This window comes from Halopseudomonas maritima, assembly GCF_021545785.1.
In the GTDB taxonomy this organism is placed as follows: Bacteria; Pseudomonadota; Gammaproteobacteria; order Pseudomonadales; family Pseudomonadaceae; genus Halopseudomonas; species Halopseudomonas maritima.
Genome location: NZ_CP079801.1, coordinates 2,712,134 through 2,937,444 on the forward strand (window position 1 = coordinate 2,712,134; position 225,311 = coordinate 2,937,444).

The following is a 225,311-nucleotide window of genomic DNA, read 5'->3' on the forward strand; positions in this document are numbered from 1 at the left end:
GGCATCCAGCCGCGCATCTATCCGCATGTCGAGGATCAGGACTTGCTGGTACTGGATGATCACAAGCGCTACGAGCAGGCGCTGCAGTGGGCTCAGGGGCAGGGCTTTGATTATCTGGTCAGCGGCAGTGTCGAAGAGTGGCAGTACAAGAATGGCCTGGACGGCGAGCCGGCCGTAGGCTTGAGCCTGCGGGTGCTGGATGCGCGCACCGGACAGGTGCTGTGGAGCAACAGTGGTGCCCGTGCCGGCTGGTCGCGCGAAAGCCTCGCCGGCTCGGCGCAGAAGGTGCTCAATACTCTGATCGGTGACCTGCGGATCGACTAATGTTCAAGAACTCGGTGCACAAGGATTATCGCCTGGCGCCCGGCAACAACCGTCGCTGGTCCTGGGTGGAAACGCCGCTGCTTACGGCTCTTGTGCTGGGCGTATGCTATTGGCTGCACCCGGCGGACCCGCTGTTTCTGCACGGTTTCCCGTGGCCGATTCTGGCGCCACTGCTGTTGGCGGTGCGTTACGGTTTTTTGCAGGGCGCGTGCAGTGCGGCGCTGCTGGTGCTGGTCGCCTATGTTTTGCACCGCCTCGGCTTGGCGGGTTATGTCGAACTGCCAGGCTCCTTTATCGTCGGCGTGCTGGTCTCCAGCATGGTGGTTGGCGAGTTTCGAGACCTCTGGGGCCGTCGCCTGGAGCGCCTGCAAACGGCCAACGAGTACCGCCAGTACCGGCTTGACGAGTTTACCCGCGCCTATCATGTGCTGCGCAGCTCCCATGAGCGGCTGGAGCAGCGTGTTGCTGGCAGCGATACCAGTCTGCGCAGCACCTTGTTGCTGCTTCGGCGTCAGCTGCAGGAGCAGCCGCAGGGTGACGCACTTGAGCAGATGGCACCCGCGTTGCTGGGGGTACTGGCGCAATATGGCTCTTTCAATGCCGCAGCCCTTTATGCCGTGCGCGAGGGTGAGTTGTTGTTGCAGCGGCCGCTGGCAGAGATTGGCGAAGCGGTCGAGCTGAGCGCGGATGATCTGCTGCTGACGCTGTGTCTGCAGCGTGGTGACGTCGTCAGCGTACGCGACAGCTTTCTGGAAACTGGCCGAGAGGAACAGGTATCAGCATTACAGGCTTGCATCCCCCTGCTGTCGGTTGAGGGCGAAGTGCTGGCCGTGGTCGCGGTGCATAGCATGCCCTTCTTCGCATTCAATGAACGCACCTTTACCTTGTTGGCGCTGTTGGGTGGGCACATGGCAGATCTGCTGGAAACGCCCCGCCAGCTGTTGCGTCCGGATGACGCGGAGGCGCGCCGCTTTTCTGTGCAACTGCGCCGCGCGTTGCGCGATGCAAACGAGCACGATCTGCCTAGCAGTCTGATGTTTCTGAAGTTGCCGGATGATAGCGTCGCCTTGCAAAAGCTGTTGATTGAAAGCCAGCGAGGTCTCGACCTGCAGTTGGTCTTGTCGAGCGCCAATGGGGGAGAGGGCGTGCTGGTGCTGATGCCTTTGACTGATCAGGACGGCAGCCTCGGATATAGCCAGCGCTTGAATCTTATGGTGCAAGAGCGCTTTGATAACGCATCCAGCCTCCAGGCGCTGGGGGTTGGCATTCACTATTACGAGATCCGCCAGAACCAACCGGACAGCGCCTTGGCCGAGTTTTTATATCAGGAGTGTGGGCTGAATGACCAGCAAGTGGCTATTTAGCGGCGCCCTGGCCTTTGAGCTGGGTAGCTGGGGTGGGCTGCTGAGCAACCCCTCAATTATCGAGGGGGTGTATCTGTATGTGGTTCCCCATGCCGTCGCCTCTGTGATGTTGACCGCGGCACTTTGGCTGGTGCTGCCCAAGCGCTATCGGTTTCCCTTGCCCTGGTCACCATTGCTGCTGTTCAGTCTGATTTTCTTTATCCCGGTGGCTGGTGCCGTTGGTGTCATGCTGGGGGTGTTCCCCGGGCTTTATCTGCCGCGACGCGAGGTTGAGCAGGGGTGGCAACTGACGCGCATGCCGAGCTTGCCCTATCGGGCCGTACACGAGTGGCACTCGCCGCTGTTTAACGATGGTGGCCTGCAGGACGTGCTGCAACTGGCTGGCGACTCTGAACGCCGGCTGTCTGCCTTGCTGGCGACCCGAGCGATGCCTGGCAACGACGCGGTTCCAGTACTCAAACTGGCGCTGCGTGATCCGGAAGACGATGTGCGCTTGCTTGCTTACTCGATGCTCGATCAGCGCGAAAACCACATTAATCAGCATATCGAACGCCTGCTTGAGCGGCAGGCTAACACCCCGTCAGCGGCTACGCGCGCGGCTCTGGCTGGTTGGTACTGGGAGCTGGCCTACCTTGGTCTGGCGCAGGGTGGCGTGCTGCAGCACGTGCTGCAGCAGGCGCTGGAACACGCGGATGCTGCGCTGCGCTCTGAGCCTTCCGGTGATCTGGCGGTGCTGGCAGGGCGTATTCAGATCGCACGTGGCCAGGCTGTCGAGGCCAGGCGCTTTCTGGAGCAGGCGGCCGATCTTGGGGTGGGCGCGAGCCGCCTGGCGCCCCTGCAGGCCGAGGTTGCATTTCTTGAGCATCGCTACAGTGAGGTCGTCAACCAGTTGCGACGTATCAGCCCGGCCAGGCGCGCCAAGCCACCGCTGGCAGCGACCGTAGGATATTGGCTATGAGTGCTCCACAGGCGGATATCTGTCTGCTGCTTGAAGGTACCTGGCCCTATGTACGGGGGGGCGTATCCAGCTGGGTGCACCAGATGTTGCTGGGGCTGCCGGATGTGCGCTTTAGCGTGGTGTTTATCGGTGGCGAACGCGATGGCTACCCACAGCGTCACTACCTGATACCTCCCAACGTGGTGCATCTGGAGGAGATTTTTGTGTCGGATGCCTGGCGCTATCCTGCTCGCCCAGACGACACGCCACCGACTGGAGATCGGGATGCTCTGGAAAGCCTGTATCGCTACTTCCAGCATCCGGACATGCCAACTCCGGAGCACGGCCAGGAGCTATTGCGGCAGTTGGTTGCCGGTCGTATCACCAGCGCCCAGTTGCTGCGCAGCGAGGCCAGTTGGCAAGTATTGAGTCAGGGCTATCTGGAGCATTGCAGCGATCCGTCGTTTATCGACTATTTCTGGACCCTGCGTACCATGCAGACGCCGCTGGTCATGCTGACCGAGTTGCTGGGCAGGCTGCCGCGCGCGCGCGCGGTGCACGCGGTGTCAACCGGGTACGCCGGTTTGCTCGGGGCGTTGTTGAAGGGCTACTGGCAATGTCCATTCATCCTTACCGAGCATGGCATCTATACCAAGGAGCGCAGGATCGATCTGGCTCAGGCTGCTTGGGTGTCGGGTAAAAGCGAGAATTCAGAGGTGAGTGGTCTGGCCGCTACCAGTGGTTATATCCGTACCTTGTGGATTCGCTACTTCGAGCGTGCGGGACTGTTGGCTTATCAGAATGCTGACCCGATCATTTCTTTGTACGAAGGCAATCGCGCGCGGCAGATTCGTGATGGTGCCCCCCCGGCGTTAACGCAGGTCATTCCCAACGGTATTGCCTTGAGTGAGTGGCAGCAGGTCCGCGCCCATCGACCGGAGGGCATCGCGCCGGTTGCTGGCTTGATCGGCCGTGTCGTGCCGATCAAGGATGTGAAAACCTTCCTGCGTGCAGTGCGCTCAGTGGTCAACGAGATACCTGACTTTGAGGCCTGGATTGTCGGCCCCGAAGATGAGGATCCCGCCTACGCGCACGAATGTCATAGCCTGGTCAGTAGCCTGGGCTTGTCTGCCCAGGTGCGCTTTTTGGGGTTCTGCAACATTCGCGAGATCATGCCGCAATTGGGTGTAGCGGTGTTGACCTCCATCAGTGAGGCTCAGCCGTTGGTCATCCTCGAGGCCTGGTGTGCCGGTACACCGGTAGTGAGCACCGATGTTGGCTCCTGTCGCGAATTGATCGAAGGGGTTGGTGACGAAGACCGGGCGTTGGGCGTAGCCGGTGAAGTCGTGCCGATTGCCGACCCGTTGGCCACGGCCAGAGCAATCCAGCGACTGCTGCAGAACCCCGACCGCTGGCATGCTGCGCAGCAGGCTGGCGAGCAACGGGTGCAGCGGCGCTACAGTGATGATTTGATGTTTGCGCGTTATTGGCGGCTGTACCGTGCCGCGATGGGAGAGGGTTAGAGCAGATGGCCGGTATCGGATTTGAACTGCGGCGCATTCTCGCCAAGGATAGCTACAGTGCCACGCTGCGAGCCTATCTGTATGCCGGGTTGATCAGCTCGGGCCCTTGGGTGTTGTCGATTATCAGCGTGATGCTGATCGGCGTCATGAGTATCGGGTTTGTGGTGCCAGATGTTCTGGTACGCCAGTTTCTGGTCAGTGTTACCTACCTGATGGCGACCTCGCTGATTGTGACCGGCGGTTTGCAACTGTTCTTTACGCGCTTTGTTTCCGACCGATTGTTCGAGCAGCGCATGGACGCCATTACGCCTAATCTGCTCGGTATCTTGCTGATGGTCACGCTGTTTTCCGGCTTGCTGGGGACCTTGGTGCTGGTTGTCCTGTTTGATCAACCCTTTGTCTACCGGGTGCTGATGCTGGCCAACTTTGTGACCTTGTGCAATCTCTGGCTGGTGATCGTGTTTCTGTCCGGCATGAAAGCCTACAACCGTATTCTGGTAGTGATGTTGCTGGGGTACGCCGGGATGATTTTGACTGCGTTCTTTCTGCGCAACGCGGGCATGGAGGGACTGCTGCTGGCGCTGTTGATCGGGCATGCACTGCTGTTGTTCATCTTCCTGTTTGATGTGTTGCGCCAGTATCCGTCTGAGCGTCTGGTCGCGTTTGAGTTCTTGCAGCGGCGCAAGGTGTTCATCAGCCTGTTGGTGACCGGCTTTTGCTACAACCTAGGCATCTGGATCGACAAATTCCTGTTCTGGAGCAACGAGGCGACGTCCGAGCAGGTGATTGGTCCGCTGCGTGCGTCGTTAATCTACGATTTGCCTATCTTCCTCGCCTATTTGTCGATCATTCCCGGTATGGCGGTGTTCCTGGTGCGTATCGAGACCGATTTTGCCGAATGGTATGAGCGCCTGTTCCGCGCAGTGCGCGAGGGTGAGACGCTGCAGCATATCCGTCAGCTGAAGAATGAAATGACGCTGTCGATTCGCCAGGGGCTGCAGGAAATCTGCAAGGTGCAGGGGCTGACCGTGCTATTGCTGTTTCTCGGCGCGCCCATGCTGCTGGAGCAGTTGGGGATATCACAGCACTACCTGCCGCTGTTCTATGTGGATCTGGTGGGGGTCAGCGTGCAGGTGGTGTTTATGGCGCTGCTCAACGTGTTCTTCTATCTCGACAAGCGCCGAGTAGCACTGGAGTTGTGTGTACTGTTTGTATTGCTCAATGCGCTGCTTACCTTGGCCACTCTGTACCTGGGCCCAACCTTCTTTGGCTACGGCTTCACCGTTTCGCTGATTATGTGTGTGCTGATGGGAGTGTTTCGCCTCAATCAGACATTGCAGAAGCTGGAGTACAGCACCTTTATGCTGGAGCACTGAGGCACTGCCTCAGTGCCGCTCTCAGCGCCGCTTGTTACGCAGCTGCTGTACCAGCCCCTTGGGCGGGTGGCGAATAACCAGCGCGTCTTCAGTCTCGTCGTATTCCACCCGCTCGCCAAGCAGGTGTGACTCAAAGCTGATGGACAGTCCGTCAGCCTTGCCGTAGTAGCGCATAAAATTGCTGATCGCGCGCTTGTCCGCCGGCATTTCCGGGTTAAGACCGTAATCCTTGTTGCGGATGTAGTCGTAGAAGGCGCGCGGATGCTCCTCGTCGATCACGCCAGACAGCTCCTCCAATGCAACCTGCTCGCCAGCCTTGCTCTGGCTGTTGACGTAGCTGCTCATGGCCTTGGCTTTGTCTTTCACCAGCTCTGGCTCAAGTGAGGCTTCACCGACATAGTCGCTGAAGGCCTGCAGCAGGGTGTTGGTTTCTTCCTCTGGATTGGCACCTTCCACACAGCCGATAAAGTCGCGGAAGTAGTCTGATACCCGCTTGCCGCTGCGCCCGCGGATAAAGGAGATGTAGTTCTTGGCGCTGGCGTTCTGTTTCCACTCAGTCAGATTGATGCGTGCGGCCATGTTCAGGCTGGACAGATCCAGATGACGAGCGGCCGCCACATCCAGTTCATCGGTCACGGTCACGCCTTCGGTGTGGTGCAGCAGCGCGATGACCAGAAACGCGGTCATGCCCTGGCGATAGCGGATGAACAGCACATGCCCGCCGAGTGCCAGGTTGGAGCCTTCCATCAGCGTTTTCAGGTGTTCAGTGGCCTGACTGGAGAAGTGGACGAAGTCCAGCTCCTGGTCTATCAGTTGTTGCAGCCAGCCGCTGAACGGATAGGCGCCGCTTTCGTTGTGGAAGTAGCCCCAGGCTTTGTTCGGCTTGCTGTTGTAGGCCTCAATCAGACCGGCCAGCAGTTGCTCCAGCGCGGCCGAGCTGGCCAGCTCGGCATCGCGCAGGGTCAGGCTGGCCGGCTGGCCATCGGGCTTCTTGTGAATCTGATGAACAATGCTGTTGTCGATGGGCATGACGGGCTCTCGGCAGACAGCGCCGCCGCAGGGCGGCGCTGACAGGGTTTAGAGACTGGCGATGTGGCTGCGTTGCTCGCTCAGCTGGGCCAGGGCTTTCTCGGCCTCGGCCAGTTTGGCGCGCTCCTTGTCGATGACGGCGGCGGGCGCCTTGTCGACAAAGCCCGGGTTGGACAGCTTGCCACCTACGCGTTTGACCTCGCCTTCCAGGCGGCCGATTTCCTTGTCCAGACGCGCCAGCTCGGCGGTCTTGTCGATCAGGCCGGCCATGGGTACCAGCACTTCCAGCTCACCGACCAGCGCGGTAGCAGCCAGGGGCGCTTCTTCGTCGTCGCCGAGGACGCGGATCGACTCCAGCTTGGCCAGTTTCTTCAGGAAGGTTTCGTTGTCGCCCAGACGACGCAGGTCTTCGGCGGTGGTCTTGCGCAGCAGTACGTCGAGTGCCTTGCCCGGTGCTACGTTCATTTCGCCGCGGATGTTACGCACGCCGAGAATCAGCGCCTTGAGCCACTCGATGTCGCCTTCGGCGGCGCTATCGATGCGGTCTTCGGCGGCCACGGGCCAGGGTTGCAGCATGATGGTGTCACCCTGCTTGCCGGCCATGGGCGCGATACGCTGCCAGATTTCTTCGGTGATGAAGGGCATGAACGGGTGTGCCAGACGCAGCGCGGTTTCCAGTACCCGCACCAGGGTGCGACGGGTGCCGCGCTGGCGCTCGGCCGGCGCGCTTTCGTCCCATAGCACCGGCTTGGATAGCTCCAGATACCAGTCGCAGTACTGGTTCCAGATGAACTCGTAGAGCGCGTTGGACGCCAGGTCGAAGCGGAACTGGTCGAGCTGACGGGTCACTTCGGCTTCGGTACGCTGCAGCTGGGAGATGATCCAGCGGTCAGCCAACGTCAGCTCTACGGCCTCACCGTTAACGCCGGTGTCCTTGTCTTCGCACTGCATCATCACGTAACGCGCGGCGTTCCAGATCTTGTTGCAGAAGTTGCGATAGCCTTCGACGCGGCCCATGTCGAACTTGATGTCGCGGCCGGTGGAGGCCAGCGAGCAGTTGGTGAAGCGCAGCGCGTCGGTACCGTAGGCGGCGATGCCATCGGGGAATTCGGCGCGGGTCTGCTTCTCGATCTTGGCGGCCAGCTTGGGCTGCATCATGCCGCTGGTGCGTTTGCTGACCAGCGATTCGAGGTCGATGCCGTCGATGATGTCCAGCGGGTCGAGCACGTTGCCCTTGGACTTGGACATCTTCTGACCCTGGCCATCGCGCACCAGACCGTGCACGTAGACGGTTTTGAACGGGATCTGCGCGCTGCCGTCGTCATGCTTCATCAGGTGCATGGTCAGCATGATCATGCGGGCCACCCAGAAGAAGATGATGTCGAAGCCGGTCACCAGTACGTCGGTCGGGTGGAAGGTCTTCAGCGCTTCGGTCTGTTCCGGCCAGCCGAGGGTGGAGAAGGTCCACAGGCCCGAGCTGAACCAGGTATCCAGTACGTCTTCATCTTGGCGCAGCACGCCCAGACCGCAGGCGATGGCAGCATTTTTGAGTTCGTCCAGGGTCGGCAGCTCTGCTTCCGCTTCACGGTCGTTGGCTTCCAGCGCCTTGCGATAGGCTTCCTCTTCATCGCGGCCAACGTAGACGTTGCCGGCTTCGTCGTACCAGGCCGGAATGCGGTGACCCCACCACAGCTGACGGGAAATACACCAATCCTGAATGTCGCGCATCCAGCTGAAGTACATATTCTCGTACTGCTTGGGTACGAACTGGATGCGACCGTCTTCGACCGCAGCAATGGCGGGCTCGGCCAGCGGCTTGGTGGAGACATACCACTGGTCGGTCAGCCAGGGCTCGATGACCACGCCGGAGCGGTCGCCCTTGGGCACCTTGAGGGCGTGCGGCTCAATCTTCTCAAGCAGGCCAAGGGCGTCGAAGTCTTCGACGATCTGCTTGCGCGCGTCGAAGCGGTCCATGCCGGCGTAGGCGCCCGGCAGAGCGGCGTCGATCTCGTTGTTGACGCTACCGTCGATATTGAACACCTGAGCGCGCGCCAGTACGGCGGCGTCCTTGTCCAGCACGTTGATCAGCGGCAGGCTGTGGCGCTTGCCGACTTCATAGTCGTTGAAGTCGTGGGCCGGGGTCATTTTCACGCAACCGGTACCGAACTCTGGATCGCAGTAGTCGTCAGCGATGATCGGGATGCGGCGGCCAACCAGCGGCAGCTCGACGAACTTGCCGATCAGCGCCTGATAACGCTCATCTTCCGGGTTCACGGCCACCGCGCTGTCGCCCAGCATGGTTTCCGGACGGGTGGTGGCAACGATCAGGTAGGTCTTGCCGTCGGCGGTGGTAGCACCGTCGGCCAGCGGGTAGCGCAGGTTCCACAGCGAGCCCTGCTCGTCGTGGTTTTCTACTTCCAGATCGGAGATGGCGGTGTGCAGCTTCGGATCCCAGTTGACCAGGCGCTTGCCGCGGTAGATCAGACCGTCTTCGTGCAGGCGCACGAAGGCCTCTTTTACCGCCTCGGACAGGCCGTCATCCATGGTGAAGCGCTCGCGGCTCCAGTCAACGGAGCTGCCCAGACGGCGAATCTGGCGGGTAATGTTGCCGCCGGACTCTTCCTTCCATTCCCAGACCTTCTCCAGAAACGCGTCGCGGCCCAGGTCGTGGCGGTTGATGCCCTGAGCAGCCAGCTGGCGCTCGACCACCATCTGCGTGGCGATACCGGCGTGGTCGGTACCCGGTTGCCACAGGGTGTTACGGCCCTGCATGCGGCGGAAGCGAATCAGCGCGTCCATGATGGCGTTGTTGAAGCCGTGGCCCATGTGCAGGCTGCCGGTGACGTTCGGCGGCGGCAGGGCAATGGTATAGGACTCGCCCGAGCCCTGGGGGGCAAAGTAGTTGTTCTGCTCCCAGGTTTGGTACCAGGAAGTTTCGATGGCGTGGGGCTGGTAGGTCTTGTCCATGGGTGTCTTGGCTATCCGGCTATTCAGGAATGGCAAGCGCTGGGGACGCGGCAGGCGTCGGGCGCGCAGGAAAAGCCGCCATTATAGCGGGGTCGGGCAAACAAGGCCCAGCCCGTCGGGCGTGCGAGGCGAGGAATAATTGCCGACGGCCGGCTGATCAGTGCCTCCTGCAGGCTATTTCAGCTGTTCGCGCACCAGTTGCTGCAACTTGCCCTGCATGCGCTTGCGCAGCTCGTCTTCGATGGTCGGCATCAGGTCGTCGATCACCTCTTGCAGCAGCAGCTGTGCTTCGGCCTGCAGGCGGGCTTCCAGGCGCGCTTCACGCGGCGAGCTGGGCACTGCGGTCAGCGGGCTCTGCTGCGCCATGATCTGGTCCAGCTGCATGCGCTCTTCGGCCAGCTTGGCCAGCGAGGCGTAGGGCAGAAAGGGGTTGGGTGACTTGCTCGCCATGCCACTGGTAAGCGGGGGGGCAGGGCGGTCGATAGCGCTCAGGGGCGGCTCGTCAGGGTTAAGAATGACGTCCTGCAGCAGGGGAATGTCGAGCTGGCCGTCGTCGCCAACCTCCGGCTCGGGGTGCTCATCAAGCAGGGTGCGGATGGACTCCAGGTCTTCCAGCAGTCGTGAGGGCTCCGAGGGGTCGCGCTGCTTCATGGGTCATCCCGCTGTCCGTATTTGATGGGAGTGTAGAGGATAGCCGCGCTCGCGGTAAAAACGGAAGCGCTCACGCGCCGGCAGACGCACGGTATCGTGCTCGACAACAATTTCGGCTAGCCGCTGAAAGCGGCTGAAGAAGCCTGGGGTCTGTTCAGACAGGTTGATCAGCAGGTCATCGTGACTGCCCGGCTGGTCTCCATTACCGCAACTCACCGCTTCCTCCGGCCCTTCGCCCAGAATGACGTGGGGCACAAAGGCGTCGCGGCGGAACGACCACAGGAGTGCGTCCAGCTCCTGGCACATTTGCTCGGAGGCACAATGCAGGTATACGCGGTGGCCCTTCTGCCAGGCCTTGTGCGCCAGCCGGCAGGCATACGCCAGCCGCGTCTGCGGTTGGTCGCTGGAGAGCAGGTAGAAATCGATGCGGGTCATAGGCGCTCGCTGTGCTCGCTGGGCTGAAAGCTTGAGGCTGGAAGCTGGAAGATTTCGACCTGTGCAGGTTGTTTAGAGCGACGCATTCCTGCGACTTCCAGCCTTCAGCTTCTAGCTTTAAGCCGCTTTCTCAGGCGCTAGCCTGAGAAAGCAGATATTGCATCAACAGCGGAACCGGGCGGCCGGTGGCGCCTTTGTCCTTGCCGCCGCTGACCCAGGCGGTGCCGGCGATGTCCAGGTGCGCCCAGGGGTAGGCCTTGGCGTAGCGCGACAGGAAGCAGCCAGCGGTGATGGTACCGGCCTTGGGGCCGCCGATGTTGGCCATGTCAGCGAAGGGGCTGTCGAGCTGCTCCTGATACTCCTCGAACAGCGGCAGTTGCCAGGCGCGATCGCCCGCCTGGGTGCTGGCGTCGAGCAGTTGGCCAATCAGCTCCTCGTTGTTGCCCATCAGGCCGGAGGCATTGCTGCCCAGGGCGACGATGCAGGCGCCGGTGAGGGTGGCGATGTCGACCACGCTGGCCGGTTTGAAGCGTTCGGCGTAGGTCAGCGCGTCGCACAATACCAGTCGGCCTTCGGCGTCGGTGTTGAGAATTTCGATGGTCTGTCCGGACATGCTGGTAACAATGTCGCCAGGGCGGGTCGCGGTGCCGCTGGGCATGTTCTCGGCCGAAGCAATCAGGCCCACCAGGTTGATCGGCAGCTGCAGGCTGACCGCCGCCTTGAGAACACCGAATACGGTGGCCGCGCCACACATGTCGTACTTCATTTCGTCCATGGTGGCCGCCGGCTTGATGCTGATGCCGCCGGTGTCAAAGGTGATGCCCTTGCCGACCAGGACGTGCGGCTTGTCTTTTGCCTTGCCGCCGTTGTAGCTGATGCGGATCAGCTTGGCCGGTTCGACACTGCCGGCGCTGACGGCCAGCAGGGCGCCCATGCCGAGTGCCTTCATGGCCTTTTCGTCGAGCACCTCGACGTCCAGCTCCTTGTGGGTCTTGGCCAGCGCCTTGGCCTGGTTGGCCAGGTAGGTGGGGGTGCAGACATTGCCCGGCAGGTTGCCCAGATCGCGGGTCAGGGCCATACCGTCGCTAATGGCATTGCCCTCGCTGATGGCGCGCTTGAGTGCAGCGGCATCGGCTTTGTCGGCGCTCCACAGGGCGATTTTTTTCAGTTTGGGCTTATCGGCCTTTTTGCTCTTGAACTGATCAAAGGTATAGAGCAGGTCACGGCAGGCCTCGACCAGCAAGCGTGTCTGGCTGGCAATATCTCGGTTCTTTACCGAGCCCGTCAGCGCAAATACGGCGTCGCCAGCCGGGCCGGCCTTGATCGCGCTCAGCGCCTGTTGCGCCAGTTTGCGCCAGGCGCGGTCGCTCAGGGGCTCGTCCTTGCCGCTGCCAAGCAGCAGAACACGCTGCGCGGCGATGCCGGGCAGGGCAAACAGAGTCAGGCTGCTACCGCTCTTGCCGCTGAGGTCGCCGTTCTTCAGTGCAGTGCTCAATTGGCCGCCGCAGGCCTTGTCCAGCTCGGCGGCCGGACCGTTCAGGGTCTTGCCTTCGCTGACGGTGACGACCAGCCAGCCGCATTTGATGGTTTCCAGTGCGCCGTGCTTAACGTTGAACTCCATGGTGCTCCCCAAGACAAATCGAGATGATTGACTGATAATACGGGCAAATTCCCGCGGGTGTCTGTCTGCCAGCATTCTGGCCTATTCGCGCCGGCCCTTAAAGACCCCGGAGCCAAGGACCTGATTCGTGATTGTTTTTCGTTATCTCAGCCGCGAAGTGTTGTGGACGCTGGCCGCCGTTAGTGGCGTGCTGCTGCTGATCATCATGAGTGGCCGCTTTATCAAGTATCTGGCGCAGGCCGCAGCCGGCCAGCTGGATGCCTCCGTGCTATTTATCATCATGGCCTACCGCCTGCCGGGTTTTATGGTGCTGATTCTGCCCTTGGGGCTGTTTCTCGGTATCTTGCTGGCTTACGGACGCCTGTATCTGGATAGTGAAATGACGGTGCTGTCGGCAACGGGCATGAGCGATCGCAGGTTGATTGCCTATACCCAGGGGCCGGCGCTGCTGATTGCCCTGCTGGTAGCGCTGTTGAGCTTCTGGGTAGCGCCCGGTGGCGTGTTGAAAACCCAGCTGCTGCTGAACCAGCAGGACGCCCTGACCGAGTTTGACACGCTGGCCGCCGGGCGCTTTCAGGCGTTGGGCAGTGGTCAGCGGGTAACCTACGCCGGTGGCCTATCGGAAGACCGCACCGAGTTGCAGGACGTGTTTATCACCGAGCGCCGTGGTGACGGTGAAGACGCTGTGCTGGGGGTGCTGGTGGCCGAATCAGGCACCCAGGAGATGAACCCGGACGGCAGCCGGTATCTGGTGCTGAACCAGGGGTTCCGTTATGAGGGGCAGCCTGGGTCGGCCGATTTTCGTACCATTTCTTATGACACCTACGGGGTGCTGCTGCCCAAACCTGAAGTGCAAACTGAAGTGAGCGACCGTGAGGCGATGCCGACCCGGCAGCTGCTGCGCGAGCAGGGGCTGGATGAGCGCGCCGAGCTGCAGTGGCGCATCGCGATTCCGCTGCTGGTGCCGATTGTCGCCTTCTTTGCCGTGCCCTTGGCGCGGGTCAATCCGCGGCAAGGACGTTTTCTCAAGTTGCTGCCGGCGATTCTGCTGTATATGTCCTATCTGGCGCTGCTGATCAGCGCGCGCGGCTGGATCGAGTCGGGCAAGCTGCCGCCAGCGCTGGGTCTGTGGTGGGTGCACGGGTTGTTTCTGCTGATCGGGGTTGTGCTTAACCGCGAGGCGCTGTTTGGTGCGCGCCAGGCGCAGGGAGGTCAGCATGCGGCGTCTTGATCGACATATCGGCAGTGCGGTGTTGCTGGGCATTCTCGCCGTTCTGGCGGTGATTCTCGGGTTGGACCTGCTGTTCTCCTATATCAACGAGCTGGATGATGTCGAGGGTGGCTACGGCCCTTTGCAGGCGCTGGTCTACACCTTGCTGTCGCTGCCTGGGCGGGTGCACGAGCTACTGCCACTGGCGGCACTGGTCGGCTGTTTGGTGGGGCTAGGCACGCTGGCCAGCAACTCCGAGCTGACCATCATGCGCGCCTCTGGCGTATCCATCACACGCATTACCCTGGCCGTCATGAAGCCATTGTTATTGCTGATGCTGTTGGGCGTTGGCATTGGCGAATACATTGCGCCCTACACCGCCAACCTGGCGGAAAGCCGCAAGGCGATTGCCGAGGGCAGTGATGAGGCGTTGAAGTCGAAGGGCTTGTGGCACCGTGAGGGTAATGACTTTCTGCATATCAACGCGGTGCAGCCCAACGGTGTGCTCTACGGTATTACCCGCTATCGCTTTGATGATCAGCGTCGCCTGCTGGAGGCCAGCTTTGCCAGCCGCGCTGCGGTGCAGCAAGACGACTGGCTGATGGAAGACGTGCGCTCGACCCACTTTGCCGATACCGGCGAAAGCTCGGTGACCGTCAATCTGCAGGAACGCTGGGATGTGCACCTGTCCCCCGAGCTGCTGCAGGTTGTGTTGCTGGAGGCCGACGCGTTGCCGTTGACCGGTATCTGGCGCTATCAAACATATCTGGCCGAGCAGGGCCTGAATAACCAGAGCTACTGGCTGGCTTTCTGGAAGAAGCTGTTCCAGCCGCTGGCGACGGCGGTGCTGGTGTTTGTGGCGGTGTCCTTTATCTTTGGCCCGCTGCGCTCGGTCACCATGGGCCAGCGACTGTTTACCGGGGTGCTGGTCGGCTTTGTGTTCCAGATTGTTCAGGATCTGCTGGGTCCGTCCAGCCTGGTATTCGGTTTTTCGCCGCTGATCGCGGTCTTGCTGCCTATCGTGCTATTGCTGGTGCTGGGGGCCTGGTTGATGCGGCGCGCTGGCTGATGCGGCTTTTTGCCAGCATTTTTCGGGTATAGGGGGTGACCCGCCGTTCCCGCTAGGGCATGCTTGCCGGGCTGACGTTCGACAGGAAAGCAGGATCGCTCCGTCCGATGCTCAAGGAAACCCCGCCGTTTAGCGTGCTCTCTGCCGGTCTGGCTATCGCGCTACTATTATTTTTTCTGGCACTGCATGTGGCTTCTGGCCAGCCGTGGCTGGGATTCACTGCTGTGCCCTCGTCAGAGGGTGTGCGCATTACCCGGGTCGACAGTGACGGGCCGGTTGCTGGTCAGCTGCAAGATGGTGAGGTGCTGCTGGCTCTGCGTAGCAGTGCCGGCACGCTGGCGCTGGAAAGCTGGGATGCGGTAGCTGAGCCCGACGACGCACGCGAATTCGCCGTTTATAACCGTTTCTTCGCGCGTCACGCCCAGCTATGGGAGATCCTGCATGGCCACGGAGTGCAGTTGCGGGTGCAGCCAATTGCTGTCGACAGCGGTCCGCCCGCTGCAGCCCGCTGGGTCAGCGTGCAGCCGGAGGCCGCGCGCGGACTGACCCAGCTGCCGATGCTGTTCTGGTATCAGGTGGTTTGTGGCCTGGCGATCCTGTTGATGGGCGTGGCTGCCTGGGCCTTTGTGCAGACCGAGCGCGGCCCGTTGCTCTACGCCCTGGCGGGGTTGGCCATTGCTGTGGCGATTATCGCCAGCGCGGTCTACACCACGCGCGAACTCACGTTGGCGCCGGAGTGGTTCCTGTTGCTCTCGCGGGCCAACCAGGCGGGGGCCATGCTGTTTGCCGGCACCGGCACCGCCCTGTTTTGGTATTACCCGCTGCGGCTGGGCCGCTTTCCCTTTGAACACTTCATGTTGCCGGTGGTGTTGGCCACGCTGGCTGCGAACTGGCTGCAGTGGTGGCCGAACCTGGATTTTGCCGCACGTTATCCGCTGCTGGCGTGGTTTGCCGTGGATATCCTGTTTGCCTGCATTCAATGGCGCTGTACGCGCTATGAGCCGGTAGCGCGGGCGCGCCTGAAATGGCTGTTGGCCGCCTGGTTTGCTGGCGCCTTCGGGTACTTGCTGCTGGTGATTTTTCCGCAGGTTGTGGGGCACGCCTCGGTCGCGCATCAGACCCATGCTTGGGCCTTTTTCGTTCTGACGTATCTAGGCATTGCCCTGGGCATCGTGCGTTATCGACTGTTTGATCTGGATCGCTGGATCCTGCTGGCCTGGTTCTGGTTTGCTTTTGGTGTGCTGTTTATCGTGCTGGACGCGTTTTTGATCCTGTTGCTGGATCTGGAAACCAGTATGGGGCTGCTGATTTCCCTGGCGGTGGTTGGCTGGGTGTACTTGCCGATTCGCCAGGCCTTTCTGCTCTGGCTTTCGCCTGACAACCCGCGGGGGGCGCTGCATCAGCGGCTGCCGCACATTCTGCAGCAGGCATTCGAGTACCAGCGGCCCATCGCGGCGCAGTGGCGTAATGCGCTACAGGAGATTTACGACCCGCTGCGGATCGAGGCGAGTGCTGAAACCGTCAGCCAGCCGCAGATTCGCGACAACGGCCTGCGTCTTGCCGTACCGGCTGTCGCCGATGGCGCGGCGCAGGTCCTCAGTTACGCCAACGGCGGACGTCGCCTGTTTGACCGCAAGGATCTGGTGTTCTGCCAGCAGGCGCTGACGTTGTTCAGCTATGCCCAGCAGTATCACCACTCCTACCAGACCGGGGTGATCAGTGAGCGACAGCGGGTAGCGCGCGATCTGCATGATGATGTCGGTGCGCGACTGCTGTCGGTGGTTTACCGCGCGCAGGGCAGCGACGAGCTGCAGCAGCTGGCACGTGACTGTCTGCGCGAGTTGCGGGAAGTCATTCAGGGGCTGCAAAAGGGGGGGGTGCAGCTGCAGCAAAGTTACGCGCGCTGGCAGGCAGAGGCCCGAGAGCGCTGCCGCCTGTTCGGGCTGGAGCTGGATATGCAGCTGGACCCGGATGCGCGTACCTGGCAGTTGAGCCCGCGCATCGAGCGCAATTTGTCACGCATCCTGCGTGAGGCGTTTTCCAATACGTTCAAACATGCGCAGGCGTCGGGCGTGCAGGTGCGGTTGACGTTGGCCGACGAGTGCGTGGTGCTTGAATACCAGGATGATGGAGAGGGGTTGTTGGCGGATCGGCTGGAGGGGGATGGTGCTGGCTTGAGCGGCATGCGACAACGCTGCGAGGAGTTGGGAGGGGAGATCGTCTGGTGGACCCCGCTGCAAGGTGGGTTGGCCATACGCTGTGAGATTCCGTTGGGAGGCGGACAGCAGACATGAAGCACATACTTATTCTGGAAGACCTGAAGGACGCCCAGCACTGGCTGGCGGCAGCTACGCAGCGTGCCTGGCCTGAGGCAGAGATTGTCTTCTGCGCCACCTTGAGAAGCGCGTGCAAGGCGCTGGACGAAGGTGCCCCGCAGCTGTGTCTTGTTGACCTGCAGTTGCCCGACGGCTCCGGTGTGGACTTTATTCGCCAATGTCGTCAGCAGCATCCCGATGCGCAACTGGTAGTGGCCACCATGTATGACGATGATCTGCACCTGTTTCCTGCCTTGCAGGCCGGTGCCAATGGCTATCTGCTGAAGGAGGACCCGCAGGAACAGATTGCCAGTGCGCTGTTGGGTATCGTCAAGGGGGTGCCGCCGCTGTCACCGCAGATTGCCCAGCGCATGCTGGGTTACTTTCAGCAGGTGCCTCTGGAAGTGGCTGAGGAGGCGCGTAAGCGCGACCTGCCGGAGGCCGACAGCGCAGGGCTGTTGAGCGCCCGTGAGCAGGAGTTTCTGCTGGTAATTGGAAATGGCTACAAGACCGCGGAAGCAGCAGAGATGCTGGGTGTCAGCTATCATACGGCGGCCAAACACATTAAGAATATCTATGCCAAGTTGGGTATCAGCAGCCGCGCGCAGGCGGTGCAGGAAGCGATTCGACTTGGCCTGATCAACTAGCCCAAAGCAGAACGCCCGGCAGGAGCCGGGCGTTCTGGGTCTTGCGGGGGGACGATTACTCGTCGCAGTTGGTGCACACCCCGATCATCATGCCGCTGAAATCGCCACCGTCGGAGTTCTCGCCGCTGGCGCTGAGCACGATCAGGCGCTCGCCTTCCTGGACGTAACCGTCGGCGGTGAACGTCAGTTGGCCACCATCGTTGTTGTCTTGCACCGCTTGCAGCTGCAGTGCGCCCTCGTCGAAGTCCGTATCGAACGCCAGGTTCAACTGCTCGTTGACGCTGGAGTCGGTAAAGCCGGACTCGGTCACCTGCTGCCAGTGCCAGGCGGCGCTCATTTCGGCGTTGCCCTCGGCATCAAAGCGCAGGCTGCCAGCGTTCAGGCGGGTTGGCTCGACCAGGCCTGTTTCGGCGTACATGCCGATCGCCATCAGGCGGTATTGGCGGTTCGCCAGGTTGTTGGTGCTGGCGGGTTTAACGGCCAGCAGCATTTGGCGGAAGTGCTGTTCGCCATCGTTTTCTTCGATCGCACCATCGAGCACCTCGGTGCCTTCAACGCTCAGCAGTAGCGTGCGGCCATCCGGTGAGGCATATCCTTCCAGCTCGCCATCGAGCACCAGCTTACCGTCGCTGGCCACGCTGAGCGGGAAGCTACCACTTTCGCCGACATTCGGGTCATCCCAGTCCCAGCCTTCATCGCCCTGGCAGGCCTGATAGGTGAAGCGATTGAACTGGTAGGTCACTGTGTGGGGATAAATCTCGAGGTTGCGGCGACCCTGCTCGCAGTAGCTGCCCTGTGCGCCATCGATATCGAGCAGGTTGTTGTACACGTAGATGTCCAGGTCGCTGGCACCGGCTTCAAACAGCAGCTCGATAACGCCGTACTTGCCGTCTACCGTGGGCATCTGGCTGGCGCGGCGCAGCATCACGTCGAGGCTTTGGTTGAGTACCTGCAGCTGCGGGGTGTTGGCGTCGTCGCGAACCTCACGGGTGTAAAACTGGGAGCCAACCATCACATCCAGAGGGGAGTTGGCCGGGCCAGCGGCGGTGAAGCGCATGGCGCTGCTGTACTCGCGGTCGGTACAGGCGGCGGTTTGTGTTTCGCAGTCGGTTACGTCACCGCTGTCTTTTTCGTAGTCTTCCAGCGCTTCGTCTTCGGCAAACAGGATGCCGCGAGCATCGGCGCTGAAGCTGCCGCTGTCGTCTTCATCGTCGATCCATGCCTGGGACGATGCGCTGCTGTAAGCACCCAAGCCCACCACGATTTCCATTTCCATGGCGCTGTCAGCGGGTACGTTGAATGTGCCTGCCTCGCCGGTGATATCCAGCTCGATCGCGCTGCTGCGGTTGCCGCCGAGATGGATGCCCGCGCCGCGGTCAGCGTAACCGCCAACCGCCATGCTTTCACTGTAGTAGCCGCCGGACGCCTGATCTGCGGCGCTGCTGTCGAGGGCAGGGGCGGCCTTGTCGTCCAGCTGCTGCTCGATAGTCGCCGACAGCTTGGCGCCGACCTGTTCGAGCAGTTGTTCGGTACTGGAGCTGCTGTTGATGGCTTGCTCCAGCTCTGCTTGCACCGCCGGGTCGTTGGCCATCTCCAGAACGGTTTCAATGATCTGGTCGACCTCTTCCAGCGTCAGCTCATCGAATTGTGCGGTGCGACTGGCGATCTGCTGAGTGACGAAGGTGGTCAACGGGTTGGCGAACAGGTCGTCGCGGGTAGTCGGCGTGGTGTAGCTGACGCCGCTGGGCAGGGGCACTTCGATATAGCTGTTGATACGCGAGCTGAAGGGGAGCTCAAGTATGTAGCCGTCACCTGCGCCATCGGCTTCGGCGGTGAACTCGTCGGCGCCGAGTTCGACCAGGCTACCGTCGGCCTCGATGGTGATGACACGGAAGGTGGAGGGGTCCAGGTCGTCAAAGGTGTCCGCGAGCGCCGGGGTGATGAGGAAATCGACAATCGCTTGGGCGATTCGCTCTTGGGCTGACAGGTTGATCGCCGTCACGGTGGTAGGCGTACCCACGGTAAGGGTGTAGCGCGTGGTTGTGGTGGTACCGCCACCGGTATTTCCGTCGCTACCGCCGCCTCCGCCGCCGCCGAGGCAGCCGGTTAGGGTCAAGGTCGAGGAGATGGCGAGGGCCAGTGGCCACTTTTTCAGGTTGTGCATGCAGAGAGTCCCTTAATGTACGTGATGGCACCGGCACTGTAGGGGGCTTTTGCTGCGTAGGTCGTACCTAAAATAAGGTATTTGCGGTGGGCGTACCCAGTTTTGGGTACGTGACCGGTTGTTGCCTTGTCAGTCTTTGAACGTGCCTTTGGGCAGGGTGATCAGCTGGGTGCCCGAGGCGATATCGTGCCAGCAGCGGGCTTGTCTGTCCCACAGCTGCCACAGGAAACCCAGGCCCAGACACAGCCAGGAGGCTTGTGCTACGGCCAGACGGATCAGTGCCTGACGCGAGGTAATGGAGCGGCCGTCGGGTTGTTGCAGGCGGATACGCCAGGCCTGCATGCCCAGGGTTTGGCCTTTCTTGGTCCAGAACCAGGTGTAGAAAGCCAGCGTGACCAGCAGCACGATCAGCGTCAGTACGGGGTCGCCGATATAGGCGCCTTGCTCTGCCTGCTGATGGGCCGCTGGCTCGCCGCTGATCAGGATGTGACTGCCCAGGTAGAGCAGGGTGGTCACCATCAGCGCTGCCAGCAGCAGAAACAGATCGTAGCCGGCCGAAAACAGGCGGCGGAAGATGCCGGTAGCCGGATAGTCACCGACCGGTTGCAGCTGCTTGACGGCCATCTGCTCAGCCCTGGCGGCGGGTAAGTGCGGTGCCCTGAAAGGATACCTCGCCGAGCCCCCCTGCCATCAGCGCGCGGATGTTGGCGTGGTCACTCCCCTGCGGGTTGTTCACTACGGCCTGGTAGTGTTCGGCAAAGCACTGCAGCGCCTGGGCGTCGCTCAGCCCCAGGTCCAGCGCCATTGCCAGTACCTTGCACGAGCCCTGGTTCTGCTCGGCGCTGTTGTGCACCGGGCCGTTATCAAAGGCCGTGGGCTGATGCTGGTAGTGGGCGTCAATAAACGCCAGGGTGTCGGCAAACAGATGCTGCGGGTTGCCCAGGCGGGCGATGAACTGCTCGGCGGTCATGCTTTGTCCTGTTTCTGCGCCTTGTCGAAGGCGGCTTGTTGTTCGGCTGTTGCCTCGGTCTGGTACTTCGCCTTCCACTCGGCGTAGGGCATGCCGTAGACCGCTTCGCGTGCCTCGTCCATGCTCAGTTCGATATCCATGTCATCGGCCGCTGCCTTGTACCATTTGGATAGGCAGTTCCGGCAGAAGCCGGCCAGGGTCATCAGCTCAATGTTCTGCACATCCTTGCGGTTGCGCAGGTGGCTGACCAGATTGCGGAAGGCGGCGGCTTCCAGTTCAAGACGCTCCTGCTTGGTCATGTATGGCTCCACGTTGGTCGGCTGGCTCAGGCGCGCGCGGGGCGCGCCCGTTCTGAGCGCAAGCATAAAACCCTGCCGGTCAATGTCAACGCCGGGCTAGTCGCGCTGGGCGCTAAGGGTAATAGAGACCGACTCGGCAAAGCGCAGGGCGTGTGGCTTGTCGACCTCCAGCTCGGCATAACGCACCTGATGGTGCTGCATGACGATGTCCAGCAGCTCCTGGGTCAAGCGCTCCAGCAGGGCAAAGCGGTTGCCTTCCACATGCGCAATCAGCGCCTTGGTGATGGTGCGGTAGTTGAGCGCCTGCTCAATCTGGTTGCCGCTTACTGCGTCGGCGGCGGGATAGAGGATAACAGCGTTGATCAGAATATCCTGCTGGTTGAGGATTTCCTCTTCCTTGATGCCGATATAGGTCCGCAGGCGCAGGTTTTTGATGCGGATGCGCGCCAAGCCAGGCGTCAGTTGCTGCATGTCACTTGCCTCGGCTGATTAGCTGGAGGAATTCCTGGCGGGTGTTGAACGATTCGCGGAAGTCTCCCAGCATGACTGAGCTCATCATTTCCGAGTTTTGCTTCTCCACGCCGCGCATCATCATGCACATGTGTTTGGCCTCGACCACCACCGCCACACCGCGGGCGTTGGTCACTTGCTGCACGGCTTCGGCAATTTGCCGCGTCAGGTTTTCCTGAATCTGCAGACGGCGGGCGAACATGTCGACAATACGCGCCACCTTTGACAGGCCGATCACCTTGCCAGTCGGAATATAGGCGACATGCGCCTTGCCGATGAACGGCAGCAGGTGGTGCTCGCACAGCGAGTAGAGCTCAATGTCGCGCACGATCACCATTTCGTCGTTGTCCGACTCAAACAGGGCGCCGTTGACGATCTCATCCAGCGACTGGGTGTAACCACGGCAGAGAAACTGCATGGCCTTGGCCGCGCGCTTGGGCGTGCCCTTGAGGCCCTCACGCTCGGGCTGCTCGCCCAGGTTGCTGAGGATGTCGTGATAGTTACTGGTCAGTTTTTCCAGGCTCATGGCATTGTCTCGTTGGCTTACTTGAGGTGCCGGCCGCCGTTCAATGGCAGGCAGCTTCCGGTGATATAGGGGTTGTCCATCAGGTAGCGAATGGACTGATAGACGACTTGCGGGCCGGGCTCCATGCCCAGCGCCGACTTGTCGAGTGCGCGAGCGCGGTAGGCGGCGTCGTCCTCGGGGTTGAACATGATCAGCGCCGGAGCGATGGCGTTGACCTTGATGTGTGGCGCCAGCTGCGCGGCAAAGGAACGTGACAGCGCCTCAAGGCCAGCCTTGCTGGCGCAGTAGCCAATGTGTTTGGCGCTGCCCTTGCGGGTGACATCGTCGCTCAGGTGGATGATGTCGGCTGGCTCACCCGCCGGAAACAGGTCGCTACACTGCTGGTTGATCAGGTAAGGCGCCTGCATATGCACCATAAACATCTGTTGCAATGCGTCGGCGCCGCCGCTGTCATCCAGCCAGAGCGAGGCATTGTGAATGATGGCGCGCAGCGCTGGCGCGCGGCTTTTCAGGTCGCGAATGAACTGCTCGATACCCTCGACGGTTGAAAAATCCGCCAGCATTGGTTCAATGCCAGGGGCGAGCGGCTGTTGTTGCCAGGCTTGGCGCACGTGTCGACAGGTAATCAGGACCTGGAAGCCATCGGCGGCCAGGCGCTCGGCACAGTACAAACCGACGCGCTGTGCACCCCCGGTGATGACGATGGTGCGCTCGCGCCGCTCGCTGTGCTCTGTGCCCTGCTTGACTGCCTGCATGCTGTGTTTCGTTGAAATGCCGTTGGCTGGAGTTGAAAAGGCGCAATGTTAGCACGCCGCACCTGAGTTGCTGTCGTCACTAATGTATAACATTGCTGTACACTGTACAGGTTTTTAGTTTTGGCTGCGGCCTGCTACGGATCCTGATCATGAACCTAACCCCTGAGGCGGCGCGTCAGACGCTGTACCCAATTCGCGAGGTGGCGCGCCTGACAGGCGTGAATCCCATAACCCTGCGCGCCTGGGAGCGTCGTTACGGCCTGCTGGTACCCCACCGCACGGATGGCGGACATCGGTTGTATTCGTTGCAGGATATTGAGCGTGTACGCAGCGTTACCCAGTGGATCGCGCGCGGGGTGCCGGTCAGCAAGGTCGCGGGCATCCTGGATCGCGGCGATGTCGACACGCCCGAGATGGTGCTTGATGACGAGGCTTTCTCGCGCTATGACTTCTGGCTGCAACGCCTGGATCAGGCTCTGCTGCAAGGTGATCCGCTACTGCTGGAGCGGCTGTACACCCAGCTGATGACGGAAGTGCCCCTGGTTACCGCACTGGTCTCGATTGTGCGCCCCTTGCAGCGGCGGCAGAGCGTCTCGTCTGCCTCGGCGGCGCTGCTTGACAGCTTTCTGCGCGCCCGCCTGGCTCAGCGAGCAGGACACCTGGAGCCCGGGCAGGACACCGTGCTGCTGATCAACTTGCAGGGGCGTGAGGCCGAGTTGGGTTTGCTGATGGTCGCCGTCTTGCTGCGCGAAGTCGGCGTTAATCTGCTGGTGCTTGGAGAGGCCCCTGATTTGGGCACGTTGCTGCCACTGGTTGAGAACAGCGCCGCGGCCGCGCTAGTGTTGTTCAGTGAGCAGTCGCTGGAGCGCCGGCTGTTGACCCAGTCGCTGCCGCGCTTGAATCAGGGCGTGGCCTGCCCGGTCGCCATGGCGGGCAGTTGCTGCGCACTGCAGGAAGGCGAGTTCGCCGAGCTGGGTGTATCTCGACTTGGCGAGGCCGGCCAGGCCCTGATGGACCGCGCCCGTCAGATGCTGACGGGTCGCTTCGACGCCTGAAGCCCTCTTTGACTACTCCGCTGGCCGGGCATTACGCAGGGCGGCCAATTCGTCTTCCAGAGCCAGCGCCCGCTGGCGCGCTTCGACCTCAGCGGTAACGTCTTTCTGAATGCCGATAAAATAAGTCAGCTGGTCTGCCTCGTTCAGGACCGGGGTGACCGATAGCTCGTTCCAGAACAGGCTGCCGTCCTTGCGGTAGTTGCGCAGGGTTACGCGGCAGGGCTGGCGCTGTTTGATGGCATCGCGCAGCTGCTGTACGGCGTCCTGATCGCGGTCGTCGGCCTGCAGAAAGCGGCAGTCCTGGTAGAGGATTTCCTCTGCCGTGTAGCCGGTCAGCGACTCGAACGCGGGGTTCACGTAAATCAGGATGTTGTCGTCGCCTTCCTGTTCGGCGACCACGATGCCATCGTTGGAGGCATTGACGACGAGTTGCAGTAGCTTGGCGTTGATCATTCGGCACCCGCGCAATGGATTTTGGCCACATTCTATAGTAGCGCCGCCCACTGTCCAGCAATCAGGCGGCCTTGTGCGCTGCATTGCGGCATAATGGCCGGCCAGTTCAATGACAGTTGGGGGGTAGCATGCATCTGGTAATCATCAGCGGGTCGGTATTTGGTACAGCGGACCTGGTTGCCGACGAGGCGCAAACGCTGTGTCAGGCGGCGGGGTTGCAGGTGTCGCGCTTGCGCCCGTTGGAACTCGACGGCCTCCTGGCGCTGGCGCCAGAGGCGTTGCTGGTGTGCTGCTCGACCACCGGTATGGGGGAGCTACCCGACGCTCTGGCGCCGCTGTTTCACAGCATGCGCGACCGTTTTCCACTGTTTACTGGCGTGCCTTTTGGGGTGATCGCGCTGGGAGATTCCGCATACGGCGATACCTTCTGCCAGGGCGGCGAGCAGATGCGTGAGTTGCTGCTGGAGCTGCAGGGGCGTGAGGCGCAGCCCATGCTGCGGCTCGATGCCAGCGAGACCGTGACGCCAGACACCGACGCCGAGCCCTGGCTGCAGGACTTTATTGCTGCCCTGCGCGGCTAATCGCGCGGCAGCGGGGCGCCGCTGGCCAGTTGGGTCAGGGCGTCCTCATCCAGCAGTAGAATCTGCCCGTACTGAATCTGCAGCCAGCCCAACGCTTCGAGCTGCTTGAGCAGCTTGTTGATACTCTGCCGGGAGCTGTTGAGCATTTGTCCGAGGGACTCCTGTGATAGTTGCACACAGGGCCGGCGGCCATCGTCGTCGGTTTGGCCATAGTTGTGCGCGTGCATCAGCAGGCGTTTGGCCAAACGCGAAGACAGGGGCAGCAGGGCGCTGTCTTCAAGCATGACAAAGGAGATGCGAATGCGCCGGCACAGCAGGCGCATGAACAGCGGGTATAACTCGGGGCGGCGCTCAAGCATTTGCTGAAAGCCGGTGCGCGGAATCATCAGCAGCTCGGTGGGCCCGCTGGCGACGGTGTCGTGGGAGCGCGGCAGCCCGTCAAACAGGGATATTTCGCCAAACCAGCTGCCGGGGCTGAGGATCGCCAGCACCGCTTCGCGTCCGTCCTGGCCGATGTTGCTGATACGTGCGCTGCCGCTGATGACGCCGTACAGGCCATCGGGCTGATCGTCCTTGGCGTAGACAAACTCACCATCATGTAAAGAGCGCACGCGCGCCAGGGCCAGCATCTCTTCGAGCACATCCTGTGGCAATTCGCCGAACCAGCGGTTCTTCTGCAGCAGTTTGGCCAGCATTGGGTTGTTGCCCATCTCGGACACTGTAATTTGTTTGACAGTCCGCTTTGCCGTCACGGTCTAGACTCCCCTTATACTGAACGCTCCACAGTATGACGCAGTGCAGTGGAGATGTCCTGTAGCGTCAGCGGCCCCAACGGGCCAATTACATTATTCCAACAATAGAGGGTTACCCCATGAACGCTGTACATTCTCTGCCTGAAGTTAGCCTGAAGAACAAGGTCAGCGCCGAAGAGTGGCAAGTGCGTGTCGAGCTGGCCGCAGCCTACCGCCTGATTGCCATGTACGGCTGGGACGATCTGGTCTTCACCCACATCTCCGCCAAGATTCCGGGTACCGAGCACTTCCTGATCAACCCTTACGGTTTGATGTTCGAAGAAGTGACCGCGTCCAGTCTGGTCAAGATCGACCTGCAGGGCAACAAGGTTGAAGAGTCCCCGTACAACGTCAACCCGGCCGGTTTCACCATCCACAGCGCGATCCATGAAGTACGCCACGATGCCAACTGCGTACTGCACACGCACACCGCTGCCGGTATCGCTGTCTCCATCCAGAAAGAAGGCATTCTGCCGATTTCCCAGCAGTCGATCTTCGTTCTGAGCAGCCTGGCCTATCACCACTACGAAGGTGTTGCGCTGAACGAGGAAGAGAAGCCGCGTCTGCAGGCTGATCTGGGTAGCGCCAACTATCTGATGCTGCATAACCACGGCCTGCTGACCTGCGGCAAATCGGTTGCTGATGCGTTCCTGAACATGTACATCATGCAGCGCTGCTGTGAAATCCAGGTACGCGCGCAGGCGCAGAACGCCGAGCTGATTCCGGTTGCCCAATCCGTTCTGGACGGTGCAGCAGCCAGCACCAAGAAAGCCACCAACGGCGCGGGTGCCAACATCGCCTGGCCGGCACTGCTGCGCAAGTTGGATCGCGTCAATCCGGGCTACGACGCCTGAGGCGTGGGCACATCCGGCATTCCCCTGGACGACTGGCTCGCCCAGGGGCGGGTGTTCAGCTATCGCGGGCACCAGATTCGCTGGTGGGAAGCAGGGGCGGGTGAGCCGCTTCTGCTGATCCACGGTTTTCCATCCGGCTCGTGGGATTGGCATTACCTCTGGGAGGCTCTGGCCGGGCGTTACCGCGTGATCGCGCTGGACATGATCGGTTTTGCCTTCTCCGACAAGCCCAGGCAATACCCCTATGACTTGCTGGATCAGGCTGATCTGCAGCAGGCGTTGATGACTCATTTGCAGGTGGCCGAGTATCACGTGCTGGCACACGACTATGGCGACAGCGTGGCGCAAGAGCTACTGGCCAGACACCAGCAGGGGAAGGCGTTTCTGCGCTCTATGTGCTTCCTGAATGGCGGCCTGTTTCCAGAAACCCATCACCCGGTGTTATTGCAGAAACTGCTGATGAGCCCGATCGGCTCGCTGATTGGCAGGCGCTACAGTCGTGAACGGATGGCGCGTACCTTCGGCAATATCTTCGGCCCGCAGACCCAGCCGGATGAGCGCGAGCTGGATGCCTTCTGGCGGATGATCGAGTTCAATCAGGGGCAACGGATCATGCATCTGCTGATTCGTTACATGGCTGACCGCCGGGTACACCGTGACCGCTGGGTTGCGGCCATGCAGCAAACACGCTTGCCCATGCGGGTGATTGATGGTGCGGTGGACCCGGTGTCCGGAGCCCATATGGTGGAGCGCTACCGTCAATTGATTCCCAACCCAGACACGGTGTTGCTGCCGCACATCGGGCACTACCCACAGGTAGAGGCGCCGGATCAGGTGTTGGAGCACTACCTGGCGTTCCGGCAGCGGTTGGTCGAGCAAGCGGCAGAAGCAGCCCCGGCGTAAGCCGGGGCGCTATTTCTGCTCCTCGCGCAGGAACACCAGCTGATTCTCGCTGCTGGTTGCTGCGTCAAAGCGGTAGCCGTCCAGGTTAAAGTCCTTGAGCCCCTCCGGATCCTGCAACTGCTCCTTGATCACATAGCGCGCCATCAGGCCCCGCGCCTTCTTGGCGTAGAAACTGATGATCTTGTACTGACCGTTTTTCTGATCCTTAAACACGGTATCAATCACACGGGCGTTTAGCGCCTTGGGTTTTACCGCGCCGAAATACTCCTGCGAGGCGAGGTTGAGCAGCACCTGGTCGCCCTGGGCTGCCAGGTCCTCATTCAGCCACTGACTGATGCGCTCGCCCCAGAAGGTGTACAGATCCTTGCCGCGAGGGTTGGCCAGCTTGGTGCCCATTTCCAGGCGGTAAGGCTGCATCAAATCCAGCGGGCGCAACAGCCCGTACAGGCCTGACAGCATGCGCAGGTGCTGCTGGGCAAAGGCAAAGTCATGGCTGCTGAAGTCTTCGGCATTGAGTCCGGTGTACACATCACCTTTAAATGCCAGCAGCGCCTGCTTGGCGTTTTGCGGTGTGCTCTCGCGCTCCCAGCTGCCGTAGCGCGCGACATTGAGGCTGGCCAGTTTGTCCGACAGCGACATCAGTTTGGCGATCTCCTGCGGCGACTTTTCACGCAGCACCTCGATCAGCTCGGCGCTGTGCTCGATAAAGCGCGGCTGGGTGCTTTTTTCAGTCACCGGCGGGGTGTCGTAATCAAGGGTCTTGGCGGGGGAAATCACCATCAGCATGGGCATACTCCTGTCGGCATCAAGCACGCATTATGACGGAAAGCGACGGCGGCAGGGGTAATGGGTTGGATAGAGAGCGGCTATTGGGCAAAGCTGGCGCTTTGGGCTGGAGGCTTGAAGCTGAAAGCTTGAAGCAGTCCGAGGTGTGTCAGGTATTGGGTGTTTGCTCATGCGCTGCAGATCCGGCTTGACGAAAATTCCGCAGGCCTCGATCTGATGACGCTTCCAGCTTCCAGCTTCCAGCTTCCAGCTTCCAGCTTCCAGCTTCCAGCTTCCAGCCCGCCCCGGCCGGTGGCCGGGGCGTTCCGGTTATAGGTGCGTTTCTGCGTATTCAGCCAGTGCCGAGCGGGGTACGCCCTGCAGGTGGATGTGTACGCCGTGGGGAAAGTCTTTGAAGCATTCGGTCAGATAGGTCAGGCCTGAGCTGGTGGCGTTGAGGTAAGGGGTGTCGATCTGCGCGAGGTTGCCCAGGCAGATCACCTTTGAGCCGTTGCCGGCGCGGGTGATGATGGTTTTGATCTGGTGCGGGGTCAGGTTCTGGCTTTCATCGATCAGGATGAAGCTTTGCTGGAAGCTGCGGCCGCGGATGTAGTTCAGGGATTTGAATTGCAGCGGTACGCGGTCGAGGATGTACTCCACGCTGCCGTGGGTACTCTCGTCATCCATGTGCAGGGCTTCAAGGTTGTCGGTGATCGCGCCGAGCCAGGGCTCCATCTTCTCCTTCTCGGTGCCGGGCAGAAAGCCGATGTCTTCGTCCAGCCCCTGGGTGCTGCGGGTGGCGATGATGCGGCGGTAGGTCTTGGTAACCATGGTCTGCTCGATGGCGGCGGCCAGCGCCAGAATGGTTTTGCCCGAGCCGGCGGCGCCGGTCAGGTTGACCAGGTGGATGTCCGGGTCCATCAGCGCGTACATGGCCAGGGCCTGGAAGATGTCGCGCGGGCGTAGCCCCCAACACTCCTGATGCAGCATGGGTTCCTGATGCAGGTCGCGGATGGTCAGCTTGCCGCCTTCGATACCCTTGACCCAGCCGATAAAGCCCTGGTCATCGATGATGAAGTCGTTGATGTGCAGGGCTGGCAGGTTGTCGATCAGCTGTACCTCGTGCACGGTCTGGCCGGTCAGCTGGCGGGTTTCGACCTTGGCTACACGCTCCCAGAACGAGCCTTCGATTTCATGGTAACCACGGGCCAGCAGGGAAATATCGTCCAGCAACTGGTCGGTGTGGTAGTCCTCGGCGTCGATGCCGCAGGCGCGCGCCTTCAGACGCATGTTGATGTCCTTGGACACCAGCACGATGCGGCCGTCGGGGTAGCGTGACTGCAGTTGGCAAAGCTGGTTGATGATCTTGTTGTCGTTGAGGTCGTTGGGTAGGCAGTGGGCGGGAATGGGAGCCTTGTCCATGAGGATGGCGAGGGTGCCGTTGGGGCCAAGCTTGCCACGCTCGATGGGGACGCCTTGTTCTACCTGGTCAGGTGGTGCGTCACCGAGGGTCTTGTCGATCAGCCGGATGGCCTGGCGACAGTCTGCTGCGGTGCTGGATTTGCCGGATTTGAGCTTGTCGAGTTCTTCCAGAACGGTCATCGGGATGATGACATGGTGCTCTTCGAAGTTGAGCAGGGCGTTGGGGTCGTGAATCAGGACGTTGGTATCAAGAACGTAGAAGGTGTGCTCGGTCGGTCCGCACGCTTCCATATGCTGTACCTCGCAGTGCCGGTGACGCGACTGTATCAGGCAGCATTGGCTGCGCCTGGCAGTCCACTTGACCGGCTCGCAGCACCGTCGGGTATCAAGGGATCACCCTGCAGTGTGGGCCGGTTGTTCGACGTATAACGTAAAGCGAATGACCTTCACAAGCGCGAAAAACGCATGCGATAAAAAAAGCCTGAAACTGACCAAAGGGGCTGGGCAGGGGGTAAAAGGGCGCGATATAGTCATTGGCCCGGCGACTGAAAAGTCGCCGTTTTTTTTGCCCGAATGGTCAGGTTTTCTGGCTGGCAGCACTTACGCTGTGCGTAGGGACGCGACATGTCGCGTCCGCAAAAGGGGGGGCATGCGGACACAGCATGCTGTGTCCCTACGGCTGGGTCAGTGACGCCCTTGCGGGCGGCCACCGCCGCGGCGGCTGTTGCTGCCAGCGGAGCGGCGGCGGGCGGCCGCGGCCGCCGCAGCCTGTTCGGCCTCGTTGGCGTCGGTAGCGGCCTTTTCTTCGGCGCTTTGCTGGCGCTTGGGCACCGGCTTGAGGAAACGCTCCTCCGGCGGGATGCACTCCAGCTTGCTGCCCAGCAGCTCCTCAATCGGCGGTACCTGGAAGGCGTCGTCTTCACCCGCCAGGCTGATGGACGTGCCCTTGGCGCCGGCGCGGCCGGTGCGGCCGATACGGTGTACGTAGTCTTCCGGGTCCTCCGGCAGGGTGTAGTTCACCACGTGGCTGATGCCGTCGATATGGATGCCGCGCCCTGCCACATCGGTGGCGACCAACACCTGCAGCTTGCCGCTCTTGAAGTTTTCCAGGGTGCGCACGCGCTTTTGCTGGGGCACGTCGCCGGACAGCTGCGCGGCGTTGATGCCGTCGCGCATCAGGCGTTCCTGCACGCGGCGCACTTCGTCCTTGCGGTTGGCAAACACCATCACGCGGTCCAGCTCCAGCTGGGTAACCAGGTTGTAGAGCACCTTGTACTTGTCGGCGCCGCTGACGGCGTAGACCTTCTGGGTCACGTTCTCGGAGGCCGGGCGCTCGGGCTCGATCTCGACCACGGCGGGGGTCTCTGTCCACTGGCGCGCCAGGTTCATGACGTCGTCGCTGAAGGTGGCGGAGAACAGTAGCGTCTGGCGGTCGCCCTTACGCGGGGTCTGGCGGATGATCTGACGCACCTGCGGGATAAAGCCCATGTCGAGCATGCGGTCGGCTTCATCCAGCACCAGCACTTCCAGCAGGTCGAGGTGCACCTCGCCACGGTTGCAGAAGTCCAGCAGGCGGCCCGGGGTGGCGACCAGGATGTCGCAGTAGCGCTGTTCGAGCTGCTTGAGCTGCTTGTCCAGGTCCATGCCGCCGACAAAGGTCATGACGTTCAGCGGGCAGTGTTTGGTGAGGCCTTCGGCGTCGCTGGCGATCTGCATCACCAGCTCACGCGTGGGTGCGATGATCAGCGCGCGCGGTTCACCCATGAAACGCTCATCCGGCGGCGGTGTTTCCAGCAGCTGGGTGATGGTCGAGACCAGGAAGGCGGCCGTCTTGCCGGTGCCGGTCTGGGCGCGGCCGATGGCGTCGTGCCCGCGCAGGGTGCTGCCCAGCACCGCTGCCTGAATCGGCGTGCAGTAGCTGAAGCCCTGATCCTGAATGGCGCGCATCAGGCTGTCTGGCAGCGGAAAGTCGTGAAAGCGGCTCTTGCCTTCGGCCGGTGGCACCTGAAAATCGTTGATGTTCCACGGCTTGGCTGGCGCCGGCTTGGGTTTGGCCGGTCGCTGACGTTCGGACTGACGCGCTTTGCGAGCGTGAGAAGGTGCATGGCCAGGTTTTGCCTTGTCGCTGGCGGGGGCCTGACGGGGTGTCTGCTCGACCGGCTTCTGGGCCGGTTCTTCTGTTTTGCTGATCAGCTTTTTCAGTGCTTTGAGCACAGGCGTGTCTCGACTACATGGAAATTGAAGATCAGGCAGTGTAATGCAAGGCCGTGCGATAGCGAAGCCTTGCGGTTGTTTTTTGAACAGCAGGGTGGCGGTTCAGAGACTCAGTTGCTTGACCAGCCATTGCCGAATATCGGCAATCTCCGGCATGCAGACCTCGTGCGCCATGGGGTACTCGTGCCAGCTGGTCTGGTGGCCGGCGGCCTGCATCAGGTCATGTGCTTCGCGGCCCATGGCCAGCGGCAGTACCTCGTCAAAGCGGCCGTGGGCATGGAACAGCGCCAGCGGGTGCTCTAGCGGGTGACGTTGCAGCAACTGGTCGAGGTCTGGCCCGTAGGTGGACAGGGCCATGACGCCGGCCAGCGGCAGCTGGCTGCTGATTGCGGTGCATAGCACCACCGCACCGCCCTGGGAGAAGCCGGCCAGCACGATGTTCTCCAGCGCGATGCCCTGGGCGCATTGCTCATCAATCAACTGGCGCACCAGGGCGACGGACTCATCCAGCTGCGCCTGGTTGATGGCGCGCGCGGGTGAAACGCCGAGGATGTCGTACCAGCTCGGCATGGGGAAACCGCCGTTGATGGTGACCGGGCGGGTCGGCGCCTGCGGAAAGATAAAGCGAATGCCGTGGGTGTCCGGCAGCTGGAGTGCCTCGACCACCGGGACAAAGTCGTAGCAGTCGGCGCCCAGTCCGTGCAACCAGATGACGGCGCGGCTGGCAGGGCTGGCGGGTTCAATGATGTGCGGCGACATGGCGGCTCCCTAGTCGATGGTCAAAGTGCTCGGCGGTCAAAACGGCCAGTCTAACCGCTGCGCCTACTCCAGTACCATGCAATCACCGCCAGGGTACTGCCCAAGGTGAGCCAGGAGAGCACGTCCAGCAGGCCGTCGCCGATCAGTGCGGCCACCAGGCCGATGATGCTGAGCAGCGCCAGCAACAGGGGCGCGCGGAAAATCTGCCACAGGGTTTTGCGGGTTCGGCTCATGGCTGCGCGTCCTCGGTCAGTCCGCCACTGTTGACCTCGTCGACTCGCCGCGCCGTGCTGGCACGCCGGCCCAGCCACAGGTACAGCCCGGAAATCAGCACCGCAATAGTAATGATATCCAGCAGCGCCCAAATGACTTTCAGCGGCATGCCGCCGTAATCGCCAAAGTGCAGCGGCTGCGACAGCAGCAGCGTCTGCACATACCAGGGCAGGGCCTCGGGCTCCAGTGCCTGGCCGCTGCCGGCGTCAATCAGCACCGGTTGCAGCAGGCGGGCGGTCAATGGCGTGTCGCCGCGAAAGAACACGCCGTAGTGGTGCTGGCTGCTGAACCGGGTGCCGGGCCAGGCAATCAGGCTCAGGTGCATGCCTTCAACGCGGCCGTTGGCGGTATCCAGTGCTTGCTGAACCGAGCCCATCTGGGTGGGTGGCGGCTGATCGGCGTAGTCGGCGGTCATGGCGGCCAGCTGACCCTGTTGCCAGAGGCCGACCACAATCGGGCTGAGGGTGTTGATAACGCCGGTCAGGCCGACCACCAGTGCCCAGACCAGGGTGACCACACCGAGCAGGTTGTGCAGGTCGAGCCATTTCAGTCGTTTGCTGCGTTGCCGGCGCACGGTGCCAAAGTCCAGCTTGCGCATAAAGGGCGTGTACAGCACCACACCAGAGATAATCGCCACTACGAACAGCAGGCCCATAAAACCAAGAAACAGCATGCCGGGCAGGCCGGCGAACATATCCACATGCAGCTTGAACATGATGTACAGAAAGCCGCCGGGCGGGCCCGGCTCGTCCAGTACGGCGCCGGTACGTGAGTCCAGAGTGATTAAGCGGCTGTCGTCCGGGGCGGCGTCCAGGCTGGCGGCCATGGAGACGAAAGTCTGATGCGGGTGATCTTCCTCGTCCCAGAACATAAAGCGAATAACATCGCCGGGGCGGGCGCTGAGCGCGCGTTCGCCCAGCACATCAAGGCTGGCCATAGGGGTGTCGGCTGGCATGACCGGGGCCTCGACCCCATCTTCCAGCACATGTTCAAGTTCATGATGGAAGATCAGCGGCAGGCCGGTAATACACAGCATCAGCAGGAAGAGGGTGCAGACCAGGCTGGTCCACTTGTGAATCAGAAACCAGAGTTTGACGTTCATGAGGGGCGCGTCGGCGTCCTTTGCAAATGAAAATTCGTCGTATTCTGTTTCAGCGTGCTGGCGAGCGCAACCGCTGCCCGCAGGGGGCAGCGGCGGTTGGTGGGTTCAGCGCGGAGACAGGTCGTCGGCGCCGCTGGAGCCGTCACCCTGATCGCCTGGAGTGATCGGGTCTTGCGCGGCAGGCGGGTGTGGTGTTTCGGCCGTGGCGTTGGCACTGTCCTTTTCGTCAATGCGGTAGCTCTGCACCAGCTTTTCCAGCCCTTTGCTGGTGCGCAGGTTGACGTCCAGCTGACGGAAGGCGATTTCGATGTCGTTTTCCTTGAACAGACGGTCAATCTCGCGGTTGATTTCGTCGATGGCCATATTGCGGTCGGCCAGCTCCTTGACGTGAATGCGCAGCTCGTGGTCCAGCGTGCTTTCGGCGAAATTGAGGAAAAACACCAGCGGCTCCGGATCCTTGAGGACGCGAGGGTTGTTCTGCGCGATCTGCAGCAGCAGCTTGCGCACCATGCTGACATCCGAGCCGTAGGCCACGCCCACCTTGATAATTACGCGGGTGATGGTGTCCTGCAGTGACCAGTTGATGATTTGCTCGGTGACGAAGTTCTTGTTCGGTACGATGATTTCCTTGCGGTCAAAATCGGTGATGGTGGTGGCACGAATGCGGATGCGATTGATGGTGCCCGACAGCGGCCCGATGGTGACCACGTCGCCAATACGCACCGGTCGTTCGAACAGAATGATCAGGCCAGAAATAAAGTTGGCAAAGATTTCCTGTAAGCCAAAACCCAGACCCACACCCAGCGCCGCGACCAGCCATTGCAACTTGTCCCAGCTGACGCCGAGGGTCGACAGCGACGACACCAGGCCAAAGCCGATGATGACATAGCTGAGCAGGGTGGTGATGGCATAGCTGCTGCCCTGGCGTAGCTCAAGGCGCGAGAGCACGAGTATTTCCAGCAGGCCCGGCAGGTTGCGTGCCAGGGTGATGGTCAGCACCACGGTGACCAGTGCGCCGAGGATGTCACCGACGCTGATCGGCACAGCTTCACCCGCATTCAGACCGGTGCCCTCGTAGTGCCACAGCGTGACCGACTCCAGGTAGGAGGTCGCGCTGATCAGGTCGGCCCAGGTGAAGTACAAGCCGATGGTGAAGATAATCACCAGCGTCAGCTTGGCCAGGCGCAGTGACTGCTGGTTGATCTGTTGCAGGTTCATCTCCGGAATCTCAACCGCCACCTCGGTGTCGCTTTGGGCCTCGCGGGTTTGCGCCGCCTGCCGTTTGCTCACCGCGCGCTGGTAGGCCAGACGGCGCCCGGCAACGTTGAGGTTGCGTACCACGGTGCCTTCCAGCAGCATCCACAGCACGATCAGGTAGAGGCTGTCGATAAAGCGCTCTGCCAGTTTGACCGCCGTGTAGTGGTAGCCCCAGGCGGTCAGGCCCGCCAGCGCCAAGGGGCTGAGGATCAGCAGCGCACTGGCCAGGTAATGCAGAATGCGTGAGCTGTACAGCGGTTCGCTGCGCAGCATGAAGCGGCCAAGCAGAAAAGCCAGGACAAACATGCCAAGCAGCATGCCGGTGCGCCCGGCTGCATCGGTGCCGACGTACTCGGGGAGTGAACCGTGCAGCCCCAGCACCAGAACCAGTGGCAGCAGCACCCAGGCCAGGTTGCGCACCAGTTTGCGCAGGCGTTGTACCAGCGATTCATCCCAGTGGAAGTGGCGCGTTGCAATGCCTCGTGGGTCGAACACCCGATACATCAGGTGCAGCGCGAACCAGGCCAGTGACAGTTTGATCAGCGCGGTGCCAACGGCGGGCATGCTCTGCTGGGTATCCAGCAGGATCAGCAGGCCAACAGACAGCAGCAGCAAGGGGATGTCGGCTACCCGAATGGCGGTCAGCAGCAAGGCCAGCGGCGTGTGCCAGCTGCTGTCTCGGCGGAAGTGTCCTACCTCGTCGTGCAGGGTGTCGATACGCTGCAACAGCTTGGGGCGCCGCCAGAGATGCAGGCCGAGAGCGAGCAGCACCAGCACGCTGGCGATCCAATGCCGCGTGATAGCGTCCACCAGATGCCGCGCCTGCTGGGGCAGGTTCATCTCGTCGATCTGTGCGGCGACCTGGTTCGGCAGGTCGGTCAGCCAGCTGCGATCGATTGGCCGACTGCTGGCGACCCAGAACAATTGGTCATCGATGGTGCGCTTCAGGTCGCTGCTGAGCTGCTGCAGCTGGCGCTGGTTGATCTGCAGGGTAATGGCCAGGTTGATCAGGGTGTTGATATTGCCGTTGAGCTGTTCGACCAGGTTGATGCGGGCGCTGACCATTTGTTCCAGCGCCGGGCGCAGATTGTCGCGCTGCGCTGCAGGGATTTTCAGCAGTAGGTCATTGAGGTAAGCGTCTGGATTGTCCAGGCTTTGTGCCAGTTGGTTCAGTTCAAACTGATGCAGTCGCAGATCGGCAATCTGGTCGGCCAGGTTCTTGTCGGTTTCGACCTTGGGCAACTGGCTCTTCTGCTGATGCAGGATGCGCGATAGCAGCAGGCTGCCCTCGAGCACCTCAATCTGTTGCTCCAGCGCCTTGTCGATCTGGGTTAGCTGCTCGGTTTGTTGTTGGGTTTCGATATTGTCCAGTGTCAGCACGCCAATTTGTCGAGTGGCGTTCAGCAGCTCTTCGCTCAACTGGCGATTGATGCTGCTTTGGGCCTGTAGCACCTTGTTCTGGCTCTGCCCTTCGAGCAGGGTGGCGTCGCTGACTGTCTGCTCTGACTCGTCTTGGCGCTTGCCGTTGACGACACTCTGCAGAACGCGAATTTCTTCTTCTATGCGCTTGATCTGCAAGGTCAGCAGGTTCTTTTGTTGGGTGGCCAGGTCTTGCAGTACGCCGTTACCGGCCAGGCGCTGGCGCATCAGCTCGCTGTTGGCTTGCAGGTAGTCCAATTCGGCCTGCAACTGCTCGATGCGCGCGCGGGTTAGCTGGCTCGGCGTCAGGCGCTGCTGGTTGCGTAGCTGGTCGTTCAGTTGCTGACTGCGGGTCTGGTTTTCGGTCACGCTGGCCTGCGTCCGCTCTGGGCGGGTTTGCGCGGCGATCAGTTGACCATTGACGGTGGTCAGTTCGTTTTGCCAGGTAAACATCTGCGCCACTTGCTCTCGCAGGCGCGTCTCCAGGCTGCTTAGCGACTGCTGTTCCAGCTGGCTGCGGTTGCCGCCGCTGTCAGCCTTGGACAGGCTGTTGAGTTGCGCGCGCACACTCTGGGTCTGGCGGGGCGCACTGGCCAGCGTCTCTTGCAGCTGCTGCTGTTCATCCAGGGTCTGCCGGGTTTGCCGCAGAAACGTCAGGGTGCTCTGATACGCTTCCGTCAACTCGCGTTTTTCGGCCTCGGGCAGGCTGCTGTTGCTGACGCTGTCGATGTTGGCAGTGAGCGCCTCGATGCGTTGATCGAGTTCGTCTGCGGAGGTGTTCTGCTGGGCCAGTGCCCACGATGAGAAGAATAGCCAGCACAGCAGCAAGGGAAGACGCAGCATGACGGGGTTCCTGAATTGGCCTGAGCGCAAGGTTAGCCCTCCTGTTGTGGATTGGGAAGCTGACCGCTGTGCAGGGATAGGGTTCCGCAAAAGCAACAGGCCACCGAGTGGTGGCCTGTTGAGATGCTGCCTGCGGCTGTGGAGTCACCAGCCGCTATGGTGCTTTAGAACCAGCTGTCCTGCATGTCGAAACAGGTCAGGTCGCGGTTTTCCAGCACGTTCAGGTCGTGGTGGCAGGACGGCACTTCCCAGCGCAGGAAGTAGCGGGCGGCCTGCAGTTTGCCCTGGTAGAACGCCTTGTCGGCCTCGTTGCCGGCAGCCAGACCCTGCTGCACCTTGATAGCCTGCTCCAGCCAGCGCCAGCCGATTACCATGTGGCCGAAGGCTTTCAGGTACAGCGCGGAGTTGGCGAGCGCCTGATTGACCTTGCCCTGACCCATGTCACCCAGCAGTGCCAGGGTGACGCTGCCGATGTGCGCGTGCAGTTTTTCCAGCGGCTCGCGCAGCTCGTTCAGCTCGCTGTACTCGGCAGCGTGTTTGCAGCAGCTTTGAATAATCCCCGACAGCTGCTTGAGCGCGGCGCCGCCATTCATGGTGACCTTGCGCGCCAGCAGGTCGAGCGACTGGATGCCGTTGGTGCCCTCGTGGATCGGGTTCAGGCGGTTGTCGCGGTAGAACTGCTCAACCGGGTACTCACGGGTGTAGCCGTGGCCGCCGAGGATCTGGATTGCCAGCTCGTTGGCTTTCAGGCAGTAGTCTGACGGCCAGGCCTTGACGATCGGTGTCAGCAGATCAAGCAGCTGCAGCGCGTTCTTGCGCTCGTCTTCGGTGTCCAGTGTCTCGGTGTCGTCGAACAGGCGAGAGGCGTACAGCCCCAGGTCAAACGCGCCTTCAACGTAGGCTTTCTGCGCCAGCAGCATGCGCTTGACGTCGGCGTGCTCGATGATCGAGACCTGCCCGGTGGTCGGGTCCTTGCCATCGGGCAGGCGGCCCTGCGGACGCTCGCGGGCGTAGTTCAGCGAGTACAGGTAGCCGGCGTAGCCGAGCATCACCGCGCCCATGCCAACACCGATGCGCGCTTCGTTCATCATCTGGAACATGTAGGACAGCCCATGGTGCGGCTTGCCGACCAGATAGCCGACGCAGTTGTCCTGGTCGCCGAAGTTCAGCGCGGTAGAGGTGGTGCCGCGCCAGCCCATCTTGTGGAACAGGCCGGCCAGGGTCACGTCGTTGCGCTCGCCGAGGGAGCCGTCGTCGTTGACCAGGAACTTGGGCACGATGAACAGCGAGATGCCTTTGACCCCGGGCGGTGCGTCGGGCAGCTTGGCCAGCACCATGTGCACGATGTTCTCCGACAGCGGATGGTCGCCCGCGGAGATGAAAATTTTGTTGCCCTTGAGACGGTAGCTGCCGTCAGCGGCCGGTTCGGCCTTGGTGCGAATGTCGGACAGCGAGGAGCCCGCATGCGGCTCGGTCAGCGCCATGGTGCCGAAGAAGCGGCCGTCGATCATCGGTTGCAGATAGCGCTCTTTCTGCTCCTCGGTGCCGAAGCTCTCGATCAGGTTGGCGGCGCCCATGGTCAGCATGGCGTAGGACGAGGTGGCGGCGTTGGCCGACTGGAAGTGTGCAAAGCAGGCTTGCGACAGCAGGTTTGGCATCTGCATGCCGCCCTGCTCGAAGGTGCGGGTGGCGTTCAGAAAGCCGGCTTCAAGGAAGGCGTCGACCGCCGGCTTGACCTCCGGGATCAGCTCCGCAGCGCCGTTGACGTACTGGGGCTCGTGCTCATCGTTCTTGCGGTTGTGCGGTGCGAACAGCTTTTCCGCAATGGTGCGAGCGGTGCCGATGGCCGCGTCGAAGGTCTCGCGGTTGTGATCGGCAAAACGTGGGCGTTGGGTGAGCGCTTCGGCGTCCAGCACCTCGTACAGTTCAAACGCCAGGTTACGTTGGTCAATCAGCAGTTCGGACATGTAGGTCACCTCAGAATTGGTCGCGGGGCAGTGTATTGGCTCGCTCGGTGCCAGGGAATCGCCATTGATTGGCTTGATGCCATGCGATCAGAACAGTCGAAGCGCCGGCTCATCCAGCGCCGCGCGCTGCTCACGCAGGGTCAGTATCTGATCGGCCCAGTAGCGCTCCTGGGCAAACCAGGGGAAGTGCATCGGAAAGGCAGGGTCATCCCAGCGACGCGCCAGCCAGGCGCTGTAATGCACCAGACGCAGGCTGCGCAGCGGCTCGATCAGCGCCAGTTCGGCCGGGTTGAAGTCGTGAAACTCGTTGTAACCGTCGACCAGTTCGGCCAGTTGCGCCTGGCGCTGATTGCGTTCACCCGAGAGCATCATCCACAGATCCTGCACTGCCGGACCCATGCGGCAGTCGTCCAGATCGACCATATACAGACTGTCATCGCGCCACAGCAGGTTACCCACGTGCAGGTCGCCGTGCAGGCGGATCTGTTTGGCCGGGTGGGCGTCGAGTCGCTGTTTGACGACCTGCAGCAGGTCTTCGGCGACCGAGAAGTAGGCCGGCTGCAGGCTGGCAGGTACCACCTCGCTGGCGCGCAGAAAATCCAGGCTATCGCGGCCAAAGCTCTGCCAATCGAGGGTTGGGCGGTGGGCAAACGGGTGCATGGCGCCGACGGCGTGTAATCGGCCGAGCAGGCGCCCCAGCATCAGCAGGTGGTCGGGATCGTCCAGCTCCGGCGCGTGCCCGCCAAAGCGGCGGAACAGGCTGAAGCGAAAGCCGGCGTGCTCGAATAGCGTTTTGCCGTCGATCTGCTGGGGGGCAATCACCGGAATATCGCGTTCGGCCAGCTCCAGGCTGAAGGTGTGCTCCTCGATGATCGACTCATCGCTCCAGCGCCCGGGGCGGTAGAACTTGGCGATCAAGGGCTGAGCGTCTTCGATGCCAACCTGAAAGACCCGATTCTCGTAGCTATTGAGCGTCAGAATGCGAGCGTCTGACAGATAGCCCAGCGACTCTACGGCGTCCAGCACAGTGTCGGGGGTGAGGGCGGCAAAGGGATGGCTGGACATGGTGCGGCTCGCGTTGGCTATTGAGCCGACAAGGGTAGCAGGAGCGGGGCGCCCGGCGTAGCGCCGATCAGGGTGTGCGTGCCACACACCAGACCTGTACCGAGGCCGCGCCCGCGGCCAGCAGGGTACGGCTGGCCTCGTTCAGGGTGGCGCCGGTGGTCATCACGTCATCAATCAGCGCCAGATGCTGGCCTTCGAGCTGCTCGGGTCTGGGGCAAGCGAATGCGCCGCGCAGGTTGCGCCGTCGTGCTGCCGCATCCAGCCCTTCCTGGGCGGCAGTGTGACGTAGGCGCTGCAACAGGTCGGCGCGGCAGGGCAGCTGCAGCGCGCTGGCAAGATCGCGCGCCAGTTCAAAGGCTTGGTTGTAGCCGCGCTGCGCCTGCCGCCGCGGGTGCATGGGAACCGGCAACAGCAAATCAGGTATCAGCGCCTGTGGCTCTGCCAGCTGCTGTTGCAGGTGCTCTGCCAGCAATTGCGCCAGCAGACGCCCGTAACGGTTGTGGCTGTGGTATTTGAACGCGGGAATCAGTGCATCCAGGGGGAAGCGGTAGAGCAAGGGTGTCACGGCGCGGCAGAAGGCTGGCGGACTGTTCAGGCAACGCCCGCACTGGCTGCTGCTGTGCGGTAGCGGCAGGGCGCAACGCTCGCAGCAGCCCTGTTGCCACGGCAGATCGGTCAGACAGGCGTGGCAGATGCCGTCATGCTGCGCCTCGGTAGTTGACAGGCACAGCAGGCAAGGTTGCGATAGGTTGTTTTTTATCCATTTGTAAACTTGCGTGTTTTTCAATGGTTGACAGCCTCCGTGCTGCCGTTATGATTCCCTGCAGAGTTGAGGTCCGTTGACGTTTCGTTCACCCGCCTGCCGGAGGCTATTTTTCAGCCAAGCGGGTGAACGAAACGTCAACAGACCCTAGGACCGCCACGCGGTTTTCAGACAGATAACAGGGACAATACCCATGATCGTTTCCGTGACCCGCCACGATTGGACCCCGGCCGAGGTGCTGGCGCTGTTCAAACTGCCGTTCAACGACCTGCTGTTTCAGGCCCAGAGCGTGCATCGCCAGTACTTCGACCCTAACCGTGTGCAGGTCTCGACCCTGCTGTCCATCAAGACCGGTGCCTGCCCGGAGGACTGCAAGTACTGTCCGCAATCGGGTCATTACAACACCGGCCTGGACAAAGAAAAACTGATGGAAGTCGAAAAGGTGCTCAAGGCCGCAGCTGACGCCAAAGCCATCGGCTCCACTCGTTTTTGCATGGGGGCCGCCTGGAAGCATCCCTCCGCCAAGGACATGCCCTATGTGCTGAAGATGGTCGAGGGCGTCAAGGCGCTTGGCCTGGAAACCTGCATGACCCTGGGCAAGTTGACCCAGGAGCAGACGGAGGCGCTGGCGCACGCTGGTCTGGATTACTACAACCACAACCTGGATACCTCGCCCGAGTTCTACGGCAACATCATTACCACCCGCACCTACAGCGAGCGTCTGCAGACGCTGGCCTACGTGCGCGACGCCGGTATGAAAATCTGCTCCGGTGGCATCCTCGGTATGGGTGAGTCCGTTGAGGACCGCGCCGGCCTGCTGATTCAGCTGGCTAACCTGCCTGAGCACCCGGAAAGCGTGCCGATCAACATGCTGGTGAAAGTCGAAGGTACGCCGCTGGCAAACGAGGACGATGTCGACCCCTTCGACTTTATCCGCATGCTGGCGGTGGCGCGCATCATGATGCCGCAATCCCATGTGCGCCTGTCCGCTGGCCGCGAGCAGATGAATGAGCAGATGCAGGCCCTGGCCTTCCTGGCCGGCGCCAACTCGATCTTCTACGGCGAGAAACTGCTGACCACTGGCAACCCGCAGGCGGACAAGGACATGCGCCTGTTCGCCCGCCTCGGCATCCAACCCGAAGCCCGCGAAGAACACGCCGATGAAGTGCACCAGGCGGCTATCGAACAGGCGCTGATTGAGCAGCGCGACAACCAGTTGTTTGTGAACGCAGCGGTTTAAAGATAGGGCGGCTGGAGGCTGGAGGCTGGAGGCTGGAGGCTGGAAGGTCTGGTTGGGTGTGGGGGCTGACTGCTCTCTATGCCCTGGAGCGCTGCTGAGGTGGTGCACACTCTGACTCAAGCTTCAAGCTTCCAGCTTCCAGCTTCCAGCCTTTAGCCTCCAGCCTCCAGCGGCTTTATAGATCAGATCATGTCCTTCAATCTTTCCTCCCGTCTGGCCGAGCGCCGTGCTGCGCATCTGTACCGTCAGCGTCCATTGCTGCAAACGCCGCAGGGCACCGAGGTGCTGGTGGATGGTGAGCGGTTGCTGAGCTTTTGCAGCAATGACTACCTTGGCCTGGCCAACGACCCGCGCGTCAACGCCGCCTTTGTCGAGGGTGTACAGCGCTGGGGCACTGGCGGTGGTGCGTCGCACCTGGTTACCGGTCACAGCGGCGCTCACCATGCGCTGGAAGAAGCGTTGGCCGAGTTCACTGGCCGGCCTCGGACCCTGCTGCTGTCCAGCGGCTACATGGCCAACATGGGTGCGGTGACCGCGCTGGTGGGGCAGGGCGATACGGTCCTGCAGGACCGGCTCAATCACGCGTCGCTGCTCGATGCTGGGCTGCTTTGCGGTGCGCGCTTCTCGCGCTATCTGCACAAGGATGCGGCCAGCCTGCGTAGTCGATTGGGTAAAGCGCAGGGTAATACGCTGGTCGTGACTGACGGTGTGTTCAGCATGGATGGCGACCTGGCGGATCTACCGGCTGTATGCGCCGAGGCGGCCGGAGCAGGGGCCTGGGTGATGGTGGATGACGCCCACGGTTTTGGCTGCCTGGGCGAGCAGGGAGGCGGCATCGTTGAGCACTATGGCCTGTCCATGGAGCAGGTGCCGGTGCTGGTGGGGACTCTCGGCAAGGCCTTTGGCACGGCAGGGGCCTTTGTCGCCGGCAGCGACGAGCTGATCGAAACCCTGATCCAGTTTGCCCGTCCCTACATCTATACCACCAGCCAGCCGCCTGCCGTTGCCCATGCCACGCTCACCAGCCTGCGTCTGCTGCGTGAAGAGCGCTGGCGCCGGGAGCACCTGGCTGCACTGGTACGCCGCTTTCGCACAGGCGTCGATGCGCTGGGGCTGGAGCTGATGGACAGCCCAACGCCGATCCAGCCGATTGTGGTCGGCAGCAGTGAGCGTGCCCTGGCACTCTCGGCTGCGCTGCGTCAACGCGGCATACTGGTCACCGCGATTCGCCCGCCCACGGTACCCAAGGGGACCGCGCGCTTGCGGGTGACGCTGAGCGCCATCCATACCGAACAACAGGTTGACCGTTTGCTTGAGGCACTGGGGCAGGCGCAACAGGAGCTGATTCATGAGTAATTTCACCCTGCTGTCTGGCTGGGCGCTGGCGGCGAGCAATCTGCTGCCATTGCAGCAGGCCCTGCAGGAGCGCTTGCCCGCGCTGAACGTCAAGGTGGCAGAGCTGCCGCCAGATTTGCAGATGTCCACGCTGGAGCCGAACCTCAGTGCCCTGGCCGAGGCCTTGCCGGCGGGCTGGCTGGGTGGCTGGTCGTTGGGTGGTGTGCTGGCGGTGCAGCTGCAACGACGCTTTCCCGAGCGGTTTCCAGGCGTAGTGACCATCGCCAGCAACGCCTGTTTCTCAGCGCGGGAGGGCTGGCCGGAGGCGATGGCGCCGGACACCTTCAAGGGCTTTATCAGCGACGCCCGCGAACAGCCCGAGCGCGCACTCAAGCGCTTTGCTCTGCTGGTTACCCAGGGCGCCGAGCGAGCGCGTGAATTGAGCCGCCAGCTGGTCTGGAGTGATCTGGACCCGCTACAGCTGCTTAATCATCTTGCGTTGCTCGGCGTGCTGGACAACCGCGTTGCCTTGCAACGCTGCCAGCAGCCGGTGCTGCACTGCCTGGCCGGGGCCGATGCGCTGGTGCCTGCTGGCGCTGCGCAGGCGCTGGCGCAGCTTAACGAGCAGGGCGAGGTGCGTGTGTTGCCGCAGGCCAGTCACGCGCTGCCGCTGGAGGGGCCGATCTGGCTGGCCGGTGAGATCGGCGACTGGCTGGAGCGGCAATGAGCGCAGCGGCCATCGACAAGCGTGCGGTTGCAGCGTCCTTCAGCCGTGCCGCCAGCACCTATGATCAGGTGGCTGAGCTGCAGCGACAGGTGGGTAGCAATCTGTTGGCGCGCCTTCCCGGCAGTCTGCAGCCGCGCGAACTGGTCGATCTTGGTTGCGGGACGGGCTACTTCACCCGCGCATTGAGTAAACGCTTTGGTCGGGCGGTGCTAGGGCTGGATATTGCCGAAGGCATGCTGCGCTATGCGCGCGCCCAGGGGCCGGAGCACGCGGCCTGGATTGCGGCTGACGCAGAGGCGCTGCCACTGCGTGGTGACTCCCAACACCTGCTGTTTTCCAGTCTGGCGTTGCAGTGGTGCCCCGATCTTGGGCGCGCCCTGAGCGACGCCAGGCGAGTGCTGGTGCCTGGCGGTGTAATGGCCTTTAACACGCTGGTCGAGGGTACGCTTGGCGAGCTGCGTGATGCCTGGGAGCAGGTGGACGGCTATGTGCACGTCAACCGCTTTATGCCCCTGGCTCAGCTCCAGAGCCTGTTGTCGGAGGCCGGATTTGCGCGTTGGCACTGTGAGGTAGAGACCCATGTGCTGCACTACCCGCAGCTCAGTGCCCTGACCCATGAGCTCAAGGCGCTTGGCGCCCATAACCTCAACGCCGGACGGCCTGGCGGCTTGACCGGGCGCGCTCGGCTGAGAGCGCTGACCGCAGCCTATGAAACCCACCGCCAGAGCGCTGGCTTGCCAGCGACCTACCAGGTTGCCCAGATTATTCTGCACAAGTAGGACATTCCTCATGAGCAAGCACTACTTTGTTACCGGCACTGATACCGAAATTGGCAAAACCACCATCGCTGCTGGCCTGCTGCACGCCGCCCGTCTGCGTGGCCTGACAACCGCAGGCGTCAAACCGGTTGCTGCCGGATGCGAGCGCACGCCCGAGGGGCTGCGCAATGAGGATGCGCTGGCCCTGCAGGCTGAATGCAACCCGCCGCTGGCCTACGAGCTGATTAACCCGGTAACGCTCGAGGCCGCCATCGCACCGCATATTGCCGCGCGTGAAGCAAATGTGCCGCTCAGCGCGCAGGCACTGGCCGGCGCCTGTCGTCAGGTGTTTGACGGGCGGGCAGATCTGACATTGGTCGAGGGCGCTGGCGGTTGGTGTGTACCGCTCAATGATGAAGAGCTGCTTAGCGATGTGGCGATTGCGCTCAAGCTCCCCGTGGTGCTGGTTGTCGGCATGCGCCTGGGCTGCATAAATCATGCACTGCTCAGCTGCCGGGCTATCGCCGCGGACGGGCTGCACCTGGCTGGCTGGGTCGCCAATCATGTGGATGCGGACATGAGCCGCCAAGCTGAAAACCTGGCGACGCTAAAAGCCTTGATCAAAGCGCCTTGTTTGGGAGTGGTGCCGCGCCTGGAAAGCGCTGATGCAGCCGCAGTGGCGGCCCATTTGCAGGTGACGCCGCTGGTCTGACGCGACCGGCGGTGTTGGGGCAAAGGGCCATTTGTGCTTGAATGGCGGAACATCTGTTTTAAGAGGTGGTGTGATGCCTACCCTTGATCTCATTTCGTCCGGCCTGACCTCGGTACGCCAAGGCCAGAACCGTATCAACGCTGCAGCCTCTGATATCGCCAGCGCCGGGTTGCCTGCCGATCCGGCAGCCACTGCCGGGCAACCGGCTCAGCCGGCTACCGGTCAGGCGGCAGCGTCCACTGCAGTGGAAACCAACCGCCCGGTGAATCTGGTTGATAGCCTGGTTGAGCTGCAGCAAGGTCGTCAGCAAGCCGAGGTCGGCGCGTCGGTAATCGACACTGCCGATGAGGTGCTGGGCACCCTGCTGGACGTCACCGCCTGAGCCAGCCTCAGGCCGTTTCCCATGCTCAGCGTCGGCAGTAGTCTATCCTCCGTCTACCAACCCTCGGCGCTGACCACCTTCACCACGCGTAGCATCTCGGTCAACGAAACCCTCCCTGCAAGCGAGTCTGCCACGCGCTTCCCTCCTGTCGACGAATCAGACGCTACCGCCGCGCCCGGCACTGATGGCGAGCAGGCGGCGGTTGCCGCTGAGCAGAGCAAGCGCGAGCAGTTAAGCAAGGCAGAAGCCGAGCTGGCGCTGGCCGAACAGCAGGAAATGTCCGAGTTGGCTGCTCGCGATCGTGAAGTACGTGCGCACGAGCAGGCGCATGTAGCGGTTGGTGGACAATACGCCGGCACAGCCAGCTACAGCTATGAGCGCGGCCCGGACGGGCGCCAATATGCGGTCGCCGGAGAGGTGCCGATTTCTACATCGCCGGTGTCGGGCGATCCGCAGGCGACTATCGATAAGATGGAACAGGTGCGCCGCGCCGCGCTGGCGCCGGCCGAGCCCTCCTCGGCAGACCGTGCGATTGCCGCCCAAGCTGCGCAATTGATTGCCCAGGCGCGGGCCGAACTGGCCACCGCCGAGGCGGATGACAGCGTAGCTACAGCGGCGCCATCGCAGGCCTCCGAAACGCAAGAACAGAGCGAGGCCGAGGCGACTGGCGAGCCCGCTGCCACGCCGGTTGCCGACCTGGCACTGTATCGCTCCATCGCCGCCGAGCCGGGCGGTCCGTCACTCCAAGCCTCTGCCTGAGCGCTAGGGAAGCGCTGATCAATTCCACACGCCCTCTGCGAGTGCTCAAGCGTGTAGATGCAAGACGCGGTGTGCAGCCAATAGTGGTTCTATTGGCAAGCAGCGCAACGCAGCAGATGCATGCTTGAGCGCCCGCCCTTCGGGGCGTTCGGGCTGGGCCGCACTCTGCGTTGTGATTTCTCGACAGGTCTCGACATGCCTTCGAAACCACGCCTTGATTGCGGCCCAGCCTGAACACCAGAGGGCATGCGGAATTAATCAGTGCTTCCATGGCTGCTACCCTCAATTTCAATGATGACATGGCATTCATGCTGGGGTTGACAACGCCTTGGCGTAAACGTATGTTTCAAACGTCTGTTTGAATTGGCTGCGGCGCAGCCACCAAAACGCAGCCTCGGCTGCCCGTGCATACTGATACAACACTTGAGGTCCAGTACCATGCCCGATTACAAGGCTCCCCTGCGTGACATTCGCTTCGTCCGCGATGAACTTCTGGGTTATGAAGAACACTATCAGAGCCTGCCCGGCTGCGAAGAAGCCACGCCGGATATGGTCAACGCCATTCTGGAAGAAGGCGCCAAATTCTGTGAGCAGGTGATTGCTCCGCTGAATCGCGTGGGTGACACCGAAGGCTGCACCTGGAGCCCGGAAGGCGTTAAAACGCCGGCTGGCTTCAAGGAAGCCTACCAGCAGTACGTTGAAGGCGGCTGGCCGAGCCTGGCGCATGACGTCAACCACGGCGGTCAGGGCCTGCCCGAGTCGCTGGGTCTGGCGATCAGCGAAATGGTCGGTCAGGCCAACTGGTCCTGGGGCATGTACCCCGGCCTGTCCCACGGCGCCATGAACACCCTGGACGCCCACGGCACTGACGAGCAGAAACACACCTACCTGACCAAGCTGGTTTCCGGTCAGTGGACCGGCACCATGTGCCTGACCGAGCCCCATTGCGGTACCGATCTGGGCATGCTGCGTACCAAGGCAGAGCCACAGGCTGACGGCAGTTACAAGATTTCCGGCACCAAGATTTTCATCTCCTCCGGTGAGCACGACATGGCCGAGAACATCGTCCACATCGTTCTGGCCCGTCTGCCCGACGCACCGGCCGGCACCAAGGGTATCTCCCTGTTCATCGTGCCCAAGTTCCTGCCGGACACCAACGGTGACGTGGGCGAGCGCAACGGTGTTGCCTGTGGCTCGCTGGAGCACAAGATGGGTATCCACGGTAACGCGACTTGCGTGATGAACTTTGACGCTGCCACCGGCTACCTGATCGGCCCGGCGAACAAGGGTCTGAACTGCATGTTCACCTTTATGAACACTGCACGTCTGGGTACTGCGCTGCAGGGTCTGGCACACGCTGAAGTTGGCTTCCAGGGTGGTATCACTTACGCCCGCGAGCGTCTGCAGATGCGCGCCCTGACTGGCCCGAAAGCGCCGGAAAAGGCAGCTGACCCGATCATCGTGCACCCGGACGTACGTCGCATGCTGCTGACCATGAAGGCCTTCGCTGAAGGTAACCGCGCGATGGTTTACTTCACCGCCAAGCAGGTGGATATCGTCAAGAACAGCCAGGACGCCGAGCAGAAGAAGCAAGCTGATGCCATGCTGGCGTTCCTGACGCCGATTGCCAAAGCGTTCATGACTGAAGTTGGTTTTGAAGCAGCCAACCACGGCGTACAGATCTACGGCGGCCACGGCTTTATCGCTGAATGGGGCATGGAGCAGAACGTTCGTGATGCTCGTATCTCCATGCTGTACGAAGGCACCACCGGCATTCAGGCGCTGGACCTGCTGGGTCGCAAGATTCTGATGACCCAGGGTGAGGCGCTCAAGGGCTTCACCAAGATCGTGCACAAGTTCTGCCAGGCCAACGAAGGTAACGAGGCCATTGGCGAGTTTGTTGCTCCGCTGGCCGCGCTGAACAAGGAATGGGGCGATCTGACCATGAAGGTCGGCATGGCTGCCATGAAAGACCGTGAAATGGTTGGTGCCGCGTCTGTGGATTACCTGATGTACAGCGGCTACGCCTGCCTGGCCTACTTCTGGGCTGACATGGCCCGTGTTGCAGCGGAGAAACTGGCTGCCGGCACCAGCGAAGAAGGCTTCTACAAGGCCAAGCTGCAGACTGCGCGCTTCTACTTCCAGCGCATCCTGCCGCGCACCCGTGCCCACGTCGACTCCATGCTCTCCGGTGCCGACAACCTGATGGACATGGATGTAGAGAACTTCGCACTGGGTTACTGATCCAGCACTGCGTTGTTCTAATTGAAAAAGCCGCCCCGGTGACGGGGCGGCTTTTTTGTGTCTGCTCGCTCGCCTTTGTGGTGGTGTGTGCCAAGGTAGAAAAGGGGCTTACTCCACCTACAGGGGAGGGCCGCGCTGCAGGGTGGTCATCGCGCAGCGTTGGCCACCGGAACCTGATGTGTGTTGTACACGTCGAGGCTCAATAAAAGGACGCGTTGTTCAGGCGTCGCGCGCCAGGCGCAGTCCGCTGAATTGCCACTGTGCAGCCGGGGGAAAGAAGTTGCGGTACGAGGGTCTGCTATGGCCCGCCGGTGTAGCACAGGAGCTGCCGCGCAGCACCATCTGGTTGATCATGAATTTGCCGTTGTATTCGCCCACGGCGCCCGCGGCCGGCTGGTAACCGGGGTAGGGCAAATAGGCGCTGTTGGTCCATTGCCAAACCTCGCCGAACAGCCCTGGCAGCGCCGGCTCGGTTCGCGCTGCATGTTCCCATTCGGCCTCGGTTGGCAGTCGTGCGCCGGCCCAGCGGGCATAGGCGTCGGCTTCATACAGGCTGACGTGGGACACCGGCGCATCGAGCCTCAGTGCTTGCAGGCCCGCCAGGGTGAAGGCCTGCCAGCCGTGGTCCGGTCCGCGTTGCCAGTACAGGGGCGCTTGCGACTGGTGCTGGCATACCCAGTCCCAGCCGTCGGACAACCACAGCTCGGGGCGCTGATAGCCGCCGTCTTCGATAAAGTCCACAAAGTCGCGGTTGCTGACATTGCGCTCGCCAAGCAGGAAGGGATCCAGCCACACCTTGTGGCAAGGGCCTTCATTGTCATAGCTGAAGTGCTGGTCGGATGCGCCGATCATGCATAGACCGCCCTGGAACTTCCGATAGGCACCGGGCTGACTGGCGTCGGCGGCAGATGTGTGTTCAGGAGCGTCGGCGCACCAGGCCGGACGTAGCGGGTTACAGAAAAAGTGGTGTTTCAGGTCGGTCAGCATCAGCTCCTGGTGCTGCTGTTCGTGCTGCAAACCAAGGGTCACCAGTGCGGCGAGAGAGGTGCTTGGCTGGCAGTCCGCCAGCGTGCGGTGCATGTGTTGATCCACCTGCCTGCGGTAGTACAACACTTCATCGAGAGTGGGCCGTGACAGCAGGCCGCGCTCGGCTCGCAAGTGTCGCTCGCCAATACCCACGTAATAGGAGTTGAACAATACCTTGTAGCTGGGATCAATTACGCCGGGCGGGTCGGGCAAGGAGGCGAGCACAAAGGTCTCGAAGAACCAGGTGGTATGCGCCAAGTGCCACTTAAGCGGACTGGCGTCGGGCATGGACTGTAGCTGGCAGTCTTCGGCGCTGAGCCCGCGAACCAGCTCCAGCGAATGCGCACGAATCCGGGCGTAGTCCAGCTGCAGGTGGTTGGCGGCTCCCTGGCCGGCTGGACGGTTCATACCGGCTCCGCCAGAAAGACCCCGAACCAGTCTTGCGGGTCGGTCCAGTACTGGTTGCAACGCAGGCCGCTGGCGGCGAGGAGGGCGCGAAACTCATCCAGACTGTATTTGTGGGAGTACTCCGTCACTATGTGTTCACCGGCGCCAAAGTAGCGGCGGGTGTGGCGAGCCAGACGAACGCTATGACGCTCGCGAGCTACCAGTCGCATCTCGATGCGCCTATGGGCTTCATCGAAATGGGCCTGATGGCGAAACAGCTCGGGCTGGAATTCCGCACCAAGCTCTCGATTGACCACGTTGAGCACGTTCAGGTTAAACGCCGCGGTGACACCGCTGGCGTCGTCGTAGGCGGCCTCCAGAATGGCGCGTGGCTTGAGCAGGTCGGCACCAATCAGCAGCCGTCCGCGTTCTCCGCAATGGGTGCTTATGCGTTTGAGAAAGTGCATGGCCTGGCGGGGCTCGAAGTTGCCAATTGAGGAGCCGGGGTAGAAGAACACCGGCGCCTCCTCGGGCCGTTCGGCCAGCAGATCATGTAGCTCAAGGTGTTGGGTGAAGTCGCAGACCAAACCGATGCACTCAAGGTTTGGATTGGCCCGGGCGACAGCCGCCATTGAGTTGTGTAGAAACTCCCCTGCGATGTCGACGCCAATTACGCGCGCCGGGCGCACGGCGCCCAACCACTGCAGCGTCTTGCTGCAATCGCCGCAGCCCAGGTCGACCCATTGCGGGTTGTTTGGCAGCTGAGCGGCGATGGCCTCACGGTAGTCCGTGAAGATCTGCGCCTCGGTACGGGTGGGGTAGTACTCGTCGAGGCGGCAGATGTCGGTGAACAGCGTGCAGCCCCGGTCATCGTAGAGGTACTTTGGATCGATGTGGGCAGTTGGCTGCAGCAGCCCCTGCAGAAGTTGCTGATGTTGGTCCTGGGCTGGCAGGCGCGGGGTTGTCTCGAGTCTAGGCAGATCAAAGGCAAGGCTCACAAAGCATCCTCCTCTGCAGGTTAAAGTTAAAACCTAGCAGCGGGTTGCGCGATGCGCCAAGATGATCCCGGTAGATGTCCCGGGACTGTGATCCCGTGCCGAGCTGGCTCAGAGCCCCTTGGCGTCGTCAGCCAGCACGCGGATAGCCTTGAACAGCTTGCGCGCAGCCGCTGGCGGCTTGTTTTGCTCGGCCTCGCGGTTGGCCTGGCGCACCAGCTGGCGCAGGTGCTGGCGATCGGCGTTGGGGTAGGCGAGCATAAACAGTTCCAGCTCATCGGCGCGACCTGTCAGCAGGCGATCACGCCAGCGCTCAATCTGATGAAAGTGCTGGTTGTGCGCCTGACTGCCGCTGTCGAGCAGGTCTACGTACTGCTGAATGCGCTCTACGTCCTGGTCGCGCATCAGTTTGCCGACAAAGCTCATGTGGCGCTTGAGGGCGCCTCGGGCTGTGTGGCGATGGGCTTCGGCCAGCGCCAGGCGCAGCTTGTCGGTCAGCTCCAGCTTGGCCAGCTGGTCGGGCTTGAGTGCGATCAGACGCTTGCCCAGATCCTGCAGGGCGTCCATTTCCCGCTTGATCTGGGTTTTGCTTTTGCCCTCTTCTTCGGGCTCCAGCGCGTCGTCTTCGTGAAATTCGGTCATGGTGTTCCTGTCGGCGGTGCCGTACAGCAGTGTTTCGGGCCGCACATGATACTCCTTTGTGGTGCGGCGAGACCAATGCGTGGTGGTATCCGCTGGCAACCTCGCTACAATGGCCGTCTGCTTTGGAGGTGACATGAGCGCGAATACAACCAGCGTAGCCGAAAGTCCGCAGGCGCTGCGCGAGATGCTGGAACAGCGGGTGGCCTTTATCGTCGAGCAGGCTCGGCGCCAGGGGGCGACGGCCAGCGAAGTCGGCGTCAGCCAAAATACGGGCCTGTCGGTGAGTGTGCGCAACCGCGAGGTCGAGACGGTCGAGTTCAACCGTGATCAAGGGTTTGCGATCACCCTCTACGCTGGTCAGCGCAAGGGTAGTGTCAGCACCTCCGATACCTCTGACGAGGCCATCATCAAGGCGGTAGAGACGGCGCTGGTGATTGCCCGCCACGCCAGTGAGGACCCGTGCGCCGGGTTGGCAGACGCCGAGCTGATGGCGACCGATTTGCCCGATCTTGATCTGTTCCACCCTTGGCAGTTGAGCGCTGAAGACGCTATTGAGCGAGCACTGTTGTTGGAGGCTGCGGCGCTGGATGTTGACCCGCGGCTGGTCAGTGACAGCGCCCAGATCAGTACTCAGCAGGGCTGCCGCGTGTACGGCAACAGCCATGGTTTTATTGGCAGCGCCTTGAGCAGCCGGCATAGCAGCGCTGCGGTACTGATTGCTTCCTCCGAGCAGGGAATGCAGCGTGATTACTGGTACGCCGTGGACCGCGTGCCCGAGCGCTTGGCCAGTGAAGAGTCGGTTGGCCGCAAGGCGGCGCAGCGCACGCTGGCGCGCTTGCAGCCGCGCTCGGTGAAAACGGCCAAGGTGCCGGTGCTGTTCGCCGCTGATCAGGCGGCGGGCCTGGTTGGCCATCTGTTTGGTGCCATCTCTGGTGGCGCCGTTTACCGCGAGTCCACCTTCCTGCTGGATGCGATGGGGCAGCCGGTTTTCCCCGAGTGGATGCGCATGCACGAGACGCCCTATCTGCGTCAGGGCTTGGGTAGCTCAGCCTTTGACGGCGATGGACTGCAGACCCGCGAGCAGGCGTTTATCGACCAAGGCCGGTTGAGCAGTTGGCTGCTCAGCACCTACTCAGGCCGCAAGCTGGGCTTGCCCAGCACCGCTAACGCCGGTGGTGTGCATAACCTGCAGGTCAGCAGCAATGCGGGCGATCTGAATGCGCTGCTCAAGGAAATGGGCACCGGCCTGCTGGTAACCGAGCTGATGGGGCAGGGCGTCAATGGCGTGACCGGGGACTACTCGCGGGGCGCCGGTGGCTTTTGGGTTGAGAACGGTGAAATCCAGTACCCGGTCAGCGAAGTCACTATCGCCGGCAACCTGCGCGACATGTACAGCAACCTGCGCTGTGTCGGTTCCGACGTTGAGCGTCGTGGTAACTATCTGACGGGGAGTTGGTTGGTGGATGGGATGACAGTAGGGGGCAGCTAGCGGCGAAAGCCGCTAGGGCTGGAGGCTTGAAGCTGGAAGCTTGAAGCAGTCCGAGTTGCCGCGGGTATTGGTGTTTAGTTTTGGGGCTGAAAGCTGCAGGCTTGAAGCGGTCTGAGTCGCTGCGAGTATTGGTTCTTCGTTTATGTTCCGTTGACATGTTTTGCCTCGGACTCACCCTGTCCAGCCTCCAGCCTCCAGCCTCCAGCCTCCAGCCTCCAGCCTCCAGCCTGTTTTACTCCCCTTCCCCAAAGTAGTCGTTGATCAGCTCCAGCAGGGCGGCCATGGCGTCGTCGGCCTGGTCGCCTTCGCAACTGATGCACACTTCGGTACCTTTGCTGGCGGCGAGCATCATGACTTGCATGATGCTTTTGCCGTCGACCTGGTTCTCTTCATCCAGGCCGATGCCCACCTTGCAGCCGTATTGATTGGCGACGCCGACAAACTTGGCGGCGGCGCGGGCGTGCAGGCCCAGCTTGTTGATGATGAGAACGCGGGTGTTGGACATCAGGGCAGGTCGCGATGGCGGATGAGCAGGTTGGGTGTGGTGCGACCGAGTGCTTCGACCAAGCGCTCGGCAATGTAGACGGAGCGGTGGTGGCCGCCGGTGCAGCCGATGGCAATGGTCATGTAGCTGCGCTCGCTGGCGGCATAGCGCGGCAGCCATTTTCGCAGGTAGTACACGATGTCCTGAAACATCTCTTCAACCTCAGGCTGCGCTGCCAGGTAGTCGCAGACTGGCTGATCGCGGCCGGAATAAGCGCGCAGATCGGGTATCCAGTAGGGGTTGGGCAGGCAGCGCACGTCGAACATCAGGTCGGCATCGGTGGGTACGCCCCGTTTAAAGCCGAAGGACTGAATCAGTACCGAGGGCTGGCTGCCGTGGCTGCCAAGCAGTCGCTGCTTGAGCTGATCGCGTAGCTGATAGAGGTTCAGGTGGCTGGTGTCGACCTTGAGGGTTGCGAGGTCGATGATCGGCTCAAGAATCTTCAGTTCCTGGGCCAGGGCCTCGCCGAGTGACAGCTGGTCATCGGTCAGCGGGTGCTTGCGACGCGTCTCGGAGAAGCGTTTGATCAATACCTCGTCGCGCGCCGCCAGAAACAGGATGTCGCACTGCACGCCGGCTTCGCGTACTTCCTTTAGCAAGGCCGGAAAACGGGCGAGGTCGTTGGGCAGGTTGCGGGCATCAATGCTGATAGCGACTTCAGGCAGGGTGAAGTCGTTCATGCTGGCTTGGCGAGCTAGCTCGGGCAGCAAGCCGGCAGGGAGATTGTCGATGCAGTAAAAGCCGTTATCTTCCAGCAGGTGCAGGGCGGTACTTTTGCCCGAGCCGGAGCGGCCGCTGACGACAATCAAGCGCATGGTCAGCCTCCGTCGCTGTCGTTGACCATGACGTTGAACAGTGCCTCGGCGTCGGGTGCGGCGCGCAGGGCGTCGCGCAGCTCTGCCTTGTCGAGCTTGCCGGCCAGCATCTTGAGGATCTGCAGGTGCTGTTCAGTCGCTTCCTGAGGCACCAGTAGCACGAAGATCAGGTCTACCGGCTGGCCATCAAGGGCGTCAAAATCAATTTTGCCGTCTAGCTGCAGCAGTGCGCCAATGGCCTGGTGGCAGTCTTCAATACGGCAATGGGGAATCGCGATGCCGTTGCCGAAGCCGGTGGAGCCGAGCTTCTCGCGGGCGATCAGGTTTTCGTAGATAGCGTCTGGATCCAGGTTTGTGTGCTGGGCAACCAGTTTGCCGATCAGCTCCAGCACACGTTTTTTGGACCCGCCCTGAACGCCGGAGAAGGTGCGTTCAGGGGTCAGGATGTGGTCAATTTGCATGTTGGCGCGGAGTTATCGGACGTTGGCGCCTTGCTGGCGGTCTATGTGCTTTTCCTTGTGCTTGATCAGTTGGCGATCAAGCTTGTCGGTCAGCATGTCGATGGCTGCATACATATCGGTGTGCTCGGCCAGAGCAACCACCTCGCCACCGGCGATGTGCAGGGTGGCTTCGGCCTTCTGCCGCAGCTTCTCGACCTCAAGGGTGACTTGTACGTTGGTGATTTTGTCGAAATGCCGCTCCAGACGGGCCATTTTCTCAGTGACGTAATCGCGCAGTGCGTCAGTGATGTCGAGTTGGTGACCGCTAATGTTCAGTTGCATACGGCGTCTCCTGATTGGCTTGTTGTTGCAGGGTGATCGTCCGCCACCCGGTGGTGCCACTGCATGATCCCTGAACTGGATCCTTGCCCTGACCAATGACGGTCAGTGGGCGCTAGACCAGTCTCTTGCGTTCGCTCGATGGCGCGATATTGAGCGACTCGCGATACTTTGCGATGGTCCGGCGGGCAACTTCGATGCCCTGCTCCTCCAGTAAACCAGCGATCTTGCTATCGCTCAATGGTTTCTTTGGGTTTTCTGCTGCCACCAGCTTCTTGATCAGTGCGCGGATCGCGGTGGATGAGAATTCACCCCCTTCGCTGGTCCCGACGTGACTGGAAAAGAAGTACTTGAGCTCAAAAATACCCCGCGGGGTATGCATGTACTTTTGCGTGGTTACCCGCGAGATGGTCGACTCGTGCATGCCCACCGCTTCGGCGATGTCGTGCAGTACCAGCGGCTTCATGGCTTCTTCGCCATGCTCAAGAAAGCCCCGTTGATGTTCGACGATTTGGGTGGCCACCTTCATCAGTGTTTCGTTGCGGCTTTGCAGGCTCTTGATGAACCAGCGGGCCTCCTGCAGGTTGTTGCGCAGGTAGGTGTTGTCTTCGCTGGAGTCGGCGCGGCGGACCATGGAGGCGTAGTGCCCATTGACCCGTACCTTGGGTACGGCGTCCTGATTCAGCTCGACCACCCAGCGGTGGCTATCGCGGCGCACGATGACGTCGGGAATCACGTATTCGGCTTCGCCTGAGGCGATTTCCGAGCCGGGGCGCGGGTTCAGTGTCTGGATCAGGCCGATGGCGTCGCGCAACTGGTCTTCCTTCAGCTTGCTGCGGCGCATCAACTGTGTGAAGTCGCGGTTGCCGAGCAGCTCCAGGTGGTCGCGGACGACGCGGGTGGCCTGTTCCAGCATGGGGGTGTCGTCCGGCAACTGGCGAATCTGCAGCAGCAGGCATTCGCGCAGGTCACGGGCGCCTACGCCGACCGGTTCGAATTGCTGGATGCGGTGCAGCACCATCTCGACTTCGTCCAGCTCGGCTTCAAGCTCTGCGGGTAGCGAGGCGAGGATGTCTTCCAGCGATTCTTCGAGGTAGCCGTCGGCGTTGATGCCGTCGATCAGGGCGGTGGCAATCTGGTAGTCCGTCTCGGACATTGGCAGCAGGTTGAGCTGCCATTCGAGATGACTTTGCAGGGTTTCGCCGGTACCGGTGCGCGAGGTGTAGTCCCAGTCTTCGTCATCCTGGCTGGGCAGGGAGCTGGCGGAGGTCTGGTAAACGTCTTCCCATTGGGTGTCGACCGGCAGTTCACTGGGGATGGCTTCGTTCCAGTTGCCTTCCTGGTCGCCCTGGGTGTGCTGGTCGATGGAGTCCATGGAGACCGGTTCAGGCAGGGTGACCGCTGGCGCATCATCGTCGCCACCTTCCTGGCTGGCGTTGCTGCTGTAATCGTCGTCACCCTCGTCGGCCATCTCTAGCATGGGGTTGGCTTCCAGCGCCTCCTGCACCTCCTGCTGGAGGTCGAGACTGGACAGCTGAAGCAGTCTGATGGCCTGCTGCAGCTGAGGTGTCATGGTCAGCTGCTGCCCCATCTTGAGGACGAGCGAGGGTTTCATTGTGTTGCGAAATACCTTGTGCGCTAGTTCAAACCGTTGGTTTAGACATGCTGATGTCTATTTGCCGGTAGCATGCCTGAAATACGGGGGCTTTTATAGCCGGAAGGCATGGCCCAGGTATACATCTTTCACTGTCTGGTCTGCCAGTACTGTCTCGGCATCACCTTCGGCGATGATGTGGCCATCGTTGACGATGTAGGCCTTGTCACAAATATCCAGGGTCTCGCGTACGTTGTGGTCGGTGATCAGTACGCCGATGCCTTTGTTCTTGAGGTGCTGGATGATCTGCTTGATGTCGCCAACGGAGATTGGGTCTACGCCGGCAAAGGGCTCATCCAGCAGGATAAAACTGGGGTCGGTGGCCAGCGCACGGGCGATCTCCGCGCGGCGACGCTCACCGCCGGACAGGCTCATGCCGAGGCTGTCGCTCAGGTGATGAATGTGGAATTCACGCAGCAGCGACTCCAGCTTGCCTTCTCGAGCCTGACGGTTCAGGTCCTTGCGGGTTTCGAGGATGGCCATGATGTTTTCGGCCACCGTCAGCTTGCGAAAGATCGAGGCTTCCTGCGGCAGGTAGCCGATACCCTCGCGGGCGCGACCGTGCATGGGCAGACGGGTAACGTCTTTACCGTTGATGGTGACCGTGCCCTGGTCTGCCTTGACCAGTCCGACAATCATGTAGAAACAGGTGGTCTTGCCGGCGCCGTTGGGGCCGAGCAGGCCGACCACCTGGCCGCTGTCGATGGAGACCGATACATCGCGCACAACCTTGCGCGCCTTGTAAGCCTTGGCCAGGTGTTGGGCGTGCAGGGTGGTCATGGTGTGGCAGGCTCTTCGTTGCTGCTGTCGTTGCTGCGGCTGCGCGGCTGGATCACAATCTCGATACGTCCGCCGCCGCTCTGGCCGCCGCTGGCGCTTTCGCCGCCACGGCCCGCATCGACCACCTGGCGCGGAATGTCATAGCTGACGTAGTCGCCCTGAAAGGTGTTGCCTGACTGCTCCAGAAAGGCGTCCTGAATCAGGATGATGGTCTCGCGATCAGCGTGGTATTCGATCGTTTGCGCACGTGCCTTGACCGGTGGCTTTTCTGCCTCTGGGGTCTGCTGATAGGTCGCTGGACTGCCGTGGGTGACCATGGTGTTCAGCTCGCCGTTGGCATTGGTGCTGAGCGTCACGCGGCCACCGGTCAGGCGCATGCTGCCCTGGGTTATGATCACGTTACCGGTATAAACGGCGGTGTTGCGCTTGTCGTCCAGCGTGGCTGAATTAGCCTGGATGCGAATCGGCTGACTGCTGTCGCTCGGCAATGCCAGGGCGTGCGTGGCGCAGCCGGCCAGCAGGGTCAGGGCAAGGAGGGGGTTAACGCACCTCATATTGGCCTCTTACGGTGGACAGCAGCTGCAGGCGGCCGTCATTGAGAAATAATTGCATGCCTTCGGCAGTAGTGACACTGCGAGCGGCTTCGATTCTAACGCTTTGATCGGTTTCGGCGTAGTCGCGACGCGGAAACAGCGTCAGTGCCGAGGTGGTGAGCTGGCGCTGAGGCTGCCCCTCGGGTTGCTGCTGCAGCAGGACGTCGGTATCAAGATCCACGCGATCACCTTTTTCGGTGACCAGCCCGTTAGCGGCCTTGAGTAGCCAGGGCGTGGGGTTGTCACCGCGATAAAACAGCAGCTCGGGCTGCTGCAGACGGGTGCTGCCATCTTCAATCTGGTGTACGGCGTGCTCGGCAGTCAGTCGGTAGGCGACCTGGCCTTGCTCATCCAGCATCTGGATGCGCGCGTTGTCTATATAAAAGTCGGGGCGGGCGTTATCGCGCTCGACGTCCGCCGGGGTAAAGCTGGCTGGGCGGATGTTCCAGTAGCCCATGGCCAGGGCCAGCGCGGCGCTGGCGGCCAGTAGCAGGCCAAGGGTGAGGTAGCGCGGCAGCCCGAGATTCACAGGTAGGCTGCCTGTGCCTGCTCGAGGGTGCCCTGGGCGCGCATGATGAGTTCGCAGAACTCGCGCGCGGCACCGGCGCCGCCCATCGCGCGGGTAACGCCGTGGGCGTGCTCGCGGACAAAGGCGTCGGCACTGGCAACGGCCATGCCCAGGCCAACCCGGCGCATCACCGGCAGGTCCGGCAGGTCATCGCCCAAGTGGGCAATTTCGTGCATTTCGACCGGGATGATCTGGCGTAGCTCATTCAGTGCGGTCAGTTTGTCTTCACGCCCTTGGATCAAGTGCTTGATGCCCAGGTTGGCGGCGCGCCGCTCGACCAGGGGTGACTTGCGGCCGCTGATGATGGCGGTTTCCACGCCGGAGGCCATCAACATCTTGATGCCGTGACCATCCAGCGTGTTAAACGATTTGAACTCGGTGCCATCGGGCATGAAGTACAGGCGCCCGTCGGTGAGTACGCCGTCAACGTCGAAAATGGCCAGGCGGATAGCCTTGGCACGTTGGGTCAGGTTATCCATAGCAAGTCTCACACTACGCCTGCACGCAGCAGGTCATGCATGTTCAGGGCGCCCACCGGTCGGCCTTCACTGTCGACGACAAACAGGCCGTTGATGCGGGCGTCTTCCATTATCTTCAGTGCCTCGGCCGCGAGCATGCCGGCGCGGGCGGTCTTGCAGCCGCGGGTCATCAGGTCGCCGATGCGCACGCTTTGAAAGTCGATATTCTGATCCAGGGTGCGGCGCAGGTCACCGTCGGTGAAAATACCGATCAGGGCGCCGTGCTCATCGGCGATGCCGGTCAGGCCGAGACCCTTGCGGGTCATTTCCAGCAGGGCGTCTCGCAGCGGCACTTGCGGGCCGACCAGCGGCATGCTGTCTCCACCATGCATGATGTCATCGACCAGCAGCAGCAGGCGTCGGCCGAGACTGCCGCCGGGGTGTGAGAAGGCAAAGTCTTCGGCGCTGAAACCGCGTGCTTCGAGCAGGGCAATCGCCAGGGCGTCGCCCATGACCAGAGCTGTGGTGGTGCTGGAGGTCGGGGCCAGGTTGAGCGGGCAGGCTTCCTGCTCGACGCCGGTGTCCAGGTTGGCGACAGCGGCTTGCGCCAGGGTGGACTCGGCGTTGCCGGTCAGGCTGATCAATGGCGCCCCAAGGCGTTTGATCAGCGGCAGCAGGGTCACGACCTCGGCCGTGTTGCCGGAGTTGGACAGGGCAATCACCACGTCTTCGGCGGTAATCATGCCCATGTCGCCGTGGCTGGCTTCACCGGGGTGCACAAAAAACGCGGGTGTGCCGGTACTGGCCAGGGTCGCCGCCAGCTTGCGGCCAACGTGGCCGGATTTGCCCATGCCGGTGACCACCACGCGGCCACGGCAGGCCAGCAGGGTCGCGCAGGCAGTGCTGAAAGGCTCGGCCAGGCGCTGCAGTAGGGAGTCAACGGCGTCGCGCTCCATGCTGATGGTGCGGCGAGCGGAAGCGATGTAGTCAAATTCGGCCATGGGGTGCCTGTCGGTGATCACTGAGCCGGCAAGTATAGCGGTTTGTCCCTGCCAACTCATCCATCGACAACGGCTTGCGTATGTTTATCCCCGGTTCAGGGTAGTTGTCGATTCGTCGCTTGGGCTGCTCTCGGCGCTCTGCTATATTACGCGGCTTGATTTTGCCCTGGGATGGGGCGCGACCCTTAAAGGCTTTGGCACCCCATGAATGACGCATCGGATTACATTGTTGAATTGCAGAACATCACCTTTCGGCGTGGTAGCCGGGTGATTTTCGACAATGTTGATATCCGCATTCCGCGCGGCAAGGTGACCGGCATCATGGGCCCCTCCGGCTGCGGCAAGACCACGCTGCTGCGCCTGATTGGCGCGCAGCTGCGCCCGGACAGCGGTTCGATCTGGGTGAATGGCCAGAATATTCCCGAGTTGGGTCGCGAGCAGCTGTTCGTCGCCCGCCAGGACATGGGCATGCTGTTTCAGAGCGGCGCCCTGTTTACTGATTTGAATGTTTTCGAGAACGTCGCTTTCCCGCTGCGGGTGCATACCGACCTGCCCGAGGACATGATTCGTGACATTGTGTTACTGAAATTGCAGGCCGTTGGTCTGCGTGGTGCGCGTGACCTGATGCCCGACGAGCTGTCCGGTGGCATGAAGCGCCGGGTTGCATTGGCGCGGGCCATTGCCCTCGACCCGGCACTGATGATGTATGACGAGCCTTTCGTCGGCCAGGACCCGATCTCCATGGGGGTGCTGGTACGACTTATTCGGCTGCTCAACGATGCGCTTGGATTGAGCAGCATCGTGGTGTCCCATGATCTGGCCGAAACTGCCAGCATCGCCGATTACCTCTACGTGGTGGGTGATGGGCAGGTGCTGGGGCAGGGTACGCCGGATGAACTGATGAACTCCGAGAGTCCGCGCATTCGCCAGTTTATGCAGGGCGAGCCGGACGGTCCGGTGCCCTTCCATTTTCCCGCACAGGATTATGTGCAGGATTTGCTGCAGACGGAGAAAGACGCGTGAGCCTGCTCGACAGGGTGGTACTGCTCGGACGGGCAGGGCTGGATACGTTGGCCGCACTGGGGCGTTCTGGCCTGTTTTTGGTCAATGCGCTGTTTGGCCGGGCGCGCTTCGGCAGTGGCTGGGCGCTGTTGGTCAAGCAGCTGCACGCTGTCGGTGTGCTGTCGCTGGCGATTATCGTGGTGTCGGGGTTGTTTATCGGCATGGTGCTGGCGCTGCAGGGTTACAACATCCTGTCCGGCTACGGCTCGGAGCAGGCGGTTGGCCAGATGGTAGCCCTGACCTTGCTGCGTGAGTTGGGGCCGGTGGTCACTGCGCTCCTGTTCGCCGGCCGGGCCGGCTCGGCGCTGACCGCCGAGATTGGTCTGATGAAGGCCACCGAGCAGCTGTCGAGCATGGAAATGATCGGCGTTGACCCGCTCAAGTATGTGATTGCACCGCGCCTGTGGGCCGGTTTTATCTCCATGCCGCTACTGGCTATGGTGTTCTGCGTAGTGGGTATCTGGGGCGGCGCTCTGGTAGCGGTTGACTGGCTGGGTGTGTATTCCGGCTCCTACTGGTCAAACATGCAGAACTCGGTCGAGTTTGTTGATGACGTATTGAACGGCCTGATCAAGGCCGTGGTGTTTGCCTTTGTCGTGACCTGGATCGCCGTGTTTCAGGGCTACGATTGCGAGCCGACCTCCGAGGGCATCAGCCGGGCGACCACGCGCACCGTGGTTTATGCCTCGCTGGCCGTGCTGGGGCTGGACTTCATTTTGACTGCACTGATGTTTTGATTAGCCAAGGAACATGCCCATGCGTACCCGTAACCTGGAACTGATTGTCGGCGTCTTTATTCTTGCCGGCCTGCTCGCGCTGGCGGTTTTGGCGGTGCGTGTCAGTGGTCTGACGACCAGCAGCGCTGGCAGCACCTACAGTGTGCACGCCTATTTCGACAACGTGGCGGGGCTGACGCCGCGCGCCAAGGTCACCATGTCGGGTGTCACCATCGGTCAGGTCACTGCGATTGTCTTTGACAAGAACCGCTACGCCGCGCGGGTTGACCTGTCGATCAACAGCAATGTAGATACCCTGCCGGCCGACAGCACGGCCTCTATCCTGACCGCCGGACTGCTGGGCGAGAAGTACGTGGGTATCTCTGTGGGTGGCGATGATGAGCTGCTGGTTGATGGCAGCGAGCTGTACGATACCCAGTCGGCACTGGTGCTGGAGGAACTGATTGGCCGGTTCCTGCTCAATACAGTAAGCAAGGACGACTGATTCCGGTCGGCCTTTCAGGAGAGACTAGTTATGCGTTTTATCATCAATGCCATCGTTGCCCTGGGTCTGCTAGTGCCGGCCCTGGCGCAGGCCAATGCCACGCCTCAGCAGATTGTTGAGGATACGTCCAACAAGGTCATGGCCGTGCTGGATGCCAACCGGGAAACCTATCGCAACGATGTGGATGCCTTCACCCAAGGTCTCAACGAGGTGTTGGAGCCGGTGGTCGACTTTGACGGCATCGCGCGCAGCGTAATGACCGTGCGCTACAGCCGCAGCGCGACAGACGAGCAGATGCAGCGCTTTATCGACACCTTCAAGCGCAGCATGGTGCAGTTCTACGGTAACGCGCTGCTGGACTTCCAGAGTGGTGAAATTACGGTACTGCCGGCCAGCAACCGCGAGCCGCGCCCGGATCGCGCCAGTGTAGACATGCAGGTCAAGGCGGGTAACGGCCAGGTTTACTCGGCCACCTACACCCTGTCACTGGTGAATGACCAGTGGAAGGTGCGTAACGTGATTGTCGAAGGCATCAACATCGGTCTGCTGTTCCGCGACCAGTTTGCCCAGGCGATGAAAACCCATCGCAACGATCTGGATGCGGTTATCGACAACTGGGGTAGCGTGGTTGCCCAGTCCCGCGAAACCGTTGAAAAAGAGACCGAGCAGTGAGTCAGGCGCGCCTGCAGGTGGACGCTGATGGCGTAGTGCAGCTGCACGGCGCGCTGGATTTTGACAGCGCGCCGGCGCTGCGTGAGCAGCTGCTCGATGCCGCTGCGCAGGGCCAGGGAGCACTGGTACTGGATTTTGCCCAGGTTACCCAGGCCAACAGCGTCGCGCTGTCGCTGCTGTTGCGCGCCGCCGAACAGGCCAGCCGCAACGGGCGAGGGCTTCAGCTACGCGCGTTGCCAGCGGGTGTGCAGAGCATGGCGCGGGTCTGCGGTCTGGAGGACTGGCTGCAGCAACACACCCCGGCCTCAACCTAATCGAACAGGGCGCAGTGCAGTCGCGCTGCGCCGCAAGGAGTTACCAGTAAGATGCAATCAACCGAAGTCAAAACGCTGATCGAAAGCAGCCTGGCCGATGCCCGGGTAGAAGTCGAAGGCGAGGGCTGCAACTTCCAGCTCAACCTGATCAGCGATACGCTGGCGGCGCTCTCGCCGGTCAAGCGCCAGCAGCAGGTCTATGCACTGCTGAACCCCTATATTGCCGACGGTCGTATTCACGCCGTTACCATGAAGTTCTACACCCAAGAGGCCTGGGCGTCGCGCGCCTGAGGCTTGGAGCAGCTACCGCAAATGGACAAACTAGTCATCACCGGCGGCAACCGCCTGGACGGGGAAATCTGGATTTCCGGCGCCAAGAACTCGGCCTTGCCGATCCTCGCTGCCACGCTGCTGGCGGATGAGCCGGTCACCATCTCCAACCTGCCGCACTTGCATGACATCACCACCATGCTGGAGTTGTTCGGCCGCATGGGTGTGCAGCCGGTGGTAGATGAGCGCCTAGGGGTTGAGGTAGACCCGACCAGCATCAAAACACTGGTTGCCCCATACGAGCTGGTCAAGACTATGCGTGCGTCCATTTTGGTGCTCGGCCCGATGGTCGCCCACTTTGGTCAGGCCGAAGTAGCGCTGCCCGGCGGCTGTGCCATCGGCTCGCGCCCGGTTGACCTGCACATTCGTGGCCTGGAAGCCATGGGTGCCGAGATCACGGTAGATGGGGGCTATATCAAGGCCAAGGCGCCAGAGGGTGGCCTGCGCGGTGCGCACTTCCTGTTTGACGTTGTCAGCGTCACAGGTACCGAGAACATTCTGATGGCGGCCACGCTGGCCAAGGGCAAGACGGTTATCGAGAACGCCGCGCGTGAGCCTGAGGTCGTTGACCTGGCCGAGTGCCTGATTGCCATGGGCGCGCAGATCAGTGGTCATGGCACCGACACTATCACCGTACACGGCGTGGAGCGCCTGCACGGTGCACGTTACTCGGTCATGCCCGACCGCATTGAAACCGGCACCTTCCTGGTTGCAGCCGCTGCTACCCGCGGCCGCGTCAAGCTCAAGGGCACTGACGCCGGCATTCTGGATTCAGTGCTGCTCAAGCTGGAAGAAGCGGGCGCCCATATTGATACCGGCAAAAACTGGATCGAGCTGGATATGAAGGGCAATCGCCCGCGCGCCGTCAACCTGAAAACCGCGCCTTATCCGGCCTTCCCGACCGATATGCAGGCGCAGTTTGTCGCCATGAATACGGTGGCCGAAGGTACGGGCACCGTGATCGAGACCATCTTTGAAAACCGCTTCATGCACGTTCAGGAAATGAACCGCATGGGTGCGCGCATTCTGGTGGAGGGCAACACCGCCATTATCACCGGTGTCGAGCAGCTCAAGGCTGCCCCGGTGATGGCTACCGACCTGCGCGCTTCGGCGAGCCTGGTGATCGCCGGCCTGGTGGCTGATGGCGACACCATGGTAGACCGCATCTACCACATCGACCGCGGTTACGAATGTATTGAAGAGAAGCTGCAGGCGCTTGGCGGTATCATTCGCCGCGTACCGGCCTAACAGAGAGTATTCATGAGCCAGACCCTGACCATTGCCCTGTCCAAGGGGCGCATCCTTGACGACACCCTGCCGCTGCTCAAAGAGGCGGGGATCGAGCCGACCGAGGATCTGGAAAAGAGCCGCAAGCTGATTTTTCCGACTACCGACCCGAACGTCCGTCTGCTGATTGTGCGTGCGACCGATGTGCCGACTTACGTCGAACATGGCGCCGCTGATCTGGGCGTGGCTGGTAAGGACGTGCTGATGGAATATGGCAGTCAGGGCCTCTACGAGCCGCTGGACCTGAAAATTGCCAACTGCAAGCTGATGACCGCAGGCCCGGTGGATGCACCGGAGCCGACCGGTCGCTTGAAGGTCGCCACCAAGTTCGTCAATGTTGCGCGCCGCTACTATGCCGAACAAGGCCGTCAGGTTGACGTGATCAAGCTGTACGGCTCCATGGAGCTGGCGCCGCTGGTAGGGTTGGCCGACAAGATCATCGACGTGGTCGACACCGGTAATACGCTCAAGGCCAACGGCCTGGAGCCGCAGGACCTGATCGCCATGATCAGTTCGCGCTTGATCGTCAACAAGGCTTCGATGAAGATGAAGCATGCGCGTATCAAGAGCCTGATTGATTTGCTGGCCGAGGCCGTTGAACGCCGCAGCGCCTGAGTCTCACCCTGAACCCGTTTCCCTGTTTTCGTGAAGGTATCCTTATGAGTACGCCGTTGAAAATCGCCCGTCTGAACGCCAATCAGAGCGATTTTGCCGCGCATCTGGACACCTTGCTGGCCTGGGAAGGGGTGTCGGACAAGGCGGTCAATGACCGCGTTGAGGAAATTATTGCTGCTGTTCGCTCCAATGGCGACGCAGCGCTGGTCGAGTACACCGAGCGTTTTGACGGCCTGTCTGTAGACAGTATGGCGGACCTGATTCTTGATCGTGCGCGCCTGGAGTTGGCACTTGAGCGCATCACGCCTGAGCAGCGCGAGGCATTGTCCGTTGCCGCCGAGCGCGTGCGCAGCTACCACGAGCACCAGCGTCAGGATTCCTGGCGCTACACCGAGGCTGATGGCACCGTGCTGGGCCAGCAGATCACGCCGCTGGATCGCGTCGGATTGTATGTGCCGGGCGGCAAGGCCTCTTACCCGTCCTCGGTGTTGATGAATGCCATTCCCGCCAAGGTCGCCGGCGTGCCGGAAGTGGTCATGGTGGTGCCGACCCCGCGTGGCGAGATCAACGAGCTGGTGCTGGCGGCGGCCTGTCTGGCCGGAGTCGACCACGTATTTACCATCGGCGGCGCGCAGGCCGTGGCGGCACTGGCTTACGGCACGGAAAGCGTACCGCAGGTCGACAAGATTGTCGGGCCGGGCAACATCTACGTGGCCACTGCCAAGCGCGCCGTGTTCGGTCAGGTAGGTATCGACATGATTGCCGGCCCCTCCGAGATTCTGGTGGTCTGTGATGGCCAGACCGATCCGGACTGGATTGCCATGGACCTGTTCTCCCAGGCCGAGCACGACGAAGACGCCCAATCCATTCTGCTCTCGCCGGACGCCGATTTTCTCGACGCCGTGGAGGCCAGCCTCAATCGCCTGATCGGCGACCTGGAGCGTGATGCCATCGTCCGCGTGTCGCTGGAAAATCGCGGCGCGCTGATCAAGGTGGACGACCTGGCTCAGGCTTGCGAGCTGACCAATCGCATCGCGCCAGAGCACCTGGAACTGTCCGTTGCTGACCCCGAGGCGCTGCTGCCGCAGGTGCGTCATGCCGGCGCCATCTTTATGGGCCGCTATACCCCGGAAGCACTGGGTGATTACTGCGCCGGCCCCAACCACGTACTGCCGACCTCCGGCACCGCGCGTTTTTCTTCGCCGCTGGGCGTCTATGACTTCCAGAAGCGCTCGTCGATCATCTTCTGCTCCCCCGAAGGTGCCTCCGAGCTTGGCAAGACCGCCTCAGTACTCGCCCGTGGCGAAAGCCTGACCGCCCACGCGCGCAGCGCGGAATACAGAATCAAACCCTAACAGCCGCTGTAGGCTGTAGGCTGAAGGCTGGAAGGGCTACTCCAGAGCCAAGTCCTCCAGCCTCTAGCCTTGAGCCTCAAGCGGATTTCTGGAGTGTCCCGTGAGCCGTTTCTGGAGTCCCTTTGTCAACGACCTGGTGCCCTATGTGCCGGGTGAGCAGCCCAAGGTCGAGAACCTGGTCAAGCTCAACACCAATGAGAATCCCTATGGGCCGTCGCCGCGGGTGGTGGATGCCATTCAGACGGAACTCAATGACAGCCTGCGCCTGTACCCGGCGCCCAACGCCGATGCCCTGAAAGACGAGATTGCCCGCTACTACGGTGTGGACACCGCACAGGTGTTCGTTGGCAACGGCTCGGATGAGGTGCTGGCGCACATCTTTCACGGGTTGTTCCAGCATGGTCGCCCGGTGCTGTATCCGGATATTACCTACAGCTTCTACCCGGTCTATTGCGGCCTGTATGGCATCGAGCCTGCGCCGCAGCCGCTGCGCGAGGATTTCAGCATTGACCCGGCGGATTACCGCAAGGCCAATGGCGGCATCATTTTCCCCAACCCAAATGCACCGACCGGCGTGGCGCTGGCACTGGAGCAGATTGAGCAGATTCTCGACGCCAATCCGGATTCGGTGGTGGTGGTGGATGAGGCCTACGTCGATTTTGGCGCTGAAACGGCAATCACTTTGGTGGACCGTTATCCCAACCTGCTGGTCACCCAGACCCTGTCCAAGTCTCGCTCGCTGGCGGGCCTGCGGGTGGGGCTGGCGGTTGGGCATGCAGATCTGATTGAGGCGCTGGAGCGTATCAAGAACAGCTTCAATTCATACCCGCTGGATCGCCTGGCGATTGTCGGCGCGGTTGCCGCGTTTCAGGATCAGAGCTGGTTCAACCAGACCCGCCAGGCAGTGATTCGCAGCCGCGACAGTCTCACGGCAGCCTTGCTTGAGCGCGGTTTTGAAGTGCTGCCGTCGCAGGCCAATTTCGTATTTGCGCGGCACCGCCAGCGTGATGCTGCGGAGCTGGCGCAGGGGCTAAGGGAGCGGCGCGTTATTGTGCGGCACTTCCGTCTGCCGCGCATCGAGCAGTTTCTGCGCATCACCATCGGCACCGAAGCGCAGAACAAGGCACTGCTGGCGGCGCTGGACGAGGTGCTTTAAGCGCGAAGCGTCAGTTCTGGAAGGAGGGGCGCACGGCCACCTCGGCACGCAGGTTGACTGGCTGGCCGCTGCGCAGTACCTCCAGCTCAATGCTGTCACCCGGCTTGGCGCGCGCCACCTGATTCATGGCTTGTCGGCCGCTGGTGGTCGGCTGGTCATTGATGCGCAGGATCACATCGCCTGGCAGCAGGCCGGCGTTCCACGCCGGGCCGTTGCGGTACAGGCTGGTCACCACAATGCCCTGACTGACTTCCAGCCCGAAGGACTCGGCCAACTCTGGCGTCATCGGCTGTACCGCCACGCCGAGCCAGCCGCGAATCACGTGGCCGTGCTGAATGATCGCCTGCATCACCTCAACGGCCAGCTGTACGGGAATGGCGAAGCCGATACCTTGCGCTGCGCCAGCCTGGGAAAAGATGGCGGTGTTGATGCCGATCAGGTTGCCCTCGGCGTCAATCAGCGCGCCGCCGGAGTTGCCCTGGTTAATGGCCGCATCGGTCTGAATAAAGTCTTCATAGGTATTGAGCCCCAGCTGGTTGCGGCCGGTGGCGCTGATAATGCCCATGGTAACGGTCTGCCCCAGCCCGAAGGGGTTGCCGATCGCCATGACCACGTCGCCAATGCGCTGCTGTTCGCGTGACTCAATGGTGATAGAGGGCAGGTTGGGCAGGTCGATCTTGAGCACCGCCAGATCCGTTTCCGGATCTGCGCCAATCACGGTGGCCAGAGCCTCGCGGCCATCTTTCAGGGCGACCTGAATTTCATCGGCGCCGGCAATCACGTGGTTGTTGGTCAGCAGATAACCCTCGGGGTTGAGGATGACTGCCGAACCCAGGCTGGACTGCGTTGGGTTAGGGCTGCTCAGGCTGTCGGAGTAGTCGCGCATGGCGCCATCGGCGGCCTTGCTGGTGTAGATGTTGGCAACGGCAGGGGCGGCCCGCTCAACCCCGCGGCTGTAAGACACCAAACCCATACCTGAGCGCGGCTCGGAAACCTCGCGCAGGACAATGTCATGCGCCGGCAGGCCAAGCCACTCGGGGAACTGCTGGATGATCAGCAGTGCCAGCAGCACGCCGCAGACCACAGGCCAACCCATAGTGCGTAACAGTTCTTTCATCAAAACCCTGCTCGTCGTTGGTGCTGACCGCTGGCGGTCGAATCCTGCGGCATTATACGGACTCGGGACAGATAATGCAGGGCTGAGGTGCGCACTGGGGTGGTCGATCACCCCCGCCTTGTAACCGCTCGTCGGACACCGGACAATGACCCGCCCATCATCAACCTAACTGGAGGCCCCCATGGTCGAACGCGACACACTGCTGCGCTACTGCAATGAGCTGCTCGACAGTAACAGCTTTCAGGACTATTGCCCCAACGGGCTGCAGGTTGAAGGCAATCGCGAGATACGCCGTATCGTCAGCGGTGTGACTGCCAGTCAGGCCCTGGTGGACGCGGCGGTCGCAGCCCAGGCAGACCTGCTGCTGGTGCACCACGGGTACTTCTGGCGCGGCGAGGCGGCAGCGGTGGTGGGTATCAAGCAGCGCCGCTTGAAGGCCCTGCTGCAGCACGATATCAACCTCATGGCCTACCACCTGCCGCTGGATGTACATGCCGAACTGGGCAACAACGCGCAGCTGGCACGACTGATGGGCTGGCAGATTACCGGCGGCCTTGAACCGAGTAATCCGCGTTCGGTCGGGCTTACTGGCGAGCTGCCCACGCCCTGCAGCGGCGAAGCCTTGGCCGCGCAGCTGGCCGAGCGGCTGCAGCGTGAACCGCTGTTTATTGCCGGCCACGACCGCCCGGTCAAGCGCATCGCCTGGTGCACCGGCGGCGCCCAAGGCTACATCGACAAAGCTATTGCGCTGGGTGTCGATGCCTTTATTACCGGCGAAGTGTCCGAGCCCACCGTGCACGCCGCCCGCGAAAACGGCATCCACTTCTACGCCGCCGGCCACCACGCCACCGAACGTTACGGCGCCAAAGCGTTGGGCGAACATTTGGCGGTTACGTTTGGGCTGGAGCATCGGTTTATCGATATTGATAATCCGGTCTAGCAGCGCGTAGCGCTGAGCCGCAGGAAAAGCCGCTGAAGGCTGAAGGCTGGAGGCTTGAAGCGGTCCGAGCTGTTGTGACTATCAGCTTTTATTTTCTGCAAATTCTGTTTGCCAAGCTTTATCTCGGATCTATCTTGTCCAGCCTCCAGCCTCCAGCCTCCAGCCTCCAGCCTCCAGCCTCCAGCCTCCAGCCTCCAGCCTCCAGCCTCCAGCCAGTTTTTCATATGCATATAGCCGATGGTTCTTGATCGGCTGCTTATTATAAAAAATCGCCTTTGATACAATGCGCGGCAGTCGAATTGGGCCGCAGGGCCGTTACCCATTCAACGCGAGTACACCATGCTGGAAAAACTGACTCACCTGAAACAACTGGAAGCCGAGAGCATTCACATCATTCGTGAAGTCGCGGCCGAGTTCCAGAACCCGGTCATGCTTTATTCGATCGGTAAAGACTCCGCAGTCATGCTGCACCTGGCGCGCAAGGCCTTTTACCCGGGTCGTTTGCCGTTCCCGGTACTGCACGTGGACACCGGCTGGAAGTTTCAGGCGATGTACGAGTTCCGCGAAAAGATGGTCAAGGAGATGGACCTTGACCTGCTGGTGCACAAGAACCCGGAAGGCGTGGCACAGGGTATCAACCCTTTCACCCACGGCAGCGCGGTGCACACCGACGTGATGAAAACCCAGGGCTTGAAGCAAGCGCTGGACAAGTATGGTTTTGATGCTGCCTTTGGCGGTGCCCGCCGTGATGAAGAGAAGTCCCGCGCCAAGGAGCGTGTCTACTCCTTCCGTGACAAGCACCACCGCTGGGACCCGAAAAACCAGCGCCCTGAGCTGTGGAACATCTACAACGGCAAGGTGCACAAGGGCGAGAGCATCAGGGTATTCCCGCTGTCCAACTGGACCGAGCTGGATATCTGGCAATACATCTATCTGGAAAGCATCCCGATTGTGCCGCTGTACTTCGCAGCCGAGCGCCCGGTGGTCGAGTACAACGGCTCGCAGATCATGGTCGACGACGACCGCATGCCGCTGGACGGCAAGACGCCGGAAATGAAGATGGTGCGCTTCCGCACCCTGGGCTGCTACCCGCTGACCGGCGCCGTCGAATCCAGCGCCGCCACCCTGCCGGAAATCATCCAGGAAATGCTGCTCACCCGCACCTCCGAGCGCCAGGGCCGCGTCATCGACCACGACTCGGCCGGGTCCATGGAGGAGAAGAAGAGGCAGGGCTATTTCTAGGAAAAGCCGCTGAAGGCTGGAGGCTGGAGGCTAGAAGAAATGGATTTCGAGAAGCTGGAAGTTTGGCGCTTGTCGGCAAGGTTGTCGGTAGACGTTTACAAGTACTTTTCAGATTGCCGCGATTACGGTTTCAAGGATCAGATCACAAGGTCATCGTTGTCCGTTCCAAGCAACATTGCAGAAGGCATGAGCAGAGGCGGCGACCGGGAAAAGTACCATTTTCTGAATGTGGCTAAAGGGTCATGTTCAGAACTTAGAACACAAATTTACATTGGCAGAGAGGTGGGGCTGATACCTCGGGCTTTGAGTCAAGACTGGGTTGGTCGTTGCAAGCGTATTTCGTCCATGCTGACGGGCTTACAGAGACAGATCGGTCGTACAACAGAGTAGCGTTGAACGCGGATGCTGGACTTCCAGCTTCTAGCCTTCAGCCTTCAGCCTTCCGCTCACGAATCAGGATTGAACTAATGTCGCATCAGTCGGAATTGATCAGCCAGGACATCCTGGCTTACCTGGCCCAGCATGAACGCAAGGAACTGCTGCGCTTTCTGACCTGCGGTAACGTCGACGACGGCAAGAGCACCTTGATCGGGCGTTTGCTGCATGACTCCAAGATGATCTATGAAGATCACATGGAAGCCATCACCCGCGACTCCAAGAAGTCCGGCACCACGGGTGAAGAGGTGGATCTGGCGCTGCTGGTGGATGGTCTGCAGGCCGAGCGCGAGCAGGGTATTACCATCGACGTAGCCTATCGCTACTTCTCCACCGCCAAGCGCAAGTTCATCATCGCCGACACCCCCGGCCATGAGCAGTACACTCGCAACATGGCGACCGGTGCCTCTACCTGTGATCTGGCGATCATTCTGATCGACGCCCGCTACGGCGTGCAGACCCAGACCAAGCGTCACAGCTTTATTGCATCCTTGCTGGGCATCAAGCACATCGTGGTTGCGGTCAACAAGATGGACCTGATGGACTTCGATCAGACCGTCTACGACAAGATCCGCGAAGACTACCTGCAGTTTGCCAAGGGGCTGGACCTGCTGGACGGTGACAAGGTGCAGTTTGTGCCCATGTCGGCGCTTAAGGGTGACAACGTGGTCAACCGCAGCGAGCGTAGCCCCTGGTATACCGGCCCGTCGCTGATGGAGATTCTGGAAACCGTTGAGATCGCCAGCGACCGCAACACCACCGACCTGCGCTTCCCGGTGCAGCTGGTCACCCGCCCCAACCTGAACTTCCGTGGCTTTGCCGGCACCATCGCCTCTGGCGTTGTGCGCAAGGGCGACGAGCTGACTGTGCTGCCGTCCGGCAAGGGCAGCCGCGTCAAGTCCATCGTCACCTTTGACGGTGAGCTGGAAGAGGCGGGCCCCGGTCAGGCGGTTACCCTGACGCTGGAAGACGAAATCGACATCTCCCGTGGCGACATGCTGTGCCACGCAGACAACCGCCCGCTGATTGGCGATCAGTTTGAAGCGACGCTGGTGTGGATGGCCGAGCAGCCCATGCAGCCTGGTCGCAAGTACGACATCAAGCGCGCTACCAGCTACAGCCCGGCGTCCTTTACCCGTATTCAGCATCGCATCGACGTCAACACGCTGGAGCAGCAACCCGCTGCCGAGCTGGCGTTGAACGAAATCGGCCGTGTGCAGGTCGCGCTGGAGCGACCGATTGCCTTTGATGACTATCAGAGCAATCACACCTCCGGCGCCTTCATCGTTATCGACCGCATGACCAATGGCACTGTGGGTGCCGGCATGATCGTCGCCAAGGCGCAGGACGGGCAGAACACCAGCGGCAGTCACCATGGCCGCCTGGCCCACGTGACTGCGACTGAGCGTGCTGAGCGTTTCGGTCAGGAGCCGGTTACCGTGCTCTTTACCGGCCTCTCCGGTTCGGGCAAGAGCAGCATTGCTTACGCCTTGGAACGCAAGCTGTTCGACGGCGGCCGTGCCTGCTACGTGCTGGACGGCAAGGTCATGCGTCAGGATCTGAGCAAAGGTCTGGCGATGGATGCGGCCGGTCGTGCCGAGAACCTGCACAAGGGCGCGCGCATCGCTCGCCAGATGAACGAAGCGGGCTTGATCGCCATCGGCGCCTTTGTCGCACCGACCGAAGAAAGCCGCGCAACTGCGCGTCATATCCTCGGCAACCGCTGCCTGCTGGTGCACCTGGATACGCCGCTGGATGTCTGTCAGCAGCGCGACCCCTCGGGCATCTACGCCGCCAACGTCGAAGGTACCATTCCGGGTATCTCCTTCCCGTATGAAGCGCCGAGCGATGCCGACCTGGTGCTCAACACCGCCGAGCTGGATCTGGAAGGCTGTGTCGCGAGCGTGGTTGGTCTGCTGCGCGAACGCAAGCTGATCTGATCGGCTTGCCTGTTGAGAAGGACACGCCATGACGCCGGCTGACATCGACTTTATGCGGCTGGCACTGGCGCAGGCGCAGCTGGCGGCCGAGCGGGGCGAAGTCCCGGTGGGCGCCGTGCTGGTGCAAGATGGCAAGGTGATCGGCGAGGGCTTCAACCAGCCGATCACCAGCCTCGACCCCAGCGCCCATGCTGAAATGGTCGCCATTCGTCAGGCCGCAACGGCCCTGCAGAATTACCGCCTGCCCGGCACCACCCTGTACGTCACCCTCGAACCCTGCACCATGTGCTCTGGTCTGCTGATCCACAGCCGCATCGGGCGTCTGGTCTACGGCGCCAGCGAACCCCGCTCCGGCGCCGTCGCCAGCCGCAGCCAAGTCCTGGACCAGCCCTGGATGAATCACCGGGTGCAGGTGGAGGGCGGGGTGTTGGCGGAGGAGTGTGGGGCGCTGTTGTCGGGGTTTTTTAGGGAGAGGCGCGGGCGCGGCTGACGGAGCTTTTCGGTAAGGCTGGAGGCTGAAGGCTTTAGGCTGGAAGGTTAAGGGGCTGTGCTTGTTGGTCGGCTATATGGCTTGACCTAGGCCTATGCATGGCAACCAAACTTCCCACATTTATCTCGACCTTCCAGCCTCCAGCGTTAAGCCTCCAGCCGCGCAGCGCGATGCGCTGCGCTAAACCCCATCCGGCAACTGCTCCAGAATCCCCGGCGCGTGGTATTGCTCGGCCGGTTGCTGGCGGGATTCGGATTGGGGTTGGGTGACCCATTGCAGGATGTCGTAGTAGCGGCGGATGTTCTGCACGTAGTGCACCGGCTCTGAGCCGCGGGCGTAACCGTAGCGGGTTTTGCTGTACCACTCTTTCTTCTGCAGCAGCGGCAGAAAATCCTTTACGTCGACCCAGCGGTTGGGGTCGCGGCCGCCGTCGGCGGTCAGCTTGCGGGCGTCATCCAGGTGGCCCAGGCCGACGTTGTAGGCGGCCAGTGCAAACCAGGTGCGGTCGGGCTCGGGAATGTCGGTGGGTATCTGATCACGCACCCAGATCAGGTAGCGCGCACCGCCGTTAATGCTCTGCTGCGGGTCAACGCGGTTGGTTACGCCGACAAACTTGGCGGTTGGCAGGGTTAGCATCATTAGCCCGCGTACGCCGGTGGCCGAGCGTGCATTCGGGTCCCAGAGCGACTCCTGATAACTCATGGCGGCCAGCAGGCGCCAGTCCAGTGAGTTCTGGTCGCCGGCCTGACGCAGAAAGGTCTCAAAGCGCGGCAGGCGGTTTTGCATATGGGTGGCGAAGGCGCGGGCGCCCACGTAGTCCAGTACATCGGAGTGGCCGTAAAAGCGTTCGATCAGCTGATCCAGGGTGCCGTCGGCCTTGATGCGGGAGAAGAACCCATTGACCGCATCGAGCAGGGTGCTGTCGGCGTACTGGCGCAGCGCCCAGGCCATCGGCTGGCCGTCGCCGAGGTCAAAGGCAACGCTCACGGCCGGGTAAAATGCCTGATTGACCACCAGCTCGTTGGAGTAGACCACCGCGCTGTCAATTTCGCCGTCGTTGACCAGGCGCAGCAGGTCAACCACTTCAACGCTGTCAGACTCCTCAAAGGTCAGCTCCGGGTGGCTCTGCTGCAGGGCGCGCAGCTCGTCAGCCAGGGTGCTGCCCTTGAGGACCATCAGGCGTTGGCCGTAGAGGTCTTCAATGCTGCGCGGTTTGCGACTGTCGCGCCGGTAGACCACCTGCGGAATTACATCGAGATAGGGTGCGGCAAAGCGAATCTGTTCGCTGCGGGCCGGGTTGACGGTCAAGCCCGCTGCCGCCACCTGTGGGCCATCGGCTTCGCCCAATTGCTGATAGAGACTGTCGAGGGTGTCGGCGGCCTGCATGTCCAGGCCCACGCCCAGGCTGTCGGCAAAGCGCTTGGCCAGCTCGTACTCCAGCCCGGTATCACCGTTGCGATCTTGATAGTAAGTGGTCGGCGTGTTGCGGGTGATCACGCGCAGGGTGCCGTCCTCCTGAATCTGTTCCAGTTGGGTGCTTTGCTCACAGGCTGTCAGCAACACGGCGCACAGGGCGGTGGCCAGAGCCTTTAAACGGGGAAGGCGAGGGGCTGGTCGATGCATGGCGCCAGTATAGGCAAAAGCGGGCTGCGGCAATAGCCGCTGGCGTAATCACAGCAGGGCTGCCGCTGGCCAGTGCGGCATGGCTCCAGCGCTCGGCTTGGGGTATCCTATGCGCCTTCTTTTTCCCACTGTTCGCATCCCGAGGCCGATACCGACATGCATATCCTGCGTGGAGCCCCAGCCCTTTCCGATTTTCGTCGTACCAAGTTGCTCGCCAAGCTGCAAAGCCGCCTTGCCGCAGTGACCGGGGTGTACGCCGAGTTCATGCATTTCGCCGAGCTGAGCAGCGAGCTGGACGAGCAATCCGCGCAGGTGCTCGACCGTCTGCTGCGCTACGGCCCGTCCGTGCCGGTCGAAGAGCCCGCGGGCGAACTGGTGCTGGTTGTGCCGCGTTTTGGCACCATCTCTCCCTGGTCCAGCAAGGCGACTGACATCGCGCGCAACTGTGGCCTGAGCCAGGTGCTGCGTCTGGAGCGCGGTATCGCGTACTACGTCAGCGGCAAACTGTCGGCTGATGAGCGCAAGGTGCTGGTTGCCGAACTGCATGACCGCATGACCGAGCTGGCGCTGGATGATCTGGATGCGGCAGCAGCGCTGTTCGCCCACACCGAGCCCAAGCCGTTCCAGCGTGTCGACATCCTAGCCGGCGGCCGTGATGCGCTGGTGGAAGCCAACAGCAGCCTGGGTCTGGCGCTGGCCGAAGACGAGATCGACTACCTGGTTGAAAGCTTCACCGGCCTTGGCCGCAACCCGAGCGACGTTGAACTGATGATGTTCGCCCAGGCCAACTCCGAGCATTGCCGGCACAAGATCTTCAACGCCAGCTGGGATATCGACGGTCAGGCGCAGGATAAAAGCCTGTTCGGCATGATCAAGAACACCTATCAGATGCACAGCGATGGCGTGCTGTCGGCCTATAAAGACAACGCCGCTGTGATCGAAGGCTTCACCGCAGGCCGTTTCTTCCCGGTGCCGGGTAGCTTTGAATACCGTGCTCACGAAGAGCCGGTGCATATCCTGATGAAGGTAGAAACCCACAACCACCCGACCGCGATTGCCCCGTTCCCGGGCGCGTCTACCGGTTCCGGTGGTGAGATTCGTGACGAAGGCGCCACCGGTATCGGCGGCAAGCCGAAGGCCGGTTTGACCGGTTTCACCGTCTCCAACCTGCGTATTCCGGGCTTTGTCCAGCCGTGGGAAGAAGACAACGGCAAGCCGTCGCGCATTGTTACCCCGCTGCAGATCATGATCGAAGGCCCGCTCGGCGGCGCCGCGTTCAACAACGAGTTTGGTCGTCCGAACCTGAACGGTTACTTCCGTACCTTCGAAACCACCATCGACTCGCCCCGTGGCCCGGAAACCCGTGGTTACCACAAGCCGATCATGATCGCCGGTGGCATGGGCAACATCCGTGCAACCCACGTCGAGAAGTCCGACATCCCGGTTGGCGCCAAGCTGATCGTGCTGGGCGGCCCGGCGATGCTGATCGGTCTGGGCGGCGGCGCGGCGTCTTCCATGGCCACCGGTGCCAGCGCCGAGGATCTGGACTTTGCCTCTGTACAGCGGGAAAACCCGGAAATGGAGCGCCGCTGTCAGGAGGTCATCGACCGCTGCTGGCAGCTGGGTGACAAGAACCCGATCGCCTTTATCCACGACGTGGGCGCGGGCGGCCTGTCCAATGCCTTCCCGGAGCTGGTCAACGACGGTGGTCGCGGCGGCCGTTTCGAGCTGCGCAACGTACCGAACGACGAGCCGGGCATGAGCCCGCTGGAAATCTGGTCCAACGAATCCCAGGAACGCTACGTCATGGCCGTGCCGAACGCCGATTTCGAGCGTTTCGAAGCCATCTGCCAGCGCGAGCGTTGCCCCTTCGCCGTGGTCGGTGAAGCGACTGAAGAACAGCTGCTGGTGCTCAACGACAGCCACTTCGACAACCAGCCGGTCGACATGCCGCTCTCGGTGCTGCTCGGCAAGCCGCCGCGCATGCATCGCAGCGTCGAGCGTGAAGCAGAGCAGGGCGACAACTTCAGCGCCAGTGAGCTGACCCTGAGCGATGCTGCCGAGCGCGTGCTGCGTTTGCCGGCGGTTGCCAGCAAGCAGTTCCTGATCACCATTGGTGACCGCAGCATTACCGGCATGGTTACCCGCGACCAGATGGTTGGCCCGTGGCAGGTGCCGGTGGCCGACTGCGCCGTGACCGCCACCAGCTTTGACGTTAACACCGGTGAAGCCATGGCCATGGGCGAGCGCACGCCGCTGGCGCTGCTCAACGCCCCGGCCTCCGGTCGTATGGCGGTGGCAGAAACCGTGACCAACCTGGCTGCTGCGCGCATCGACAAGCTGTCGGACATCAAACTGTCTGCCAACTGGATGTCCGCTGCCGGTCACCCCGGTGAAGACGCGCGCCTGTACGACACCGTCAAGGCAGTCGGCATGGAGCTGTGCCCCGAGCTGGGCATTACCATTCCGGTCGGCAAGGACTCCATGTCCATGAAGACCCGCTGGGACGAGTCCGGCAAAGAGAAGTCGGTTACCTCGCCGCTGTCGCTGATCGTCACCGGCTTCGCCCCGGTGCAGGATGTGCGTGCCACCCTGACCCCGCAGCTGCGTCTGGACCACGGTGCAACCGACCTGATCCTGATTGATCTGGGCCGTGGTCAGAACCGCTTGGGCGGTTCTGCGCTGGCGCAGGTCTACAACAAGATCGGCCAGCAGGTGCCGGATCTGGACGACGCTGAAGACCTCAAAGCCTTCTTCGCCGTGATTCAGGGCTTGAATCAGGACGAGCTGCTGCTCGCCTATCACGACCGCTCCGACGGCGGCCTGTTCACCACCCTGACCGAGATGGCCTTTGCTGCCCGCTGCGGTTTGAATATCAACCTCGACGTACTGGCGCAAGACGCCAGCACACTGGCCGAAGTGCTGTTCAACGAAGAGCTGGGCGCGGTTATTCAGGTTGCCCAGAGCGACACCGAAGAAGTGCTGGCACAGCTGTCTGCCGCTGGCCTGGGTGATTGCAGCGCGGTGATCGGTCAGCCCGCCAGCGAGCAGGCGATTCGCTTCGAGTTTAACGGCAAGCCGGTGCTGGAAAGCACCCGCGCCATCTGGCAGCAAGCCTGGAGCGAAACCAGCTGGCAGATTCAGCGCCTGCGCGACAACGCCGAATGCGCGGATCAGGAGTTTGAAGGCATTGCCGACGACGCCAACCCCGGCCTGCACGCGCTGCTCAGCTTTGATATCAACGAAGACGTTGCCGCACCGGCCATCAGCAAGGGCTCGCGCCCGCGCGTTGCCATTCTGCGTGAGCAGGGCGTCAATGGTCAGGTTGAGATGGCTGCGGCCTTCAACCGCGCCGGCTTCAGCGCGGTAGATGTACACATGAGCGACATCCTCAGTGGCCGCGTTGAGCTGGAAGACTTCCGTGGCTTGGTCGCCTGCGGCGGCTTCTCATACGGTGACGTACTGGGCGCTGGTGAGGGTTGGGCCAAGTCGATCCTGTTCAACCAGGTCGCCCGTGAAGCCTTTACAGCCTTCTTTGCTCGCCCCGACACCTTCGCCCTGGGCGTGTGCAACGGCTGCCAGATGCTCTCCAACCTGCGTGAGCTGATCCCCGGCAGTGACCACTGGCCGCATTTTGTGCGCAACCGCTCCGAGCAGTTTGAAGCGCGAGTTGCCATGGTCGAAGTGCAGCCTTCGCCGTCGATCTTCCTCAGCGGCATGGTCGGCAGCCGTTTGCCGATCGCCATCGCCCACGGTGAAGGCCACGCCGAATTTGCCAGCAGCGCCGCTGTTGACGCTTGTGAGGCCGCCAACGCCGTGGCCCTGCGCTACGTCGACAACCGTGGCCGCATGACCGAACGCTACCCGGCCAACCCCAACGGCTCGCCGCGTGGTATCACCGGTCTGACCACCCGCGACGGTCGCGTCACCATCATGATGCCGCACCCGGAGCGCGTGTTCCGCGCCGTACAGAACTCTTGGCACCCGGATGACTGGAGCGAAGACGGCGGCTGGATGCGCATGTTCCGCAATGCCCGCGCCTGGATCGGTTAATCGCCAGCGCAGTAAACTGCAACCCCGGCCACGCGCCGGGGTTGTTGCTTGTGGTGAGCGTCAGGCTGCCCCTCTTAGCCTAACGGGCTAAATACACCCGCAAAGCCTTGACCCAAAACGTGTGTATAGACTTGTGTGGTCCGGACATCGGCGTGGCCGAGCAAGGTCTGCACAGTCCGGATATCACTGCCGCGACGCAGCAGTTCAGTAGCAAAGGTATGGCGAAAGGTCACTCGAAGAACGGCTGCACAGCGTTATTCAAGACATGAGCAGCGGTGACCGGCATCTTGCTTGTGTCCAGCCTGCCAAGAGCAAAGCGACTGAAGCAGTCGATCAGGGTTTGCAGATACACCTTGCCTACGCCTTTGACCGTGACGCCGCTACGTGGACCGGCTGGTGGCGCGGCGTAGTGTTCTGGCCGGTGTTTCCCCGAAGCGCGCGCGATAGGCGCGGGAGAAGTTGCTGACGTGGCTGTAGCCAACTCGCTTGGCAACCTCACGCACGGGCAGCTCGCCTGATTGCAGCCAGCGGTTGGCTGTGCTCATGCGTTCGTTGCGCACGTATTCGGCGCAACTGAGCTGGAATTTCTGCCGAAACAGTTGATCGAGACGGTTCTCGGACAGGCCGGCCATGTTGGCCAGGGCGCTGAGCGCCAGGGTGCCATCCAGGTTGTGTTCGATGTGCGCGATGATGTCGCTGAGGCTCTGGTCTTCCCAGACGACAATGCGGTCTTTTGTCGGGTTTTCTTCGCAGAACAGCTCGATGATTTCTGCCAGAAAGAGGTTCGCAATACCTTCGAGCTTCAGCAGTCGGGTGCTGCCCTTGGCGTGGTTGTCGAACAGGTTGCTTGCCAAATGCCGCAGGCGCGGACTGGGCGAGAATGATTGGCCTAACTGAAAATCGCCAAAGCTGTTGTCAGTGAATAGCGCCAGCCGCCCGGGCAGTTGGCCATCGAAGCGGGCTTGCAGGGGCGCGAGTGTGGATGCTACGCCCACATGGCGAACGAGCTGCCCTTTGAACAGATGAAAGCGGCTGCCTGATGGGTCAACCCGCATCAACAGGGCGGAATCGGGTGTCAGCGTAAAGGTTTTGCCGTCGGGGTAGGCCAGCTCGGAGTGGCCCTGCAGATGCAGTGCCGAGCCGATCCACGGTTCGCTGAAGCTGTTCTGCACCTGCACGAAGCAGTCGTCCAGTGCTTCATATTCCATCCGGTAGAGCACTATGCCGCTGGCGAACTCCAGACGCTCCATGCGACCGCGAACGCCCGGCAGGTCGATCGCCTGACCGCCGCTCATATCTGCATGAACTACTGGCACCTCGGTGCCGTTTCCATGTTTTTTTATCATGGCTGAATACTACCGGAATTCGCCAGTTTGGCCGCCAATATGGGGAAAATGATAAGAACCGGGAAAATGATATGCCCGCCAGGTGGTTCTTAACCGCAGTGATCTCTACCCTAAAGCTCAAGCGGACATCATCAAGCAGGGGAGCTGTCATTGCCCAATTCGGGCCGGACATACCCCGGGGAAGGGAGCACCATGAATCACATCTTCAAAACCGTCTTCAATGCTGCGCTGGGTGTCTGGCAGGCCGTGTCCGAGTTGGCTCGGGGGTGCGGCAAGGGGCGAGGCCAGCAGGGCAGCGGCACGCAACGAAGCGGCCAGTGGCGGGGCGCTCCCGGCATCTTGCTGTTGCTGTTCGCGGCACCTGGGTCTGTTCTGGCTGCCAGCCTGCCGCAAAATGGCCAGGTGATTGCTGGCGATGTGTCCATCAGCCAGCCCGGTGAGCACACGCTCACCATCGAGCAGGGCTCAAACAAGGCCATTATCGACTGGCAGTCGTTCAGCATCGGTGAAGGCAACACCGTCAACTTCGACCAGAACAGCAGCGCCGCCGTGGCGCTCAATCGCGTTACCGGTAACGACCCCTCGGCGATTTACGGCAACCTCAATGCCACCGGCAAGGTGTTTCTGGTCAACCAGAACGGGGTGCTGTTTGCCGAAGGGGCCAACGTCAATGTCGGCGGCCTGGTGGCCTCCACGCTGGATATCGACAATCAGGACTTTGTTGACGGCAACTACCGCTTTGAGGGCAATGGCAATCAGGCGGTGATCAACCGCGGAGCCATCCAGGCCGATGGCGGCGCGGTGGTGATGCTCGGAGGCCAGGTGAGTAACGAAGGGGTGATCCGCGCGAACCTGGGTAGCGTTGCCATGGCCGCAGGGGAAAAAATTCAGCTGGATTTTGCCGGCGACGGTTTGATCAACCTCACCATCGAGCAGGGCAAACTCAATGCCCTGGTGCAAAACCACGGCGCGATCCAGGCCGATGGCGGCAGTGTCTACCTCACCACCCACGCCGCAGATCAGGTGCTCGATTCGGTGGTCAACAACAGTGGGCAGATTCGTGCGCAGACCGTGGCCGAACGCGACGGTAAAATCGTGCTGCTGGCGGATATGCAAAGCGGCACCGCCACTATCGACGGCACGCTGGACGCCTCAGCGCCCGCCAGCGGCGATGGCGGTTTTATCGAAACCAGCGGCGCTCACGTCACTATCGCCGACAGCACACAGATCACCACGCAGGCTGAACATGGCGAGACCGGCACCTGGCTGATCGACCCCAACGACTTCACCGTCGCCGCCAGCGATGGCGACATTACAGGTGCCACCTTAAGCAGCCAGTTGGCCAGCACCAGTGTGGAGATTCAGAGCGTCAACGGCGCCACCGACGGCAACGGCGACGTCTTCGTGAACGACAGCGTCAGCTGGAACGCCAACACCCTGACCCTGAACGCCGAGCGCGATATCCAGGTCAACGCATCCCTCAACGCCAGCGGCGGCGCCGGCCTGGCGCTGAAATACGGCCAGGGCAGCAGCGATGGGGTGATCAACGGTAGCGAGGCCCAATACCGGGTCACCGCACCCATCAACCTGGCGTCTACCGGCAGCTTCAGCACCCAGCTGGGCAGTGCTGGTTCTGTCATCGACTACACCATCATTACCGATGTAAACGCCTTGCAAGCCATCAACAGCGGGCTTACCGGCAACTACGTGCTGGGCGCGGATATCGATGCCAGCGCCACCGCAGGCTGGAACGGCGGTGCCGGGTTTGAGCCGCTTGGTAGCCCCAGCAATAGCTTCCGTGGCGTGTTTGATGGCCTGGGGCATGTGATCAGTGATCTGTTTATTGATCGAGCCACAGACTATGTCGGGTTGTTTGGCTACGCCGATGGCGCAGCGCTGCGTCATGTGGGGCTGGAGAATGTCGATATTACGGGCAGTAATTATGTCGGCGGTCTGGTGGCTATGTTGAGTGCTGGCAGCATCAGCCAGTCCTATGCCACCGGTGCGGTGACGGGGAGTATTTACGTTGGCGGTCTGGTCGGGCATGACCAGGGAGGCGGCATCAGCCAGTCCTATGCCACCGGTGCGGTGACGGGCACTGACCGGGTTGGCGGTCTGGTCGGGAGTCACCTGGGACGCAGCATCAGCCAGTCCTATGCCACCGGTGCGGTGACGGGGAGTAGTCAGGTTGGCGGTCTGGTCGGGTATAAGGAGCGTGGCAGCATCAGTCAGTCCTATGCCACCGGTGCGGTGACGGGGAATAATCGCGTTGGCGGTATGATTGGGTTAATTAGTGTGAGCAGCATCACCAACAGCTACTGGAATACTGAAACAACCGGCCAGTCAACGAGCGCCGGCGGCACGGGCCTGACCACCGCCCAAATGTTCTCTGCTGACAGCTTCACCGGTTTCGAGTTTGGCAAGGTGTGGGGCAATGCCGGTGACCAGACCACCCCTTACCTGCTGAGGCTGTCGGGCAATCAGGTCTTCAACCGCCATGACCTGCCCACCGGGGCCATCACCGCAAGCAATCGCCCTGACGCCTATAACGTCATCCTCACCCTGCAGCAGCTGCAAGCCATCAACAGCGGGCTCTCCGGTAAGTATGTGCTGGGGGCGGATATTGATGCCAGCGCCTCCGCAGGCTGGAACGGCGGTGCCGGGTTTGAGCCGCTTGGTGGCTTCAGCAATCGCTTCGGTGGCGTGTTTGATGGTCTGGGGCATGTGATCAGTGATCTGTTTATTGATCGAGCCACAGACTATGTCGGGTTGTTTGGCTACACCGATGGCGCAGCGCTGCGCCAGGTGGGGTTGGAGAATGTCGATATTACCGGGCAGCGCTATGTTGGTGGCCTGGTCGGGAATCAATATGATGGTGATATCGGTAATGCCTATACGACAGGCGTGGTGACTGGCGGGGGCAATTATGTCGGCGGCCTGGTCGGTTTGCATTGGGGCGGCGCCAACATCAGCGACGCCTACTCGGTAAGCAGGGTGACTGGTGCGGGTAACTTTGTTGGCGGCTTGCTCGGGTATCAGGAAGGCGGCCATATCAGCGACGCCTATGCGACAGGCGCGGTGACGGGGGGTAAAGTGGTTGGTGGCCTGGTTGGCGGCCAAAGGAGCGGCGGTAGCGTGAGCGCGTCCTATGCCACGGGCGCGGTGACAGGCGCTGACCGGGTTGGCGGCCTGGTTGGGTTGCAGCTGAGTGGCAGCATCAGTAACAGCCACTACCTGCTCACGGCTGACCGCATCATCGAAGCGACGGCGGGGTTGGTCAATACCCTGGGTGGCGTCAAGGTGGCAGATAACGTTTCGGGAGCCACCCTGAGCCTGAAGGCCAGCGGCGATGTTAACGTCAGCGACAGTGTTGCACTGGAAGACAATGCACTGCTGGTCGAGGCCGGAGGCGATGTTGATCTGGCAGCGGGTACTGCGCTTTCCTCTGCTGCGGCGGGCGATGCTCTGGTGCTGAGCAGCACAGCGTTTACTAACAATGCCGGGAGTGATGCTCTACAGGCCAGCCATGCCGACGGCCGCTGGCTGATCTATAGCGATAACCTGGATGACAACACCTTTGGGGGGCTGGCCAGTGGCAATCAGGCGCTCTGGAACACCAGCTGGACTGGCTCACCAGGTGTGACAGCCGCGGGCAACCGCTATGTGTTTGCCATGCAGCCCACGCTGACGGTCACCGGCACGGTTGACGGCAGCAAGACCTACGGTGATCTGCACTCCTTCATCACGCCTGTTGCCGGCACCGATTACACGCTGAGCGGGTTTGTGGACGCTGCGGGTTACGGCAATGTGTTCACCCAGGACGACGCCAGCAACATCGGAGCGCCCACGCTTGTCTCAGCAGGCGCGGCCGCAAACGCCGATGTGGGTGATTATGCCGTGACATGGCAAGCTGGCGATCTGGCCGCTACCGGTTACAACGTCGATCTGAGCGCTACCGGCGGTACGCTCACGGTGACCTCGAAAGTCATTGATCTGATTAATGCCATCGCACAGAGCAAAGTCTATGACGGCACGACCGATGCGGATGTGACGGCAGACCTGAGCGGTGTGATCAGCGGCGACGATCTGCAACTGGCGGTAAGCGGCGCGTTTGACGATAAAAACGCCGGCACCGGCAAAACCGTGACTGTCAGTGGAGTGCTGTCGGGTGCGGATGCGGGCAACTACACCTTGAGTGGTGCAGCTAACGCCACCGCCGATATCACCGCCAAGGTAATCGACCTGATTAACGCCGTGGCCCAAAACAAAATCTACGACGGCACGACCGATGCGGATGTGACGGCTGATCTGGATGGTGTGATCAGCGGCGATAATCTGGCCGTTGCGCTGAATGGCGCGTTCGATAACAAGAACGCTGGCACCGGCAAAACCGTCACCGTCAACGGCACGCTGTCGGGCGCGGATGCGGGCAACTACACCTTGAGTGGTGCAGCTAACGCCACCGCCGATATCACCGCCAAGGTGATCGACCTGATCAATGCCGTGGCCCAAAACAAAACCTACGACGGCACGACCGATGCGGATGTGGTGGCAGACCTGAGCGGTGTGATCAGCGGCGATGATCTGGCCGTTGCGCTGACTGGCGCGTTCGATAACAAGAACGCCGGCACCGGCAAAACCGTTACCGTCAACGGCACGCTGTCCGGCGCGGACGCAGGCAACTACACCCTGTCGGCAAGCAGCATCAGCACCACCGCCGATATCACCGCCAAGGTAATCGACCTGATCAACGCCGTGGCCCAAAACAAAATCTACGACGGCACGACCGATGCGGATGTGACGGCAGACCTGAGCGGTGTGATCAGCGGCGACGATCTGCAACTGGCGGTAAGCGGCGCGTTTGACGATAAAAACGCCGGCACCGGCAAAACCGTCACCGTCAACGGCACGCTGTCGGGCGCGGATGCGGGCAACTATGCCCTGTCGGCAAGCAGCATCAGCACCACCGCCGATATCACCGCCAAGGTGATCGGCCTGATCAATGCCGTGGCCCAAAACAAAATCTACGACGGCACGACCGATGCGGATGTGACGGCTGATCTGGATGGTGTGATCAGCGGCGATGATCTGGCCGTTGCGCTGAATGGCGCGTTCGATAACAAGCACGCTGGCACCGGCAAAACCGTTACCGTCAACGGTACGCTGTCGGGCGCGGATGCGGGCAACTACACCTTGAGTGGTGCAGCTAACGCCACCGCTGATATCACCGCCAAGGTGATCGACCTGATCAATGCCGTGGCCCAAAACAAAACCTACGACGGCACGACCGATGCGGATGTGGTGGCAGACCTGAGCGGTGTGATCAGCGGCGATGATCTGCAACTGGCGGTAAGCGGCGCGTTTGGCGATAAAAACGCCGGCACCGGCAAAACCGTCACCGTCAACGGCGCGCTGTCCGGCGCGGATGCGGGCAACTACACCTTGAGTGGTGCAGCTAACGCCACCGCTGATATCACCGCCAAGGTGATCGACCTGATCAATGCCGTGGCCCAAAACAAAACCTACGATGGCACGACCGATGCGGATGTGACGGCAGACCTGAGCGGTGTGATCAGCGGCGACGATCTGCAACTGGCGGTAAGCGGCGCGTTTGACGATAAAAATGCCGGCACCGGCAAAAACGTGACTGTCAGTGGAGTGCTGTCGGGTGCGGATGCGGGCAACTACACCTTGAGTGGTGCAGCTAACGCCACCGCCGATATCACCGCCAAGGTAATCGACCTGATTAACGCCGTGGCCCAAAACAAAATCTACGACGGCACGACCGGTGCGGATGTGACGGCAGACCTGAGCGGTGTGATCAGCGGCGACGATCTGCAACTGGCGGTAAGCGGCGCGTTTGACGATAAAAACGCCGGCACCGGCAAAACCGTCACCGTCAACGGCACGCTGTCGGGCGCGGATGCGGGCAACTATGCCCTGTCGGCAAGCAGCATCAGCACCACCGCCGATATCACCGCCAAGGTAATCGACCTGATCAACGCCGTGGCCCAAAACAAAACCTACGACGGCACGACCGATGCGGATGTGGTGGCAGACCTGAGCGGTGTGATCAGCGGCGACGATCTGCAACTGGCGGTAAGCGGCGCGTTTGACGATAAAAACGCCGGCACCGGCAAAAACGTGACTGTCAGTGGAGTGCTGTCGGGTGCGGACGCAGGCAACTACACCCTGTCGGCAAGCAGCATCAGCACCACCGCTGACATCACCGCCAAGGTAATCGACCTGATCAATGCGGTGGCACAGCACAAGCTCTATGACGGCACCGCCGATGCGGATGTGACTGCAGGTTTGCGTGGCGTAGTCAGCGGCGACGATCTGCAACTGGCGGTAAGCGGCGCGTTTGACGATAAAAACGCCGGCACCGGCAAAAACGTGACTGTCAGTGGAGTGCTGTCGGGTGCGGACGCAGGCAACTACACCCTGTCGGCAAGCAGCATCAGCACCACCGCTGATATCACCGCCAAGGTAATCGACCTGATCAACGCCGTGGCGCAACACAAGGTCTATGACGGCACCGCCGATGCGGATGTTGGTGCTGAACTCAGCGGCGTGATTAACGGCGATGATCTCAGCGTAACGCTCAGCGGTTTGTTCGCGAATGCCGAGGTGGGCCGCAACAAGCTTGTGACCGTGACTGGCGAGCTGCACGGCGCAGACCGGAGTAACTATCAGCTCAGTGGCCCGGTGGAAACATTTGCCAGTGTGCTGGAAGACGTCACTACGATGGGTTACGAAGAGGCGATCCGCCTGGGGCAGAAAACGCCGATGTCGCTGCCGGGTGAAACATCACTGCAACTGACCGTCCGCGGCGATGGCCTGAACCTGACGGGGCTGGCCGGTGACGTGACATTGGAAACAACCGACGGGTCGAACGATAACGAATCCGGCTATCAGGGCAGCGCGACAAGCTCGTTGCAGCCATAAAACTCAGGAAAGGAATTCATGAAAAAACAGCTGCTAAGTCTTGCTGTCGCCCTTGGCTGGCTGCCAATGGCTATGGCGCAACTTCCGCCGCAAGCGGGGGACAGCTTGCGGATACTGGAAGATCGGCAACTGACCTTGCCGCCGTCGTCGGAGCCTGCCTTGCAAGCGCCGACGGACGTACCGGTGGTTGCGCCACAATCGAACATTCTGATTCCGGTGCGCGCGTTTCGTATTGAAGGAAATCATTCGCTGCCCACCGAGGCACTGCTGGCACAGCTGCAGGATTTGACCGGCAAGACACTGACACTGGCCGAGCTGTACGACGCTGCGCAGCGGCTCACGGTTTATTATCGCGAGCAAGGCTATCTGGTCAGTCGGGCCTATTTGCCCGCGCAGGAAATTGACGACGACCGCATTGTGACTATCGCCATTGCCGAGGGGCGTTATGGGCAGATCACCCTGTCAAACCAGAGCCGCCTGCGCGACGTTGTGCCGCGCAGCATGGTGGGGCAGCTGGCAAACGGCGAGGCGGTCACTCTCAAGCCGCTGGAGCGGCAGGTGCTGTTGCTCGACGACCTGCCGGGGACGCGGGCATCTTCATCACTGGCGGCCGGTCGCGAGCCGGGACGATCGGATCTGACCGTGACATTGAAAGATGAGCCCCGTTTGAGTGGTAACGTCACCATGGACAACTACGGCAACCGCCACACTGGCGAATACCGTATGGGCACGCAACTGGATGTTGCCAGTCCACTGGGCCTCGGTGATGCGGTTTCGCTGTACCTGCTGGGCACTGACGAGAAGCAGCTTTACTACATGGCCCGCTACGACCTGCCGATCAGCCCATGGGGCACTCGTTTTGGACTGTCTGCGTCAAAAATGGATTACGAGCTGGGCGGGGATTTCGACGATCTCGATGCGACAGGCACGGCGGACACCTTCGCCCTGTTTGTCACCCACCCCTGGTTGCGCAGTCGCAATCTGAATGTGCGCAGCCTTGTGCAAGTGGAACGCAAGGACCTGACCGATGAACTGTTTGATGGCTTTATCGTCACCGACAAGACATCCGAGAACGTCACCCTAGGCCTGTCCGGGGATTGGCGTGACACTGTCGGCGGTGGCGGGGTGAACGCCTTCAATGTGAGTTGGGTGCAGGGTCACCTGCGTGGGGACAGCATCGATCGCGGCAGCTTTGGCAAGTTGCAGTTTTCCATGCTACGGCTGCAACACCTCGCGAACCAACTGAGCCTCTATACCGCGCTGCAAGGGCAGTGGACCGACGGAAATCTGGACAGCTCCGAGCACTTGTCACTGGGCGGGCCTTACACCATTCGCGGCTATCCGGCCGGCGAAGCCAGCGCCGATGAAGGCCTGCTCGGTACTCTGGAGCTGCGCTATCAATGGCGACCTGAATGGCAATTCAAAACCTTTGTCGACGGCGGTTATGCCCGCCTGGTGCGCCACCCGGTGGTGGACGGCGATTATCACCGCAACCTGAGCAGCATCGGTGTAGGGGCTGAGTGGCAACCACACCCGCAGCTGAGCTTAAGCCTTACCAGTTCCTGGCGCACCGGTGAACAGCCCGTCAGTGATAAAGAGCGTACCCCGCAGGCCTGGGGGCGGATGCAGTGGTCGTTCTAAGCGGCAAACTGTCATCCAGCTGGGAATGATGCCCTCTTGGGGCTCGCGACGGTGTGATTGATACAAGTTCACGGGACAGAGCAATCCGCAGCCTATGGGCGCCCTTTGGACGTGAAGGGTGCCGTTGCGAAGGGGCAGCCTGTTGCCGTGCTGTTCGACCTGTACGGCAAGGCGCACTTGCCGTGCTACATCAGGACCGCCGACAACCATTTTGGTTGGGTGCTTTGTACCGACCTTGTTGCTGATACCTGAGCGACCCAAGCCTGTGCTCCCGCCCAGGCCTGGCAGGCCTGGGCGGGTTGCACAGGTCAAGCGCAACGCACACTACCCGGGTTTTTGTGCCCGATAAGCCACAACGGGCAGCCCGCCAATGCCCCAGTCATCCAGCGCTACCTCATCAATCACTACCATCGTGGACGCTGGACTCTTGTTGAGGACGCTGACCAGCAGCTCGGTCACGCCGGCGATGAGTTCTGCTTTTTGCTCTGTTGACGGGCCTTTGCCTTCCGGGCCGCCTTCGCGGGTTACTTTGATATTGACGTAAGGCATGGTCAATCTCCTTGCGGGGTTGGCTGGTAGTGAAAAACCTTGGCGATGATGCGCCACTGGTTCTGTTCACGGATGAGGGTGAGAAAGTCGGTGTAGTCGCGGCTCAGCATGCTCATCTGCACCTTGGCAAAGGCCATGGTGTTTGCTGTTGTTTCGATGGAGATAACGCGCTGGTGGCGGGGCTCGCCGTTGCTTGCGGGGGATACGCGCTGGTCCAGCAGGTGCTGGTATTCGAGCAGCGTCAGTATTCGCTCATCGCCGGGCGCGGTGTTGACGTACTGGGCACGCGGGTGAAAGACGCTGGCCAGCAAGGCGCTGTCTGCCTGGTACAGACCCTCGAAATAGGTCTCAAGCAGAGCCAGGATTGCCTCATGCGGCGTGCCGGCGTTCATGCGCTCAAGCCTTCGGCCTGCATGGCGCGTTTGACGCTGGGCCGAGCTGCGATGCTTTGCCAGAGGGCGTGCAGGCGTGGCCAGCGAGCCAGCGCGATGCCCGGTACTGCGGCCCAGCTGCAGACGACAAACAGGTAGGCATCTGCAACGCTAAAGCGCTCGCCCACCAGGCTGGTTTGCCCATCGCTCAGATGAGACTCCAGCAAATCAAAGTGCCGCTCGACGGACACCTGCGCTTGGGCGCGCTGTTGCGCCGTGGTACCTGCCCGAAAGAAGGGCGCAAATGCCTTGTGCAGCTCTGAGGCGGTGTAGTTCAAAAGCTCCTGCACCCGTGCGCGCTGCAAGCTGCCCACGGGTGGCAGCAGGGCGCTTGATTCGGCCAGATACTGGAGTATTGCGGGGCCTTCGGTGAGTACTGCCGCGCCAGTGTCCAGGGCTGGAACGTAGCCCTTGGGGTTGATGGCGGTGTAATCCTGCCCGGACTCGGTACGCTGGGTCTGGGTGTCGACGGCTTCAAGGGTGAAACTTGCCCCCAGCTCGCGCAAGACGATATGCGTAGCCAGTGAGCAGGCGCCGGGTTTGAAATACAGCTTCACGGTAAATCTCCTCTTGGTGGGACGCCCAACGGGCGAGCACCAGAGAGGTTATTGCACGTGGTAAAAATAAAATAATATCGGGTTTTTATTTTAATGATAATTTAAGGTTTTCAAGATGGGCCGGCATACCAAGGAGCAGCGGTGAAGCTGGATCAATTGCGTGTACTCGATGGCATCGTGACCCAGGGCAGCTTTCGCAAGGCCGCCGAGGTGCTGCACAAGTCGCAGCCTGCGCTGAGCCAGGCCATTAAGAACCTTGAAGAGGAGACGGGGCTGTGTCTGCTGTCCCGCGACAGCTACCGGCCGGAGCTGACGCCGGCTGGCCGGGCGTTCTACCGGCAGGCGCGCGTCGTGCTGGATCAGGTGCAAGTGCTCAAGGAGCTAGCCAACCGGTTGTCGGCCACTCAAGAGCCTCTGGTGCGGCTGTCGGTCTCTGCGACTTGCCCGCTAGGTGAGGTGTTGGCGGCGATTGGTGAGTTGAAGCAGGCGTTTCCGGCCACGGACATTCGCCTGATCTCCGATGCCATGGGCGGTAGCGCCGAACGGCTGATGGAAGGCGAGGCTGACCTTGTTATCGCCAGCGCCGATGGACTGCCGGCCGAGGCCATTGTGGCAGCACCTTACGCGGTGGTGAATATCATCCCGGTCGCGCACCCCGACTACCCGCCGGCCCGCATCGGCAAACGCTTGAGCAATGCCGAGATGAACTCGTATGTGCAGGTGGTGGTCGCAGGCACCGGTCAGGGGCGTTTTGAACAGACCCGGGATGTTGTGCCAGATGGCATGCGCTGGACGGTTTCGGACTTTGCCACCAAGAAGCACATCATCGCCGCCGGCATGGGCTGGGGCGGCATGCCGGAGCATCTGGTGGCGGCGGAGCTGCAGGCTGGCGCCTTGGTGCCTCTGAGCCTTGAGGGGTATCCGGTGCGCCGTTCGCAACTGCTGCTCATGCGCAGGCGCGAGGGTAGTCTGGGCCTGGTTGCCAATGCCCTGTGGGAGCTTCTTGCTGCAGAGCGCTGCGTTCACCGTGCATCAGCGATATAAGTGTCTGAGCGGAGGCAGACAGCGAGCAGGCAGTTCGGCGCGGCGTCAGTCCCGGCGGCTTTATTGTGGTGCATGGACAAGGTAACGGGTTTGGTTTGCCGCTGCGATGCTCGCCGGGCGATATTTCAGGAGAACAGATGAACCGAATCAACCCCGCTAAACTGCTGCACAGCAAGTGGACGGCAGTATCGCCGGTCAAGCGCGAAAAGCACTTTATGGTGGTTGAGGTGGAGCACGACGAGGAAGGCGCAGTGCTGTCTTGCCTGCTTGAGGCAGTGCTGACCCAGAGCCGGTATTCCATTGACTGGCATGACTTGAAGGACACCGAGCGCTGGCGGCAGGGCTGGAAGTAACCTGCCGCCAGTGAGCAGAGGTCAGTCCGCGTATTTTGCCTGCATCAGATAGGCGTAGGCGGTATTGAAGGCGGTTTCCTGATAGGCCTTGAGACCGGTTTCGGTGAAGGGCACGGCAATCGGGTTGCGTTTGATCGACTCTTTGATATCGGTCGGTGACAGGATGGTCACATCCAGGTCGCTGATCAGCTCAATGGCTGCCTCCAGCTTGAAGCCCACCGCGCCACCAGCAAACTTGCCTTTCATTGGCCGCTGGCGAATCACGACGTTATCGACCTTGTAATCCTGCATCAGTTTGGCAAAGGTCTGTTGGAAATAGCGCAGGTCGCTGGCGCTGTGGGCGCCCGGCAAGCTGAGGCGGCGCGAGCGAAAATCCGGCAGCTGGAACAGCTCATCCTCCAGCGACAGCAGGCAGAGATTTGCATCGTTACTGTTGAGGTCTACACCGCACACTTTCATAAAAAGCCCAATTCTGTGAGTTCGGCGCAGTATAGCGCGTGGGCCGTCTTCGGGGTGCAAGGCGGGCGCTCAAACCGCTATTGGCCGCACATATCCGCAAGCCCCTGTGACAGCACTGCCCGACCAGCTGAGCGCCTGGCAGAGAACGCCGTGTTTGGCGAGCAATCGGTGCCGGCTGGCTTACTCAGGGCGCATCAGGCCAAGGCGTCTGTGCGGGGCAAGGTTGTTGTGCCGGAAGGGCGCAGGCGCTACAGCATCTTTGAGCGAGCGCTTGAGGTCGCGATGCTGGTAAAGGAGACTTGCGGTCCGGACTCTGGGACAATGGGCGGCCATTTTCCTGTTGTCGACGACGCTCATGACCAGCGAGACCTTTGCACGCATCCCCTTGCCGCTGCCGCGTGACTTCGACGCGCAGAAAGATCGCTTGCTGCTGCATTCTTGCTGCGCGCCGTGCTCAGGCGAGGTGATGGAGGCGATTCATGCGACCGGTATCGATTACGCGATCTTCTTCTATAACCCCAATATTCATCCGGCCAAGGAATACGACATCCGCAAGCAGGAGAATATTCGCTTTGCCGAGCAGCATGGTGTGCCCTTTATTGATGCCGACTACGACACCGATAACTGGTTTGCCCGCGCCAAGGGTATGGAGCACGAGCCCGAACGCGGTGTGCGTTGCACCATGTGTTTTGACATGCGCTTTGAGCGCACTGCGCTGTACGCCCATGAGCACGGCTACTCGCTGATCAGCAGTTCGCTGGGTATCTCGCGCTGGAAGAACATGGCGCAAATCAACGACTGTGGCCATCGCGCCGCCAAACCCTATCCAGCGCTGCGTTACTGGGATTACAACTGGCGCAAGGGCGGCGGTAGTGCGCGCATGATCGAGATCAGCAAGCGCGAGCGCTTCTACCAGCAAGAGTACTGCGGCTGCATCTACTCGCTGCGCGACAGCAACCTGCACCGCCGCTCTCAGGGGCGGGACCTGATCCGTATTGGTGTGCAGTATTACGGTGACGACGACGCTGGCACCTGAGCACCACCCCGGTTAGCCCTTCAACACCGGCCCTGTGCCGGTGTTGTGCGTCTGGGGTCTTCTTTGTCATGGGAATGCGTGCCGGCTCGCATCTGCTGGGCACAGTGATTGACCCGTGTGCTGAGTCCCTTTTGTGTAGCTGACGAGTGATGCGTCAGAGACAAGGATGACCGAATGCGTGCATGGATGTGGGCGGGCTTGACAATGCTGTTGGTGGTGCAGGGGTTGTGGGCCCAGCAGGCGCCGCTGCAGTTGGCTGAAAGCTATCAGGGCGAGGTGCCGGTTGAGCAATACTGGATCAGCGAGAAGCTCGATGGCGTGCGTGGCCGCTGGGATGGTGAGCAGCTGCTGACGCGCAGTGGCTATCCGATTCGCTCACCTGCCTGGTTTACTCAGGGCTGGCCAGCGCAGCCGATGGACGGTGAGTTATGGCTGGGGCATGGCCGCTTTGAGCAGATCAGCGCACTGGTACGCAGTAGCGATGCCCCGGAGCATGCTTGGCAGTCCGTACGCTTTATGGTGTTTGACCTGCCGGCGCATGCTGGCGCTTTCAGTGAGCGGGTGGCGGCTATGGCGCGGCTGGGTGAGCACGGCAGTATCTATCTGACGCCAGTGCATCAGTTTCGGCTCGCCAGTACCGCAGCGCTGGAGCGTGAACTGCAGCGGGTAGTCGCCGCTGGCGGCGAGGGTCTGATGTTGCACCACCAGGCTGCGCGTTATCAGGATGGGCGCAACGCGGCGCTGATCAAACTCAAACCGCATGACGATGCCGAGGCGGTGGTGGTGGGTTACACCGCAGGGCGCGGCAAGTACCGGGGCATGGTGGGTGCGCTGGTGGTTGAGGACGAGCAGGGACGACGGTTTCGTCTGGGCAGTGGTCTGAGTGATGCCGACCGCCAGCAGCCGCCCGCCGTGGGAGCGCGGGTCACCTATCGCTACAACGGCTTGACCTCCGGTGGCCTGCCGCGGTTTGCGCGCTTTCTACGCGAGCGGCCAGTGGCCAGGTAGGCGTGGTTTCGCAGTAGGGCGACAGGCAAACCGCGCAGCTGACGACTACTCTCACAAGGGCGCGCTGTGCGCGTCTATTTCGCTGGATCAGTCTGAGTGAGGAAGCAGGATGCGCCTGGTCGCCGTAGCAGTGGGAGTTCTGGTGTGTGGTAGCGCCTGGGCAGAGTTGAGTACCGATTATATTTTTGACCCTGACGATGGGCGGTACGAGTCAGAGGGCTTTCTGTCTCGTTTGCCGGCAGGCTTTATTCCGGTGCCCACCATCATTACCGAGCCGGCGGTTGGAGTGGGGTTGGCGGTGACCGGGTTGTTTTTCCATGAGTCGCCGCAGCAGCGCGGCCAGCAGGACGAGCAGGTGTTGCCCAGCAACATCTCCCTGCTCAGCCTCGGTGCCACCAACAATGGCAGTAAGGGCGCCGGCATCGGTCATTTGGGCTTCTGGCTGGACGATCAACTGCGCTACAAGGGCGCGCTGCTTTTCAGTGACCTGAATTTGGACTTCTACTCGCTGGGCCAGATCAGCGTGCAGCGGCCGGTTGAGTTGAACCTGTCTGGCCCGGTGCTGTTTCAGCAACTGATGAAGCGCCATAACGATTCAAACTGGTTTTACGGCGTGCGCCAGCTGTACCGCAAGGTACAGCTGCGCTACGCAGGCTCGCGGGAAATCGGTCGAATACCGCCGGCGGCAGTTGACTTGGTGACCAGCTACATCGAGCAAGATATTGTGACCTCGGGGCTGGGGTTGGCGGTGGAGTATGACTCGCGCGATAACCCTCTCGGCCCGACCCAAGGTTATAACTACGTGGCGCAGCTGATGCGCTTTGATGGTGCTATTGGCAGTGACGTTGAGTACAACGCCATGCACCTGCAAGGGCTCAACTACTGGACCTTGAGCCCGCGCTGGGATCTGGCGCTGCGCCTGCAGTATGACGGTGTGAGCGGTGATCGCGAGCTGCCGCCCTATGTTCTGCCGGCGGTTGATTTGCGCGGTATATCCGCCACCCGCTATCAGGGGGAGTCCGTGCTGACCAGCGAAGTCGAGCTAACCTGGAAGTGGCGGCCACAGTGGAAGTTCAACCTGTTCAGCGGGGTAGGACGGGCGGCAGATGGCTTTTCCGATCTGGGCGCTGCCAGCTCGGCCAGTAACCTGGGTGGCGGCGTCCGCTACCTGGTAGCCAAGCGCTACGGCTTCTGGATGGGGGCTGACTGGGCGCAAGGGCCGGAAGATTCGTCGATCTACATTCAGGCGGGCTCTAACTGGTAGGCGCCAGGTTGAGCGAACCACTGTCGTCCGCCTTGGTCTATCTCCCCATTGCCAGCTTGTCTGGTGCTTGTCTATCTGAGGGTGTGTGTGAAGCTTATTACGTTGTTTTTTGTTCTGTTGTGGCTGGCCGGTTGCAGCACGTTAGCGCGTGGCACCGGCGAGCCCGGCTACCGGGAGACGGGCCAGGCCTCCTACTACGCCGACCGGCACCAGAACCAGCTGACCGCCAACGGCGAGCGCTACAGCCACGCCACCCTGACGGCCGCGCACAAGACTCTGCCGTTCGATACCCTGGTCAAGGTCACCAACCTGGACAACGGCAAGAGCGTGGTGGTGCGTATCAATGACCGTGGCCCCTTTGTGCGTGGGCGGGTGATCGACCTGTCCAAATCAGCCTTTAGCCGCATCGGCAGCCTGCGCGCTGGGTTGCTGCGTGTTCAGCTGGAGGTAGAGCGCCCGGCGCCGGGCCGCTGATACCGCCTCACAGACTGGGCCGGAAGTTGATGCCGATACTGATGTAGGGGCTGTTGCTGACGTTCAAGTCAGGCTCTTCCCAATCGCTGCCGCGCAGACTCATACCGGTCAGACCGGTGACGCCCACTTCGCCTTCCAGCCAGAGGTTGCCTTGCAGGCGGCGGGCGGCGGAGAAGCCGAAGTCCCAGGTGTCCAGTTCGTATTGAATATCGCGGGTGCCGGTCTCGGTGGACCAGCTGGCGCCCGAAGGTGATACGCCAAAACGGTATAGCGTGCGGCTGTCCGCTGCGTACAGCACCGCTGGCCAAGGCATGACGGCGCTCAGGGTCCAGCGCTGGTTAAGCGCGTAGGAGGCCCCTACATAAGGCAGGTACAGGTCATCACCGGAGCTGAAGTCGGCGTACAGACCAAAGGCCCACCACAGGCGGTCATTTTGCACATAGCGGGCAAAGCCGCCGCTCATGGTTTCCCAGCTCCAGTGTTCGCCGCTGGCCTTGTGGCCCAGTGGCATGACAAAGCCGCCCGCTTGCCAGCGGTGGTTGACCTGGCGGAACCAGCCGACTGGCACGCCCACCGACAGCACGTCAAAGGAATCCAGGTTGCTGGAGGTGCTGTCAAAGTGGCTCCAACTGACCCAGTCACCGACCAGCAGCGCATCGCGCGGCGACATCAAAAAAGGTAGCACGGCGCCTTGTGACAGGGTGGTCTGACGGGCGCTGACCGCGCTGCCGTCAGCGCGTTCCAGGGTGCTTTCACCGTAGTGGGTGGCGTCGACAAAAGCCAGTGGCTGAAAGGGGACGTTGGTGCTGCCGCGCTGAAACACGATTTCGCTGTTGGCAAACTGCTCGACCCAGCGCTGCATAAAGGCCGGGTCGGCCTGGATTGGCAGGCTGGCAGTCAGGACGCTGAGGGTGCAGAGGTGCTGGGCACGGAGTGTGCGGGCGAGCAATTGCAGGGAGCAGGGGCTGGGCATCGATAGCGAATCCTTGTGCTGTGAGCTGCCTTGGCTGACTCCAGCATAGCGGCTGGCTGGCCCCGGTCCAGCGGCGGGGCCAGCCAGGTGCTCACTTACAGCAGCACGGCGTGACCTTCCTTGGGATCAATCCGCCCGGCAACCAGGTCTTCGACCAGGGTTTTGGCCTGCTCCATGCCGTTGTGTTCGTTAACCAGCATCCAGGGCTGCTGCGGGTTTTTGGTGCGCTGGATGAACGCCAACTGCGCTTCATTGAACTTGCGGGTGACTTCGGCGGCGCCCCAGTCGGCGTTGCGCTTCTTGATCTGGTAGGGCGCAAAGTACGGCTGCGGCGCCGGACCATGGGCGGGGGCGTCGGCGGCGCTCAGGTGCTCGTGGTTTTGCGACGAACCGGCGAAGCAGCTGTGTACCAGATTGTCTCTGAAGTGGTCATGCACGCGGTTACGCAGGCCGTTGTTGCCGGAGAAATCGACGTACAGGGTGGGCAGGTTGGCATCCAGTTGCTCAACATCGCCGTAGGCCAGGGTGCGCTGGTAGCAGCCGAGCTTTTCGACGAAACCAGTATTGCTGCCGGAAGTCAGGCCGACCAGCTCGACCTTGGGGTTGTTTTCCAGGCAAAAGGCGGTGCCGTAAGCGGTCTTGCTGGAGGCGCTGGACACGACGATCTGACGGGCGCCGAAAAAGTCGTTGTCTTCCAGGAAGTCTGCCAGCATGAACGAGGTGATAAACAGCGGGCGCAGCAGCATCTGATAGTTCTCGTCTTCGGCGCGGTAGGCTGCGTCGGTGCTGATGCGCTGGTATTGGTTGTAGGCGGACGTCAGCTCCAGGCGGTGGGGGATGCCGTCATAGAAGCCACGCTCCGAGACGCGTACGGGGTTCATGACGACGTGGGAGGCGATCGGCCAGTAACCGTAAAAGCGTTCTCCAATCGCCAGCCCCTCAACGGTGGTTTCGACCACCTCGGCAAAGCCCCAGGCCGGCATGTGGAACCACTCGGCTGCGCCGGTAGGGAAAAAGTCCCAGTAGCGCAGGTGCGGGGTTTCGCCAAAGGCTGCGTAGGTAATGTTGTTGGTGGTCAGCGCCAGACGGTCGATGCGCAGTAGTGCTTCACCCGGTTGCAGCGCGGGTACAGGCTGGCTGGTGATACGGGTCTGGTTGAGGTCTTTCTTGTTGTTCTGCAGTTGGCTGATAACGGTCATGTTCTGCTCCGATTGGGGGTGAATCCGTGGTGCGATGACTGTAGCCTGTCTGTCTGACCACCGGGTTCGGAATTCCATGACCAGCAAACCAACGCCCCCGCAAGCACGCAACAAACCGCTGAAACGGCCTACCCAGGCCCGCGCCAAGGTCACGGTGCAGGCGATTTTCGATACCTATGTTCGGATTTGGCAGCGCGATGGCTGGCAGCGCATTACGACGCGGGCCGTCGCGCTGGAAGCCGGTGTGGCGGTGGGCACCCTGTATGACTACTTTCCCAGCAAGGAGGCCTTGCACTCGGGGTATGTACGCTATTGCATCGAGCGCCTGCTACGCACGGTGCAAGAGCAGGCGGTAACCCCGGTGGGGCTAAGTTGGCAGCAGCGTGTTGGGCGTCTGGTGCGGCTGCTGGGTGGTGTGGCTGGTGATGCGGCCTGGTTCCATCCGCAGATGCTGGAGCTGGAGCCGGCGATAGCCGAAGCGAAACACCAGCAACGTGCCTACAGCGAGCTGCTGCAGGCCTGGCGTCGGGTACTGGAGGCGGCAGACGACTTGCCGGCTATGCCCTCAGAGGCGCAACTGGAAGCCTTGCATCTGATGGTGTGGGGCGCGCGTCGCTACGCATTGCTGGTCGAGTTGCCCGCCGAGCGCCTGGAGGCGGTGGTGGCGGCTCAGTTGGACAGCTGCTTGCGTCTGCTGTCCAACCCTGAAGGGCTCAGCGACGATTGACGCGCACGTCCAGATAGTCGCGCTGAATGGCGGTTTCCAGTGCGTTCACGGCGCTGACCAGTTCATCGTAGGTCTCGCGGTGAGCGCGCAGGCGAGCGATCTGTTCCTCGCTTGGTGGTGTGCCGGCGCTTTGTTCAGCCATATCCAGCAGGCAGTGGAGATAGGCCTTGCGGCTTTGCGCGACCATGTTCAGCAGTGGCGTCAGGGCGTCGATGCTGAGTTCCGGGATAGCCGGGTTGATGACGTTGCGGTTGATCTCGCGACGCAGTTTTTCCAGCTCCAGCAGCAAGCGGTTGCTGTCGATCGTCATAGGCGGCTCCGGTGATGGGTGAGGTCTTTATAGCGTAGCTGCTGCAGCGTGCTGCGAGGAGAGGAGAAAAGGCATGTTCAAGCTGTGTTTTTTTGTGCCGGCCAGTCACGTTGAGGCGGTCAAGCAGGCGGTATTTGCGACCGGCGCTGGCCGTCTTGGTGACTATGACTGCTGCAGCTGGCAGGTGCTGGGCGAAGGGCAGTTCCGGCCATTGGCTGGCAGCCAGCCGTTTATCGGCCAGCAGGGCGAGGTCGAACGGGTAGCCGAGTACCGGGTTGAGCTGCTGTGTGCTGCAGACTGTATCGAGGCGGCGATCGCTGCGCTGCGCCAGGCGCATCCCTATGAAGAGCCGGCGTTTGATGTCTGGCGTCTGGATGCCCACCTGATGGGCTGCTGAGCCAGCTGCTCAGGGCTGTATTTCCACCAGCGTGCCGTCTGGCACCAGTTCCCACAGCTCGCGCATTTCCGCGTTGCCCAGGGCAATGCAGCCGTTGGTCCAGTCCAGACCCTTGAAGTACCACTCCGGGTATTCCTCATCGATCGGGGTGCCGTGGATCATGATCATGCCGCCCGGGTCGTCAATGCCGTCCTCGAAGGCCGCCTGGCGGTCTTTGAGGTTGGGGTAATCCAGATGCAGGCTGAGGTTGTATTGTGCGCTTTCCTGACGCCAGTCGATGCTGTAAATGCCCTCTGGCGTGCGTTGATCTCCTTGCTGGCGCTTGTGACCAACCGGCTGGCGGCCGAGCGAGATGCGGTATTCGTGCAGCACGTCGCCATTGCTGATGATCTGCAGGCGACGCTCGGACTTTTTCACCAGCACGCGATCGATCGGCGGTTGTGCCGCCAGCACCGGCAGGCTGAGCAGACAGCAGAGCAGCAGGCTGAGTAGTTTCATCGGCGGACCTGCCCTGGACGGTAGGTAATGTCGCGCATGTGCACCGGATAGTGCTGCTGCCGGCGATCAATGAAGTACTGTTTCAGCGTCTTGCCAATGGTAGGGAAGGCCAGTTCGTCCCAGGGAATATCGGTTTCGTGAAACAGCCGTACCTCAAGGCTTTCCTCGCCGGCGCTAAAGTCCAGGTCGGCCAGCTCGCCGCGGAAAAACATGTATACCTGATTGATGTGCGGCAGGTTGAACAGCATATACAGCTGTTGCGATTGCAGGCGCGCGCGGGCCTCTTCCCAGGTTTCGCGCAGGGCAGCTTCTTCGGTTGTTTCGCCGTTTTCCATGAAGCCGGCCGGCAGCGTCCAATAGCCCATGCGCGGCTCGATCGCGCGGCGGCACAGCAGCACCTGCTGTTCATGCACAGCCAGGCAGCCGGCGACGATGCGCGGGTTCTGGTAGTGGATGGTCTGGCAGTGGTCGCAGATGAACCGCGAACGGGTGTCTCCATCAGGGACGCGTGCGGTAACCGACTGACCGCACTCGCTACAAAACTTCATGGTGGTATTCCGGCAGGCTGCAATGGTCTGGTCCTATCTTGCTGATGCCGCGCGCAGACGGCAAGCGCCAGTCGCCTATCGCCCGGTATTCACGCCGTGGTGCGGCTGGTTCTGCCCTGGTGATCATGCCATCATTGAGGAAATAAACGAGGATTTTTGCCAGGGTCTGTTGACGTTTCCTTCACCCATCTGCCGGAGACCATTTTTTTGGCCAGGCAAGGCGGAGGAAGCGCAGTGTAGTCGCGCTACATAAGCGACCGACAACGCAGCATGGCCAAAAAATGGTCCCGGCCCTGCGGGTGGGGCCGCCGAGGTTGCGCCTGTAAAGCCGCCACTCGGCGTCTCTCGTCGCTCACGTGGAGTGGCCACGCTACGCTCCTCGCTCCTTGATTGGCTGCTTTACAGGCAGCAACAGGCGGATGAATGAAACGTCAACAAACCCTAGAAGAGATGCGCATGCGGGTGCAGAACCACACCCCTCGACAGGTGGAGGCTCCGGGGCTGCCGGAGGCGGGAGTGCTGATCCCGGTCACCCGCGTAAATGACCGCCCGGAAATCATCTTGACCCTGCGCTCACAGCGCATGTCGACCCATTCCGGTGAGGTGGCCTTCCCTGGGGGACGGCGTGATCCCGGTGATGTGGATCTGTGCTTTACCGCCCTGCGCGAAGCACATGAAGAGATTGGTCTGCAGCCGCAGATGGTGGATGTGGTGGGCCCAATGGATTCGCTGGTGTCGCGTTTTGGCATCAAGGTTACCCCTTATGTCGGACTGGTGCCCGAGCACTTTGAGATCATCCCCAACGACAGCGAAATCGCCGAGGTTTTCCGCGTGCCGGTCGACTTCTTTATGGAAGATCGCCGCGAGATGACCCATCGTATCGACTACGAGGGCCGCAGTTGGTATGTCCCCAGTTATCGCTTTGAGGGTTTTAAAATCTGGGGGCTGACCGCCCTGATGCTGGTTGAATTTATGAACACCGGCTTTGCTGCCGGCATTCAGTTGCATACCCCCTTTGACGGGCAGGACAAAAACTAGGAGCAGCACATGAAGTACAGCCTGGGTGAGGACCGTGTACAGATGGCCGAAGATGCCTGGATTGCCGACAACGCTGCGGTGATCGGCAAGGTGACGCTGGAAGCCGGCGCCAATGTCTGGTTTGGTGCAGTGATTCGTGGTGATGTTGAGCGCATTACCGTGGGCGAACACAGTAACGTGCAGGATGGCGCCGTGATGCACGCCGACAGCGGTGTGCCGCTAACCCTCGGCAAGGGTATTACCGTGGGCCACAATGCCATGCTGCACGGCTGTACGGTGGGTGATTACAGCCTGATCGGCATCAATGCGGTGGTGCTCAACGGCGCGAAGATTGGCAAGCACTGCATCATTGGCGCCAACAGCCTGATCCCCGAGGGCAAGGAAATCCCCGATGGCTCGCTGGTGATGGGCTCGCCGGGTAAAGTGGTGAAAACCCTGAACGAGCAGCAGAAGAAAATGCTGGAGCTGAGCGCAGCGCATTACGTGCAGAACGCCAAGCGCTTCCGTGAGCAGCTCAAGGTACAGGAAGACTGATGAATACGCCGGTCCGCTCCCCTTGCGTCAGCATTTGCGCGCTGGACGACAACGATATCTGTACCGGCTGCCAGCGCAGCGGTATGGAGATCGCTACCTGGGGGCGTATGAGCGATGACCAGCGACGCGAGGTGCTGGCGCGCTGCCAGACCCGCGCGCGCGGACAAGGGCTGTGGATTGACACGGCCACCCATTCAACTTTGCAAGGTAAACAGGCATGACGGTAATTGGCACTCCCTACGCAGACGACGCGACTCGGGTATTGCTGCTGGGCTCGGGTGAGTTGGGCAAGGAGGTGGCCATCGAGCTGCAGCGCCTTGGCTGCGAGGTTATCGCGGTGGACCGCTACGATAACGCGCCGGCCATGCAGGTCGCTCATCGCAGCCATGTGATCAGCATGCTCGATGGCCAGGCCCTGCGTGAAGTGATCGAGGCCGAACAGCCGGATTATATCGTGCCGGAAATTGAAGCGATCGCCACGCCCACGCTGGTTGAGCTGGAATCGGAGGGGTACACGGTGGTGCCCACCGCCGAGGCCACCCGCCTGACTATGGACCGCGAGGGCATTCGTCGCCTCGCCGCCGAAACCCTGGAGCTGCCCACCTCTCCTTATCGCTTTGCCGACACTCTGGAAGATTACCGCGCTGCGGTTGCCGCCATCGGAACGCCCTGTGTGGTCAAGCCGGTGATGAGTTCGTCGGGCAAGGGGCAGAGCCTGGTGCGCGAAAGCGCGGACATTGATGCCGCCTGGGAGTACGCCCAGTCCGGCGGCCGGGCCGGTCAGGGGCGCGTGATTGTTGAAGGCTTTGTCGATTTTGATTATGAAATCACCCTGCTGACGGTGCGGCACATTGACGGTACGTCGTTCTGTGAGCCTATCGGGCATCGTCAGGAGGCGGGTGACTACCGCGAGTCCTGGCAGCCGCAGGCGATGAGTGAGGGCGCACTGGCTGAAGCCAAGCGGGTTGCTTCCACCATTACCGAGGCACTGGGTGGGCGCGGGGTGTTTGGCGTCGAGTTGTTCGTCAAGGGTGATCAGGTCTGGTTCAGCGAGGTGTCGCCGCGCCCCCACGACACCGGTCTGGTGACCCTGATCTCGCAGGATCTGTCGGAGTTTGCCCTGCACGCCCGCGCTATTCTGGGCTTGCCGATCCCGGTGATTCGCCAGCAGGGGCCCTCTGCCTCGGCGGTGATTCTGGTGCAGGGGCAGTCGGCTAATGTCAGCTTCGGCAATCTGGGCGCGGCGCTGGCCGAGCCGGACACTCAGCTGCGTCTGTTCGGTAAGCCCGAGGTGGACGGTCAGCGGCGCATGGGCGTGGCCCTGGCGCGCGCTGAGTCGATTGATACGGCGGTGGCCAAGGCGGTGCGTGCCGCTGGCGCTGTTGAGGTCAAGCTCTGAGTAATTGGTGGTATCTGGCAGCACCGGCCCTGCCGTTGCTGCTGCCGCAGGCCATCTGGGTCAAGCGCACAGCGCTGCGTTTGCCGGATGCGGCAGCGCCCTGGCAGGGCGTGGTGCCGGCACCCGCTGGCTCGCTGCAGGCGCCGCTGCGCTTGCTGCTGATCGGTGAGTCCACTGTGGCGGGGGTTGGTGTCGACTGCCAGCGCCAAGCGCTCAGCGGTCAATTGGCGTTGCAGCTGTCCCAGCAGCTGGGGCGTGCGGTGCAATGGCAGGCGGCCGGACGCAATGGCGCGGTAGCGGCCGACTGCCTCCAGGATCTGCTGCCGCAGGTGGTTGATCGGCACTGGGATCTGGCGCTGATTGTGCTGGGCGTCAACGACACTACCCACCTCACGCCACGGCCGCGCTGGCGGCGCAATCTGCAGAGTCTTGTTGAGCAATTAAACGGCTGCGTGGGCCAGGTCATGCTGACCGAGGTGCCGCCATTGGGGCATTTTCGTGCCTTGCCGCAGCCGCTGCGTGGCTGGTTTGGCTTACGTGCCGGGCTGATGAATCGCGACGTGCAGCAGGTTGCGGCGGAGCAGGGGGCGGGCTATCTGTCGCTGGATATGCCCTTTGAAGCGCACTACCTGGCCCGCGATGGCTATCACCCCTCGGCCGAGGGGTATCGATTATGGGCGGCGGGCATCGTGCGTCAGCTGGCGCTGTCGGAGCCGGCGGTGGCGGGTGCTTCGGTCGGCGCCGGCTGATTCAGGCTGCGATCCCAGACCCGCACGCTTTTCACCATATTGTCCTTGGTCTGCAGAATTTCCATGCGGTAGCCGCCGGTGGTCAGGCAGACGGCGGTTTCCGGGATGCTCTCAAGTTGTTCGGTGATCAGGCCGTTCAGTGTTTTGGGGCCGTCTGCCGGCAGCTTCCAGTGCAGGTGGCGGTTGATGTCGCGGATAGCCGCGCTGCCGTCGATAACATAGGTGCCGTCGCTCTGCGGATGGATATCCTGGCTCAGGCTGAGCATTTCAGTGGTGAAGTCGCCGACGATCTCTTCAAGAATGTCCTCCAGCGTCACCAAGCCAATCACGTCACCATACTCGTCAACCACGATGGCAATACGACGCTTCTGCTTCTGGAAGTTAAACAGCTGGGTGTGCAGCGGCGTGCTCTCGGGAATGAAGTAGGGCTCTTTGCAGGCGCCGATCAGCGCTTCGCGGGTCAGCTCGCCGCGGCTCAACAGGCGGGCGATCGAGCGCATGTGCACGATGCCGGTGACGTTGTTGATATCGCCCTGGTAGAGCGGCAGTCGGGTGTAGTGGCAGGTCCGCAGCTGGTGGATGATCGCGCTCATGTCGTCATCCAGGTCAATGCCGACAGCCTCGTTACGCGGGATCATGATGTCGTTGACCGTCATCTTCTCCAGGTCGAGGATGCCCAGCAGCATGTTCTGGCGGCTGCGGGTGATGCCCAGGCCGGCTTCGCGCACCACGGTGCGCAGCTCTTCGGTGGTCAGCTGATCACCGTTGCTGTCGTTCGGGTTGACGCCCAGCAGGCGCAGCAGCTGGTTGCTGATGGCGCTGCACACCCACACGACCGGATACAGCAGACGCTGCAGCGCCGCCAGAATGACGCTGGCCGGGAAGGCGATCAGTTCCGGGCGCAGGGCGGCGAGAGTCTTGGGAGTGATCTCGCCGAAGATCAGCACCACCACGGTCAATATCATGGTAGCGATGGCGATACCGGCTTCGCCCCACAGCTCGACCGCTACCACCGTGGCGATGGAGGCGGCAAGAATGTTGACGATGTTGTTGCCGACCAGGATGGTGCCCAGCAGGCGGTCGGGGCGCTCCAGCAGGCGCGAGGCACGCCGGGCGCCACGGTGGCCTTCCTTGCTCAGGTGCTTCAACCGGTAGCGGTTGAGGCTCATCATGCTGGTTTCGGAGCTGGAGAAGAAAGCCGACAGCACGATAAGCACCACCAGCAGAATCAATAGCAGGCCGGTATGGGATTCGTTCAAGGGCGGGCCTCAGCGATACGTGGGAAGGTCAGGCGGCGAGCAGGAAATCGCGCACCAGCTTGCTGCCGAAGTAGGCCAGCATCAGTAGCAGAAAGCCCGCCAGTGTCCAGCGGATGGCATTGCTGCCACGCCAGCCACGGAAATATCGGCCCCACAGCAGAGTGCCAAACACCACCCAGGCCAGGCAGGACAGCAGGGTCTTGTGCGCCAGGTGCTGGGCGAACATGTTGTCCAGGAAGACAAAGCCCGACAGCAGCGCCAGAGTCAGCAGCACTTCGCCGCACAGCAGGAACTGGAACAGCAGCTGTTCCATGGTCTGCAGCGGCGGGAAAGTGCGGCTAAAGCGGGTTGGATGCTTGTGCTTGAGCTGGTAGTCCTGCAGCGCCAGCAGGGTTGCCTGGAAGGCGGCGATGGTCAGGATGCCGTAGGCCAGCACCGACAGCAGAATATGTACCAGCAGACCTTCTTGGCCAGCGGGCAGGGTGGTGGTGTTTTGCGGAAACAGTCCAGCCAGTAGTCCGGTAATCAGCGCCAGTGGATAAAGGCCAAGCAGCAGACTGGTAACCGGTGCTCGAAAGCTCGATGCCAGGGTCGTCGCGACGACCAGCCAGGAGATCAGCGAGGCGATATTGAACAGGCCCAGCGCGAAGCCCTGTGGGGTCGTCAGCTGGATATACAGGCTCGCCGCGTGGGCCAGCAGGGCGATCAGGCCGATGGCACGCAGCAGGCTGGCATTGACGGCCAGGCGTTTACCGAGGCAATGCAGCTGGTAGAGGATGCCGCTGATGTAAAAACCGGCGGCCAGCAGACTGGGGGCGAGGGCTGTCATACGTCCTTGCGAGCGATTATCAACAAAGCCGCAGTGTGGCATAAGCCGCGTCCGGGTGAAAGCGTCTGCCTGCGTTCCCTATCCTGTGTCGGGAGTGCGGGGTATACTGCGCGGCTGAAAATGCGGCCGGGCTGCCCAAAATTAGGCCCGCCCAGGGAGAAAGCATCATGTTCGAGAATCTTACCGAACGCCTGTCACACAGCCTGCGTGGCGTGACCGGACAGGCCAAGCTGACCGAAGAGAACATCAAGGACACCCTGCGCGAAGTGCGCATGGCGCTGCTGGAGGCCGACGTCGCGCTGCCGGTGGTCAAGACCTTTGTTGACCAGGTGCGCGAGCGTGCCGTCGGCACCGAAGTGTCGCGCAGCCTGTCGCCGGGTCAGGTTTTCGTCAAGATCGTCAAATCCGAGCTCGAAGCGGTCATGGGGCAGTCCGAAGGGCTGAACCTGGCGGTCAGCCCGCCGGCGGTGATCCTGATGGCGGGCTTGCAGGGTGCGGGTAAGACCACCAGCGTTGGCAAGCTGGCCAAGACCCTGCGCGAGCGCGAGAAGAAAAAGGTCATGGTGGTCAGTGCCGACGTTTATCGTCCGGCGGCGATCAAGCAGCTCGAAACCCTGGCGGCAGACGTGCAGGTCGAGTTCTTCCCGTCCTCGGTTGAACAGAAGCCGGTGGCCATCGTCGAGGCGGCGATGCGCGAGGCGAAGAACCGTTTCATGGATGTGCTGATCGTCGATACCGCCGGTCGTCTGCACGTCGATGACGAGATGATGGCCGAGATCAAGCAGGTGCATGCGGCAGCCAAGCCGGCAGAAACCCTGTTTGTGGTCGATGCCATGACCGGTCAGGATGCGGCCAACACCGCCCAGGCGTTTAACGAAGCACTGCCGCTGACCGGTGTGATCCTCACCAAGGTGGACGGTGACGCCCGTGGTGGTGCAGCGCTGTCGGTACGTCATATCACCGGCAAGCCGATCAAGTTCCTCGGTATGGGCGAGAAGATCGACGCCCTGGAAGTCTTCCACCCTGACCGGGTTGCCTCGCGCATCCTTGGTATGGGCGACGTGCTCAGTCTGATCGAGCAGGCCGAGCAGAAGATCGACAAGGACAAGGCTGAGAAGCTGGCCAAGAAGCTGAAGAAGGGCAAGGGCTTTGACCTGGAAGACTTCCGTGATCAGCTGCAGCAAATGAACGCCATGGGCGGTCTCGGCTCGATGATGGAAAAGCTGCCGATGATGGGCGGCAAGATCAACGCGGCCCAGATGGAAACCGCGCAGACCGAGGCGGCCAAGCAGTTCAAGCGCATGGAGGCGATCATCAATTCGATGACGCCGGCCGAGCGCCGCAACCCCGACGTTATTAGCGGCTCGCGCAAGCGCCGTATCGCTGCCGGCTCCGGCACCCAGATTCAGGATATCGGCCGTCTGCTCAAGCAGCACAAGCAGATGCAGAAGATGATGAAGAAGGTCAGCGGCAAGGGTGGCATGGCCAAACTGATGCGCGGTATGGGTGGCATGGGCGGCGGCGGGGGTGGTGGAATGTTGCCGCCGGGCGGCGGTATGCCGCGCTTTTGATTTGCAGGGTCTGCTGCCGTTTTGCTCGCTCGCAGCTGGCTGCACGAAACGGCGACAGACCCCGGACGACCGGCGGTGCCGGTTGCTGCTGAAAAAAGAGTTTTCATCGGTCGTTATATTCCGTAGAATACGCGACCTTTCGGGCCCTAGGTGTATGTGCAGTACGCTGCATGCCCGTAACTGATCAAGTAGCGATACTCAAACACAGGAAACGATGTCGACATGGTAACCATTCGTCTTGCTCGTGGTGGCTCCAAGAAGCGCCCCTTCTATCATCTGACCGTTGCCAACAGCCGCAATGCGCGTGATGGCCGTTTTGTTGAGCGCGTAGGTTTCTTCAACCCGATCGCTGCTGGCGCTGAAGTACGCCTGTCGGTCAACGAAGAGCGCGTTCAGTACTGGCTGAGCCAGGGTGCACAACCGTCCGAGCGCGTTGCTGCCCTGCTGAAGGAAGCTGCTCAGGCTGCTGCCTGATATGGCTAATGCTCCAGGGCCGGCCGAGGCCCCTCGGGTTGTCCTCGGCAAGATCGTATCGGTTCATGGAGTGCGTGGGGCGGTAAAGGTGTATTCCCATACCGACCCGCTGGACAATGTGCTGGACTACGCCGAGTGGACCCTGAACCGGGGTTCCGAGCAACGCACACTGTCTGTCCTCGGTGGTCGCGTCCAAGGGCGCGTGCTGGTGGTCAACCTGAAAGGGATTGACGACCGCAACAAGGCCGAGGAACTGATCAACTTCGAGATCAGCGTTGCAGCCGATGCGCTGCCTGAGCTGGACGAAGGCGATTTTTACTGGCATCAGCTTGAGGGCCTGAAGGTCGTCAATCTGCAAGGTCAGGTGCTCGGGGCGGTGGCTCACCTGCTCGAGACCGGCTCCAACGATGTCATGGTGGTTAAGCCCTGTACGGGCAGTATTGACCAGCGTGAGCGTTTGTTGCCCTACCTGCCCGACCAGTTTGTAGTACAGGTCGATCTGGAGGCCAAGGTCATCCAGGTAGACTGGGATGCGGAGTTCTGACCGGTGTGGGCCGGTGTAGTAACCCTGTTTCCCGAGATGTTCGCGGCGCTGACCGAGTCCGGTGTTACCGGCAGGGCGGTCAAGCGAGGGCAGCTGGAAGTCGCTTTCAGCAACCCGCGTGAACATGCACATGACCGGCATCGCACCGTGGATGATCGCCCCTTTGGTGGTGGCCCCGGAATGCTGATGAAGGTCGAGCCGCTGCTGGAGGCGATTGACGCCATCCGCCAGCAGGCTCCCTCCACCCCGCGGGTGATTTACCTGTCTCCGCAGGGGCAGCCTCTGACGCAAAAAGGCGTCGAACAGCTGGCGCAGCTCGACAGTCTTGTACTGTTATGCGGGCGCTACGAGGGCATCGACGAGCGCATCATCGATCGCTGCGTAGATGAGGAAATCTCCATCGGGGACTATGTCTTGTCCGGTGGCGAACTGGGGGCCATGGTGCTCCTGGACGCAGTAACCCGCCTGATTCCCGGTGTATTGGGGCATGCGGACTCTGCGGTAGAAGATTCCTTTTCGGCGGGATGGCTCGATTGCCCACATTACACCCGACCGGAAGAGTTTGATGGGCAGCGCGTTCCGGAGGTGCTGCTCAGTGGTAACCATGAACGTATCCGGCGCTGGCGCCTCAAACAGTCTTTGGGTCGAACCTGGCAACGTCGGCCAGAGTTGCTTGAAGACCTGGAGTTGAGCAAAGAACAGCAACAGCTGTTGGCGGAATACATCCGCGAGCAGGCAACCGATAACCATTGAAACAGGTCCGACGGCCTGTGCAGGAGAAGCAAGATGTCCAATATTATTGCCCAGCTTGAAGCTGAACAGATGTCCAAGGAAGTACCGGCGTTTGCCCCCGGCGACACCGTTATTGTCCAGGTCAAGGTTAAGGAAGGTGAGCGCTCCCGTCTGCAGGCCTTTGAAGGCGTGGTTATCGGTAAGCGTAACCGTGGTCTGAACTCCGCTTTCACCGTTCGCAAGATCTCCAGCGGTGTTGGCGTTGAGCGTACCTTCCAGACCTACTCCCCGCTGATCGACAGCATCTCTGTCAAGCGTCGCGGTGACGTTCGCAAGGCCAAGCTGTACTACCTGCGTGCTCTGTCCGGTAAGGCAGCTCGCATCAAGGAAAAGCTGTCCTGATCGGATCGCTAGCCAGCAAAAAAGCAGCCTCAGGGCTGCTTTTTTGTGCCCGTGTGTTTTTAATGGGTGCACCTTCTGAAACTACAGGTTGCTTCCATGAGTGATGGTGCGCCGCCGGCGCCTGGTGCTGCGCAGCAGCAGTTGATCGACCAGTTTCTCGACAGCCTTTGGTTGGAAAAAGGGCTGTCGCAGCATACCCGCAATGCCTATCGTACCGACTTGCGCAGCCTGGCTGGCTGGCTCGAAGGGCGGGGCGGTGGCTTGCAGCGGGCGAGCCGCGCGGACCTCATGGCCTATCTGGGCTGGCGTCTGGCGGCGGGCTATCAGGCGCGCTCCAGTGCTCGCATGCTGTCCTGTGTGCGCAGTTTCTATCGCTACCTGCTGCGTCAACAGCTGATCAGCGAAGACCCGACGCGTGACGTGGCGATGCCCAAGCTGGGCCGGCCGCTGCCCAAGTCGCTCAGCGAGTCTGATGTCGAGCGCCTGCTGGCCGCGCCGGATACCGGGGACAGTCTGGGCCTGCGCGACCGTTGCATGCTGGAAGTGCTGTACGCCACCGGGCTGCGGGTCAGCGAGCTGGTCGGCTTGCGGCTGGATCAACTGAACCTGCGTCAGGGCGTGGTGCGGGTGACCGGCAAGGGCAGCAAGGAGCGTCTGGTGCCGCTTGGCGAGGAGGCGATGACCTGGCTGGAGCAGTACCTGCCTTCGGCCCGCGTTCAGTTGCTGGCCGGTAAACCGGCTGACGTGCTGTTTCCCAGTCGGCTGGGCCAGATGATGACGCGTCAGACCTTCTGGCACCGTATCAAGCAGCACGCCCTGGCGGCGGGCATTCGCAGCACCCTGTCGCCGCATACCCTGCGTCACGCCTTTGCCACGCACTTGCTCAACCATGGCGCCGATTTGCGGGTGGTGCAGATGCTGCTGGGGCACAGTGATCTGTCGACCACGCAGATCTACACCCACATTGCCCGGCAGCGGCTGCATGACCTGCACGCCCAGCACCATCCCCGTGGGTGACGCGATTGATCAGTGCTTGCTTTATTCGTGGTAAGCTTGGCGGTCTTCAAAAGGAGCGGACTATGCGACTGAAACTCGGCCTTGCCGCCATGCTGGCGCTGGCAGCGACACCGGTCATGGCTACCCCCGATCAGGTGATTCGGGATGCCCTCAAGCAACTGGATTTCGACGTGCCGGTCAAGGCGGTCAGCGCCTCTCCGGTAGCAGGGCTGCACATGGTCGAGCTCGAGAGCGGACGTGTGCTGTATGCCTCCGCTGATGGCAAGTATTTCTTCCAGGGCGCACTGATCGAGGTAAACGACGGTCAGCCGCGCAACCTTACCTCCATCGCCGAAGCGCGTAACATTGGCGTGGTAATCAACGAGCTGCCGCAGCAAGAGCTGATTGTGTTTGCACCGGAGCAGCCGAAGACGCACATTACCGTGTTCACCGATGTGGACTGTGGCTATTGCCGCAAGCTGCACGCCGAGATGGATGAGCTGAACGAACTGGGCATTGAGGTACGTTACGCGGCCTTCCCGCGTGGCGGCATGCAGTCACGGACTGCCAGTGTCATGCAGTCGGTCTGGTGCGCAGAAGACCCGAAGGCCGCGCTCACCGCGGCCAAGCAGGGTGACGATGTGGAGGCCGCCAGTTGCGCCAACCCGGTCGCGCGCCAGTATGCGCTTGGCCAGCAGGTCGGTGTGCAGGGTACCCCGGCTATTTTCTTGGCCAACGGTGTGATGATCCCGGGCTATCAGCCTGCGGCCCAGTTGGCAGCTATCGCGCTGGAGAATCAGCAGTAAACCCGGTGGCGGCCTGTTCGCCATCGTTTTCATGTAATCGACTAACAACCAGGTAGGGACCATAGTTTGAAACCGGTCAAAGTAGGTATTTGTGGATTGGGCACCGTCGGCGGTGGCACCTTCAATGTTCTGCAGCGCAACGCGACGGAGATTGCCCGGCGTGCTGGGCGTGGCATTGAGGTCGCCCAGATTGCAACCCGGCACCCCAACCCGGCCTGCAACCTGGGCATGACCCCGGTGACCGACGATGTATTCGAACTGGTCAACAACCCCGAGATCGACATCATCGTCGAGCTGATCGGCGGCTACACGCTGGCCAAGGATGTAGTCCTTAAGGCCATCGAGAACGGCAAGCACGTGGTGACCGCCAACAAGGCGCTGATCGCCGTGCACGGTAACGAGATCTTCTCCGCTGCCAGCGCCAAGGGCGTGATGGTGGCGTTCGAGGCGTCAGTTGCCGGCGGTATCCCGATCATCAAGGCGCTGCGTGAAGGCCTGGCAGCCAACCGTATCGACTGGGTTGCGGGCATCATCAACGGCACCGGCAACTTTATCCTGACCGAGATGCGCGACAAGGGCCGTACCTTTGATGACGTGCTGGCCGAGGCGCAGGCGCTGGGCTATGCAGAAGCCGATCCGACCTTCGACGTTGAAGGTATCGACGCCGCGCACAAGCTGACCATCCTGGCGTCCATTGCCTTTGGCATTCCGCTGCAGTTTGAAAAGGCCTACACCGAAGGCATCACCAAGCTGACCACCGCTGACGTGAACTACGCTGAAGCGCTGGGCTACCGCATCAAGCATCTGGGTGTGGCGCGCCGCACCGAGAATGGCGTAGAGCTGCGCGTGCACCCGACGCTGATCCCCTCTGACCGCCTGATTGCCAACGTAAACGGCGTGATGAACGCCGTCATGGTGCAGGGCGATGCTGTTGGGCCGACCCTGTATTACGGCGCTGGTGCCGGCTCCGAGCCGACTGCCTCGGCCGTTGTGGCTGATGTTATCGACGTGGTCCGCACCCTGACCACTGACCCGACCAACCGCGTACCGCACCTGGCCTTCCAGGCTGACGCGCTGTCGGACCTGCCGGTGCTGCCGGTCGACGAGGTCAACACCGCCTACTACCTGCGCCTGCACGCCCAGGACCGCCCCGGCGTGTTGGCCAAGGTCGCCAGTATTCTGTCCGAGCGCGGCATCAACATCGAATCCATCATGCAGAAAGATGTGGAAGAGCAGGACGGCCTGGTGCCGATGATTCTGCTGACCCACCGCGTGCGCGAGCAGGACATGAATGAAGCCATTGCCGCTCTGGAAGCACTGGACGACATCGCCGGCCCGCTGATGCGGATCCGCGTGGAACAACTGGATTAAAACCGGGCTGAAGGCTGAAGGCTGAAGGCTGAAAGCGGACTGCTTCAAGCCTCAAGCCTCCAGCCTCAAGCCAAAACCTGAAGGGTTTTGCAATGCGTTATATCAGTACCCGTGGCCAGGCGCCGGCCCTGAATTTTGAAGACGTTCTGCTGGCTGGTCTGGCGTCTGATGGCGGTTTGTATGTGCCAGAGAGCCTACCGCGCTTCACTCAGGAGCAGATTGCGTCCTGGGCCGGTTTGCCGTATCACGAGCTGGCGTTCAACGTCATGCGTCCGTTCGTCAGTGGCAGCATTCCGGATGCCGACTTCAAACAGATTCTGCAGGACACCTACGGCGTCTTTGAGCACAAGGCGGTCGCGCCGCTGCGTCAGCTGGACAGCAACGAGTGGGTGATGGAGCTGTTCCATGGCCCGACCCTGGCGTTCAAGGACTTTGCCCTGCAGCTGCTGGGGCGTCTGCTCGACTATTTCCTGGTCAAGCGCGGTGAGCGCGTGGTGATCATGGGCGCGACCTCCGGTGACACCGGATCGGCGGCTATTGAAGGCTGCAAGGCCTGCGAGAACGTCGACATCTTTATCATGCACCCGCACAACCGGGTGTCCGAGGTGCAGCGTCGCCAGATGACCAGTATCCTCGGCGACAACATCCATAACATTGCCATCGAAGGTAACTTCGATGACTGCCAGGAGATGGTCAAGGCCAGCTTCGCCGATCAGGGCTTCCTCAAGGGCACCCGTCTGGTTGCGGTCAACTCGATTAACTGGGCGCGCATCATGGCGCAGATCGTCTACTACTTCCACGCTGCCCTGCAGCTGGGTGGTCCGGCCCGTTCCATGGCGTTCTCCGTGCCAACCGGCAACTTTGGCGACATCTTTGCCGGTTACCTGGCGCGCAACATGGGTCTGCCGATCAGTCAGCTGATCGTTGCCACCAACCGCAACGACATCCTGCATCGCTTCATGAGCGGTAACCAGTACGACAAGGACACCCTGCACCCGTCGCTGTCGCCGTCGATGGATATCATGGTGTCGTCCAACTTCGAGCGCCTGCTGTTTGACCTGCACGGTCGCAACGGCCGCTTGGTATCCGAGCTGATGGACGCCTTCAAGGTCAGCGGCAAGCTGTCTGTTGAGGATGATCGCTGGACCGAAGCGCGCAAACTGTTCGACTCGCTGGCGGTTGACGACGAAGGCACCTGCGCGACCATCGCCCAGGTATTCGAGCAGTGCGGCGAAGTACTGGACCCGCACACCGCTATTGGCGTGCGCGCAGCCCGTGAGTGCCGTCGTTCGCTGTCGACGCCGATGATCACCCTGGGCACCGCCCACCCGGTCAAGTTCCCGGATGCGGTTCGTCAGGCGGGTGTCGGTGAAGCGCTGCATCTGCCGGCGCACCTGAGTGACCTGTTCGAGCGCGAAGAGCGTATGACCGTGCTGCCGAACAGCCTGGCTGACGTGCAAGCCTTTGTTGCCGCCCATGGCAACCGCGGCAAGCCGCTCTAAGCTGAGCTGCTGACACAACAACGGCGCCCTTGGGCGCCGTTGTTGTTTGTGTTTACTCGACCCGAGTCAGGGTCACATCAATGTTGCCGCGGGTAGCGTTGGAGTAGGGGCAGACCTGATGCGCCGAGTCGATCAGCTGTTTGGCCTGATCGGCGTTCATACCGGGCAGGCTGACGCGCAATTCGACTTCAATACCAAAACCCTGCGGAATCTGGCCAATGCCCACCACGCCCTCAACGGAGGCATCAGCGGGCATGGGTAGCTTGTCGCGGCCAGCAACAAATTTCATCGCACCGATAAAACAGGCGGAATACCCTGCAGCAAACAGCTGTTCAGGATTGGTGCCCTGACCACCGGCGCCGCCTAGCTCTTTCGGGGTGGTCAACTCGATATCCAGTATGCCGTCGGAGGAAATGGCACGGCCATCACGGCCGCCAGTGGCTTCTGCATAGGCGCGATAAACAACGTTCTCGATACTCATGACTGATCTCCTGTTGTGGTATTTAGATTGTGTGCAATCTATGTGGGTCACTATAGCGTAAAGTTGATTGTGTGCAATTTATTTTTCCGGCGCAGCCGACCGGCGGTGCTCGGGTTATACTCGCGACCCTCGATGTGACCCTAGGATCTCGGATGCCATATCTTGTTGCGGTAACCCTGTTGTGGGCGGTGTCATTCAGTCTGATCGGCGAGTATCTGGCGGGGCAGGTGGACAGCTATTTTGCGGTGCTGACCCGAGCCCTGCTGGCCGGCCTGCTGTTTCTGCCGCTGCTGCGCCTGCGGCTGCTGCCGCGCCCGGTAGTGCCGGGGCTGCTGGTGGTGGGCGCGCTGCAGTTTGGCGTTACCTATATCTGCCTGTACCAGTCATTCGAGTACATCTCGGTGCCCGAGGTGCTGCTGTTCACCATCTTCACGCCCCTGCATGTCGCGCTTATTGATGATCTGTTGAACCGCCGCTTCAGCAGTGGCCCGCTGGTGGCTGCCGCTATCGCGGTGGTGGGCGCGGGCATCATCCGCTACGACGGTTTGAGCGACAGCTTTATTCGCGGCTTTCTGATCCTGCAGCTGGCCAACTTTACCTTCGCCGCCGGGCAGGTGGGCTACGCCCATCTGGTGCGTCGTTATGAGCTAACCTCAACCCAGCAGTGGCGCGGCTTTGGCTTGTTTTTCATCGGCGCACTGATGGTGATGCTGCCGGCCTGGCTGCTGTTGGGCAACCCGGAACGGCTGCCGCACACCGCGTTGCAGTGGTCGGTGCTGGCCTGGCTGGGGCTGGTGGCGTCTGGGCTGGGCTTTCTGTTCTGGAACCGCGGCGCCGCGCAGGTGGATGCCGGCACCCTCGGTATTATGAACAACGCGCTGGTGCCGGCGGGGCTGCTGGTCAACCTGCTGATCTGGAACCGCGAGGCGGATCTGCTGCGTCTGGCTGCTGGCTCGGCGGTGCTTGGCCTGTCTCTGTGGGTCAACGCGCGCTGGCCGCACTGGTTTGCACGGCCGGTGCAGGGCTGATCAGAGCGGCCCGGCGAAGGTATCGCAGGCGCCGATGTCGCCGGACTCAAAGCCGCGCTTGAACCACTTGACCCGCTGCGCCGAGGTGCCGTGGGTAAAGCTGTCGGGCACCACATCCTGTCCGGCACGGCGCTGCAGGCGGTCATCACCGATCGCGCTGGCGGCGGTGAGGGCTTCATCCAGGTCGTCCGGGTCGAGCATCTGCCGCTGGGTGTTGGCGGCGTGGCCCCAAAGCCCGGCAAAGCAGTCTGCCTGTAGCTCCTGGCGCACCGACAGCGCGTTGACCTCAGCCTGACTCCGGCCAGCACCGGCCTGACGCACCTTCTGGCTGATGCCCAGCAGCGTTTGCACATGGTGACCGACCTCATGGGCCACCACGTAAGCCTGGGCGAAGTCGCCGGGGGCGCCAAGCTGCTGTTTCATGTCATTGAAAAAGGACAGGTCCAGATACACCTGCTGGTCGCCGGGGCAGTAGAACGGGCCGACTGCAGAGCTGGCGGTGCCACAGGCAGACTGCACGCGGTTGGAAAACAGCACCAGGGTGGGTTCCTGATACTGCCGTCCGATGCTCTGGAATAGTTGATGCCAGGTGGTTTCGGTGTCAGCCAGCACTACGCTGACAAACTCGCTCAGCTCTTGCTCGGCGGGCGACAGTGGGCGTTGTTGTTGCTGGGTCACGGCTTGTCCGCCGCCCAGCAGCATCGGCAGCAGGTCAATGCCGAGCATCTTGCCACCCAGTACTGCCAGTACGCCGATACCCAGTATCCAGCGCCCGGCGCGCGTACCCAGCAGCATCGGAATAAAACGCAGTAGCAGCGCGCCGCCAACGCCGGCACTGGCGGTGTTGTCACCGCGACGATCCTCGATATTGCTGCTGCGCCGTCTGCCTCGCCAGTCCATGTAGCCTCTCTCCTTGCGTTGTCAGACGTCCAGATGACGCCTGCCGTAGACCTTGATAAACAAGCGGATGATACGCCGCTTGCAGTGACCTTTGCGCTTTTCCAGCCGCTCGGCAAGCGCCTCGCTCTGCTGGTCCGGTGCCAGTGTTTGCAGTTGCGCCGCCAGGTTGCACAGGTCTTGCAGTTGGCCCAGCTGTTCACCTAACCGGGCTAGCGCCTGCATTTCGCTGCTCGCTGGCAGCCTGCTGTCATGCAGTTGCTCGAGCTGGTAGAGGTAGTACTTGGTCCACTTGCGGCAACGGTGAAAGAGCGCGTCCTGATCACTGTTGCAGGCGCGGCGCGCCAGTGCGCGAGCGCGTTTTCGGGTGCGTATCAGCCCTGCTGCCCAGTCGTCACGCACTCCGCTGTCGCAGTGCGGCCAGTCGTTCAGGACGCTGGCAAAGGCGGCGATGAGGCGTTCGTTGTTGTCGGCGCTGAGGCTGTGGTTGGCTGGGGATAACAGCAGTTGGCTGTTCAGCGCGGGGCTTAGGGGGCGCTCGAGTTCACGGGCCAACTGGCTGATCAGTTGCTGTTGTACATGCAGGTCGCGGCGTCCGGCCAGGGATTTGGCAGTCAGGCGCAGCTGCTGATCCAGCCGGCGTAGGCGTTGAAGGCCGCTGTATGGGCGATAGAGCTGCAGCAGAGCGCGCAGACGTTTGCAGCACACGCGTAGCTGATGCACGGCGTCAGCGTCGGGTGGTGCACCGTCGACAATTGGCAGCAGAGCGCGGCGCGCGCGCTGGCGGGCCGCCTGATACAGCGGGTCGGCGTCAGGTTTGAGCGTCATCAGACGAGTGTAGGTCAGCTACTGCGGTGCGGGAAGGGGCGCTCAGCCAAATGCCGCCACAACGCTGTCCTTGAGTTCGGCCCGGTAGGCGAGCCCCAGCTGGCGATGGCGCAGCGTCTCGGGCACCAGGCCGCGCAGTGAGTGGCTATCAACGGCGGGACTGAGCAGGTCGATGTCGTCACTGACGGCCATCACCGTTGCCCCCTGGCGGTGCTGTACCAGGCTCAGGGCCAGGTCTTCGGTATCCACCTGCAGGCTGGCGTGGTCGGCCAGTTCTGGCAGGCGCTCAAGGAAGGCACTGCGTAGCTCGCAATCGAGCCGGTCGATCCACGGGTAGCGGGTGGCTTGCTCCAGCTCAAGGGGCTGATTGAGGGACCAGCCGCGCGGCAGCAGCAGACGGTACTCCTGTTCGAGCAGTGCGATAAAGTGATAGCCCTCGGGTACCTGGCGTTCGCTCAGCAGCCACAGGTCTGCCGGTTGCGTGGGTTGGGTGCGTACCTGGAGGCGATAATCCTGCAGTCGTCCTGCGGTCAGCTGCAGCAGGTAGCCGCTATCGCGGCTGGCCAGGCTGGAGTCGATGCCGACCGAGAGCCGCGGGCGCTCCACCCGCTTGAAGCGCTGCTCCATCTCACCGGCGTTGCCCAGCAGACGCACGGCCTCCTGATAGAACGCCTCACCGTCCGGCGTCAGCGTGACGCCCTTCTTGCCGCGGCTGAACAGGCGCAGGGCAAACTCCTGCTCCAGCTGGGCGACAGCATTGGAGATGGAGGGCTGAGCCACGTGGCAGCGTTCGGCTGCGGCGGTCAGGCTGCCCGCTTCTGCGGCGGCGCAGAAATAGCGCAGGCTGCGCAGGTCCATGGTTACTCCTCAAAGTCAGGGAAATGCGCCAGCCCTGCGGCCACCACTTCGTCGTGCGCGGGCACGATCAGCAGCTCCGGGTCCCGCTGGTGCAACTCGTGGATACGCTTGAGTTGTTCACTGTTGCGCTCACGGTCGCTGTCGACATGGGATATCCATTGCACGAAGACCGGGCGCGGCTTGTTCTGCTCGACGCCGCGCTCGGTCCAGCTGGTATCGCCAATCAGAAACAGGCGCTTACCCGAGGGCAGGTTGACGAATAGGCCAACCTGACCTGCGGTATGACCGCTCAGGTCAACCAGCACTATCTGACCATCGCCAAACAGATCGAGACTGCGGTCAAACCCCTGATAGGGCGCGTCATCGAGTGTTATCTGCCGCCACTCGCGTTCGCCTTCGAACTGCTCGGCGAGAAAGGCGGGCGGCTCGCCGTGGGTCTTGGCCTCCTCCAGCGCACCAGGCAGGATCAGCACCGGCAAGCCGGGAAAGTCCGGCAGGCCGCCCAGATGATCCCAGTGCAGGTGGCTGGGCAGAATAAAGTCGATATCACTGGCCTGATAGCCGGCTGCTTGCAGCTGATCACGCGCGGGGTTCAGGTTCTCGTAGGCGAGCAGTGTGCGGTTGAGCCAATTGTTGCGCGCGAAGGCCTTTGCGGTTTCATGGCTCAGGCCGGTGTCGAACAGAAAGCGCCCCTGCGGGTGCTCTATCAGTACCGCCGCATGCAGCAGATGCCGCTGGGTACCCCAGCGCCCACCGCTGACGACCATGGCCTCGGCGGCGCCGCTGGAGCTGGCAGTGGGGATTAGGGACAGACGCAGTTGGTCGGCGGTGGGGGCGGCGCTTAACAGGCTGCTGCAGGCGAGTAGCAGGGGGGCGGCAAACAAGGCAAGGGGCTTCATGGGATGGCTCCGATTGGGTGAGGGCCCACTGTGGCATCCGCTGAAGAATAGATTAAATATTCTTTATTGGTAGCTGTGCAATAAAAACGTTATGGAAGGGGCGGCCGCAGCCGCCCCTGGTGTGTTGCCTTATGCCTCAGCGCCGTTGTTGGCCCGTAGTCTGGCCAGCACGCTGTTGGCGTCGGTCTTGCCGGTAGCGATGCCGGCGCGTTGCAGACGCTGGTCCAAGGCGCTGCCGTCGTCTTCATCCTGCAGCTGCTGCAGGGCGGCGCCAACGTCGCTGGCGTTGTCCTGGCGCTGGCGAATGCGCTCCAGAGAGCTGGCCAGGTCGCCCATGTGTGCCTGCAAGCCGCGGGTCTGCTGGCCCAGGTTGCCCATCAGGCGCTCGGCGCTGCGGTTGGCGCGGGCCAGTTGCAGCTCGCGGCGATACTGCTGGTGCAGCTGCGCGGCGCGGCGCAACTGCTCGCGCAGCGTTGCCTCCTGGCGCTCCAGCTGCTCGGCGTGCTGGCGTTGCTGCTGCAACTGGTTCTCCTGTGCGGCGATCCATTCGGCCAGTTCGTAGGCCAGCCCGGACTCGTCGCGTTCAAGCGCCTGACGGGCCTGCTCTTCGCGCTGCTGCAGCTCGTCGCTGAGCTGCTGGTTGCTGCGTTGCAGCTGTTTGATGGTAGCCATCAGGCCGGCCAGCTCACGCTTGGCCAGCAGCATGGCGTTTTCGGTGTCGCGCAGTTCCTGCTCCATGATGCGCAGGGCGTTGGCGTCGACCAGTTGCTCAAGTGGCTCGTGCGCGCTGGCGCGGAACAGGGTGCCTACTTTTCTCCAGAGTGTCATGGCGGTTACTCCGTATATTCTTTCAGCAGTTGTTGGGCGCGGGCTTCAGACAGGCGGTTATGGATACGCTTGCCTTCGTGTTCGTCCCGCATGGTTTTCGACAGGGTGATGGTGGTGCTGACCAGAAACAGCGCGCAGACCGACATGTAGCCTTTGACCAGCAGGTCGGTGGGCGAGAAGATGACGCCCGCGCCGGTCGCCAGCAGGGCTATCGCAAAGGATGCCTTGACGAAGAAAATCCAGCCTGAGGAGTTGCTGTTGATCTCGTTATCCATGGTGTTGCCTCCAGCATAAGTGGCAGTCGCACGGGGTGTGGCTGCGTCTGGAGCGGACTGTGCACCGGCCTGATCGGCGGCGCCAGCGTTACCGAAAAGGTTGCGCAGAAGGTGGCTTAAGGTATTACATGGCGATACTTTCTTGGGTTGGAAGCCGTCGCATCGGCGGTCATGTTCGGTAAAGGTATTGTCATATGGCGCAGACCGCGGCGATTGTTTCGGCGCTCAAAAACGCATTGAAGGAGCAGGGCATCACCTATCAGCAGGTCGCTGAGGCGCTGGAGCTGTCGGAGGCGAGCGTCAAGCGCCTGTTCTCCGAGCGGCAGTTTTCTCTGCAGCGCCTGGATCAGATCTGCTCTTTGTTGGGGCTGGAAATCAGCGACCTGGTGCGGCGGCTGGATCAGGCCCAGCGCATTGACGCCTTGACCGCCGAGCAGGAACAGGAGCTGGTGAGCGATGACCGCCTGCTGCTGGTGGCGATCTGCGCACTGAACCGCTGGAGCCTGGCACAGATACTGGAAACCTATCAGCTCAGCGAAGTGGAAGCGGTCGGTCGGCTGGCGCGGCTGGATCGTATGGGGCTGATCGAGTTGCTGCCTGGCAACCGCATCAAGCCGCTGATCAGTCATGATTTTCGCTGGCAGCAGCATGGGCCGATTCAGCGTTTTTTCGAGCAACAGGTGCAGTCCGACTTCTTTCAGTGTCACTTCAACCGACCGGGTGAACTGCGTATGTTCCTCAGCGGCATGCTCTCGCCGCAGTCGACCGAGCAGATGCATCAGAAGTTGCAGCGTCTGGCGCAGGCGTTTCGCCACAGCCATCAGGAGGATCTGGTGCTGCCGCTGGAACAGCGTTTCGGCGTCAGCATGATTCTCGCTATCCGGCCCTGGGAGGTGGCAGCGTTTCAACAGCTGCGCCGAGCTGAGGCGGCCAAGTACTACCCTGGGCACAAACTAACGGGAGAGGCGGGATGAACCTGCTCACGGATATTCTGGCAGCAGTCCTGGCGTCTATGCCGTTGCTGCTGACGCTCGGGCTGGTGGCGTTGATGCTGGCGCTGGCGCATTTTTTGTTGATTCGGCGCAATCGCGATCTGGGCAACGAGCGGCTGTTTTCACGCCAGCTGATCATGCTGGCGCTGACCCTGATTGGTCTGGTTGCCGTCATCCTGGCCTTGCCGGTCAGCGAGGGCGCGCGCAACCAGATTATCGCGCTATTGGGGTTGTTGATCTCCGGCGTCTTTGCCTTTTCGTCGTCCAATATCTTTGCCAACCTGGCCGCAGGCGTATTGTTGCGCATGACTCGGCCCTTTGTGCTGGGCGACTTTATCTCTGTCGGAGAGTACTTTGGTCGGGTGGCCGAACGGGGGCTGTTTGACACCGAGATTCAATCTGAAAGTGGCGAGCTGATTGCGTTGCCCAACAGCTATCTGACCAGCCAGCCGATTGCCACGTTGCGCAGTGATGGCGCGCTGGTCTCGGCCGAGCTGTCGCTGGGGTATGACACTCATCACTCTGATGTAGAACCCTTGCTGCTCGCGGCGGCGCAGGCCAGCGGCCTGCAGGATGCCTTTGTACAACTGCTGGCGCTGGGCAACTTTGCCATCAGCTACCGGATATCCGGGGTGCTGCCCGAGGCGCGTGGCCTGATTACGGCGCGTTCCACCCTGTACAAGGCGATTCTCGACGGCTTGCACGGCGCAGGTATCGAGATCATGTCGGCCACCATCATGAATCAACGCCCGGTGCCTGCTGAGCACCTGTTTATCCCGGCAGGTGGCGGGCATCGCCAGCGCCGCGCGCAGGCTGCTGAAGCAGAAGCGGTGTTGTTCGACAAGGCGGAACAGGCGCAGCAACTGGCCGAGCGCAAGGCGCAGTTGTCCGAGCAGGCGCGTGCGCTGGAGGCGGAGGCCAAAGGTGCTGATGGCGAGCGCAAGGCGGCGATCAAGACGCAACTGGAGCATATGCGCGAGCAGCGGCGGGAGCTTGATGCGTTGACGGAGTCGGGTGTCGAGGCGGCTGGGGCAGGGCGGGCGGGGCGCTCCTGAGGAGCGCCCGCGCAGATCAGAACTCGGCGTTGTGGAAGATGTTCTGCACGTCGTCGAGGTCGTTCAGCATGTCGGTAAACTTCTCGAACATGGCCACATCATCACCGCTGATCTCGGTGGTGGTTTGCGGCACAAACTGGATCAGGTCGGCTTCAAAATCCAGCTCGCCAAAGGTGTCGATCAGCGCCTGCTTGGCCTTGAAGTACTCGGTGTGCGGGGCAAACACGGTGATCACGCCGTCTTCGTTCTCGATGTCGGTGACGTCGACGTCGGCCATCATCAGCGCTTCCAACGTGCCTTCTTCGTCTTCACCCTTGAACGCCAGAATGGCGCAGTGATCGAACATGTGGCTGACGCTGCCCTCGGTGCCGATCTTGCTCTTGGTCTTGGTGAAGCAGTTGCGCACGTCGGCGAAGGTGCGGTTCGGGTTATCCGTCAGGCAGTCAACGATGACCATGCAGTTGCCGGGGCCAAAGCCTTCATAACGCGCCTTGGAAAAATCCTCACCGCCGCCGCCCTTGGCCTTGTCGATGGCCTTGTCGATGACGTGGCCGGGCACCTGGTCTTTTTTGGCACGATCAATCAGGCCGCGCAGGGCCAGGTTACCATCGGGGTCCACGCCGCCTGACTTGGCGGTGACGTAGATCTCCCGCGCGTACTTGCTGTATAGCTTGGTTTTGGCGTCGGCCGTCTTGGCCATGGATTCCTTGCGGTTCTGATAAGCGCGACCCATCTGCGAGTGTCCTGTCGAAATGTCGAAAAACAGCGATTCTACCCGCAGTTGGCGGCGGATATCCACGTTTGAGCCCGGCCCGGCTGACGAACGTGGGGCCGCCGGACAGAGGGCATAGCGGCGGCGTATGATGGGGCTTTTGCCAGGGGGAGCCAGCGCGTGATTTCCAGACTACCATCCTGGGTTGAGGCTGGCGCATTCAGCCTTGCGTTGATGGCCGGTGTGGTCAATGCGGTGGGCCTGCTGGGCTTCAGCCATCAGGCGGTGTCACACCTGACCGGTACCTCGACTCTGCTGGGCGCCGGGCTGACGCGGCTGCCGGCTGCGGAGTTGTTACACCTGCTGCTGGTGTTGCTCAGCTTTGTCGCCGGGGCTGCATTCAGCGGACTGTTTATTGGTAGCAGCGCGTTGCAACCGGGGCGGCGTTACGGACTGGCGCTGGTACTGGAGGCGCTGTTACTGGTGCTCGCCATGCTGGCACTGCAGGCTGCCAGCCTGGGTGGTCACTACCTGGCCTCCGCTGCCTGCGGGCTGCAGAACGCGATGGTGACCACCTACAGTGGGGCGATCATCCGAACTACCCATGTTACGGGCATCTTTACCGATCTGGGTGTGATGCTGGGGGCTCGCCTGCGTGGGGTGCCCGTGGATCGGCGCAAGGCCAAGTTGTTTCTGCTGCTGATCAGCGGCTTTATTCTGGGCGGCACGATCGGCGCGCTGGGCTTTGACCAATGGCAGTTCAACACGCTGTTGTTGCCCGCTGTGATGGCGCTGGGGCTAGCGGCGCTCTATCAGGTCTGGGTATTGCGTCAGCACTAGGCAAGCCTGGTGGAGCGAACAGGCTGTGTTACTGCATGTCGTCCAAGGTAATGACAATCTCACCATCCAGCTCTCCGGATGGCAGGATCGTATAACGGTCCCCGTCTTCGTCCTGCGCGATCAGTTCCTCCAGAGGTCTGCTCCCCATCTGGCTCTGCAGCTCGATACTGGCGCCGTCCGGGAGTACGTCGTCGCCCAGAATGTCTTCTGAGGGGCAGGAATCGCCTCGATACACAACGTAGATGAACTGGATCTCATAGCCAGTCTTGTTGGTGATTGTGACGGGGGCGTCTGCGGCAACGGCTTTGCCGCTGAGCAGCAGCAACAGCGCAAGCATGTTGCAGAGTGTTCTGAGCATGGCGGGTGTCCATGGTGTTGAGGCTATCAGGGGCGAGTAGTCTGGAGGCACTCGGCATCTGCCAGCGACTGGGGTTGGTGGTTTGCAGACAGGGCGGCGGGGAGCCGCCCTGCGTTGAACTTAGTCCATGTCATCCAGGGTAAAGACGACATCGTCACGGGCGACGTCGATTTCCCATACGGTGTAGGTGTCGCCGTCCTCGTCCTTGGCGCGAATGTCAAAGATGGAGGACTTGGCACCGCGCAGGTTGACCCGCACTGTGTGGCCGTCAGGCAGAATGTCCTCATCCAGCACGTCTTCTTCCCAGCTCTTGGACTTGGCGTGGCTCACATACAGGTAATAGATGTCGTAGCCGGTGTCGTTGGTCACCTCGACATAGCCATCGAAGCCGGCGGCTGCGGGGCCGCTAAACAGGCATAGGACGGCAAACAGCGCTAAGGCTTTTTTGATCATTTTTCTCTCCCTGGGTGCGCCCGACTGGTAGGCGCGAAAGCTGATCGGACAGGCCGAACAACGCGTGTGACAGCCGGCCACGCCGCGACGCATGTCGCCGCAGATGCGGCGAGTGGGGGGCAGTGACCGGGATGTTGGCCAGCGTATTGCTGGCCGGATAGAAGGATATCGCCCGGGGCGTTGATGGCAAGTACCTAAAACTGGGTATTTACCATCAGTTTGCCATCCGGCGCTGCAGCAGCTTAGCCACGGGCTATCCGGTGAGCCCTGCCACAGCGGCTGGTCTCATCGCTGCGGCGCTGGCACCCGCGCCGGCGTCTATGCTCGAGAAGTAGCCCCGATGAGCCACAGGGAGGCAGCATGCAGACTCAGGCGCAGGCCCATTTGCTGGGCGAGCTGGAGGACAACATTCAGCGCTTTGATCGGGAGTCGGATAAGCACAAGCGACTGTACCGGCGTTGCCAGAATCTGGTGATTGGCCTGACGGCTGTAACCTCGGTGGTGGCTGGGCTCGGCTTGCTGCTGCCGGGGTGGGAGCGCTACAGCCAGTTTGCGGTGTTGTGTCTGAGTGCGGGTGTGAGTGCGGCCACGGCCTGGGGCGAGATGCGCCGGCTGCGCGAATTGTGGCAGCACGAGCGCGAGGTGTTCTACGCGCTGGTTGATCTGCGCCGAGAGCTGGAATTCGCCCGCACCTATGGCGAGTTGAGTGTCAGCGATCTGCAGGCCTACTTCGCCCGCATGAATGTGCTGCTGGGCAGCAGCTCGCAGCAGTGGGCGCAGATCCACCAGCAACGCGCTGACCAGGGTACGCCCTGATCAGCGTCAGCTTGCTGCGATTACTCGACCGTGATGGTGATCTGCTCGGAAGTAACCGAGGGCGACAGCGGGATGTGGTAGTGGTCGCCGACAATCAGCTGCAGGGTGTGTTTGCCGGGTGGCAACTCGAGGCTGGTCTGGGTCTGCCCGCCACCAAAGTGCACATGGTTGTCGTCGGCCGGAATGGGTTGACCTGCCGGGGGCAGGGTGTCGGTGTCGATCAGCAGGTGATGGTGGCCGGTGCCGGGGCGCTCAACCCCTGCTGGCGCCACGCCCATGCCCTCCAGGCCAAACTGCACAGTGACCGGTGAGCTGACGGTCGCGCCGTCGCTGGGGGAAATGAAAAACACCTTGGCGTCTTCCGGTGCGGCGGTTTGGGCAAAGGCGAGGCTGGCGCTGCCGGCCAGCAGCAGTCCGGCGAGAGTGTGGGTGATCTGTTGCATGGGGTGCTCCTTGTTTGCGTTTTTGGCAGGGGGGCAACCTCTGGTTGACCCGTCAAATCGGCTCTGGTTCAACCCTCGTCGGCTGTTTGCGTCTGATGTTTATCCTGCCTACCCTGTGGAGGAGGGCGCTGACCGGAGCGCGGTCGACTGAAACAGTGCCCTGCCGGTTATATCTTCGCCATGCTGCTCGCGTGGCGTCTTTTGCGCAGCGCACTGCGTATCGTTTTTCAGGTGAGCAGGGCCGCCCTGCTCCTACATCGTCTTGCCCCTGGAGGCCGCCATGTCTGCACCGTCCCGTCTTGCCGAACCCCGCCTGTTTCGCCAGCAATGTCTGGTTGCAGGCAACTGGATTGACGCCAGCGATGGCGCTTCCATTGAGGTGGACAACCCGGCCAGCGGCGAGATTATCGGCAGCGTGCCCAGCCTGAACGAAGCTCAGCTCAACGATTGCATTACCCAGGCCGACCAGGCCTTTGCCAACTGGCGCAAGACCACGGCGCTGGAGCGCGCCGATCTGTTGATGCGCTGGAACGACTTGATCCTCAAGCACCGCGAGGACATCGCCAGCCTGATGACCCTGGAGCAGGGCAAGCCGCTAGTGGAGTCGCGTGGTGAGGTGGATTACGCCGCATCCTTCATCCGCTGGTTTGCCGAGGAGGCGCGGCGCGTTTACGGCGAGACCGTTCCCGGTGCCAAGCCCGGGCAGCACATCGTGGTGACCCGCCAGCCGATTGGCGTGACGGCCGCCATCACGCCCTGGAACTTCCCGGCAGCGATGATTACCCGCAAGGCGGGCGCCGCGCTGGCAGCCGGCTGCTCGATGATCGTCAAACCCGCCAGCGCCACGCCCTTTACCGCGCTGGCGCTGGGTGTACTGGCCGAAGAGGCGGGTATCCCGGCGGGCGTATTCAACGTGGTCACCGGCAAGGCGTCGATGATCAGCAAGGTGCTGACCAGCAGCGAGACAGTGCGCAAGCTGAGCTTTACCGGCTCGACCAGCGTCGGCAGCCAGCTGATGGCCCAATGCGCCGAGCATGTGCAAAAGGTATCGCTGGAGCTGGGCGGCAACGCGCCCTTTATCGTCTTTGATGACGCTGATCTGGACCGTGCGGTAGAAGGCGCTATGGTCTGCAAGTTTCGCAATACCGGCCAGACCTGCGTCTGCGCTAATCGCTTTCTGGTGCAGAACGGCGTGCACGATCGCTTTGTCGAGAAGCTGGCCGAGGCCATGGGCAAGCTCAAGCTGGGTGACGGCTTTGCAGAGGGCGTCACCCAGTCCGCGCTGATTAATCGGGCAGCGGTGAAAAAGGTGCAGGAACACTTTGAAGATGCGCTGGCCAAGGGCGCCAAGCATGTTGCTGGCGCATCACCCGGCGAGGCCAAGGGTAACTACGTTGAGCCCGTACTGGTGACCGGCGTGACCCCGGACATGCAGGTCTGCGCCGACGAAACCTTCGGTCCGCTGGCGGCGGTGATTCGCTTCGACAGCGAGGAGCAGGCCATCGAGCTGGCCAACGATACGCCTTACGGGCTGGCCGCCTACTTCTACAGCACCAACATCCACCGCGTCTGGCGCGTTGCCGATGCGCTGGAGGCCGGGATTATCGGCGTCAACGAGGGGGCGGTGTCCAATGCCGCAGCGCCCTTCGGCGGGGTCAAGGCCAGCGGCCTGGGCCGCGAGGGCTCGCGTCACGGGCTGGATGAGTACACCGAAATCAAGTACCTGTGCATGGGTGGGGAATAAAGTATGGCTGAGCCACGGCGCATCGCCCTGATGCCCGGCGACGGCATTGGTCAGGAGGTCATGACCGCCGCTGCCGAGGTGCTGCAGGCGCTGGATAAGCAAACGCCACTGGGCCTGACCTGGGATTGGCTGGAGTGGCCCTCGACCGACTGGCACCGGCGGCATGGCGAGATGATGCCGGTCGATGCCATGACCCAGGTGCAGGCTTACGACGCGCTGTTGATGGGCGCGCTGGGCGACCCGGGGCCGCTGACTGATGCAGGCCGCTACTGCCTGCCCGACAGCGTTTCGCTGTCGCCGCTGCTGCAGTTTCGCAAGGGCTTGGGGTTGTGGGCCTGCGAGCGGCCGGCCCGGTTGCTGCCCGGCGCGCCCCAGTATCTGGCCGATGCGCGCGCCGCCGAGGTCGACATGCTGGTGATTCGCGAGAATAGCGAGGGCGAGTACGTTAATCAGGGCGGTCGCCTGCACCGGGGCACGTCCGATGAGGTTGCCACCCAGCTGGAGGTATTTACCCGCCGCGCTACCGAGCGACTGATTCGCCATGCTTTTGTCCGCGCCCGTGAGCGGCTGGAGGCGCGGGGGGCAGAGACGCGGCACTTTCACTGCGCAGACAAGGGCCGTGCTGGTGCACAGGTATGCCTGATTACCAAGCGCAATGCCCAGCCCTACTGGGGCGATATGTACACCGAGGTGTTTGCCGAGATTGCCGCCGCGTTCCCCGAGATAGGTGTGCACCATGAGCTGGTTGACGCGGCCTGCATGAAGTTTGTGCAGTGCCCCTGGACCTTTGACGTGGTGGTGGCGAGCAACTTGCATGGAGACATTCTGACGGATCTGGCCGCCGTGCTCTCGGGCGGACTGGGGCTGGCGCCGTCGTGCAATATCAATCCGGACAGCCGTGCCATGCCCGCGCTGTTCGAACCCACACATGGCAGTGCGCCGGATATCGCCGGCCAGGGGCTCGCAAACCCTGCTGCCATGCTGCTCACCACAGCCCTGATGCTGGACTGGGTGGGCTGCGCACAGGCTGCCGAACGCCTGCGCCAAGCGGTTGCCAAGGATCTGGCGACCACAGCTGGCCAGCGGCGGACCTGTCGGGATGTGACTGCCGGCGTGATTGCCGCGCTGCACTGATCCCGCTCGTGTGTCAGGACACGCTCTGCGTGTCGCTGGCCGATCAGACTCGGGCTTCGGCCCGCCGAAAGGACAGGAGAGATGGCTATGCACCATTTGTCACCGCTGCTCAAGCAGGCCAGCCAGGTCTGTGTCGATCACGGCGAAGGTAGCTGGCTGGTCGATACCGACGGTCGGCGCTATCTGGACTTCACCTCCGGTATCGGTGTGACCAGCACCGGCCATTGTCATCCCACCGTGGTCGCCGCCGCCCAGGCGCAGGTTGGCCGCGTGATTCACGCCCAGTACACCACGGTTGCTCACCGGCCCATGCTGGAGCTGACCGATGCGTTGGCCGAACGCATGCCCGAGGGCATTGATTCGGTGGCCTTCGCCAACTCCGGCTCCGAGTCGGTAGAGGCGGCCCTGCGCTTGGCACGGCAGGCCACCGGTCGCGCCAATATCATCGTGTTTGATGGTGGCTTTCACGGTCGCACCATGGCCGCCGCCTCCCTCACCACCTCTGGTACCAAGGTGCGCACCGGCTTTCACCCGATGATGGCCGGAGTGGTGGTATCTCCGTTTCCGCATGCCTACCGCTACGGCTGGAGCGAGGAGCAGGCCACCGAGTTTGCCCTGCGCGAGCTCGACCACATTCTGAAAACCCGCACTGCGCCCAGCGACACCGCCGCCATGCTGATCGAGCCGGTGCAGGGCGAGTTCGGCTACTACCCGGCCAACACAGCCTTTATGCAGGGCCTGGCCGAGCGCTGTCGGCAGCATGGCATCTTGCTGATCTGCGACGAGATTCAGGCCGGTTACGGGCGTACCGGGCGCTTCTGGAGTCACAACCACTTTGACGTGACCCCGGACATCGTGATTACCGCCAAGGGGCTGGCCAGCGGCTTTCCGCTGTCGGCCATTGCCGCCTCCGAAGCATTGATGAGCAAGGGGCTGGCAGGCTCCCAGGGCGGCACTTATGGCGCCAACGCCGTGGCCTGCGCCGCTGCGCTGGCGACGCTGGAGGTGATCGACAAGGAGCAACTGGTGGCCAACGCAGCGGAGCAGGGTGAGCTACTGACCGAGCGGCTGCTGGGTCTGCGCCAGCGTTTCCCGATGATAGATACGCTGCGTGGCAAGGGGCTGATGCAAGGCATGGAGATTGCCGACGATTACCGCACCCCGCGCGGTGATCTGGCCGCGCGCCTGACCAGCGCCGCGGAGGACGAGGGCTTATTGCTGCTGCGCTGCGGCACCGACGGGCAAATTGTCCGCTGGTTGCCGCCGCTGACGGTCAGCAGCGCGGAGGTAGACGAAGCGGTGCAGCGTTTCAGTCGGGCCCTCGAACAGGTGGCGGCATGACGCGGATCCTGGTGCTGGTTGCCCCCGGCGAGGAAGCCTTGCCGGGGCTTGACGAGCTGCCCACCACGGTGGAGTTGCGCACGGTCAGCGATGAGGCGGATCTGCGCCTGCACCTGCCGCAGACCGATGTACTGGTGGTCACCGACTTTCGCACCGGGTTGCTCGAAGGCTGCTGGCCAGCCGAGCACAACATTCGTTGGGTGCATGCCACCAGTGCCGGGGTCGATGCCTTGATGTTCCCGGCGCTGTGGGACAGCGATGTGCTGCTCACCAATGCCCGAGGGGTGTTTGATCTGGGCATTGCCGAATACGTACTGGGCGCGGTGCTGATGCATGCCAAGGACAGCCTCGGCAACCTGCGGCTGCAGCGTCAGCACCAGTGGCAGCACCGCGAAACCGCGCTGGCCGCGCGTCAGCAGGCTTTGGTTATCGGTGCCGGCTCAATCGGCAGCGAAGTGGCCAGGCTGTTGGCGGCACTGGATATCGAGGTGACCGGCATCGCCCGTACGGCACGGGAAGCGCCGCACTTTACCCGCGTGCTGGCTAGCGACCAGCTGGACGCGGTGTTGCCCGGGGCGGACGTGGTGATCATTACCGCGCCGCTGACCGAGGACACGCGCGGGCTGATTAACCGTGATCGCCTAGCGCTGATGCGTAGCGATGCGCTGCTGGTGAATGTAGGGCGCGGCGCCATTGTGGTTACCGACGATCTGGTCGCGGCTCTCCAGCAGCGTCAGCTCGGCGCTGCGGTACTGGATGTTGTTGACCCCGAGCCATTGCCCGAAGGGCATGCACTCTGGGACATGCCCAACGTGATGCTGTCGGCGCACATGGCCGGTGATTTCATCGGCTGGCGCCGCGCGCTGGGTGAGCAGTTCATGGCCAATCTGCACCGCTGGCTGGCCGATGAGCCCCTGCACAACCGTGTGAACAGGGGGAAATAGCGCCCGGAGACTAGAAGCAGCCGGGTACTCTGGCACTGAGGAGACGATTATGTCCGACGAAATTCTGGCAATGACGGCGATGCAGTTGCGGGCACATTTTTCCGACCGCCAGCTCTCGCCCGTCGACGTGGCCAGCGCCATGCTGGACCAGATCGAACGGCTAGACAGTCACACCAACGGTTTTTGCCTGGTGGACCGCGAGACCAGCCTGGCGCTGGCGCGCGAGTCAGAGCAGCGCTACAGCGCGGGCACGCCGCAGGGGCTGCTGGATGGCGTACCGGTGGCGGTCAAGGATGTCTTTCTCACTCCCATGTGGCCAACCCTCAAAGGCTCCCATACCGTTGACCCGCAAAGCACGCTGGGCAAAACCGGCGCCTGCACTGCCGCCTTGGCACGTCACGGCTATGTGCCCATCGGCAAGACCACCACACCTGAGCTGGGCTGGAAGGGCGTGACCGACAACCCGGTTGACGGCGTGACCAACAACCCCTGGAACCCTGATAAAACCTCCGGCGGCTCCTCGGGTGGCAGCGGTGTGGCGGTGGCGCTGGGCATGGCGCCGCTGGCGCTCGGCACCGACGCGGGCGGCTCCATCCGTATTCCTTCTGCGTTCTGCGGCATTGTCGGGCTCAAGCCTTCTTTCGGTGAAGTGCCGCACTGGCCCTCCAGCCCGTTCGGCACCCTGGCCCATGCCGGCCCGATGACCTGGACCGTGGAAGACTGCGCGCTGATGATGAACGTGCTGACCGAAGCCGATCATCGAGATACCAACGCGGTGCCACGGCGCAACATTGATTATCTGGCTGAGCTGAGTGGCGGCGTCAAAGGCCTGAAGATCGCCTACAGCCCTAATCTCGGCTACGTGGATGTAGACCCTGAAGTAGAAGCAGCGGTTGCCGAGGCGGCCAAGGTGTTCGCCGACCTGGGCGCCGAGGTGGTGCGGGTCGACCCCGGTTTCAGTGATCCGCTGGCCGCCTTTGGCCATCTGTTTTACGGCGGCGCGGCCAATGCCATTCGCGACCTCGGGCCCAAGAAGCGTGCGCTGATGGATCCGGAGCTGATCAAGGTCGCGGAGAAGGCGTCGCGCCTGAGCATGCTCGATTACATGGGTGCGATGAACGAGTCCATGGCGCTGCGTGAGCGCATGGCGGCCTTCCATCAGAAGTACGACCTGCTGCTGACGCCAACCCTGCCGCTGACCGCCTTCAAGACCGGGCGCGAGGTGCCGGAAGACTGGCCCAGCACCCGCTGGCCGACCTGGACGCCCTTTACCTACCCCTTCAACATGACCGGTCAGCCGGGGCTGTCGGTCCCCTGCGGCTTTGATAGCAAGGGCTTGCCGATTGGCCTGCAGCTGGTCGGTGCGCGCTTTAACGATGCGGTGGTGCTGCGCGCTGGCCATGCCTACCAGCAGGCGGCGCCGCTGACCGATCGCCGTCCGGACCTGTTCAACGCTGCACAGGAGTAACGCCATGCCACTGGGAAGCTCCGACATTGACCTGTACGAATCGGAAGATCCGATCTGGAACCCGGCGCTGCTGACCATCCCGATTCCCGGTATCCGCAAGATGGTTAACCTGGCGTCTACCATGGACGATGTTATTCATCTGTCCATTGGGCAGCCTGACCTGCCGGCGCCCGAGACCGTGGTGGAAGCCTCGGTTGAGGCGCTGCGCGCCGGGCAGACCGGTTACACCATGGATGCCGGCTTGCCCGAGCTGCTGGAGTCGTTGGCCGAGTACTACAGCGAGCGCTATCAGCGGCCGCTGACGCCGGACAACATCATGATCACCACCGGCGCGACCGAGGCGATCTATCTGGCGTTGACCGCAGTGGCGGCACCGGGTCGCCACTTTATCGTGCCCGATCCGGCATTCATGCTGTATGCACCGCTGATTCGCATGAACGGTGGCGAGGTGACCGAGATCACCACCCGTGCCGAAAACCACCACCAGCTTGATCCGCAGGAGGTGATCGATGCCATCGAGCCGCACACCCACGCGATTGTGCTCAACTCACCAAGCAACCCGACCGGCACGCTTTACCCCCGTGAGACGCTCGAAGCAATCCTGGAGGAGGCAGCCTATCGCGGTATTCATGTGATCAGCGATGAGGTTTACGACCACCTGATCTATGACGGCCGTGAGTATCCCTCGGTGCTGTCGTGCTGCAGCGATCTGGACCATGTGATGGTGGTCAGCAGTTTCTCCAAAACCTACAGCATGGCCGGGATGCGCATCGGCTGGCTGATCGGCAGTCAGGCGGCGATCAAAAAGCTGCGGCGCTACCACATGTTCACCACCACAGTGGCCAACACGCCGTTTCAGTGGGCGGGGGTAGCGGCGCTGCGCAGCGGCGGTGCCTTTATCGAGGAGATGCTCAGCGAGTACACCCGGCGGCGCGACCGGCTGGTGGAGCTGGTGGAGCAAACGCCGCACCTGACCGGATACAAGCCCGAAGGGGCCTTCTACCTTTTCCCGGCGCTGCCAGAAGGGGTCAATGGCACCAACGTGGCGCTGCGGCTGCTGAAGGAAACCGGCGTGTGTACCATTCCCGGCGAGACCTTCGGCAACAGTTGCAGCAACGCTTTGCGGCTGAGTTATTCAACCTCGCTGGAGCGGATCGAGCGTGCCTTTGAGCGGATTATTCCGTGGATGGAGAAGCAGGATTTTGATTAGGGGTGGGTTCTAAGCTGGTTAATCAGTGTTTAGGGGAGGTCCGGTTGGCTGTTTCTCGTGGCGCGCTGTTGTCGAATCGGCTTTTCGCCTTTTCGGCGAGCTAAGGGGCACCCGACTACGCGGCCCTTCGGGTTCGCTGCGTTGCTCGGTCTGACGGGGAGCGGCAGAACTCGTCGCTTTGCTCCTCAGACATGCTGCCGCTCTATTTCCCGTCAGCCCTGCGCTACTCGCCCGCGTAAACGGGACGAAACCCGGGTGCGCACTCCACCATGCGAGCACGTTGATCGCTCCCACACGCTTCGCGTGGGAGCGCCTGACTGGACGCTCTGCGTCCGATCCCTCATACGGCACTCTTCTTACGATCCGCTAAATCGCCCTGCGCGCGCGCAGCTCGGCAATCTGCTGTTCGCTGTACCCGAGTGTGCCAAGGATGGCATCGGTGTGCTCACCCAGCGCCGGCCCGGTCCATTCGGCGCTGCCGGGGGTGTCTGACAGTTTGGGCACGATGCCTGGCATCTTGAAGGCTTTGCCGTCGGGCAGGGTGGCGTTCAGAAACATCTCGCGGGCGAGATACTGCGGGTCGGTGAACATGTCGGCGGCGGAGTAGATCTTGCTGGCCGGGACTTCGGCCTGCTCCAAAACCTTTAACACCTCGTCCTGCGGAAGGCTCGCTGCCCAGCGGTCGATCAGTGCGTACAACTCGTCGCGACGGGTGTCCCGGCCGGCGTTGTCGGCCAGGGTCGGGTCATCGGCGAGATCATCACGGCCAATGGCACGCATGAAGCGCTGAAAAATGGCGTCGCCGTTGGCGCCGATCTGTACTGCTTTGCCGTCGCTGCAGGTGTGGATGGAGGAGGGGGTGATACCGGGCATGATGTTGCCGGTGCGCTCACGCACAAAGCCCATCACGTCAAACTCCGGCACCATGCTTTCCATCATCGCGAACACTGCTTCGTACAGGGCTACATCGACGATCTGCCCCTTGCCCTGATTGACCTCCCGGTGCCGCAGGGCCATGAGCGCGCCGATGACGCCCCAGAGCGCGGCGATGGAGTCGCCGATCGAGATGCCGGTGCGCACCGGCGGGCGATCTTCAAAGCCTGTGATATAGCGCAGTCCGCCCATGGATTCGCCCACGGCGCCAAAGCCCGGCTGATCTTTCAGCGGCCCGGTCTGGCCGAACCCGGACAGCCGCACCATCACCAGAGCGGGGTTGAGCGCGTGCAGGGTGTCCCAGTCCAGCCCCAGCTTTTCCAGGGTGCCCGGTCGAAAGTTCTCGATCAGGATGTCCGCCTCACTGAGTAACTGCTTGAGAATGGCGATGCCGTCGGCATCTTTGAGGTTCAGCGTGAGCGATTGCTTGTTACGCGCCTGCACAAACCACCACAGCGAGGTGCCCTCGTACAGCTTGCGCCATTTGCGTAGCGGGTCACCGCCGTTGGGTGATTCAACCTTGATGACCTCGGCGCCAAACTCGGCGCAGATGCGGGCGGCAAAGGGGCCGGCGATCAGGGTGCCGAGTTCGATCACCTTGAGGCCGGCGAGGGGTTTGGCGCTGTGCATGCTGTCTCCGGCACGGTGTTGGTGGCTGCACAGTGTAGGCCATTGCATCCAGGCAGCCTATCCGCGCGTGAGTGCGGCGCCTGGGACAGGGCTGCGCAGTCAGTCTTCAATGGCGTCGGCAAACTGGCCGATGGCATCAACCACGCGCTGCGCCTCGTCGCGAATCTCCAGCATGACTTCCCCGGCGCGATTGGCCAGCTCCACTCCCTGTTCGGCCTTCTCTCGCCCGCCGCTCATGCCGCTGACTGCCTGCTGGGCCAGCTCCATGTTTTGCTGCACCACGTCGTTGATCTCAACCGTGGCCTGCGCTGTGCGCGCCGCGAGGTTGCGCACCTCGTCGGCAACTACGGCAAAACCACGCCCTTGCTCGCCGGCGCGTGCCGCCTCGATGGCAGCGTTCAGGGCCAGCAAGTTGGTCTGCTCGGCGATGCCGCGAATCACCTGCACGATGCTGTTGATGCGCTCAGACTGGGCGCTCAAAGCGCCGATGCTGTCTGCTACCTGTGCCAGCTCCTGTGCGATGCTGCGCACCACGTTGACGGTCTGATCGACGGTGTCTGCGCCATTGCGGGCGCTGCTATCTGTCTCGGCGGCGATGTCGAAGGCCAGTTTTGCTGCGGCGGACTCGGCGTGCCGGCGCTCGACCTGTGCGGTGATATCGCTGGCAAATTTCACCACCCCATACAGCCTGCCCTGGGCGTCGTACAGCGGGTTGTAGGTAGCACGCAGCCAGACTTGCGCACCGCCTTTGCTGATGCGGCGGAAGCGGTCGGAGATGAAGTTGCCGTTGTTCAGGCTGGCCCAGAAGCGACGGTACTCTTCGCTGGCGGCATCCTCCGGCGTGCAGAACAGGCTGTGGTGCTGCCCTTTGATCTCATCCAGACGGTAACCCATGGTGCCGAGGAAATTCTCGTTGGCGGTGACGATGTGTCCGTCGGTGGTGAATTCGATCACAGCCATGGACCGGTTGATGGCGTTCGGCAGGCTTTCATGCTGCTGTTCGGCCTGCACCTCGCGGGTGATGTCGGTGGCCAGCTTGAGCACGCTATCCACCCGGCCGGCGGCGTCGCAAATGGGGATATAGCTGGCCTCCAGCCAGATCGAGCGCCCCCCTGGCCCTGACGCATAAAACGGTCGCTGAAGCTCTCGCCATCGGCCAGGCGCTGCCAGAACCTTTTGTATTCGGCGCTGGCTACCAGCTGTGGCGCACAGAACATACTGTGCTGCTGACCGCGTATCTCGTCCAGCTGATACCCCACCACGTTCAGAAAGGCGGGGTTGGCGTCGAGGATCACGCCCTTGGGACTGAACTCGATCCAGGCAAGGTTCTGCCGGATGGCTTCAAGGATGCTGTTCTTGTTGTCGAGCTCTTGCCGAGCCTGTTGCAGCGCGGCGCGCTGGCTGGATCCGAACATCGTTAACCTCTAGCGTCGAAACTATAGATGGTGCTGACACATAACAGGGGCATCGGCCAGAGCGGAGACATCTTGAGATGGCGGCGGCGAATTTCACAGCGCGGCGGTGGCGCGCTATGCTCGTCTGAAGCCCGTGCCATGTGCGTGGCCTGAGTTCTGGCGAAGCATGCTGCCTCGCTACCAAATCAATGTTGTGCCGATCAGGAGTGTTTCTTGGCTACCAGTCTGCTTGTGTTGCTTGACGATATTGCGTCGGTGCTTGATGACGTGTCCGTGATGACCAAGGTGGCGGCCAAGAAAACCGCCGGCGTGCTGGGCGATGACCTGGCGTTGAACGCGCAGCAGGTGACCGGAGTGCGCGCCGAGCGCGAACTGCCAGTGGTCTGGGCGGTGGCCAAGGGGTCCTTGCGTAACAAATTCATTCTGGTGCCCGCGGCGCTGTTGATCAGCGCCGTCGCGCCCTGGCTTATCACGCCGCTGCTGATGCTGGGTGGTGCCTTTCTCTGCTACGAGGGGGCCGAGAAGCTGGCGCACCGCTTTCTGCATGATGTGCACAGTGAGCATCAGGAAACGGTCAAGGCGCTGAATGACGAGAAGGTGGATATGGTGGCGCGCGAGAAACGCAAGATTGCCGGCGCCATTCGCACCGACTTTGTCCTGTCTGCCGAGATTATTGCCATCACCCTGGGCACCGTGGCGGAGGCCGAGTTTTTGACCCGTGTGCTGGTGTTGTGTGGTATTGCCCTGCTGATGACCATCGGTGTTTATGGCCTGGTCGCCGGCATCGTCAAGCTTGATGATGGCGGTCTGGCGCTGACCCGGCGCAGCAGCGCTTTTGCCCAGGCCTGCGGGCGCGGCATCCTGGCGGCGGCGCCGTGGTTAATGAAAACCCTGTCAGTGGTAGGAACTGCAGCAATGTTCATGGTCGGTGGCGGCATCCTCAGTCATGGGATTGCGGTAGTACACCACTGGATTGAAGCCAGCGCCGCGCAGGTGTCGGGCTGGCCCTGGCTGGGCACGGTGCTGGGCGGGCTGACACCGACCTTGCTGAATGCGTTGTTCGGCATTGTCGCCGGCGCGCTGATACTGGGCTTGATTACCCTGGTCGGCAAGCTGCGCGGACAGGGTGCCAGCGCCGGTTAGGCGATAGATGCAAGGCGGCTCAATGCTTGACGGAGCTGAGTGCCTGCGTGTGGGTGTTGAGGTCTTCGCCCAGGCGATACTGGTTGTTGCCGCTGCGCTTGGCGGCATACATCGCCAGGTCGGCGGCGTGGATCAGCTTGTCCATGGTCGGGGCATGTTCGGGGAAGAGTGCGACCCCGAGGCTGGCGCCAATGCGGTAATCGCGCCCTTGCAGCGTCATGGCAGGCGCCAGGCTGGTGAGCAGCTTTGCGCTGATGCGCTCGGCCTCCGCGCCGACCTCGGTGCTGCGTGACAGCCCTTCGAGCAGCACGACAAACTCGTCACCGCCCAGACGCGCGACCATGTCGCTGCTACGCACAGCGCTGCGTAGGCGTTGCGCGACTTCCACCAGCACAGTGTCACCGGCGGCGTGGCCGTGCTGGTCGTTGATGAACTTGAACTTGTTGAGATCGATGAACACCAGCGCCAGGCGGCTGTTCTGGGCGCGGGCGCGTGTAATCGCTGCGCCGAGCTGCTGTTCGAGCATCAGGCGGTTGGGCAGGCCGGTCAGTGGGTCCTTGTGGGCGAGCTGGCGCAGCTCCTGGGCTGAGCGCTTTTCGTCGGTGATGTCGCGCACGACACCCATCATCCTGATGGCCTCGCCTTGCTCGTTCTTGATCACGTTGCCGGTTTCCCTGACCCAGTGCACGCTGCCGTCTGGCCAGACCACACGGTATTCCTCGTCGTGGTTCTCGCCGGTTTCGATGCAGCGGATCTCACCAGCGCGTACGCGCTCGCGATCATCAGGGTGCACGCTGTTGCAGAACAGGCTGTAGCTGGGTGTCACCGCCCCCGGCTGGTAGCCGAACATGCCGTAAATGGCTTCCGACCAATACAGCCGGTCGGTGTCGATCTCCCAGTCCCAGGTGCCGATTTGGGCAAAATACTGGCTACGCTTGAAGCGCTCCATGGTCTCGGCGCTGGACTGCAGGTCGGTCTCGGGGTGCAGTAGCAGCACCGTCTGGCCGTCGATGTCGGGCAGGCGAGTCAGATCCTGCTGGCGCAGGCCCTGTGATGTCGGCAACTGCAGCTCGATACGCTCCAGGGGGGCGGGCATGGCGGTCAGCGCTGGCAGCCAGCGGCTGATCGGCAAGTCTGCTCGCAGCTGTTGTGCAGACTGTTCGAGCAGACGACGCGCTGAAGGGTTGTGCCAGCGGATGCGGTGCCGGCCGTCGAGTATCAGCAGGCCGTTGGGTGACAGCTCCAGTAGTGCCTTGAACGTGGATGCCCGCCTGCGACTGCGCTGCAAGGCCAGGCCTGCGAGCAGTAAGAGCATGGATAGGGCAGTCAACAAAAGGGTCATTGGGTTATCAGGCAGCGACGATTTGCCGCAGTATAACGCGGCGGCGAGGGCAGGCCATCCCGTAGTGGCAATTTGCTTTGATGGCAGCTGAACCACCGGCGCTGGCAGCACTCACAGTTATACAGGTGCGCGGGAGCGAGACATGAAGGATATGGAGCAGGTACTGAACACGATTGGCCGTACTCTGGTCGATGAGTTTTCCGATCTGACAGATATTGAGCAGGGCACCCGCGTTACGCTACGACTGCTGCTGGCGGCGCTACTGGGTGGCGTGCTGGGCCTGGAGCGCGAGCGGCAGGGCAAGGCTGCTGGTGTGCGTACGCACATGCTGGTATGCCTTGGCGCTGCGCTGTTTGTACTGGTGCCGGATGTAGCCGGGGCGCTGGATGACGCCATGAGCCGGGTGATTCAGGGTGTGGTTGCCGGTGTTGGCTTTCTTGGCGCGGGCACTATCCTCAAGGGGGATGCGGCTAATCAGGTCAAGGGTCTGACCACCGCCGCCGGCATCTGGCTGACCGCTGCGATTGGCGTCACCATTGGCCTGGGGTACCAGGCAACCGGCCTGCTCTGCGCGGCGCTGGCGTTGATCATTTTGCACCTGGTGCCGATCTTGTTCCGCCCTCCGCAATCACCCTCCTGAAAACGCCGAACTGTGCGCGGGTAGGCTTTTCTTTGTCTGACGCGCCCAGGGCTGCTGTAGTTAAATAGCCAGTGCACGGATCGCGCCTTCTCTCACGCCGCCTGGAAGCGCCCGCCTTTTTACTGATCCGTCCCTCTTGTACTGCCTGTCTGAGCCGGTCTTTGTGCCTCTTCCGGCGTCGCCTGAAAAGTGTCTTTAAAATCATCACATGTAATTCATTGCATTGTTACATGTGATGAACTAGTCTCGCTGTATGGAAAAGAAATCATCTGCCTACTATCAACGACTGTATCGTCAGCGCTTGCGTGAGCAGGGGCTGGTCAAGAAGGAAGTCTGGATATTGCCCGAGCATGCCTCTGCGCTCATGGCAGTAGAACGAAAGCTGCGCCAGCCGATGGCCCAGCTGGACGCAATGGAGAAGGAGATAGACATGAGCATGCAGCAGGTTTGGAGTGCCACGGCGTTGCATAAGGCCTTGAGCGGCACCGAGTTGTTTCAGGGCAAGCGCGCCAGTGTGGAACTGATTGACGGCAGCGAAGCCAGCTTGCACGTCACCATGCATGACTACGGTGATTTGCCGCTGTTTGTTGCCGTGTTTGGCGAGCAGATCATCGTTGAAGCCTTGTTGTGGCCGGTGAGTGATGTGCGTGATCTGGCTGAGTTTAATGAAGAGGTGCTGCGCACCCACAAGCTCTTTCCGCTGTCGAGCATCGGCCTGGAGCGTCTGGCCGACGGCACCGATTGCTACACGATGTTTGGTGCCTTGAGTTCTGGCTCGGCCCTGTCTGATGTGGTGTTCGAGATCGAGCTGCTGGCGGATAACGTGATCAAGGCGACCGAGGCCTACGAGAACCACCTGGTGATGCAAGCCTGACAAGGAGAAAGCTGATGAACGTGTGGAGCAAATTGCTGACTGCAATGCGTGGTGGCGCCCATGAGGCAGGCGAGGCGCTGGTCGACAGCCAGGCGCTGCGTATCCTCGATCAGGAAATTCGTGATGCTGATGCCGAGTTGCACCGGTCCCGCGAAGCGCTGGCCAATATCATGGCCAAGCAGAAGCTGGCAGCGGACAAGTTGAGCAAGGTCTCGGCGCGCGTCGCTGAGTATGAGCAGTATGCGCTCAAGGCGCTGGAGTCTGGTGACGAGGCGCTGGCGCGTGAAGTTGCCGAGAAGATCGCAGGCCTGGAAAACGAGGCAAAGCTGGAGTCCGAGCAGGCTGAGGCCTATGCCACCAGCGTGGCCAATCTGCGTCAGGCGGTGCAGCAGGCCGAAGGCAATATCAAGCGTCTGAAGCAGCAGGTTGATGTGGTCAAGGCTACCGAGAGCGTGCAGAAGGCGCAGCTTGCGGTGTCACAACGCTACGGCGGCTCTCAGGCCAAGATGCACACCGCGCTGGAATCGCTGGAGCGTATCAAGCAGAAGCAGGCCGAGCGTGGCGCCCGCATGGAAGCCGCGGCGGAGCTTGCGGTCGAGGGCAGCCCAGACCAGGCGCTTGAAGAAAAGCTGCGGGCGGCGGGCATTACGCCGGCCTCCGGCAGTGCGGACAGCGTGCTGGCACGCCTGAAGCAGCGCTCCGATAGCTAAACCTTGCAAGCGGTCAGGGAGGGGGGATGGAGCTTTTCTTTCAGACGTCGCTGACGTTTCCGGTGGTGCTGTTCAGCTTCATGCTGTGCGTGGCCCTGTTGTATTGGCTGACGGTAGCGCTGGGCGCGGTGGATGTTGACGTGCTGGATGCCGGCGGTGACGGCGGCATGGACGACCCGTCCAATGCCGAGGGGCTGGGTGGCCTGCTGATGAAGCTGGGCCTGCATGAGGTCCCGCTCACGCTGGTACTGACGGTGCTGGTGTTCTTTGCCTGGCTGGCCAGTTACTTCGCGCAGCTGTTGCTGCTGGGCTGGCTGCCGTTAGGGCTATTGCGCTACCCCGTGGGCCTGGTGGTGATCGTGCTGGCGCTGGTGGTGGCTGTGCCTGTCACCCGGCTGGTGGTGGCGCCGTTGCGACCGCTGTTTCGCAAGGTATTGGGTTCGACCACGCGCTCGTTGCTGGGGCAGGTGGTGGTGGTGCGCTCGCCGCTGGTCAGTGATCGACTGGGCGAGGCGGTGATGGAAGACGGCGGTGCGGGCCTGATCCTGCGTGTGCGCGCGGACCCGGCGCTGGGGTTCAAGCGTGGCGACCGCCTGGTCCTACTGGAATACCTGGAGGCGGAGCACGCCTATCGGGTGATCGGTGAAGACGAATTTAACGGGAAATAGTGCGAGACGGCACTATTCAGGTGCTGTGTTGCCCTGCAAAGGAGTTTGAGCGTAATGAGTATGTCTATGGTAATGCCCTTCCTGATCGGGGTCGGTATTGTCTTTCTGCTGATCGTCGGTTTTTTTGTCCTGTTCAATGCGTTCTACATCAAGGTGCCCCAGGGCACGGCGTTGATTGTGAACGATATGAGCTCTACCCCCAAAGTGCACTTCACCGGGGCGCTGGTTTATCCAGTGATCTACAAGAAAGAGTTCATGAAAATCTCCCTGCTGACGCTCGAAGTGGATCGACGTGGCAAGGATGGGCTTATCTGTCAGGACAACCTGCGAGCTGATATCACCGTTGCCTTCTATCTGCGGGTAAACGAGACCCAGCAGGACGTGCTCAAGGTGGCCAAAGCAATTGGGGTGGACCGAGCCTCTGACCGCACCGCCGTCAATGAGCTGTTCAACGCCAAATTCTCCGAAGCGCTGAAGACGGTCGGTAAAAAGTTTGAATTTGTCAGCCTGTTTGAAGAGCGTCAGAACTTCCGTGACCGCATCATCGAGGTCATCGGCAACGACCTGAACGGCTATGTGCTGGAAGACGTTGCAATCGATTACCTCGAGCAGACGCCGCGCACCTCGCTTGACCCCACCAACATTCTTGATTCCCAGGGTATTCGCAAGATTACCGAGCTGACTGCAACCCAGAACGTGATCACCAACGAGCTGGAGCGCAACGAAGAGCTGGCGATCATGAAGAAGAACGTCGAAACCCGCGAAGCGACGCTGGCACTGGAACGCCAGCAGGCGGATGCCGAGGCGCGCCAGCAGCGTGAAATCGAAACCATTCGGGCGCGTGAGCAGGCCGAAACTGTCAAGGTGCAGGAAGAAGAGCGCCTCAAGGCTGAGCAGGCGCGTATCCAGACCCAGCAGGATCTGGATATTCGCAGCGAGAACCACCACCGCGAAGTCGAGGTGGCCCAGCAGAATCGCCAGCGCGCTGTGGTAATCGAGGTTGAGAAAGTAACCCGTGCGCGTGATCTGGAAGTGGTCGCTCGCGAGCGTGAAGTTGAACTGCAGCGCATCGAGAAAGAAAAGGCGCTGGAGGAAGAACGCAAGAATATTGCCGGCGTGATTCGCGAGCGTGTTGCGGTCGAGAAAACCGTGGCGCAGGAAGAGGAGCGCATCAAGGAAGTACGCGAAGTCGCCGAGGCCGATCGCCAGAAGCAGGTTCAGGTGCTCAATGCACAGGCCGAGGCAGAGCAGGAGCTGGTGCGGCAGGTCAAGCAGGCCGAGGCCGATGAAACCAAGTCGCGCCACAAGGCTGTCGAGATGAATAACCTGGCCCAGGCCGAGCTGGAAGCGGCTGCCAAGCAGTCCGAGGCGGCCAAGAAGCGCGCCGAAGGTACGCAGGCAGAAGCCGCTGCCAATGGCCTGGCTGCGGCCCGTGTGCGCGAAGTGACCGCCGCCGCCAAAGAGAAGGAAGGTCTGGCCGAGGCGCGCATCCAGTCCGAGCAGTTGATTGCTCAGGCCAAGGGCGAGCAGGAGCAGGGGCTGGCGCAAGCGCGGGTGATCGAGGCGCAGGCGGCTGCGAAGGAGAAAGAAGGTCTGGCAGAAGCCAAGGTGCTGGAAGAAAAGCTCACCGCACAGGCGCGCGGCGAAGAGCAGCTTGGTGTGGCCAAGGCCCGCGCGGCCAAGGATCAGGGGCTGGTCGAGGCCGAAGTATTGCTGGAGCGCCTCAACGCCGAAGCCGAAGGTCTGGGCAAAAAGTTCTCCGCACTCGATGCGCTCAGTGCCGACGCCCGTCAGCACGAAGAGTTCCGCATGCAGCTTGAGAAGAGCTTCGAAGAAGCGATGGCCGCCATCGCCGCCAATAAGGACATTGCGCGGGATCAGGCAGAGGTACTGTCGACAGCACTCGGCAAAGCCAATATCGAGATCGTGGGCGGGGAGGGTGACTTCTTCAACTCCTTTGCCAAGTCGCTGTCGGTGGGCAAGGCCATCGAAGGTGTGGTCGGCAAGAGCCCGGTCGTGCAGGACGTGCTGCAACGGCTGCTGGCCGGTCGTGGCAACGGTGATATGCCGAGCGTCGCCAACAAGGGCGACGCAGAGGCCTGATTCACCCTTTCGCTTGCGCCCCGGCATGGCTGGGGCGTTGCATTGCTAAGCCAATTCGGGAATGACGAGGATGTCAGAGTCAGCAGGCGAAGATCAGGCACAGGGCCTGGTTGATCGGGCTGTAGCTGAAGGCGGTGCCTACGAGGTGTTGCACAAGCGGCTGCTGGAACAGGGGCGGCAACTTGCCGGCCTGGCCGAAGCACTGAATGCCCAGCGGCAGCAGGAGTTTGGCAGTCAGCCGATTGAAGTGATTGGTCGCACGCGCGTGCGCACTGAGAACAACTGCATCGCACGCGATATCGCCCAGGTCGGCGGGCTGATGCTGTTCGGCTACAACGTGTTTATCGGGCTCAAGCAGGAAACCCGGGTACAGGACGTTTTCTCCCTTTATCGGCTGGTTCAGCAGGATGGCGAGTACGACGCTCAGGCTGTCGATCTGGCCGGCAGCTTTCTGGCCGAGGCCAGCTTCGTCAACGACTTTGACGAGCTCTATCGCTACTACAAGAACACGCGGCTGCTGCAACTGAGCGTGCGTGACGGCAAGTTGCTGGCGGCCTTCCAGATTGGCGAGCGGATCAGCGATGTGCGCGTCTTCCGCTGGTCGGTGTCGGCTGATGGCGGTCAGGTGCGCTACATCGATAACCGCGGTGAGCGTGACATTCAACTGCCGCGCCCCTTTGATTTCGAGTGGACAGCCGCCGGCCGCGACGCTGTGGTGCAGGGCCGCCACTCGCATTTCAATATTCTCGATACCCTGTTTGTCGACACCCTGGGTGGTGACCTGACCGTCAAGGTGGAGAACAACACCGAGGACGGCCTGGGTATCTACCGCGAGCCGGTTGCCGACAAGACCCAGTCGCTGAATGATGTGCAGATCGAGTACGCACACCTGGGCACCCTGATTCTGCTGAAGGTGCTGCCGTACCGTGAGGAGCAGTGGCGTTATCTGGTATTCAATACCCTGACGCGCAAGGTACAGCGCATCGATGCGATTGGGCAGGCCTGCGTGCAGCTGCCGGAAGATCACGGCATCATCTTCCCGGGCGGCTGCTATCTGCAAAGTGGCGAGTACCGCACCTTTGATCAGCCCATGGACGGCATGCGCTTCAAGCGCTCTGTCCGCTCGCCCAACGGCGAGGATGTGCAGTACGTTTTCTACCACCCGGAGCAGGGCCGTTCGGCGCTGTTTACCTACAACCTGATCAGTCGCGAATTGCAGAGCCCGCAATTTGGCCACGGGCATGCGCGCCTGGCTGACGGGCGCATGGTGATCTTTTCTGCCGAAGGGGATGAGCCTACGCGCATCCATCCGATGCAAATCTGGCAGACGCCGTTCTATACCGATGAGCACGCGGCGACCCAGCCGCAACGCGGCGGCTTCTTTGGGCGCATAGGCAACGCCGAGCTGGTGCGCGGCGTATCTGACTTGCTCAATCTGGCGCGTGAGATCGACAGCAATGAGGTGTCGCTGCAGCGCTATGCGCTGCTGTGCCAGGAAACCCAGCGCCTGTTTGATGCCTATTACTGGCTCAGTGATGAGGCTTGTGGCGGCGTTGCCCCCTTGCTGCGGCAGATATCCTCCAGTGCGGCCATGGTGCTGGACGAGTTCGAGAAGGTCGAGAGTATTCGGCAGCAGTCAGCGCGGGCCATGACGGAGGCGCAGACACGTCAGCAGGAGCTGATGTCGGGCCTGTCGGTGCAGGAGTTCTCTGATGTTCAGGCCTACGTTGATGCGCTGGGGGCGCTCAATGCCCAGCGCGGCAAGCTGCTCACCATTCGCGAGTATCGCTACATCAATGTTGCGCAGATCGACGAGATGGAAGCGCAGCTGCTTACCGAGCATGAGCGGTTGGCAGCAGAGGTGTCCAGTTTTCTGGCCGGCGAGCAGGCGCTGGCGCCTTATCACCAGCAGCTGCAGGCGCTCGATACCAGTGCTGAACAGGCTGAAACAGTCACTCAACTGGCGGAACCGCTGGAGCAATTGATCGCCATGGCGGCGGGCTTGGATATGCTGTCCGAGCTGATAGCGTCGCTGCGTATTGACGACGCTACCCAGCGCACCCGCGTGGTGGAGGCCATCTCTGAGCTGTACGCCAAGCTCAACCAGTCCAAGGCGCGAGCCGAGTTGCGGCGCAAGTCGCTTGGTTCGGCCGAGCAGGTGGCGCAATTTGGCGCCCAGTTCAAGTTGTTCAGCCAGGCAATTACCAATGCGCTGGCGCTGGCGCAGGACCCTGAGAGCTGTGATGAGCAGCTGTCGCGCCTGCTGGTTCAGCTGGAAGAGCTGGAGAGCCAGTTCGGTGGCCATGAGGCGTTTCTGAGTGACATCCTCGATAAACGAGAAGAACTACTTGAGACCTTCGAGGCCCATCGCCAGCGTCTGCTGGATGAGCGTCAGCGCCGTGCCCAGGGTCTGCAGGATGCCGCAGTACGCATCATCGACAGCTTGCCACGGCGCACCGGTCGGTTGACCGAGCCGGATCTGCTGAACGCCTTTTTTGCCACCGACCCGCTGATTCTCAAGCTGCGTGAGCTGATCGAGCGGCTGCGCGACCTGCACGACAACGTCAAGGCTGATGATATTGAGGCGCGCCTCAAGGGTGCGCGGGATCAGGCGGTGCGTGGCCTGCGCGACAAGCGCGAGCTGTTCGAAGGTGGCGGAAATGTTATTCGGCTGGGGCCGCGTCACCGCTTCAGTGTCAATGCCCAGGAACTCGATCTGACCCTGCTGCCCCGTGGTGACTCGCTGAGCCTGCACCTGACGGGCACCGACTATTTTGAGCCCTTGGTCAATGACGAGCTGGACGCCCTGCGCGACTACTGGGATGGCGGCCTGCTGTCCGAGTCCCCGCAGCTGTATCGCGCCGAATACCTAGCCGGTGAGGTTATTGCGCTCGCTCAGCGTGCTGAAGCCGGCCTGAGCATGGAGCTGCTGCATCAGCAACTGCTGGAGCCTGAACACTTGGTACGCACGCTGCGCGAGATCGCGACGCCGCGCTATCGCGAGGGGTACGAGAAGGGGATTCACGATCACGACGCGGCGCTGATTCTGGCGCAGCTGCTGCCGCTGCTCGCCAGCGCCGGCCTGCTGCGTTTTGACCCGCAGGCGCGGGCGCTGGCAATGCTGTTCTGGGCGCAGAGTGCCGATACGCCGGCGGTGTCCGGCTGGGCTGAACGGGCCGCGGCCGTGCTGCAGATTCAGCAGTTGTTCGGGCGCGCCGACGCGCTGCTGCAATTACAGGGCGAGGTGCAGTCCAGCCTTGCTGAGTGGCTGCAAGGGCGCCTGATCGAGGCTGACAGCAGAACGCTGGCAGCCGCCGCCGCCTGGTTGATCGAGTGGCTGGCTGAGCCGCAGCCGATCTGGCAGGTCAGCCGGTATGCCCAGCAGCTTTATGTTGGCCTGCAGGACTATCTGGCACCACTGGGTCTGTGGGACAGCTGCATGCAGTCGGTTGAGCGCCTGGCTGGCGCGCCGGGGCAGCAGTGGCAGTTTTTGCAGCACTGGTTTAGCGGCTTGTGTGAGCAGGACGATTTTGCCCCGCTGCGTCGTTACGTACCTGAAGCGGTTGCCTTATGTCTGCTGCAGCCGCAGGTTCAGGTGACCGTTGTCGAGGTTGACCTGCGGTTTGCGGTGTCTGGTCTGCTGGGACAGCACCCACGCGTGCGGGACGGAGCGCTGACGCTGGCGGTGGATGAGTTCTTTACTCGCCTACGTCAGCACCGGCAGGATTTTCAGCCGGGTCTGGAGCGCTATCAACAGTTGCGTCAGCAACTGCTTGATGAGCAGCGCAAGACGTTGCGGCTGGCTGAGTTCAAGCCGCGCCCGCTCACCTCCTTTGTGCGCAACCGCCTGATCAACGACGTGTATCTGGGCGTTATCGGTGACAACCTCGCCAAGCAGATGGGTACTGTGGGTGAGGGGCGGCGCTCGGACCTGAACGGTCTGCTGATGCTGATTTCCCCGCCCGGTTACGGCAAAACCACGCTGATGGAGTATGTGGCGCACGCGCTGGGTCTGGTGTTCATGAAGATCAATGGGCCGGCGCTGGGACATGAGGTGCGCTCGCTGGATCCGGCGCAGGCGCCCGATGCGACGGCCGCGCAGGAGCTGGTCAAGCTCAATCTGGCGCTGGAGATGGGCAATAACGTGATGCTGTATGTCGATGACATTCAGCACACCCACCCGGAGTTTCTGCAGAAATTCATCTCGCTGTGCGATGGCACCCGCCGTATTGAAGGCGTCTGGAAGGGGCGCACACGTACCTATGACATGCGCGGTCGCAAGTTTGCCGTGGTTATGGCTGGTAACCCCTACACCGAGTCCGGTGAGGTGTTCCGCATTCCGGACATGCTGGCCAACCGTGCCGACATCTATAACCTCGGTGACACCCTGGCGGGTATGAATGATGTGTTCGCGCTCAGCTATATCGAGAACAGTCTGACCTCCAACTCCGTGCTCGCCCCCCTGGCTGGCCGCGATCTGAACGACTTGTACCGCCTGGTAGCCAAGGCTGAAGGCAAGCCGTTCTCTGCCAATGAGTTGAGTTACGACTACAGCGCTGCGGAGATCAACGACATGGTTGCCACCCTGCAGCGCATGATGCAGCTGCGTGATGTGGTGCTGCGGGTCAACCAGCAGTACATCGCCAGCGCCGCGCAGGATGATGGCTATCGCACCGAGCCGCCGTTCAAGTTGCAGGGCAGTTATCGCAACATGAACAAGCTGGCGGAGAAGGTGTCGGCGGTGATGAACGAGCAGGAACTGCAGCAACTGGTCGACGATCACTACCAGGGCGAGTCGCAGCTGCTGACCACCGGGGCAGAGGAGAACCTGCTCAAGCTGGCCGAGTTGCGCGGCACGCTGAATGCAGAACGTGCCGAGCGCTGGCGACAGATCAAGGCAGATTTTCTGCGCAATCGCGCGATGGGTGGTGACGACGCGGATGTAGGCAAGCGCGTGGTCGGTCAGCTGAGCGATCTGGTGCAGAGCGTGCGCGCCTTGGCCGGCTCTGGGCAGTCGGAGGTGGCTGTGCCCTGGGATGAGCTGCTCGCTGCGTTGCAGTCGCTGCACAAGCTGAGCCCCAAGGTGCGTGTCGTGATGCCGCCCCAGCAGCTGATTCAGCAGATGCTCGACGGGCTGTCGGACAGCATGCGCGCAACAGTGACCCCACTGGCTGATGTGATGGACCGTCAGGTGGTGGCCGGGCGGGAGGCGCAGACCCAGTTGCTCGACATTGTGCGGCAACTGAAGGTCGTGACCCTGGATGACCAGGATGACAGCAAACCATGATGGACTTTCAGCAACTTGACCAGGTGTTGCGCGACAGCGTGGCCGATTTGCGTATGAGCAATGAGGAGCGAGTGGAGCTGCGAGAGCTGGGCAGTGGTCTCGAACCTGACCGCATCCGTTTTTTGCGCAATCGCGCCTTTGCACTGGTACGAGAGCTTGCAGCCGAGCCGGAAAACGTGATGTCGGCACTGAAATGGCTTGAACAGGTGGTGAAGACGTTGGACACCTCGCAGGCAAACGAGGTGCAGGTGGCCAGTGCCCATTTCAGCCCGGGCGAGAGCTGCCGGCGGCGGATTCTGGACTTGTGCAACCAGGTGCGTGACAGCCTGAGTATCTGCGTCTTCACCATCTCCGATGATCGCCTCAGCCGCGCAGTGCTGGCCTGCCATCAACGCGGGGTCAAGGTGCGAATCATCAGCGACCATGAGAAGCAGCACGACATGGGCAGCGATATCGCCATGCTGCGTGATGAAGGTATTCCGCTGCGGGTCGATCCCGGCCCCTACCACATGCACCACAAGTTCGCCCTGTTTGATGATCGAATCCTGCTCAACGGCAGTTTCAACTGGACGCGCAGCGCCAGTGATTACAACCAGGAGAACCTGCTGGTGATCGACCATGTGCCGCTGGTCGCCGATTACGTACGTGAGTTCGAAGGCCTCTGGCAGCGTTTCGCGGTGTGAGTGGTTCTGCGTCGGTGTGGTGGATGCGTTACACTGCCGCCCGGCTTTTCAAAGGACGCTTCCCATGGCATTGCAGGCAACTCCCTACAAGGTTCAGCTGAACATTACCGATACCGATCTGGGTGTGTACGAGACGGTACGCATGACCGTTGCCCGTCATCCGTCGGAGACCGAGGAACGTCTGGCGGTGCGACTGCTGGCCTATGCGCTGTGGTATCAGGAGCGCCTAGCTTTTGGCCGTGGGCTGTCGGATGTCGACGAGCCTGCGTTGTGGCTCAAGACCCTGGATGATCGCGTCGAGCACTGGATTGAGGTTGGCCAGCCGGATGCCGAGCGCATGACCTGGTGCTCGCGTCGCGCCCAGAAAGTGTCCGTGCTGGTGTACGGCAGTACCCGGGTCTGGCAGAACAAGCAGCTGTCAGCGGTCGCAACCCTGGGCAATCTGAATGTGGCGGCGCTTGCTGAAGAGCCGTTGCAGGCGCTCGCGACTGATCTGCCGCGCAGCATCGATTGGGGCGTCATGATCAGCGACGGCGTGCTGTACGTGAGTGATGGCGATCAGCAGCACGAGCTGCCGCTGGAGTGGTTGCAGGGTCAGCGCTAATGCGTATCGAGACCCGTCCACTGCCGGATGTCATGCCTGCGCTGGGGGAGCTGCCACCGCTGCTGAGTCGGCTCTACGCTGCCCGTGGTGTGCTCAGTGAGACGGAGCTGGATCGCCGCCTGCAGGCACTGCTGCCTTACAGCGGCCTGCGGGGCATTGAGCAGGCGGTTGCCGTGCTCGAATCAGCACTGCGCGAGCGGCGCTCGATACTGATCGTTGGCGACTTTGATGCTGACGGCGCTACCGCCAGCAGTGTCGCGGTGCTGGCGCTGCGCCAGCTGGGCGCGGCGCAGGTTGATTATCTGGTGCCAAACCGCTTCGAGTACGGCTACGGTCTCACGCCCGAGATCGTTGAGGTTGCCCTGACACGCAGCCCCGACCTGCTGGTCACCGTGGATAACGGTATTTCCAGCATCGATGGCGTAGCGGCAGCCAAAGCTGCAGGCCTGCAGGTTGTGGTCACCGACCATCACTTGCCGGGTGCCGAGCTGCCCCGGGCGGACGCTATCGTCAACCCGAGCCAGCCAGGCTGCGACTTTGCGAGCAAGGCCATGGCGGGTGTCGGGGTCATCTTCTATGTGATGCTCGCGCTGCGCGCAGCGCTGCGTGAGAGCGGCTGGTTTGTCGAGACCGGCCGTGCTGAACCCAATCTGGCCGAACTGTTGGACCTGGTCGCACTGGGTACCGTGGCGGACGTGGTGCCGCTGGATGCCAATAACCGCATTATGGTGCACCAGGGGCTGGCGCGTATTCGGGCTGGCCGCTGCCGCCCCGGTATTCGTGCGCTGCTTGAGGTTGCCGGCAGACCGCGCGAGCGTCTGGTGTCAACCGATCTGGGCTTTATTGTCGGTCCGCGTCTGAATGCGGCGGGGCGCCTGGACGATATCAGCCTGGGTATCGAGTGCCTGCTGACCGAGGACGAGGGGCTGGCGCTGGACATGGCCCGTGAGCTGGATGGTCTCAACCGCGACCGTAAGGCGATCGAGCGAGACATGCAGCAGCAGGCGCTGAAAACCCTCGAAGCTATGCAGCTCGATGAACAGGATCTGCCCTTCGGGTTGTGCCTGTTTGATGCCGAGTGGCATCAGGGCGTTATCGGCATTCTCGCCTCGCGTCTGAAAGAGCGTTTTCATCGGCCGGTGATCGCCTTTGCCGATGCGGGCGACGGGATGATCAAGGGCTCGGCACGCTCTATTGCAGGTCTGCACATCCGCGATGCGCTGGATGCGGTAGCGGCTCGTCATCCCAATTTGCTCAACAAGTTTGGTGGCCACGCCATGGCTGCCGGTATGACGTTGCGCGAGGCGGACTTCCCGGCCTTTGCCGAAGCCTTCGATGCCGAGGTGCGTCGTCAGCTGCAACCGGCGGACCTGGCCGGCCGGCTGCTGTCCGACGGCCAACTGGAGGCTACCGAGCTGTCGCTGGAGATGGCCGCTTCATTGCGTGAAGCCGGTCCTTGGGGGCAGCATTTTCCCGAGCCGCTGTTTCATGGCGAATTTGAGGTGCTACAGCAGCGTCTGGTCGGTGAGCGGCATCTGAAGATGGTGCTGCGCGTTGCAGCCAGCGCTGAGGTGCTGGACGCCATTGCCTTCAACATTGATCCGCACGTTTGGCCCGACCCTGCCGTGCAGCGCGTGCTGTTGGCTTACACGCTGGACATCAACGAGTTTCGCGGGCGCCGCAGCCTGCAGTTGATGGTTCGTCACCTGGAGCCTTGCTAGGCCGCGTGCAGTTGCTGTCGCCCATTCGGGTGGCAGGGATTGACCTTGATGGCACTTTGGTTTTTGATGCATTGATACAAGAGCGTCGATTGCATCACATTTAGGCTGGCAGAGTTTGAGTAGGCTAGGGTCTGTTGACGTTTCGTTCGCCCGCCTGTTGTTACTCGTAAAGCCGCCAATCAAGGAGCGAGGAGCGTAGTTTGGTTATTCCAAATAAACGACGAGCGACGTTGAATGGCGGCTTTACAGGCGCAACCTCGGCGGCCTCATCTGGAGGGCCGGGTTCATTTTTCGGCCGTACGGCGTTGTCGGTCGCTTATGTGGAGTAACCAGCAAAACGCCGGGCGCGTTTTGGCGCGCCAGCCCTGCCGGGGTGACGCGCGGGGCTGCGCTGAACACACTGCACTCCCTCTGCCTTGTCTGGCCGAAAAATGGCCTCCGGCAGGCCGGCGAACGAAACGTCAACAGACCCTAGGTGTGATCTTTCAGTAGGTTGTTCATTCGGGACATACCCGGCAGATTGGAGGTGCGAAACAACAAGCCCCCGGAGTCCCGAATGAACAATCACAAAAATGCCCGATTAACTGTCCATGGTCGAGCCCTTTTGATCACTCGTATCCTTGAAGATGGTCTGCGCCCCTGCGAAGCTGCACAAGCGATGGGGGTCAGCCTGCGTACCGCTTACAAGTGGCTCGCGCGCTACAAAAACGAAGGCCACGACGGGCTGCACAATCGTTCTTCCCGACCTCGCTATTGCCCGCATGAAACGCCACCTGATCAGCAACAGCAGATCATTGAACAGCGCCGCGAGCGCCGAGTTTATAGGCATATCAGCGCCCAGGTAGGCGTGAGCGTCGCCACTATCGGCCGAGTTTTACGACGAGCTGGCCTGAACCGGCTGAGTGCGCTTGAGCCTGCGCGGCCGACCAATCGATATGAGCACGACAACCCTGGCGACCTGTTGCACTTGGATATCAAGAAGCTGGCACGCTTCCGGCGCCCCGGTCACCGTGTCACAGGTGAGTTCAAAGGGAAGTCGCACGGCGCAGGCTGGGAGTACATCCACATAGCCATTGACGACCATAGCCGTGTTGCGTGGGCAACGACTCATCCTGACGAGACGGCTGCCAGTGCATGGCGTGCGCTGACTAGCGCCATTCGCTACTACCGGTCACTCGGGATACGTATTCAGCGCTTGCTGACGGACAACGGTAGCTGCTATCGCTCCGCGCTGTTTGCACGCGCTTGCCGACGACTGGGGCTCAAGCATGGCCGCACGCAGCCCTATACGCCACGAACCAACGGCAAGGCCGAGCGCTGGATACAAACGGCATTACGGGAGTGGGCTTATGCTCGTTCTTACGACGACTCTGAGCAAAGAGCAGATCATCTAAATGCATGGCTACATCAGTACAACTGGCATCGCCCACACTCAGCTATCGGTGATCTGCCACCTATCAGCAGGCTGCCGAAGATGAACAACCTACTGGCTTTACACACCTAGGGGCCAGTTAGTGGCGGATCTGAAACAGAAGTTGCTCAATATGCAGCGCCAGCTTGGGCTCAACCCTGATGAGGTACGCCAGCGGTTGCGCCTGTTGCTGATGGGGGACGCGGGGTTTGACTGCCTGGCCGCGCATCTGCCGGCGCTGGACCGCTTGCACGCCGACTGCATCGAAGGGTTGCTGGCGCATCTCAACAGTATTGAAGGGAGCGCCGCGCTGCTCGCCTCGTCTGGTCGCACAGAGCAGCTGCAGGGGCTGCAGAAGGGCTACTTTCAGCAGCTGCTGCGTGGCCCTTACGACATGCAGTACGTACGTTTGCGGCTGCTGGTGGGGTTAGCCCATCAGCGCCTGGGCGTGGAGCTCAAGTGGTATCTGGCGGCCTTCCATTTCTATCTGGATTTCATGCACAAGGCGATCAACCGTCACTGGCGCAGCGAGCCCAAGCTGGCCGAGCAGTTGTACGGCTGCCTGCTCAAGTCCGCCTTTTTCGACATTTCTCTGACCGCCGATACCTATATTGCTGCTGACAAGCAGGCGTTGCAGGCCAGCGAAGACCGCTATGCACGCGCGGTGCGTGGCGCCAACGACGGGCTTTGGGAGTGGCATGTCGAAGACGACCGCCTGTATCTGTCTGACCGTTGGCTAGCCATGCTTGGGCTGGATGCCGCTCGCGCTCCGCGTAGCTTGAGCGACTGGGCGGCGCTGATCCCCGAGGCGCAGCGGGGCGACTTTCTGGCAGCACTGCAGGCCCACCTGGATGGACGGCAGGCGTTTTTGCATGTCGAGTGCCAGCTGCGCGATAGCTGGGGGCGCCTGATCTGGGTGATGATTCGCGCTGTTGCTTCCACCGACCGTCAGGGAGAGCGCCTGCTCGCGGGTTCGCTCACGGATATCAGTCAGCGCAAGCAAACCGAGCAGGCGTTGGCGCATCAGGCGTTGCATGATGCGCTGACCGGCCTGCCTAACCGGCAGCAGGTTGGTGCGTTGCTCAGTCAGGCGCTGCAGCGTCAGGGTAAGCCTGGAGCCCGGCATGCTGCGGTGCTGTTTATCGATCTGGATCGTTTCAAGCTGATCAACGAAAGCCTGGGTCATCAGACCGGCGATCAGGTGTTGATTCAGGTTGCCAAGCGCATCGAGCGTTGTCTGCGCCCCGGTGATCACCTGGGGCGCTTTGGCGGGGACGAGTTTGTCGTTTTGCTGGATGACCTGGCCCAGCCGCATGATGCCGAACTGGTCGGTCAGCGCATCATGCACGCCTTGCAGTATCCAATCGTTGCCGGATCGCGCCGGCTTGCGGTCAGCGTCAGCATTGGCGTGGCACCCATGAAAGACCACGGCGATGAACAGGACGCTTTGCGTGAGGCTGACCTGGCGCTGTACCGCGCCAAGGCCTATGGCAAGGGGCAGCTGGCGCTGTACAACGACAGTCTGCAGGAAGAGGCGACTCAGCGGCTCAATCTGGAAAATGCCCTCAGTGAAGCGCTGAGCCGTGACCAGTTCGAGCTGTACTATCAGCCCATCGTCCAGGTGTCGGCCGGCCGCACGCTGGTGGTTGGGGTAGAGGCGCTGCTGCGCTGGTGGCAGGGCGAGCGGATGGTGCCGCCGGATGAGTTTATTCCGGTGCTGGAGGAGTCTGGTGAGATCGTCGCGGTGGGCGAGTGGGTGCTGCGTCAGGCCTGCACCCAGGTTCGTCAGTGGCACTCGCAGGGTCTGGCCGGGTTGCGATGTTCGGTTAATCTCTCCAGCCGCCAGCTGCAAGAGCCGGGTTTTGCCGACCGGGTGGCGCAGATTCTCAAGGAAACCGGCTTGCCACCCGCGAGTCTGGTGCTGGAAATAACCGAAAGCCTGCTGATGCGTGACGGGCCAGACACGCTGGCGACATTGCGCGAACTGGAAAGCATGGGTGTACGCATTGCGCTGGATGATTTTGGCACCGGCTTCTCCTCGCTGGGTTACCTGCATCGCTATCCGCTGCACATCATCAAGGTCGACAAGAGCTTTATCACCAAGGCTCCCAACGACGAGCGGCTCAAAGCCATCAGTCGAGCCATCATCGGGCTGGGCAAGGGGCTGGACATGGACGTGATTGCCGAAGGTATCGAAACGCCCGAGCAGATGGATTTTCTGCATAACGAGGGCTGCCAGTTCGTGCAGGGCTACTGGTTCAGCCGGCCGCAGTCGGCGGCTGTCATCCACCCTGTGCTGCAGCGGTTGTCGGTGATTGACTCACCGGAGACCTCGCTGCTGGAGCTGAGTCCGGCAACTGCTATAGTGCAGTGACATTGGCGGACGGGGCTTGGTGCTCATGCGAAACGGGTTTCTGGCGTTTGTGGCAGGCTTTTTGGCGGTTTTCTGTTTTCATCAGCCGGCGCTGGCATTGCTGCACGGACTCGGTGTTGTACCGTTTCCGGCCTTTGCCCTGACTGCCACTGACCCGCTGCGCGTCCCGGCCGTTGTTTCGTCCGCCTTCTGGGGTGGCGTATGGGGTCTGGTGCTGGTGGTTGCGCTGTCGCGTATGGAGAAGCAATGGCTCTGGCTCAAGGCGGCTTTGTTCGGCGGTGTGGCGCTGACCCTGGTGGCCTTGTTGGTGGTGTTTCCGCTCAAGGGCTACGGGCTGGACTGGCAACAGTTTGCGCCGCGTTTTGCCATTGGATTTGTCCTCAATGCGCTCTGGGGCTTAGGTACGCTGGTTTTTCTGCGCGCCTTTGCTGCCCGCGCCTGAGCGTACCGAGCGGCTCTGCACTCCCCGTGTGATTTCCGCTACAATGGCGGCTTTTGCCTGCCGGGGTCCGTCACCATGGAAATCAATCCGATTCTGAACACCATCAAAGATCTGCGCAGCCGCTCTGAAACCATCAGGGGGTATCTTTGACTACGATCACAAGCGTGATCGTCTGACCGAAGTAGAGCGTGAGCTGGAAGACCCGAGCGTCTGGAATGAACCCGAACGCGCCCAGAATCTGGGGCGTGAACGCTCCCAGCTGGCCGAAATCGTCGGTACCCTCGATGAAATGAGTGGTGGCCTGGCTGACGCCGGCGAGTTGCTCGAGATGGCTGCCGAAGAGGGTGATCAGGGCGCCGTTGACGATGTGGTAACCGAGCTGAAGCGTCTGCAGGAGGCGCTGGAGAAGCTGGAGTTCCGCCGCATGTTCAGCGGCGAGATGGACGCCAACAACTGCTATCTGGATATTCAGGCCGGTTCTGGCGGCACCGAAGCGCAGGATTGGGCCAACATTCTGCTGCGCATGTACCTGCGCTGGGCGGACCAGCACGGCTTTGATGCGGAGATTGTCGAACTGTCCGAAGGGGAAGTGGCCGGTATCAAGAGTGCGACCGTGCACATCCGCGGCGAATACGCCTTTGGTTGGCTGCGTACCGAAATTGGCGTGCACCGTCTGGTGCGCAAGAGCCCGTTTGACTCCGGCAACCGTCGTCACACCTCGTTCTCGGCGGTGTTTGCCTCGCCTGAGATCGACGACGATATCGAAATCGATATCAACCCGGCAGATCTGCGCATCGACACCTATCGTTCATCGGGTGCCGGTGGTCAGCACGTTAACACCACTGACTCGGCGGTGCGGATTACCCACATTCCGACCAACACTGTGGTCAGTTGCCAAAACCAGCGCTCGCAGCACGCCAACAAGGACCACGCCATGAAGATGTTGCGTGCCAAGTTGTACGAGCTGGAAATGATGAAGCGCACCGAGGCCGCCCAGGCGCTGGAAGACACCAAGTCCGATATCGGCTGGGGGCACCAGATTCGTTCCTACGTGCTCGACCAGTCGCGCATCAAGGATTTGCGCACCGGCATTGAGAACAGCAACTGCAACGCGGTGCTGGACGGCGACCTCGACGAGTTTATCGAAGCCAGCCTGAAGATGGGCCTGTAAGCCAGCCGCCGCACGATAATGTGTCATGGCCCGCGCGCCGCGGGCCCACAACAGAACAGTATTTTTCCGGGATTCACCGACATGACCGACCAGCCGCAAGACCTGCAAGCCCAACACGAGGAAGAGAATCAGCTGATCGCGCAGCGCAAGGCCAAGCTGGCCGCAGCCCGCGAGCAGGGCATCGCCTTCCCCAACGACTTCCGCCGCGACAGCCTGTGCGCCGACCTGCAGAAGGCGTATGAGGGTAAGAGCAAGGAGGAGCTGGAAGCCGCGGCCATTCCGGTCAAGATCGCCGGTCGCATCATGCTTAACCGCGGTGCCTTCATGGTGCTGCAGGACACCTCCGGTCGCCTGCAGGTTTACGTGGACCGCAAGGGTCTGCCGGCCGAGACGCTGGAAGCGATCAAGACCTGGGACCTGGGTGACATCATTGCCGCCGAAGGCACCCTGGCGCGTTCGGGCAAGGGCGATCTTTATGTGCACATGAAAAACGTGCAGCTGCTGACCAAGTCCCTGCGCCCGCTGCCGGACAAGCACCACGGTCTGACCGACACCGAGCAGCGCTACCGTCAGCGCTATGTTGACCTGATCGTCAACGAAGAAGCGCGTCACACCTTCCGCGTGCGCTCCCAGGTGATCGCGCACATCCGCCGCTTCCTTAACGAGCGCGGCTTCCTGGAAGTCGAAACCCCGATGCTGCAAACCATTCCGGGCGGCGCGGCGGCCAAGCCGTTTGAAACCCACCACAACGCGCTGGATATGGCGATGTTCCTGCGTATCGCGCCGGAGCTGTACCTCAAGCGTCTGGTCGTCGGCGGTTTTGAAAAGGTGTTCGAGATCAACCGTAATTTCCGTAACGAGGGCGTCTCGACCCGTCACAACCCCGAGTTCACCATGCTCGAGTTCTACCAGGCCTATGCGGATTATCGCGACAACATGGACCTGACCGAAGAGCTGTTCCGTGAGCTGGCGCAGGCGGTGCTCGGCACCACGGACGTGCCCTATGGCGACAAGGTATTCCATTTTGGCGAGCCCTTTGTGCGCCTGTCGGTATACGACTCCATCCTCAAGTACAACCCGGATATCACCGAGGCAGACCTGAACGACGTCGAGACAGCACGCGCCATCGCCAAGAAGGCCGGCGCCAAGGTGCTGGGTCACGAAGGTCTGGGCAAGCTGCAGGTGATGATTTTTGAAGAGCTGGTCGAGAGCAAGCTCGAGCAGCCGCACTTCATCACCGAGTACCCGTTCGAAGTCTCGCCGCTGGCGCGTCGCAACGACGACAACCCGAACGTCACCGACCGTTTCGAGCTGTTTATCGGTGGTCGCGAGATCGCTAACGCCTACTCCGAGCTTAACGACGCCGAAGACCAGGCCGAGCGCTTCCTGGCTCAGGTGGCCGAGAAGGACGCCGGTGACGACGAAGCCATGCACTACGATGCCGACTTTGTTCGTGCGCTGGAGTACGGCATGCCGCCGACCGCCGGTGAAGGCATCGGTATTGACCGCCTGGTGATGCTGCTGACCAACTCGCCGTCGATTCGCGACGTCATCCTGTTCCCGCATATGCGGCCAGAAACGGCGTAAGCCGTTTCAGCTGCAAGCCGCAAGCTACAAGCGGCAAGCAGTGCGAGTTGTATCAGGACTATGATGATTATCGGCTGGTTCGTGTAACCTGCGAGAGTACGGGACTGCATGGACAGCTTATAGCTTGCGGCTTGAAGCTTGCAGCTTGCAGCTGCGACCCAAGGGAGCTACCCCCGTGAAACAGAGTGAGCAGTATCAGCTGGTCATCCGCAGTCTGTCCGACCGCATTGTCGAGGCGCAGGCGCCGATTCGGGTGCTGGATGCCATCAAGTGGGACGATGGCATTCGCGATGCGTTTTTTAAAAAGCGCTGCAAGGCGCTGCCGGAGGTGACGGCGGATTACTACGCTCAGCGTCCGCTGAGCTTTGATCCGGCCGAGCGGCGGCAGATTTTTCAGGATATCGAGCGCGATATCACCCGGCAGCTGGGCAGCTTTAACCCGGTGGGTCAGATCATGCGGCGCATGTGCCGCGAGTACCGCATGGTCATCCGTATGCTGGAGGCGCGCGGCACCCAGGATTTTGGCCTGATCTCGCAAGAGCTCTACGGTGCGGCCTCTGACGCTTTTCACGCGGGTGATCCGACCCTGACCGATCTGGGTATCACGCTGAGCGAGTCGCTGAAAAACATTGCGCGTACTGATCTGGCCCGTGAGCCCAAGACCATTGCCGCGCCGGAAGCGGTCGAGATTCTGCAGGCACGCATGAACGAGGCCTTTCCGGATGACCAGGCGGTGCGGGTATTCGAGTCTGACGGTATTGTTGCTGATGCCGCTGCTGGCGCGGATTACATCAAGATCCGCACTGATGCGCTGTTCAATCAACGGGATCTGAATATTCTTGCCGTGCACGAGGGCATGGTACACGTGGCGACCAGTCTGAACGGCCAGCATCAGCCGATCTGCACCTTTCTGGCCAAGGGGCCGCCGTCTTCTACGGTCACCCAGGAAGGCCTGGCGATTCTGATGGAGGTGCTGACCTTCAACTCCTACCCTGCGCGCCTGCGCAAGCTGACCGACCGCACCCGGGCCATTCAGATAGCCGAAACCGGGGGCAACTTCCTGGACGTTTTCCAGTTCTACCGGGACGAAGGCTACTCGCGCGATGACAGCTACAACAATGCCAGCCGCGTGTTCCGTGGTTCCTCCAGCGAGGGGCTACCGTTCACCAAGGATCTGGTCTACCTGAAGGGCTTTATCCTCACCTACAACTACATTCAGCTGGCGGTGCGCAAGGGCAAGCTGCAGCAAATTCCGCTGCTGTTTTGTGGCAAGACTACGCTGGAAGACATGCGTACCCTGGGGCAGCTGGTGGAGGAAGGGCTGGTGGTGCCGCCGCGCTATCTGCCGGCCCCCTTTGCTGATCTCAACGCCCTCAGTGCCTGGATGTGTTTCTCGGGCTTTCTCAACAATCTGAGTCTGGAGCGGGTCGAAGCCGACTACGCCAACATTCTGTAAGCGGAGTTACTGATGTCGCAAGCGCAGGAAATCAACAAGCTACCCCTTATCCTTACCGCCATCATCACTGTGGTGCTGACCGTTGCGGTGCTGCACCTGTATGGCTACCTCAATTTCGTCAATCCCGAGAAGGGCCTCGAGCTGGCTGACTACCGCGTGGTAACGGTGGGCTCTGAGGAGGCGGGTAATCTGCGCAGCAACCCGGCCAAGCACGAGGCCGAGTGTGTGGATGGCATTCTGGTGCTGCACGCCAGCCATATGAACGGCCTGTCCGGCGTGCTGCGTGACAGCCGCGACCGGGTGGTGCGGTGCGTCAATCAGGTGGTTCCGGCGCTGGAGGAATAAGTTGTGGGTGAGCGGCCAATTCAACTGGATGACAGCTGGCTCGGCGAGCTGCAGGGCGAGTTTGAACAGCCGTACATGCAGCAGCTGCGCAGCTTCTTGCAGCAGGAGAAGGCTGCCGGCAAGACAACCTTTCCGCCTGGGCCGCAGGTCTTCAATGCGCTCAACTCTACGGCGCTGGATCAGGTGCGGGTGGTGATCATTGGTCAGGACCCCTATCACGGCCCGGGGCAGGCTCACGGGCTGAGCTTCTCGGTGCCGCCCGGTGTGCGCACGCCACCGTCGCTGCAGAATATTTTCAAAGAGATCAATCGCGATCTGGGTTTACCGATTCCGCCCCACGGCTGTCTGCAGTCCTGGGCGGAGCAGGGTGTTCTGCTGCTCAATGCGGTGCTGACGGTTGAGCAGGCGCAGGCCGGGTCCCACGCCAAGCGCGGTTGGGAGCGTTTTACCTCAAAGGTGATTGAGGTGGTCAACGCGCGGCGCGAGCACTGTGTGTTCCTGCTGTGGGGCAGCTACGCCCAGCGCAAGGGCGAACAGATCGATCGCGAACGTCATTGTGTGCTGACCTCGGTGCATCCTTCGCCGTTGTCCGCCCATCGCGGATTTATCGGTAACGGCCACTTTTCCGCCGCCAACGACTATCTTGTCAGTCATGGGCAGGCACCCATTGACTGGGGTCTGCCTGATCTTCCCCGTTAGCCCCCGGGGCCAGGCTCGCGGCGGCGCACGCCTGCCGTCGGGTCGCTCCGGCGTGAGTTGGAGACTGTTATGGAGCATGCACTGCAACCCTATACCGCGCTTGTACCGCGCACCGACAAACTGGTGGTGCAGAAGGCCGGCCATACCGCGCTGGTTACCATTGATAACCCGCCGGCCAATACCTGGGATTCCGACAGCCTGCACGGCTTGCCCGAGCTGCTGCATCATCTGAACGCCGATCCGGATATCTACGCGCTGGTGCTGACTGGCCGCGGCGAGCGTTTCTTTTCCGCGGGCGCCGATCTGAATATGTTTGCTGACGGTGATGCGGCGCGGGCGCGGGAGATGGCCCGTCTGTTTGGCGCAGCCTTTGAGGCGTTGCGCGATTTCTCCGGCGTCACCATTGCGGCCATCAACGGCTATGCGATGGGTGGCGGCCTGGAGTGCGCGCTGGCCTGTGATATCCGCATTGCTGAGCGGCAGGCGCAACTGGCCTTGCCGGAGGCCAGTGTCGGACTGTTGCCCTGCGCTGGTGGCACTCAGGCTCTGGCCTGGCTGGTCGGAGAAGGTTGGGCCAAGCGGATGATTCTCTGCGGCGAGCGGATTGATGGCGTGCGGGCCGAACGTATCGGCTTGGTACAGGAGTGCGTGGAGCAGGGGCAGGCGGTGGCGGTGGCACTACGCCTGGCAGCCCAGGTGGCACGTCAGAGTCCGACCGCAGTGGGCTACTGCAAGCAGCTGATCCAGGGTGCCCGCAACCAACCGTTGAACTCTTTGCTGGCCAGTGAGCGCGAGCACTTCGTTGACCTGTTCGAGCTGGAGGATACCGTGGAGGGGGTTAACGCCTTTCTGGAGAAGCGACCGCTGCGGTGGACGCGGCGGTGAGTGGCTGCTGGCTCAGGCCAGCAGCTGCATGGCGGCTTCCATCTCGGCAGACAGGTCTTCGTCTTCCTGTTCGTCGGCCGGGTTCAAACCGAGCTTGGCAAAGGCGCTGATGCCGCTCCAGTCCATTTGCGCGTACGGGTGCTGGGTGCCGGACAGTGACTGCAGCATGGCCACCTGCACAATGTCGGCGTAGTCAACACTGGCTGAGTTGCGCTGGAAGTCCAGATGCTCGGACGGTACGTGACGCAGCGGCTCGGGGAAGTCCCAGGCCTGCAGAATGCGATCGCCCAGCAGCGGGTGAATGCGGTCGATAACCAGGTTCAGGCTGATGGAGTCGCGCAACAGCTGGCTGTTCTCTTCGGCGTAGCTAAGAATCGGCAGCACGCCAATCTGGTGGACCAGGCCAGCCAGTGTGGCCTGATCGGGCTTCAGACGGGTGTAGTGACGGCACAGCACATGGCTGATGCCAGCCACTTCTGTGCTGCGCGTCCATACCTCACGCATCTTGCGGTCAATCACGTCAGAGGTCGCCTGGAACATCTGCGACATCGCCAGACCGGTTGCCAGGTTGGCGGTGTAGGCGATGCCCATGCGGTTCACGGCCATCGACAGGTCGGTGATTTCTTGGCGGCTGCGCAGTAGCGGACTGTTGACCACCTTGATCAGGCGGGCGCTGAGGGCGGCGTCGTTGCTTATTTCGCGCACCAGGTCGGGAATGCTGACGTCCGGGTCTTCGGCGGCCTCTCGCACCCGTAGTGCAACCTCCGGCAGGGTGGGTAGTACCAGCTGATCTTTCTCGATGGCTTGCATCAGCTCATCATGGACGCGTTGGGCGAGGTCGGTCATGTCATGTCCCTTGGTGTTCTATTGTTCGGCTTCAGCGCTGGTCAGTGCCTGCTCGTAGGGTAGCTCACTGAGCGTCAGTAGCGGGCCGTCGCTGGCGGCCAGGCTTAACGTCGCCAATTGTGCTGCATCCTTCTGCAATACGGCCAGCAGTTCGACTGCCTTGGATCCGCGCGCGGCGATTACGACGTCGCCCACGGCTTTGCCGCTGTCGCGATCGATAATCTCGGTGCCCGGCTTGGGCGGTGCGTCGCCAGCCATCAGCAGGCGGTACATGCGACGCTTGAGTTTGCCCAGGTACTGCATGCGAGCAACGATCTCCTGGCCGGTGTAGCAGCCCTTGCGGAAGCTGACGCCGCCCAAGTGTTGCAGATTGAGCATCTGCGGAATATAGCTTTCGAGGGTCGGCCCGGTCACTTGGCCGATGCCGCTCTGGATTTGGCGCAACTGCCACTGGTTGGCGCTAACCAGTGAAGCGTGGGCGGACAGCTTCGCCAACAGGGCAGGCGCATCGGCAATCGGCGTCCAGACGGCATAGGCCGCGCCCGGCAGGCGCAGGGCGACGCTGTTGCCCGTGCGGCTGATGCCGTTGTCTTCGGCAGGTGGCTGGAGGCCGGCCGCATGCAATGCCTGTTCGGCTTGCTCGCCCCATAGGCCGAAGCCGGCCCAGTTGTCGCTTTGGTCCGCCAGTTGGCATTGGCGGTAAAGTGCGGCGTATTTGCCGAGATCGGCCAATTGCGGGGCAACCAGCTCGCGCGCCAGACTCAACAGCATGCCGTCGGTGGTTCGCCAGATGCGGAAGCTGGACTGCATGCGGCCCTTGGGGCTGCAGCGCGCGCCGAGGCTGCTGTGATCCTGGTCGAGCTGGCGCAGGTCGCAGGTGATTTGGCCCTGCAGGAATTTGTCGGCATCGCTGCCGGTCACACTGATCAGGCCCTGATGGTCGAGCAGGCTCAGGCCTGTCGCGAAGTCGCTGCTGTCGCTCGCCTCGGCAAAGTGGCTGGCAAGCTCGGCGTGTAAGGTCATACCGTCGTTGTTCCCTTGGTGTGTGGTGATACATGATAGGGTGCGGGGCGGGTGCTTGTCAGGCGCCGCTTGCTGCTATCTTGCCGTTATAATGAGAATTGCAATGCGCAGTTCAATTCTCAGCTTGTGGAGTTGCCGATGTCGGCCGATATAGAAATGAAACGTTTGTTCTGGCACAGCCGTCGCGGCATGCTGGAACTGGATGTCTTGCTGGTGCCCTTTCTGCAGGAGGTGTATCCGACGCTGGACGAGGCTGATCAGGCGCGTTATCGCCAACTGCTGGAGTGTGAGGATCAGGACATGTTCGTCTGGTTTATGCAGCGTGGCGAGCCGGATGACCCGGAGCTGCGTCACATCGTGAGGATGATTCTGGACCGTGTACAGCCAAACTGAATATCTGTTGCTGCAACGCCAACCGTCCCGCTGGATGGCCTTTTTGCTGCTGCTCAGCGGGCTGTTGGCGTGTCTGGGCGTATTCAATAGCGCCTTGACCCTTTGGCCGAGCTTGCTGTGTGTAGCGCTGGTGCTGCTGTATGGCGGTTGGGTCTGGCCGCGTCAGGTGAGTTTGCGACACCCGCACTCGGTGACCGGTTTGCGCTTTGACAGCGAAGGTTGGCACATCCTGCGCCGTGACGGTTCGGAAGTGGCGGCGCGCCTGCTGGCTGATACCTATGTCAGTGCCATGCTGACGGTGGTCAGGCTGCGCGAGCAGGGTCGCTGGTGTCCGGTGTCCGTCGTCTTGCCGGCCGACGCCGCGCCGGAAGAAAGCCTGCGTCGGCTGCGCCTGCGTTTGCGCTTCAGTCGTCAGCGTTGGGTGGTGGCAGAATAGTATCCAGCGCTTGCTCCAGCTGCGCCGGGTAGTCCAGGGTGTAGTGCAGGCCGCGGCTCTCGCGGCGCTGCATGGCCGAGCGAATGATCAGGTCGGCGACCACCGCCAGGTTGCGCAGCTCCAGCAGGTCCCGGCTGACCCGATAATTGCTGTAGAACTCGTGGATTTCCGCCAGTAGCAGGTCAACGCGGTGTTTCGCCCGTTGCAGTCGCTTGGATGTCCGCACAATCCCCACGTAATCCCACATGAAGCGCCGCAGCTCATCCCAGTTGTGGGAGATGATCACGTCCTCATCCGAGTCGGTCACCTGGCTTTCATCCCAGATCGGCAGCTCTTGCGGCATGGCGCTGTCTTGCAAGCGCGCCAGAATGTCCTGGCTGGCGGCACGGCCGTACACAATGCATTCGAGCAGCGAGTTGCTGGCCATGCGGTTGGCGCCGTGCAGGCCGGTGAAGCTGGTCTCGCCAATGGCGTAGAGTCGGGTGAGGTCGGTGCGCCCGCTGCTGTCGACCATTACGCCGCCACAGGTGTAGTGGGCCGCTGGTACGACCGGTATTGGTTCGCGGGTGATATCAATGCCAAATGCCAGGCAGCGTTCGTGCACAGTCGGGAAGTGACTACGGATAAAGTCGGCCGGCTTATGGGTGATATCCAGGTACACACAGTCCAGACCCAGGCGCTTCATTTCATGGTCGATGGCGCGGGCCACGATATCGCGCGGTGCCAGCTCGGCGCGCTCGTCAAAGCGCGGCATAAAGCGCTCGCCATTGGGCAGGCGCAGCAGGGCGCCTTCGCCGCGCAGGGCTTCGGTGATCAAAAAACTCTTGGCCTTGGGATGGTACAGACAGGTCGGGTGGAACTGGTTGAATTCCATGTTGGCCACCCGGCAGCCGGCGCGCCAGGCCATGGCGATACCGTCGCCCGAGGCGCTGTCCGGGTTGCTGGTGTACAGGTACACCTTGCTGGCGCCGCCCGTGGCCAACACGGTAAAGCGTGCGGCGACAGTTTCGACGTGCCCGCTTGAGCGGTTCAGGATGTAGGCGCCCAGGCACTCGTTGCCGCTGCGGCCCAGCTTTTTGCTGGTGATCAGGTCAACCGCCACGCGGTTATCCAGTAGCTCGATATTGCTGTGCTCTTCGGCCCGTTGCAGCAGTGTGTTGAAGATGGCTGCGCCGGTGGCGTCAGCGGCGTGGATGATGCGGCGATGACTGTGGCCGCCCTCGCGGGTCAGATGGAAATCGTCGCTCTCGCTGCCATCCGAGCGTCGCTCGCGGGTGAAGGGTACGCCCTGTTCGACCAGCCAGCCGATGGCGTCGGCGCTATCGCCAACAATCTGCCGTACAGCGTCTTCGTGACACAGGCCGCCGCCAGCGATCAGGGTGTCCTGGACGTGCGCGTCAACCGTGTCGGCATCGTCCAGCACCGCTGCTACACCGCCTTGGGCCCAGAAGGTGGAGCCCTCGGATAGCTGTCCTTTGCTCAATACGGCTACGCGTAGATCGCTGGCCAGGTGCAGAGCTAGGGTCAGGCCGGCGGCGCCGCTGCCGATGACCAGTACGTCGTATTGGCGTTGTCGCGTCATATCTTTATTCAGCTGCTGGATGGTCTGGGTGCTCAAGTGGCGCCCAGACAGGTGTCTTTGGCAGTATGCATACGACCGAAGGTGTTGCGGAAAACGGTCGTGGGCGCTGGCTTCGGCCCCCTTTTACTTGCGCAGGGGAGGCGTGTGGATAAGGCCGCGCTTGCCTAGTATATAGAAGCGCGCTGCCGCACAATACTGTCTCCCATGGGTGAGGGCCTGATGGTTTGCTTGCTGGCAGGATGCTGGCATTGTGCGCTCACATGGGAACTTTTTGTCATTTATGACGTTCCTACTGCTGTACCTGAGTGAGGGGAGAACTTTTGGTTACAACTTGTGTCTACGATAACGACGCGAATCGCGGACCCTGCAGAGTGATTTCATTATGACAGGGCAGAGCGATCAGCAGTTGGTTGAGCGTGTTCAGAAAGGCGACAAGCGTGCCTTTGATCTGCTGGTTCTTAAATACCAGCACAAGATTCTCGCATTGGTGACGCGTTTTGTGCATGACAGCCATGAAGCGCAGGACGTGGCTCAAGAAGCGTTCATCAAAGCCTATCGCGCGCTGGCGAACTTTCGTGGTGATAGCGCGTTCTATACGTGGCTGTACCGCATTGCGATTAACACCGCAAAGAACTACCTGGTGGCGCGCAATCGTCGGCCGCCGGATTCGGATATCGCCGCAGATGAGGCGGAGTATTACGAAGGCGACAGCATCCTGAAGGATATTCACTCGCCTGAACGCGAAATGTTGCGCGACGAAATCGAGCAGGTAGTGAACAAAACCCTCGAACAGTTGCCTGATGATTTAAGAACAGCGTTAACCCTGCGTGAGTTCGAAGGGTTGAGCTATGAAGACATTGCCAACGTGATGGCCTGCCCGGTCGGCACCGTCCGCTCCCGGATCTTCCGGGCGCGGGAGGCAATAGATAAAGCCCTGAAACCGTTGCTTGAAGCATGATCGGCAACAGGGTGCAACGCAGTGAGCCCTTGGGGCCAACAGCAGAGGTATAGCAATGAGAAACGAAGTCTTGCAGGAGTCTCTTTCCGCTCTCATGGACAACGAGGCTGATGAACTGGAAGTGCGCCGTGTTCTCCAGGCAGCTGATCAGGATCCAGCACTGCGTAGTACCTGGGCGCGCTACCAGATGGCTCGCTCGGTCATGCACAAGGAGCCCTGGCAGGGTTCGGTAGACCTGTCAGCTGGCATCGCTGCAGCGCTACAGGATGAGCCGGCGTTGCACCTGGAATCTGGGCAGGCGGCGCCTGTTGCCGCTCAGGGATCTGTGTTGTGGCGCAACCTCGGTCGGGTAGCCGTGGCGGCATCCGTGACCTTGGCCGTGCTGGTAGGCGTGCGGATGGTCAATCAGGGTGATGCGCCGACGCAGCCGATGACTGCGGCCAGCAGCCCTGCGCCGTCTATGCTGCAGGCTAATCCGGCTGCACGCTCCGGTGCGGTATTGGCCGGCTACTCGCAGACCGGCACTGCCGCCGCCGAGCCGCTGGCGCCTGCGCAAGGTCCCTCGGCCTGGCATGAGCAGCGCATTAGTCGCTACCTGCGTGAGCACGCCGAGGCTGGTGCCCAGTTCAATACGCCGCAGCTGGTGCCTTATGCCCGCGCAGCGAGCATGGAAGGTCGCTAGTGGTGAAATGGTCGCGACACCTTGCCTGTTGTTCTGCCGCGGTGCTGATGGCAGCGCCGCTGGCTCAGGCCAAGGATGCAGGACAGTTGTTGCGCGGCATGGCCGACGCGGTTGATCAGCAAAGCTATCAGGGAGCGTTCGTTTACGAACGCTCCGGCAGTTTCAGTACCCACCATATCTGGCGTCAAACTGACGACGACGGCGTGACCGAACGTCTGCTCCGGGCTGATGGAGAGCCCCAGGAGTGGTTGCGCCGCGACGGTCGTTTGCAATGCGCCAGCTCCTATTTCGCGGTGTCCGACTGGCAGGGGGCTGCTTCTCAAGCGGTTGACCCGGCACGTCTGCAGCGCTGGTATGCGCTTGAGGTGCTGGGTAGTACGCGGGTGGCAGATCGTCCTGTCACCGTGGTGGCGCTCAAGCCCCGAGATGTCTTTCGTTATGCCTATGAACTGTATCTCGACGATGAAACCGGTCTGTTGCTCAAGTCATTGTTGATCAATGAGCGCAATGTGCTGCTCGAGCGCTTTCAGTTCGTCGATGTGAATTTCTCCTTGCCAGATGACGCGCTGGAGGTTGGTTCTCGCTGCCTGCCATTGAATGCTGCGCAGCCGGAAAAGCTCGTGGATGCCTCTGACTGGCAGCCAGGCTGGTTGCCGCCCGGCTACACCGCAGGTGACTCGATGGTGCGCGCTCTGGCGTCCGGTGAGCCAGCTGTGATGACCCGGGTGTACAGCGATGGCTTGGCGCGCTTTACCGTGTTCGTCGAGCCGCTGGGTGAGGAGCGCCCGGCGGACAATCTGGCGGCGCAACTCGGCCCGACAGTGGCGATCAGCCGGAGACTCCAGGTCGAGGGGCAGACCTATCTGGCCACGATCGTTGGTGAGATACCGCCAGCAACTGCTGAGCGCATCGCTGCTTCCTTTCCTCACGCCGCCGTTTCGGCAGAGGCGTTGCCGTGATTGAGGAGCGGGGGCGGGTGTTGAGTGTGGAGCCCGGCGCGGTCTGGGTGCAGACCATGCGCAGCAGCACCTGTGGAAGTTGCGCGGCCAAGGCTGGTTGCGGGCAGGGGTTGCTGCAACGACTGGGTGCCGGCGGGCGAATGGGGTTTGTACGGGCCCTGACGGAACGTCAGTGGCAGGTTGGGGATGAAGTGTTGATCGGCGTGCCCGAAGACGCCCTGGTGCGCGGCGCGCTCTGGGTTTATCTGGTGCCCTTGGCGTTGTTGTTTGCTGCCGCGCTGGCAGTGCAGGGGATAGGTGGCTCCGAGCCGCAGGTCATTTTGGCCGCGCTCCTCGGCCTGAGTTCAGGTTTTGTACTGGTCCGTTGGCATGGGCAGCGCGCCCGCCACAACCCGCAGCTGACGCCGCAGGTGCTACGCGCCGCCAGCCTCGATGGGGTGCCGCTGACGAACCTGTGAAGTGCGATGTTCCTTGAGACAAGTGAGGAGAATACGGGCGTATGTTGTCGCTGAGACGTTTGGCCCTGGTGGCTACAAGTATTTGTGTAATGAGCTGGCAGTCGCTGGCATTGGCGGTGGACCTGCCGGACTTTACCGAGCTGGTTGAGGAAGCATCGCCAGCGATTGTTAATATCAGCACACGGCAAAAGGCAGCTAGCCAGAATGTGGTGCAAGGCATGCCTGATCTTGAGGGGATGCCGCCGCTGTTTCGCGAGTTTTTTGAGCGCAGCTTTCCCCAAGCGCCTTCCCCGCGCGAGCGAGAGACTCCGCAGTCCCTCGGTTCCGGTTTTATCATCTCCCATGACGGCTATGTGTTGACCAATAATCATGTGGTCGCTGATGCCGACGAGATTTTTGTGCGTCTGTCGGACCGCCGTGAACTGCAGGCAGAACTGGTCGGTGCCGATCCGCGTTCTGATCTGGCGCTGCTGAAGATCGATGCCGGCGGCGACCTGCCGGTGGTCAAGATTGGCAAGTCGGCCGAGCTCAAACCCGGTGAGTGGGTGCTGGCGATTGGTTCGCCCTTCGGTTTCGACTACTCGGTTACGGCCGGTATCGTCAGCGCCAAGGGGCGCAGTCTGCCGAACGAGAACTATGTACCGTTCATTCAGACTGATGTGGCGATCAACCCGGGTAACTCCGGTGGCCCGCTGTTCAATCTGGAGGGTGAGGTTGTAGGCATCAACTCCCAGATATTTACCCGCTCGGGCGGCTTTATGGGCCTGTCGTTTGCCATTCCGATGGATGTCGCGATGGATGTGGTCGCGCAGATCAAGGACAGCGGCAGTGTGCAGCGCGGCTGGCTGGGTGTGGTGATCCAGGAGGTCAACAAGGATCTGGCCGAGTCGTTTGATCTGCCCAAGCCCGCCGGTGCACTGGTTGCCCAGATCATGCCGGGCGGCCCGGCAGACAAGGGTGGTCTGAAAGTCGGTGACGTGATTCTTGAGTTCAATGGTCACGAGGTGGTGCGTTCCTCTGATCTGCCCCACGCTGTTGGGCGTGTCCGCCCGGGCGCCGAGGCGTCGCTGGTGGTGATGCGTGACAAGGAGCGCAAGACCCTGCGCATGGAAGTGGGTGCGCTGCCCGATGATGATAACGTTGCGGCGCTGGCCAGTGATGCGCCGGCCCAGGCGACCTCTTCCAACCGTCTGGGCGTCACGGTGGTCGAGCTGAGCGACGAGCAGAAGAAAAATCTGGATATCCACTCTGGCGTGGTGGTGCGCGAAGTCATGCGGGGTCCGGGTGCCATGGTTGGTCTGCGTCCGGGTGACATCATCACCAATCTCGACAACCAGTCGGTGGACTCGGTCGAGACGTTCACCCAGATTGCTGGCGAGCTGCCGGACAATCGCTCCATCTCGATGCGCGTGATTCGCCAGGGGCGCGCCAGCTATATTACCTTCCGTCTGGCGGAGTGATCCGCTCTGTTGGCCGGTTATCGGTGGTAGCAAGCTCCCGATGACCGGCCCTGGCGGCGATAGCGACATCGCCGCTAATCAGGTACACTCGCCGGCTGTTTTGGGGACTCTTCCCCGTCATCGCCATGTCTGGCAACCCTGTCTGGATGATCCGCGCCGTGAGTGACCTGAGCCTGATTCGCAACTTTTCCATTATTGCCCACATCGACCACGGCAAGTCGACGCTAGCTGACCGCTTTATTCAGCTGTGCGGTGCCCTGAGCGAGCGGGAAATGGAGGCTCAGGTGCTGGACTCCATGGATCTGGAGCGTGAGCGCGGTATCACCATCAAGGCGCATAGCGTCACGCTGTATTACACCGCTAAAGACGGCAAAACCTATCAGCTCAACTTTATCGATACCCCCGGTCACGTCGACTTTCACTACGAAGTCAGCCGCTCGCTGGCAGCCTGTGAGGGTGCCTTGCTGGTGGTGGACGCCGCCCAGGGTGTTGAGGCGCAATCGGTAGCCAACTGCTACACCGCGATTGAACAAGGCCTGGAGGTCATGCCGGTCCTCAACAAAATCGACCTGCCGCAGGCAGAGCCTGAGCGGGTCAAGGGTGAGATCGAGAGCGTTATCGGCATCGATGCAACCGACGCAGTGGCCTGTTCGGCCAAGAGCGGCATTGGCGTTGAGGATGTGCTTGAGGCGCTGATCAAAACCATTCCCGCGCCTGAGGGCGAGATCGAATCGCCCTTGCAGGCGTTGATCATTGACTCCTGGTTCGACAACTATCTGGGTGTGGTGTCGCTGGTGCGCGTCAAGCACGGCCGCATCAAGAAAGGTGACAAGGTGCTGGTCAAGTCGACTGGCAAGTTTCACCAGGTCGACAGCGTGGGCGTGTTCAGCCCCAAGCACACCGAAACCGCGGACCTGAAAGCGGGCGAGGTAGGCTTCATCATCGCCGGTATCAAGGACATTCACGGCGCGCCGGTAGGCGACACCCTGACCCTGTCGGCAACCCCAGACGTAGCCCCGCTGCCCGGTTTTCAGAAGGTCAAGCCGCAGGTGTATGCCGGTCTGTTCCCGGTTAGCTCTGATGATTTTGAGGATTTTCGCGAGGCGTTGCAGAAGCTGACTCTCAACGACGCCGCGCTGCAGTTCGAGCCAGAGAGCTCCGAGGCACTGGGCTTTGGTTTCCGCATCGGCTTCCTGGGCATGCTGCACATGGAGATCATCCAGGAGCGCCTGGAGCGCGAATATGACCTGGATCTGATCACCACGGCACCGACGGTGGTGTTCGAGGTAGTGAAAAAAGGTGGCGAGATCATCTACGTCGATAACCCTTCACTGCTGCCTGACCCTTCGGTCATCGAAGAAATGCGCGAGCCGATTGTGCGCGCCAACATTCTGGTACCGCAGGACCACCTGGGCAGCGTGATTACCCTGTGCGTCGAGAAGCGCGGCGTGCAGCATGACATGGTTTTTCTCGGCACGCAGGTTCAGGTTACCTATGATCTGCCGATGAATGAGGTGGTACTCGACTTCTTCGACCGGCTAAAGTCGGTCAGCCGCGGCTATGCCTCGCTGGATTACAGTTTTGATCGCTTCCAGGCGGCCAAGTTGGTGCGTCTGGATATCTTGATCAATAGTGAAAAGGTCGACGCGCTGGCGTTGATCGTGCACCGTGACAACGCAGCCTACAAAGGTCGCCAGCTGGTCGAGAAGATGAAGGACCTGATTCCGCGTCAGATGTTTGATGTGGCTATTCAGGCAGCGATTGGCGGCCAGATCGTCGCCCGTTCGACGGTGAAGGCTCTGCGCAAGAACGTATTGGCCAAGTGCTACGGCGGTGATGCCAGCCGTAAGAAGAAGCTGCTGGAGAAGCAGAAGGCCGGTAAGAAGCGCATGAAGCAGGTAGGTAGTGTGGAAATCCCGCAGGATGCATTCCTCGCGGTGCTCAAGGTCGACAATTAGGGACGGTAAGCTCGAACGATGATGCATCTCAATTTTCCGCTGGTGCTGGTTATCGCGGTCGCAGTCAGCGGCTTTCTGGCGTTGCTGGACCGGGTGCTATTGGCACCGCGTCGTCGTCGTGCTGTTGCCAGCTACGAGGCTCAGGTTGATGTGGCTGATCCGCAGACTGTCGAGCGGCTGGAAAAGGAACCGCTGCTGGTCGAGTACGGCAAGTCGTTTTTTCCGGTCCTAGCCATTGTGCTGGTGCTGCGCTCCTTCCTGGTTGAGCCGTTCCAGATTCCGTCCGGCTCCATGAAGCCCACCCTCGAGGTGGGTGACTTCATTCTGGTCAACAAGTTTGCCTACGGTATTCGTTTGCCGGTGATCGACACCAAGGTCATCCCGATTGGTGATCCGCAACGGGGCGATGTCATGGTGTTTCGCTACCCGAATAACCCGTCGATCAATTACATCAAGCGGGTTGTTGGCTTGCCGGGTGATCACATTCGCTATGCGGGCAAACAGTTGTATATCAACGGCCAGAAGATTGAGCACGAACTGGTCGAGATTGTGCCGGATGATGAAGTGCCCGCTGGCCATCCTTTACAGGCGATGGCAAATGCAGCCATTTATCATGAGCAGTTAGGCGAGGCCAGCCACCTGATCCGTCAGAAGCAACTATCGCAAGCACCCAAGCCGAACGAGTGGGTGGTACCGCAGGGATATTACTTCATGATGGGCGACAACCGTGACAACTCGAACGACAGCCGCTATTGGCAATCAGCTGAAATGCCGCAAGAGTTGTGGGGAATGGTTCCAGACAACTATATTGTAGGGAAGGCTTTTGCCGTGTGGATGCATTGGCCGGAGCCCAAGCTCAGCAACTTGCCAAGTTTCTCGAGCGTCGCCCTGATCCATTGAGGGTGCCAGACAGGACATAACATCAACAACGGACTATGAGGTAATTATGCGCCACTCCCAGAAAGGGGCATCCTTCTTCGGCTGGTTGGCGGTCATCGCCCTGCTTGTTTTCGGCATGGTCATTGCGATGAAGCTGGTTCCCATCTACATGGATCATTACTCTCTGCGCAATATCATCACTACGGTCAATGAAGACCCGAGCGTGAAGATCAACTCCCTGCGCGACCTGAACAGCTACATCCAAAAGGGCATGCAGCTGAACAGTATCCGCGACATCGACGCCAAGGAAGCGATCGAGACCACCCAGAGTGGTCAGAATGCCTACACCGTGGTGCTCAAGTACGAAGTGCGCGCGCCACTCCTCAATACAGTGGACCTGTTGGTGCACTTTGACGAAACCTTTATTGTCAGACCTCTCAAGTGAGCAATAAGCTAGACCGACTCGAACGTAAGATTGGCTATACATTCAAGGACCAGGAGCTGCTGCTGCTGGCCTTGACCCACCGCAGCCTGGGTGGCCGTAACAATGAGCGCCTAGAGTTTCTGGGCGACTCGATCCTCAATTTCGTCGCCGCCGAAATGCTCTTCCAACACTTTCCCCAAGCCCGTGAAGGGCAGCTTTCGCGCCTGCGTGCACGGCTGGTGAAGGGCGTCACCCTGGCCGAATTGGCCAAAGGGTTTGAGCTGGGCGAGTACCTTCGCCTGGGCTCAGGCGAGCTGAAAAGTGGTGGCTTTCGCCGTGAGTCGATTCTGGCGGATGCCACCGAGGCAATCATCGGTGCCATTTATCTGGACAGCGGGCTGGAGGTGGTGCGCGAGCGCATCCTGCACTGGCTGACGGGCCACATTGCCGACCTGACGCTGGTCGACAACAACAAGGACCCGAAAACCCGATTGCAGGAATTTCTGCAGTCGCGTCAGGCTGACCTGCCGCGTTATGAAGTGATTGAGAGCAGCGGCGAAGCACATTGTCGTACCTTCAAAGTAAATTGTCAGATTGCCCTGCTGGCCGAACCCACCTTTGGGGTTGGCAGTAGTCGCCGTCTGGCCGAACAGCAAGCAGCGCAACAGGCGCTGATTGCCCTTGGCGTGGAGCGAGCCGATGACTGATGCCATTTCCCGTTGCGGCTACGTTGCCATCGTTGGCCGCCCCAACGTCGGCAAGTCGACCTTGCTGAACCATATTCTCGGTCAGAAGCTGGCCATCACCTCGCGCAAGCCGCAGACCACCCGCCACACCCTGCTCGGCATCAAGACCGAGGCTGAGGTGCAAGCGATCTACGTCGATACCCCCGGCCTGCACAAGGAAAACGAAAAAGCGCTCAATCGCTTCATGAACAAGAGCGCCAGCCAGGCGTTGCGCGATGTCGACGTTGTGCTGTTTGTGGTCGACCGTCTGCGCTGGACTGATGAAGATCAGATGGTGCTTGAGCGTGTGCAGTACGTCAGTTGTCCGGTGCTTATTGTGGTCAACAAGCTCGACCGGATGGAAGACAAGAACGAGCTGCTGCCCCACCTGGAGTGGCTGACCCAGCAGTTGCCCCAGGCTGAGGTGGTTCCGGTGTCCGCGCTGCAGGGGCGCAATATCGATCGTCTCGAGTCGTTGATTGCCGAGCGCTTGCCGGAAAGCGAACACTTCTATCCCGAAGACCAGCTGACCGATAAGAGTTCGCGTTTTCTGGCGGCAGAGCTGGTACGCGAGAAGGTGATGCGTCAGTTGGGCGCCGAGATTCCCTACCAGGTTGCGGTCGAGATCGAGCAGTTCAAGCAGGAAGGGCGCATTCTGCATATTCATGCGCTGATTCTGGTTGAGCGTGATGGTCAGAAGAAGATCATCATTGGCGACGGTGGCGAACGTCTGAAAAAAATCGGCCAGGAAGCGCGGCTCGATATGCAGAAGCTGTTCGGCAGCAAAATCATGCTCAACCTCTGGGTCAAGGTGCGCCGCGGCTGGTCTGATGACGAGCGTGCGCTGGGCTCGCTGGGTTATCGCTTCGACGACTGATATCGATGTCCGCACCGTTGCAGCCTGCTTATGTGTTGCACAGTCGGCCGTATCGCGACACCAGCGCGCTGGTTGACCTGCTCAGCCTACGTGACGGGCTGCAGCGTGTGGTCTGGCGAGGCGCGCGCGGCAAGGGGCGTGGCACACGGCCGCAACCCTTTGTACCCCTGCTGGTCAACTGGTACGGTCGGGGCGAGCTGAAGACCTTGCAGCAGGCCGAAGTGGCTGGTGCGCACGCACGCTTGCAAGGTGATGCACTGTTTAGTGGTCTCTATCTTAACGAACTGCTGGTGCGCCTGTTGTCATCAGGTGACGCGCAAACCCTGCTATTTGCCGCGTATCAGCACGCGCTGGAACAACTGGCGGCGCCGCTGGAAAGCGTTGAGCCGGTGCTGCGCAGTTTTGAATGGCAGTTACTGCAGCTGCTGGGTTACGGTTTCAGTTTGCAGGAGGATGCTTGGCAGCAGCCGTTGCTGGCCCATGGCAGTTATGCCTGGAGCGCCGAGCAGGGCCTGTATTCGGTGCCTTCTGGCAATAACGGCGCCTTGCCGGGTGCCGGTCTGCTAGCCATGGCCGCTGCCGACTGGGAGCATCCCGATGCCCTGCCGACCGCCAAGCGGCTGATGCGTCAGGCATTGGCGGTACACCTTGGCGGACGTCCGCTGATCAGCCGTCAGCTGTTTGCAGCCGCTCGTGGTAGCGGCCAATCCTGAATCTTTTGACGGCGCCGGTGGCGCTGTTGCGACCTAATGGAGAGTTTTGCATGAGTCAGTCAGACCGGGTGCTGCTGGGCGTCAATATTGATCACGTGGCCACGCTGCGCCAGGCGCGCGGCACGCGCTACCCTGATCCGGTGCAAGCGGCCATCGAGGCAGAGCAGGCCGGCGCCGACGGTATTACCGTGCACCTGCGTGAAGACCGGCGGCATATCCAGGAGCGCGATGTGCGCCTGCTGGCAGAGGTGCTGCAGACACGGATGAACTTTGAAATGGCGGTGACCGATGACATGGTCGCCTTTGCCGAAGAGATTCGGCCGGCGCATGTTTGCCTGGTGCCCGAGCGGCGCGAGGAACTGACCACTGAGGGCGGTCTGGACGTTTGCGGTAACGAGGCCCGGGTACAGGCAGCCATCGAGCGCCTGGCTGCTGCAGGGTGTGAGGTATCGCTGTTTATCGATCCGGATGCGCGTCAGATTGAAGCGGCCAAGCGCCTCGGCGCGCCGGTTATCGAATTGCACACTGGCCACTATGCCGACACCGAAGGTGCTGAGCAGCAGCAGGCGCTGTTGCGCATCCGCGAATCGGTCAACTATGCCCTCAAGCTGGGGCTGGTGGTGAACGCGGGGCATGGGTTGCACTATCACAATGTGCAGGCCATTGCGGCTATCACCGGTATCAATGAACTGAACATTGGCCACGCGATCATTGCCCGCGCGCTGTTTTCTGGCCTGGCGGGCGCGGTGCGCGACATGCGACAGCTGATTCAGGAATCGTCGCGCCAATGATTCGTGGCATCGGCACCGATCTGGTTCTGGTCAGCCGCATCGAAGCGGTGCTGTCTCGCCAGGGTGAGCGCTTTGCACGGCGCATTCTCACCGCCGACGAATTTGCTCGTTTTGCTGAGCATGGGCAGCCCGCCCGTTATCTGGCCAAACGCTTTGCCGCCAAGGAAGCTATTCTCAAGGCGCTGGGGACCGGCCTGGCTGGTGGCCTGTCCTGGCAGCATATGCAGATTGACCGGGACGCGCTGGGTGCACCGCAGGTGGTACTCAGCGGTGTGGCCGCCGAGCGGCTGGCGGCTGGTGGTGGCGGCCGCATGCTGTTGTCGCTGAGTGATGAGCGCGAACAGGCGTTGGCGTTTGCAGTCTGGTCACTTAGCTAAAACGTCAATAGACCCTGGCTTCCTGCAGTCGCTCTATCGCTTCCAGCAGGCGTTGAATGTCCTCCTCGGCAGGCGCTTTTTGCTTAAGCCGGGTTTCTGCCTGCAGGCAACGACGGCGCAGCTCAGGGACGCCGCAGTAGCGCGTCGCGCCGTGCAGTCGGTGTACGGTCTCTAGCAAGCGCTGCTGATCGCCGTGCTGCAGGCTCTGCTCGATGGCGTGGCGGTCGCCCGGCAGGTTCTGCAGCAGCATTTCCAGCATGTCACGCGCCAGGTCGGCCTTGCCCGCTGCCAGACGCAGCCCTTCCTCATGGTCCAGTATCGGGTTGCTGACCGCTGCCCCCGGCGCTTGGCTGGCCGGCGCTGCATCCGGGTGCTGGAGGTCACGCCCGGTCCACTTGCGAATGCTGTCGCGCAGTTGCTCAGGACTGATGGGCTTGCTCAAGTAGTCGTTCATGCCGCATTTGAGCAGCTTGCGGCGCTCTTCGGCGAGGGCGTGTGCGGTCAGCGCAACAATGGGCGTGGGTGCCTGCTCGCTTAGCTCTTCGCGCAGGCGAATCTCCTCGGTGGTTTGGCGCCCGTCCATGCCAGGCATCTGTACATCCATGAAAATCAGGTCAAAGCGCTGTTCATCCAGCACTGCCAGCGCCGCCTCGCCACTGGCGACGGCGCGTACGCGGGTGCCCATTTCCAGCAAGAAGGTTTCCACCAGCTTGAGGTTGGCCGGGTTGTCATCGACACAGAGGATGGTCACGCTGTCCGGGTTGGCGCGGCGCTCCTGCTCTGGATCGGTTTTGGGGCTCGGCTGGCCGATCGCGCGCGGCTGGAGCAGTTGCGCGGTAGCGCGAAACAGTTTGCGCATGCACAGCGGCCGGGAGAGTACAGCGCAACTGCCCTCGGGCAATTGATCGAGCTGGCTGGACTGGGCTACCGCATTGACCAGCAGTACGCTGTGGCAGCCTTGTTCACTCCAGCGTTGTATGTGGGCCATGCTGTCTGCCAGGCCGTGCTCGCTGCTTTCGCTGCTCAGCAGCACGAGTTGGGGCGCCTCGCCCCCGGTGCCCTGCACTGCGTTGTTTAGGGCGGCCAGGCTGGGCACGATATGGGTTTGCAGACCCAGGTCTTCGAGGGCATGCAGGAGCGCCTGACGGCTCAAGGGGTTGGGCTCAAACACAACGGCGCGCCGGCCTTCGAGGGGGCGGCTGGGCAGGTCGTCGTCAGCCTGGCTAGATTTGTTCAGTGCCACCGTCAGCCAAAACTCCGAGCCGGCGCCGGGTGTGCTGTGCAAGTTGATCTCGCCGTGCATCTGCTCGACCAGACGCTTGGTAATCACCAGCCCCAGGCCGGTGCCGCCGGTCTGGCGGGTGGGTGAGTTGTCGATTTGACTGAAGGCGCGGAACAGGGACTTTTGCTGCGCCTCGGATAGCCCTACACCGGTATCGGTGACGCTGATGCGCAGCACTGCGCTGCTGTCATTATCTTCCTCCAGCATGACGCGCAGGCAGACGGAGCCCTCGTGGGTGAACTTGATGGCGTTGCTCAGCAGGTTGGAGAGGATCTGCTTGAGCCGCAATGCGTCGCCGCTGAGCCCCAGCGGCACGTCGCGGTAGATCAGGCTGACCAGTTCTATCTGCTTCTGGTGCGCAGCCGGCGCCAGCATGGTCAGGGTGTCCTCGATCAGGTCACGCAGGTTGAAGGGCATGTTCTCCAGCACCAGTTTGCCGGCTTCAATTTTCGAGAAGTCGAGGATCTCGTTGATGATCTCCAGCAGGCTGTTGGCCGATTTGCTGATGGTGTCCAGGTATTCGTTTTGCCGCGGCGTCATCTCGGTGCGTTGCAGCAGGTTGCTGAAGCCCAGAATACCGTTCAGCGGTGTGCGCAGCTCATGACTCATGTTGGCGAGGAACTCGGACTTGATGCGGCTTGCCTCCTGTGCGGCCTTGCGCGCCATGTCCAGCTCGATGTTCTGCACCTCGATGGTTTCCAGCGTCTGACGCAGGTCTTCGGTGGCCTGCTCGACGTTTTGCTGCAGCTCGCCCTGGGCGCTTTGCAGTGCCTGGGTCATGGTGTTGACACCCTCGGCTAGGTCGTCCAGCTCGCGGGCGCCCTGGCGGGGCAGGCGCACATCCAGCTGGCCCTTGCTGATGCGTGCGATGGCCTGGTTGATCTCGACGATCGGGTCGATGATGTGCCGCCCCATGGTGCTGACCATCAGTCCGGTAATCAGCAACCCGAGCAGGATCAACACCAGTGTGGTCAGCAGGGTCTGATAGCTGCGCAGCTGGGTGTTACCATGGCTCAGTTCCACCTCCAGCCAGCCAATCAGCGCATCGGCTTCCAGGTCGCTGCGGTCTGCGGCGCTGAGGAGTTCCGGGCTGGCCTGCAGGGGCAGGATAAAGCGCGTGCTGCGCTCCCCGGTGCGGACCTGCAGGCCGGTGCCAGCGGCCAGCGGGCTCTCTGGAAGCGCACGGTTGGCGACCAGCATCTGTGGGCCGCTGTGCTCCAGCAATTGGTTGTCGGCATCGTAGAGTGCTGCAGCGCGTACGTCCTGATAGTTCAGGGTGTTGGCCAGGGTGGTGCGCAGACGTTGCGGCTGACCGGCCAGTAAGGCTTCGGTGGCTGGGCGCTGCAGGTGTTCGGCGGTGAGCTGGCCGCGTTCGAGCAGTTGCTTTTGCAGGTCGCCAAGGTGTTGCCAGCTGAAATAGATGCCAACAGCTGCCGCCAGGATGCCGGCGGGAATCAGGGTCATTAGCAGGAGTCGGGCCTTGATGCCGATTTCATTCATTTGGGGGCAGTCCCATTTTCTTGTTCAGGCGCCCGCTCTCGGACTGGTGCCTGGCAGGGCGTAAAATGCGCAGTTTGGTGGGCCAAACTACGTCGTTGCCGGTATCATAGGCCGCCTGAGAAAAAAGCACAGCCTTGCCGGCCCAACTAGTCGTGGGTCAAGGCGCCACGGTGATTCCATGACCCAGCATTACCCGACCATCGCCGATTGTATCGGCAATACCCCGCTCGTCCGCTTGCAGCGCCTGCCGGGCAACACCAGCAACACCATCCTGGTCAAGCTGGAGGGCAACAATCCCGCCGGCTCGGTGAAGGATCGGCCGGCACTGTCGATGATTGAGCGCGCCGAGGCGCGCGGCGACATTCAGCCCGGTGATACGCTGATCGAGGCCACCTCCGGTAACACCGGTATTGCGCTAGCCATGGCGGCGGCCATCAAGGGCTACCGCATGGTGCTGATCATGCCGAACAACATGAGCGCCGAGCGCAAGGCCGCAATGACCGCTTATGGTGCGGAGCTGATCGAGGTTACCCAGGCTCAGGGCATGGAAGGGGCGCGTGATCTGGCGTTGCAAATGCAGGCCGACGGGCAGGGCAAGGTGCTGGATCAGTTTGGCAATCAGGACAACCCTGAGGCGCACTATCAGGGCACCGGCCCCGAGATATGGCGCGATACTGGCGGCACGGTGACGCACTTTGTTAGCTCCATGGGTACCACAGGCACCATCATGGGTACGTCACGCTACCTCAAAGAGCAGAATCCGGCGATTCAGATCGTTGGCCTGCAGCCTGTCGAAGGGGCTGCAATTCCTGGCATCCGGCGCTGGCCGAAGGAATACCTGCCGACCATCTTTGATGAGACCCGAGTCGATCAGGTGATTGACATGGGGCAGCAGGAAGCCGAAGTCACCATGCGCCGGCTGGCGCGCGAAGAGGGCATTTTTTGCGGCGTGTCCTCTGGTGGGTCGGTGGCCGCTGCGCTGCGTCTCAGCGCCGAGGTTGAGAACGCCGTTATTGTTGCCATCATCTGCGACCGGGGTGACCGCTATCTGTCCACCGGCGTATACGACGGTCAGGCATGAAACGCGGTCGCGGGCGCCCGCGCTCAGCGCCGGCGGCTGATGCGCCTGCGGCGGTAGGGCAGCGGATTGAGCTGACTCTGGAACGCCTGACCCACGACGGCCGCGGCATAGGTCGTTGGCGTGGTCGCACCGTGTTTGTAGAGGGTGGATTGCCCGGCGAGCAGGTGCAGGCTCGCGTGTTGCGCGCGCGCAGCAAGCTGATCGAAACACGCCTGGAAACCGTGCAGCAGCCCAGCCCATTACGTCAGCCGCTTCGTTGCATGCATGCCGAGCTGTGTGGCGGCTGCAGCCTTCAGCATATGTCCCACGGACAGCAGCTTGAGATCAAGCAGCAGGCGCTGGCGCAGCAATTGCAGCACTTTGCCCAGCTGACGCCACAACAGTGGGCGCCGACCCTTGAGGGCCCTGCCTATGGTTACCGTCAGCGGACGCGGGTAGCCCTGCGCTGGGACCGTGCTCGCCGGCAATTGGATGTTGGCTTCCGGCAACGGGCCAGTAGCGAGCTGGTCAACGTAGAACAGTGCCCTGTTTTGGTGCCTGAGCTGGAGGCCGTGCTCAAAACCTTGCCTGTGGTGCTGCGAAGCTTGCAGGCGGTTGAGGCGCTGGGCCACGTCGAGTTGATTGGGGCCGAGCATCCGGCCTTGGTGCTACGCCACCTGCGCCCGTTGTCAGAGGCTGACCGCCAGCGCCTTCTTGCCTTTACGGCGGAGCATGGGTTGGGGCTTTGGCTGCAAGGGGAAGAGGCCGCGCAGGGGCTGGCTGGCGCGCTGGAACCCGCCTATCGGCTGGCTGATCAGCAGCTGACGTTGGGTTTTGCCCCCGGGGACTTTACCCAGGTGAACCCGCAGATCAACCAGGCGATGGTCAACCAGGCGCTGGCGTGGTTGGCTCCAGGGCAAGGCGAGGCGGTTCTGGACCTGTTCTGTGGGGTTGGCAATTTTGCCCTGGCGCTGGCCCGAGCCGGCGCTGAGGTGACGGGTATCGAAGGTAGCGTGGAAATGGTAGACCGGGCCACGGACAATGCTCGGAAAAACGGCCTTGATCAGGTGCACTTTTTGGCAGCCGACTTGTCGAAGCCCCTTGAAGTGCCGCCGGGCTCTCCACGGTTCACGGCAGCGTTGCTTGATCCGCCGCGTGACGGCGCCGAGCAAATGGTAGGTGATCTGGCCGCGCTGGCGGTCGAGCGAATACTTTACATTTCCTGCAACCCGGCAACGCTGGCGCGGGATGCAGGCATTTTGGCAGGCAAGGGCTACACCCTGGTTCGGGCGGGCATCATGGATATGTTCCCTCAAACCGCCCATGTCGAGGCCATGGCACTGTTCCGGAGGCAATAGATCGCCGCCGGGCGAGGACAAGAAGATGGTACAGGTCAGAGCAGCACACCCGACCAATCAGGATGGCAGCGTCAATGTCGACGCATGGATAGCACGGATCGGGGAGCGCACGCAGCTTGTCGATCCGCAGATTCTGCACGAAGCCTGTGAGTGGGCCCAGGAGCTTGAGCAGGCGGCCATTGATGCGGAGAACATCTGGGCTGACGGCGCGAGCAGCTACCGCACGGGCCTTGAAATGGCCGAGATTCTGGCTGATCTCAAACTCGATCAGGACTCGCTGGTCGCCGCCGTAGTCTATCGCGCGGTGCGTGAGCGCAAGACCGATCTGACCGAGGTGGAGCGCCGCTTTGGTCCGGCGGTTACGCACCTGGTGGACGGCGTGCAGCGCATGGCCGCCATCAGCGTGTCGCAGAACCCCGGTAATACCGCCAGTTTCAGCCCCCAGGCGCAGGTCGAGAACCTGCGCAAGATGCTGGTGACGCTGGTGGACGACGTGCGTGTGGCCCTGATCAAGCTGGCTGAGCGCACCTGCGCCATCCGTGCGGTCAAGGACGCGCCGGAGGAGAAGCGTTATCGCGTTGCCCGCGAGGTATTCGATATCTACGCACCGCTGGCCCACCGTCTTGGCATTGGTCACATCAAGTGGGAGCTGGAAGACCTCTCCTTCCGTTATCTGGAACCGACCCAGTACAAGCAGATCGCCAAGCTGCTCGATGAGCGGCGTCTTGATCGGCAGCAGTATATCGATGCCGTGATGGCCCAGTTGCGCAAGTCCCTGGAGGAGGCGTCCATCTACGCCGACATCACTGGCCGGGCAAAACACATCTACTCGATCTGGCGCAAGATGCAGCGCAAGGGCATCGACTTCAGCCAGGTTTATGATGTGCGCGCGGTGCGTATCCTGGTGCCGCAGGTGCGCGACTGTTACACCGCGCTTGGTGTAGTACACAGCCTTTGGCGGCATATTCCCAACGAGTTTGATGATTATGTCGCCAACCCCAAGGAAAACGGCTATCGCTCCTTGCACACCGCAGTGATCGGTCCTGAGGGCAAGGTGCTTGAGGTGCAGATTCGCACCCAGAGCATGCACGAAGAGGCTGAGTTGGGTGTCTGCGCGCACTGGCGCTACAAGGGCACCGATCTGGACAGCAACTCCAACGCCTACGAAGACAAGATCGCCTGGCTGCGCCAGGTGCTCGAGTGGCACGAGGAAATGGGTGATATCGGTGGTCTGGCTGAGCAGCTGCGCGTCGACTTCGAGCCAGATCGCATTTACCTGTTTACCCCGGACGGTCACGTGCTCGACATGGCCAAGGGCGCTACGCCGCTGGACTTTGCCTACCGGGTTCATACTGAAATTGGCCATAGCTGCCGGGGCGCCAAGGTCAACGGCCGCATCGTGCCGCTCAACTATGTGCTGCAGACCGGCGAGCAGGTCGAGATCATCACCGGCAAGCAGAGTGGTCCGAGCCGCGACTGGCTGAACCCCAATCTCGGCTATCTGAACACCTCGCGGGCGCGCGCCAAGGTGCAGCACTGGTTCAAGGAGCAGGCGCGTGAACAGAACGCCCAGGCCGGCAAGCTGATGGTCGAGCGTGAGCTGACACGTATGGCACTCAATGGCGCCGACTACGCTCAGCTGATTGATCGCCTGGGGCTCAAGAGTCAGGAAGACCTGTTTGTTGCCGTTGGTTCGGGCGACATGCGTCTGGCGCATGTGGTCAACGTGGCGCAGCAGCTGGTCGAGCCGGATCGGCACAGTGAGCAGCTGGAGCTGATTCCCAAGAAGCCCAGCCGCAATGTGGGCCGCCGCGGCGATGTCTACATCCAGGGCGTGGGCAACCTGATGACCCAGCTGGCGGGCTGCTGCCAGCCGGTGCCGGGTGACCCGATCATCGGCTACATCACCCTGGGCCGCGGCGTTACCGTGCACCGCGCCGATTGTGCCAACGCGATGCAACTGCAGGACCGCGACTCCGAGCGCCTGATCGAGGTTAGCTGGGGTGGGGCGCCGGTGCAGACCTATCCGGTGGAGATCTACATCAAGGCTTATGACCGCTCCGGTCTGCTGCGCGATGTCTCGCTGTTGCTGGCTAACGAGAAGATCAACGTGCTGGAGGTCAGCACGCGTACCAACAAGGACGACAACTATGCGGCGATGCTGCTGACCATCGAGATTCCGAGTCTCAACCTGCTCAGCCGCCTGCTGACGCGCATCAGCCAGCTGCCCAACATTATCGAGGCGCGCCGCAACCGTCAGGAACACCGCGGATGAGCTATCAGCTGGACGACCTGCTTTATCTGATGCAGCGCTTGCGTGACCCGCAGCATGGCTGTCCCTGGGACTTGCAGCAGGATTACGCGAGTATCGTGCCGCATACCTTGGAGGAAGCCTACGAGGTTGCCGATGCCATTGAGCAGGGCGACTTTGACCAGCTCAGCGGTGAGTTGGGCGACTTGTTGTTTCAGGTCGTTTATTACGCGCAGCTGGCCCGCGAGGAAGGGCGCTTTGGCTGGGCCGAGGTGGTTGACGCTATCACCCGCAAGCTAGTGCGCCGTCACCCGCACGTGTTCCCTGACGGCAACCTGCATACGCCACCGGGTAGCCAGACTCTGGCGCCGGACCAGGTCAAGCGCCGCTGGGAGCAAATCAAGGCCGAGGAGCGGGCAGAGAAAGCGGCCCGCCCCGAACAGCTATCGCTGCTGGATGACGTGCCGGGGGCATTGCCGGCGCTGAGCCGTGCGCAAAAACTGCAGAAGCGCGCTGCCTCGGCTGGTTTTGACTGGCCGGAGGCGGCTCCGGTGGTCGACAAGATCAGTGAGGAGCTGGATGAAGTGCGCGAGGCGTTGGCTGCTGGTGATAGCGCCGCCGTCGCTGAGGAAATGGGTGATCTGCTGTTCTGCGTGGTCAATCTGGCCCGTCACCTTGGGGTGGACGCCGAAAACGCCTTGCGTCACGGCAATGCCAAATTCGAGCGGCGTTTCCGCTTCATCGAAGCGCAGTTAAGAGAGCAGGGCGCGACCGTCTCCGAACGCCCCCTGGATGAACTCGACGCCCTGTGGGACAAGGCCAAGCAGCAAGGTCTATGAGGGCGCAGTATCCCGCGCCCTAATCTGCTCACTCAGTGTTGGGTTTCCTGCTGACGCTCGACCAGCTCCTGCAGATGCTTGCGGCTCAGCTCCAGATAGCGCGGAGTGGGGCCTTCATCTTTGTACAGCGGGTCGCCCATCTCATCGACCGCGATGACCTCCTTGCCAGCTCGGTAGGGCAGGCTGGCTTCCAGCTCCTCAAGTGCCGCGCCGAGCAGGTCGGTGATCAGGTCTTCAATCTGGCGTTTTGGATACATCTCGTGCAGCGCTTGCAGACGCGCAGCATCTTCCAGTGGCAGATGTACCGCGTAGCTGTCACGGGTTACGCGGCCTTTGGCAGTGTCTTCCCAGGCTTGGGTGAGTTCACGGATCTTCATGGTTCCCCCTTTGTTGCGTGCTGTCGCTTGTGGCGACACCCTCAGCATAGACCATATGCGAGGGCGTACAGGTCTTATGACCCCTTGTCAGCGGCAGGGTTGCATCGCATGCTGGGCATCCCGATCGCCTGGAGAAAGACTCATGACCGATATTGATGCCCGTTTGCGAGAAGACGTCCACAACCTCGGTACCTTGCTGGGGCAGACCATTCAGGCCCATCTGGGAGATGACTTTCTACAACGCATCGAACGCATACGCCTGGGTGCCAAACAGGGTCGCAAGGCCGATCAGGCGGCCAATGAGGCGCTGCTCGATGCCCTGCAGGACCTGCCAGACAGCCAGTTGCTGCCGGTGTGCCGGGCCTTCAATCAGTTTCTCAATCTGGCCAATATCGCTGAACAGCACCACCGCATCCGCCGCCGCCGCGCCGACGAGCCGCAGGCCTTTGAATTGCGCTGCGTCAATGAGCTGCTGCAGCGCCTGAAGGCTGAGAACTTCAGTGCTGACGACATCGTGCAGCAGGTAAATGGGCTGGATATCGAATTGGTGCTGACCGCCCATCCGACCGAAGTGACGCGCCGTACGCTGATCCAGAAGTACGACGCCATCGCTGATGCGCTGGCGCGCGGTGATCACGATGACCTGACTGCAACCGAGCGAGAAGATGTGCGTCAGGATCTGGCCCGCCTGATCAGCGAGGCCTGGCATACCGACGAGATTCGCCGCAGCCGGCCAACCCCGGTAGATGAAGCCAAGTGGGGGTTCGCAGTCATCGAGCATTCGCTGTGGCAGGCGCTGCCGCAGTTTTTGCGTCGTCTGGACGCTGACGTCCACGGCGCGACCGGTCAGCACCTGGATCTGCGTGCCGCCCCGGTGCGCATTGCCTCCTGGATGGGTGGCGACCGTGATGGCAACCCCAACGTCACCGCCCCCGTCACCCGCGAGGTGCTGCTGCTGGGTCGCTGGATGGCGGCGGACCTCTACCTGCGTGATATCGAAGCGTTGGGCAACCAGCTATCCATGCATGCCGCCAGCGACGCGCTGCTGGCGCAGGCCGGCGCGGTGGATGAGCCTTACCGCGCGGTGTTGAAGCAGCTACGTACACGGCTGCAAGTGACCCGCGATTGGGCAGAGCAATCCCTGGCTAACGATGTTGCCATGCCCGCCCAGGTACTGCGCGAGCTGGATGATCTGCGTGGCCCGTTGGAGCTGTGCTATCAGTCGCTGCTGGCGTTTGGCCTAAAGCGCATTGCCAACGGTCCGCTGCTGGATACCCTGCGTCGGGTCAATGCCTTCGGGCTGGGGCTGGTGCGTCTGGATATCCGTCAGGATGCGGCGCGCCACGCCCAGGTGTTCAGTGAGCTGACCGAGCACCTGCAACTGGGCGACTACGCCGAGTGGGATGAAGACGCTCGCTGTCGCTTCCTGCTGGACGAGTTGCACAGCCGGCGCCCGCTGCTGCCGCCGAACTGGCAGCCATCGGCCGACGTGGCCGAAGTGTTGGCGACCTGTCGAGTGGTGGCCAGTCAGCCGCAGGAGCTGCTCGGCTCCTATGTTATCTCCATGGCCTCGCATCCCTCCGATGTGCTGGCGGTCAAGCTGCTGCTGAAGGAAACCGGTGTCAGCTGGCCGATGCGCGTGGCGCCGCTGTTTGAAACCCTGAGTGACCTGGACAATGCCGCCGATGCCATCGACCGGCTGCTGTCGCTGGAGCAGTATCGTGCACTGGTCGGTGACGAGCAGGAGGTGATGATCGGCTATTCCGATTCCGCCAAGGACGCCGGCACGCTGGCGGCAGGCTGGGCGCAGTATCGCGCACAGGAAGCGCTGGTGGGCGCCTGTCAGCGTCACGGCGTGCATCTGCGATTGTTCCACGGCCGCGGTGGTACCGTGGGCCGCGGTGGCGCGCCGGCGCACATGGCCATCCTGTCCCAGCCGCCGGGGTCGGTACGTGGTCAGCTGCGGGTCACCGAGCAGGGCGAGATGATTCGCTTCAAGTTTGGTCTGCCGGGTATCGCCATTCAAAGCCTGCTGCTTTACACCAGCGCCGTGCTGGAGGCCAGTCTGCTGCCGCCGCCGGCGCCCGAGCCGGCCTGGCGCGAACTGATGCAGCAATTGGCTGATCGTTCGGTTGAGGTATATCGAGCGGTGGTGCGTGGTGAGCCGCAGTTTGTCGAGTACTTCCGTCAGGCGACGCCTGAACAGGAGCTGGGTCGTCTACCGCTGGGCAGCCGGCCGGCCAAACGTCGCAGTCAGGGCGGGATCGAGAGTTTGCGGGCCATTCCCTGGATCTTTGCCTGGACCCAGACCCGGCTGATGTTGCCGGCCTGGCTGGGTGCCGGGCAGGCGCTGCGTGAGGCGCTGGATGCCGGTAAGCAGGCTCAGCTCAGGCAGATGATGGATGCGTGGCCGTTCTTTCTGGCGCGGGTTGAGATGCTGGAGATGGTGCTGTCCAAGGCGGATGTGGATATCGCACGCTTTTATGAGCAGCGTTTGGCCAGTGCGGATTTGTGGCCGCTTGGCGAGCGTCTGCGCACCGCACTGGAACAGGCCACCGCCGTGGTGCTGCAGCTGCGCGAAAGTGAGACCCTGCTGGCCCACAATCCGGCACTGGGTGAGTCGGTAGCGGTGCGCAACCCCTACACGGACCCGCTGCATGTGCTGCAGGCCGAATTGATGAAGCGTACCCGGGCGCAGGGCGAGAGCGTTGACCCCGATCTGGAAAGGGCGCTGATGGTGACGATGGCCGGTATCGCGGCGGGCATGCGCAACACCGGCTGACCGGCCGGTCGTCAAGTATCCCTGGGGCGGCTTTGCCTGCGACAATGGTCCGTCTTGTGCATGGCCGCGCGGGCGTGTATGTTGAACGCCCTTTGCGAGCCAGCTCTTGCTGGACGCACCGCATTTTCCGCATTCGCGCAGGCCGCGAGTGCCTGGCAGGTCGCTGGTTGAGGACCGCTCAATGCCCGGTTTCAGTTAGACGAGGAGTACATCATGCGAGTTATCCTGTTGGGCGCCCCAGGGGCGGGCAAGGGTACACAGGCCCAGTTCATCTGCGAGCGCTTCGGCATTCCGCAAATCTCCACCGGCGACATGCTGCGTGCAGCGGTCAAGGCCGGTACCGAGCTTGGCAAGCAAGTCAAGGAAGTCATGGATACTGGCGGCCTGGTCTCCGACGATCTGATCATTGGTCTGATCAAGGAGCGCATTACCCAGGACGATTGCGCCAAGGGTTTTCTGTTCGACGGTTTCCCGCGCACCATTCCGCAGGCTGAGGCGCTGGTAGAAGCCGGCATCGACATTGATCGCGTGCTGGAAATCGCCGTGGCCGATGAAGAAATTGTTGCCCGTCTGTCCGGCCGCCGCGTGCATCCGGGTTCCGGCCGCGTGTATCACGTTGACCACAACCCGCCGCAGGTGGCTGGCAAGGACGACGTCACCGGTGATGACCTGATTCAGCGTGATGACGACAAGGAAGAGACTGTACGCAAGCGTCTGCAGGTCTACCACACCCAGACCAAGCCGCTGGTCGAGTTCTACCAGGGCCTGTCTGCAGCCAAGGGCACCCCCAAGTGCGCCAAGGTTGAAGGTGTCGGCAGCGTAGAACAGATCACCGCCAAGGTCATCAACGCGCTGGACTGAGTCTTGCTCGCTGGAGCAAAAGACCCGTGCTGACTTCGGTCGCACGGGTCTTTGCATTTTTGTACAATGCCCGCCCCCTGAATTCAGAATCCGACCATGACCACACTGCTTGCTCTGGATACCGCCACCGAGTGCTGTTCTGCTGCGTTGCTGCACGAGGGCAGCGTCACTGCGCGCAGCGAAGTGATTCCGCGTCAGCACGCCCAGCGCCTGCTGCCGATGATCGAGGAGCTGCTCAGCGAACGTGAGCTGCGCCTGCAGGATGTCGACGCCCTGGTATTTGGTCGCGGCCCCGGCGCTTTTACCGGCGTGCGCATCGCTACCGGCATGGTGCAGGGCCTGGCCTTTGCCGCCGACAAACCGGTGATTGCGATATCCAACCTGGCCGCGCTGGCTCAGCGTGCCTGGCGCGAGCACGGTACAGACACCGTTGCCGCCGCCATTGATGCGCGCATGGATGAGGTCTACTGGGGGCTGTATGGCCTGCAAGATGGCGTCATGCAGCCGTTGGATGAGGAGCGGGTATGCGCACCTGAGGCCGTTAGTCTGCCGGTGGGCGTCAGCAGCGTGGCCGGTGCTGGCACCGGTTGGCAGTACGCTGATCGTCTGGCGGTCAGCGTCACGCAGAGCTGGCCGCAGATGCTGCCCGATGCTAGCGATCTGATCACCCTGGCCTTGCCCCGCTGGCTGGCCGGAGAGGTGGTCGACGCGGCGGATGCCCAGCCTGTCTACCTGCGTGACAAGGTTGCCACGCCCAAGGGCCAGGCGTAAGCTGGCGCCATTGTCTGAGGAGTACATTTGGTGCGTCTGGACGGTTTCAATCCCTACTCATCGCTGCCTGAGCGCAGCAGTCGAGCGGTTGCCAATACCACGGGCAACAGCGCGGCTGCGTCTGTGCCGGGCAACGAGCAGGCCGGGGTTGCCGCCAGCCGTTTGCCGCCAGCGCAGGTAGTCCCCTCGTCTGCGCCGACTGCCGAGTATCTTCCCGCCCGCCGCGAGTCCTTTGAGCCAGTCTATGGCCGCGCCAATCAAGCGCTGGCGAGTTATCAGAACACTGCCAATATGCCGGTCGACAGCGCCGTCGATACCCTGGCCGGCATCGACGTCTACGCCTGATGTCGTGACTGCGTTACCCCTGCGTTTTATCACCGGTTGCCCACTGTGGTCCGAACCCGCTTGGGCCGGCCAGTTGTACACCCGCGGCACTGACGCGGATGCGCGGCTGGCGCAGTACAGCCGGGTGTTTGGCGCGGTTGAGGGCAATACCACCTTCTACTCCCTGCCCAGCGCCGCGCGAGTCGCCCGTTGGGCTGAACTGCTGAGTGAGGATTTCCACTTCTGCGCCAAACTGCCCCGTGAGGTCAGCCATGGCGGGCGACTGGACGCCGAGCATCCTGCCCTGAACGCCTTCTTCAGTCGCATGGCGCCGCTGGGGCAGCGCCTGGGGCCTGTCTGGCTGCAACTGCCCGAGCGCTTTGCACCGGACGCCCTTGGTGTGCTGGCTGATTTTCTGGCTGGTTTGCCTACGGACTACCAGTACGCGGTTGAAGTGCGCCATCCTGGGTTTTTCCGCAAGGACGACGCTGAACGGCAGCTGAACCGTTTGCTGCATGGCCGTGGTGTCGAGCGCATCAGCTTTGATAGTCGTGCGCTGTTCGCCAGCACCGCCACCGATGCCTCCACGCTCGAAGCCAAGCAGCGCAAGCCGCGCTTGCCGGTGCATGCCATTGCCCTGACTCAGCGGCCCAGCGTGCGCTTTATCGGCGGTATGGATCGGGAGGCCAATTGGCAGGCGCTGGCCCCCTGGTTAGACAAGTGCGCGCAGTGGTTGCAGGCTGGCTACCAGCCGATGCTGTTTATGCACACCCCGGATAACCAGATGGCGCCGCAGCTGGCCCGAGACTTCTACCGTGCCTTGCGTGAACGGGTGCCCGCGCTGGCGCCCATGCCGGTCTGGCCCGGTGAGCATGAGGCCGCTCAGACGCCGCAGCAGGCGGGTCTGTTTTGATACCACAGGATTACTCATGAGCGAACACGCCCCGTTATCGTTGGCTGTCAGTTGGTCCGCGCCAGCCCGGCAGAGTGCAGCCGAAGTGCTGGCTGAGCGCCTGCAACTGCCGTTGCAGGCTGATCTGCCGGACGCTGCCGCGCTGTTGCTTGAGCTGGACGCAGATGGGCTTAGCCTGCGTAGTACCGAGGCGGGAGCGCCGGGTGCGGTGCGTGTGGATTTTGTCGGCGGCGCGCTGGCCCATCGCCGTCAGTTCGGTGGCGGAGCAGGGCAGATGGTCGCCCGTGCAGTCGGCATTCGCGGCAGCGTCAGACCCAGTGTGCTGGATGCCACCGCTGGTCTGGGGCGCGACGCCTTCGTGGTTGCTGCGTTGGGCTGCGAGGTGACCTTGCTTGAGCGCCAGCCGGTGATTGCGGCGCTGCTGGAAGATGGCCTGCAGCGCGCCCGGGCTGCCGGTGGTGAGGTGGCGGAGATCGCCGAGCGGATGCAGCTGCTGCAGTGTGACGCGATTGCCGCCATGGGTGACTGGCAGCTGCCAACGCCCCAGGTCATCCACCTGGACCCGATGTTCCCGCATCGGGACAAGTCCGCGCTGGTGAAAAAGGAGATGCGCCTGTTCCGGCCGCTGGCCGGTGACGATGATGATGCCCCTGAGCTGCTGGCCGCGGCGCTGCAGCTGGCCAGCCACCGGGTGGCGGTGAAACGCCCGCGCAAGGCGCCGGCAATTGCCGGTCAGCGGCCCAGCGCGGAATTGACGGGGCAGTCCAGCCGCTACGATATCTACGGCAAGAAGAAGCTGGACTGAGTGCCGGCAATTCCGGGTGGCCCCGGGCCTACTGGGCCGCAGCCGGGCTGTCCGCCGCTTCGGCGCTGCGCGCCACCTGCCGAATCGACAGGCGCACTTCGGCGCTGAGCACCCGCTTGGCGGTGTTCTCGGCAATGTCTTCCAGTCCGGCTGCATAGTGCAGCCGACCCTCATCGTCAGCCCGTAACACCTGCTCATCGGTCAATCGCTGGATAAACTGGCGGAACAGCGTTTTGTCAAAGAACTCCGGCGCGTTCAGGCCATGCAGAATCGACAGGCGCTGCGCCATGACGGTACAGCGTGCTTCCAGCTGTTCGGCGGTCTGGCTGCCGTTGGGATAGTTCAGCAGCAGCGCTGAGGCCATATAGAAGCGCTCCAGAATCTGGATGATGCTGCGCGACAGCAGGCTGAGCATGACAAACTCGACCGAGCTCAGGTCCGGGCGGTGAATCTGTCCGTCGGCTTCGCGCAGCAGTTGCTGCTCGAGCAGGCTGTCGATCCATTGCTGAATGACTGCGGGCAGCTCATCCTCGCTCCATTGCAGGAACAGTTCGCCCTGCAAATAGGGGTAGATGCCCATGACCAGACGTTCGATCTGTTCACGCTTCATGCGCGGGTTGTTCTGGAACAGGCAGGCGATCAACGCCGGCAAGATCACCAGATGCAGGACATTGTTGCGGTAGTAGGTCATCAGTACCGCCTGGGGCTCGTCCAGGCGCATGATTTCACCCAGCGCATCGGATTGGCGGTCGATCATCTGCATGCTTTCCACGTGCTTGATCATCGCCTGACCGTCCAGTGCGGTCAGGGTGACGCCGCTGCTGTAGGGCACGGCCTGCAGCAGCGCTTTGTAGCGGTCCAGCGCACGTGCCAGCGAGGTTTCATCCAGGGCTAGCCGGGCGGTGGACAGCATCACCAACGCCACCATGTTGACCGGGTTGACGTCGGCGGCAGCGCTGATGCCGCTGGTCAGCTGCCGCGCCAGGCGGTTGGTGGTGTCGTTCAGCCAGGTTGGGCGATAGTCGGGTGCCAGCGATTGTGCGCGCCAGTCCGGTTGCTCGCGATCGAGAAAATCGGCTAACGCCAGCGGCTCGCCAAAGTTCACCGCCACCTCACCAAAGCGCAGCTTGAGCGCGGAGATCACGCGGAACAGGTCAAACACCGACTCCTTCTTCTTGGCCTGGCCGCGCAGCTCGCCGAGGTAGGTGCGGCCTTCAAGTACTCTTTCGTAGCCGATATAGACCGGCACAAAAACGATGGGGCGACGTGAGGAGCGCAGGAAACTGCGCAAGGTGATAGCCAGCATGCCGGTCTTCGGGCTGAGCATGCGACCGGTTCGTGAGCGACCGCCCTCAATGAAGTATTCGACGGGAAAGCCACGGCTGAACAGGGTGTGCAGATACTCGTTGAAAACAGCGGTGTAGAGCTGGTTGCCCTTGAAGCTGCGGCGCATGAAGAAGGCGCCGCCGCGGCGCAGGATGCCGCCGATCACCGGCATGTTGAGGTTGATGCCGGCAGCAATATGCGGTGGCGTCATGCTGTTGCGAAACAGCAGGTAGGACAGCAGCAGGTAGTCGATATGGCTGCGGTGGCAGGGCACGTAGATGATCTCGTTGCCGCGGGCAATGTCCTGGATGCGCTTGAGGTTGTTGACCCGTATGCCGTCATACAACTTGTTCCAGAACCAGCTGAGCACTACCTCAAGAAAACGAATAATGGTGTAAGTGAAGTCCGAGGCGATCTCGTTGGCGTAACGCGCGGCAATGGCCTGGGCCTTGCTTTCGTCGATGCCTTTTTCGCTGGCCTCCCGTGCAATGGCGGCGCGCACCAGCGGGGCGTGCAGCAGGCCCTTGAGCAGGGTGCGCCTGTGCACCAGCTCCGGGCCGACCACGGCGGCGCGCTGCTGGCGGAAGTGCACCCGCAGCACGCGGTTGACGCGGCGCAGACGACGCTCGCGGTCAAGGGCTGGTGGAATAAGCTCCGGCAGTGCTACCCGCGGGCCAAAGTGCACGCGTACCTTGCGCCCGTGCAGCAGGATGGCCAGCAGCTTGCGCAGGCGTCCGCCCACCCAGTTCCAGGCAAACAGCAACTTGATGGCCGAGGACTCGCTGTCCGGTGACTGGCCCCAGAACACCGTGATAGGAATCAACTGCACGTTGTCGGGGTGTTCCAGTACCTTACCCAGTCGCGGCGACTGGCCACGCGGATCGGGCCGGCCGACCCAGGAGCGCTCACGACTGAGAAAAATAAAGGCGTCACGCTCATCCAGCGGCGGCAACGGTGCGCGTACCGGGCGTGGCAGGCCGGCTCGCACGCACTCGCGGTCGGCCACGATCAGATCCGTCAGCGAGCGATAGGGCAGTACATAGACCACCGGTTGCTGTGCGTCGATATCCAGTTCTTCGTTGCTGTCGCCGATGCGGATGGAACGGACCCACAGGTATAGCAGGCGGCGGGCCAGGCCAAAGCGCATTCGACCAAACAGGGAAGCATAGGAGGTGGACATGGGGCTCTCGGGATCGGCAGTGGTGTCGGCCATTGGCACGACGCGGGTAGTGGTTGCGATTCTAGCAGTTCAGGCGGCTGCGGTGACATGCGTGGGCTGTTGCTTGAAATGCGGAGGCGGGATTCATATAGTCTCTGGCTCGTGCGCAACCGCATCCGCCGTTCGACCAGGCATTTGCCTGCCAACTGTGAACCAGCTCACGGTTGGACTGTCGTAGTCCGGCATGGATGTTTGCGAGGTAACCGCTGGACGCTACGGACCGCACGAATGACCATTCTGGGGGAACAATAAAAGGCATGATAAGCATAAACAGCCTGACCAAACGCTTCGGCGACCACACCGCCGTAGACAACCTGTCGTTTGACGTCAAACCGGGCGAAGTCCTCGGTTTTCTCGGGCCCAATGGGGCCGGCAAATCCACCACCATGAAGATGCTGACCGGTTTTCTGACGCCCGATGGCGGTTCAGCCTCGGTCTGCGGCTTCGATATTCAGCGTCAGACCCTGCAGGCCCAGCAGAAGATGGGCTACCTGCCCGAAGGGGCGCCCTGCTATGGCGACATGCGCGTCAGGGGCTTTCTTGAGTTTATTGCCGATGTCCGTGGCCTGCGTGGTGCCGAGCGCCAGCGCCACGTGGATCGGGCGGTTGAGCAGGTTGAGTTGCAGGGCGTACTCGGCCAGCGCATCGAGACCTTGTCGAAGGGCTTCAAACGCCGTGTCGGTCTGGCCCAGGCCATTCTGCACGACCCTCAGGTACTGATTCTGGACGAGCCGACCGACGGCCTAGACCCGAATCAGAAACACCATGTTCGCCGTCTGATTCAGCAACTGGCTGAGGGCAGCAACAAGATGGTGGTGGTTTCCACGCATATCCTGGAAGAAGTCAGCGCGGTTTGCTCGCGCGCCGTGATTATCGGCCGTGGGCGTCTGCTGGCTGATGGCACGCCGGATGAGCTGGAGGCGCGCTCGCGCTATCACCAGGCGGTCACCCTGTCGCTCGGGCAAGCGGTATCCACAGCACCGTTGGAGAGCCTGCCGGGCGTACTGGCGGTCGAATCGCAGCGTGATGGTCAGCTGTTGACCGTGCTGGCCAAGCCGGGCGAGGTGATCTTTCCGGCGGTGGGGCAACTGGCCCGAGAACAGCAGTGGCAGGTCAATGAATTGTCGGTGGAACGCGGTCGCCTGGATGAGGTTTTCCGTACCCTGACCTCCGGGGAGGCGGCATGAACAATCTGGGTGTGATCTTCAAGCGTGAGCTGGGCGGCTACTTTGCAACGCCGCTGGCCTACATCTTCATCGTTATCTTCTTGGTGCTGGCTTCGGTCTTTACCTTCTATTTGGGCGCCTTCTACGAGGCCGGTCAGGCCGACCTGAACGCCTTCTTCAACTTTCACCCCTGGCTGTACCTGTTCCTGATTCCTGCGGTCGCCATGCGCCTGTGGGCCGAGGAGCGCAAGTCAGGCACCATCGAGTTGCTCATGACCCTGCCGGTGTCCCGTGGCGCCATGGTAGTGGGCAAGTTTCTTGCTGCATGGGTGTTTGTGGGCATTGCCCTGTTGCTGACTTTCCCGATGGTGCTGACGGTCAATTATCTGGGTAACCCGGACAACGGTGCGATCATCACCGGTTACATCGGCAGCTGGCTGCTGGCCGGCGGCTATCTGGCGATCGGCTCGTGCATGTCGGCACTGACCAAGAACCAGGTGATTGCCTTTATCGTCAGTGTGGTCGCCTGCTTCGTGTTTATCGTCAGCGGTGTGTCCATGGTGCAGAACCTGTTCAGCGGTTGGGCACCCCAGTGGGTGCTGGACACCATTGCCTCATTCAGTTTCCTGATTCGCTTCGATGCCATCAGCAAGGGCGTGCTGGATCTGCGAGACCTGCTGTATTTCTTCTCGCTGATGGCCGTCTGGTTGTTCGCCACGGCGATTGTCATCGACCTGAAAAAGGCCGATTGAGGCAAAGGAGCTTGAGATGAAACGTATTATGTATTCCGGTGCCGGTCTGCTGGTGCTGCTGCTGGCCTTCTTTGCTTTCAATATGGCGACCGGCGTGATGCTGCCCGGTGCGCGCCTGGATCTGACCGAACAGAAGCTGTACACCCTGTCGGACGGTACCCGGGAGATTCTGCAAGAGCTGGAAGAGCCGATTGATCTGTATTTCTTCTTCTCCGAGGGTGCCAGCAAGGATCTGGTGGTGCTGCGCAACTATCAGCGCCGCGTGGCGGAAATGCTCAAGGAGTATGAACGCCGTGCCGACGGCATGATCCGTCTGCACATCATTGACCCCGAGCCCTTCTCTGAGGCCGAAGATCGCGCTGCCGAGTTTGGCCTGCAGGCCATTCCGCTGAGCGAGAGCGGCGACTCGCTGTACTTCGGCCTGGCCGGTACCAACGAACTGGCCCAGCGCGAGATTATCTCGTTCTTTGCGCTGGAGCAGGAGAACATGCTCGAGTACGAGCTGAGCCGTATGATCAGCACGCTGGCCAAGCCCGACAAGCCGCAGGTTGGGCTGATCAGCGGGTTGCCGGTTGAGGGTGGCATGAATCCCTACTCGCAGCAGCCGCAGGCGCCCTGGGTGGCGCTGGAGCAGATGCGCCAGGTGTTCGATGTAAAAAACCTGGCCGAGGATGTGGACGCGATTCCTGAGGATATTCAGGTCTTGCTGTTGATCCACCCGAAGGCGCTGAGCGAAGCCGCCCTGTATGCGGTTGATCAGTTTGTGCTGCGCGGCGGTAAGCTGCTGGCCTTTGTCGACCCGTTCGCCGAGGCGGATCAGGGTATGGAAGCGATGATCGACGGCATGGCGGATGGCAAGGCGTCGGACCTCGGCCCGCTGCTGCAGGCCTGGGGCGTTGCCTATAACCCGGAGCGCGTGGTTGTTGATGCGCGTCAGGGCATGGCGGTCGGCCGTGGCCAGGGCCAGCGTCCGGCGCGGCATATCGGCTGGCTCGAGGTTGAATCTGCGCAGATCAACGGTGAAGACACCATCACCGCACCGCTGCAGCTGCTGACCGTCGCCACCGGTGGTGCGCTGGTGCCGGTTGAGGGTAGCCAGACCGAGTTCACCCCGCTGCTGCAAAGCACCGCCGACAGCGCGCTACTGCCCAGTGACGCCTTCAGCAAACTGCAGGACCCGGAAGACCTGCTGCCGGGCTTTGCGCCAGACGCCGAGGTTTACACCCTGGCCGCGCGTTTGAGTGGTCCGGCCAGCACGGCGTACCCCGACGGCCTGGAAGGCTACGAGGCGGGCCTGCAGCAGGCGGACAATATCAACGTGGTGGTGGTGGCAGACACCGACATGCTGACCGACCGCATGTGGGTACAGGTGCAAGACCTGTTTGGTCAGCGCATTTCTCAGCCCTGGGCTGATAACGGCGGGCTGCTGGTCAACGCGCTGGACAACCTGTCGGGCTCTGACGCGCTGATCAGCGTGCGTTCACGAGGCGACTTCAGCCGTCCGTTTACTGTGGTTGAAGAGCTGCAGCGCAAAGCAGAAAGCCGCTTCCGCGCCAGTGAGCAGCGTCTGCAGGAGCGTTTGGCCGAGACTGACCAGAAACTCGCGCAACTGCAGCAGGGCCAGGACCCGAGCCAGCTCACCGAGTTGACCGCAGAGCAGCGCGAGACCATCCAGTCTTTCCTGGATGAGAAAGTGGCAATTCGCAAGCAGCTGCGCGATGTGCGATTCCAGCTTAATGCTGACATCGACGCTCTGGGTACCCAGTTGAAGCTGCTCAACACCATGCTGATGCCGCTGCTGCTGACGCTGGCCGTATTGCTCTGGTGGCTGCTGGGCCGCGTACGTCGCAAGGGGTAAGGAGATAGCCATGCGCAAGATTATTCTGATTGCCCTGGCGTTGGTGGCCGTTGCGCTGGTGGCGGTGGCGCTGCAAGTGCGCAATAGCGACCGGGTCACGGACCTTGAAAGCCGGCCCTTGCTTGACGAGGCGCAGCAAGCCGCGCTGGCCGATGCAGAGCAGCTCACCCTGGCTCGCGGTGAGCAGCAGGTGGTGCTGCAGCGCGAGGGGAGCGACTGGACTGTGGCTAACCGAGACCAGTACCCGCTGCAACGCGCACGTCTGGCAGCACTGCTGCTGGCCCTGCGCGAGGGGCGCGTGCTGGAGGCCAAGACCAGCAACCCCGAGTACCATGCCCGTCTGGGGCTGGCTACTGATGCGGCTCTGCAGGTGAGCGTGGGCACTGGCGAGAGCGCCTTTGGGGTGTTGTTCGGCAACACTGTGGGTAGCAATCAACTGGTGCGCATGGCTGGTGATGACCAGGTGTGGCTCATCAATCGTGCGCTGAATATGTCGGTCAACGCTCAGGATTGGCTCGACCTGCAGGTGAGTCAGATCCCGTTGGAGCGGGTCTCTCAGGCCCACTGGCAATATGCCGATGGCGAAACCCTGCGGTTGGATAAGGCCAGTGAAGGTGATTACAACTTCAAGCTGGCTGAGGGTGACGCTGGTGGCCACGAGCGGGAGTTGAACTCCATGGTGCTCGCGTTGGCTGATCTGCGGGCGCAGAACGTAGCCTTGCGCAGCGCTCTGGCGCTGCCGGCGCCAACGCTGCAGATGCAACTGACCAGTTGGGCTGGCGCAGAACTTAAGGCATCGCTGTTTGAGCTTGAAGGCGCCTACTGGCTGACCATCGACCAGCTCAACCAGAGCGAGGAGCAGCCGCTGACTGTCTATGACGACCCGCGCTGGGCCTTCCAGCTGGGTGTTGCTCAGCACGACCGCATGACGCTGCGTCAGGCCGATCTGCAGCCTGCTGCAGAGGCCCCGGCCCAGTAAGCACCTGCCGCCCGACCGCTCGCCAGAGCGGTCGCTTGCGGCTCCCTGAACTTCTACTAGACTGCAAGAACACCCTGCCAGCCGGCGGGGTGCTTGCGTGTTGCCGTGTTGCGGCAATGAATTAGATCGGTGTTTTGAGGATTGTGGTAATGGCTGAGCGTGAGCAGGGGACCGTCAAGTGGTTCAACGATGCCAAGGGCTTTGGATTCATTCAGCGCGAGTCGGGCCCGGATGTATTTGTGCACTTTCGCGCTATTCGCGGTGACGGTCACCGCACGTTGGTAGAGGGGCAGAAGGTCGAGTTTACTGTCTCGCAGGGCCAGAAAGGTCTGCAGGCAGAGGACGTTGCCAAGCTGTAAGCGGCTGCGTCCTTGCTGATAACACCCCTGACGGTGCGGACTCGTCCGCGCCGCAGGGGGTTTTTGTCTGCTTTTTAGCCGATTGCCGGCAGCTGGCCCTGCAGCCAGCGCGCAAACTCGCCCGCTGGCAGTGCGCCGTTGATCCGCGCGATTTCCTTGCCCTGATGGACAATCAGCAGGGTGGGAATGCTGCGGATCGCGAAGCGCGCTGCCAGATCAGGTGCGGCTTCGGTATCTACCTTGAGAAAGCGCGCCCGAGGTTCGACCTGCGCGCAGCGCTGGGCGAAGGTCGGCGCAAATTGGCGACAGGGGCCGCACCAGGCGGCCCAGAAGTCGAGCACCAGCGGTAGGTCTGCGCCTGCATGGCGGGCAAACCCGGCAGCATTGACCGAGCTGGGTCTGCCGTCAAAGAGCGGATGCTTACAGGCGCCACAGGCCGGGTTGGCTGTCAGGCGGGCGGCGTCCAATCGATTTTTGCGCAGACAGTGGGGGCAGCATATAAGCATAAGGGCATCTCAAAAGGTGTTTCAGGGCTTAATCAGCGCTGCCCTTGCTCCGCATGCCTTGCCACTGGCGCTGCAGCTCGATAAACGTCAGCGAGGCAGACCAGGTCACCAGTACCAGCCCGGTCAGTGATTCGGTGCCGTACAGAAAGCGAATATTGCCGGTTGGCGTCAGGTCACCGTAGCCGAGCGTGGTGTAGGTGGTGGCAGACAGGTAGACGGTGTCGAACAGGGTGATGTTCTGCATGCCGGCGATGCCGCCTAGTTCAGGGGTCTGCAGCAGGTACAGTGCGCCCATGCCAAACAGCCATATCTCGGCGATGTGAGTAAACAGCAGGACGAAGATCAGGGTGAGGATGCGCGGTCGCTCACGCATGCGCGTGGTGTCGAGGAAGCGATGCAGGCGCGACAGCACCTCGTAGTGCAGCACGACCGCCAGCGCGGCTATGACGCAGCTGACGCCGACGGTGATCCAGTGAAACTTGTCGATCTCCGGTAGCATTTAATGCGCCCAGTTGAATTCGGTTTCGCCTTCGGCGTTGACCTTGAGCCAGCGATCAGCGTCGGCTTCACCATCTGCCTCCTCCCAGCCGCCTACCGAGCAACGCACTTCGTGGCCTAGTGCGGCTTGAACGGCGCGGGCACAGTCGCGGTCGCTGTCCCAAGGGGTGGCGGGGCTATCAAACCAGATGCTTGCCCACTTGCCGGCGGCCTTGCGAACAATCAGCAGCGGCACGGGCTCGGCGGCCTGGAAGATGCCGCGTTGCGTCAGGCCGGTGGCGGGCTGCAGAGTGAGCGGCCCCAAAGCCTCTGGTAGCCAGTCCAGCAGGTCCTGCAGATGGTCATCTCGCAGATAAATCTCGATATCAGGTTGGCGCACGGCTACTCCTTGGCAGTGTTCTTGTCAGCAACGTTCCAGCGTGACCATGTTCATGGCCACTTCCAGCCCCTCGATACCGTGCTCGGTGATGGCTTGCTGGCGCTCGGGCCGGCTGCGCACACCGTGCGGCGTCATGCCGATCAGGTTGCCCAGATCTTCGCCTGTCAGTTGCAGAGGATAGCGCAGGGTCTGCTCGGAGGCGACGCGCAGGCCGTCGGGTAGTGACTTGATCAGCGCAGGTGTCGGGTGAATCTGGTCGTACAGGCGCTCGCGCAGGGCCAGCAGGTGGTCACCGTGGGGGCCGACGATCAGCACCCGGCCACCGGGCTTGACGGTACGCAGGCATTCGTCGGCAGACCAGGGGCTGAACACACTGAGGGCGGCATCCAGGCTCTGGTCTGCGACCGGTAACCGGGCGCTGGAGGCCACCATCCAGCGAATGGCTCGGCTGCGTCGGCAGGCCTTGATGATGGCGTCTTTGCTGATGTCGAAGCCGCCAATGGTCGTGTCGGGCAGTGCAGTGGCCAGCCGCTCGGTGTAGTAGCCTTCGCCGCAGCCCATGTCGAGCAACGTCTGAGGATTTGCCTCGATGAACGCCTGGTTGATCGCATCACTGACCGGCTGATAGTGGCCAGCGTCGAGAAATGCCTGACGGCTGGCCAGCATCTGCGGTGTGTCGCCCGGCTGCTTGCTGTTCTTGAACTGCACCAGCAGCAGGTTAAGGTAACCCTGACGGGCCTGGTCGTAGCTATGCCCAGCCGGACAGCTCCACTGGCGCTCAACGTTGCTCAGCGGGGCGCGGCAATGGGGGCAGATCAGTTGCAGCATCAGGTCAGCAACCGTTCCAGCGTGACCTGATAAATATCGGTCAGCAGATCGAGGTCGGCGGCCTTGATGCACTCGTTGACCTGGTGGATGGTCGCGTTGACCGGGCCCAATTCCACCACCTGGGTGCCCATGGTGGCGATAAAGCGGCCGTCCGAGGTGCCGCCTGAGGTCGACGGCTGCGTGTCGCGGCCGGTGACCTGCTTGATTGCCGCAGAGACGCCGTCCAGCAGCGCGCCCGGCTCGGTCAGGAACGGCAGGCCGGATAGGGTCCAGTGCAGCTCGTATTCCAGACCATGTGCGTCCAGCAGGTCGCGCACCCGCTGTTGCAGACCTTCGACGGTGGATTCTGTTGAAAAGCGGAAGTTGATCAGCGCTTCCAGCTCGCCCGGCACCACGTTGGTGGCACCGGTGCCGGAGTGGATGTTGGAAATCTGGAAACTGGTCGGCGGGAAGAAAGCATTGCCTTCGTCCCAGACTTCGGCAGCCAGCGCGGCCAGGGCGGGGGCGGCCAGATGAATCGGGTTGCGCGCCAGATGCGGATAGGCCACGTGGCCCTGCTTGCCGCGAATGACCAGGCGGGCGTTGAGCGAGCCACGGCGGCCGTTCTTGACGATGTCACCCACCAGCTCGGTGCTGGAGGGCTCACCGACGATACACCAGTCGACCTTTTCACCGCGTTCGACCAGTGTCTCGACTACCTTGACGGTGCCCTCGGTCGCCGGGCCTTCCTCGTCACTGGTGATCAGAAAAGCGATAGAGCCGGTGTGCTCCGGGTGAGCAGCAACAAAGCGCTCAACCGCCACTACCATTGCCGCCAGACTACCTTTCATATCGGCCGCGCCGCGCCCGTGCAGCATGCCGTCAACGATCTGCGGGATGAAGGGGTTGGTTTGCCATTGCTCGACCGGACCAGTCGGTACCACGTCAGTGTGACCGGCAAAGCACAGTACCGGGCCTTCACTACCGCGGCGCGCCCACAGGTTGTCGACCTCGCCAAAGCGCAGCGACTCCAGTTCAAAGCCAACCGCCGCCAGACGCTCGCCCATCAGTTGCTGGCAGCCAGCGTCTTCAGGGGTGGTGGAATTGCGGGAGATCAGCTCGCAGGCCAGCTGCAGGGTAGGGGATAGCTCAGTCATGGTTCCGGTTCGTCTGGGCAGAGAAAGGCGCCATCATACCAGAGTCATGCGGCGCTCTTCCCGCTTGATCAGGGCAGCTTGCCTAGGTGACCACCACTCGTTTCCAGTCTGTGGCCGAGAGCGGCATGGGCTGGTTAGATTCGCGTGTCGGGCCAGCGCGCTCGACGCCATGCCCGGCGCTGCTTCTTGCCGAGAAAGGTCCAGGCCAGCAGGCGACTGCGCTTGCTGCCCTGGCCCATGTCGATGATGCGAATGTCGGTAGCGCCGAGGCCGCGCAGTTGTTCGGGCAGCGCTTTGAGGCTGGCTGCGCTGGCGACCAGCGTCGTGAACCAGAACACCTGCGATGCGTATGTCTTGCTTTGCTCGGCCATGCGCTGCAGAAAGCCCGCCTCGCCGTCGTCACAGTACAACTCATTGGCGCGACCGCCGAAGTTGCGGCCGGCAGGTGCTTTGCCGAGCCCCTGCCACTTGCGCTCATTGGCCTGTTGCGCCTCGCTGGCGCTGGCGTAGAAGGGCGGATTGCACAGGGTGAAATCGAACTGCTCCTCGCTGTTGATGATACCGTCGAAGATGCTCTTGGCGTCGCTCTGCAACCGCAGCGCAATCTGCCCCTGCAAGCTTGGGTTGGCTGTGAGTATCTGCTCGGCGATAGCCAACGCCTCAGCGTCGATGTCGCTCCCAACGAATTGCCAGCCGTATTCGGCGTTGCCGATCAGCGGATAAATCAGATTGGCCCCGGTGCCCACATCCAGGCCGCGCAGACGCTCTCCCTTGGGAATAACGCCATCGTGGCTGCTGGCGAGCAGGTCGGCCAGGTGGTGGATAAGGTCGGCGCGCCCGGGGATCGGTGGGCACAGCGCATCTGTGGGTATCTGCCAGTCGGTAATCTGATACCAATGCTGCAGCAGGGCGCCGTTGAGGCAGCGCAGGGCGGCCGGGTCGGCGAAGTCGATGCTTGCTTGCCCATCCTTGCCGTTTACTAAAAAGTCCTTTAGTAGCGGGTACTTGCGCGCAATAAGGGCAAGGTCGTAGCGCCCTTGGTAGCGGTTGCGTGGGTGCAGGGTCGGTGACTTGGACGGGCGGCGGCGCATGTTGACTCCTAGGTTAGCGCCGGAGCATCCCACGCGGAGCCAGCGCTGTCACCCGTTGTTCACAGAAGCTGGGGATGAAGCTGTGGATAACTGCAGGATATCCATGCCAATGCCAGTAGGGCTGGTGGCTGCGCAGAACTGGCTGTTTTTTGCGCAATGCAGCGCAAGAGGGCGCTGGTATACTGTGCCGCCGCAGGAGGATGCCCATGATTACCGAAGACCCCCGTTTTGCTGGAATTGGCCGTTTGTATGGTACCGATTCGCTCGCGCGTCTGGCCGCCAGCCATGTGGTGGTGGTCGGCATTGGCGGGGTTGGCAGTTGGGTTGCGGAAGCACTGGCGCGTAGTGGTATTGGTCGTATCAGCCTGATCGACATGGACGAAGTTTGCGTCAGTAACGTCAATCGTCAGTTGCACGCGCTGGATGGTCAGGTCGGCAAGCCCAAGGTTGAAGTAATGGCCGAGCGTTTGCGGGCGATCAGCCCGAGCTGTGAGGTGCGCGCGGTGATGGATTTTGTCACGCCCAACAATCTGGCCGAGCTGATCACTGACGATATCAACTGCGTGGTGGATTGCATCGACAGCGTCAATGCCAAGGTGGCGCTGATTGCCTGGTGCCGCCGCCGCAAGATTCCGGTTATCACCACCGGAGGGGCGGGTGGGCAGATTGATCCGACGCAGATCACCGTGGCGGACCTGTCCAAGACTGTGAACGATCCGCTGGCCGCCAAGGCACGCTCCCTGCTGCGCCGCGACCACAACTTCCCCCGCGCCGACAGCAAGCGCAGCTTCGGCGTACCCTGCGTCTACTCGAAAGAGCAACTGCGTTATCCCAAGCCCGATGGCAGCGTCTGCACGCAGAAATCCTTCGTCGGCGAGGGCGTGCGGCTGGATTGCTCCGGCGGCTTTGGTGCGGTCACCATGGTCACGGCTACCTTCGGGATGGTGGCTGCCGCGCAGGCGGTGCAGCGCTTGCTGCGCTAGCGCAGCAAGCGGGCTGGAAGCTTAAAGCTGGAAGCTGGAAGCCGTTTATCCGGGTAAGTGGCTGTTTTGCCTGATACGGAAGCAGCACGGAAAAAGCCCGCCCGCCCAGATCCTGACCTTCCAGCCTCCAGCCTCCAGCCTCCAGCCTCCAGCCACAAAAAAGGCCCGAACCGATCACCGGCACGGGCCTCTTCGCGGACTGCTGGCAGCTCATCGCTTGCCGCTTGCAGCTCTCACAACGCGATCAGTTGTGGGCGTGCAGCATATCGTTCAGCTGAATCGCGCTCTTGTTGGTCTTGCACTCGATGGCGCCAGTCTGCGAGTTGCGGCGGAACAGCAGGTCGGACTGGTTGGCCAGGTCGCGGGCCTTGACGATTTCGACCAGGTTGTCGGCGTCGTCCAGCAGCGCGACCTTGATGCCGGCCGTGATGTACAGACCGGCTTCAACAGTGCAGCGGTCGCCCAGCGGGATACCGATACCGGCGTTGGCGCCGATCAGGCAGCCTTCGCCCACGGAGATGACGATATTGCCGCCGCCGGACAGGGTGCCCATGGTGGAGCAACCGCCGCCCAGGTCGGAACCCTTGCCAACGAATACGCCAGCAGAGATGCGGCCTTCAACCATGCTGGTGCCTGCGGTACCGGCGTTGAAGTTGATGAAACCTTCGTGCATGACGGTGGTGCCTTCGCCCACGTAGGCGCCCAGACGCACACGGGCGGTGTCGGCGATGCGGATGCCGGCCGGCACCACGTAGTCGGTCATGGACGGGAACTTGTCGATGCTGTGTACAACCAGCGAGTTACCCTTCATGCGGGCAGCCATCTGGCGCTGCGGCAGTTCGCTGATGTCGATAGCGCCTTCAGTGGTCCAGGCAACGTTCGGCAGCAGCGGGAAGATGCCGGCCAGCACCACGCCGTGCGGCTTGACCAGACGGTGCGAGAGCAGGTGCAGCTTGAGGTAGGCTTCCGGCGTGGAGCTGGGTGCTTCGTCGCTGGCCAGTACGGTGGCGACCAGCGGGCGAGCGCTGTCGGCCATCTGTGCGACCAGTGCAGCCTGCTCGCTGAAACCGGCCGCATTCAGTGCCTGGCTCAGTGCGCCGCATTGGTTGGCGGCAAAGCTGATGGCCTGGTTGCCTTCGGCATAGCCAAGCTCAGCCTTGACCACGTCGATCAGGGCGTTGCTGGGGTTGAGCAGGGGCTGAGGATAGAACACCTCCAGCCAATCACCTGCGCTGTTCTGGGTGCCGATGCCAAAGGCCAGACTGAAACATTCACTCATGGGGCGGTTCCTTTGATGCTAGTGCTATGCATTGGATTCAAACGCGCTGGCATACCACTCCGGCTTGAAGCCGACCAGGCGCTGTGAGCCGATATCCAGTACCGGTCTTTTTATCATCGAGGGGTTGGCTTGCATCAGCGCAACCGCCTTGTCTGTATCGAGGTTTTCCTTGTCCGCATCGTCGAGCTTGCGGAAGGTGGTGCCCTTGCGGTTGAGGATCACTTCCCAGCCGTGCTCAGTGCACCAGGCTTGCAGCCGTTCGGCGTCGATGCCCTGGGTCTTGTAGTCGTGAAACTGGTAGTCGACGCCATGTTGGTCCAGCCAGGTACGGGCCTTTTTCATGGTGTCGCAGGCCTTGATGCCGTACAGGGTGATCATGCTTACAGGCTCCTGATGAAGTCGCGGATGCGTTCGGCTGCTTCAATGCACTCGTCCAGCGGGGCGACCAGCGCCATGCGGACCCGTCCGGCGCCGGGATTATAACCATCAATTTCCCGTGACAGGTAACGTCCGGGCACTACGGCGACGTTCTGCTCGGCCAGCAGCCGGGCGGTGAAGGTCTCGTCGTCGATGGGTGTTTTGGGCCACAGGTAGAACCCGGCGTCGGGGCGCTCAACGTCCATCACGTCGCCGAGAATGGCAAGAACAGCGTCGAACTTGGCCTGATACTGGGCGCGGTTGTCGGCGACGTGGGCCTCGTCATTCCAGGCGGCGATGCTGGCGATCTGGCTGTGAACCGGCATGGCGCAGCCGTGGTAGGTGCGGTAGGTCAGGTACGGCTTGAGCAGGCTGGCGTCGCCGGCGACAAAGCCGGAGCGCAGCCCTGGCAGGTTGGAGCGCTTGGACAGGCTGTGGAATACCACGCAGCGGGCGTAGTCGTTGCGGCCCATGGCGGCGCAGGCTTGCAGCAGGCCAACCGGTGCAGGGCCGTCTGGCGCATAGATTTCGCTGTAACACTCGTCGGAGGCGATGACAAAGTCGTACTGGTCTGCCAGCTTGATCAACTGCTGCAGGGCTTCCAGCGGAATTACCGCGCCGGTCGGGTTGCCTGGTGTGCAGATGAATAGCAGCTGGCAGCGCTGCCAGATCTCGGCCGGAACAGCGCTGAAGTCCGGAATAAAGCCGTTGCTGCCGTCGCAAGCCAGGTAGTGCGGCTCCACGCCCGCCAGAAACGCCGCCCCTTCGTAGATTTGATAGAAGGGGTTGGGGCTGACCACCAGGCCCTGCGGGTCGCGCGCAATCAGCGCTTGAGTGAAGGAAAACAGCGCCTCGCGGGTGCCGTTGACCGGAATGATGTTGCTGTTGATATCCAAGCTGCCGGCAGATAGCGCAAAGCGCTTGGTCAGCCAGTCGGCAATGCTCTGACGCAGCTCGGGCTTGCCCTGGGTGGTCGGGTAGACCGCTGCCTGGTTTAGGTTGTCGGCCAGCGCCTGCAGTACGAACGGCGGTGACGGGTGCTTGGGCTCGCCAATCGACAGCGAAATCGGGCGCAGCGCCGGGTTCGGGGTAACGTCGGCGATCAGGGCGCGCAGCTTTTCAAAGGGGTAGGGCTGCAGGCGCTGCAGGTCGTGATTCATTGTGTGTCCTCAGGGGCCGATGGCGATGGGGCTGCTGTACTCCTGCGCGGTCGGCTGGGTACTGCTGAGTGTGTCGATGATGGTTTGCTGCAGGCGCTGGCACAGCTGTGGGTCCGACAGCGCCTGGTTGTTGGCGTCGGTGATGACGAACACGTCGTCCACGCGCTCGCCGAGGGTAACAATCTTGGCGTTTTGTACGCTGATGTCGAAGTCCAGCAGGATGCGGCCCATGCGGGCGAGCAGGCCTGGGCGGTCCGGTGCGCTGAGCTCAAGAATGGTGTGCTGCCCGCTCGGGTCATTGGAAATGGTGACCTCGGGGGCGAAGGCAAAGTGCTTGAGCTGGCGCGGTACCCGGCGCTGGATGATGGTCGGGAAGGCGTCCGGGTCGGAGAGGGCGTCGATCAGGTCGCGCTTGATCTGGCGAATGCGCTCGGGGTTGTCGCCAATCGAGCCGCCGTCGGAATCCAGCACGATATAGGTGTCCAGGCTGAACTGGCTGGTGGAGGTGATGATGCGCGCATCCTGAATGCTCAGGTTGAGCTGATCCATCGCCGACACCGTCGCCGCAAAGAGGTCGTTCTGCTCCGGGGTATAGATGAAGATCTGAGTCGCGCCCTCAAACTCGCGCTGGGCGGTTTCCTTGATCAGCACCAGCGGGCTTTGGCGTTGGCCGTGCTGGGCAATGGCCTCGGTGTGCCAGGCCACGTCGCTGGCGGTGTGACGCAGAAAATAATCATCACCCAGCTCAACCCAGAGGGCTTCGGCATCTTCTTCGTCTACGCCGTTGCGCACCAGAATGTCGAGCGCCGCCTGCTGTGTCTGACGGATGTGCTCCTCGCGGTCTGGTGGGTTGTCCAGGCCACGGCGCAGCGCGCGCTTGGTTTCGGTGTAGAGCTGGCGCAGCAAGGACGCGCGCCAGGAGTTCCACAGCGTCGGGTTGGTGGCGTTGATGTCGGCAATGGTCAGCACATAGAGATAGTCGAGCCGCACCTGGTTGCCGACCTTGGTGGCAAAGTCGTGGATCTCCAGCGGGTCGGAAATGTCCTTGCGCTGCGCTGTAGTGGACATCAACAGGTGGTTCTCGACCAGCCAGCTGACCAGGTGGGTATCCCAGGCCGGCAGGTGATGGCGCTGGCAGAACAGCTCGGCGTCGACCGCGCCCAGCTCCGAATGGTCGCCGCCGCGCCCCTTGGCGATGTCGTGGTACAGCCCGGCCATGTACAACAGGTCCGGCTTGGGCAGGCGGCAGAAGATGCGCCAGGCCAGCGGGTAACGGTCCTGATACTCGGGCCAGCTGAGCTTGCGCAGGTGCTTGATCAGGTTCAGCGTGTGCGCGTCCACGGTATAGATGTGGAACAGGTCGTGCTGCATCTGGCCGACGATCTTGCCGAACTCGGGCAGGTAGCGGCCGAGGATGCCGTAGCGATTCATGCGGCGCAGGTTGCGGTGAATGCCTTCCTTGCAGCGGAACAGCTCAATGAACAGGCTGGTGTTGCGAATGTCGCTGCGGAAGTTGTCGTCGATCAGGTGGCGGTGGTCGCGCAGCAGGCGAATGCTGTCGGCCCGCACGCCGCGAATGTCCGGGTTCTGCGCCATCAGCAGGAAAATTTCCAGAATGGCGAAGGGGGTGCGCTTGAAGACGTTCGGGTTGGTGACTTCGATGTAGTGGTTGCGTACCTGGAAGCGGCTGTTGAGGGGGCGAATGTCCGCTGCCTCGGCATTGCGCAGCAGGATCTCCTCGAAGTGCTGCATCAGCAAATCGTTCAGCTCCGACAACGACATCACCACGCGGTAGTACTTCTGCATGAAGCGCTCGACAGCCAGCTTGCTGTCGGTGCCTTCATAGCCGAGCAGCTTGGCCAGGGCGCGTTGGTGGTCGAACAGCAGCCGGTCCTCGGCGCGGCCGGCCAGCATGTGCAGGGCGAAGCGCACCTTCCAGAGGAAGGCGCGGCCGTCGGCCAGGATGGTGTATTCGGGCTCGTTCAGAAAACCCTGTTGCACCAGTTCGCGCAGGTCATTGGTGCCAAAGTGGCGCAGGGCAACCCAGCCAATGGTCTGGATATTGCGTAACCCGCCCGGCGAGCTTTTGACGTTGGGCTCCAGATTGTATTCGGTATCGTTGAACTTGGCGTGGCGTGCTTGCTGCTCGGCGCGCTTGGCGCGGAAGAACTCGGCGTCGTTCCACATGTGGTCGGTGCCGATGGCTGTCATCATCTCCTGACGCAGTGCCTCGTCGCCGGCCAGGGTGCGCGATTCCATCAGGTTGGTGATGACGGTGATGTCCGCCGCCGCCTCCTGCTGGCACTCCTCGATACTGCGCACGCTCTGGCCGACCTCCAGGCCAATATCCCAGAGCAGCAGCAGAAAGGCTTCGATGGCGTCGCGAAAGGGTTCGGCATCGCCGCGCAGCAGAATCAGCAAGTCGATGTCTGAATGTGGATGCAGCTCGCCGCGGCCGTAGCCGCCTACGGCCAGCAGGGCAATGCCCGGGTTGCTGGCGCAGTCCAGCCGGGCCCAGGCCTGCTGCAGAATCTGATCGGTGAACCAGGCGCGTTCGTGGATCAGCTGGTGGATGTCGCGGCCATCGGTAAAACGCTGCGCTATGACGTTGTCAGCCTGACGAATGGCCTTCTTGAAGGCCGCTATCGGGCTGCTCTTGATTGCCAGCTCGGCCTGAAACTGGCCGGGGTCGAAAAGCGCGTCATCCATCATTCAGTTCCTCGGCAGGTAGCCGTACAGCGACTCAGCGGAAGCTTTCCTCGGTGCGCAGGGTCAGTACTTCGTAACCATCGGCGGTGACCAGAATGGTGTGCTCCCATTGCGCGGACAGCTTGCGGTCCTTAGTGATGGCGGTCCAGTTGTCGCCGAGCAGACGTGTTTCCGGGCGGCCCTGGTTGATCATGGGTTCGATGGTGAAGGTCATGCCTTCCTGCAGCTCCATGCCGGTGCCGGCCCGGCCGTAGTGAAGCACCTGCGGGTCTTCATGAAATACCTTGCCGATGCCGTGGCCGCAGTACTCGCGCACCACGCTGTAGCGGTTGGCGTGCGCGTGTTCCTGAATGACGGCGCCAATGTCTCCCAGACGTGCACCCGGTCGCACCACAGAGATGCCCTTGTACAGGCACTCCTGGGTTACCTGCGCCAGACGCTGCGCCCATTCGGGCGTGTCGCCGACCATAAACATCTTGCTGGTGTCGCCGTGATAGCCGTCTTTGATAACCGTGATGTCGATATTCAGCGCATCACCGTTCTTCAGCGGCTTCTCGTTCGGGATGCCGTGGCAGACAACGTGATTGATGGAGGTGCAGATGGACTTGGGGAAGGGCATGCGGCCCGGTGCGCCGCCGTAGTTCAGCGGGGCGGGAATGGCTTTCTGCACGTTGACGATGTAGTCATGGCAGATGCGGTCGAGCTCTTCGGTGGTGACGCCGGGCTGGACGTGCTCGCCGATCATCTCCAGAACCTCGGCCGCCAGGCGGCCGGCAACGCGCATGCCGGCAATATCTTCAGCGGTCTTGATGGTAACGGTCATGGCTGGACTCTCTCGATTGGGCGCCGGCTGGCGATGATGGAAAAACCCCGGATTCTAACAGACCTGCGCCGTGCTGTTGAGCGGCCCGTGCGTCGCTCGTGTCAGGGCAAAGCTTTATTCGCGATGGGGGATGTGGTATAAAGCGCCCCGCCGAGCAATCAGCCTAGTGGCTCGCTTGGCGAATCAACCTAAAACCGCACACGTATCGACACGGTGTCCTGGGTGCCCTTCGGGGTTGGATGCTGGGATGCGTGGAGGCCTAACCCGACTTATTGGAGTAATCATGACTCAAGTATCTATGCGCGACATGCTGAAGGCCGGTGCGCACTTCGGCCACCAGACCCGTTACTGGAACCCGAAAATGGGCAAGTTCATTTTCGGCGCTCGCAACAAGATTCACATCATCAACCTGGAAAAGACCATGCCGATGTTCCACGAAGCCCTGGGCTTTGTGGAGAAGCTGGCTGCCGGCAAGAACAAGATCCTGTTCGTTGGCACCAAGCGCGCTGCCAGTAAGATCATTGCTGATGAAGCGGCTCGTGCAGGTCAGCCCTATGTTGATCACCGCTGGCTCGGCGGTATGCTGACCAACTACAAGACCATCCGTCAGTCCATCAAGCGTCTGCGTGACCTGGAAGTTCAGTCCCAGGACGGCACCTTCGCCAAGCTGACCAAGAAAGAAGCGCTGATGCGCTCCCGTGATCTGGAAAAACTGGATCGCAGCCTGGGTGGTATCAAGGACATGGGCGGTCTGCCTGATGCCCTGTTCGTTATCGACGTTGAGCACGAGCGCATCGCCATCACCGAAGCCAACAAGCTGGGTATCCCGGTCATCGGCATCGTTGATACCAACAGCAGCCCGGAAGGCGTTGATTACGTCATCCCCGGCAACGATGACGCTATCCGCGCTATCAAGCTGTACGCTGCCGCTGTTGCTGACGCAGTGCTGCGCGGCAAGAGTAACTCCGGCGCTGCCGACGAGTTCGTGGAAGAAGCTGCTCCGGAAGCCTCTGAAGGCTGAGGTGCATACGGCTAATACAACGCCGTAGCAAAAAGGGGGCCTTGCCCCCTTTTTGCAATATGTTTACCGCAAGATGATTCGTTGCTTCCTGCTTTGAAAAGGAAGCAGGAACTAATCCAGTTATGTGAGGAAGAGTCCATGGCAGAAGTTACTGCAGCACTGGTCAAAGAACTGCGTGAGCGCACCGGTCAGGGCATGATGGAATGCAAGAAGGCCCTGGTTGCCGCTGAAGGCGATATCGAGAAGGCGATCGATGATATGCGCGCTTCTGGCGCCATCAAGGCTGCCAAAAAAGCCGGCAACATTGCCGCTGAAGGCTCCATCGCTGTCAAGGTTGCTGCTGACAACAAGTCCGCAGTGATTATCGAAGTCAACTCCCAGACCGACTTCCTGGCTCTGCAGGAAGACTTCAAGGCATTCGTAGCCGCCAGCTTGGATAAGGCGGTTGACGCTGGCTACACCGATGCTGCCCCGCTGATCGCTGAGCAGGAATCTGCCCGCGAAGCGCTGGTTGCCAAGACCGGTGAGAACGTCAACATCCGTCGCCTGACCCGTGTTGAGGGTGATGTTGTGGGTGCTTACCTGCACGGTCACCGCATCGGCGTGGTTGTTACCCTGAAGGGTGGCAACGAAGAGCTGGCTCGCGACATCGCCATGCACGTTGCTGCCAGCAACCCGCAGTTCCTGGATGCCTCTCAGGTTTCCGAGGAAGCGATTGCCAAAGAGAAAGAGATCTTCCTGGCGCTGAACGCTGACAAGATCGCCGGCAAGCCGGAAAACATTGTTGAGAACATGGTCAAGGGCCGTCTGAACAAGTTCGTTTCCGAAGGCAGCCTGATCGAGCAGCCCTTCGTTAAGGATCCGGACGTCAAGGTTGGCGAGCTGGCCAAGAAGGCCGGTGCTGAGGTTGTTTCCTTCGTGCGTTTTGAAGTGGGTGAGGGCATCGAGCGTGCCGAGGCCGACTTTGCTGCCGAAGTTGCCGCTCAGCTGGCTGCTGCCAAGCAGTAATACGCTATAGTGCACGCTGACCGGTGCGCCGTCCCCGCCGTCAAGTGGGGGCGACAAGGTTGATATGAGAGGCTTCCCGCGCAGGCGTGAAGCCTCTTTTTCAAGAAACACTGAACAAGTTCGCGCCCGTGTGGTCTGGTGCAACTCGTTGAGTCTTTCTCCATTCCCGAACAGGAGAGTCAAGCATGGCCCAGGTGCCCAGTAGCCGCCAACCCAAGTACAAGCGCATCCTTCTCAAGCTCAGCGGTGAGGCCCTGATGGGGACCGAGGATTTCGGTATCGATCCCAAGGTGCTCGACCGCATGGCGCTGGAGATCGGTCAGTTGATCGGTATTGGTGTGCAGGTTGGTCTGGTGATTGGCGGTGGTAACTTGTTCCGCGGCGCGGCGCTGAGCGCGGCTGGCATGGACCGGGTGACCGGTGATCACATGGGCATGCTGGCGACGGTGATGAACGGCCTGGCGATGCGCGACTCGCTGGAGCGCTCCAATATCCAGACCCGCGTTATGTCCGCCATTACCATGGAAGGTGTCACCGAGCATTACGATCGCCGCAAGGCAATGCGCTACCTGGCCAGTGGTGACGTGGTAATATTCTCCGCCGGCACGGGCAACCCTTTCTTTACCACCGATACTGCAGCCTGCCTGCGCGGCATCGAAGTCGATGCTGATCTGGTGCTCAAGGCAACCAAGGTGGACGGCGTCTACAACGCTGACCCGATGAAGGATCCGAACGCCGAGCGGTTTGCCAGTTTGACCTATGACCAGGTACTGGACCTCAAGCTGGAAGTCATGGATCTGACGGCCATTTGCCTGATCCGTGACCACAATATGCCCCTGCGGGTGTTTAACATGAACAAACCCGGTGCGCTGCTCAATGCGGTAGTCGGCAGCGCCGAAGGAACACTGATCGAGGGTTGAGTCAATGATCAACGAAATCAAGCAAGACGCGCAGGAGCGCATGAAGAAGTCCGTCGAAGCGCTGGAGCACGCCTTCGCCAAGATTCGTACCGGTCGTGCGCATCCGGCCCTGCTGGACAGCATCATGGTGTCCTACTACGGCGCCGATACACCGCTGCGCCAGGTTGCCAACGTCAACGTCGAAGATGCCCGCACCCTGGCGTTGAGTGTTTTTGACAAGGGCATGATTCAGGCGGTCGAGAAGGCCATCATGATGTCTGATCTGGGCCTGAACCCGGCTACCTCCGGCACCACCATCCGGGTCCCCATGCCGGCACTGACCGAGGAAACCCGCAAAGGTTACACCAAGCAGGCTCGCGCCGAGGCTGAAGGCGGTCGTGTTGCTGTCCGCAACATCCGTCGTGACGCCTTGAGTCAGCTGAAGGATCTGCAGAAGGAAAAAGAGATCAGCGAAGACGAAGAGCGTCGCGCTGCCGACGAGATCCAGAAGCTGACTGACAAGTTCGTTGCCGAGATCGAGAAGGTGCTGGAAGCCAAGGAAAAGGACCTGATGGCCATCTAGAGTCTGATGATCTCAACAGACACCAAGGCTATCAGCTGCAAGAGTAACGAATGAACAAGACAAACCCCGCCGGCAAGGATGCAAGCCTGCCCCGTCACGTTGCCATCATCATGGATGGTAACAACCGCTGGGCCCGCAAGCGTCTGATGCCAGGCGTTGCCGGCCACAAGGCTGGCGTGGATGCCGTCAAGGCGATGATTGAGGTCTGCCTTGAGGATGGGGTAGAGGTTCTCACCCTGTTTGCTTTCTCCAGCGAAAACTGGCGCCGCCCGGAAGACGAGGTTGGCGCGCTGATGGAGCTGTTTCTCGGCGCCTTGCGCCGCGAGGTTCGCAAGTTGCGAGAGAATGGCGTGCGGCTGCAGATCATCGGTGATCGCAGCCGTTTTGCCCCTGAGCTGCAGGTCGCAATGGAGCAGGCTGAGCAGACAACCGCCCAAGGCAGTCGCCTGACGCTGGTGATTGCAGCCAACTACGGTGGCCAGTGGGATATTGCCCAGGCGGCGCGCACGTTGGCTGAGGAGGCAGTGCGCGGTGAGCGCACGTTGGACTCGATCACTGAGCAGCAGCTGGAGGCGCGCCTGAGCACCGCCAACCTGCCGCTGCCGGATCTGTGCATTCGCACAGGCGGCGAGAAGCGCATTAGTAACTTCCTGTTATGGCAGCTGGCCTACGCCGAGCTGTATTTCTCCGACCTCTATTGGCCCGACTTCAAGCAGGCAGCCCTGCGTGAGGCGTTGGCCGATTTTGCCGGTCGTCAACGCCGATTCGGCAAAACCAGCGAACAGATAGCAGCGGGGTCCTGATGCTCAAGCAACGGGTTATTACCGGGGTCATTCTGGCGATTGCCGCGATTGCTGGCTTCGTCGCTCTGCAAGGCGCGTGGTTTGCCTTCTTCATTGGTGCCATCGTGGCGCTGGCGGCCTGGGAGTGGGCCAGACTCTGCGGCGAAACCCGTCAGGCGGGTCGCGTTGTCTACGCCGCTACTCTTGGCCTGTTTATGGTCGGGCTATATCGCGATGCCTGGCCGATTGCCTTCTTCGTCGGGCCGGCACTGGTCTGGTGGTGCATGGCGACAGTGATGATTCTGCGCTACCCCAACGGCGGCGGCTTGTGGCGGGGCAGTTTTGTGCGTCAGCTGTTCGGTTTGCTGATATTGCTGCCTGCTTGGGCGGGTATCGTCTGGTTGCGTGCCCAGGAACAAGGCCTCTGGATGCTGCTGGGTCTGGCGGTGCTGGTGTTTGGTGCAGACATTGGCGCCTACTTTGCCGGTAAGACGTTTGGTCGTAACAAGCTGTTGCCCAATGTCAGCCCTGGCAAAACCCGGGAAGGACTGTTTGGTGGGTTGGCCCTGAGTCTTTCCCTGGCGCTGGCCGCCATGCTCTACCTTGGCTGGGGGCTGCAGTCTATTTTGCTTGGCCTGGTGGGCGCCGCATTGGTGGTGCTGATTTCTGTGGTTGGTGACCTGACCGAGAGCCTGTTCAAGCGCGAAGAAGGTCTCAAGGACAGCAGCAGCCTGTTGCCTGGCCACGGCGGTGTGCTGGATCGCATTGATAGTCTGGCGGCGGCCATTCCCATGTATGTCGCAGTCTGGTTGGTGCTCGGGAGCCGTCTGGCGTGACCCTGTCGGTAACGGTACTGGGGGCGACCGGTTCAATTGGTGTTAGCACCCTGGATGTGATCGCCCGTCATCCCGAGCGCTATCGTGTACACGCTCTGACCGGCCATAGTCGTATGACCGAGCTGGCCGAACAGTGCCGTCAGTATCGCCCGCAGCGCGCCGTGGTCGCGACTGCCGAGCAGGCATCTGCTCTGCAGCAGACGCTACGCGCAGCCGGCTTGGGTACCGAGGTCAGTTGGGGAGCGGCTGCGCTGACCGAGGTTGCTGCGGCCCCCGAGGTTGACGTTGTGATGGCGGCGATCGTGGGTGCCGCCGGTCTGCGGCCGACGCTCGCGGCCGCGCAGGCCGGTAAGCGGGTGCTGCTGGCCAACAAGGAAGCGCTGGTGATGTCGGGCGCGCTGTTCATGCAGGCCGTGCAGGCCTCCGGTGCCCAATTGTTGCCGATTGATAGCGAGCACAACGCGATCTTCCAGTGCATGCCCGGTAACTATGCTGATGGTCTGGCGCGCGTCGGTGTGCGGCGTATCCTGTTGACCGCCTCGGGCGGGCCTTTCCGTAGTTTTTCGCAAGCGCAGCTGGCCAACGTAACTCCGGCCCAGGCCTGTGCACACCCGAACTGGTCGATGGGGCAGAAGATTTCTGTCGATTCTGCCAGCATGATGAACAAGGGTTTGGAGCTGATTGAGGCCTGCTGGCTGTTCGACGCCCATCCTGATCAGGTCGAAGTCGTGGTACACCCGCAAAGCGTCGTGCATTCGCTGGTCGACTACGTCGACGGCTCGGTACTGGCGCAGCTCGGTAATCCTGACATGCGCACACCGATCGCCCATGCGCTGGCGTGGCCGGAGCGTATAGATTCCGGTGTTAGCGCACTGGACCTGCTGCTGACCGCGCGGTTGGATTTTGAAGCGCCGGATCCGCTGCGCTTCCCCTGCCTGCGCCTTGCGCGCGAGGCTGCCGCTGCCGGCGGTACTAGCTGCGCGGTGCTCAATGCTGCCAACGAGGTGGCGGTGCAGGCCTTTCTTGATGGCCGAGTGGGCTTTGTCGATATCCCTGTTATTATCGAGGACGCGTTGTCGCGCTTGCCGGGTGAGCCGGTACGTGAGCTTGAGCACATCATGGCGGTCGATCATTCGGCACGCACTTGTGCCGAGCGATGGGTGCGCACGCGAGGCAAGTCTTGTTGATAGGTGGTCTGCGCCGCCTTGTGAGGTATTGAATGGATCTGCTGTCTACGTTGTTGGCTACTGTGGTTGCCTTGGGGCTGCTGGTCACCATTCACGAATACGGACATTTCTGGGTGGCCCGGCGCTGTGGCATCAAGGTGCTGCGCTTTTCTATCGGTTTTGGTCCGGCGCTGGTGCGTTGGCACGACCGTAAGGGTACAGAATATGCCATCGCCGCCATTCCCTTGGGCGGTTACGTCAAAATGCTGGACGAGCGCGAAGCGCCCGTTGCTGAGCACGAGCTGGACCAGGCTTTCAATCGCAAAACCGTCAAGCAGCGCATTGCGGTGGTCGCCGCCGGCCCGATTGCCAACTTTCTGCTCGCTATTGTGGCGTTCTGGATTGTCGCTGTGGTGGGTTTCAGCACCATTGCTCCGGTGCTTGGCCCTGTGCCGCAGGGTACGCCGGCTGCTGAAGCGGGCCTGCACTCCGGGCTGGAGTTGACCAGCGTCGACGGCACATCGATCCGCACCTGGCAGGACGTTAATCTGCAGTTGATTCGCCGGCTTGGCGAAAGCGGTACGCTGGAAGTGATAGCAAAACCCTTTGAAGGGGGCGTCGAGACCCGTTACCAGTTGCGTCTGGATGACTGGCTCAAAGGCGTCGAGGAGCCCGACCCGATGGCGGCGCTGGGCCTGACCAGCTGGCAGCCGGAAATTCCGCCGCGACTAGGCCAGGTAGCCAGTGATGGCGCCGCAGCCGAGGCTGGTCTGCAGCCGGGAGATTTGATCTTGGCAATCGACGGCGAGCCGGTCAGCGACTGGCTGACCCAGGTCGTGCCGGCAATTCAGGCGAGCGCGCAACAAACCCTGGATATTCTGGTCGAACGCGACGGCGAGCGGTTTGAGATTGCCCTGACACCACGCCCGAAAGCTGCCAATGACGTTGTAGTGGGGTACGTGGGTGCCGGTGTGGAAGGGGTCGAAATGCCCCCGCATATGCGGCGCCAAATCAGCTACAACCCCCTGGTGGCGGTGCCGGTTGCGGTAAATAAAACCTGGGAAATGACAGTCCTCACTCTGGACTCTCTGAAGAAGATGCTGACCGGGCTGGTCTCGGCAAAAAACTTGAGTGGCCCGATAACCATTGCTAAAGTGGCGGGCGCTTCGGCCAAGTCGGGGCTCGAGAGTTTTCTTAGCTTTATCGCGTACTTGAGTATCAGTCTCGGGGTGTTGAACCTCCTGCCGATACCGGTTCTGGATGGTGGTCACCTGGTGTACTACGTGGCCGAGTGGATCAGGGGTAAGCCTCTTTCCGAGCGAATTCAGACATGGGGGCTGCAGATCGGGTTGAGCCTGATCGTGGGTGTCATGCTGTTTGCCATTTATAACGATATTAGTCGCCTCGGCGGCTGACGCGTGCACTGCCTGAATACGAGCTGCCAGCGTGCAGATTAAGACTTCAATCAGCTGACTCAGAACGGATTTCATGAAACGTTACCTATTGCCTGCGCTGTTCTCCATGTTGATGGCGCAGGGCGCCTTTGCAGACGCCTTCCAGATCTCCGATATTCGCGTTAATGGCTTGCAGCGGGTGTCTGCTGGTAGCGTATTTACCTCTCTACCGTTGAATATCGGTGACGAGGTCGATGATCAGGAATTGGTTGATGCCACCCGCGCGCTGTTCCGTACCGGTTTCTTCCAGGATATTCAGCTGGGCCGCGACGGCAATGTACTGGTCATTAACGTGGTCGAGCGCCCCTCTATTTCGTCCATCGAGCTTGAAGGCAATAAAGCCATCAAGAGCGAAGATCTGCTGACCGGCTTGAGTGCAGCTGGCCTGGCCGAGGGCGAGATCTTCCAGCGCGCGACCCTGGAGGGCGTGCGCAACGAGTTGCTGCGCCAGTACGTCGCCCAGGGCCGTTATTCGGCGGACATCGACGCGCAGGTGATTCCCGAACCGCGCAATCGCGTGGCGTTGAAAATCATTATTGATGAGGGCTCGGTTGCCTCGATCTCTCATATCAACGTCGTGGGTAATACCGTTTTCCCGACTGAAGATCTGGTCGACCTGTTTGAGCTGAAGACCAGCGGCTGGCTGTCCTTCCTGCGCAACGATGACAAGTACTCGCGTGAGAAGCTGGCCGGTGACCTTGAGCGCCTGCGCTCCTACTACCTGGACCGTGGCTACATCAACATGGATGTGGCGTCTACCCAGGTTTCGATCACGCCGGACAAGAAGCACGTTTACGTTACCGTCAATATCAACGAAGGCGAACGCTACAGCATTCGTGATGTCAGCCTCTCCGGTGATCTGGTGGTGGCCGAGTCTGAGGTGCAGCGTCTGATGCTGGTCGAGCCGGGTCAGATTTTCTCCCGTCAGGTAATGACCTCCACATCCGACCTGATCAGCCGCCGCCTGGGTAACGAGGGTTATACCTTCGCCAGCGTCAACGGCATTCCCGAGATTCACGAAGAAGACAAGACCGTTTCGGTCACCTTCTACGTCGACCCAGGCAAGCGCGCCTACGTCAATCGCATCAACTTCCGTGGCAACACCAAGACTGAAGACCAGGTGCTGCGTCGCGAGATGCGCCAGATGGAAGGGGGCTGGGCCTCTACCTACCTGATCGATCAATCGAAGACACGTCTGGAGCGTCTGGGCTTCTTCAAGGAAGTTAACGTCGAGACCGTGCCGGTGCCGGGTGCCGATGACCTGATTGACGTCAACTACAGCGTGGAAGAGCAGCCTTCAGGCTCGGTGACCGCCAGCCTCGGTTTCTCGCAGAGCTCGGGGATCATCCTCGGTGGCTCAATCAGTCAGAACAACTTCTTCGGTACCGGTAACCGGGTCAGCATCGGCGCCAACCGCTCGGACTACCAGACCTCGCTGTCCTTCGGGTTTATGGACCCGTATTTCACCGTCGACGGTCTGAGCTTCGGTTACAACGCGTTCTACCGCACTACCGACTACGACGAGCTGGATGTTGATGTCACCAGCTACGCGGTTGACTCCTACGGTGCGGGTTTCAACTTCGGTTACCCGATCAGCGACAACTCGCGCCTGTCCTTTGGCATGAGCGCCCAGCACGACAAGATCAAGAGCGGCGTCTATACGGTGCAGGAGATTCTCGACTTCCTCCGGAACGAAGGCGACAACTTCACCAACCTGTTCTTTGATACATCCTGGTCGCAAACCACCCTGAACCGGGGCGTGTTCCCTGATCGTGGTTACTCCCAGAACCTGTCGTGGCGCGTGACCGTACCGGGCA

Annotated in this window: 217 protein-coding genes and 3 pseudogenes (2 of these 220 running past the window's edge); 134 read left to right on the forward strand and 86 right to left on the reverse strand. The window is 61.6% G+C overall.

Features of this window, described 5'->3' with window-relative positions:
* The 5 genes in view from HV822_RS12500 to pelG are tightly spaced (at most 5 nt apart) and all read left to right on the forward strand, a layout consistent with a single transcriptional unit that may run on beyond the window.
* On the forward strand, window positions 1-324 hold the 3' portion of the coding sequence (locus HV822_RS12500; RefSeq protein WP_238870456.1) for a penicillin-binding protein activator LpoB. 195 nt of this gene lie to the left of the window's left edge; only the last 324 of its 519 coding nucleotides appear in the window; its start codon lies beyond the left edge, outside the window; the stop codon is at window positions 322-324.
* The gene (locus HV822_RS12505) at window positions 324-1,688 is read left to right on the forward strand and encodes a PelD GGDEF domain-containing protein (RefSeq protein ID WP_238870458.1); all 1,365 of its coding nucleotides are present in this window, start codon (window positions 324-326) and stop codon (window positions 1,686-1,688) included. The genes HV822_RS12500 and HV822_RS12505 overlap by 1 nt, the downstream gene beginning before the upstream one ends.
* On the forward strand, window positions 1,666-2,646 hold the full coding sequence (locus HV822_RS12510; RefSeq protein ID WP_238870460.1) for a tetratricopeptide repeat protein: 981 nt from the start codon (window positions 1,666-1,668) through the stop codon (window positions 2,644-2,646). The genes HV822_RS12505 and HV822_RS12510 overlap by 23 nt, the downstream gene beginning before the upstream one ends.
* Complete coding sequence (gene pelF / locus HV822_RS12515; protein ID WP_238870462.1) at window positions 2,643-4,148, forward strand: GT4 family glycosyltransferase PelF; 1,506 nt, start codon at window positions 2,643-2,645, stop codon at window positions 4,146-4,148. The genes HV822_RS12510 and pelF overlap by 4 nt, the downstream gene beginning before the upstream one ends.
* Before the next feature lie 5 nt (window positions 4,149-4,153).
* Window positions 4,154-5,524 (forward strand): exopolysaccharide Pel transporter PelG, encoded by a 1,371-nt coding sequence (pelG, locus tag HV822_RS12520; RefSeq protein WP_238870464.1) that lies wholly within the window; start codon window positions 4,154-4,156, stop codon window positions 5,522-5,524.
* Window positions 5,525-5,545: 21 nt separating this feature from the next.
* On the opposite strand, the gene yejK is transcribed toward pelG, so the two are convergent.
* The 5 genes from yejK to HV822_RS12545 all read right to left on the reverse strand — a co-directional run bounded on the left by yejK (window position 5,546) and on the right by HV822_RS12545 (window position 12,227).
* On the reverse strand, window positions 5,546-6,553 hold the full coding sequence (gene yejK / locus HV822_RS12525) for a nucleoid-associated protein YejK (RefSeq protein WP_238870466.1): 1,008 nt from the start codon (window positions 6,551-6,553) through the stop codon (window positions 5,546-5,548).
* 48 nt (window positions 6,554-6,601) lie between these two features.
* A complete protein-coding gene (locus HV822_RS12530; RefSeq protein WP_238870467.1) occupies window positions 6,602-9,520 on the reverse strand; it encodes a valine--tRNA ligase in 2,919 nt (972 codons plus the stop codon).
* A gap of 174 nt (window positions 9,521-9,694) precedes the next feature.
* Window positions 9,695-10,171, reverse strand: a complete 477-nt coding sequence (locus tag HV822_RS12535) for a hypothetical protein (RefSeq protein ID WP_238870469.1) — start codon at window positions 10,169-10,171, stop codon at window positions 9,695-9,697.
* A gap of 3 nt (window positions 10,172-10,174) precedes the next feature.
* Window positions 10,175-10,606 carry a DNA polymerase III subunit chi gene (locus HV822_RS12540; RefSeq protein WP_238870471.1) on the reverse strand — a complete coding sequence of 144 codons (432 nt, stop codon included), beginning with the start codon at window positions 10,604-10,606 and terminating at the stop codon, window positions 10,175-10,177.
* A gap of 130 nt (window positions 10,607-10,736) precedes the next feature.
* A complete protein-coding gene (locus tag HV822_RS12545; RefSeq protein ID WP_238870472.1) occupies window positions 10,737-12,227 on the reverse strand; it encodes a leucyl aminopeptidase in 1,491 nt (496 codons plus the stop codon).
* Window positions 12,228-12,354: 127 nt separating this feature from the next.
* Here HV822_RS12545 and lptF point away from each other — a divergent pair, with 127 nt between their 5' ends.
* From lptF to HV822_RS12565, 4 genes are all read left to right on the forward strand, one after another.
* Complete coding sequence (gene lptF, locus HV822_RS12550) at window positions 12,355-13,458, forward strand: LPS export ABC transporter permease LptF (RefSeq protein ID WP_238870474.1); 1,104 nt, start codon at window positions 12,355-12,357, stop codon at window positions 13,456-13,458.
* Complete coding sequence (gene lptG / locus HV822_RS12555) at window positions 13,445-14,506, forward strand: LPS export ABC transporter permease LptG (RefSeq protein WP_238870475.1); 1,062 nt, start codon at window positions 13,445-13,447, stop codon at window positions 14,504-14,506. The genes lptF and lptG overlap by 14 nt, the downstream gene beginning before the upstream one ends.
* Before the next feature lie 107 nt (window positions 14,507-14,613).
* The gene (locus HV822_RS12560; protein ID WP_238870477.1) at window positions 14,614-16,800 is read left to right on the forward strand and encodes a sensor histidine kinase; all 2,187 of its coding nucleotides are present in this window, start codon (window positions 14,614-14,616) and stop codon (window positions 16,798-16,800) included.
* A complete protein-coding gene (locus tag HV822_RS12565; protein ID WP_238870479.1) occupies window positions 16,797-17,468 on the forward strand; it encodes a response regulator transcription factor in 672 nt (223 codons plus the stop codon). Before HV822_RS12560 ends, HV822_RS12565 begins: the two co-directional genes overlap by 4 nt.
* Before the next feature lie 55 nt (window positions 17,469-17,523).
* Here the strand turns inward: HV822_RS12565 and HV822_RS12570 are convergent, their stop codons facing one another.
* The 7 genes from HV822_RS12570 to folM form a co-directional block, all read right to left on the reverse strand.
* On the reverse strand, window positions 17,524-19,632 hold the full coding sequence (locus tag HV822_RS12570) for a hypothetical protein (RefSeq protein ID WP_238870480.1): 2,109 nt from the start codon (window positions 19,630-19,632) through the stop codon (window positions 17,524-17,526).
* 129 nt (window positions 19,633-19,761) lie between these two features.
* The gene (locus HV822_RS12575) at window positions 19,762-20,256 is read right to left on the reverse strand and encodes an RDD family protein (protein WP_238870482.1); all 495 of its coding nucleotides are present in this window, start codon (window positions 20,254-20,256) and stop codon (window positions 19,762-19,764) included.
* Between the two features lie 4 nt (window positions 20,257-20,260).
* Complete coding sequence (locus HV822_RS12580; protein WP_238870484.1) at window positions 20,261-20,602, reverse strand: HopJ type III effector protein; 342 nt, start codon at window positions 20,600-20,602, stop codon at window positions 20,261-20,263.
* On the reverse strand, window positions 20,599-20,901 hold the full coding sequence (locus HV822_RS12585; RefSeq protein WP_238870486.1) for a DUF1244 domain-containing protein: 303 nt from the start codon (window positions 20,899-20,901) through the stop codon (window positions 20,599-20,601). The genes HV822_RS12580 and HV822_RS12585 overlap by 4 nt, the downstream gene beginning before the upstream one ends.
* 96 nt (window positions 20,902-20,997) lie before the next feature.
* Window positions 20,998-21,372, reverse strand: coding sequence for a dihydroneopterin triphosphate 2'-epimerase (gene folX, locus HV822_RS12590; protein ID WP_238870487.1), 375 nt, complete (start codon window positions 21,370-21,372; stop codon window positions 20,998-21,000).
* A gap of 1 nt (window position 21,373) precedes the next feature.
* Window positions 21,374-21,937, reverse strand: a complete 564-nt coding sequence (gene folE / locus HV822_RS12595; protein WP_238870488.1) for a GTP cyclohydrolase I FolE — start codon at window positions 21,935-21,937, stop codon at window positions 21,374-21,376.
* Window positions 21,938-21,954: 17 nt separating this feature from the next.
* The gene (gene folM / locus HV822_RS12600) at window positions 21,955-22,692 is read right to left on the reverse strand and encodes a dihydromonapterin reductase (RefSeq protein WP_238870490.1); all 738 of its coding nucleotides are present in this window, start codon (window positions 22,690-22,692) and stop codon (window positions 21,955-21,957) included.
* A 149-nt stretch (window positions 22,693-22,841) separates the two neighbouring features.
* Here folM and HV822_RS12605 point away from each other — a divergent pair, with 149 nt between their 5' ends.
* Complete coding sequence (locus HV822_RS12605; RefSeq protein ID WP_238870492.1) at window positions 22,842-23,747, forward strand: MerR family transcriptional regulator; 906 nt, start codon at window positions 22,842-22,844, stop codon at window positions 23,745-23,747.
* Window positions 23,748-23,759: 12 nt separating this feature from the next.
* Here HV822_RS12605 and HV822_RS12610 read toward each other — a convergent pair whose 3' ends face one another.
* Entirely contained in the window at window positions 23,760-24,200 is a 441-nt protein-coding gene (locus HV822_RS12610; RefSeq protein WP_238870494.1) for a PAS domain-containing protein, read from the reverse strand.
* A gap of 128 nt (window positions 24,201-24,328) precedes the next feature.
* On the opposite strand from HV822_RS12610, the gene HV822_RS12615 reads away from it, so the two are divergent.
* Window positions 24,329-24,781 (forward strand): flavodoxin, encoded by a 453-nt coding sequence (locus tag HV822_RS12615; protein ID WP_238870496.1) that lies wholly within the window; start codon window positions 24,329-24,331, stop codon window positions 24,779-24,781.
* Here HV822_RS12615 and HV822_RS12620 read toward each other — a convergent pair.
* The gene (locus tag HV822_RS12620; protein ID WP_238870498.1) at window positions 24,778-25,491 is read right to left on the reverse strand and encodes a Crp/Fnr family transcriptional regulator; all 714 of its coding nucleotides are present in this window, start codon (window positions 25,489-25,491) and stop codon (window positions 24,778-24,780) included. The genes HV822_RS12615 and HV822_RS12620 overlap by 4 nt on opposite strands.
* Window positions 25,492-25,652: 161 nt before the next feature.
* On the opposite strand from HV822_RS12620, the gene HV822_RS12625 reads away from it, so the two are divergent.
* On the forward strand, window positions 25,653-26,426 hold the full coding sequence (locus HV822_RS12625; RefSeq protein WP_238870500.1) for a class II aldolase/adducin family protein: 774 nt from the start codon (window positions 25,653-25,655) through the stop codon (window positions 26,424-26,426).
* A 3-nt stretch (window positions 26,427-26,429) separates the two neighbouring features.
* A complete protein-coding gene (locus HV822_RS12630) occupies window positions 26,430-27,329 on the forward strand; it encodes an alpha/beta fold hydrolase (RefSeq protein ID WP_238870501.1) in 900 nt (299 codons plus the stop codon).
* Window positions 27,330-27,338: 9 nt separating this feature from the next.
* On the opposite strand, the gene yaaA is transcribed toward HV822_RS12630, so the two are convergent.
* The 10 genes from yaaA to HV822_RS12680 form a co-directional block, all read right to left on the reverse strand.
* A complete protein-coding gene (gene yaaA / locus HV822_RS12635) occupies window positions 27,339-28,115 on the reverse strand; it encodes a peroxide stress protein YaaA (protein ID WP_238870503.1) in 777 nt (258 codons plus the stop codon).
* Window positions 28,116-28,424: 309 nt separating this feature from the next.
* Entirely contained in the window at window positions 28,425-29,807 is a 1,383-nt protein-coding gene (locus tag HV822_RS12640) for a PhoH family protein (protein ID WP_238870505.1), read from the reverse strand.
* 393 nt (window positions 29,808-30,200) lie between these two features.
* Window positions 30,201-31,730: an ATP-dependent RNA helicase RhlB gene (rhlB, locus tag HV822_RS12645; protein WP_238870507.1), complete on the reverse strand. Its 1,530-nt coding sequence runs from the start codon at window positions 31,728-31,730 to the stop codon at window positions 30,201-30,203.
* 102 nt (window positions 31,731-31,832) lie between these two features.
* Window positions 31,833-32,489, reverse strand: coding sequence for an alpha/beta hydrolase (locus HV822_RS12650; protein ID WP_238870509.1), 657 nt, complete (start codon window positions 32,487-32,489; stop codon window positions 31,833-31,835).
* Between the two features lie 50 nt (window positions 32,490-32,539).
* Entirely contained in the window at window positions 32,540-32,722 is a 183-nt protein-coding gene (locus tag HV822_RS12655; RefSeq protein ID WP_238870510.1) for a hypothetical protein, read from the reverse strand.
* On the reverse strand, window positions 32,719-33,864 hold the full coding sequence (locus HV822_RS12660; RefSeq protein ID WP_238870512.1) for a PepSY-associated TM helix domain-containing protein: 1,146 nt from the start codon (window positions 33,862-33,864) through the stop codon (window positions 32,719-32,721). Before HV822_RS12660 ends, HV822_RS12655 begins: the two co-directional genes overlap by 4 nt.
* Before the next feature lie 105 nt (window positions 33,865-33,969).
* Window positions 33,970-37,383, reverse strand: coding sequence for a mechanosensitive channel MscK (gene mscK, locus HV822_RS12665; RefSeq protein WP_238870514.1), 3,414 nt, complete (start codon window positions 37,381-37,383; stop codon window positions 33,970-33,972).
* 164 nt (window positions 37,384-37,547) lie between these two features.
* Window positions 37,548-39,350: an acyl-CoA dehydrogenase gene (locus tag HV822_RS12670; RefSeq protein ID WP_238870515.1), complete on the reverse strand. Its 1,803-nt coding sequence runs from the start codon at window positions 39,348-39,350 to the stop codon at window positions 37,548-37,550.
* Between the two features lie 87 nt (window positions 39,351-39,437).
* On the reverse strand, window positions 39,438-40,415 hold the full coding sequence (locus HV822_RS12675; protein WP_238870516.1) for a serine/threonine protein kinase: 978 nt from the start codon (window positions 40,413-40,415) through the stop codon (window positions 39,438-39,440).
* Between the two features lie 67 nt (window positions 40,416-40,482).
* Window positions 40,483-41,202: a ComF family protein gene (locus HV822_RS12680; RefSeq protein WP_238870518.1), complete on the reverse strand. Its 720-nt coding sequence runs from the start codon at window positions 41,200-41,202 to the stop codon at window positions 40,483-40,485.
* A 169-nt stretch (window positions 41,203-41,371) separates the two neighbouring features.
* On the opposite strand from HV822_RS12680, the gene bioB reads away from it, so the two are divergent.
* The 8 genes from bioB (at window position 41,372) to HV822_RS12720 (ending at window position 49,335) form a co-directional block, all read left to right on the forward strand.
* Complete coding sequence (bioB, locus tag HV822_RS12685; protein ID WP_238870520.1) at window positions 41,372-42,418, forward strand: biotin synthase BioB; 1,047 nt, start codon at window positions 41,372-41,374, stop codon at window positions 42,416-42,418.
* 189 nt (window positions 42,419-42,607) lie between these two features.
* Window positions 42,608-43,774 (forward strand): 8-amino-7-oxononanoate synthase, encoded by a 1,167-nt coding sequence (bioF, locus tag HV822_RS12690; protein ID WP_238870522.1) that lies wholly within the window; start codon window positions 42,608-42,610, stop codon window positions 43,772-43,774.
* Entirely contained in the window at window positions 43,767-44,480 is a 714-nt protein-coding gene (locus HV822_RS12695) for an alpha/beta fold hydrolase (protein WP_238870523.1), read from the forward strand. The genes bioF and HV822_RS12695 overlap by 8 nt, the downstream gene beginning before the upstream one ends.
* Window positions 44,477-45,259, forward strand: coding sequence for a malonyl-ACP O-methyltransferase BioC (gene bioC / locus HV822_RS12700; RefSeq protein WP_238870525.1), 783 nt, complete (start codon window positions 44,477-44,479; stop codon window positions 45,257-45,259). The genes HV822_RS12695 and bioC overlap by 4 nt, the downstream gene beginning before the upstream one ends.
* Before the next feature lie 10 nt (window positions 45,260-45,269).
* Entirely contained in the window at window positions 45,270-45,950 is a 681-nt protein-coding gene (gene bioD / locus HV822_RS12705; protein ID WP_238870526.1) for a dethiobiotin synthase, read from the forward strand.
* A gap of 73 nt (window positions 45,951-46,023) precedes the next feature.
* Complete coding sequence (locus HV822_RS12710; RefSeq protein WP_238870529.1) at window positions 46,024-46,332, forward strand: hypothetical protein; 309 nt, start codon at window positions 46,024-46,026, stop codon at window positions 46,330-46,332.
* A 21-nt stretch (window positions 46,333-46,353) separates the two neighbouring features.
* Window positions 46,354-47,091 carry a putative metalloprotease CJM1_0395 family protein gene (locus HV822_RS12715; protein WP_238870531.1) on the forward strand — a complete coding sequence of 246 codons (738 nt, stop codon included), beginning with the start codon at window positions 46,354-46,356 and terminating at the stop codon, window positions 47,089-47,091.
* A 438-nt stretch (window positions 47,092-47,529) separates the two neighbouring features.
* On the forward strand, window positions 47,530-49,335 hold the full coding sequence (locus HV822_RS12720) for a phenylacyl-CoA dehydrogenase (RefSeq protein WP_238870533.1): 1,806 nt from the start codon (window positions 47,530-47,532) through the stop codon (window positions 49,333-49,335).
* Between the two features lie 219 nt (window positions 49,336-49,554).
* Here the strand turns inward: HV822_RS12720 and egtB are convergent, their stop codons facing one another.
* From egtB to yjgA, 3 genes are all read right to left on the reverse strand, one after another.
* Window positions 49,555-50,769, reverse strand: a complete 1,215-nt coding sequence (egtB, locus tag HV822_RS12725; protein ID WP_238870534.1) for an ergothioneine biosynthesis protein EgtB — start codon at window positions 50,767-50,769, stop codon at window positions 49,555-49,557.
* The gene (egtD, locus tag HV822_RS12730; RefSeq protein ID WP_238870536.1) at window positions 50,766-51,746 is read right to left on the reverse strand and encodes an L-histidine N(alpha)-methyltransferase; all 981 of its coding nucleotides are present in this window, start codon (window positions 51,744-51,746) and stop codon (window positions 50,766-50,768) included. Before egtD ends, egtB begins: the two co-directional genes overlap by 4 nt.
* 108 nt (window positions 51,747-51,854) lie before the next feature.
* A complete protein-coding gene (yjgA, locus tag HV822_RS12735) occupies window positions 51,855-52,385 on the reverse strand; it encodes a ribosome biogenesis factor YjgA (protein ID WP_238873602.1) in 531 nt (176 codons plus the stop codon).
* A gap of 133 nt (window positions 52,386-52,518) precedes the next feature.
* Here yjgA and pmbA point away from each other — a divergent pair, with 133 nt between their 5' ends.
* Window positions 52,519-53,874: a metalloprotease PmbA gene (gene pmbA, locus HV822_RS12740; protein WP_238870538.1), complete on the forward strand. Its 1,356-nt coding sequence runs from the start codon at window positions 52,519-52,521 to the stop codon at window positions 53,872-53,874.
* Between the two features lie 232 nt (window positions 53,875-54,106).
* Here pmbA and HV822_RS12745 read toward each other — a convergent pair whose 3' ends face one another.
* From HV822_RS12745 to HV822_RS12790, 10 genes are all read right to left on the reverse strand, one after another.
* Entirely contained in the window at window positions 54,107-54,379 is a 273-nt protein-coding gene (locus tag HV822_RS12745; RefSeq protein ID WP_238870540.1) for an HPr family phosphocarrier protein, read from the reverse strand.
* Window positions 54,379-55,233 carry an RNase adapter RapZ gene (gene rapZ, locus HV822_RS12750; RefSeq protein WP_238870541.1) on the reverse strand — a complete coding sequence of 285 codons (855 nt, stop codon included), beginning with the start codon at window positions 55,231-55,233 and terminating at the stop codon, window positions 54,379-54,381. The genes HV822_RS12745 and rapZ overlap by 1 nt, the downstream gene beginning before the upstream one ends.
* A gap of 2 nt (window positions 55,234-55,235) precedes the next feature.
* Window positions 55,236-55,694, reverse strand: coding sequence for a PTS IIA-like nitrogen regulatory protein PtsN (gene ptsN / locus HV822_RS12755; protein ID WP_238870542.1), 459 nt, complete (start codon window positions 55,692-55,694; stop codon window positions 55,236-55,238).
* 12 nt (window positions 55,695-55,706) lie between these two features.
* Window positions 55,707-56,015, reverse strand: coding sequence for a ribosome hibernation promoting factor (hpf, locus tag HV822_RS12760; protein ID WP_083728964.1), 309 nt, complete (start codon window positions 56,013-56,015; stop codon window positions 55,707-55,709).
* Window positions 56,016-56,127: 112 nt separating this feature from the next.
* The gene (locus HV822_RS12765; RefSeq protein ID WP_238870544.1) at window positions 56,128-57,627 is read right to left on the reverse strand and encodes an RNA polymerase factor sigma-54; all 1,500 of its coding nucleotides are present in this window, start codon (window positions 57,625-57,627) and stop codon (window positions 56,128-56,130) included.
* Between the two features lie 93 nt (window positions 57,628-57,720).
* Window positions 57,721-58,446: an LPS export ABC transporter ATP-binding protein gene (gene lptB, locus HV822_RS12770; protein ID WP_238870546.1), complete on the reverse strand. Its 726-nt coding sequence runs from the start codon at window positions 58,444-58,446 to the stop codon at window positions 57,721-57,723.
* Window positions 58,443-59,000 carry a lipopolysaccharide transport periplasmic protein LptA gene (gene lptA, locus HV822_RS12775; RefSeq protein ID WP_238870548.1) on the reverse strand — a complete coding sequence of 186 codons (558 nt, stop codon included), beginning with the start codon at window positions 58,998-59,000 and terminating at the stop codon, window positions 58,443-58,445. The genes lptB and lptA overlap by 4 nt, the downstream gene beginning before the upstream one ends.
* The gene (lptC, locus tag HV822_RS12780; protein WP_238870549.1) at window positions 58,987-59,568 is read right to left on the reverse strand and encodes an LPS export ABC transporter periplasmic protein LptC; all 582 of its coding nucleotides are present in this window, start codon (window positions 59,566-59,568) and stop codon (window positions 58,987-58,989) included. The genes lptA and lptC overlap by 14 nt, the downstream gene beginning before the upstream one ends.
* Window positions 59,565-60,086 carry a KdsC family phosphatase gene (locus HV822_RS12785; RefSeq protein ID WP_238870550.1) on the reverse strand — a complete coding sequence of 174 codons (522 nt, stop codon included), beginning with the start codon at window positions 60,084-60,086 and terminating at the stop codon, window positions 59,565-59,567. Before HV822_RS12785 ends, lptC begins: the two co-directional genes overlap by 4 nt.
* An 8-nt stretch (window positions 60,087-60,094) precedes the next feature.
* Window positions 60,095-61,066, reverse strand: a complete 972-nt coding sequence (locus HV822_RS12790) for a KpsF/GutQ family sugar-phosphate isomerase (protein ID WP_238870552.1) — start codon at window positions 61,064-61,066, stop codon at window positions 60,095-60,097.
* Window positions 61,067-61,270: 204 nt separating this feature from the next.
* On the opposite strand from HV822_RS12790, the gene HV822_RS12795 reads away from it, so the two are divergent.
* The 10 genes from HV822_RS12795 (at window position 61,271) to hisC (ending at window position 69,078) form a co-directional block, all read left to right on the forward strand.
* On the forward strand, window positions 61,271-62,089 hold the full coding sequence (locus HV822_RS12795) for an ATP-binding cassette domain-containing protein (RefSeq protein ID WP_238870553.1): 819 nt from the start codon (window positions 61,271-61,273) through the stop codon (window positions 62,087-62,089).
* Window positions 62,086-62,865, forward strand: a complete 780-nt coding sequence (mlaE, locus tag HV822_RS12800) for a lipid asymmetry maintenance ABC transporter permease subunit MlaE (protein ID WP_238870554.1) — start codon at window positions 62,086-62,088, stop codon at window positions 62,863-62,865. Before HV822_RS12795 ends, mlaE begins: the two co-directional genes overlap by 4 nt.
* Before the next feature lie 19 nt (window positions 62,866-62,884).
* Window positions 62,885-63,349 (forward strand): outer membrane lipid asymmetry maintenance protein MlaD, encoded by a 465-nt coding sequence (gene mlaD, locus HV822_RS12805; protein WP_238870556.1) that lies wholly within the window; start codon window positions 62,885-62,887, stop codon window positions 63,347-63,349.
* 42 nt (window positions 63,350-63,391) lie between these two features.
* The gene (locus tag HV822_RS12810; RefSeq protein WP_449555752.1) at window positions 63,392-64,021 is read left to right on the forward strand and encodes an MlaC/ttg2D family ABC transporter substrate-binding protein; all 630 of its coding nucleotides are present in this window, start codon (window positions 63,392-63,394) and stop codon (window positions 64,019-64,021) included.
* Window positions 64,018-64,335, forward strand: a complete 318-nt coding sequence (locus HV822_RS12815) for an STAS domain-containing protein (protein WP_238870561.1) — start codon at window positions 64,018-64,020, stop codon at window positions 64,333-64,335. Before HV822_RS12810 ends, HV822_RS12815 begins: the two co-directional genes overlap by 4 nt.
* 51 nt (window positions 64,336-64,386) lie before the next feature.
* Window positions 64,387-64,626 carry a BolA family protein gene (locus HV822_RS12820; protein ID WP_238870562.1) on the forward strand — a complete coding sequence of 80 codons (240 nt, stop codon included), beginning with the start codon at window positions 64,387-64,389 and terminating at the stop codon, window positions 64,624-64,626.
* 21 nt (window positions 64,627-64,647) lie between these two features.
* Window positions 64,648-65,913: a UDP-N-acetylglucosamine 1-carboxyvinyltransferase gene (gene murA / locus HV822_RS12825; RefSeq protein WP_238870564.1), complete on the forward strand. Its 1,266-nt coding sequence runs from the start codon at window positions 64,648-64,650 to the stop codon at window positions 65,911-65,913.
* Between the two features lie 12 nt (window positions 65,914-65,925).
* Window positions 65,926-66,567, forward strand: a complete 642-nt coding sequence (gene hisG, locus HV822_RS12830) for an ATP phosphoribosyltransferase (RefSeq protein WP_238870565.1) — start codon at window positions 65,926-65,928, stop codon at window positions 66,565-66,567.
* Window positions 66,568-66,611: 44 nt separating this feature from the next.
* Complete coding sequence (gene hisD, locus HV822_RS12835; RefSeq protein ID WP_238870566.1) at window positions 66,612-67,922, forward strand: histidinol dehydrogenase; 1,311 nt, start codon at window positions 66,612-66,614, stop codon at window positions 67,920-67,922.
* Window positions 67,923-68,022: 100 nt separating this feature from the next.
* Window positions 68,023-69,078: a histidinol-phosphate transaminase gene (gene hisC / locus HV822_RS12840; RefSeq protein ID WP_238870567.1), complete on the forward strand. Its 1,056-nt coding sequence runs from the start codon at window positions 68,023-68,025 to the stop codon at window positions 69,076-69,078.
* 10 nt (window positions 69,079-69,088) lie between these two features.
* Here the strand turns inward: hisC and HV822_RS12845 are convergent, their stop codons facing one another.
* Window positions 69,089-70,195 (reverse strand): S1C family serine protease, encoded by a 1,107-nt coding sequence (locus HV822_RS12845; protein WP_238870568.1) that lies wholly within the window; start codon window positions 70,193-70,195, stop codon window positions 69,089-69,091.
* 181 nt (window positions 70,196-70,376) lie between these two features.
* Here HV822_RS12845 and HV822_RS12850 point away from each other — a divergent pair, with 181 nt between their 5' ends.
* The 5 genes from HV822_RS12850 (at window position 70,377) to tadA (ending at window position 75,242) form a co-directional block, all read left to right on the forward strand.
* Complete coding sequence (locus HV822_RS12850) at window positions 70,377-71,135, forward strand: Nif3-like dinuclear metal center hexameric protein (protein WP_238870569.1); 759 nt, start codon at window positions 70,377-70,379, stop codon at window positions 71,133-71,135.
* 339 nt (window positions 71,136-71,474) lie between these two features.
* Window positions 71,475-72,377, forward strand: coding sequence for a sulfate adenylyltransferase subunit CysD (gene cysD / locus HV822_RS12855; RefSeq protein WP_083729065.1), 903 nt, complete (start codon window positions 71,475-71,477; stop codon window positions 72,375-72,377).
* A gap of 39 nt (window positions 72,378-72,416) precedes the next feature.
* The gene (locus HV822_RS12860) at window positions 72,417-72,767 is read left to right on the forward strand and encodes a four helix bundle protein (protein ID WP_238870570.1); all 351 of its coding nucleotides are present in this window, start codon (window positions 72,417-72,419) and stop codon (window positions 72,765-72,767) included.
* A gap of 77 nt (window positions 72,768-72,844) precedes the next feature.
* Window positions 72,845-74,752 carry a sulfate adenylyltransferase subunit CysN gene (cysN, locus tag HV822_RS12865; protein WP_238870571.1) on the forward strand — a complete coding sequence of 636 codons (1,908 nt, stop codon included), beginning with the start codon at window positions 72,845-72,847 and terminating at the stop codon, window positions 74,750-74,752.
* A gap of 28 nt (window positions 74,753-74,780) precedes the next feature.
* On the forward strand, window positions 74,781-75,242 hold the full coding sequence (gene tadA / locus HV822_RS12870; protein ID WP_238870572.1) for a tRNA adenosine(34) deaminase TadA: 462 nt from the start codon (window positions 74,781-74,783) through the stop codon (window positions 75,240-75,242).
* Between the two features lie 180 nt (window positions 75,243-75,422).
* On the opposite strand, the gene mltF is transcribed toward tadA, so the two are convergent.
* The gene (gene mltF, locus HV822_RS12875) at window positions 75,423-76,865 is read right to left on the reverse strand and encodes a membrane-bound lytic murein transglycosylase MltF (protein ID WP_396264883.1); all 1,443 of its coding nucleotides are present in this window, start codon (window positions 76,863-76,865) and stop codon (window positions 75,423-75,425) included.
* A gap of 156 nt (window positions 76,866-77,021) precedes the next feature.
* Between mltF and purL the strand changes: the two genes are divergently transcribed.
* Window positions 77,022-80,918, forward strand: a complete 3,897-nt coding sequence (gene purL / locus HV822_RS12880) for a phosphoribosylformylglycinamidine synthase (protein ID WP_238870574.1) — start codon at window positions 77,022-77,024, stop codon at window positions 80,916-80,918.
* Between the two features lie 74 nt (window positions 80,919-80,992).
* Here purL and HV822_RS18185 read toward each other — a convergent pair.
* The 3 genes and pseudogenes from HV822_RS18185 to HV822_RS12895 form a co-directional block, all read right to left on the reverse strand.
* Window positions 80,993-81,148: pseudogene (locus HV822_RS18185) on the reverse strand (tyrosine-type recombinase/integrase); the annotation flags it as partial.
* 2 nt (window positions 81,149-81,150) lie between these two features.
* A pseudogene (locus tag HV822_RS12890) lies at window positions 81,151-81,291 on the reverse strand (IS481 family transposase); the annotation flags it as partial.
* Window positions 81,292-81,298: 7 nt separating this feature from the next.
* A complete protein-coding gene (locus HV822_RS12895) occupies window positions 81,299-82,234 on the reverse strand; it encodes an AraC family transcriptional regulator (RefSeq protein ID WP_238870575.1) in 936 nt (311 codons plus the stop codon).
* 222 nt (window positions 82,235-82,456) lie between these two features.
* On the opposite strand from HV822_RS12895, the gene HV822_RS12900 reads away from it, so the two are divergent.
* Window positions 82,457-89,212 carry a YDG domain-containing protein gene (locus tag HV822_RS12900; protein ID WP_238870576.1) on the forward strand — a complete coding sequence of 2,252 codons (6,756 nt, stop codon included), beginning with the start codon at window positions 82,457-82,459 and terminating at the stop codon, window positions 89,210-89,212.
* Between the two features lie 18 nt (window positions 89,213-89,230).
* Window positions 89,231-90,853 (forward strand): ShlB/FhaC/HecB family hemolysin secretion/activation protein, encoded by a 1,623-nt coding sequence (locus tag HV822_RS12905; RefSeq protein ID WP_238870577.1) that lies wholly within the window; start codon window positions 89,231-89,233, stop codon window positions 90,851-90,853.
* Between the two features lie 324 nt (window positions 90,854-91,177).
* Here HV822_RS12905 and HV822_RS12910 read toward each other — a convergent pair whose 3' ends face one another.
* The 3 genes from HV822_RS12910 to gstA are packed head-to-tail and all read right to left on the reverse strand — an operon-like array spanning window position 91,178 to window position 92,390.
* Window positions 91,178-91,402, reverse strand: coding sequence for a tautomerase family protein (locus tag HV822_RS12910; protein ID WP_238870578.1), 225 nt, complete (start codon window positions 91,400-91,402; stop codon window positions 91,178-91,180).
* Window positions 91,403-91,404: 2 nt separating this feature from the next.
* On the reverse strand, window positions 91,405-91,794 hold the full coding sequence (locus HV822_RS12915) for a nuclear transport factor 2 family protein (RefSeq protein WP_238870579.1): 390 nt from the start codon (window positions 91,792-91,794) through the stop codon (window positions 91,405-91,407).
* Window positions 91,791-92,390, reverse strand: a complete 600-nt coding sequence (gene gstA, locus HV822_RS12920; protein ID WP_238870580.1) for a glutathione transferase GstA — start codon at window positions 92,388-92,390, stop codon at window positions 91,791-91,793. The genes HV822_RS12915 and gstA overlap by 4 nt, the downstream gene beginning before the upstream one ends.
* A 141-nt stretch (window positions 92,391-92,531) precedes the next feature.
* Between gstA and HV822_RS12925 the strand changes: the two genes are divergently transcribed.
* A complete protein-coding gene (locus HV822_RS12925) occupies window positions 92,532-93,434 on the forward strand; it encodes a LysR family transcriptional regulator (RefSeq protein ID WP_238870581.1) in 903 nt (300 codons plus the stop codon).
* A 137-nt stretch (window positions 93,435-93,571) separates the two neighbouring features.
* Entirely contained in the window at window positions 93,572-93,787 is a 216-nt protein-coding gene (locus tag HV822_RS12930) for a TIGR02450 family Trp-rich protein (RefSeq protein WP_238870582.1), read from the forward strand.
* A gap of 21 nt (window positions 93,788-93,808) precedes the next feature.
* Here HV822_RS12930 and HV822_RS12935 read toward each other — a convergent pair whose 3' ends face one another.
* Window positions 93,809-94,246: a DUF3010 family protein gene (locus tag HV822_RS12935; RefSeq protein ID WP_238870583.1), complete on the reverse strand. Its 438-nt coding sequence runs from the start codon at window positions 94,244-94,246 to the stop codon at window positions 93,809-93,811.
* A gap of 168 nt (window positions 94,247-94,414) precedes the next feature.
* On the opposite strand from HV822_RS12935, the gene HV822_RS18220 reads away from it, so the two are divergent.
* The 5 genes from HV822_RS18220 (at window position 94,415) to HV822_RS12955 (ending at window position 98,028) form a co-directional block, all read left to right on the forward strand.
* Window positions 94,415-94,648 carry a hypothetical protein gene (locus HV822_RS18220; protein WP_396265161.1) on the forward strand — a complete coding sequence of 78 codons (234 nt, stop codon included), beginning with the start codon at window positions 94,415-94,417 and terminating at the stop codon, window positions 94,646-94,648.
* Window positions 94,602-95,282, forward strand: coding sequence for an epoxyqueuosine reductase QueH (locus HV822_RS12940; RefSeq protein ID WP_238870584.1), 681 nt, complete (start codon window positions 94,602-94,604; stop codon window positions 95,280-95,282). The genes HV822_RS18220 and HV822_RS12940 overlap by 47 nt, the downstream gene beginning before the upstream one ends.
* Before the next feature lie 174 nt (window positions 95,283-95,456).
* Window positions 95,457-96,290: a DNA ligase gene (locus HV822_RS12945; protein WP_238870585.1), complete on the forward strand. Its 834-nt coding sequence runs from the start codon at window positions 95,457-95,459 to the stop codon at window positions 96,288-96,290.
* 109 nt (window positions 96,291-96,399) lie between these two features.
* Window positions 96,400-97,554 (forward strand): BamA/TamA family outer membrane protein, encoded by a 1,155-nt coding sequence (locus tag HV822_RS12950; protein ID WP_238870586.1) that lies wholly within the window; start codon window positions 96,400-96,402, stop codon window positions 97,552-97,554.
* Window positions 97,555-97,641: 87 nt separating this feature from the next.
* Window positions 97,642-98,028, forward strand: coding sequence for a septal ring lytic transglycosylase RlpA family protein (locus tag HV822_RS12955; RefSeq protein WP_396264884.1), 387 nt, complete (start codon window positions 97,642-97,644; stop codon window positions 98,026-98,028).
* A gap of 7 nt (window positions 98,029-98,035) precedes the next feature.
* Here the strand turns inward: HV822_RS12955 and HV822_RS12960 are convergent, their stop codons facing one another.
* Entirely contained in the window at window positions 98,036-99,001 is a 966-nt protein-coding gene (locus HV822_RS12960) for a hypothetical protein (RefSeq protein ID WP_238870587.1), read from the reverse strand.
* A gap of 95 nt (window positions 99,002-99,096) precedes the next feature.
* On the reverse strand, window positions 99,097-100,200 hold the full coding sequence (locus HV822_RS12965; RefSeq protein WP_238870588.1) for a DUF2855 family protein: 1,104 nt from the start codon (window positions 100,198-100,200) through the stop codon (window positions 99,097-99,099).
* Window positions 100,201-100,276: 76 nt separating this feature from the next.
* Between HV822_RS12965 and HV822_RS12970 the strand changes: the two genes are divergently transcribed.
* Window positions 100,277-100,927, forward strand: a complete 651-nt coding sequence (locus HV822_RS12970; protein ID WP_238870589.1) for a TetR/AcrR family transcriptional regulator — start codon at window positions 100,277-100,279, stop codon at window positions 100,925-100,927.
* Here HV822_RS12970 and HV822_RS12975 read toward each other — a convergent pair.
* On the reverse strand, window positions 100,914-101,237 hold the full coding sequence (locus HV822_RS12975) for a hypothetical protein (RefSeq protein WP_238870590.1): 324 nt from the start codon (window positions 101,235-101,237) through the stop codon (window positions 100,914-100,916). The genes HV822_RS12970 and HV822_RS12975 overlap by 14 nt on opposite strands.
* A gap of 73 nt (window positions 101,238-101,310) precedes the next feature.
* Here HV822_RS12975 and HV822_RS12980 point away from each other — a divergent pair, with 73 nt between their 5' ends.
* Window positions 101,311-101,634, forward strand: coding sequence for a Nif3-like dinuclear metal center hexameric protein (locus tag HV822_RS12980; RefSeq protein ID WP_238870591.1), 324 nt, complete (start codon window positions 101,311-101,313; stop codon window positions 101,632-101,634).
* 9 nt (window positions 101,635-101,643) lie between these two features.
* Here the strand turns inward: HV822_RS12980 and HV822_RS12985 are convergent, their stop codons facing one another.
* Together HV822_RS12985 and HV822_RS12990 are read right to left on the reverse strand one after the other, a co-directional pair.
* Window positions 101,644-102,132 (reverse strand): L,D-transpeptidase family protein, encoded by a 489-nt coding sequence (locus tag HV822_RS12985; protein ID WP_238870592.1) that lies wholly within the window; start codon window positions 102,130-102,132, stop codon window positions 101,644-101,646.
* Window positions 102,129-102,680: an NUDIX hydrolase gene (locus HV822_RS12990; RefSeq protein ID WP_238870593.1), complete on the reverse strand. Its 552-nt coding sequence runs from the start codon at window positions 102,678-102,680 to the stop codon at window positions 102,129-102,131. The genes HV822_RS12985 and HV822_RS12990 overlap by 4 nt, the downstream gene beginning before the upstream one ends.
* A 423-nt stretch (window positions 102,681-103,103) precedes the next feature.
* Between HV822_RS12990 and HV822_RS12995 the strand changes: the two genes are divergently transcribed.
* Genes HV822_RS12995 through HV822_RS13015 form a run of 5 tightly spaced genes read left to right on the forward strand, consistent with a single transcriptional unit; the run spans window position 103,104 to window position 106,400 of the window.
* The gene (locus HV822_RS12995; RefSeq protein WP_238870594.1) at window positions 103,104-103,718 is read left to right on the forward strand and encodes an NUDIX hydrolase; all 615 of its coding nucleotides are present in this window, start codon (window positions 103,104-103,106) and stop codon (window positions 103,716-103,718) included.
* A gap of 9 nt (window positions 103,719-103,727) precedes the next feature.
* Window positions 103,728-104,252 (forward strand): gamma carbonic anhydrase family protein, encoded by a 525-nt coding sequence (locus HV822_RS13000; RefSeq protein ID WP_238870595.1) that lies wholly within the window; start codon window positions 103,728-103,730, stop codon window positions 104,250-104,252.
* The gene (locus HV822_RS13005) at window positions 104,252-104,473 is read left to right on the forward strand and encodes a DUF1289 domain-containing protein (RefSeq protein WP_238870596.1); all 222 of its coding nucleotides are present in this window, start codon (window positions 104,252-104,254) and stop codon (window positions 104,471-104,473) included. Before HV822_RS13000 ends, HV822_RS13005 begins: the two co-directional genes overlap by 1 nt.
* Window positions 104,470-105,651, forward strand: a complete 1,182-nt coding sequence (purT, locus tag HV822_RS13010; protein ID WP_238870597.1) for a formate-dependent phosphoribosylglycinamide formyltransferase — start codon at window positions 104,470-104,472, stop codon at window positions 105,649-105,651. Before HV822_RS13005 ends, purT begins: the two co-directional genes overlap by 4 nt.
* Window positions 105,652-105,686: 35 nt before the next feature.
* Window positions 105,687-106,400, forward strand: a complete 714-nt coding sequence (locus HV822_RS13015; RefSeq protein ID WP_238870598.1) for an SGNH/GDSL hydrolase family protein — start codon at window positions 105,687-105,689, stop codon at window positions 106,398-106,400.
* Here HV822_RS13015 and HV822_RS13020 read toward each other — a convergent pair.
* Window positions 106,346-107,659 (reverse strand): HlyC/CorC family transporter, encoded by a 1,314-nt coding sequence (locus HV822_RS13020; protein WP_238870599.1) that lies wholly within the window; start codon window positions 107,657-107,659, stop codon window positions 106,346-106,348. The two genes, HV822_RS13015 and HV822_RS13020, sit on opposite strands and share 55 nt — an antisense overlap.
* Window positions 107,660-107,687: 28 nt before the next feature.
* The gene (locus tag HV822_RS13025; RefSeq protein ID WP_238870600.1) at window positions 107,688-108,488 is read right to left on the reverse strand and encodes a cytochrome C assembly family protein; all 801 of its coding nucleotides are present in this window, start codon (window positions 108,486-108,488) and stop codon (window positions 107,688-107,690) included.
* Window positions 108,489-108,655: 167 nt separating this feature from the next.
* Between HV822_RS13025 and ffh the strand changes: the two genes are divergently transcribed.
* From ffh to thrC, 9 genes are all read left to right on the forward strand, one after another.
* Complete coding sequence (ffh, locus tag HV822_RS13030) at window positions 108,656-110,059, forward strand: signal recognition particle protein (RefSeq protein ID WP_083727970.1); 1,404 nt, start codon at window positions 108,656-108,658, stop codon at window positions 110,057-110,059.
* Window positions 110,060-110,281: 222 nt separating this feature from the next.
* Window positions 110,282-110,533: a 30S ribosomal protein S16 gene (rpsP, locus tag HV822_RS13035; RefSeq protein ID WP_083727971.1), complete on the forward strand. Its 252-nt coding sequence runs from the start codon at window positions 110,282-110,284 to the stop codon at window positions 110,531-110,533.
* A 1-nt stretch (window position 110,534) separates the two neighbouring features.
* Window positions 110,535-111,077 carry a ribosome maturation factor RimM gene (gene rimM, locus HV822_RS13040; RefSeq protein ID WP_238870601.1) on the forward strand — a complete coding sequence of 181 codons (543 nt, stop codon included), beginning with the start codon at window positions 110,535-110,537 and terminating at the stop codon, window positions 111,075-111,077.
* A 36-nt stretch (window positions 111,078-111,113) separates the two neighbouring features.
* Window positions 111,114-111,830, forward strand: coding sequence for a tRNA (guanosine(37)-N1)-methyltransferase TrmD (gene trmD, locus HV822_RS13045; RefSeq protein WP_238873604.1), 717 nt, complete (start codon window positions 111,114-111,116; stop codon window positions 111,828-111,830).
* A gap of 33 nt (window positions 111,831-111,863) precedes the next feature.
* On the forward strand, window positions 111,864-112,211 hold the full coding sequence (rplS, locus tag HV822_RS13050; protein ID WP_083727974.1) for a 50S ribosomal protein L19: 348 nt from the start codon (window positions 111,864-111,866) through the stop codon (window positions 112,209-112,211).
* A 96-nt stretch (window positions 112,212-112,307) separates the two neighbouring features.
* A complete protein-coding gene (xerD, locus tag HV822_RS13055) occupies window positions 112,308-113,228 on the forward strand; it encodes a site-specific tyrosine recombinase XerD (RefSeq protein ID WP_238870602.1) in 921 nt (306 codons plus the stop codon).
* 62 nt (window positions 113,229-113,290) lie between these two features.
* Window positions 113,291-114,013, forward strand: a complete 723-nt coding sequence (gene dsbC, locus HV822_RS13060; RefSeq protein WP_238870603.1) for a bifunctional protein-disulfide isomerase/oxidoreductase DsbC — start codon at window positions 113,291-113,293, stop codon at window positions 114,011-114,013.
* Window positions 114,014-114,079: 66 nt separating this feature from the next.
* Complete coding sequence (locus HV822_RS13065; RefSeq protein WP_238870604.1) at window positions 114,080-115,384, forward strand: homoserine dehydrogenase; 1,305 nt, start codon at window positions 114,080-114,082, stop codon at window positions 115,382-115,384.
* Window positions 115,385-115,476: 92 nt separating this feature from the next.
* Window positions 115,477-116,886: a threonine synthase gene (gene thrC, locus HV822_RS13070; protein ID WP_238870605.1), complete on the forward strand. Its 1,410-nt coding sequence runs from the start codon at window positions 115,477-115,479 to the stop codon at window positions 116,884-116,886.
* A gap of 52 nt (window positions 116,887-116,938) precedes the next feature.
* Here thrC and HV822_RS13075 read toward each other — a convergent pair whose 3' ends face one another.
* Entirely contained in the window at window positions 116,939-117,367 is a 429-nt protein-coding gene (locus HV822_RS13075; RefSeq protein WP_238870606.1) for an organic hydroperoxide resistance protein, read from the reverse strand.
* A gap of 152 nt (window positions 117,368-117,519) precedes the next feature.
* Here HV822_RS13075 and HV822_RS13080 point away from each other — a divergent pair, with 152 nt between their 5' ends.
* Window positions 117,520-118,395 (forward strand): carboxylate/amino acid/amine transporter, encoded by an 876-nt coding sequence (locus HV822_RS13080; protein WP_238870607.1) that lies wholly within the window; start codon window positions 117,520-117,522, stop codon window positions 118,393-118,395.
* On the opposite strand, the gene ypfJ is transcribed toward HV822_RS13080, so the two are convergent.
* From ypfJ to HV822_RS13110, 6 genes are all read right to left on the reverse strand, one after another.
* A complete protein-coding gene (gene ypfJ, locus HV822_RS13085) occupies window positions 118,396-119,295 on the reverse strand; it encodes a KPN_02809 family neutral zinc metallopeptidase (protein ID WP_238870608.1) in 900 nt (299 codons plus the stop codon). It abuts the gene before it with no gap.
* A 21-nt stretch (window positions 119,296-119,316) separates the two neighbouring features.
* Entirely contained in the window at window positions 119,317-120,120 is an 804-nt protein-coding gene (locus tag HV822_RS13090) for a CHAD domain-containing protein (RefSeq protein ID WP_238870609.1), read from the reverse strand.
* A gap of 42 nt (window positions 120,121-120,162) precedes the next feature.
* Entirely contained in the window at window positions 120,163-120,978 is an 816-nt protein-coding gene (locus HV822_RS13095) for a LysR family transcriptional regulator (protein ID WP_238870610.1), read from the reverse strand.
* 2 nt (window positions 120,979-120,980) lie between these two features.
* A complete protein-coding gene (locus tag HV822_RS13100) occupies window positions 120,981-121,877 on the reverse strand; it encodes an MBL fold metallo-hydrolase (RefSeq protein ID WP_238870611.1) in 897 nt (298 codons plus the stop codon).
* A 129-nt stretch (window positions 121,878-122,006) separates the two neighbouring features.
* Entirely contained in the window at window positions 122,007-122,705 is a 699-nt protein-coding gene (locus tag HV822_RS13105; RefSeq protein WP_238870612.1) for a PspA/IM30 family protein, read from the reverse strand.
* A gap of 5 nt (window positions 122,706-122,710) precedes the next feature.
* Entirely contained in the window at window positions 122,711-122,980 is a 270-nt protein-coding gene (locus HV822_RS13110) for a YiaA/YiaB family inner membrane protein (RefSeq protein ID WP_083727987.1), read from the reverse strand.
* 194 nt (window positions 122,981-123,174) lie between these two features.
* On the opposite strand from HV822_RS13110, the gene HV822_RS13115 reads away from it, so the two are divergent.
* Complete coding sequence (locus HV822_RS13115) at window positions 123,175-123,954, forward strand: helix-turn-helix domain-containing protein (RefSeq protein WP_238870613.1); 780 nt, start codon at window positions 123,175-123,177, stop codon at window positions 123,952-123,954.
* Window positions 123,951-125,027, forward strand: a complete 1,077-nt coding sequence (locus tag HV822_RS13120) for a mechanosensitive ion channel family protein (RefSeq protein WP_238870614.1) — start codon at window positions 123,951-123,953, stop codon at window positions 125,025-125,027. Before HV822_RS13115 ends, HV822_RS13120 begins: the two co-directional genes overlap by 4 nt.
* Before the next feature lie 16 nt (window positions 125,028-125,043).
* On the opposite strand, the gene HV822_RS13125 is transcribed toward HV822_RS13120, so the two are convergent.
* Window positions 125,044-125,760: a YebC/PmpR family DNA-binding transcriptional regulator gene (locus HV822_RS13125; protein WP_238870615.1), complete on the reverse strand. Its 717-nt coding sequence runs from the start codon at window positions 125,758-125,760 to the stop codon at window positions 125,044-125,046.
* A gap of 159 nt (window positions 125,761-125,919) precedes the next feature.
* Between HV822_RS13125 and HV822_RS13130 the strand changes: the two genes are divergently transcribed.
* The gene (locus HV822_RS13130) at window positions 125,920-126,579 is read left to right on the forward strand and encodes a YoaK family protein (protein ID WP_238870616.1); all 660 of its coding nucleotides are present in this window, start codon (window positions 125,920-125,922) and stop codon (window positions 126,577-126,579) included.
* 28 nt (window positions 126,580-126,607) lie between these two features.
* Here HV822_RS13130 and HV822_RS13135 read toward each other — a convergent pair whose 3' ends face one another.
* Together HV822_RS13135 and HV822_RS13140 are read right to left on the reverse strand one after the other, a co-directional pair.
* Window positions 126,608-126,937, reverse strand: coding sequence for a hypothetical protein (locus HV822_RS13135; RefSeq protein ID WP_238870617.1), 330 nt, complete (start codon window positions 126,935-126,937; stop codon window positions 126,608-126,610).
* Window positions 126,938-127,057: 120 nt separating this feature from the next.
* Window positions 127,058-127,390: a hypothetical protein gene (locus HV822_RS13140; RefSeq protein ID WP_238870618.1), complete on the reverse strand. Its 333-nt coding sequence runs from the start codon at window positions 127,388-127,390 to the stop codon at window positions 127,058-127,060.
* A gap of 360 nt (window positions 127,391-127,750) precedes the next feature.
* Between HV822_RS13140 and HV822_RS13145 the strand changes: the two genes are divergently transcribed.
* Window positions 127,751-128,206, forward strand: coding sequence for a DUF4231 domain-containing protein (locus tag HV822_RS13145; RefSeq protein ID WP_238870619.1), 456 nt, complete (start codon window positions 127,751-127,753; stop codon window positions 128,204-128,206).
* A gap of 20 nt (window positions 128,207-128,226) precedes the next feature.
* Here HV822_RS13145 and HV822_RS13150 read toward each other — a convergent pair whose 3' ends face one another.
* Entirely contained in the window at window positions 128,227-128,649 is a 423-nt protein-coding gene (locus HV822_RS13150) for a DUF4399 domain-containing protein (protein WP_238870620.1), read from the reverse strand.
* A gap of 280 nt (window positions 128,650-128,929) precedes the next feature.
* Here HV822_RS13150 and HV822_RS13155 point away from each other — a divergent pair, with 280 nt between their 5' ends.
* The 6 genes from HV822_RS13155 (at window position 128,930) to HV822_RS13180 (ending at window position 136,490) form a co-directional block, all read left to right on the forward strand.
* A complete protein-coding gene (locus HV822_RS13155) occupies window positions 128,930-130,393 on the forward strand; it encodes an NAD-dependent succinate-semialdehyde dehydrogenase (protein ID WP_238870621.1) in 1,464 nt (487 codons plus the stop codon).
* Window positions 130,394-130,396: 3 nt separating this feature from the next.
* Window positions 130,397-131,527, forward strand: coding sequence for an isocitrate/isopropylmalate dehydrogenase family protein (locus tag HV822_RS13160; RefSeq protein ID WP_238870622.1), 1,131 nt, complete (start codon window positions 130,397-130,399; stop codon window positions 131,525-131,527).
* 87 nt (window positions 131,528-131,614) lie between these two features.
* Window positions 131,615-132,868 (forward strand): aspartate aminotransferase family protein, encoded by a 1,254-nt coding sequence (locus tag HV822_RS13165; protein ID WP_238870623.1) that lies wholly within the window; start codon window positions 131,615-131,617, stop codon window positions 132,866-132,868.
* Complete coding sequence (locus tag HV822_RS13170) at window positions 132,865-133,812, forward strand: D-2-hydroxyacid dehydrogenase (protein WP_238870624.1); 948 nt, start codon at window positions 132,865-132,867, stop codon at window positions 133,810-133,812. The genes HV822_RS13165 and HV822_RS13170 overlap by 4 nt, the downstream gene beginning before the upstream one ends.
* A 49-nt stretch (window positions 133,813-133,861) precedes the next feature.
* Window positions 133,862-135,280 (forward strand): amidase, encoded by a 1,419-nt coding sequence (locus tag HV822_RS13175; protein WP_238870625.1) that lies wholly within the window; start codon window positions 133,862-133,864, stop codon window positions 135,278-135,280.
* Between the two features lie 4 nt (window positions 135,281-135,284).
* On the forward strand, window positions 135,285-136,490 hold the full coding sequence (locus HV822_RS13180) for a pyridoxal phosphate-dependent aminotransferase (protein ID WP_238870626.1): 1,206 nt from the start codon (window positions 135,285-135,287) through the stop codon (window positions 136,488-136,490).
* A 366-nt stretch (window positions 136,491-136,856) separates the two neighbouring features.
* Here the strand turns inward: HV822_RS13180 and HV822_RS13185 are convergent, their stop codons facing one another.
* The 4 genes and pseudogenes from HV822_RS13185 to HV822_RS18235 form a co-directional block, all read right to left on the reverse strand.
* Window positions 136,857-138,053 (reverse strand): CaiB/BaiF CoA transferase family protein, encoded by a 1,197-nt coding sequence (locus tag HV822_RS13185; RefSeq protein ID WP_238870627.1) that lies wholly within the window; start codon window positions 138,051-138,053, stop codon window positions 136,857-136,859.
* A gap of 99 nt (window positions 138,054-138,152) precedes the next feature.
* Entirely contained in the window at window positions 138,153-138,731 is a 579-nt protein-coding gene (locus HV822_RS18225; protein ID WP_238873605.1) for a methyl-accepting chemotaxis protein, read from the reverse strand.
* Window positions 138,732-138,740: 9 nt separating this feature from the next.
* Window positions 138,741-139,013, reverse strand: a pseudogene (locus HV822_RS18230) (PAS domain-containing protein); the annotation flags it as partial.
* Window positions 139,004-139,348 (reverse strand): PAS domain-containing protein, encoded by a 345-nt coding sequence (locus HV822_RS18235; RefSeq protein ID WP_238873606.1) that lies wholly within the window; start codon window positions 139,346-139,348, stop codon window positions 139,004-139,006. The gene HV822_RS18235 and the pseudogene HV822_RS18230, both read right to left, overlap by 10 nt.
* Between HV822_RS18235 and HV822_RS18240 the strand changes: the two genes are divergently transcribed.
* Both HV822_RS18240 and HV822_RS13210 read left to right on the forward strand, forming a co-directional pair.
* Window positions 139,274-139,474 (forward strand): hypothetical protein, encoded by a 201-nt coding sequence (locus HV822_RS18240; RefSeq protein ID WP_238873676.1) that lies wholly within the window; start codon window positions 139,274-139,276, stop codon window positions 139,472-139,474. The two genes, HV822_RS18235 and HV822_RS18240, sit on opposite strands and share 75 nt — an antisense overlap.
* 207 nt (window positions 139,475-139,681) lie before the next feature.
* Window positions 139,682-140,611 carry a DUF808 domain-containing protein gene (locus HV822_RS13210; RefSeq protein ID WP_238870628.1) on the forward strand — a complete coding sequence of 310 codons (930 nt, stop codon included), beginning with the start codon at window positions 139,682-139,684 and terminating at the stop codon, window positions 140,609-140,611.
* Window positions 140,612-140,630: 19 nt separating this feature from the next.
* Here the strand turns inward: HV822_RS13210 and HV822_RS13215 are convergent, their stop codons facing one another.
* Window positions 140,631-141,926 carry a diguanylate cyclase domain-containing protein gene (locus tag HV822_RS13215; RefSeq protein WP_238870629.1) on the reverse strand — a complete coding sequence of 432 codons (1,296 nt, stop codon included), beginning with the start codon at window positions 141,924-141,926 and terminating at the stop codon, window positions 140,631-140,633.
* A 178-nt stretch (window positions 141,927-142,104) separates the two neighbouring features.
* On the opposite strand from HV822_RS13215, the gene HV822_RS13220 reads away from it, so the two are divergent.
* The 18 genes from HV822_RS13220 to HV822_RS13305 all read left to right on the forward strand — a co-directional run bounded on the left by HV822_RS13220 (window position 142,105) and on the right by HV822_RS13305 (window position 165,613).
* A complete protein-coding gene (locus HV822_RS13220; RefSeq protein ID WP_238873607.1) occupies window positions 142,105-142,593 on the forward strand; it encodes an MgtC/SapB family protein in 489 nt (162 codons plus the stop codon).
* 253 nt (window positions 142,594-142,846) lie between these two features.
* Window positions 142,847-143,467: a biofilm formation regulator BacA gene (gene bacA, locus HV822_RS13225; RefSeq protein WP_238870630.1), complete on the forward strand. Its 621-nt coding sequence runs from the start codon at window positions 142,847-142,849 to the stop codon at window positions 143,465-143,467.
* A gap of 14 nt (window positions 143,468-143,481) precedes the next feature.
* Window positions 143,482-144,177, forward strand: coding sequence for a PspA/IM30 family protein (locus tag HV822_RS13230; protein WP_238870631.1), 696 nt, complete (start codon window positions 143,482-143,484; stop codon window positions 144,175-144,177).
* Between the two features lie 26 nt (window positions 144,178-144,203).
* Window positions 144,204-144,845, forward strand: coding sequence for a hypothetical protein (locus tag HV822_RS13235; RefSeq protein WP_238870632.1), 642 nt, complete (start codon window positions 144,204-144,206; stop codon window positions 144,843-144,845).
* A gap of 54 nt (window positions 144,846-144,899) precedes the next feature.
* Window positions 144,900-146,948 carry a flotillin family protein gene (locus HV822_RS13240; protein ID WP_238870633.1) on the forward strand — a complete coding sequence of 683 codons (2,049 nt, stop codon included), beginning with the start codon at window positions 144,900-144,902 and terminating at the stop codon, window positions 146,946-146,948.
* A gap of 70 nt (window positions 146,949-147,018) precedes the next feature.
* Complete coding sequence (locus HV822_RS13245) at window positions 147,019-152,235, forward strand: DNA repair ATPase (protein ID WP_238870634.1); 5,217 nt, start codon at window positions 147,019-147,021, stop codon at window positions 152,233-152,235.
* Window positions 152,235-152,918 (forward strand): phospholipase D-like domain-containing protein, encoded by a 684-nt coding sequence (locus HV822_RS13250; RefSeq protein ID WP_238873608.1) that lies wholly within the window; start codon window positions 152,235-152,237, stop codon window positions 152,916-152,918. Before HV822_RS13245 ends, HV822_RS13250 begins: the two co-directional genes overlap by 1 nt.
* Before the next feature lie 64 nt (window positions 152,919-152,982).
* Window positions 152,983-153,522 (forward strand): YaeQ family protein, encoded by a 540-nt coding sequence (locus tag HV822_RS13255; protein WP_238870635.1) that lies wholly within the window; start codon window positions 152,983-152,985, stop codon window positions 153,520-153,522.
* Window positions 153,522-155,243 carry a single-stranded-DNA-specific exonuclease RecJ gene (recJ, locus tag HV822_RS13260; protein WP_238870636.1) on the forward strand — a complete coding sequence of 574 codons (1,722 nt, stop codon included), beginning with the start codon at window positions 153,522-153,524 and terminating at the stop codon, window positions 155,241-155,243. Before HV822_RS13255 ends, recJ begins: the two co-directional genes overlap by 1 nt.
* A gap of 556 nt (window positions 155,244-155,799) precedes the next feature.
* A complete protein-coding gene (locus tag HV822_RS13265; RefSeq protein WP_238870637.1) occupies window positions 155,800-156,747 on the forward strand; it encodes an IS481 family transposase in 948 nt (315 codons plus the stop codon).
* A 10-nt stretch (window positions 156,748-156,757) separates the two neighbouring features.
* Window positions 156,758-159,028, forward strand: coding sequence for an EAL domain-containing protein (locus tag HV822_RS13270; protein WP_238870638.1), 2,271 nt, complete (start codon window positions 156,758-156,760; stop codon window positions 159,026-159,028).
* Window positions 159,029-159,053: 25 nt separating this feature from the next.
* Complete coding sequence (locus HV822_RS13275; RefSeq protein ID WP_238870639.1) at window positions 159,054-159,470, forward strand: hypothetical protein; 417 nt, start codon at window positions 159,054-159,056, stop codon at window positions 159,468-159,470.
* A 75-nt stretch (window positions 159,471-159,545) separates the two neighbouring features.
* Window positions 159,546-160,641, forward strand: a protein-coding gene (gene prfB / locus HV822_RS13280) for a peptide chain release factor 2 (protein ID WP_238870640.1) whose coding sequence is annotated in 2 segments (ribosomal slippage) — window positions 159,546-159,617 and window positions 159,619-160,641 — 1,095 coding nt in all. Because the reading frame shifts where the segments join, the coding sequence is not laid out codon by codon here.
* Between the two features lie 81 nt (window positions 160,642-160,722).
* Window positions 160,723-162,228, forward strand: coding sequence for a lysine--tRNA ligase (lysS, locus tag HV822_RS13285; RefSeq protein ID WP_238870641.1), 1,506 nt, complete (start codon window positions 160,723-160,725; stop codon window positions 162,226-162,228).
* 175 nt (window positions 162,229-162,403) lie between these two features.
* Entirely contained in the window at window positions 162,404-163,684 is a 1,281-nt protein-coding gene (locus HV822_RS13290; RefSeq protein WP_238870642.1) for a flavohemoglobin expression-modulating QEGLA motif protein, read from the forward strand.
* Between the two features lie 12 nt (window positions 163,685-163,696).
* Window positions 163,697-164,029 carry a hypothetical protein gene (locus HV822_RS13295; protein WP_238870643.1) on the forward strand — a complete coding sequence of 111 codons (333 nt, stop codon included), beginning with the start codon at window positions 163,697-163,699 and terminating at the stop codon, window positions 164,027-164,029.
* A gap of 3 nt (window positions 164,030-164,032) precedes the next feature.
* Window positions 164,033-164,728, forward strand: coding sequence for a uracil-DNA glycosylase (ung, locus tag HV822_RS13300; protein WP_238870644.1), 696 nt, complete (start codon window positions 164,033-164,035; stop codon window positions 164,726-164,728).
* A gap of 69 nt (window positions 164,729-164,797) precedes the next feature.
* Entirely contained in the window at window positions 164,798-165,613 is an 816-nt protein-coding gene (locus HV822_RS13305; protein ID WP_238870645.1) for an enoyl-CoA hydratase, read from the forward strand.
* A 12-nt stretch (window positions 165,614-165,625) separates the two neighbouring features.
* Here the strand turns inward: HV822_RS13305 and HV822_RS13310 are convergent, their stop codons facing one another.
* Both HV822_RS13310 and ygfZ read right to left on the reverse strand, forming a co-directional pair.
* Window positions 165,626-166,459 carry an HDOD domain-containing protein gene (locus tag HV822_RS13310; protein ID WP_238870646.1) on the reverse strand — a complete coding sequence of 278 codons (834 nt, stop codon included), beginning with the start codon at window positions 166,457-166,459 and terminating at the stop codon, window positions 165,626-165,628.
* Window positions 166,460-166,477: 18 nt separating this feature from the next.
* A complete protein-coding gene (gene ygfZ / locus HV822_RS13315) occupies window positions 166,478-167,482 on the reverse strand; it encodes a CAF17-like 4Fe-4S cluster assembly/insertion protein YgfZ (protein ID WP_238870647.1) in 1,005 nt (334 codons plus the stop codon).
* Window positions 167,483-167,620: 138 nt separating this feature from the next.
* On the opposite strand from ygfZ, the gene HV822_RS13320 reads away from it, so the two are divergent.
* Window positions 167,621-167,875, forward strand: coding sequence for an FAD assembly factor SdhE (locus HV822_RS13320; RefSeq protein ID WP_238870648.1), 255 nt, complete (start codon window positions 167,621-167,623; stop codon window positions 167,873-167,875).
* Entirely contained in the window at window positions 167,859-168,311 is a 453-nt protein-coding gene (locus HV822_RS13325) for a hypothetical protein (RefSeq protein WP_238870649.1), read from the forward strand. Before HV822_RS13320 ends, HV822_RS13325 begins: the two co-directional genes overlap by 17 nt.
* On the opposite strand, the gene nadB is transcribed toward HV822_RS13325, so the two are convergent.
* Window positions 168,280-169,893: an L-aspartate oxidase gene (gene nadB / locus HV822_RS13330; RefSeq protein ID WP_238870650.1), complete on the reverse strand. Its 1,614-nt coding sequence runs from the start codon at window positions 169,891-169,893 to the stop codon at window positions 168,280-168,282. The two genes, HV822_RS13325 and nadB, sit on opposite strands and share 32 nt — an antisense overlap.
* Before the next feature lie 382 nt (window positions 169,894-170,275).
* Between nadB and rpoE the strand changes: the two genes are divergently transcribed.
* The 13 genes from rpoE to acpS all read left to right on the forward strand — a co-directional run bounded on the left by rpoE (window position 170,276) and on the right by acpS (window position 181,154).
* Window positions 170,276-170,851: an RNA polymerase sigma factor RpoE gene (rpoE, locus tag HV822_RS13335; protein WP_396264888.1), complete on the forward strand. Its 576-nt coding sequence runs from the start codon at window positions 170,276-170,278 to the stop codon at window positions 170,849-170,851.
* A gap of 55 nt (window positions 170,852-170,906) precedes the next feature.
* Complete coding sequence (locus HV822_RS13340) at window positions 170,907-171,533, forward strand: sigma-E factor negative regulatory protein (RefSeq protein WP_238870651.1); 627 nt, start codon at window positions 170,907-170,909, stop codon at window positions 171,531-171,533.
* Between the two features lie 2 nt (window positions 171,534-171,535).
* Complete coding sequence (locus HV822_RS13345) at window positions 171,536-172,492, forward strand: MucB/RseB C-terminal domain-containing protein (protein ID WP_238870652.1); 957 nt, start codon at window positions 171,536-171,538, stop codon at window positions 172,490-172,492.
* Entirely contained in the window at window positions 172,489-172,950 is a 462-nt protein-coding gene (locus HV822_RS13350) for a SoxR reducing system RseC family protein (protein WP_238870653.1), read from the forward strand. Before HV822_RS13345 ends, HV822_RS13350 begins: the two co-directional genes overlap by 4 nt.
* Before the next feature lie 89 nt (window positions 172,951-173,039).
* On the forward strand, window positions 173,040-174,410 hold the full coding sequence (locus HV822_RS13355; RefSeq protein WP_238870654.1) for a DegQ family serine endoprotease: 1,371 nt from the start codon (window positions 173,040-173,042) through the stop codon (window positions 174,408-174,410).
* A 158-nt stretch (window positions 174,411-174,568) separates the two neighbouring features.
* Complete coding sequence (gene lepA, locus HV822_RS13360) at window positions 174,569-176,368, forward strand: translation elongation factor 4 (RefSeq protein WP_238873610.1); 1,800 nt, start codon at window positions 174,569-174,571, stop codon at window positions 176,366-176,368.
* A 21-nt stretch (window positions 176,369-176,389) separates the two neighbouring features.
* Window positions 176,390-177,268, forward strand: coding sequence for a signal peptidase I (gene lepB, locus HV822_RS13365; protein WP_238870655.1), 879 nt, complete (start codon window positions 176,390-176,392; stop codon window positions 177,266-177,268).
* Between the two features lie 46 nt (window positions 177,269-177,314).
* Window positions 177,315-177,692, forward strand: a complete 378-nt coding sequence (locus HV822_RS13370; RefSeq protein ID WP_238870656.1) for a DUF4845 domain-containing protein — start codon at window positions 177,315-177,317, stop codon at window positions 177,690-177,692.
* Window positions 177,689-178,378 carry a ribonuclease III gene (gene rnc / locus HV822_RS13375; protein WP_238870657.1) on the forward strand — a complete coding sequence of 230 codons (690 nt, stop codon included), beginning with the start codon at window positions 177,689-177,691 and terminating at the stop codon, window positions 178,376-178,378. The genes HV822_RS13370 and rnc overlap by 4 nt, the downstream gene beginning before the upstream one ends.
* Entirely contained in the window at window positions 178,371-179,273 is a 903-nt protein-coding gene (era, locus tag HV822_RS13380) for a GTPase Era (protein WP_238870658.1), read from the forward strand. The genes rnc and era overlap by 8 nt, the downstream gene beginning before the upstream one ends.
* Complete coding sequence (gene recO, locus HV822_RS13385; protein ID WP_396265162.1) at window positions 179,273-179,986, forward strand: DNA repair protein RecO; 714 nt, start codon at window positions 179,273-179,275, stop codon at window positions 179,984-179,986. Before era ends, recO begins: the two co-directional genes overlap by 1 nt.
* Window positions 179,987-180,036: 50 nt before the next feature.
* Window positions 180,037-180,777, forward strand: a complete 741-nt coding sequence (gene pdxJ, locus HV822_RS13390; protein WP_238870660.1) for a pyridoxine 5'-phosphate synthase — start codon at window positions 180,037-180,039, stop codon at window positions 180,775-180,777.
* The gene (gene acpS, locus HV822_RS13395; RefSeq protein ID WP_238870661.1) at window positions 180,774-181,154 is read left to right on the forward strand and encodes a holo-ACP synthase; all 381 of its coding nucleotides are present in this window, start codon (window positions 180,774-180,776) and stop codon (window positions 181,152-181,154) included. The genes pdxJ and acpS overlap by 4 nt, the downstream gene beginning before the upstream one ends.
* Before the next feature lie 4 nt (window positions 181,155-181,158).
* On the opposite strand, the gene HV822_RS13400 is transcribed toward acpS, so the two are convergent.
* Window positions 181,159-183,936: a response regulator gene (locus HV822_RS13400; protein WP_238870662.1), complete on the reverse strand. Its 2,778-nt coding sequence runs from the start codon at window positions 183,934-183,936 to the stop codon at window positions 181,159-181,161.
* Window positions 183,937-184,114: 178 nt separating this feature from the next.
* On the opposite strand from HV822_RS13400, the gene cysM reads away from it, so the two are divergent.
* The 4 genes from cysM to mazG are packed head-to-tail and all read left to right on the forward strand — an operon-like array spanning window position 184,115 to window position 189,444.
* The gene (gene cysM / locus HV822_RS13405) at window positions 184,115-185,017 is read left to right on the forward strand and encodes a cysteine synthase CysM (protein ID WP_238870663.1); all 903 of its coding nucleotides are present in this window, start codon (window positions 184,115-184,117) and stop codon (window positions 185,015-185,017) included.
* Window positions 185,014-186,354 (forward strand): 23S rRNA (uracil(1939)-C(5))-methyltransferase RlmD, encoded by a 1,341-nt coding sequence (gene rlmD, locus HV822_RS13410; protein WP_238870664.1) that lies wholly within the window; start codon window positions 185,014-185,016, stop codon window positions 186,352-186,354. Before cysM ends, rlmD begins: the two co-directional genes overlap by 4 nt.
* A 25-nt stretch (window positions 186,355-186,379) precedes the next feature.
* A complete protein-coding gene (gene relA, locus HV822_RS13415; protein WP_238870665.1) occupies window positions 186,380-188,629 on the forward strand; it encodes a GTP diphosphokinase in 2,250 nt (749 codons plus the stop codon).
* Window positions 188,626-189,444, forward strand: coding sequence for a nucleoside triphosphate pyrophosphohydrolase (gene mazG / locus HV822_RS13420; protein ID WP_238870666.1), 819 nt, complete (start codon window positions 188,626-188,628; stop codon window positions 189,442-189,444). Before relA ends, mazG begins: the two co-directional genes overlap by 4 nt.
* Before the next feature lie 32 nt (window positions 189,445-189,476).
* Here the strand turns inward: mazG and HV822_RS13425 are convergent, their stop codons facing one another.
* The gene (locus HV822_RS13425; RefSeq protein WP_238870667.1) at window positions 189,477-189,821 is read right to left on the reverse strand and encodes a pilin assembly protein; all 345 of its coding nucleotides are present in this window, start codon (window positions 189,819-189,821) and stop codon (window positions 189,477-189,479) included.
* Between the two features lie 142 nt (window positions 189,822-189,963).
* Here HV822_RS13425 and ppc point away from each other — a divergent pair, with 142 nt between their 5' ends.
* The 6 genes from ppc to HV822_RS13455 all read left to right on the forward strand — a co-directional run bounded on the left by ppc (window position 189,964) and on the right by HV822_RS13455 (window position 196,277).
* Window positions 189,964-192,603 carry a phosphoenolpyruvate carboxylase gene (gene ppc / locus HV822_RS13430; protein WP_238870668.1) on the forward strand — a complete coding sequence of 880 codons (2,640 nt, stop codon included), beginning with the start codon at window positions 189,964-189,966 and terminating at the stop codon, window positions 192,601-192,603.
* 213 nt (window positions 192,604-192,816) lie between these two features.
* Window positions 192,817-193,464, forward strand: a complete 648-nt coding sequence (adk, locus tag HV822_RS13435) for an adenylate kinase (RefSeq protein ID WP_238870669.1) — start codon at window positions 192,817-192,819, stop codon at window positions 193,462-193,464.
* A 96-nt stretch (window positions 193,465-193,560) separates the two neighbouring features.
* On the forward strand, window positions 193,561-194,235 hold the full coding sequence (gene tsaB, locus HV822_RS13440) for a tRNA (adenosine(37)-N6)-threonylcarbamoyltransferase complex dimerization subunit type 1 TsaB (protein WP_238870670.1): 675 nt from the start codon (window positions 193,561-193,563) through the stop codon (window positions 194,233-194,235).
* A 30-nt stretch (window positions 194,236-194,265) separates the two neighbouring features.
* Window positions 194,266-194,580: a hypothetical protein gene (locus HV822_RS13445; protein WP_238870671.1), complete on the forward strand. Its 315-nt coding sequence runs from the start codon at window positions 194,266-194,268 to the stop codon at window positions 194,578-194,580.
* Between the two features lie 4 nt (window positions 194,581-194,584).
* Window positions 194,585-195,472, forward strand: a complete 888-nt coding sequence (locus HV822_RS13450; RefSeq protein ID WP_238870672.1) for a DUF72 domain-containing protein — start codon at window positions 194,585-194,587, stop codon at window positions 195,470-195,472.
* A gap of 16 nt (window positions 195,473-195,488) precedes the next feature.
* On the forward strand, window positions 195,489-196,277 hold the full coding sequence (locus HV822_RS13455; protein ID WP_238870673.1) for a class I SAM-dependent methyltransferase: 789 nt from the start codon (window positions 195,489-195,491) through the stop codon (window positions 196,275-196,277).
* Between the two features lie 28 nt (window positions 196,278-196,305).
* Here the strand turns inward: HV822_RS13455 and plsB are convergent, their stop codons facing one another.
* Window positions 196,306-198,783 carry a glycerol-3-phosphate 1-O-acyltransferase PlsB gene (plsB, locus tag HV822_RS13460; protein WP_238870674.1) on the reverse strand — a complete coding sequence of 826 codons (2,478 nt, stop codon included), beginning with the start codon at window positions 198,781-198,783 and terminating at the stop codon, window positions 196,306-196,308.
* A 296-nt stretch (window positions 198,784-199,079) separates the two neighbouring features.
* Between plsB and HV822_RS13465 the strand changes: the two genes are divergently transcribed.
* The 5 genes from HV822_RS13465 to HV822_RS13485 all read left to right on the forward strand — a co-directional run bounded on the left by HV822_RS13465 (window position 199,080) and on the right by HV822_RS13485 (window position 203,936).
* Window positions 199,080-200,009 (forward strand): ABC transporter ATP-binding protein, encoded by a 930-nt coding sequence (locus tag HV822_RS13465; RefSeq protein ID WP_238870675.1) that lies wholly within the window; start codon window positions 199,080-199,082, stop codon window positions 200,007-200,009.
* Window positions 200,006-200,740, forward strand: coding sequence for an ABC transporter permease subunit (locus tag HV822_RS13470; protein WP_238870676.1), 735 nt, complete (start codon window positions 200,006-200,008; stop codon window positions 200,738-200,740). Before HV822_RS13465 ends, HV822_RS13470 begins: the two co-directional genes overlap by 4 nt.
* A 16-nt stretch (window positions 200,741-200,756) precedes the next feature.
* The gene (locus HV822_RS13475) at window positions 200,757-202,598 is read left to right on the forward strand and encodes a GldG family protein (protein ID WP_238870677.1); all 1,842 of its coding nucleotides are present in this window, start codon (window positions 200,757-200,759) and stop codon (window positions 202,596-202,598) included.
* A gap of 10 nt (window positions 202,599-202,608) precedes the next feature.
* The gene (locus HV822_RS13480; RefSeq protein ID WP_238870678.1) at window positions 202,609-203,577 is read left to right on the forward strand and encodes a DUF4340 domain-containing protein; all 969 of its coding nucleotides are present in this window, start codon (window positions 202,609-202,611) and stop codon (window positions 203,575-203,577) included.
* A 149-nt stretch (window positions 203,578-203,726) separates the two neighbouring features.
* A complete protein-coding gene (locus HV822_RS13485; protein WP_238870679.1) occupies window positions 203,727-203,936 on the forward strand; it encodes a cold-shock protein in 210 nt (69 codons plus the stop codon).
* A gap of 74 nt (window positions 203,937-204,010) precedes the next feature.
* On the opposite strand, the gene trxC is transcribed toward HV822_RS13485, so the two are convergent.
* The 6 genes from trxC to rlmF all read right to left on the reverse strand — a co-directional run bounded on the left by trxC (window position 204,011) and on the right by rlmF (window position 208,374).
* Window positions 204,011-204,403 carry a thioredoxin TrxC gene (gene trxC / locus HV822_RS13490; RefSeq protein ID WP_449555749.1) on the reverse strand — a complete coding sequence of 131 codons (393 nt, stop codon included), beginning with the start codon at window positions 204,401-204,403 and terminating at the stop codon, window positions 204,011-204,013.
* Between the two features lie 67 nt (window positions 204,404-204,470).
* The gene (locus HV822_RS13495) at window positions 204,471-204,941 is read right to left on the reverse strand and encodes a potassium channel family protein (RefSeq protein ID WP_238870681.1); all 471 of its coding nucleotides are present in this window, start codon (window positions 204,939-204,941) and stop codon (window positions 204,471-204,473) included.
* Window positions 204,942-205,319, reverse strand: a complete 378-nt coding sequence (locus HV822_RS13500; RefSeq protein WP_238870682.1) for a hypothetical protein — start codon at window positions 205,317-205,319, stop codon at window positions 204,942-204,944.
* 24 nt (window positions 205,320-205,343) lie between these two features.
* Complete coding sequence (locus HV822_RS13505) at window positions 205,344-206,147, reverse strand: putative RNA methyltransferase (protein WP_238870683.1); 804 nt, start codon at window positions 206,145-206,147, stop codon at window positions 205,344-205,346.
* On the reverse strand, window positions 206,147-207,283 hold the full coding sequence (gene dapE / locus HV822_RS13510; RefSeq protein WP_238870684.1) for a succinyl-diaminopimelate desuccinylase: 1,137 nt from the start codon (window positions 207,281-207,283) through the stop codon (window positions 206,147-206,149). Before dapE ends, HV822_RS13505 begins: the two co-directional genes overlap by 1 nt.
* Before the next feature lie 134 nt (window positions 207,284-207,417).
* Complete coding sequence (gene rlmF, locus HV822_RS13515) at window positions 207,418-208,374, reverse strand: 23S rRNA (adenine(1618)-N(6))-methyltransferase RlmF (protein ID WP_238870685.1); 957 nt, start codon at window positions 208,372-208,374, stop codon at window positions 207,418-207,420.
* A 200-nt stretch (window positions 208,375-208,574) separates the two neighbouring features.
* Between rlmF and tcdA the strand changes: the two genes are divergently transcribed.
* The gene (gene tcdA / locus HV822_RS13520; RefSeq protein ID WP_238870686.1) at window positions 208,575-209,357 is read left to right on the forward strand and encodes a tRNA cyclic N6-threonylcarbamoyladenosine(37) synthase TcdA; all 783 of its coding nucleotides are present in this window, start codon (window positions 208,575-208,577) and stop codon (window positions 209,355-209,357) included.
* A gap of 244 nt (window positions 209,358-209,601) precedes the next feature.
* Here tcdA and dapD read toward each other — a convergent pair whose 3' ends face one another.
* From dapD to map, 5 genes are read right to left on the reverse strand one after another with little or no spacing between them, the layout of a single operon-like run.
* Window positions 209,602-210,636, reverse strand: a complete 1,035-nt coding sequence (gene dapD / locus HV822_RS13525) for a 2,3,4,5-tetrahydropyridine-2,6-dicarboxylate N-succinyltransferase (protein WP_238870687.1) — start codon at window positions 210,634-210,636, stop codon at window positions 209,602-209,604.
* A gap of 24 nt (window positions 210,637-210,660) precedes the next feature.
* Window positions 210,661-211,014 carry an ArsC family reductase gene (locus HV822_RS13530; RefSeq protein WP_238870688.1) on the reverse strand — a complete coding sequence of 118 codons (354 nt, stop codon included), beginning with the start codon at window positions 211,012-211,014 and terminating at the stop codon, window positions 210,661-210,663.
* Window positions 211,015-211,016: 2 nt separating this feature from the next.
* Window positions 211,017-212,213, reverse strand: coding sequence for a succinyldiaminopimelate transaminase (gene dapC / locus HV822_RS13535; protein ID WP_238870689.1), 1,197 nt, complete (start codon window positions 212,211-212,213; stop codon window positions 211,017-211,019).
* Window positions 212,214-212,222: 9 nt separating this feature from the next.
* A complete protein-coding gene (locus HV822_RS13540; protein ID WP_396264889.1) occupies window positions 212,223-214,922 on the reverse strand; it encodes a [protein-PII] uridylyltransferase in 2,700 nt (899 codons plus the stop codon).
* A 34-nt stretch (window positions 214,923-214,956) separates the two neighbouring features.
* Entirely contained in the window at window positions 214,957-215,745 is a 789-nt protein-coding gene (map, locus tag HV822_RS13545; protein ID WP_238870691.1) for a type I methionyl aminopeptidase, read from the reverse strand.
* A gap of 283 nt (window positions 215,746-216,028) precedes the next feature.
* Between map and rpsB the strand changes: the two genes are divergently transcribed.
* The 9 genes from rpsB to bamA all read left to right on the forward strand — a co-directional run.
* Window positions 216,029-216,766 (forward strand): 30S ribosomal protein S2, encoded by a 738-nt coding sequence (rpsB, locus tag HV822_RS13550; protein WP_238870692.1) that lies wholly within the window; start codon window positions 216,029-216,031, stop codon window positions 216,764-216,766.
* A gap of 138 nt (window positions 216,767-216,904) precedes the next feature.
* Entirely contained in the window at window positions 216,905-217,774 is an 870-nt protein-coding gene (tsf, locus tag HV822_RS13555; protein WP_238870693.1) for a translation elongation factor Ts, read from the forward strand.
* Between the two features lie 185 nt (window positions 217,775-217,959).
* Window positions 217,960-218,694 carry a UMP kinase gene (pyrH, locus tag HV822_RS13560; RefSeq protein WP_238870694.1) on the forward strand — a complete coding sequence of 245 codons (735 nt, stop codon included), beginning with the start codon at window positions 217,960-217,962 and terminating at the stop codon, window positions 218,692-218,694.
* 4 nt (window positions 218,695-218,698) lie between these two features.
* Window positions 218,699-219,256, forward strand: coding sequence for a ribosome recycling factor (gene frr / locus HV822_RS13565; protein WP_238870695.1), 558 nt, complete (start codon window positions 218,699-218,701; stop codon window positions 219,254-219,256).
* Window positions 219,257-219,306: 50 nt separating this feature from the next.
* A complete protein-coding gene (gene uppS, locus HV822_RS13570; RefSeq protein WP_238870696.1) occupies window positions 219,307-220,059 on the forward strand; it encodes a polyprenyl diphosphate synthase in 753 nt (250 codons plus the stop codon).
* The gene (locus tag HV822_RS13575; RefSeq protein WP_238870697.1) at window positions 220,059-220,874 is read left to right on the forward strand and encodes a phosphatidate cytidylyltransferase; all 816 of its coding nucleotides are present in this window, start codon (window positions 220,059-220,061) and stop codon (window positions 220,872-220,874) included. Before uppS ends, HV822_RS13575 begins: the two co-directional genes overlap by 1 nt.
* Window positions 220,871-222,061, forward strand: coding sequence for a 1-deoxy-D-xylulose-5-phosphate reductoisomerase (gene ispC, locus HV822_RS13580; protein ID WP_238870698.1), 1,191 nt, complete (start codon window positions 220,871-220,873; stop codon window positions 222,059-222,061). Before HV822_RS13575 ends, ispC begins: the two co-directional genes overlap by 4 nt.
* 32 nt (window positions 222,062-222,093) lie before the next feature.
* Complete coding sequence (gene rseP / locus HV822_RS13585; RefSeq protein WP_238870699.1) at window positions 222,094-223,455, forward strand: RIP metalloprotease RseP; 1,362 nt, start codon at window positions 222,094-222,096, stop codon at window positions 223,453-223,455.
* 73 nt (window positions 223,456-223,528) lie between these two features.
* Window positions 223,529-225,311 carry the 5' portion of an outer membrane protein assembly factor BamA gene (gene bamA, locus HV822_RS13590; RefSeq protein ID WP_238870700.1) on the forward strand. The gene runs 569 nt beyond the window's last position, so 1,783 of the gene's 2,352 nt are visible here — the first part of the coding sequence; it begins with the start codon at window positions 223,529-223,531; its stop codon lies off the right edge, out of view.

Excerpts from the sequence above, each read along its gene's own strand:
- HV822_RS12505 (WP_238870458.1), top strand. The coding sequence starts at position 324 with ATGTTCAAGAACTCGGTGCACAAGGATTATCGCCTGGCGCCCGGCAAC.
- HV822_RS12510 (WP_238870460.1), top strand. The coding sequence starts at position 1,666 with ATGACCAGCAAGTGGCTATTTAGCGGCGCCCTGGCCTTTGAGCTGGGT.
- pelF (WP_238870462.1), top strand. The coding sequence starts at position 2,643 with ATGAGTGCTCCACAGGCGGATATCTGTCTGCTGCTTGAAGGTACCTGG.
- pelG (WP_238870464.1), top strand. The coding sequence starts at position 4,154 with ATGGCCGGTATCGGATTTGAACTGCGGCGCATTCTCGCCAAGGATAGC.
- yejK (WP_238870466.1), bottom strand. The coding sequence starts at position 6,553 with ATGCCCATCGACAACAGCATTGTTCATCAGATTCACAAGAAGCCCGAT.
- HV822_RS12530 (WP_238870467.1), bottom strand. The coding sequence starts at position 9,520 with ATGGACAAGACCTACCAGCCCCACGCCATCGAAACTTCCTGGTACCAA.
- HV822_RS12535 (WP_238870469.1), bottom strand. The coding sequence starts at position 10,171 with ATGAAGCAGCGCGACCCCTCGGAGCCCTCACGACTGCTGGAAGACCTG.
- HV822_RS12540 (WP_238870471.1), bottom strand. The coding sequence starts at position 10,606 with ATGACCCGCATCGATTTCTACCTGCTCTCCAGCGACCAACCGCAGACG.
- HV822_RS12545 (WP_238870472.1), bottom strand. The coding sequence starts at position 12,227 with ATGGAGTTCAACGTTAAGCACGGCGCACTGGAAACCATCAAATGCGGC.
- lptG (WP_238870475.1), top strand. The coding sequence starts at position 13,445 with ATGCGGCGTCTTGATCGACATATCGGCAGTGCGGTGTTGCTGGGCATT.
- HV822_RS12560 (WP_238870477.1), top strand. The coding sequence starts at position 14,614 with ATGCTCAAGGAAACCCCGCCGTTTAGCGTGCTCTCTGCCGGTCTGGCT.
- HV822_RS12565 (WP_238870479.1), top strand. The coding sequence starts at position 16,797 with ATGAAGCACATACTTATTCTGGAAGACCTGAAGGACGCCCAGCACTGG.
- HV822_RS12570 (WP_238870480.1), bottom strand. The coding sequence starts at position 19,632 with ATGCACAACCTGAAAAAGTGGCCACTGGCCCTCGCCATCTCCTCGACC.
- HV822_RS12575 (WP_238870482.1), bottom strand. The coding sequence starts at position 20,256 with ATGGCCGTCAAGCAGCTGCAACCGGTCGGTGACTATCCGGCTACCGGC.
- HV822_RS12580 (WP_238870484.1), bottom strand. The coding sequence starts at position 20,602 with ATGACCGCCGAGCAGTTCATCGCCCGCCTGGGCAACCCGCAGCATCTG.
- HV822_RS12585 (WP_238870486.1), bottom strand. The coding sequence starts at position 20,901 with ATGACCAAGCAGGAGCGTCTTGAACTGGAAGCCGCCGCCTTCCGCAAT.
- folX (WP_238870487.1), bottom strand. The coding sequence starts at position 21,372 with ATGCAGCAACTGACGCCTGGCTTGGCGCGCATCCGCATCAAAAACCTG.
- folE (WP_238870488.1), bottom strand. The coding sequence starts at position 21,937 with ATGAGCCTGGAAAAACTGACCAGTAACTATCACGACATCCTCAGCAAC.
- folM (WP_238870490.1), bottom strand. The coding sequence starts at position 22,692 with ATGCAGGCAGTCAAGCAGGGCACAGAGCACAGCGAGCGGCGCGAGCGC.
- HV822_RS12605 (WP_238870492.1), top strand. The coding sequence starts at position 22,842 with ATGAACCTAACCCCTGAGGCGGCGCGTCAGACGCTGTACCCAATTCGC.
- HV822_RS12610 (WP_238870494.1), bottom strand. The coding sequence starts at position 24,200 with ATGATCAACGCCAAGCTACTGCAACTCGTCGTCAATGCCTCCAACGAT.
- HV822_RS12615 (WP_238870496.1), top strand. The coding sequence starts at position 24,329 with ATGCATCTGGTAATCATCAGCGGGTCGGTATTTGGTACAGCGGACCTG.
- HV822_RS12620 (WP_238870498.1), bottom strand. The coding sequence starts at position 25,491 with ATGGGCAACAACCCAATGCTGGCCAAACTGCTGCAGAAGAACCGCTGG.
- HV822_RS12625 (WP_238870500.1), top strand. The coding sequence starts at position 25,653 with ATGAACGCTGTACATTCTCTGCCTGAAGTTAGCCTGAAGAACAAGGTC.
- yaaA (WP_238870503.1), bottom strand. The coding sequence starts at position 28,115 with ATGCTGATGGTGATTTCCCCCGCCAAGACCCTTGATTACGACACCCCG.
- HV822_RS12640 (WP_238870505.1), bottom strand. The coding sequence starts at position 29,807 with ATGGAAGCGTGCGGACCGACCGAGCACACCTTCTACGTTCTTGATACC.
- HV822_RS12650 (WP_238870509.1), bottom strand. The coding sequence starts at position 32,489 with ATGTCGCCGCACATCATTGAACCCGCCAGCCCTGCCAGCCGCGCCGTC.
- HV822_RS12655 (WP_238870510.1), bottom strand. The coding sequence starts at position 32,722 with ATGAGCCGAACCCGCAAAACCCTGTGGCAGATTTTCCGCGCGCCCCTG.
- HV822_RS12660 (WP_238870512.1), bottom strand. The coding sequence starts at position 33,864 with ATGAACGTCAAACTCTGGTTTCTGATTCACAAGTGGACCAGCCTGGTC.
- mscK (WP_238870514.1), bottom strand. The coding sequence starts at position 37,383 with ATGCTGCGTCTTCCCTTGCTGCTGTGCTGGCTATTCTTCTCATCGTGG.
- HV822_RS12670 (WP_238870515.1), bottom strand. The coding sequence starts at position 39,350 with ATGTCCGAACTGCTGATTGACCAACGTAACCTGGCGTTTGAACTGTAC.
- HV822_RS12675 (WP_238870516.1), bottom strand. The coding sequence starts at position 40,415 with ATGTCCAGCCATCCCTTTGCCGCCCTCACCCCCGACACTGTGCTGGAC.
- bioB (WP_238870520.1), top strand. The coding sequence starts at position 41,372 with ATGATCGTTTCCGTGACCCGCCACGATTGGACCCCGGCCGAGGTGCTG.
- bioF (WP_238870522.1), top strand. The coding sequence starts at position 42,608 with ATGTCCTTCAATCTTTCCTCCCGTCTGGCCGAGCGCCGTGCTGCGCAT.
- HV822_RS12695 (WP_238870523.1), top strand. The coding sequence starts at position 43,767 with ATGAGTAATTTCACCCTGCTGTCTGGCTGGGCGCTGGCGGCGAGCAAT.
- bioC (WP_238870525.1), top strand. The coding sequence starts at position 44,477 with ATGAGCGCAGCGGCCATCGACAAGCGTGCGGTTGCAGCGTCCTTCAGC.
- bioD (WP_238870526.1), top strand. The coding sequence starts at position 45,270 with ATGAGCAAGCACTACTTTGTTACCGGCACTGATACCGAAATTGGCAAA.
- HV822_RS12710 (WP_238870529.1), top strand. The coding sequence starts at position 46,024 with ATGCCTACCCTTGATCTCATTTCGTCCGGCCTGACCTCGGTACGCCAA.
- HV822_RS12715 (WP_238870531.1), top strand. The coding sequence starts at position 46,354 with ATGCTCAGCGTCGGCAGTAGTCTATCCTCCGTCTACCAACCCTCGGCG.
- HV822_RS12720 (WP_238870533.1), top strand. The coding sequence starts at position 47,530 with ATGCCCGATTACAAGGCTCCCCTGCGTGACATTCGCTTCGTCCGCGAT.
- egtB (WP_238870534.1), bottom strand. The coding sequence starts at position 50,769 with ATGAACCGTCCAGCCGGCCAGGGAGCCGCCAACCACCTGCAGCTGGAC.
- yjgA (WP_238873602.1), bottom strand. The coding sequence starts at position 52,385 with ATGACCGAATTTCACGAAGACGACGCGCTGGAGCCCGAAGAAGAGGGC.
- pmbA (WP_238870538.1), top strand. The coding sequence starts at position 52,519 with ATGAGCGCGAATACAACCAGCGTAGCCGAAAGTCCGCAGGCGCTGCGC.
- HV822_RS12745 (WP_238870540.1), bottom strand. The coding sequence starts at position 54,379 with ATGTCCAACACCCGCGTTCTCATCATCAACAAGCTGGGCCTGCACGCC.
- rapZ (WP_238870541.1), bottom strand. The coding sequence starts at position 55,233 with ATGCGCTTGATTGTCGTCAGCGGCCGCTCCGGCTCGGGCAAAAGTACC.
- ptsN (WP_238870542.1), bottom strand. The coding sequence starts at position 55,694 with ATGCAAATTGACCACATCCTGACCCCTGAACGCACCTTCTCCGGCGTT.
- hpf (WP_083728964.1), bottom strand. The coding sequence starts at position 56,015 with ATGCAACTGAACATTAGCGGTCACCAACTCGACATCACTGACGCACTG.
- HV822_RS12765 (WP_238870544.1), bottom strand. The coding sequence starts at position 57,627 with ATGAAACCCTCGCTCGTCCTCAAGATGGGGCAGCAGCTGACCATGACA.
- lptB (WP_238870546.1), bottom strand. The coding sequence starts at position 58,446 with ATGACCACCCTGCACGCCCAACACCTGGCCAAGGCTTACAAGGCGCGC.
- lptA (WP_238870548.1), bottom strand. The coding sequence starts at position 59,000 with ATGAGGTGCGTTAACCCCCTCCTTGCCCTGACCCTGCTGGCCGGCTGC.
- HV822_RS12785 (WP_238870550.1), bottom strand. The coding sequence starts at position 60,086 with ATGGATAACCTGACCCAACGTGCCAAGGCTATCCGCCTGGCCATTTTC.
- HV822_RS12790 (WP_238870552.1), bottom strand. The coding sequence starts at position 61,066 with ATGGCCGAATTTGACTACATCGCTTCCGCTCGCCGCACCATCAGCATG.
- HV822_RS12795 (WP_238870553.1), top strand. The coding sequence starts at position 61,271 with ATGAATGACGCATCGGATTACATTGTTGAATTGCAGAACATCACCTTT.
- mlaD (WP_238870556.1), top strand. The coding sequence starts at position 62,885 with ATGCGTACCCGTAACCTGGAACTGATTGTCGGCGTCTTTATTCTTGCC.
- HV822_RS12820 (WP_238870562.1), top strand. The coding sequence starts at position 64,387 with ATGCAATCAACCGAAGTCAAAACGCTGATCGAAAGCAGCCTGGCCGAT.
- murA (WP_238870564.1), top strand. The coding sequence starts at position 64,648 with ATGGACAAACTAGTCATCACCGGCGGCAACCGCCTGGACGGGGAAATC.
- hisG (WP_238870565.1), top strand. The coding sequence starts at position 65,926 with ATGAGCCAGACCCTGACCATTGCCCTGTCCAAGGGGCGCATCCTTGAC.
- hisD (WP_238870566.1), top strand. The coding sequence starts at position 66,612 with ATGAGTACGCCGTTGAAAATCGCCCGTCTGAACGCCAATCAGAGCGAT.
- HV822_RS12845 (WP_238870568.1), bottom strand. The coding sequence starts at position 70,195 with ATGAAAGAACTGTTACGCACTATGGGTTGGCCTGTGGTCTGCGGCGTG.
- HV822_RS12850 (WP_238870569.1), top strand. The coding sequence starts at position 70,377 with ATGGTCGAACGCGACACACTGCTGCGCTACTGCAATGAGCTGCTCGAC.
- cysD (WP_083729065.1), top strand. The coding sequence starts at position 71,475 with ATGCTGGAAAAACTGACTCACCTGAAACAACTGGAAGCCGAGAGCATT.
- HV822_RS12860 (WP_238870570.1), top strand. The coding sequence starts at position 72,417 with ATGGATTTCGAGAAGCTGGAAGTTTGGCGCTTGTCGGCAAGGTTGTCG.
- cysN (WP_238870571.1), top strand. The coding sequence starts at position 72,845 with ATGTCGCATCAGTCGGAATTGATCAGCCAGGACATCCTGGCTTACCTG.
- tadA (WP_238870572.1), top strand. The coding sequence starts at position 74,781 with ATGACGCCGGCTGACATCGACTTTATGCGGCTGGCACTGGCGCAGGCG.
- mltF (WP_396264883.1), bottom strand. The coding sequence starts at position 76,865 with ATGCATCGACCAGCCCCTCGCCTTCCCCGTTTAAAGGCTCTGGCCACC.
- purL (WP_238870574.1), top strand. The coding sequence starts at position 77,022 with ATGCATATCCTGCGTGGAGCCCCAGCCCTTTCCGATTTTCGTCGTACC.
- HV822_RS12900 (WP_238870576.1), top strand. The coding sequence starts at position 82,457 with ATGAATCACATCTTCAAAACCGTCTTCAATGCTGCGCTGGGTGTCTGG.
- HV822_RS12905 (WP_238870577.1), top strand. The coding sequence starts at position 89,231 with ATGAAAAAACAGCTGCTAAGTCTTGCTGTCGCCCTTGGCTGGCTGCCA.
- HV822_RS12910 (WP_238870578.1), bottom strand. The coding sequence starts at position 91,402 with ATGCCTTACGTCAATATCAAAGTAACCCGCGAAGGCGGCCCGGAAGGC.
- HV822_RS12915 (WP_238870579.1), bottom strand. The coding sequence starts at position 91,794 with ATGAACGCCGGCACGCCGCATGAGGCAATCCTGGCTCTGCTTGAGACC.
- HV822_RS12930 (WP_238870582.1), top strand. The coding sequence starts at position 93,572 with ATGAACCGAATCAACCCCGCTAAACTGCTGCACAGCAAGTGGACGGCA.
- HV822_RS12935 (WP_238870583.1), bottom strand. The coding sequence starts at position 94,246 with ATGAAAGTGTGCGGTGTAGACCTCAACAGTAACGATGCAAATCTCTGC.
- HV822_RS12940 (WP_238870584.1), top strand. The coding sequence starts at position 94,602 with ATGACCAGCGAGACCTTTGCACGCATCCCCTTGCCGCTGCCGCGTGAC.
- HV822_RS12945 (WP_238870585.1), top strand. The coding sequence starts at position 95,457 with ATGCGTGCATGGATGTGGGCGGGCTTGACAATGCTGTTGGTGGTGCAG.
- HV822_RS12950 (WP_238870586.1), top strand. The coding sequence starts at position 96,400 with ATGCGCCTGGTCGCCGTAGCAGTGGGAGTTCTGGTGTGTGGTAGCGCC.
- HV822_RS12960 (WP_238870587.1), bottom strand. The coding sequence starts at position 99,001 with ATGCCCAGCCCCTGCTCCCTGCAATTGCTCGCCCGCACACTCCGTGCC.
- HV822_RS12965 (WP_238870588.1), bottom strand. The coding sequence starts at position 100,200 with ATGACCGTTATCAGCCAACTGCAGAACAACAAGAAAGACCTCAACCAG.
- HV822_RS12970 (WP_238870589.1), top strand. The coding sequence starts at position 100,277 with ATGACCAGCAAACCAACGCCCCCGCAAGCACGCAACAAACCGCTGAAA.
- HV822_RS12975 (WP_238870590.1), bottom strand. The coding sequence starts at position 101,237 with ATGACGATCGACAGCAACCGCTTGCTGCTGGAGCTGGAAAAACTGCGT.
- HV822_RS12980 (WP_238870591.1), top strand. The coding sequence starts at position 101,311 with ATGTTCAAGCTGTGTTTTTTTGTGCCGGCCAGTCACGTTGAGGCGGTC.
- HV822_RS12985 (WP_238870592.1), bottom strand. The coding sequence starts at position 102,132 with ATGAAACTACTCAGCCTGCTGCTCTGCTGTCTGCTCAGCCTGCCGGTG.
- HV822_RS12990 (WP_238870593.1), bottom strand. The coding sequence starts at position 102,680 with ATGAAGTTTTGTAGCGAGTGCGGTCAGTCGGTTACCGCACGCGTCCCT.
- HV822_RS12995 (WP_238870594.1), top strand. The coding sequence starts at position 103,104 with ATGAAACGTCAACAAACCCTAGAAGAGATGCGCATGCGGGTGCAGAAC.
- HV822_RS13000 (WP_238870595.1), top strand. The coding sequence starts at position 103,728 with ATGAAGTACAGCCTGGGTGAGGACCGTGTACAGATGGCCGAAGATGCC.
- HV822_RS13005 (WP_238870596.1), top strand. The coding sequence starts at position 104,252 with ATGAATACGCCGGTCCGCTCCCCTTGCGTCAGCATTTGCGCGCTGGAC.
- purT (WP_238870597.1), top strand. The coding sequence starts at position 104,470 with ATGACGGTAATTGGCACTCCCTACGCAGACGACGCGACTCGGGTATTG.
- HV822_RS13025 (WP_238870600.1), bottom strand. The coding sequence starts at position 108,488 with ATGACAGCCCTCGCCCCCAGTCTGCTGGCCGCCGGTTTTTACATCAGC.
- ffh (WP_083727970.1), top strand. The coding sequence starts at position 108,656 with ATGTTCGAGAATCTTACCGAACGCCTGTCACACAGCCTGCGTGGCGTG.
- rpsP (WP_083727971.1), top strand. The coding sequence starts at position 110,282 with ATGGTAACCATTCGTCTTGCTCGTGGTGGCTCCAAGAAGCGCCCCTTC.
- rimM (WP_238870601.1), top strand. The coding sequence starts at position 110,535 with ATGGCTAATGCTCCAGGGCCGGCCGAGGCCCCTCGGGTTGTCCTCGGC.
- trmD (WP_238873604.1), top strand. The coding sequence starts at position 111,114 with ATGTTCGCGGCGCTGACCGAGTCCGGTGTTACCGGCAGGGCGGTCAAG.
- rplS (WP_083727974.1), top strand. The coding sequence starts at position 111,864 with ATGTCCAATATTATTGCCCAGCTTGAAGCTGAACAGATGTCCAAGGAA.
- xerD (WP_238870602.1), top strand. The coding sequence starts at position 112,308 with ATGAGTGATGGTGCGCCGCCGGCGCCTGGTGCTGCGCAGCAGCAGTTG.
- dsbC (WP_238870603.1), top strand. The coding sequence starts at position 113,291 with ATGCGACTGAAACTCGGCCTTGCCGCCATGCTGGCGCTGGCAGCGACA.
- thrC (WP_238870605.1), top strand. The coding sequence starts at position 115,477 with ATGCGTTATATCAGTACCCGTGGCCAGGCGCCGGCCCTGAATTTTGAA.
- HV822_RS13075 (WP_238870606.1), bottom strand. The coding sequence starts at position 117,367 with ATGAGTATCGAGAACGTTGTTTATCGCGCCTATGCAGAAGCCACTGGC.
- HV822_RS13080 (WP_238870607.1), top strand. The coding sequence starts at position 117,520 with ATGCCATATCTTGTTGCGGTAACCCTGTTGTGGGCGGTGTCATTCAGT.
- ypfJ (WP_238870608.1), bottom strand. The coding sequence starts at position 119,295 with ATGGACTGGCGAGGCAGACGGCGCAGCAGCAATATCGAGGATCGTCGC.
- HV822_RS13090 (WP_238870609.1), bottom strand. The coding sequence starts at position 120,120 with ATGACGCTCAAACCTGACGCCGACCCGCTGTATCAGGCGGCCCGCCAG.
- HV822_RS13095 (WP_238870610.1), bottom strand. The coding sequence starts at position 120,978 with ATGGACCTGCGCAGCCTGCGCTATTTCTGCGCCGCCGCAGAAGCGGGC.
- HV822_RS13100 (WP_238870611.1), bottom strand. The coding sequence starts at position 121,877 with ATGAAGCCCCTTGCCTTGTTTGCCGCCCCCCTGCTACTCGCCTGCAGC.
- HV822_RS13105 (WP_238870612.1), bottom strand. The coding sequence starts at position 122,705 with ATGACACTCTGGAGAAAAGTAGGCACCCTGTTCCGCGCCAGCGCGCAC.
- HV822_RS13110 (WP_083727987.1), bottom strand. The coding sequence starts at position 122,980 with ATGGATAACGAGATCAACAGCAACTCCTCAGGCTGGATTTTCTTCGTC.
- HV822_RS13115 (WP_238870613.1), top strand. The coding sequence starts at position 123,175 with ATGGCGCAGACCGCGGCGATTGTTTCGGCGCTCAAAAACGCATTGAAG.
- HV822_RS13120 (WP_238870614.1), top strand. The coding sequence starts at position 123,951 with ATGAACCTGCTCACGGATATTCTGGCAGCAGTCCTGGCGTCTATGCCG.
- HV822_RS13125 (WP_238870615.1), bottom strand. The coding sequence starts at position 125,760 with ATGGGTCGCGCTTATCAGAACCGCAAGGAATCCATGGCCAAGACGGCC.
- HV822_RS13135 (WP_238870617.1), bottom strand. The coding sequence starts at position 126,937 with ATGCTCAGAACACTCTGCAACATGCTTGCGCTGTTGCTGCTGCTCAGC.
- HV822_RS13140 (WP_238870618.1), bottom strand. The coding sequence starts at position 127,390 with ATGATCAAAAAAGCCTTAGCGCTGTTTGCCGTCCTATGCCTGTTTAGC.
- HV822_RS13145 (WP_238870619.1), top strand. The coding sequence starts at position 127,751 with ATGCAGACTCAGGCGCAGGCCCATTTGCTGGGCGAGCTGGAGGACAAC.
- HV822_RS13150 (WP_238870620.1), bottom strand. The coding sequence starts at position 128,649 with ATGCAACAGATCACCCACACTCTCGCCGGACTGCTGCTGGCCGGCAGC.
- HV822_RS13155 (WP_238870621.1), top strand. The coding sequence starts at position 128,930 with ATGTCTGCACCGTCCCGTCTTGCCGAACCCCGCCTGTTTCGCCAGCAA.
- HV822_RS13160 (WP_238870622.1), top strand. The coding sequence starts at position 130,397 with ATGGCTGAGCCACGGCGCATCGCCCTGATGCCCGGCGACGGCATTGGT.
- HV822_RS13165 (WP_238870623.1), top strand. The coding sequence starts at position 131,615 with ATGCACCATTTGTCACCGCTGCTCAAGCAGGCCAGCCAGGTCTGTGTC.
- HV822_RS13170 (WP_238870624.1), top strand. The coding sequence starts at position 132,865 with ATGACGCGGATCCTGGTGCTGGTTGCCCCCGGCGAGGAAGCCTTGCCG.
- HV822_RS13175 (WP_238870625.1), top strand. The coding sequence starts at position 133,862 with ATGTCCGACGAAATTCTGGCAATGACGGCGATGCAGTTGCGGGCACAT.
- HV822_RS13180 (WP_238870626.1), top strand. The coding sequence starts at position 135,285 with ATGCCACTGGGAAGCTCCGACATTGACCTGTACGAATCGGAAGATCCG.
- HV822_RS13185 (WP_238870627.1), bottom strand. The coding sequence starts at position 138,053 with ATGCACAGCGCCAAACCCCTCGCCGGCCTCAAGGTGATCGAACTCGGC.
- HV822_RS13215 (WP_238870629.1), bottom strand. The coding sequence starts at position 141,926 with ATGCTCTTACTGCTCGCAGGCCTGGCCTTGCAGCGCAGTCGCAGGCGG.
- HV822_RS13220 (WP_238873607.1), top strand. The coding sequence starts at position 142,105 with ATGGAGCAGGTACTGAACACGATTGGCCGTACTCTGGTCGATGAGTTT.
- bacA (WP_238870630.1), top strand. The coding sequence starts at position 142,847 with ATGGAAAAGAAATCATCTGCCTACTATCAACGACTGTATCGTCAGCGC.
- HV822_RS13230 (WP_238870631.1), top strand. The coding sequence starts at position 143,482 with ATGAACGTGTGGAGCAAATTGCTGACTGCAATGCGTGGTGGCGCCCAT.
- HV822_RS13235 (WP_238870632.1), top strand. The coding sequence starts at position 144,204 with ATGGAGCTTTTCTTTCAGACGTCGCTGACGTTTCCGGTGGTGCTGTTC.
- HV822_RS13240 (WP_238870633.1), top strand. The coding sequence starts at position 144,900 with ATGAGTATGTCTATGGTAATGCCCTTCCTGATCGGGGTCGGTATTGTC.
- HV822_RS13245 (WP_238870634.1), top strand. The coding sequence starts at position 147,019 with ATGTCAGAGTCAGCAGGCGAAGATCAGGCACAGGGCCTGGTTGATCGG.
- HV822_RS13250 (WP_238873608.1), top strand. The coding sequence starts at position 152,235 with ATGGACTTTCAGCAACTTGACCAGGTGTTGCGCGACAGCGTGGCCGAT.
- HV822_RS13255 (WP_238870635.1), top strand. The coding sequence starts at position 152,983 with ATGGCATTGCAGGCAACTCCCTACAAGGTTCAGCTGAACATTACCGAT.
- recJ (WP_238870636.1), top strand. The coding sequence starts at position 153,522 with ATGCGTATCGAGACCCGTCCACTGCCGGATGTCATGCCTGCGCTGGGG.
- HV822_RS13265 (WP_238870637.1), top strand. The coding sequence starts at position 155,800 with ATGAACAATCACAAAAATGCCCGATTAACTGTCCATGGTCGAGCCCTT.
- HV822_RS13275 (WP_238870639.1), top strand. The coding sequence starts at position 159,054 with ATGCGAAACGGGTTTCTGGCGTTTGTGGCAGGCTTTTTGGCGGTTTTC.
- lysS (WP_238870641.1), top strand. The coding sequence starts at position 160,723 with ATGACCGACCAGCCGCAAGACCTGCAAGCCCAACACGAGGAAGAGAAT.
- HV822_RS13295 (WP_238870643.1), top strand. The coding sequence starts at position 163,697 with ATGTCGCAAGCGCAGGAAATCAACAAGCTACCCCTTATCCTTACCGCC.
- HV822_RS13305 (WP_238870645.1), top strand. The coding sequence starts at position 164,798 with ATGGAGCATGCACTGCAACCCTATACCGCGCTTGTACCGCGCACCGAC.
- HV822_RS13310 (WP_238870646.1), bottom strand. The coding sequence starts at position 166,459 with ATGACCGACCTCGCCCAACGCGTCCATGATGAGCTGATGCAAGCCATC.
- ygfZ (WP_238870647.1), bottom strand. The coding sequence starts at position 167,482 with ATGACCTTACACGCCGAGCTTGCCAGCCACTTTGCCGAGGCGAGCGAC.
- HV822_RS13320 (WP_238870648.1), top strand. The coding sequence starts at position 167,621 with ATGTCGGCCGATATAGAAATGAAACGTTTGTTCTGGCACAGCCGTCGC.
- nadB (WP_238870650.1), bottom strand. The coding sequence starts at position 169,893 with ATGACGCGACAACGCCAATACGACGTACTGGTCATCGGCAGCGGCGCC.
- rpoE (WP_396264888.1), top strand. The coding sequence starts at position 170,276 with ATGACAGGGCAGAGCGATCAGCAGTTGGTTGAGCGTGTTCAGAAAGGC.
- HV822_RS13340 (WP_238870651.1), top strand. The coding sequence starts at position 170,907 with ATGAGAAACGAAGTCTTGCAGGAGTCTCTTTCCGCTCTCATGGACAAC.
- HV822_RS13355 (WP_238870654.1), top strand. The coding sequence starts at position 173,040 with ATGAGCTGGCAGTCGCTGGCATTGGCGGTGGACCTGCCGGACTTTACC.
- lepB (WP_238870655.1), top strand. The coding sequence starts at position 176,390 with ATGCATCTCAATTTTCCGCTGGTGCTGGTTATCGCGGTCGCAGTCAGC.
- HV822_RS13370 (WP_238870656.1), top strand. The coding sequence starts at position 177,315 with ATGCGCCACTCCCAGAAAGGGGCATCCTTCTTCGGCTGGTTGGCGGTC.
- era (WP_238870658.1), top strand. The coding sequence starts at position 178,371 with ATGACTGATGCCATTTCCCGTTGCGGCTACGTTGCCATCGTTGGCCGC.
- pdxJ (WP_238870660.1), top strand. The coding sequence starts at position 180,037 with ATGAGTCAGTCAGACCGGGTGCTGCTGGGCGTCAATATTGATCACGTG.
- acpS (WP_238870661.1), top strand. The coding sequence starts at position 180,774 with ATGATTCGTGGCATCGGCACCGATCTGGTTCTGGTCAGCCGCATCGAA.
- HV822_RS13400 (WP_238870662.1), bottom strand. The coding sequence starts at position 183,936 with ATGAATGAAATCGGCATCAAGGCCCGACTCCTGCTAATGACCCTGATT.
- cysM (WP_238870663.1), top strand. The coding sequence starts at position 184,115 with ATGACCCAGCATTACCCGACCATCGCCGATTGTATCGGCAATACCCCG.
- rlmD (WP_238870664.1), top strand. The coding sequence starts at position 185,014 with ATGAAACGCGGTCGCGGGCGCCCGCGCTCAGCGCCGGCGGCTGATGCG.
- relA (WP_238870665.1), top strand. The coding sequence starts at position 186,380 with ATGGTACAGGTCAGAGCAGCACACCCGACCAATCAGGATGGCAGCGTC.
- mazG (WP_238870666.1), top strand. The coding sequence starts at position 188,626 with ATGAGCTATCAGCTGGACGACCTGCTTTATCTGATGCAGCGCTTGCGT.
- HV822_RS13425 (WP_238870667.1), bottom strand. The coding sequence starts at position 189,821 with ATGAAGATCCGTGAACTCACCCAAGCCTGGGAAGACACTGCCAAAGGC.
- ppc (WP_238870668.1), top strand. The coding sequence starts at position 189,964 with ATGACCGATATTGATGCCCGTTTGCGAGAAGACGTCCACAACCTCGGT.
- adk (WP_238870669.1), top strand. The coding sequence starts at position 192,817 with ATGCGAGTTATCCTGTTGGGCGCCCCAGGGGCGGGCAAGGGTACACAG.
- tsaB (WP_238870670.1), top strand. The coding sequence starts at position 193,561 with ATGACCACACTGCTTGCTCTGGATACCGCCACCGAGTGCTGTTCTGCT.
- HV822_RS13455 (WP_238870673.1), top strand. The coding sequence starts at position 195,489 with ATGAGCGAACACGCCCCGTTATCGTTGGCTGTCAGTTGGTCCGCGCCA.
- plsB (WP_238870674.1), bottom strand. The coding sequence starts at position 198,783 with ATGTCCACCTCCTATGCTTCCCTGTTTGGTCGAATGCGCTTTGGCCTG.
- HV822_RS13465 (WP_238870675.1), top strand. The coding sequence starts at position 199,080 with ATGATAAGCATAAACAGCCTGACCAAACGCTTCGGCGACCACACCGCC.
- HV822_RS13470 (WP_238870676.1), top strand. The coding sequence starts at position 200,006 with ATGAACAATCTGGGTGTGATCTTCAAGCGTGAGCTGGGCGGCTACTTT.
- HV822_RS13475 (WP_238870677.1), top strand. The coding sequence starts at position 200,757 with ATGAAACGTATTATGTATTCCGGTGCCGGTCTGCTGGTGCTGCTGCTG.
- HV822_RS13480 (WP_238870678.1), top strand. The coding sequence starts at position 202,609 with ATGCGCAAGATTATTCTGATTGCCCTGGCGTTGGTGGCCGTTGCGCTG.
- HV822_RS13485 (WP_238870679.1), top strand. The coding sequence starts at position 203,727 with ATGGCTGAGCGTGAGCAGGGGACCGTCAAGTGGTTCAACGATGCCAAG.
- HV822_RS13495 (WP_238870681.1), bottom strand. The coding sequence starts at position 204,941 with ATGCTACCGGAGATCGACAAGTTTCACTGGATCACCGTCGGCGTCAGC.
- HV822_RS13505 (WP_238870683.1), bottom strand. The coding sequence starts at position 206,147 with ATGCTGCAACTGATCTGCCCCCATTGCCGCGCCCCGCTGAGCAACGTT.
- dapE (WP_238870684.1), bottom strand. The coding sequence starts at position 207,283 with ATGACTGAGCTATCCCCTACCCTGCAGCTGGCCTGCGAGCTGATCTCC.
- rlmF (WP_238870685.1), bottom strand. The coding sequence starts at position 208,374 with ATGCGCCGCCGCCCGTCCAAGTCACCGACCCTGCACCCACGCAACCGC.
- tcdA (WP_238870686.1), top strand. The coding sequence starts at position 208,575 with ATGCCCATGATTACCGAAGACCCCCGTTTTGCTGGAATTGGCCGTTTG.
- dapD (WP_238870687.1), bottom strand. The coding sequence starts at position 210,636 with ATGAGTGAATGTTTCAGTCTGGCCTTTGGCATCGGCACCCAGAACAGC.
- HV822_RS13530 (WP_238870688.1), bottom strand. The coding sequence starts at position 211,014 with ATGATCACCCTGTACGGCATCAAGGCCTGCGACACCATGAAAAAGGCC.
- dapC (WP_238870689.1), bottom strand. The coding sequence starts at position 212,213 with ATGAATCACGACCTGCAGCGCCTGCAGCCCTACCCCTTTGAAAAGCTG.
- HV822_RS13540 (WP_396264889.1), bottom strand. The coding sequence starts at position 214,922 with ATGGATGACGCGCTTTTCGACCCCGGCCAGTTTCAGGCCGAGCTGGCA.
- map (WP_238870691.1), bottom strand. The coding sequence starts at position 215,745 with ATGACCGTTACCATCAAGACCGCTGAAGATATTGCCGGCATGCGCGTT.
- rpsB (WP_238870692.1), top strand. The coding sequence starts at position 216,029 with ATGACTCAAGTATCTATGCGCGACATGCTGAAGGCCGGTGCGCACTTC.
- tsf (WP_238870693.1), top strand. The coding sequence starts at position 216,905 with ATGGCAGAAGTTACTGCAGCACTGGTCAAAGAACTGCGTGAGCGCACC.
- pyrH (WP_238870694.1), top strand. The coding sequence starts at position 217,960 with ATGGCCCAGGTGCCCAGTAGCCGCCAACCCAAGTACAAGCGCATCCTT.
- frr (WP_238870695.1), top strand. The coding sequence starts at position 218,699 with ATGATCAACGAAATCAAGCAAGACGCGCAGGAGCGCATGAAGAAGTCC.
- uppS (WP_238870696.1), top strand. The coding sequence starts at position 219,307 with ATGAACAAGACAAACCCCGCCGGCAAGGATGCAAGCCTGCCCCGTCAC.
- HV822_RS13575 (WP_238870697.1), top strand. The coding sequence starts at position 220,059 with ATGCTCAAGCAACGGGTTATTACCGGGGTCATTCTGGCGATTGCCGCG.
- rseP (WP_238870699.1), top strand. The coding sequence starts at position 222,094 with ATGGATCTGCTGTCTACGTTGTTGGCTACTGTGGTTGCCTTGGGGCTG.